At 56.2% G+C, this 230686-nt stretch carries 196 protein-coding genes, 1 other RNA gene and 1 pseudogene; 54 read left to right on the top strand and 144 right to left on the bottom strand.

Translation table 11 applies throughout. The features are described from left to right. Positions 1 to 539 precede the first annotated feature (539 nt). Positions 540 to 3581 carry a P-loop NTPase fold protein gene (locus tag OHL22_RS11965; protein WP_263337397.1) on the top strand — a complete coding sequence of 1014 codons (3042 nt, stop codon included), beginning with the start codon at positions 540 to 542 and terminating at the stop codon, positions 3579 to 3581. A gap of 456 nt (positions 3582 to 4037) precedes the next feature. Here OHL22_RS11965 and OHL22_RS11960 read toward each other — a convergent pair whose 3' ends face one another. Further along, positions 4038 to 6998 carry a TonB-dependent receptor gene (locus tag OHL22_RS11960; RefSeq protein ID WP_263337395.1) on the bottom strand — a complete coding sequence of 987 codons (2961 nt, stop codon included), beginning with the start codon at positions 6996 to 6998 and terminating at the stop codon, positions 4038 to 4040. A 1039-nt stretch (positions 6999 to 8037) separates the two neighbouring features. Between OHL22_RS11960 and OHL22_RS11955 the strand changes: the two genes are divergently transcribed. The 10 genes from OHL22_RS11955 (at position 8038) to OHL22_RS11915 (ending at position 18672) form a co-directional block, all read left to right on the top strand. Continuing rightward, entirely contained in the window at positions 8038 to 8361 is a 324-nt protein-coding gene (locus OHL22_RS11955; protein WP_263337393.1) for a hypothetical protein, read from the top strand. Between the two features lie 258 nt (positions 8362 to 8619). Continuing rightward, on the top strand, positions 8620 to 10170 hold the full coding sequence (locus OHL22_RS11950) for a recombinase family protein (protein WP_263337392.1): 1551 nt from the start codon (positions 8620 to 8622) through the stop codon (positions 10168 to 10170). After that, positions 10167 to 11036: a ParB/RepB/Spo0J family partition protein gene (locus tag OHL22_RS11945; protein WP_263337389.1), complete on the top strand. Its 870-nt coding sequence runs from the start codon at positions 10167 to 10169 to the stop codon at positions 11034 to 11036. Before OHL22_RS11950 ends, OHL22_RS11945 begins: the two co-directional genes overlap by 4 nt. A gap of 8 nt (positions 11037 to 11044) precedes the next feature. Further along, positions 11045 to 11950: a plasmid partitioning protein RepB C-terminal domain-containing protein gene (locus OHL22_RS11940; protein ID WP_263337386.1), complete on the top strand. Its 906-nt coding sequence runs from the start codon at positions 11045 to 11047 to the stop codon at positions 11948 to 11950. A 458-nt stretch (positions 11951 to 12408) separates the two neighbouring features. After that, positions 12409 to 13794, top strand: a complete 1386-nt coding sequence (locus tag OHL22_RS11935) for a tyrosine-type recombinase/integrase (RefSeq protein WP_263337384.1) — start codon at positions 12409 to 12411, stop codon at positions 13792 to 13794. Continuing rightward, the gene (locus OHL22_RS11930) at positions 13791 to 14753 is read left to right on the top strand and encodes a tyrosine-type recombinase/integrase (protein WP_263337379.1); all 963 of its coding nucleotides are present in this window, start codon (positions 13791 to 13793) and stop codon (positions 14751 to 14753) included. The genes OHL22_RS11935 and OHL22_RS11930 overlap by 4 nt, the downstream gene beginning before the upstream one ends. 162 nt (positions 14754 to 14915) lie before the next feature. Beyond that, complete coding sequence (locus tag OHL22_RS25035) at positions 14916 to 15257, top strand: DUF4236 domain-containing protein (protein ID WP_377819210.1); 342 nt, start codon at positions 14916 to 14918, stop codon at positions 15255 to 15257. Between the two features lie 9 nt (positions 15258 to 15266). Then, positions 15267 to 15944: a vWA domain-containing protein gene (locus OHL22_RS11925; RefSeq protein WP_263337376.1), complete on the top strand. Its 678-nt coding sequence runs from the start codon at positions 15267 to 15269 to the stop codon at positions 15942 to 15944. 29 nt (positions 15945 to 15973) lie between these two features. Next, complete coding sequence (locus tag OHL22_RS11920) at positions 15974 to 16705, top strand: PP2C family serine/threonine-protein phosphatase (protein WP_263337372.1); 732 nt, start codon at positions 15974 to 15976, stop codon at positions 16703 to 16705. A 269-nt stretch (positions 16706 to 16974) separates the two neighbouring features. Further along, the gene (locus OHL22_RS11915; protein WP_263337369.1) at positions 16975 to 18672 is read left to right on the top strand and encodes a protein kinase domain-containing protein; all 1698 of its coding nucleotides are present in this window, start codon (positions 16975 to 16977) and stop codon (positions 18670 to 18672) included. Between the two features lie 223 nt (positions 18673 to 18895). Here the strand turns inward: OHL22_RS11915 and OHL22_RS11910 are convergent, their stop codons facing one another. The 3 genes from OHL22_RS11910 to OHL22_RS11900 all read right to left on the bottom strand — a co-directional run bounded on the left by OHL22_RS11910 (position 18896) and on the right by OHL22_RS11900 (position 38503). Beyond that, positions 18896 to 19552: a hypothetical protein gene (locus OHL22_RS11910; RefSeq protein ID WP_263337367.1), complete on the bottom strand. Its 657-nt coding sequence runs from the start codon at positions 19550 to 19552 to the stop codon at positions 18896 to 18898. A 575-nt stretch (positions 19553 to 20127) separates the two neighbouring features. Next, on the bottom strand, positions 20128 to 20571 hold the full coding sequence (locus tag OHL22_RS11905) for a hypothetical protein (RefSeq protein ID WP_263337364.1): 444 nt from the start codon (positions 20569 to 20571) through the stop codon (positions 20128 to 20130). 13 nt (positions 20572 to 20584) lie between these two features. Then, the gene (locus OHL22_RS11900) at positions 20585 to 38503 is read right to left on the bottom strand and encodes a DUF2341 domain-containing protein (RefSeq protein WP_263337361.1); all 17919 of its coding nucleotides are present in this window, start codon (positions 38501 to 38503) and stop codon (positions 20585 to 20587) included. 479 nt (positions 38504 to 38982) lie between these two features. Here OHL22_RS11900 and OHL22_RS11895 point away from each other — a divergent pair. The 3 genes and pseudogenes from OHL22_RS11895 to OHL22_RS11885 all read left to right on the top strand — a co-directional run. Further along, positions 38983 to 39503: pseudogene (locus tag OHL22_RS11895) on the top strand (transposase); the annotation flags it as partial. Further along, the gene (locus tag OHL22_RS11890) at positions 39433 to 39621 is read left to right on the top strand and encodes a hypothetical protein (RefSeq protein ID WP_263337357.1); all 189 of its coding nucleotides are present in this window, start codon (positions 39433 to 39435) and stop codon (positions 39619 to 39621) included. The pseudogene OHL22_RS11895 and the gene OHL22_RS11890, both read left to right, overlap by 71 nt. Before the next feature lie 5 nt (positions 39622 to 39626). After that, on the top strand, positions 39627 to 39800 hold the full coding sequence (locus OHL22_RS11885) for a hypothetical protein (RefSeq protein WP_263337355.1): 174 nt from the start codon (positions 39627 to 39629) through the stop codon (positions 39798 to 39800). Between the two features lie 90 nt (positions 39801 to 39890). On the opposite strand, the gene OHL22_RS11880 is transcribed toward OHL22_RS11885, so the two are convergent. The 4 genes from OHL22_RS11880 to OHL22_RS11865 all read right to left on the bottom strand — a co-directional run bounded on the left by OHL22_RS11880 (position 39891) and on the right by OHL22_RS11865 (position 46001). Then, positions 39891 to 40496 (bottom strand): siphovirus Gp157 family protein, encoded by a 606-nt coding sequence (locus tag OHL22_RS11880; RefSeq protein ID WP_263337352.1) that lies wholly within the window; start codon positions 40494 to 40496, stop codon positions 39891 to 39893. Positions 40497 to 40611: 115 nt separating this feature from the next. Further along, entirely contained in the window at positions 40612 to 43818 is a 3207-nt protein-coding gene (locus OHL22_RS11875; protein ID WP_263337349.1) for an error-prone DNA polymerase, read from the bottom strand. Next, on the bottom strand, positions 43811 to 45304 hold the full coding sequence (locus OHL22_RS11870) for a DNA polymerase Y family protein (RefSeq protein ID WP_263337346.1): 1494 nt from the start codon (positions 45302 to 45304) through the stop codon (positions 43811 to 43813). Before OHL22_RS11870 ends, OHL22_RS11875 begins: the two co-directional genes overlap by 8 nt. A 1-nt stretch (position 45305) precedes the next feature. Then, positions 45306 to 46001 (bottom strand): DNA recombination/repair protein RecA, encoded by a 696-nt coding sequence (locus tag OHL22_RS11865; RefSeq protein WP_263337342.1) that lies wholly within the window; start codon positions 45999 to 46001, stop codon positions 45306 to 45308. Between the two features lie 184 nt (positions 46002 to 46185). Between OHL22_RS11865 and OHL22_RS11860 the strand changes: the two genes are divergently transcribed. Genes OHL22_RS11860 through OHL22_RS11850 form a run of 3 tightly spaced genes read left to right on the top strand, consistent with a single transcriptional unit; the run spans position 46186 to position 47657 of the window. Continuing rightward, positions 46186 to 46632: a hypothetical protein gene (locus OHL22_RS11860; protein WP_263337337.1), complete on the top strand. Its 447-nt coding sequence runs from the start codon at positions 46186 to 46188 to the stop codon at positions 46630 to 46632. Then, positions 46620 to 46886: a hypothetical protein gene (locus OHL22_RS11855; RefSeq protein ID WP_263337334.1), complete on the top strand. Its 267-nt coding sequence runs from the start codon at positions 46620 to 46622 to the stop codon at positions 46884 to 46886. The genes OHL22_RS11860 and OHL22_RS11855 overlap by 13 nt, the downstream gene beginning before the upstream one ends. Positions 46887 to 46895: 9 nt before the next feature. Next, positions 46896 to 47657, top strand: a complete 762-nt coding sequence (locus OHL22_RS11850; RefSeq protein ID WP_263337332.1) for an SOS response-associated peptidase — start codon at positions 46896 to 46898, stop codon at positions 47655 to 47657. Positions 47658 to 47979: 322 nt separating this feature from the next. Here OHL22_RS11850 and OHL22_RS11845 read toward each other — a convergent pair whose 3' ends face one another. From OHL22_RS11845 to OHL22_RS11790, 12 genes are all read right to left on the bottom strand, one after another. After that, entirely contained in the window at positions 47980 to 49185 is a 1206-nt protein-coding gene (locus tag OHL22_RS11845; protein WP_263337329.1) for a vWA domain-containing protein, read from the bottom strand. Beyond that, positions 49182 to 50117 carry a hypothetical protein gene (locus OHL22_RS11840; protein ID WP_263337326.1) on the bottom strand — a complete coding sequence of 312 codons (936 nt, stop codon included), beginning with the start codon at positions 50115 to 50117 and terminating at the stop codon, positions 49182 to 49184. The genes OHL22_RS11845 and OHL22_RS11840 overlap by 4 nt, the downstream gene beginning before the upstream one ends. Further along, positions 50114 to 51124 carry an AAA family ATPase gene (locus OHL22_RS11835; protein WP_263337323.1) on the bottom strand — a complete coding sequence of 337 codons (1011 nt, stop codon included), beginning with the start codon at positions 51122 to 51124 and terminating at the stop codon, positions 50114 to 50116. The genes OHL22_RS11840 and OHL22_RS11835 overlap by 4 nt, the downstream gene beginning before the upstream one ends. A 201-nt stretch (positions 51125 to 51325) precedes the next feature. Further along, positions 51326 to 51628 (bottom strand): hypothetical protein, encoded by a 303-nt coding sequence (locus OHL22_RS11830; protein WP_263337321.1) that lies wholly within the window; start codon positions 51626 to 51628, stop codon positions 51326 to 51328. A gap of 63 nt (positions 51629 to 51691) precedes the next feature. Then, complete coding sequence (locus OHL22_RS11825) at positions 51692 to 52309, bottom strand: RES family NAD+ phosphorylase (protein ID WP_263337320.1); 618 nt, start codon at positions 52307 to 52309, stop codon at positions 51692 to 51694. Next, positions 52306 to 53211, bottom strand: coding sequence for a hypothetical protein (locus OHL22_RS11820; RefSeq protein WP_263337317.1), 906 nt, complete (start codon positions 53209 to 53211; stop codon positions 52306 to 52308). Before OHL22_RS11820 ends, OHL22_RS11825 begins: the two co-directional genes overlap by 4 nt. 123 nt (positions 53212 to 53334) lie before the next feature. Further along, positions 53335 to 53847 (bottom strand): PRTRC system protein E, encoded by a 513-nt coding sequence (locus OHL22_RS11815; protein WP_263337314.1) that lies wholly within the window; start codon positions 53845 to 53847, stop codon positions 53335 to 53337. Between the two features lie 26 nt (positions 53848 to 53873). After that, complete coding sequence (locus OHL22_RS11810) at positions 53874 to 54032, bottom strand: hypothetical protein (protein WP_263337312.1); 159 nt, start codon at positions 54030 to 54032, stop codon at positions 53874 to 53876. A 232-nt stretch (positions 54033 to 54264) separates the two neighbouring features. Then, positions 54265 to 55077 carry a PRTRC system ThiF family protein gene (locus OHL22_RS11805; protein ID WP_263337309.1) on the bottom strand — a complete coding sequence of 271 codons (813 nt, stop codon included), beginning with the start codon at positions 55075 to 55077 and terminating at the stop codon, positions 54265 to 54267. A 1-nt stretch (position 55078) separates the two neighbouring features. Then, a complete protein-coding gene (locus tag OHL22_RS11800; RefSeq protein ID WP_263337306.1) occupies positions 55079 to 55786 on the bottom strand; it encodes a PRTRC system protein B in 708 nt (235 codons plus the stop codon). Positions 55787 to 56012: 226 nt separating this feature from the next. Beyond that, complete coding sequence (locus tag OHL22_RS11795) at positions 56013 to 58616, bottom strand: ABC transporter permease (RefSeq protein ID WP_263337303.1); 2604 nt, start codon at positions 58614 to 58616, stop codon at positions 56013 to 56015. 9 nt (positions 58617 to 58625) lie between these two features. Beyond that, complete coding sequence (locus tag OHL22_RS11790) at positions 58626 to 58961, bottom strand: PadR family transcriptional regulator (protein WP_263337299.1); 336 nt, start codon at positions 58959 to 58961, stop codon at positions 58626 to 58628. Between the two features lie 427 nt (positions 58962 to 59388). Between OHL22_RS11790 and OHL22_RS11785 the strand changes: the two genes are divergently transcribed. The 5 genes from OHL22_RS11785 (at position 59389) to OHL22_RS11765 (ending at position 64087) form a co-directional block, all read left to right on the top strand. Further along, positions 59389 to 60846: a serine hydrolase gene (locus OHL22_RS11785; protein WP_263337296.1), complete on the top strand. Its 1458-nt coding sequence runs from the start codon at positions 59389 to 59391 to the stop codon at positions 60844 to 60846. A 259-nt stretch (positions 60847 to 61105) separates the two neighbouring features. Continuing rightward, entirely contained in the window at positions 61106 to 61438 is a 333-nt protein-coding gene (locus OHL22_RS11780; protein ID WP_263337293.1) for a PadR family transcriptional regulator, read from the top strand. Then, on the top strand, positions 61435 to 62382 hold the full coding sequence (locus OHL22_RS11775; protein WP_263337290.1) for a hypothetical protein: 948 nt from the start codon (positions 61435 to 61437) through the stop codon (positions 62380 to 62382). The genes OHL22_RS11780 and OHL22_RS11775 overlap by 4 nt, the downstream gene beginning before the upstream one ends. Positions 62383 to 62421: 39 nt before the next feature. Next, entirely contained in the window at positions 62422 to 63345 is a 924-nt protein-coding gene (locus tag OHL22_RS11770; protein WP_263337289.1) for an ABC transporter ATP-binding protein, read from the top strand. Continuing rightward, a complete protein-coding gene (locus tag OHL22_RS11765) occupies positions 63338 to 64087 on the top strand; it encodes an ABC transporter permease (protein WP_263337286.1) in 750 nt (249 codons plus the stop codon). The genes OHL22_RS11770 and OHL22_RS11765 overlap by 8 nt, the downstream gene beginning before the upstream one ends. A 270-nt stretch (positions 64088 to 64357) precedes the next feature. On the opposite strand, the gene OHL22_RS11760 is transcribed toward OHL22_RS11765, so the two are convergent. The 3 genes from OHL22_RS11760 to OHL22_RS11750 all read right to left on the bottom strand — a co-directional run bounded on the left by OHL22_RS11760 (position 64358) and on the right by OHL22_RS11750 (position 65769). Next, the gene (locus OHL22_RS11760) at positions 64358 to 65170 is read right to left on the bottom strand and encodes a hypothetical protein (RefSeq protein ID WP_263337284.1); all 813 of its coding nucleotides are present in this window, start codon (positions 65168 to 65170) and stop codon (positions 64358 to 64360) included. A 164-nt stretch (positions 65171 to 65334) separates the two neighbouring features. After that, complete coding sequence (locus tag OHL22_RS11755; RefSeq protein WP_263337281.1) at positions 65335 to 65553, bottom strand: hypothetical protein; 219 nt, start codon at positions 65551 to 65553, stop codon at positions 65335 to 65337. A gap of 3 nt (positions 65554 to 65556) precedes the next feature. After that, positions 65557 to 65769 carry a PRTRC system protein C gene (locus OHL22_RS11750; protein ID WP_263337278.1) on the bottom strand — a complete coding sequence of 71 codons (213 nt, stop codon included), beginning with the start codon at positions 65767 to 65769 and terminating at the stop codon, positions 65557 to 65559. A gap of 84 nt (positions 65770 to 65853) precedes the next feature. Here OHL22_RS11750 and OHL22_RS11745 point away from each other — a divergent pair, with 84 nt between their 5' ends. After that, positions 65854 to 66822 (top strand): PD-(D/E)XK nuclease family protein, encoded by a 969-nt coding sequence (locus OHL22_RS11745; protein WP_263337275.1) that lies wholly within the window; start codon positions 65854 to 65856, stop codon positions 66820 to 66822. 96 nt (positions 66823 to 66918) lie between these two features. Here the strand turns inward: OHL22_RS11745 and OHL22_RS11740 are convergent, their stop codons facing one another. The 49 genes from OHL22_RS11740 to glmU form a co-directional block, all read right to left on the bottom strand. Then, positions 66919 to 67419, bottom strand: coding sequence for a hypothetical protein (locus OHL22_RS11740; RefSeq protein ID WP_263337274.1), 501 nt, complete (start codon positions 67417 to 67419; stop codon positions 66919 to 66921). Positions 67420 to 67573: 154 nt separating this feature from the next. Beyond that, positions 67574 to 68212, bottom strand: coding sequence for a retron system putative HNH endonuclease (locus OHL22_RS11735; RefSeq protein ID WP_263337272.1), 639 nt, complete (start codon positions 68210 to 68212; stop codon positions 67574 to 67576). Further along, a complete protein-coding gene (locus tag OHL22_RS11730; RefSeq protein WP_263337270.1) occupies positions 68209 to 69483 on the bottom strand; it encodes an AAA family ATPase in 1275 nt (424 codons plus the stop codon). Before OHL22_RS11730 ends, OHL22_RS11735 begins: the two co-directional genes overlap by 4 nt. 142 nt (positions 69484 to 69625) lie before the next feature. Continuing rightward, complete coding sequence (locus OHL22_RS11725; protein ID WP_263337268.1) at positions 69626 to 70051, bottom strand: helix-turn-helix domain-containing protein; 426 nt, start codon at positions 70049 to 70051, stop codon at positions 69626 to 69628. A 31-nt stretch (positions 70052 to 70082) separates the two neighbouring features. Further along, positions 70083 to 72392, bottom strand: a complete 2310-nt coding sequence (locus OHL22_RS11720) for a DEAD/DEAH box helicase family protein (protein ID WP_263337266.1) — start codon at positions 72390 to 72392, stop codon at positions 70083 to 70085. 72 nt (positions 72393 to 72464) lie between these two features. Next, positions 72465 to 73118 carry a hypothetical protein gene (locus OHL22_RS11715; RefSeq protein WP_263337265.1) on the bottom strand — a complete coding sequence of 218 codons (654 nt, stop codon included), beginning with the start codon at positions 73116 to 73118 and terminating at the stop codon, positions 72465 to 72467. After that, positions 73084 to 74214 (bottom strand): DUF6094 domain-containing protein, encoded by a 1131-nt coding sequence (locus tag OHL22_RS11710; protein WP_263337263.1) that lies wholly within the window; start codon positions 74212 to 74214, stop codon positions 73084 to 73086. The genes OHL22_RS11715 and OHL22_RS11710 overlap by 35 nt, the downstream gene beginning before the upstream one ends. 72 nt (positions 74215 to 74286) lie before the next feature. After that, entirely contained in the window at positions 74287 to 75516 is a 1230-nt protein-coding gene (locus OHL22_RS11705; protein WP_263337260.1) for an MFS transporter, read from the bottom strand. Next, positions 75513 to 75842, bottom strand: coding sequence for a hypothetical protein (locus tag OHL22_RS11700; RefSeq protein WP_263337259.1), 330 nt, complete (start codon positions 75840 to 75842; stop codon positions 75513 to 75515). The genes OHL22_RS11705 and OHL22_RS11700 overlap by 4 nt, the downstream gene beginning before the upstream one ends. A gap of 62 nt (positions 75843 to 75904) precedes the next feature. Continuing rightward, positions 75905 to 76357, bottom strand: coding sequence for a MarR family winged helix-turn-helix transcriptional regulator (locus tag OHL22_RS11695; RefSeq protein ID WP_263337258.1), 453 nt, complete (start codon positions 76355 to 76357; stop codon positions 75905 to 75907). Between the two features lie 425 nt (positions 76358 to 76782). Beyond that, positions 76783 to 77691: a Rad52/Rad22 family DNA repair protein gene (locus tag OHL22_RS11690; protein WP_263337256.1), complete on the bottom strand. Its 909-nt coding sequence runs from the start codon at positions 77689 to 77691 to the stop codon at positions 76783 to 76785. 52 nt (positions 77692 to 77743) lie between these two features. Then, entirely contained in the window at positions 77744 to 78505 is a 762-nt protein-coding gene (locus OHL22_RS11685) for a single-stranded DNA-binding protein (protein ID WP_263337254.1), read from the bottom strand. Then, positions 78502 to 79173: a hypothetical protein gene (locus OHL22_RS11680; protein ID WP_263337253.1), complete on the bottom strand. Its 672-nt coding sequence runs from the start codon at positions 79171 to 79173 to the stop codon at positions 78502 to 78504. Before OHL22_RS11680 ends, OHL22_RS11685 begins: the two co-directional genes overlap by 4 nt. A gap of 11 nt (positions 79174 to 79184) precedes the next feature. Beyond that, on the bottom strand, positions 79185 to 80147 hold the full coding sequence (locus OHL22_RS11675; protein ID WP_263337252.1) for a TOTE conflict system archaeo-eukaryotic primase domain-containing protein: 963 nt from the start codon (positions 80145 to 80147) through the stop codon (positions 79185 to 79187). 124 nt (positions 80148 to 80271) lie between these two features. After that, positions 80272 to 80454: a hypothetical protein gene (locus OHL22_RS11670; RefSeq protein ID WP_263337251.1), complete on the bottom strand. Its 183-nt coding sequence runs from the start codon at positions 80452 to 80454 to the stop codon at positions 80272 to 80274. A 56-nt stretch (positions 80455 to 80510) separates the two neighbouring features. Next, positions 80511 to 80870, bottom strand: coding sequence for a hypothetical protein (locus OHL22_RS11665; protein WP_263337249.1), 360 nt, complete (start codon positions 80868 to 80870; stop codon positions 80511 to 80513). A 48-nt stretch (positions 80871 to 80918) separates the two neighbouring features. Beyond that, positions 80919 to 81140 carry a hypothetical protein gene (locus tag OHL22_RS11660; RefSeq protein WP_263337247.1) on the bottom strand — a complete coding sequence of 74 codons (222 nt, stop codon included), beginning with the start codon at positions 81138 to 81140 and terminating at the stop codon, positions 80919 to 80921. Positions 81141 to 81657: 517 nt separating this feature from the next. Beyond that, positions 81658 to 82437 (bottom strand): hypothetical protein, encoded by a 780-nt coding sequence (locus OHL22_RS11655; RefSeq protein ID WP_263337244.1) that lies wholly within the window; start codon positions 82435 to 82437, stop codon positions 81658 to 81660. Next, positions 82434 to 82961, bottom strand: coding sequence for a hypothetical protein (locus OHL22_RS11650; RefSeq protein WP_263337242.1), 528 nt, complete (start codon positions 82959 to 82961; stop codon positions 82434 to 82436). Before OHL22_RS11650 ends, OHL22_RS11655 begins: the two co-directional genes overlap by 4 nt. Then, positions 82946 to 83629: a hypothetical protein gene (locus OHL22_RS11645; RefSeq protein ID WP_263337240.1), complete on the bottom strand. Its 684-nt coding sequence runs from the start codon at positions 83627 to 83629 to the stop codon at positions 82946 to 82948. The genes OHL22_RS11650 and OHL22_RS11645 overlap by 16 nt, the downstream gene beginning before the upstream one ends. A 1-nt stretch (position 83630) precedes the next feature. After that, complete coding sequence (locus OHL22_RS11640) at positions 83631 to 84371, bottom strand: hypothetical protein (protein WP_263337238.1); 741 nt, start codon at positions 84369 to 84371, stop codon at positions 83631 to 83633. After that, the gene (locus OHL22_RS11635) at positions 84368 to 86161 is read right to left on the bottom strand and encodes a type IV secretory system conjugative DNA transfer family protein (RefSeq protein ID WP_263337236.1); all 1794 of its coding nucleotides are present in this window, start codon (positions 86159 to 86161) and stop codon (positions 84368 to 84370) included. Before OHL22_RS11635 ends, OHL22_RS11640 begins: the two co-directional genes overlap by 4 nt. 235 nt (positions 86162 to 86396) lie before the next feature. Then, complete coding sequence (locus OHL22_RS11630) at positions 86397 to 87242, bottom strand: TrbG/VirB9 family P-type conjugative transfer protein (protein ID WP_263337234.1); 846 nt, start codon at positions 87240 to 87242, stop codon at positions 86397 to 86399. 80 nt (positions 87243 to 87322) lie between these two features. Continuing rightward, positions 87323 to 89902, bottom strand: a complete 2580-nt coding sequence (locus OHL22_RS11625) for a hypothetical protein (RefSeq protein WP_263337233.1) — start codon at positions 89900 to 89902, stop codon at positions 87323 to 87325. A gap of 251 nt (positions 89903 to 90153) precedes the next feature. After that, the gene (locus tag OHL22_RS11620; RefSeq protein ID WP_263337231.1) at positions 90154 to 90453 is read right to left on the bottom strand and encodes a hypothetical protein; all 300 of its coding nucleotides are present in this window, start codon (positions 90451 to 90453) and stop codon (positions 90154 to 90156) included. Then, positions 90453 to 91196 carry a hypothetical protein gene (locus OHL22_RS11615; RefSeq protein ID WP_263337229.1) on the bottom strand — a complete coding sequence of 248 codons (744 nt, stop codon included), beginning with the start codon at positions 91194 to 91196 and terminating at the stop codon, positions 90453 to 90455. The genes OHL22_RS11620 and OHL22_RS11615 overlap by 1 nt, the downstream gene beginning before the upstream one ends. 8 nt (positions 91197 to 91204) lie before the next feature. Beyond that, on the bottom strand, positions 91205 to 92476 hold the full coding sequence (locus OHL22_RS11610; RefSeq protein ID WP_263337227.1) for a type IV secretion system protein: 1272 nt from the start codon (positions 92474 to 92476) through the stop codon (positions 91205 to 91207). A gap of 131 nt (positions 92477 to 92607) precedes the next feature. Further along, positions 92608 to 93510, bottom strand: a complete 903-nt coding sequence (locus OHL22_RS11605; RefSeq protein WP_263337224.1) for a hypothetical protein — start codon at positions 93508 to 93510, stop codon at positions 92608 to 92610. 10 nt (positions 93511 to 93520) lie between these two features. Further along, positions 93521 to 94372: a hypothetical protein gene (locus tag OHL22_RS11600; RefSeq protein ID WP_263337221.1), complete on the bottom strand. Its 852-nt coding sequence runs from the start codon at positions 94370 to 94372 to the stop codon at positions 93521 to 93523. After that, positions 94369 to 97017 carry a TraG/VirB4 family ATPase gene (locus tag OHL22_RS11595; RefSeq protein ID WP_263337219.1) on the bottom strand — a complete coding sequence of 883 codons (2649 nt, stop codon included), beginning with the start codon at positions 97015 to 97017 and terminating at the stop codon, positions 94369 to 94371. The genes OHL22_RS11600 and OHL22_RS11595 overlap by 4 nt, the downstream gene beginning before the upstream one ends. After that, positions 96989 to 97207: a hypothetical protein gene (locus OHL22_RS11590; RefSeq protein WP_263337217.1), complete on the bottom strand. Its 219-nt coding sequence runs from the start codon at positions 97205 to 97207 to the stop codon at positions 96989 to 96991. Before OHL22_RS11590 ends, OHL22_RS11595 begins: the two co-directional genes overlap by 29 nt. 2 nt (positions 97208 to 97209) lie before the next feature. Further along, positions 97210 to 97542: a hypothetical protein gene (locus tag OHL22_RS11585; protein ID WP_263337214.1), complete on the bottom strand. Its 333-nt coding sequence runs from the start codon at positions 97540 to 97542 to the stop codon at positions 97210 to 97212. A gap of 16 nt (positions 97543 to 97558) precedes the next feature. Next, the gene (locus OHL22_RS11580) at positions 97559 to 98014 is read right to left on the bottom strand and encodes a hypothetical protein (protein ID WP_263337210.1); all 456 of its coding nucleotides are present in this window, start codon (positions 98012 to 98014) and stop codon (positions 97559 to 97561) included. A 10-nt stretch (positions 98015 to 98024) separates the two neighbouring features. Then, a complete protein-coding gene (locus OHL22_RS11575; RefSeq protein ID WP_263337208.1) occupies positions 98025 to 98687 on the bottom strand; it encodes a hypothetical protein in 663 nt (220 codons plus the stop codon). A gap of 15 nt (positions 98688 to 98702) precedes the next feature. After that, positions 98703 to 99137, bottom strand: coding sequence for a hypothetical protein (locus OHL22_RS11570; protein ID WP_263337205.1), 435 nt, complete (start codon positions 99135 to 99137; stop codon positions 98703 to 98705). Positions 99138 to 100441: 1304 nt separating this feature from the next. Then, positions 100442 to 101527: an IS110 family RNA-guided transposase gene (locus OHL22_RS11565; protein ID WP_263337203.1), complete on the bottom strand. Its 1086-nt coding sequence runs from the start codon at positions 101525 to 101527 to the stop codon at positions 100442 to 100444. Positions 101528 to 101589: 62 nt separating this feature from the next. Beyond that, positions 101590 to 102375: a LytR/AlgR family response regulator transcription factor gene (locus OHL22_RS11560; RefSeq protein ID WP_263337201.1), complete on the bottom strand. Its 786-nt coding sequence runs from the start codon at positions 102373 to 102375 to the stop codon at positions 101590 to 101592. Continuing rightward, positions 102372 to 103433 carry a sensor histidine kinase gene (locus OHL22_RS11555; RefSeq protein ID WP_263337199.1) on the bottom strand — a complete coding sequence of 354 codons (1062 nt, stop codon included), beginning with the start codon at positions 103431 to 103433 and terminating at the stop codon, positions 102372 to 102374. Before OHL22_RS11555 ends, OHL22_RS11560 begins: the two co-directional genes overlap by 4 nt. Positions 103434 to 104427: 994 nt before the next feature. After that, the gene (locus OHL22_RS11550; protein WP_263337197.1) at positions 104428 to 105690 is read right to left on the bottom strand and encodes a TrbI/VirB10 family protein; all 1263 of its coding nucleotides are present in this window, start codon (positions 105688 to 105690) and stop codon (positions 104428 to 104430) included. A gap of 16 nt (positions 105691 to 105706) precedes the next feature. Next, on the bottom strand, positions 105707 to 106663 hold the full coding sequence (locus tag OHL22_RS11545; RefSeq protein WP_263337193.1) for a hypothetical protein: 957 nt from the start codon (positions 106661 to 106663) through the stop codon (positions 105707 to 105709). Next, positions 106660 to 107139: a lytic transglycosylase domain-containing protein gene (locus OHL22_RS11540; RefSeq protein ID WP_263337190.1), complete on the bottom strand. Its 480-nt coding sequence runs from the start codon at positions 107137 to 107139 to the stop codon at positions 106660 to 106662. The genes OHL22_RS11545 and OHL22_RS11540 overlap by 4 nt, the downstream gene beginning before the upstream one ends. Next, the gene (locus tag OHL22_RS11535) at positions 107136 to 108056 is read right to left on the bottom strand and encodes an AAA family ATPase (RefSeq protein ID WP_263337186.1); all 921 of its coding nucleotides are present in this window, start codon (positions 108054 to 108056) and stop codon (positions 107136 to 107138) included. The genes OHL22_RS11540 and OHL22_RS11535 overlap by 4 nt, the downstream gene beginning before the upstream one ends. A gap of 182 nt (positions 108057 to 108238) precedes the next feature. Next, the gene (locus OHL22_RS11530) at positions 108239 to 108514 is read right to left on the bottom strand and encodes a hypothetical protein (protein WP_263337184.1); all 276 of its coding nucleotides are present in this window, start codon (positions 108512 to 108514) and stop codon (positions 108239 to 108241) included. 1149 nt (positions 108515 to 109663) lie between these two features. Beyond that, the gene (locus OHL22_RS11525; protein WP_263337181.1) at positions 109664 to 110980 is read right to left on the bottom strand and encodes a tyrosine-type recombinase/integrase; all 1317 of its coding nucleotides are present in this window, start codon (positions 110978 to 110980) and stop codon (positions 109664 to 109666) included. A gap of 141 nt (positions 110981 to 111121) precedes the next feature. Beyond that, positions 111122 to 111471, bottom strand: a transfer-messenger RNA (tmRNA) gene (gene ssrA / locus OHL22_RS11520). Between the two features lie 110 nt (positions 111472 to 111581). Then, positions 111582 to 112034, bottom strand: coding sequence for a PCYCGC domain-containing protein (locus OHL22_RS11515; protein ID WP_263337178.1), 453 nt, complete (start codon positions 112032 to 112034; stop codon positions 111582 to 111584). A gap of 680 nt (positions 112035 to 112714) precedes the next feature. Continuing rightward, positions 112715 to 112993 (bottom strand): 4a-hydroxytetrahydrobiopterin dehydratase, encoded by a 279-nt coding sequence (locus tag OHL22_RS11510; RefSeq protein WP_263337175.1) that lies wholly within the window; start codon positions 112991 to 112993, stop codon positions 112715 to 112717. A 30-nt stretch (positions 112994 to 113023) separates the two neighbouring features. Continuing rightward, positions 113024 to 114130 (bottom strand): HD domain-containing phosphohydrolase, encoded by a 1107-nt coding sequence (locus OHL22_RS11505; RefSeq protein WP_263337173.1) that lies wholly within the window; start codon positions 114128 to 114130, stop codon positions 113024 to 113026. Between the two features lie 213 nt (positions 114131 to 114343). After that, positions 114344 to 115753: a bifunctional UDP-N-acetylglucosamine diphosphorylase/glucosamine-1-phosphate N-acetyltransferase GlmU gene (gene glmU, locus OHL22_RS11500; protein WP_263337171.1), complete on the bottom strand. Its 1410-nt coding sequence runs from the start codon at positions 115751 to 115753 to the stop codon at positions 114344 to 114346. 138 nt (positions 115754 to 115891) lie between these two features. Here glmU and OHL22_RS11495 point away from each other — a divergent pair, with 138 nt between their 5' ends. Then, positions 115892 to 116665, top strand: coding sequence for a hypothetical protein (locus OHL22_RS11495; RefSeq protein WP_263337169.1), 774 nt, complete (start codon positions 115892 to 115894; stop codon positions 116663 to 116665). A gap of 95 nt (positions 116666 to 116760) precedes the next feature. Here OHL22_RS11495 and rpsT read toward each other — a convergent pair whose 3' ends face one another. Further along, entirely contained in the window at positions 116761 to 117051 is a 291-nt protein-coding gene (rpsT, locus tag OHL22_RS11490) for a 30S ribosomal protein S20 (protein WP_263337167.1), read from the bottom strand. A 610-nt stretch (positions 117052 to 117661) separates the two neighbouring features. Here rpsT and OHL22_RS11485 point away from each other — a divergent pair. The 5 genes from OHL22_RS11485 to era all read left to right on the top strand — a co-directional run bounded on the left by OHL22_RS11485 (position 117662) and on the right by era (position 125502). Next, complete coding sequence (locus OHL22_RS11485; protein ID WP_263337164.1) at positions 117662 to 120886, top strand: FG-GAP-like repeat-containing protein; 3225 nt, start codon at positions 117662 to 117664, stop codon at positions 120884 to 120886. A gap of 388 nt (positions 120887 to 121274) precedes the next feature. Then, the gene (locus tag OHL22_RS11480) at positions 121275 to 122309 is read left to right on the top strand and encodes a PhoH family protein (protein WP_263338889.1); all 1035 of its coding nucleotides are present in this window, start codon (positions 121275 to 121277) and stop codon (positions 122307 to 122309) included. 74 nt (positions 122310 to 122383) lie between these two features. Then, the gene (gene ybeY, locus OHL22_RS11475; protein WP_263337161.1) at positions 122384 to 122998 is read left to right on the top strand and encodes an rRNA maturation RNase YbeY; all 615 of its coding nucleotides are present in this window, start codon (positions 122384 to 122386) and stop codon (positions 122996 to 122998) included. Continuing rightward, positions 122995 to 124350, top strand: coding sequence for a hemolysin family protein (locus OHL22_RS11470; protein ID WP_263337159.1), 1356 nt, complete (start codon positions 122995 to 122997; stop codon positions 124348 to 124350). The genes ybeY and OHL22_RS11470 overlap by 4 nt, the downstream gene beginning before the upstream one ends. Positions 124351 to 124356: 6 nt before the next feature. Beyond that, a complete protein-coding gene (gene era / locus OHL22_RS11465) occupies positions 124357 to 125502 on the top strand; it encodes a GTPase Era (RefSeq protein WP_263337156.1) in 1146 nt (381 codons plus the stop codon). 18 nt (positions 125503 to 125520) lie between these two features. On the opposite strand, the gene OHL22_RS11460 is transcribed toward era, so the two are convergent. The 4 genes from OHL22_RS11460 to OHL22_RS11445 all read right to left on the bottom strand — a co-directional run bounded on the left by OHL22_RS11460 (position 125521) and on the right by OHL22_RS11445 (position 128497). Beyond that, complete coding sequence (locus tag OHL22_RS11460; protein ID WP_263337154.1) at positions 125521 to 126471, bottom strand: GGDEF domain-containing protein; 951 nt, start codon at positions 126469 to 126471, stop codon at positions 125521 to 125523. Between the two features lie 179 nt (positions 126472 to 126650). Further along, the gene (gene moaA, locus OHL22_RS11455; RefSeq protein WP_377819179.1) at positions 126651 to 127688 is read right to left on the bottom strand and encodes a GTP 3',8-cyclase MoaA; all 1038 of its coding nucleotides are present in this window, start codon (positions 127686 to 127688) and stop codon (positions 126651 to 126653) included. 95 nt (positions 127689 to 127783) lie between these two features. Further along, complete coding sequence (locus OHL22_RS11450) at positions 127784 to 128062, bottom strand: hypothetical protein (protein ID WP_263337152.1); 279 nt, start codon at positions 128060 to 128062, stop codon at positions 127784 to 127786. Positions 128063 to 128221: 159 nt separating this feature from the next. Next, positions 128222 to 128497, bottom strand: coding sequence for a hypothetical protein (locus OHL22_RS11445; RefSeq protein ID WP_263337150.1), 276 nt, complete (start codon positions 128495 to 128497; stop codon positions 128222 to 128224). Between the two features lie 105 nt (positions 128498 to 128602). Here OHL22_RS11445 and OHL22_RS11440 point away from each other — a divergent pair, with 105 nt between their 5' ends. Then, positions 128603 to 128785, top strand: coding sequence for a hypothetical protein (locus OHL22_RS11440; RefSeq protein ID WP_263337148.1), 183 nt, complete (start codon positions 128603 to 128605; stop codon positions 128783 to 128785). A 2-nt stretch (positions 128786 to 128787) separates the two neighbouring features. Continuing rightward, positions 128788 to 129162, top strand: a complete 375-nt coding sequence (locus OHL22_RS11435) for a VOC family protein (protein WP_263337146.1) — start codon at positions 128788 to 128790, stop codon at positions 129160 to 129162. A gap of 19 nt (positions 129163 to 129181) precedes the next feature. Here the strand turns inward: OHL22_RS11435 and OHL22_RS11430 are convergent, their stop codons facing one another. From OHL22_RS11430 to OHL22_RS11415, 5 genes are all read right to left on the bottom strand, one after another. Continuing rightward, complete coding sequence (locus OHL22_RS11430) at positions 129182 to 131437, bottom strand: S1 family peptidase (RefSeq protein WP_263337143.1); 2256 nt, start codon at positions 131435 to 131437, stop codon at positions 129182 to 129184. A 72-nt stretch (positions 131438 to 131509) separates the two neighbouring features. Next, complete coding sequence (locus tag OHL22_RS11425; RefSeq protein ID WP_263337141.1) at positions 131510 to 132361, bottom strand: ABC transporter permease; 852 nt, start codon at positions 132359 to 132361, stop codon at positions 131510 to 131512. Next, positions 132354 to 133352 carry an ABC transporter ATP-binding protein gene (locus tag OHL22_RS11420; RefSeq protein ID WP_263337139.1) on the bottom strand — a complete coding sequence of 333 codons (999 nt, stop codon included), beginning with the start codon at positions 133350 to 133352 and terminating at the stop codon, positions 132354 to 132356. The genes OHL22_RS11425 and OHL22_RS11420 overlap by 8 nt, the downstream gene beginning before the upstream one ends. Before the next feature lie 69 nt (positions 133353 to 133421). Further along, positions 133422 to 133502: an SEC-C metal-binding domain-containing protein gene (locus OHL22_RS25030; RefSeq protein WP_377819470.1), complete on the bottom strand. Its 81-nt coding sequence runs from the start codon at positions 133500 to 133502 to the stop codon at positions 133422 to 133424. Positions 133503 to 133667: 165 nt separating this feature from the next. After that, entirely contained in the window at positions 133668 to 134687 is a 1020-nt protein-coding gene (locus tag OHL22_RS11415) for a zinc-dependent alcohol dehydrogenase family protein (protein ID WP_263337136.1), read from the bottom strand. 152 nt (positions 134688 to 134839) lie between these two features. Between OHL22_RS11415 and OHL22_RS11410 the strand changes: the two genes are divergently transcribed. After that, positions 134840 to 135055 (top strand): hypothetical protein, encoded by a 216-nt coding sequence (locus tag OHL22_RS11410; RefSeq protein ID WP_263337134.1) that lies wholly within the window; start codon positions 134840 to 134842, stop codon positions 135053 to 135055. 17 nt (positions 135056 to 135072) lie between these two features. Here the strand turns inward: OHL22_RS11410 and OHL22_RS11405 are convergent, their stop codons facing one another. Both OHL22_RS11405 and OHL22_RS11400 read right to left on the bottom strand, forming a co-directional pair. Then, positions 135073 to 135846 (bottom strand): SDR family NAD(P)-dependent oxidoreductase, encoded by a 774-nt coding sequence (locus tag OHL22_RS11405; protein ID WP_263337132.1) that lies wholly within the window; start codon positions 135844 to 135846, stop codon positions 135073 to 135075. Positions 135847 to 135897: 51 nt separating this feature from the next. Further along, the gene (locus OHL22_RS11400; RefSeq protein WP_263337129.1) at positions 135898 to 136776 is read right to left on the bottom strand and encodes an NAD(P)-dependent oxidoreductase; all 879 of its coding nucleotides are present in this window, start codon (positions 136774 to 136776) and stop codon (positions 135898 to 135900) included. A 74-nt stretch (positions 136777 to 136850) separates the two neighbouring features. On the opposite strand from OHL22_RS11400, the gene OHL22_RS11395 reads away from it, so the two are divergent. Together OHL22_RS11395 and OHL22_RS11390 are read left to right on the top strand one after the other, a co-directional pair. Continuing rightward, positions 136851 to 137633, top strand: coding sequence for a HipA family kinase (locus OHL22_RS11395; RefSeq protein WP_263337127.1), 783 nt, complete (start codon positions 136851 to 136853; stop codon positions 137631 to 137633). Then, positions 137611 to 137994, top strand: a complete 384-nt coding sequence (locus tag OHL22_RS11390) for a DUF3037 domain-containing protein (protein ID WP_263337125.1) — start codon at positions 137611 to 137613, stop codon at positions 137992 to 137994. The genes OHL22_RS11395 and OHL22_RS11390 overlap by 23 nt, the downstream gene beginning before the upstream one ends. A gap of 28 nt (positions 137995 to 138022) precedes the next feature. Here OHL22_RS11390 and OHL22_RS11385 read toward each other — a convergent pair whose 3' ends face one another. The 14 genes from OHL22_RS11385 to OHL22_RS11325 all read right to left on the bottom strand — a co-directional run bounded on the left by OHL22_RS11385 (position 138023) and on the right by OHL22_RS11325 (position 152710). Then, on the bottom strand, positions 138023 to 138703 hold the full coding sequence (locus tag OHL22_RS11385) for a response regulator transcription factor (RefSeq protein WP_263337123.1): 681 nt from the start codon (positions 138701 to 138703) through the stop codon (positions 138023 to 138025). A 72-nt stretch (positions 138704 to 138775) separates the two neighbouring features. Next, positions 138776 to 139582: a response regulator gene (locus tag OHL22_RS11380; protein ID WP_263337121.1), complete on the bottom strand. Its 807-nt coding sequence runs from the start codon at positions 139580 to 139582 to the stop codon at positions 138776 to 138778. 45 nt (positions 139583 to 139627) lie between these two features. After that, entirely contained in the window at positions 139628 to 140929 is a 1302-nt protein-coding gene (locus OHL22_RS11375; protein WP_263337118.1) for a YncE family protein, read from the bottom strand. Positions 140930 to 140990: 61 nt separating this feature from the next. Beyond that, on the bottom strand, positions 140991 to 143747 hold the full coding sequence (locus tag OHL22_RS11370; protein ID WP_263337115.1) for a DNA translocase FtsK: 2757 nt from the start codon (positions 143745 to 143747) through the stop codon (positions 140991 to 140993). A 200-nt stretch (positions 143748 to 143947) separates the two neighbouring features. Continuing rightward, positions 143948 to 144877 (bottom strand): undecaprenyl-diphosphate phosphatase, encoded by a 930-nt coding sequence (locus tag OHL22_RS11365; protein ID WP_263337112.1) that lies wholly within the window; start codon positions 144875 to 144877, stop codon positions 143948 to 143950. A 194-nt stretch (positions 144878 to 145071) separates the two neighbouring features. Beyond that, positions 145072 to 146082 (bottom strand): tetratricopeptide repeat protein, encoded by a 1011-nt coding sequence (locus tag OHL22_RS11360; RefSeq protein ID WP_263337110.1) that lies wholly within the window; start codon positions 146080 to 146082, stop codon positions 145072 to 145074. Between the two features lie 129 nt (positions 146083 to 146211). After that, positions 146212 to 146649 (bottom strand): TA system VapC family ribonuclease toxin, encoded by a 438-nt coding sequence (locus OHL22_RS11355; RefSeq protein WP_263337107.1) that lies wholly within the window; start codon positions 146647 to 146649, stop codon positions 146212 to 146214. Further along, positions 146621 to 146845: a hypothetical protein gene (locus OHL22_RS11350; RefSeq protein ID WP_263337104.1), complete on the bottom strand. Its 225-nt coding sequence runs from the start codon at positions 146843 to 146845 to the stop codon at positions 146621 to 146623. Before OHL22_RS11350 ends, OHL22_RS11355 begins: the two co-directional genes overlap by 29 nt. A 71-nt stretch (positions 146846 to 146916) precedes the next feature. Continuing rightward, the gene (locus tag OHL22_RS11345; RefSeq protein ID WP_263337101.1) at positions 146917 to 147900 is read right to left on the bottom strand and encodes a threonine ammonia-lyase; all 984 of its coding nucleotides are present in this window, start codon (positions 147898 to 147900) and stop codon (positions 146917 to 146919) included. A 62-nt stretch (positions 147901 to 147962) separates the two neighbouring features. After that, the gene (locus tag OHL22_RS11340; RefSeq protein WP_263337099.1) at positions 147963 to 148475 is read right to left on the bottom strand and encodes a hypothetical protein; all 513 of its coding nucleotides are present in this window, start codon (positions 148473 to 148475) and stop codon (positions 147963 to 147965) included. A gap of 36 nt (positions 148476 to 148511) precedes the next feature. After that, positions 148512 to 150167, bottom strand: coding sequence for a ribonuclease J (locus OHL22_RS11335; RefSeq protein ID WP_263338884.1), 1656 nt, complete (start codon positions 150165 to 150167; stop codon positions 148512 to 148514). A gap of 230 nt (positions 150168 to 150397) precedes the next feature. Further along, complete coding sequence (locus OHL22_RS25025) at positions 150398 to 150916, bottom strand: TadE/TadG family type IV pilus assembly protein (protein ID WP_377819173.1); 519 nt, start codon at positions 150914 to 150916, stop codon at positions 150398 to 150400. Then, the gene (locus OHL22_RS11330; protein ID WP_263337096.1) at positions 150916 to 151398 is read right to left on the bottom strand and encodes a TadE/TadG family type IV pilus assembly protein; all 483 of its coding nucleotides are present in this window, start codon (positions 151396 to 151398) and stop codon (positions 150916 to 150918) included. The genes OHL22_RS25025 and OHL22_RS11330 overlap by 1 nt, the downstream gene beginning before the upstream one ends. Before the next feature lie 25 nt (positions 151399 to 151423). Beyond that, positions 151424 to 152710, bottom strand: a complete 1287-nt coding sequence (locus tag OHL22_RS11325; RefSeq protein WP_263337093.1) for a pilus assembly protein TadG-related protein — start codon at positions 152708 to 152710, stop codon at positions 151424 to 151426. A gap of 506 nt (positions 152711 to 153216) precedes the next feature. Here OHL22_RS11325 and OHL22_RS11320 point away from each other — a divergent pair. Continuing rightward, positions 153217 to 155694, top strand: coding sequence for an ABC transporter permease (locus OHL22_RS11320; protein WP_263337091.1), 2478 nt, complete (start codon positions 153217 to 153219; stop codon positions 155692 to 155694). Between the two features lie 31 nt (positions 155695 to 155725). Here the strand turns inward: OHL22_RS11320 and OHL22_RS11315 are convergent, their stop codons facing one another. The 8 genes from OHL22_RS11315 to dapA all read right to left on the bottom strand — a co-directional run bounded on the left by OHL22_RS11315 (position 155726) and on the right by dapA (position 167626). Continuing rightward, positions 155726 to 158371: an ABC transporter permease gene (locus OHL22_RS11315; RefSeq protein WP_263337089.1), complete on the bottom strand. Its 2646-nt coding sequence runs from the start codon at positions 158369 to 158371 to the stop codon at positions 155726 to 155728. A gap of 18 nt (positions 158372 to 158389) precedes the next feature. Beyond that, positions 158390 to 161059, bottom strand: a complete 2670-nt coding sequence (locus OHL22_RS11310) for an ABC transporter permease (RefSeq protein WP_263337087.1) — start codon at positions 161057 to 161059, stop codon at positions 158390 to 158392. Positions 161060 to 161091: 32 nt separating this feature from the next. Then, positions 161092 to 163734 carry an ABC transporter permease gene (locus OHL22_RS11305; RefSeq protein WP_263337085.1) on the bottom strand — a complete coding sequence of 881 codons (2643 nt, stop codon included), beginning with the start codon at positions 163732 to 163734 and terminating at the stop codon, positions 161092 to 161094. 13 nt (positions 163735 to 163747) lie between these two features. Then, complete coding sequence (locus OHL22_RS11300) at positions 163748 to 164083, bottom strand: PadR family transcriptional regulator (protein WP_263337083.1); 336 nt, start codon at positions 164081 to 164083, stop codon at positions 163748 to 163750. A gap of 141 nt (positions 164084 to 164224) precedes the next feature. Next, entirely contained in the window at positions 164225 to 165082 is an 858-nt protein-coding gene (locus OHL22_RS11295; protein ID WP_263337080.1) for a 2,3,4,5-tetrahydropyridine-2,6-dicarboxylate N-succinyltransferase, read from the bottom strand. Further along, positions 165051 to 165560, bottom strand: coding sequence for a hypothetical protein (locus OHL22_RS11290; protein WP_263337078.1), 510 nt, complete (start codon positions 165558 to 165560; stop codon positions 165051 to 165053). Before OHL22_RS11290 ends, OHL22_RS11295 begins: the two co-directional genes overlap by 32 nt. Before the next feature lie 268 nt (positions 165561 to 165828). Continuing rightward, positions 165829 to 166170 carry a hypothetical protein gene (locus OHL22_RS11285; protein WP_263337075.1) on the bottom strand — a complete coding sequence of 114 codons (342 nt, stop codon included), beginning with the start codon at positions 166168 to 166170 and terminating at the stop codon, positions 165829 to 165831. Positions 166171 to 166699: 529 nt separating this feature from the next. After that, positions 166700 to 167626: a 4-hydroxy-tetrahydrodipicolinate synthase gene (dapA, locus tag OHL22_RS11280; protein ID WP_263337071.1), complete on the bottom strand. Its 927-nt coding sequence runs from the start codon at positions 167624 to 167626 to the stop codon at positions 166700 to 166702. A 192-nt stretch (positions 167627 to 167818) separates the two neighbouring features. Here dapA and OHL22_RS11275 point away from each other — a divergent pair, with 192 nt between their 5' ends. Continuing rightward, the gene (locus tag OHL22_RS11275) at positions 167819 to 168913 is read left to right on the top strand and encodes a hypothetical protein (RefSeq protein WP_263337069.1); all 1095 of its coding nucleotides are present in this window, start codon (positions 167819 to 167821) and stop codon (positions 168911 to 168913) included. Between the two features lie 28 nt (positions 168914 to 168941). Here OHL22_RS11275 and OHL22_RS11270 read toward each other — a convergent pair whose 3' ends face one another. The 12 genes from OHL22_RS11270 to OHL22_RS11215 form a co-directional block, all read right to left on the bottom strand. Further along, on the bottom strand, positions 168942 to 169682 hold the full coding sequence (locus tag OHL22_RS11270; protein WP_263337067.1) for a class I SAM-dependent methyltransferase: 741 nt from the start codon (positions 169680 to 169682) through the stop codon (positions 168942 to 168944). A 145-nt stretch (positions 169683 to 169827) separates the two neighbouring features. Further along, complete coding sequence (locus tag OHL22_RS11265; protein WP_263337063.1) at positions 169828 to 170505, bottom strand: 4-hydroxy-tetrahydrodipicolinate reductase; 678 nt, start codon at positions 170503 to 170505, stop codon at positions 169828 to 169830. Positions 170506 to 170550: 45 nt separating this feature from the next. Further along, the gene (lysC, locus tag OHL22_RS11260; protein WP_263337060.1) at positions 170551 to 171972 is read right to left on the bottom strand and encodes a lysine-sensitive aspartokinase 3; all 1422 of its coding nucleotides are present in this window, start codon (positions 171970 to 171972) and stop codon (positions 170551 to 170553) included. Between the two features lie 97 nt (positions 171973 to 172069). Further along, positions 172070 to 173173 carry an aspartate-semialdehyde dehydrogenase gene (asd, locus tag OHL22_RS11255; RefSeq protein WP_263337057.1) on the bottom strand — a complete coding sequence of 368 codons (1104 nt, stop codon included), beginning with the start codon at positions 173171 to 173173 and terminating at the stop codon, positions 172070 to 172072. A 337-nt stretch (positions 173174 to 173510) separates the two neighbouring features. Continuing rightward, positions 173511 to 173981, bottom strand: a complete 471-nt coding sequence (gene nrdR, locus OHL22_RS11250; RefSeq protein WP_263337054.1) for a transcriptional regulator NrdR — start codon at positions 173979 to 173981, stop codon at positions 173511 to 173513. A gap of 67 nt (positions 173982 to 174048) precedes the next feature. Then, positions 174049 to 175173, bottom strand: coding sequence for a lysylphosphatidylglycerol synthase transmembrane domain-containing protein (locus tag OHL22_RS11245; protein ID WP_263337051.1), 1125 nt, complete (start codon positions 175171 to 175173; stop codon positions 174049 to 174051). Next, positions 175170 to 175934, bottom strand: coding sequence for a lytic transglycosylase domain-containing protein (locus OHL22_RS24940; RefSeq protein WP_317890895.1), 765 nt, complete (start codon positions 175932 to 175934; stop codon positions 175170 to 175172). The genes OHL22_RS11245 and OHL22_RS24940 overlap by 4 nt, the downstream gene beginning before the upstream one ends. Before the next feature lie 29 nt (positions 175935 to 175963). Further along, complete coding sequence (locus OHL22_RS11235) at positions 175964 to 176890, bottom strand: Cof-type HAD-IIB family hydrolase (protein WP_263337049.1); 927 nt, start codon at positions 176888 to 176890, stop codon at positions 175964 to 175966. Positions 176891 to 177922: 1032 nt separating this feature from the next. Continuing rightward, entirely contained in the window at positions 177923 to 178369 is a 447-nt protein-coding gene (locus OHL22_RS11230) for a c-type cytochrome (RefSeq protein WP_263337047.1), read from the bottom strand. 185 nt (positions 178370 to 178554) lie between these two features. After that, positions 178555 to 179814, bottom strand: coding sequence for an FtsX-like permease family protein (locus tag OHL22_RS11225; RefSeq protein ID WP_263337043.1), 1260 nt, complete (start codon positions 179812 to 179814; stop codon positions 178555 to 178557). A 9-nt stretch (positions 179815 to 179823) separates the two neighbouring features. Continuing rightward, a complete protein-coding gene (locus OHL22_RS11220) occupies positions 179824 to 182091 on the bottom strand; it encodes a ligand-binding sensor domain-containing protein (protein WP_263337038.1) in 2268 nt (755 codons plus the stop codon). 213 nt (positions 182092 to 182304) lie between these two features. Continuing rightward, positions 182305 to 184173: a SpoIVB peptidase S55 domain-containing protein gene (locus tag OHL22_RS11215; RefSeq protein WP_263337034.1), complete on the bottom strand. Its 1869-nt coding sequence runs from the start codon at positions 184171 to 184173 to the stop codon at positions 182305 to 182307. 191 nt (positions 184174 to 184364) lie between these two features. Here OHL22_RS11215 and OHL22_RS11210 point away from each other — a divergent pair, with 191 nt between their 5' ends. Beyond that, complete coding sequence (locus OHL22_RS11210) at positions 184365 to 185570, top strand: VWA domain-containing protein (RefSeq protein ID WP_263337031.1); 1206 nt, start codon at positions 184365 to 184367, stop codon at positions 185568 to 185570. Between the two features lie 92 nt (positions 185571 to 185662). Here the strand turns inward: OHL22_RS11210 and OHL22_RS11205 are convergent, their stop codons facing one another. Then, complete coding sequence (locus OHL22_RS11205) at positions 185663 to 185944, bottom strand: hypothetical protein (protein WP_263337028.1); 282 nt, start codon at positions 185942 to 185944, stop codon at positions 185663 to 185665. Positions 185945 to 186436: 492 nt separating this feature from the next. Here OHL22_RS11205 and OHL22_RS11200 point away from each other — a divergent pair, with 492 nt between their 5' ends. Then, positions 186437 to 186829 (top strand): HesB/IscA family protein, encoded by a 393-nt coding sequence (locus OHL22_RS11200; protein WP_263337025.1) that lies wholly within the window; start codon positions 186437 to 186439, stop codon positions 186827 to 186829. A gap of 92 nt (positions 186830 to 186921) precedes the next feature. On the opposite strand, the gene OHL22_RS11195 is transcribed toward OHL22_RS11200, so the two are convergent. The 7 genes from OHL22_RS11195 to OHL22_RS11165 form a co-directional block, all read right to left on the bottom strand. Further along, complete coding sequence (locus OHL22_RS11195) at positions 186922 to 187938, bottom strand: type II secretion system protein (protein WP_263337021.1); 1017 nt, start codon at positions 187936 to 187938, stop codon at positions 186922 to 186924. 7 nt (positions 187939 to 187945) lie between these two features. After that, a complete protein-coding gene (locus OHL22_RS11190) occupies positions 187946 to 188578 on the bottom strand; it encodes a hypothetical protein (protein WP_263337018.1) in 633 nt (210 codons plus the stop codon). A gap of 2 nt (positions 188579 to 188580) precedes the next feature. Beyond that, positions 188581 to 189267, bottom strand: coding sequence for a hypothetical protein (locus tag OHL22_RS11185; RefSeq protein ID WP_263337014.1), 687 nt, complete (start codon positions 189265 to 189267; stop codon positions 188581 to 188583). Then, the gene (locus OHL22_RS11180; protein WP_263337011.1) at positions 189264 to 190115 is read right to left on the bottom strand and encodes a PilN domain-containing protein; all 852 of its coding nucleotides are present in this window, start codon (positions 190113 to 190115) and stop codon (positions 189264 to 189266) included. The genes OHL22_RS11185 and OHL22_RS11180 overlap by 4 nt, the downstream gene beginning before the upstream one ends. Then, positions 190112 to 191035, bottom strand: a complete 924-nt coding sequence (gene pilM / locus OHL22_RS11175; RefSeq protein WP_263337007.1) for a type IV pilus biogenesis protein PilM — start codon at positions 191033 to 191035, stop codon at positions 190112 to 190114. Before pilM ends, OHL22_RS11180 begins: the two co-directional genes overlap by 4 nt. Before the next feature lie 157 nt (positions 191036 to 191192). Then, entirely contained in the window at positions 191193 to 192797 is a 1605-nt protein-coding gene (locus OHL22_RS11170; RefSeq protein ID WP_263338881.1) for a GspE/PulE family protein, read from the bottom strand. Positions 192798 to 192922: 125 nt separating this feature from the next. Next, complete coding sequence (locus OHL22_RS11165) at positions 192923 to 194128, bottom strand: type II secretion system F family protein (protein ID WP_263337004.1); 1206 nt, start codon at positions 194126 to 194128, stop codon at positions 192923 to 192925. A 203-nt stretch (positions 194129 to 194331) separates the two neighbouring features. Between OHL22_RS11165 and OHL22_RS11160 the strand changes: the two genes are divergently transcribed. The 5 genes from OHL22_RS11160 to OHL22_RS11140 all read left to right on the top strand — a co-directional run bounded on the left by OHL22_RS11160 (position 194332) and on the right by OHL22_RS11140 (position 199408). Continuing rightward, positions 194332 to 195747: a CapA family protein gene (locus OHL22_RS11160; RefSeq protein WP_263337001.1), complete on the top strand. Its 1416-nt coding sequence runs from the start codon at positions 194332 to 194334 to the stop codon at positions 195745 to 195747. A 72-nt stretch (positions 195748 to 195819) separates the two neighbouring features. Then, a complete protein-coding gene (locus OHL22_RS11155) occupies positions 195820 to 196182 on the top strand; it encodes a PadR family transcriptional regulator (protein WP_263336998.1) in 363 nt (120 codons plus the stop codon). Between the two features lie 11 nt (positions 196183 to 196193). Continuing rightward, entirely contained in the window at positions 196194 to 198875 is a 2682-nt protein-coding gene (locus OHL22_RS11150; protein ID WP_263336996.1) for an ABC transporter permease, read from the top strand. 102 nt (positions 198876 to 198977) lie between these two features. Further along, positions 198978 to 199190, top strand: coding sequence for a helix-turn-helix transcriptional regulator (locus OHL22_RS11145; protein ID WP_377819164.1), 213 nt, complete (start codon positions 198978 to 198980; stop codon positions 199188 to 199190). Next, positions 199187 to 199408, top strand: coding sequence for a hypothetical protein (locus tag OHL22_RS11140; protein WP_263336993.1), 222 nt, complete (start codon positions 199187 to 199189; stop codon positions 199406 to 199408). The genes OHL22_RS11145 and OHL22_RS11140 overlap by 4 nt, the downstream gene beginning before the upstream one ends. 137 nt (positions 199409 to 199545) lie before the next feature. Here OHL22_RS11140 and OHL22_RS11135 read toward each other — a convergent pair whose 3' ends face one another. Genes OHL22_RS11135 through OHL22_RS11125 form a run of 3 tightly spaced genes read right to left on the bottom strand, consistent with a single transcriptional unit; the run spans position 199546 to position 201041 of the window. Then, entirely contained in the window at positions 199546 to 199785 is a 240-nt protein-coding gene (locus tag OHL22_RS11135; RefSeq protein WP_263336990.1) for a hypothetical protein, read from the bottom strand. An 11-nt stretch (positions 199786 to 199796) separates the two neighbouring features. Further along, complete coding sequence (locus OHL22_RS11130; RefSeq protein ID WP_263336988.1) at positions 199797 to 200567, bottom strand: DUF4383 domain-containing protein; 771 nt, start codon at positions 200565 to 200567, stop codon at positions 199797 to 199799. A gap of 3 nt (positions 200568 to 200570) precedes the next feature. Next, positions 200571 to 201041, bottom strand: a complete 471-nt coding sequence (locus OHL22_RS11125; protein ID WP_263336983.1) for a Spy/CpxP family protein refolding chaperone — start codon at positions 201039 to 201041, stop codon at positions 200571 to 200573. A 145-nt stretch (positions 201042 to 201186) separates the two neighbouring features. On the opposite strand from OHL22_RS11125, the gene OHL22_RS11120 reads away from it, so the two are divergent. Both OHL22_RS11120 and OHL22_RS11115 read left to right on the top strand, forming a co-directional pair. After that, positions 201187 to 201885 carry a response regulator transcription factor gene (locus tag OHL22_RS11120; RefSeq protein WP_263336981.1) on the top strand — a complete coding sequence of 233 codons (699 nt, stop codon included), beginning with the start codon at positions 201187 to 201189 and terminating at the stop codon, positions 201883 to 201885. Next, positions 201882 to 203255, top strand: a complete 1374-nt coding sequence (locus OHL22_RS11115; protein WP_263336979.1) for an ATP-binding protein — start codon at positions 201882 to 201884, stop codon at positions 203253 to 203255. Before OHL22_RS11120 ends, OHL22_RS11115 begins: the two co-directional genes overlap by 4 nt. On the opposite strand, the gene mtgA is transcribed toward OHL22_RS11115, so the two are convergent. Continuing rightward, complete coding sequence (mtgA, locus tag OHL22_RS11110) at positions 203256 to 203972, bottom strand: monofunctional biosynthetic peptidoglycan transglycosylase (RefSeq protein ID WP_263336973.1); 717 nt, start codon at positions 203970 to 203972, stop codon at positions 203256 to 203258. Between the two features lie 73 nt (positions 203973 to 204045). After that, on the bottom strand, positions 204046 to 204750 hold the full coding sequence (locus tag OHL22_RS11105) for a riboflavin synthase (protein ID WP_263336971.1): 705 nt from the start codon (positions 204748 to 204750) through the stop codon (positions 204046 to 204048). 148 nt (positions 204751 to 204898) lie between these two features. Here OHL22_RS11105 and OHL22_RS11100 point away from each other — a divergent pair, with 148 nt between their 5' ends. Beyond that, positions 204899 to 206632, top strand: coding sequence for a glycoside hydrolase family 32 protein (locus tag OHL22_RS11100; RefSeq protein WP_263336969.1), 1734 nt, complete (start codon positions 204899 to 204901; stop codon positions 206630 to 206632). 54 nt (positions 206633 to 206686) lie between these two features. Here the strand turns inward: OHL22_RS11100 and OHL22_RS11095 are convergent, their stop codons facing one another. The 3 genes from OHL22_RS11095 to ftsY all read right to left on the bottom strand — a co-directional run bounded on the left by OHL22_RS11095 (position 206687) and on the right by ftsY (position 209651). Beyond that, positions 206687 to 207151 carry a GNAT family N-acetyltransferase gene (locus OHL22_RS11095; RefSeq protein WP_263336967.1) on the bottom strand — a complete coding sequence of 155 codons (465 nt, stop codon included), beginning with the start codon at positions 207149 to 207151 and terminating at the stop codon, positions 206687 to 206689. Positions 207152 to 207261: 110 nt separating this feature from the next. Beyond that, entirely contained in the window at positions 207262 to 208356 is a 1095-nt protein-coding gene (ribD, locus tag OHL22_RS11090; protein WP_263336964.1) for a bifunctional diaminohydroxyphosphoribosylaminopyrimidine deaminase/5-amino-6-(5-phosphoribosylamino)uracil reductase RibD, read from the bottom strand. A gap of 248 nt (positions 208357 to 208604) precedes the next feature. Then, positions 208605 to 209651, bottom strand: coding sequence for a signal recognition particle-docking protein FtsY (ftsY, locus tag OHL22_RS11085; RefSeq protein WP_263336961.1), 1047 nt, complete (start codon positions 209649 to 209651; stop codon positions 208605 to 208607). A 184-nt stretch (positions 209652 to 209835) separates the two neighbouring features. Here ftsY and OHL22_RS11080 point away from each other — a divergent pair, with 184 nt between their 5' ends. Continuing rightward, positions 209836 to 210555: a hypothetical protein gene (locus tag OHL22_RS11080; RefSeq protein ID WP_263336958.1), complete on the top strand. Its 720-nt coding sequence runs from the start codon at positions 209836 to 209838 to the stop codon at positions 210553 to 210555. 30 nt (positions 210556 to 210585) lie between these two features. On the opposite strand, the gene OHL22_RS11075 is transcribed toward OHL22_RS11080, so the two are convergent. Genes OHL22_RS11075 through OHL22_RS11060 form a run of 4 tightly spaced genes read right to left on the bottom strand, consistent with a single transcriptional unit; the run spans position 210586 to position 213574 of the window. Then, positions 210586 to 211599, bottom strand: a complete 1014-nt coding sequence (locus OHL22_RS11075; protein WP_263336955.1) for an NAD(P)H-dependent glycerol-3-phosphate dehydrogenase — start codon at positions 211597 to 211599, stop codon at positions 210586 to 210588. Beyond that, the gene (gene plsY, locus OHL22_RS11070; protein ID WP_263336952.1) at positions 211596 to 212315 is read right to left on the bottom strand and encodes a glycerol-3-phosphate 1-O-acyltransferase PlsY; all 720 of its coding nucleotides are present in this window, start codon (positions 212313 to 212315) and stop codon (positions 211596 to 211598) included. The genes OHL22_RS11075 and plsY overlap by 4 nt, the downstream gene beginning before the upstream one ends. Positions 212316 to 212324: 9 nt before the next feature. Further along, complete coding sequence (locus tag OHL22_RS11065) at positions 212325 to 212738, bottom strand: DUF3224 domain-containing protein (protein WP_263336949.1); 414 nt, start codon at positions 212736 to 212738, stop codon at positions 212325 to 212327. A gap of 53 nt (positions 212739 to 212791) precedes the next feature. Beyond that, positions 212792 to 213574, bottom strand: a complete 783-nt coding sequence (locus OHL22_RS11060) for a YdeI/OmpD-associated family protein (protein ID WP_263336947.1) — start codon at positions 213572 to 213574, stop codon at positions 212792 to 212794. Positions 213575 to 213698: 124 nt separating this feature from the next. Between OHL22_RS11060 and OHL22_RS11055 the strand changes: the two genes are divergently transcribed. From OHL22_RS11055 to OHL22_RS11035, 5 genes are all read left to right on the top strand, one after another. Next, the gene (locus OHL22_RS11055; RefSeq protein ID WP_263336945.1) at positions 213699 to 215498 is read left to right on the top strand and encodes a DUF885 domain-containing protein; all 1800 of its coding nucleotides are present in this window, start codon (positions 213699 to 213701) and stop codon (positions 215496 to 215498) included. An 89-nt stretch (positions 215499 to 215587) separates the two neighbouring features. Further along, positions 215588 to 216670 (top strand): Dyp-type peroxidase, encoded by a 1083-nt coding sequence (locus tag OHL22_RS11050; RefSeq protein WP_263336943.1) that lies wholly within the window; start codon positions 215588 to 215590, stop codon positions 216668 to 216670. Then, complete coding sequence (locus OHL22_RS11045; RefSeq protein ID WP_263336941.1) at positions 216667 to 217479, top strand: family 1 encapsulin nanocompartment shell protein; 813 nt, start codon at positions 216667 to 216669, stop codon at positions 217477 to 217479. The genes OHL22_RS11050 and OHL22_RS11045 overlap by 4 nt, the downstream gene beginning before the upstream one ends. Positions 217480 to 217515: 36 nt before the next feature. After that, positions 217516 to 218298 (top strand): hypothetical protein, encoded by a 783-nt coding sequence (locus OHL22_RS11040; RefSeq protein WP_263336939.1) that lies wholly within the window; start codon positions 217516 to 217518, stop codon positions 218296 to 218298. Positions 218299 to 218303: 5 nt separating this feature from the next. Beyond that, the gene (locus OHL22_RS11035) at positions 218304 to 219092 is read left to right on the top strand and encodes a tetratricopeptide repeat protein (RefSeq protein ID WP_263336935.1); all 789 of its coding nucleotides are present in this window, start codon (positions 218304 to 218306) and stop codon (positions 219090 to 219092) included. Positions 219093 to 219132: 40 nt separating this feature from the next. On the opposite strand, the gene OHL22_RS11030 is transcribed toward OHL22_RS11035, so the two are convergent. The 6 genes from OHL22_RS11030 to OHL22_RS11005 form a co-directional block, all read right to left on the bottom strand. Continuing rightward, positions 219133 to 220788: an alpha-N-arabinofuranosidase gene (locus tag OHL22_RS11030; protein ID WP_263336932.1), complete on the bottom strand. Its 1656-nt coding sequence runs from the start codon at positions 220786 to 220788 to the stop codon at positions 219133 to 219135. A gap of 31 nt (positions 220789 to 220819) precedes the next feature. Then, positions 220820 to 222073, bottom strand: a complete 1254-nt coding sequence (locus OHL22_RS11025; protein ID WP_263336930.1) for a competence/damage-inducible protein A — start codon at positions 222071 to 222073, stop codon at positions 220820 to 220822. Between the two features lie 19 nt (positions 222074 to 222092). Beyond that, complete coding sequence (locus tag OHL22_RS11020; protein WP_263336928.1) at positions 222093 to 223145, bottom strand: NHL repeat-containing protein; 1053 nt, start codon at positions 223143 to 223145, stop codon at positions 222093 to 222095. A 59-nt stretch (positions 223146 to 223204) separates the two neighbouring features. Then, the gene (locus OHL22_RS11015; protein ID WP_263336925.1) at positions 223205 to 223810 is read right to left on the bottom strand and encodes a phosphatidylglycerophosphatase A family protein; all 606 of its coding nucleotides are present in this window, start codon (positions 223808 to 223810) and stop codon (positions 223205 to 223207) included. After that, a complete protein-coding gene (locus OHL22_RS11010) occupies positions 223803 to 224012 on the bottom strand; it encodes a DNA gyrase inhibitor YacG (protein ID WP_263336922.1) in 210 nt (69 codons plus the stop codon). The genes OHL22_RS11015 and OHL22_RS11010 overlap by 8 nt, the downstream gene beginning before the upstream one ends. Before the next feature lie 352 nt (positions 224013 to 224364). Beyond that, positions 224365 to 225102, bottom strand: a complete 738-nt coding sequence (locus tag OHL22_RS11005; protein ID WP_263336919.1) for a DUF4230 domain-containing protein — start codon at positions 225100 to 225102, stop codon at positions 224365 to 224367. A 312-nt stretch (positions 225103 to 225414) separates the two neighbouring features. Here OHL22_RS11005 and OHL22_RS11000 point away from each other — a divergent pair, with 312 nt between their 5' ends. Then, positions 225415 to 228222: a cytochrome P460 family protein gene (locus OHL22_RS11000; RefSeq protein WP_263336917.1), complete on the top strand. Its 2808-nt coding sequence runs from the start codon at positions 225415 to 225417 to the stop codon at positions 228220 to 228222. Between the two features lie 202 nt (positions 228223 to 228424). Then, positions 228425 to 229915, top strand: a complete 1491-nt coding sequence (locus tag OHL22_RS10995) for a GDSL-type esterase/lipase family protein (protein ID WP_263336914.1) — start codon at positions 228425 to 228427, stop codon at positions 229913 to 229915. The last annotated feature ends 771 nt before the right edge of the window (positions 229916 to 230686 follow it).

Here is a 230686-nt window from a genome sequence, read left to right as displayed (position 1 = left end):
GCGATCTGACCTACTTGTCCGAGATGCGCGTTTTACGTCAACTTGACGGGACACGGATCGATGGATCTTGATCGCTTCGCCGTACCGAATCACTTCAAATACTTCGACCGCGTGATTTGGCGCACGTTGGGTCAGCGTTGCCGGTCACTCGCTCAGAAGCCGTTTTTTGTATCGGTGAGTGAGTTGGTGATGAGTAGATCGGCTACCTGGATCGAGGTGGCCATTTTCGTTCGGCAACCAGTTTGGGAACTACTTGTTCCTTCGGTTCGTACGAGAACCGCACTCTGCGCCATTGCCCGTTGAGGGGCACCCTGGGGACAACTTCCGGCTGGCAAGAATGAACGATCGAGTACAGGGATAGAATCTGTCTGCGAACCGACTGATGCTGGCTCAAATCTGCCTGCAAATACTTAAGCATTCCAAGGTGAGTTTTTCTCTTCTTTTGGATATGAGTCTGCGCTATCTTTAGACATTCTCCCGCGTCCATTTCGCGGACATATTCCTCGCTCTACTCCAACCAAGTCCAGTGAGGCCGCAACATGTCTAAAGCGATTCCCCCCGCGAGGAAGAAGGCCGCGCCGAAATCTTCACGAAGCGAGTTTCAAGAGGACGATTCGCCTCAGCCACAACCGACCACTCTCCGGTCTGTTTCCGATCAGCGCAGCACGAAGGCACAGGCGAAAAGGACCGCTCTCTATAGTGGCCTTTTTCTGGTGCCGGTGCTGGCATTGGTGGCGTGGCTGCAGCCCCCGCGGCCGGGTTTTCTTCCACGTGAACCTTTCGCTTGGGCGATGAGCTGGTTCTTCTATCCCTATGAGGTGAACCCGTGGTACCGGCCCCCTATACGCGGATTCTATATTCGATCCGTGACAGTTGTTCCGGGTACTAACGGGAAGGAAGTTTTGGCACTCGCGGGACACAATGAGATCCTGCGCACAACCGATAGCGGAGAGCACTGGACTCCTGAATGGTTCGAGCCAGCGGGTGAGTTCACTTCCATTTCGTTTGCTGATCATCAGCACGGGTGGATCGAAGTGTCAGCTCCTTCGGTAGAACTCAGAGTGACGAGTGACGGCGGGAAGACTTGGCGGGCACTCCCAAATACGCCGGATACGGCAGTGGGAAGCATACAGTTCTTCGATAACCGGCGCGGAGTGGGAGTTAACGGCACGGGTGGGCTTGCCGTATTGATGAATGTTCCTATCGGTGACATTGTCTCGACTCAAGATGGCGGGACCACATGGAGTAAGGTGTCGAATCCTTTTTCAGGTGGTAATGGGAATTCGATTGTTGCGTTTTCCGATGCGACGTTCGAGCAAGGTTGCACTGTGTATGACTTTAACTTGTCGCACATTACCTGTCTCAATCAAGGAAAATGGGCGGCAGCCAAGATGAATCAGCTTTTGTTCTATCTTTACGGAATCTCGTTTTCAGCTCCGAACGAAGCATGGGCGGTCGGGGATAACGGCACTCTGATTCACACCACGGACGGAGGCACAAGCTGGGTTTCGCAGGGCTCGGGGACAATGGAGCATCTGAGGGGAGTTTCTTTCGCGGACAAGTCGAACGGGTGGATTGTAGGGACCGGTGGGACGATTCTGCACACGACGGACGGAGGAACCACGTGGAAACCTCAAGAATCCGCGCCGTACCGTCGTTACGCGGCACCCTGGTTCTTCGCGTCGATGGTGTTCTTCATCCCTCTCTTCGTGTGGTCCACATCACCGGAGCGCCGGCCCAAAGCGATGGTCGATGACATAGTCTCCGCAGACGCTCCGATAGAGAGCCTAGACGATGACAGGTTGGGGCAGAAGGCACTGGTGGAGCGACTGACGAATTATTTGACGAACCCAAACACCGAGCCACCACTGGTCATCTCATTACAGGCGCGGTGGGGAATGGGCAAGAGCTCCGTGATGCGGATGCTGCAGGCAAATCTCAAGAGAAATCGCGTGGCAGTGACGGTGTGGTTCAACGCCTGGCATCACCAGCGTGAAGATCTGCTTCTTGCATATCTTCTAGAGACCGTGCAAAGGCAGGCGGTACCCCAGTGGTTGAGCGCAACGGGAGTGAGCTTTCGGCTAGACCTGATTCGGGTGAGGATGTTCGACCCGGCGCGACGGGACAGGCTGGCTCTTGTGCTGTTGGCAACAGGATTTCTAGCGCTGCGGGTTGCGATGCCGTCGCTGTTTCCATCGGCAGGTTGGGGGAGCTGGCTTACAAAGGCTGGGTACGTGGCCATCGCGGGTGTCTTTCTCGGTCTGGGAAAGGCTTTCAAGAGTAATCCCGAAAAACTCATAGAAAACGCCGGCGGCTTCCTGGTGGACACGTTCAAAGAGGCATTAAAGCTACCATCGCTTGTAGGGAAGTCAGATGTGCGGCAGGAGTTTGCTGAGAATCTCAAGGACGTTGCGGAAGCGCTCAAGCCCCAAAGGCTGGTGATCTTTCTGGATGATCTTGACCGCTGCCGGCCCGAGCAAGTCGTCCAGATCCTAGAGGCAATCAACTTCCTCAGCTCCGTGGCTCCGGTGTTTGTAGTGGTAGGTGCTGATTACAGCAAGGTAGAAACGTTGGTTGCGAAGCAGTTTGAGGAATTGGCGCTACTGGAAGCGGAGAACAAAAGGGTTGAGAGAGAGGAGAAGGTCGACAATCAGGAAGTAAATCGGGTACATCTCCGCGTAGCGTATGCACGGGATTACCTAAAGAAAATTGTGAACGTGCGGCTGAATCTTAAGGCGCCTACTGCTGAGCACTTTGCAGACATGATGGAAAGGCCGCGGATCGTGAAAGCAGAAGCTGGAATGCTTCCGCGATATGGACGAATGCTAGCGACCCTTACGCTTCCGGTACTATTGGTCTTCGCCGCGGTTCTTTGGACCTCTCGGGCCAGCACGTCGAAACCGGCGGCCACGGTGGCAGTTGGGAAGGCAGAAACTGATGGTACCGGGCAACCGCAGCAGGTGGCTGCTGGTGTCACGAATCGACAAACGGCACCCACGCAAGACCGGGCCAACTCGACGCTTCCGTTCCCCAATCGCGCCAGCGAAGGCGGGCCGTCAAACAGCTATGATGGCTGGCTCGGGCGGAATGCGATGTTAATTGGCATCCCATCGATGTTGATGTTGCTGGCTCTTGTTGCGAGGCTCACCCGGCCTGCGAACCTGGATCAGGCGACAGAGGACCCACGCTTTACGAGAGCTCTGGTTCATCATACGAAGGCAATCTTCGACTTATATCAGAGTCCGCGAGAAGTGCGCCGTCTATTGAACTATCTGCGGCTTGTGGCCGCGAAATCAGGTCAGGGTGAAATCGATCAAGGACAAAAGTTGCGTGATCAGCACGCGGACTTCGATGAGGTTTTGGTAGGTTTGGCCCTGGGGGGTGCGAACGCTCCCGCCCTGGCCGCATGGGAGATTCGGAAATACTACAAAGACCAGTGCGGGATATTCGGACTGGATCCACAAACATTCCTGCCCAGGGAGAATGGCTCAGACGAATCGGCTGATCATTCAGTGGACGCAGGTGGTTCGACGATTCAAGTCGGCGCAACAGGCAATAGCCATGTCTCCGCATTGGAATGAGGCAAGATAGAATTCGGCACTGCTAGGCTGCCCTGCGCCGTGCTTTTGTTCAGTTCAGGTCTCATTGTGGCCGCTGAAATCGTCATATCGGAAGTCATATTGTTTGTTTCTATAACGTCGAAGACGGCCGACGCGGACTCTCTCCCTTGTTAGGGTAGAGGGGATCCGCGATCCACCTTGACGGGAAGTCGCCTGCTCGTCCACATGGTTTCCAACGAGAGCTTAGCTTGCCGTTCGCGTCGCTTTTGGACTCGTAGCCAACGCTCAATCTCAACTGTGCGTACTGCTTGATGTCCAGCGTGCCCCAATATGGTCGTATGCATTTGTTGAAGAAATACTGGTAGATTGTGCGTGTTACGTGAAAATGTCCGACCGCCGCAGTCGAGAGTTCCGCTTCAATGTAGAGATCGACCCGGTTCGTCTGTTTCACTGCTGACATGCCTCAGTTTCGGCGGATTATTTTTCGCGTTGCGGTGACCAGCTCACGCCGAACGAATAGGTAGGATGGTAGAACTCGCGCTGCGTGTCGTATTTCTGACTGCCATAGTAGAAGCCGAATTCCTCGTTGGTAAGGTTCAGTCCGGAGACGATCAACTTCAGGCCGTGGGGAAGCACGTAGCTGCCTTGGGCATCTACCTGGGTGTGGGGATAGTTATAGTAGTCTCCGAGCGGGCCCTGTAGTCCGCCTGGCGCCCCGTCGGCATACTGATACTGGTAGATGCTGGCCCCGTTGAAGTTGATGTTCATTTGCATCGCGAGAGGACCGCGATTATAGGTGGGCCCGATGTTGAAGAGATTGGGAGCGTCCTCCAGCAGGCGCGGCTTATCACTGCGCCCGGCGATGCCGCTGGTCTGGGAGCCGATGTAGCTGTAGTTGGCATTCATGCCGAGGCCGCCAAGGAAGCCGGGCAGATTGGACCAGTGCTGCAGGTACTGTAATTCAATGCCGCTGATCCAAGCGCTGCCGGCGTTGATGTAGTAGGTAGCGAGATACGTGCCCTGATCCGAAGATGGCGCGCCCGGAGGCAGGTAGTTGTCCAGCACCTTCTGGGTGCTGACAGGCGGAAGTGAGAGATACTTGAAGAAATACCCGCCGGATAACACGCCGAAGGTCTTGAAGTAGTGTTCGTAGAGGACGTCGATATCGTCGCCGGTTTCCGCCTTGAGATTGGGGTTGCCAAAGGCGACGGTATTTTTGTAGGCGCCGTTTCCGCCGGTGCCCCAGCTCACGTCTTCCGCCAGCCACTGCTCTTCGGGGCGGGAGACGCCGCGTGCGTAGATCAGGCGCATATAGCTGTCGCGTCCGGCGTTGAAGCGCAGCGACGCGCTGGGGAGCAGGTCGTAATAGGAGCCTGAAAAGTGATTCGGCGTGGCATCGCCGTTGGGATCGAACGCCAGGTTGTGCACGTTCTCCGTGGTGATCTCAGCGCGCAGACCCAAGACCAGGCGGACGCCGTTGGAGAAGTCGGTGGTATTCATCACGTAGAAGGCCGGAATATGCTCGACCAGCCCGTAGTTCGCGGAATTCACCCCCTTGTCGTTGGAAAAGGCGAAATCGGCGGGATGCTGGTTAACGTAATTTTGGACGGCGCCGAACCAAACATTGTAGCCGTCCTTGTACGCGCCGTTGTAGTAGTTCGGCTGCGTGAGTTGGTTGGGGAAGTTCGTCATCGGGACACCGGCGCCGGCGCCGGCGTAATTCGCGTAGTCGTTGTACTGGTTGTTGTATTTGTGCATGCTGCGAAACTTAGCCCCGTACTCAAACGTGGAGAGATGGCCGCCGAGGTGCCAGCGGAATGCGCCCGAACCCTGAACTCCGATATTGATCTGCTCCTCGTGGCCGGGCTCACGCTGGGTCCCGGTGAAGGCGTAGTTCTGGGGGCTGTTGATCTCGGCAAAACATGCCGGGGTCCACTGGGGCAGGTGGTAGTCCGTGGTCGCGCCTTGGTTGAACTGGCAGGAACTGGTGCTGGCCACGTCGGTGAAGTTGCCCGACTCAAAAGGATTATCGCCAAAGTAGCCAGCTCCGACCGCGGCGCTCCACGAGTACCAGGTATTAGTCAGAACATGCGTGCCGCTGAGCTGAATGCTGTCGGAATAAATCCGGGCGTCTTCAGCCTGGTTATAGTAACGCGGTGGGGTGTTGCATGGCGGAGCGGTTGCCCCTGTGGTTGTGTTGGTGGCGCAGCCGGTGTTGCCGGGATTGATCAATTGGACGCCGGGCGTGTTGTCGAAAAGGCTGTAAACCGATTTGTCGCCGCTGTCGCGGGTGAAGGTATAGAGATAGCGCAAAAAGATAGTGGAGCCGGGCTTGATGCGGTAATCCAGGCTGCCGCCCGATCCATAGCGGGGGCGGTGGAACATGTACGTGCGGAGGTCCTGGGAGTCATCCCACACTACGGTCTGATTGTTGGCGAGCGAGGCCATATCCGGGGTGGGCTCGACGTCGTTATAGCCGGTGCCATCGAAGTCATACTCTCCGCCGATGATGAAGCCAAGCTTCTTGTTGGCCCCAAAGCGCCTGCCCCAGGTGCCGTATACATTCGCGTTTGGACGGGCGTTTTCGATTGGCGTATAGCCACCCATGGCGCTGATGCCACCCATGGCGGTGATTTGGTAGGTCGGGGTATCGCTCGCGGTTTTGGTGACGAGATTGATGGAGCCGCCGATACCGTCGCCATCCATGTTGGCTTCGAGGGTTTTGCTCACCTTGACCGAATCCACGATACCAGTGGGAACAGCGAAGAAATCGAATTCGCGGATACCGGGATCTTCGGAAGGCATGTTGAAGCCGTCGACGGTGGTATTGTTCAAGCGGGGCTCAGTGCCGCGCACTGCCACAAAATTATCCTGACCCTCATTGCGCGTCAGGGCGACGCTGGCCATACGACCGATCGCGTCGCCCAAGTTGCGGTCTGGCAGGCTGGTGATGGTCTGGCTAGGCATGACCTGGATGAGGTTGTCCGCGGCGCGCTCTTCATTGACCGCTTCCACTTCAGCCGAAGCGCTCGTCGCCGTCACCAGTACGGATTGGTTGTTCGAGGCGACCTGGAGTTGCAGGCTCACAAGGGTCGATATCCCCGCATTCACCGTGACGGTTTTTGTCAGTTTCTGAAAGCCAATGTAGCTGACGGAAATCTCATAGTCACCGGACTGTAGGCCACTGAAGAAAAACCGGCCCTGCTCGTCAGTGGAAACAATCAGGCCTTTGGCGGGGACGGATACCTGGGCTCCTCTCAATACGGCGCCAGCAGAATCCGTTAGCGTACCAGAAATGGATCCGGCTTGATTTTGCGCGGTTCCACCAAAGATCACGCCCTTTGTTTGTGCGCTGATACGGGGTACAAAGATCGAAACCAACAATACAGAGACGAGGAGCAAAGCAGGACGAAATGCAAAGAAGGTTTTGGACTTCACGGGTTCTCCTGGAAGTGAATTCAGTCAATCGCTTTTGGCTGATTCGTGCGCTATTGAACGGCATAAACAAACAACACGACTCAGTCTGGTGCTGGAGAACCAAGTCTATGGAGCCGAAGCTGAAGGCAATCTGAAGGTTCAGCTGGATTCATCGAAGATTGAAAGAAGATTTACCGGCTCTTGATAAACGAGCTGTAAGTATGGACGCCGCATGAAACCTGCGCTGCAAACGAGCTTTCACAGCCACGTGGAATTCCCAGCACCCTGTGCTTGTCACGGCAGAGGTCAAAACCAACATGGACGAATATGTATGGTCCGCCGTGTGACTGCAAGGAAAAGCTGAGGGCAAGAAGACAAGTCTGCGCAAATGTATTCGGCCTTCGAAGGAGAGGAGTTCTCCTGGCCAGGATGAGTTGCGCGCGTATCTGTCCTTATTAGCCGGTCTGTTGTTGTCAACCAATTCGTCCAGTCGCCATCTTGTACACAACTCTCCTACAGATCTCATTGCGAGTGACGAAGCCAGTTATCCCGGTAGCCGGTTTTACGGCCAGGTGGACTGGATTTGTAGATACTGGCGGACACTCCGTACTAATCCGCCGCCAATGAGTCAGGCGATTATGGATCTAGTGACACCGACTGGCCCTCGTTCCTACTCAGTTGAATGCCGGGTCACGCTACAACCGTGGATGGATTCTGTCCGAATTCGTTTTCGAATCTCATGTATCCGGACGTTATGTGTTGGACGACTTTGTCAAGCAGACTCTGCCAATGCGTTCATTAAGGATGGACGACAATTCTTGAGTCATCCTCTCGATAGGGATGCAAACAGGTGATGCGACCACACTCCACTGTAGATCGGAATGCGCGGTACGCATCAAGCCATCTGCTAGTCCACAAGTGGTACTCATCGCACCACTTGTATTGACACGGTCAGGCCAGCATTTACACCAAATAGGGTGTGGCGCGCCAACCGGTAATGATGCAAGATTACTGATATCAAGCAAAACGATTTGTTGACATTGTAAGCGGGAGTATGTCCATGAGCAGCTATGAAGTGACACGCGCGAGCGTAGAACTATCGCGTCAAGAGGATCCTGCCCCAACTTTGCTTGAGCGAACCCTTGACTGGCTTGAGCAAAATGACGAGTTAGTCAGTGGTGGATCGACCGATGGTCGTTATGGGGAGATGCGGAGCGATGATTCCAACGACTTGGCAAAAGCGCTCGCTTCTGTGGAGCGTCAAACCAAAGAGCTTCTCACGAACACAAAGGGTGACAAAATTAAAGGTGCCACAGCTGTTATTGAGTTCCTGCAATCAAACGCAAACCACTCCAGTGCCTTGATTTGCGTGACCTGCGAGTGAGCCCAAGCCTGAGGTCAGCGTAGTATGAACGCGAGATATAGAACAGCCTGGATATCGATCAAAATGCGGCTGGAGTGTTCGATTGATCTTGAGTTGAATGCTGTGTATGTCGCAAAGTATGTCAGGAAAGTGATGTTGCATCGAAGGCGGATGCGGCGTTGGTTTATGAATAGTTCGTATTCTTGTAACCGAAATTACATTCCCTCTTCATCATCAGTGGCCAAGAATTGAGCCTAATCAATTCTCGGCTCTTTTCAGATGGATAATTCCAGTTCCTCATCCAGATCTCGCTCACCGGTTGCGCAATATGTGCGCATGTCCACTGAGCATCAGCAATACTCAACCGAGAACCAGATGTTCGCAATCGTGCGATATGCGCAAGCGCATGATATGGACATTGTTCGAACTTATTCGGATCATGGCAAGAGCGGACTCACTCTGATCGGCCGTTCCGGACTTCAACAACTTCTCGCTGATGTAAGTAGTGGCGATGTCGATTTTGTGGCGGTCCTGGTATACGATGTGAGCCGCTGGGGACGCTTTCAGAACCCAGATCAGGGTGCTTCGTACGAATTCTCGTTGACGTCATCTGGCGTGATGGTGCACTACTGCGCCGAAGAGTTCAGGAACGACGGAAGCCTTTCCTCAGCTCTTCTGAAAACGGTAAAGCGCGGGATGGCAGGGGAGTACAGCCGGGAACTGTCTGTGAAAGTATGGGCGGGCCAAAGACGGCTCATCGAATTGGGATACAGGCAGGGTGGTCCCGCGGGATACGGGTTGCGCCGGCATTTAATCGATCAAAACCATCAATTCAAACAAGTGCTCGGACACGGGGACCGCAAGAGTCTTCAAACCGATCGAGTGATCCTCGTCCCAGGCCCGGAGATAGAAGTTTCGATCGTTCGGCAGATCTATCGCAGGTTTTTAGAAGAGCGTCGTTCGGAAACAGAAATTGCGCAATGGCTAAACGCAGAAGGTGTGCCCTGGCAATTTGGCCGCTGTTGGACTCGTGAGAATATACGTCAAATCCTCACCAACCCCAAATACATTGGGACGAACACCTACAACCGAACCTCCTATAAGCTTCACGTCAAGCGGATTAACAATCCTCCGGAGCAATGGATTCAAAGACATCACGCTTTTGAGCCGGTGATCGACCATGACCAGTTCACTCAGGCTCAACAAATCATTCTCTCCCGCAATAGCCATCTTTCGAACGACGAGATCCTGATCCGCCTCAAACGCTTACTCAACGCAAAGGGCTATTTGACAGGGTTGTTGATTGAGGAGTGCGATGAGCTTCCCACCTGCTCGACAATTGCCCGGCGATTCGGGTGTCTGATCCGTGCATACAAGTTGATTGGATGGACGCCGCTACGCGACTTGGAATACGTGGAGATTAATCGCCATCTTCGGAGACGATATGGAGAACTCGTCTCGACGATATCGGAGCAACTTCGCGCTAACGGAGCGTCTCTATCCGTCGATCCGGATACAGATCTTTTGACGATCAACGACGAGTACTCGGTGTCGGTTGTCGTTGTTCGCTGTAAATCGCTCGCATCCGGAGCCCGACGATGGTTGGTGCGATTTGATTCATTGCTGCGTCCCGATATAACCATCGCCGCTCGTCTGACCCCTGAAAACGATGCGATATTTGACTACTACATTCTGCCAAGAGTGTTCGAGTTCGGTGATCGGATTCACCTCCGCGATGACAACCCGCTGACTCTCGATGTCTATCGATTCGAAACGCTGGACTACTTTATTGAGATCGCCCGCCGAACACAGATTGAGGCGATCGCATGAATCCTCAGCCAATTGAGATGATTCCTGTCGCGAATATTCGGATCGCCAATCCAAGAAAGCGCAATCAGGTAGTATGGCAAGCGCTCGTTGCAAGCATCCGGGCGGTCGGCTTGAAAAAGCCGATTACAGTATCGAGACGCGCGGAGCCGACAGAGGAGGGTGCTACGTTTGATTTAGTTTGCGGTCAGGGCCGATTGGAAGCAGTGAAAGAACTTGGAGGTTCGGATATACCGGCAATCGTGATCGAAGCGCCAGAGCCAGATCGATATCTCATGAGCCTGGTCGAAAATATCGCTCGCAAAGCTCCCTCGCACAAGAGCCTCTACTACGAAATCAAGAGTTTGCTGGCCCGCGGTTATGACACCACCACTATTTCTGACAAGCTCGGGCTGGGCCGAACCTATGTAACGGGAATGGTTCACCTCGTCCGCAACGGGGAAACACGGCTCATTCAAGCGGTAGAAGGAGAAGAACTGCCGGTTTCGGTAGCTGTCGCTATAGCGAATGGAAACGATGAAAACATTCAGCAAGCTCTCGCGGAAGGCTACAAGAGTGGTGAGTTTCGTGGTTCGCGGCTTCAGGCAGTACGCAAGATGATCAAGCAACGTTCAGCCAATCAGGAAACGAACTCAGACTCAGGACGGGACGACGGTGCACCGATCACCGGATCAGCACTCATTCGAATATACAAGGAGCGAATTGCCGAACAGCAACAGCTTGTTAGTAGGGCAGATCATCTAGGCGAGCAAATTCTGGTGATTGTATCTGCAATGGAAGCATTGCTGGCGGATGAGGACTTCCGCACATTACTCCGGGCGGAGGGTTTGCTCGACATGCCAGAACCCCTGCGTCTACGAATGAAATAGGAGGATAGGTGCCTCTAATCAAAGCTTCCTTTGAACGCTCAGTTGTCCAACTTTCGATAGCGAGCATTATTCCTCAGCGCCAGATTCCTTATGATCAGAGACGGGTCCTGTTCTATAAACAGATCGAAGCATCAATCAGAGAAGTAGGAATGATCGAGCCGCTTGTCGTCTATCCACAAAATGCCAACCAATTTCTGCTTCTGGATGGACACCTTCGACTAGACGTTCTCAAGAGGAAGGGAATCTCGGTGGCCAAATGCATTATCGCCACTGATGACGAAGCATATACCTACAACAGGCGCGTGAACATTATTCCGCCTGTGGCTCAGCATTTGATGCTGCAGAAGGCGCTTGAAAATGGGTTATCGGAAGAGCGAATCGCCGCCGCCCTTCACGTTGATGTGCAAGCAATCAAACGAAAGCGCACTATGTTGGATGGAGTCTGCGCTGAAGCTGTAAAGCTTCTCGAGACAAAGATGGTTAGTGCCAGGGCCATCGGTTACTTGAAGAAAATGAAACCGTTACGTCAGATTGAAGCTGCCGAACACATGATAGCCAGTTCAGTTTACAGTGCCAGTTTTGTGCATGCCATCCTACTGGCCACCAAGTCTGATCTGCTTGCTAATCCGAGCCAGAGACAAAACTCAGCGTCATCGACGATAAGAAACTCTTTTGTCCTGGAGAATGAGAATCTGGTAAAGGATCTCAAACGCCTCAAGGCCAATCTGGGTAAGGAAGCTCTTGTATCTGCCGTTTGCCTCGGATACGTCCGTCGCTTAATCGGGAATCCCAAAGTCCGTCGATATTTAGACCGAAAGCACTCTGACATCCTCCGTGTTTTCGAGGACAATATTTTAAAGAGGTACGAAACGGACAAGCAAGGTGCGAGCTTTATCTCGCCCGGAAACCAGTGACGTACAGCAATCGGAAGTAACCCTCTCCAACCTCCGGTGCAACCGGATTTTACTTCCTATCTCTAGTATCGTGAAAAATTTGGCTGGTGTGGTAAGTGAGCTAATTTCGTTAAACTCTTTGAATGGAGATCAAACCAGTATTAATAATCGGTGCGGAGGATGATGGCATGCCAACGACGGGAATGTGCCTGGCGTGCCTTGAACAAATGGCGGTTCCCGACCCACATTCTTTATCTGCCGACGACAATCTAAAATGGATCCAAGCGCACTTTGATCAGCATGTGCGACTAAAGCATCGTAATGACGGCCAAGAGGATTTCTCCGTCGGTACCGAGAACTCAACCTCGCATATCAACTAGCGAGTGATTTCTCCAAAAATCTGACCCATCCTGCCAACCTTCTTTTGGTTCCAACGGGCTATATTCGGTTTCTCTCTTGTTTTGTCTCTGGAGGGATTCATGGAAGCGAATGCGTGTTTTATCTCGGATGAGCAGTATGTCGACGACGCTCGATTTTCCGATCCAGATAACTTGCTGACAGCAAAAAACAGCGAGCCTATGCTTCAATCCGAGGCCGAAGCAAATCCCAAACAGGAAGCTTCGCTTAAGGTCATTGAGGGTCTTTTCGTCCAAGCGCGTGCAATTCAGCGGCACATGAGTATGCCAATGCTAGAGGAACGAGAGGCGTATCTCGCATATCTGCTTCGATTGGGCCGAAGCCGGAAATATGTAATCAACACTGCGACGCTCGTATGTCACGTGCTGCAACACGTTCGCTATACCGAGTCGCTGATGATCGGTGAATCTGAAATCTCTCGCGCTTCACTCGAATGGGCCTCAGAAGTATCCGCGAACGCGCGCGGTCGCGCAAACAGGACAGGACTATTTAGAGCTGCCGCACGTAATTGGTTTCGATTTCTGGGCCGCTATGAGTTTAGGCCACCGGAATCCTTTCGTTTCAAGGAATATCTCGAACAGTATGTAAGCGCCTTGCAATATGAAATGCACTACCAACGCGTGACCATCGAAGGCACAGCAGGCCGGATCAAGCGGTTTCTGAAATGGGTCTCGTTGCGGCGAACTTTTCTAGCATCAGTCACTTTGGAAGATGTGGGTTTGTTTCTCGCAGAACAGAAAGAGACTGGTTGCGGCTACTACTCCATCGTTGCACATTGCAAATCCCTGAGAACGTTCTTCGGTTTCGCAGAACAGCACGGCTGGAACACTTGCGGCTTGAGCAAGATGATTAAAGTGCCTCGTTATCGAAATCGCGACACGTTCGTGGGATGTCCGGCATGGAAACAGGTACGCGCGATGCTGGCGTTCCTAGATGATTCGAAACCATCCCATTGCCGAGCCAAGGCAATTTTGATGTTAGCTTCCATCTATGGCATGCGGTGTTCTGAAATCGTCCGTCTCACTCTTGGAGATCTGGATTGGCGCAATGAGATTCTGACGGTACACCGGGCGAAGCGCGGACGAACCCAACAGTTCCCTCTACAGTATGAAGTAGGCGAGGCCATTATTCGATATTTGCGAACGGTCCGACCGCGATCTGCTGTTCGGAACCTCTTCTTAACCTTAAAGACGCCGTATCGGCCCGTTGTACACCTCTCACAATCCATGGTGGCATTTCTGAGAAGAACAAAGGCGATTGAACCGCCGTGTGGACTACATGCATTTCGCCACGCATGTGCGACTGAGCTATTGCGTAAAAGAACCTCGCTTGGGGGAATTGCGGACTTTTTAGGCCATCGTGGATTGGGATCGGTGAGCATCTATGCTCATTGCGATCTTCGTACTTTGCGGAAGGTAGCGGACTTTAGTCTCCGCAGTGTCCTATGAAACTGTTCGAGGCGGTGGAACGGTACGTAACTCGCAGGCGCGTGGAAGGGCTGCAATTTATGAGCGGCCAAGCCGTGCTTCGTGCTCTCTGCAAGCACTGCGGCAATATCGACCTTGGCGACCTTTCGTCGAGCCAGATCGCAAAATTTACCAGCGCCTCGCGGTTTGCGCCCAAAACGTCCGGGAGTAAATTTAGTATCGTTAAAGGTTTCGTGGATTTTTATGTTATCCGCCACCAAATGTCTCAACTTGTTTTGGAGAAGCCTCCAAGACCCCGTTCCGACCGCCAACCGTTCATCTATGCTTGCAACCAGATCCGGACTTTACTTCATCAAGCCGAGAACGCTGTCCGGCGACGCGACATGTTTGGCGGCGAGACATTTCGCATGATCCTGTTGCTGCTCTACGCGACTGGCATTACACATGAGGAGGTATTGGTTCTCCGAAGATCATCTGTTGACCTGGCCAAGAGGAGAATCAATGTCGATGGCATTTCAACGCGGCAGCCACGGTCGCTTCCGATTGGATTGGAGCTGCGACGCGAATTGACGAAATACATGAACTCGACGCGAAAATTGAGCCGAAGAGAAGATCTGCTTTTTCGTCGTAATAACGGCCAACCAATCCAGTATTCCAACTTAACGGCAAGATTCGCGGTTTTGCGCAAAGATGCAAATTTGATGCCGTCAGCACAATGCCAGGTTCCACGTATCCTCGATTTGCGATTTACATTTGCAGTTCATAGGCTCACACAATGGATTCGGACTGGGAAAAATCTCAATGACCTCATCCCCGCATTATCGACCTACATGGGCTATTCAACATTGACCAGGGCGGAGCAGTTTCTCGCGTTTGTGCCTGAGCGATTCAAAGAAGACCTAAAGAAACTAAGTCCAGCGAAAGGACGGAGGCGCTGGTGCGAGAATGTGCAGTTGATGAATTTTCTCGCGTCACTCTGAGTAGCTTTCCGGCAATGGTATTTGAATTAGTCGGAGCCAAAGGCGCCGGCTAGGACGTCCGCGACCACCTGGTCAAGATCGGCATCGGGCAAGATAACCAAAGAGCTTACTCTTTAGTGGCATTGCCCTCTGTAACAACAAACTCTTATTCTCCTCGTTCATATGGCCTTCCGAAAGAGTTTAAATCTCGGTCCGTTGCGTATTAACGCATCGAAAAGCGGGCTTGGCTATTCTGTTGGAGGGCGCGGCTTTCGGATTGGCCGAGACGCGAAAGGTCGTCCATACAAGTCCTTCTCGATCCCCGGCACTGGAATTTACAACCGAACCTATGCTGGAGGAAAAGCGAAATCCCGCGGAAATCAATATGCTGTTTCTTCGCAAAGAAACACAGCCTTTTCAGGTGGGAAGCGTGTCTCCTCTCGGAAGCTTGCAACGACCATCGGCTATTTCGTGATGGCGGGCTTGATCTATCTCTTACTGTCCTGGGTTAGCCGTTTGTTTTGAGGGGAAGCTATGTCTTTTGAACAGGTACCTTTCGGAGAGAGTGTCGAATTTGCCGAAAACACCGAACCACGTTGCCCATGCCTTCTTCTTCTCGATACATCCGGGTCGATGCAGGGAAAAGCGATCAATGAGTTGAATGCGGGAATACGTCAATTGCGCGATGAATTGTTCGCGGACGAAATGGCCCAAAAACGCGTCGAAGTTGCGATTGTTGGTTTTGGGCCGGTACAAACCTTGAGTGAATTTCAGACCCCCGACATATTCCAGCCGCCAACGTTGATGGCCAGCGGCGACACCCCGATCGGCGCCGCAATCGAAGCAGGTTTGGATCTGCTGGATCAGCGGAAGCAGACCTACCGCAACAACGGCGTCACTTACTATCGCCCATGGGTCTTTCTGATCACGGACGGTGGTCCAACCGATTATTGGCAAGCGGCCGCAGAACGAGTGAAGAAAGGAGAAGCATCCAATCGCTTTTCGTTTTTCGCGGTTGGGGTGGAAGGCGCGCGGATGGACATACTTTCGCAAATCACCACGCGAGAGCCGCTGAAATTGCAAGAACTTCGATTTCGGGATCTCTTCAAGTGGCTATCGAATTCGCTGTCCGCAGTCTCCAAGTCTCAGGTTGGGACGCAAGTTGCACTGGAAAACCCGACCGGTCCGAACGGTTGGGGATCCGTCGGATGATAGGGGATTGGAAACACGTTTCGGCTTCGGTGATTGGCACGGCACATCTTAAAGCAGATAACGGCATATGCCAGGATGCTCATCGCTGTGCCTATGCGGCCGATGTCGATCGGCTGGTGTGTATTGTCAGTGACGGAGCCGGATCGGCTTCTCGTTCGGCTGAAGCCTCGCGTCTTGTCTGTGATCGCATAGCGTTCAACATTACCCGGGCTCCAGAAGACGATGTGCACACATCAGGATTTGCAAAAAGGGCTGTCTCTGAGTTGCGCCTCGATCTCGAAGAATTGGCGGAGGCCAGCGATCTTCCACTGCGGGAATTCGCTTGCACGGTTCTAGTCGCCATAATTTCGGACAACATATGTACCTTTTGGCAAATTGGAGACGGGGCAATTTGTTTTCGTTGCGCTGAAACAGAGGAATATCGCGTTGCGTTCTGGCCGAACAAAGGCGAGTACGCGAATATGACCTTTTTTGTAACGGACGCAAATGTTACCGATGAGCTTGAATTCGACTCCCTCGATCTCCGGGTCGCGGATGTGGCGCTGTTCAGCGATGGACTCGAAAGGCTGGCTCTCGATTTCAAGACTCGCGAAGCGCACCCAAAATTCTTTGCCGGTTTCTTTCCTTATCTTTATGGCGAACCTGCCGGAGAGGTTTTAGGCATTCAAACGCAGCTTGAGCAATTTCTCGGATCGGACCGGGTCAACGCCAAGACTGATGACGACAAGACACTGATCTTGGCCACGCGGGAGTGCTTGTGAGTCTTACGCCTGGTAGCACGATTTATGGGGATAACGGATCGACCTACCGATTGGGTCGTGAGATCGGTAGGGGAGGGCAGGGATCGGTATGGTCTCTCGACAATGAGAGTGGTCTCGTGGCCAAGTTCTATCACAATCCTTTAGGGGCAGACGAAGCCGCCAAGCTTACGGCCATGTGTCGACTGCGAAGTGAGCAACTTTCGACTGTCGCGGCATGGCCAATCACACTTCTGAAATCCACCCGAAATGGAAGCGCTGGAGGTCTCCTGATGCGCAAAATTGCTGGCTTCCATTCGGTTCATCAACTTTACGGAATGAAGAGCCGTCTCAAATTTTTCCCGGAAGCCCAATTCCCGTTTTTGTTACATACCGCAATCAACACAGCGCGGGCCTTTGCGACGATTCACGACAGTGGGCAGGTGATCGGTGATGTCAATCACAGCAACCTGATGATTTCGGAGAACGCAACAGTCGCTTTGATCGATTGTGACAGCTTCCAGATAACCGAAGGCGATCGGAAATACTACTGCCCGGTAGGGGTTCCTGAATTCACGCCCCCTGAACTGCAAGGAAGTAGCTTTAACGGTCAGGTGAGAACGGCACAGCACGACGCGTTCGGGCTCGGTGTCCTGATTTTTTATTTGCTCTTTCTCGGGCGTCATCCCTTCATGGGCATGTATGATCGCGGGCGCGACGAGATGCTTTCCCTGGATCAGGCAATTGGACGGTACGCGTTTCCCTATGGCTACGAGCAAACTTCGCCAGAAGTCAGGTTGCCGTCGTTCATACCCCGCCTCAACGATTATCCAGCCTCGATCGGATCACTTTTCAAGCAATCCTTCACGCGAGAATCGGTACTTCACGGAAGACCGCACGCACGAATCTGGGTCGATACATTGAGCCTGCTTGCGAAGGAGCTTCGCCAATGCCAGGGCAATCCTAATCATCATTTCTACAGTCGTCTGACGGAGTGTCCCTGGTGTCGGATGGAAGGTGTTTTGGGCACACCTGTGTTCGGCATCAAGATCGCCATCATCCAGGGCTCAAGCGGATTCAATTTACTCGCGATCTGGAGTGAAATCGAATTGATTAAGGCGAATCCCGAGCAAGTTGCACTGCCGGATATCAAACAGATCCAGGCAGGTTTGCAGCCGCATTCATCAATCCCGGCACTTGTCCGTTCGCGACGCAAATATCATCTCCTCGCTCTCGGGCTCGTTGTTATTGCGGCGGTTTTCGCGTTCTCTATCCTTCCGTCCTTTGCCGCGATCGGTGTTATCGTTATCGCGTTCTTCTGCTCCCACGCGCTCTGGAAAAAAGGAAGCGCCTTGGTGGTCCATTTTCACGAAGATCAACGGGAGGCGAAAGAGAGATACGATTCGACTGTGGGAAGTTTGAAAGACTCGGAGAATGTTCCGGCAGAATTCGTCGGGGAGCGCCAGAAACTTGCGCGAGCGAAGGCCGACTATCAGGGCCTGGAACCAGAAAAAGCGAAACGTCTGGCCGAACTTCAAGCGGCGCGCGAAAGGAAGCAGCGACAGCATTTCCTCGAAACATTTCGAATTGAAGACGAAATTATCCATGGCATAGGTCCCAAGTTCAAGGCGATCTTGAAAATGTGGAACATCGAAGACGCTTGGGATGTCGACGCAGGAAAGATTTCCGGAATAAAGGGATTCGGCCCTGTGAAGATTAATACCCTCATCGCTTGGAGACGGGGCAAAGAAGCGCAATTTCGTTTTGACCCGCGTCGGCCCGTTGATACTCGCGACATTCACGCTCTTGAACAAGAATTCGCACAGAAACGTCAGGCGCTGCAGAATACTCTGCGGTCCGGCCCCGAAAGATTGCGTCAGACAATCGGTGTTTGGCGAGCGAGGCGCCGTCAGGTTGCGGGGCAACTTCGCTCAGCCGCCCAGCAATTAGCGCAGGCGGAGATGAACCGGAAGGCATTGAAGGTTTTATAAAGCCAACATCAAGAGAGCGACGACCCTCGACACACCTCGGAGGAGCACGAATTCATGAAAATATCCGCGCTAGAATAACCGACGCGAGGCTGCTGCTGAAATTCGGTTGCGTGTCATCAAACTTATCGCCTACCTTGATCGACTCGACAGGCACGTCACCATGATTGGTGTGGATCGGCGTGCCCGCTGCAAAAACATAAACTACAAACGTCAAGCTGCAGTTTCAGGTGCTTACCACGAAACTTGCTCCGCGTGCCAGCCAATGTTCTAGGTCTGTACTGTCGATATGCTTGAACTGCTCGACTAGTCGAACTGCTACGTTCTCCAACTCCTCCTTTGGACCCCAAAAGACCATTGCTGAAACCGTGTCGCAATTTTCACATTGCATACTGGCAAGGATCCCTGAGGCGGCGCAAACAGAAACAATAAAGGTCAAATACTCTAGGTTCCTATTTTCCATACTCATGATTGATTCTGGAGTGGAAAGCGCCTGTTGATTTCTAGCAGCTTCTGTGGCAAGGCACTGGAAGCCTAGGGACTGAACAAGTCTCGCCCATAAGTGCGGCTGATTCCCGTCGACTCTGAGAAAAGCTAATGCTGAATGACTCCCTAACCTCCAGCCACGGAATGGGTCTTCAAGATCAGCTAAAGCGCTTGAAGCAACCCATGCGACGTCGGAATAAATGTTCTCATGGTGGAATTTATCGATCTCTATCGCAGCATCTCCGGTGAGTACAGTGCAACGGGAGATGATCTCACCGATCATTCGGTTATCGGGCTTGAATACCCCGAACTTCTCTAACCTATTCAACACATCGGGCTTTTGCTGGAGATGATCCATCGCTGATTTCCAGTAGGCCCCAGACTTCCATATGGCCATCCGTCTCTCGGCAAATGCAGAGCTAATTGTTTGTAGATCTTTTCCACTGAATCGGACTTTGTCAGGCAATATCCAGAGGCTTGCCCATCGTGCAAGCGCTCCCGCTGGGAGAATATCCGAGAAAAGCTCGCGGGGCGGATCAATGCAGAGACGTGGGCTCATCTTGTCCTCTCAATAGAAAATATGCTCACCGTTTGGGCCATGATAATGCGGTGGCTCAAAAGTTCCGTCTGGAAAATGGTGGCCCCAACAGTGATGATGGAATTCGATTATCTCTCCCTCTTCGTCCAGTGCCCGAATAATTTGATATGGCTGATTTTGAGGCCCTCTCATAGCAGGACTGCCACCCCATACCAGAATACGTTCGATAGGACTGTTCGGATCAGCACCCCATCGATTCAGCGCTTCTTCTAATGCTTCATCTTCGCTATCGCAATCACATTCGAAAGGATTTGCATTATGAACCAGGAATCCGGTTTCACCGACGAAGTAGTCGTGGTCATTGGCGAGAGACTACAATCACGCAGATCATACGAGAGCATCGAAACCGCAGACCTCCACGTCGTAAGCGTAGCCTATCGATGGAGAGCGGGATTTAGCTGATGCGCAATTGGCTCTGGCTTCGCTTTGCACCACTGGACTACTCTTTCAGCGAGCCGATAATAGGGGGACGTAGAACCGCTCAGATCAGGATGCTTCGCGTCGAGAACCCGGTCGATCCATCGATCGATTTCCTGAATCTCCGTCTCGCTAAAGACGGTAGGGTCTTCCAGATTCTCACGCAGGTATTTGCACTGAATTCTGTGGCCTTTATCGAAGTTGTAATTACCGTTTCGGTAAGCCTCGTCACTTAAGCGGCCTATTGCGCGAACCAGCTCGCCCTGAACGGTCGTTGCCTGACCGGTGGTCGGAACCAATTCCGTCCACAGACGTTGGAATTCAGACCGCCAAGCTTCTTTTGAGCCTTTGTCACTGTTTCCCGATTTGGCGGCGGCTTTGCGCGTTGTTTTTGCTGCCATTTAAGAGTCCTCTTTACGGAAGTTCGAAACAGTGCGACCGGTTTGTTGCAGGATTTTCATACTGATAGAAGTCTGGGTCTTGCATCATCTCATTGAATTCCTGCTGAGTCAGTCCATTCTGTGCTGCCAATGCCTTCATTTTCCAAAGTTCAAAGCCCGGTACGTGCCCGAGATCAGGAGGCCCCGCAAAAGGAATGCCAGAATTTGGATCGATTATCAGGCCATCCTCGGTCTCTTCCATTTTTTCTTCGACTTCATCCAGAACCCACTTACGGACGTACGGGTCCGTGTAGTTACATCCGCAGGGCGGAGCGTTGTGAACGAGGAACCCGGTATCACCGACGAAGTAGTCATGGTCCTTGGCGACAGTGAAATTGTAAACCGTCTCTTCGTTCTTGACCGGGGTGATGGCGGTAATCCTGCGCCAGTTGCCGTTGATGGTCAGGAGACGGTCGCCGATCTGCATCTGCCCGGCGGCCATCCATGCGCCATCTTCTGCGTCCCCACGCCTGACCCAGAAAGGATGTCCCGTGGACGGACGTAATGGCGCATGCTCGCCCTCGATGCGTATCTGCAGCAGGTGATCGTGATGCGGACGTGTCAGCGCTATAACCGGCTCGTATTCCAGCTTGCCCGTAGAGCGATTGCGCGCCTCAACCTCGTCGCCCACCTCGATTGACTCGACCGGCACATCGCCATGATTAGTGTGGATGGGGGTGCCCGCTGCAAAACACCGAGGGCATCCGGGTTGCGGTTCTGGTTCTGGTTCTGGCTCTGGCTCTGGTTCTGGCTCTGGTTCTGGCTCTGGTTCCACTTCCGCCGGGCCTTCAAACTCGGCCTCAGCTGCGCAACTCTTCAAATTGATGGTGAGTGAGACCAGTGTCAACGTAGCGTCCGCATAGAATTGGCTCGAACCTACCTGAATCGATCCATCCAGAAGCGGCTTGACAGCACCAAGGGTAGAAGCGGCTGTGAATAGTAAGCATGCTGCATCTTTCGCTACCGTTTTCTCGCCTTCTTCGGCCTGAAGGGAGACTTCTCCTATCACTCCTTCCTCTTCTGCCGCATCGTCAAGCCCCAAAGGATCAATGCGATTGACTGGGTTGCCCCCTGCATATCGATAACGATGCAGCGTTTTAGGCTGGAATATGTTGCCTGCGTAGGGGTCTTGCGAGACAAAGCGTCCGGTGATGGGGTTGTAGTATCTGGCGCGGAGATAATAGAGGCCGAGATCGGAATCCAGTTGTTCTCCGCGATAGAAGAACTCATTCGGCGTGGTACCTGTCGAACTCACCGTGTTGCCGAAGGCATCGTACTCATAGCTATCGGTGACAGCACCAGCACCGTTCGTTAGTTGCCGGACATTGCCGCCGCCGTCGTATTCATAAAAGTTCGGCTGCCAGGAACTATCGATGACCTGATTCTCGCTGATTCTCTGCAGCCCGTACGTATATTCACGGGTGACAGCACCATTCACTACTTCCTCTACGACCTGCGGCACGCCTGTTGGGTTGAGGTCATCGACAAGATAATGCGTTGTCGCGCCTGCTGCGGTCTTCGTTACCCGATTCCCATCTCCGTCGTAACCGATTGAGACGGACCCTCCATTCAACGAAATAAGGCGCGAGAGCGAGTCAAAGCCAAAGGTTTTTCCTCCCGCCGCAATCGCGTCTCCGTTGGAGTCATAGGTCTCCGCAGAGGATCGGTCGTCGGCATTGTAGGTTGCGGAAGTAGAGCCGATTCCGCTCAATGACGATAGGGCCGATAGGCGGTTTCCAACTGGATCGAGGCTGTACGCTACGCTGCCATTCTTGTTCGATGGATCGGACGACACGGCTTCATTAGTAAGTTGATTGATGCCGTCATAGGCCCAGTTCGTTGTGCGACCATTGGCCTCGACGGAATTCGTCTTGTTGCCCGCTGAATCTCGCAGGTAGTTGTATCCGGAGGTAGGCGTTACGAGTTGAGACAAGCGGTTCAATTGATCGTAGGAGTATGTTGCCTGCAATCCATTCGGATAAGTCGCCGTCGCCAGATTGCTGGCACTGTCGTACGTGTAGGTTGTCGTGTTGGCCCCCGATGGGAGGCGATTGTCCACGACAGTGCTGAGCCGATTCAGATCATCGTAGGTATAGGAGACAGATGCCCCGTTAGCGTTGGATGAGGACATCGATGCCAAGTTTCCTACCGCATCGTATGTATAGCTGAGTGTTCCTTCGGGCGCAGCTTTACTGGTTAGCCGATCGAGATCATCGTAACTATAGGTAGTCGTGCCGCTCCCGTCCGTCATGGTCGCACGCTTGCCTGTCGGAGTATAGGTAAACGATACACCCGGCTCGCTGACGGTTGGATCTGGAGTGATGGCAGTCAGTCTGTAAACAGGATCGTAGGTAAACGAAGTGGTTTTACCTGCAAAACTGGTCAGCGAAATCAGATCGTTGTTCGTATCGTATGTTGCCAATGCGGTTGAAGATCCATCTGGCAACGTTTTTGAAACAGGCCGCTGGAGCGCATCGAAGCTGGCTTGTGAGGTGTGTCCGTTTTCATCAGCCCATGAGGTTAAATCGCCATTGACATCATAGCCGTACAGATTGGTGTTGTTCGCGGGTATTGGGTGGTTTACCTGGGTTAGCGATTGCAATCTGTTCGCGGTGTCGTAGCTGTACTGAATGACGTGTCCCGCCTGATCTGTCAGGCTGGTCAAATTGCCGACCCCATCATAGGTGAAGATCTTCGTTGTGCTATCTGGGTAGGTGATCTTCACCAATCTCTTTCTGGAATCATAGCTATATTGAGTCGTGTTTCCTTTTCCATCCTTACTGGAGATCACATTTCGTTCATTGTCATAAGTAAACTGGAAGTTGCCTAGCACGCCGGACACTGCGGTCAAATTTCCCGCAGTATCGTATGTGTAATTTGTTGCACGCCCAAGAGCATCTGTGGCGCTAATCCTATGACCCGCGGCATCGTAAGCGAACGTGATGGTCGTCGCCTGGGGCGTACCGTAGGCTCGCGTGACCGATATCAAATGACCGGCTGCGTCATAGTCATAATGCGTCACATGACCTGACTGATCGGTCACGCTAACGAGGTTGTTGCGGAAATCATAGGTGTAGCTGATGGTGGTTGTCGGTTGAGTATCAAATGTGACCAGGATGAGTCTGTTCAGCGCATCATAGGAATATTGGATGCCCGTGCCATCCGCAACCGTTCGCGATATCTGATTGCAGTCGGAATCGTAGCTATAGGTAATGTTCTGGCCCAGTGGCAGCGTGACTTGGACAGCCTGGCATACCAGTTGGCCGTATGAATACGCTTCGGTCACTGTCGCCGTTCCAGTTCCCCCGGATTCTGAATGCATTTTCCCTTTAAGGAAGGACTTGGCATTGGACCCCATACCCCCATTGCCAGTATTTGGAGCAGGAATAGTAGTCGTAAGCTTGCGGCCCAGAGCGTCATAGGTATATGAGGTTGTTCTACCTGTCGGGTCTGTTATGGTTTGCAAATTACCGTTTGCGTCATAGGTGAATTGCGCTGCGTGCGCAGGCTGTGCCGTAACGTCGAATCCGATGGCTCCGGCTTGCAGAGTCCCGTTTGCATTGTAGATAGTGCTCATCAGCGTACCGAGACTGTCGGTTACGCTCTGCGGGTTGTAATTGGCGTCGTAGTTGAACGTCCGTGTATTGCCCAACTCATCGGTGTTTAAGGTAGGTTCGCTGTACTGGTTGTAGACCGTCGTGCTGGTGGTATTGGTGCTGGTGGCTGTTGCTGGATAGGTCTGTGAGGTCTTGTTGCCGTTAGAGTCGTAGGTGTAGGTAGTCGTGTGGCCCAGCGGGTCGGTAACAGAGATCAAGTTACGGTTCGCATCGTAGACGTTGGTCGTCGTGTGCCCCAGTGGATCGGTCGAGGTCAGCAGGTCGCCGAGATTGTCATAGACCATCGTTGCAGTGCCGACGTTGCCACTAGCATCCGCAGGATACGTGATGGTCGTCGTGTTGGTGCTGAGATCATAGGTGTAGGACGTTGTTTCGCCAAGTGCGTCTGTGACACTCTTCAGGCGCCCGGAAAGCGAATTTCCATTCGCATCGACGTCGGTTGCTCCGTAGTAGGACGAACTAGGCAGCGGATTATTGCGGAAGTCGGTTCCGCTTAGATAGTAGTGATTCGTGTCGTACGTGTAGGAGCTGGGTTGTGAGATGTTCGGATATGTAACGGTGGCAAGATTACCCTGATCGTCATAGCCATACTGATACACGTTGCCCATGGTGTCGGTGATCTGTGTGATGCGGCCTTGCGAGTCACGCACAAATGGCACCGAAAGGCCGGTTGTGCTGGTAATGCCTGTCGAGGTGATCGTTAATCCGTTACCGTTCTTGTCAATGACGGATTGCAGATTGCCGTTAGCGCTGATCGAGTACTGAGTTCCTGACGGATCGGTGTAGAGATACTGAGTGGGCGAATAGGGCGCTCCGCCTAAGCACTCCCACGTTCCTGCGTCGATTTGAAGAAACTCCAGGTCGATTCCACACCCGGTTCCGGCATCTGTCAGCGCGCCAAACATGCCGGGTTCTGGCGTATATGCTGGGATGATTTCTGTGAATGGATAGCCGATAGCATGCGGGGCGAGATTGAAGGTACGCCGTTGCCCGCCCAGGGTAAAGCTGACGTTTCCTTGTGGATCGACGGTCAGATTCACCGTTGTACCAAGATTCCAGCCATAGCCAAAATCACCAATCGTAGAGGCGTTCAGGCTGTCGTAGGTTCTTTGGACATTGATCGAGAGACCGGTGGCAGGCACCACAAAATCTGTGACTGTCGAGGTGACACGTCCAGGCTTGTAGCTACCAACAGCTGAAACCAGAACCACGTCATATTCCGAACTTCCGTTAGTCTGTGTCGACTGCAATGCGATCACGTATGACCCGTTTTGCAGCGTGGTTGTATCGAAGGTTCCGATCTGACCTGTTCCTGTTGTATTCGAATTCAGTACTGTAACCGCATTCGGATTGTTGGCCGGATAGTAGGCAAGAGTGCCGCTCTGAAGAGTTACGCCGTTTGCGACTGTGATGGGCACAATTCCAGATGCTTGCGAGCCATATGTCGGGCTGACGATCCAACCTTGCGGAGTTTGTGGAATAGGAGCCGGGTGCACCGTCACCGTAAACTGTGCGGCCGCGTTCGCGCTGGTATCGGTTGCGTATAGTTGCAGGACATAAATTCCGGGTTCGCTGAATGCAGCAGTCGTTGTCAACTGTTGTGGGTTTGCAAAGGTTATCGTGCCGGGTCCGCTGACCTGACTCCAAGTAACAGTTGGATTGAGACCTGCAGAATCTGTGACGGACCCCGTCAAAGATAACGTGTTGGGCAAATTGATCGACGTTGGAGCCGTGATCGACACTCCAACCTGATCGCAATTACTGCAGGTGGTTGTGGTTGAGGATCCATTCCAGGTTCCGGTAATGATGTTGGACAGAAGCACATTGCCGCCTACTGTCGCCGCAGCAATAACGCTATAGCTTCCTGTCTTGACATGCAGGTATGCGATCGATGCATGACCGGTGGTGTCGGTGATTGAATTCAGCTGGAAATTATCAACGCCGGTTACATAGAAACCGACATTCACGTTGAAGAGCGGATTTCCACTCGCATCTGTGACCAATACGACGTAGCTATCCGTATCCGATACCGTGCCATATAAGCTCAGCGCGATTGAACCAGGACTCGCAGGGGTCGGATATGAGTTCCATGTCACGCTGGAAGGATTGGCTTGCAGTTGCGGCTGCCCAGATGGAGAAGCCACGGCATCGAGGGTGTCGGTGCCTACGTATGTACCTGTATAACTGAATGCCGCGTTGCCAATGGAATCCGTATTGGCCTGATCCTGACTGGGATTGGCACCCGATGTTGTCAGCGTTACCGGGACCCCGACTGCAGCGGTCCCTGGAGAGCTGGTCACGTAAGCAGATACAGGTAGAGGCTGCCCCAACGGATAAGAAGCAATGCTGGTGAAGAATGTCGGGAAATAGGCTCCGTTTACTTCCTGAATCCCTGTAATCGAGGTCTGGTCTCCGTCAGCGTTTGTAAGCGGCCGCAGAGGATAGTTGTCAGAGACTGCTCCCGTGATCGAAGTGATCTGCACTAGCGCTCCAGGTGTGAGTCCAGTGGCTGCGACGACGGGATTCGTGCCGTCTTTCATGCCGAACTGGTAACGATTATTCAGCCCACCTGTAACCCAAGCCCAGGGCATCGTGGTCGCCGGCACCTTGAGAGAATTGCCGTTCACAGTGGCGGTGAAACCAACGCCACCGTTGTCCTCAAAGAAGGTATCGTTAATGCCGAGTTGCAACTGGCTTGCACCCGCGGGAACGAGATAAGACCCGCCTGTTGCACCAATCGCAATCGGCTCAATTACGCTTCCGCTGCTGTCGGTAAAGGCTCCCATCAAGCCGCCTTGACCTAAAGCAGGAGGCGTGCGGAGCATGATTGAGGCTCCTGTGACAACAGGAAGGGGATTCCAAACCACGTTGAGTTCGTCTGATGTGACCTGGATGCCATTGACCGTTGCCGAAGCCTGAATCGTATCCGAACCGCTGTTCGATCCGATGTAGGTATAGGACGCAGTTCCCGTACCGTCAGTGGTTGCCGAAGCGATCGCGGTGTTTACGCCTACGATGTTAAAGGACACACTGATTCCAGGTTCCGGTGAACCGGACGGATCGAGGAGTGTGGCCGTGAAAGTTTGCGAAGTACCTGTCGTGTAGGGAGAAGATGCAGCCGCTGTCAGCGTAATCGGCGCAGGTGTTGGCAGCAAGGTCACCGCTGCGGTTCCAAGAGTCGAGCCGGTCAACTGATTCGTTGCTGTGAGCGTGACGGATTGCTGGCTTGAAATCATTTCCGGCGCGTTATAGAGGCCGCCGGGCGTCAAGGTTCCTTGCGCTCCCGAAGACATGGACCAGGTGACATCTGCATTACAGATGCCGGCAGCCACGAACTGTTGCGTTTGCACTGCGTAGAGGCTTATCGCAGGAGGAACGACCTGTATGGTTCCTGCGGGCGAGAGACGATAGAAGGTAGACGGTGAACTCTGATTATTGAATTGCGTCTTCAGCCAATCTCCAGACCGTGGAACATTGGAGACGCGGGTCTCATCCATGTTGCCGTTGAGATAAAGCCAATTCCAGTCGCCGAGTTGATAAAGGCGGGTATATACCGCGCCGGCGAAATAGGAGTAATTCGAGCTATACCCCGTCGGGAACGATTTCTGGCTCGATCCAATCTGTTGCCCATCGACATAGAGATAGTCGTTTCCGTTTGTGTCGAACGTCACCGCCGCGAGATGCCAGTTGCCGTCTGTGTATGAGTTCGGAGATGTCACTCCCCCGCCAACAACGCTGCCATCCTCATTGATATATAAGAGTCCGTTCCACCCCAGCATGGAGTTTGTCGCATCACCGGGTACAGATGGGATTCCTACATCTACGCAGACGAATACCCATAGGCACTGATCACGCGGTACCTGAGTGATGAGTCCGCCTCCTTGTGTTGTCTTAAACCATGTTTCCAGAGTTGCTTCAAAAGTTGTGCTCGTCGCGTTCTGCGGAAGTCCGATGTTGTCATATACACCGGTCGGATAATTGGGGAATGCGACCGATGGGATCTGGAAGTAGCTGGACGATCCGTCGAATCCGCTGGCGCCATCAATCTGGCCCTGAGCCGCTGAGATATCGGTTAGCGGTGCGTTGTTCGCGTTCATCGTCGAATCGATCGCGTTTCCGCCGGACAGGTTGCCGAGGTGATAGATAGCCAGATAATTGCTGTCCCAGACTCCGGCCGGATTCTGCTGCGAACTCACAATGTTCGGATTGCCGTAGAAGACGTAGATCACCGTGTCGTTCAGGTGAGACAAGGTTGGAACCCTGATCCAGGCAATCACTTTCCCGGTTGCAGGATCATACTCTTCAAGCTCATGGTCGAGCTTGGTCGTGCCATTTGGATCGAGACTGAAGATAATGTCGTAGCCATTACTGCTTGTAACGTGTCCGCCGTGACTCGTCAGAGCTAAATCCGGATCCGTGGTGTTGAACAGGAACGGAAAATTAGTCTGATCGGTATTCGCAACCTTTGTGTGATCGATCACAATTGTCCGTTGATACCCATACCCGCTCGACGCGCAATCAGAAGGCATAAGTGTAATGGCGGCAGAAGCCGACTTGGTCGAATCCACTTGACTGGTTGCGGTGATCGTGACCGTTGTTTGTGACGAGATGGACGTCGGTGTTTGATACACACCGTTTTGATCTATCGATCCCATGCCACTTGGGCTGATGGACCAGCTTACAGCTGTATTGACTGCATTCGAGACCGTTGCAGTGAACTGTTCTGATTGATTCGTAGTCAGGGCGATGGTTGCGGGAGCCACTCCAACGCTGATTACCGGCAGGAGTGTGATGGTCGCGGAACCGAGGTTGGAAGGGTTCGATTGGTTCGACGCTGTTACCGTCACACTCTGGGATTCGGTGATTGCCGGTGGTGCTGTGTAGAGACCAGACGATGTCAGTGTTCCTAGGGAACCGTCGGGCATTGACCAGGCAACCGATGAAGAACAAGAGCCGGTTGCCGTGAGTTGTTGGCTCTGTCCTCCGTAGAGAGACACGGACGCAGGAACTACTTCTTCCGCATTTTCAGACAGCAGGGTGTAGAAGGTTGTGGGCGAAGACTGATTGTTGTATTCGATCGTAATCCAATCGGATGACCTGACGATATTGGAGATGCGAAGTTCCTCGATCAAGGTGGAGTTAGAACCAGAGCCATTTCCGATAATGGCTCCGCCCTGTCCGCTGAGTGGCGACACATCGCTTAGTACATTGATGCGATTCGGCGTTGAGTTGAGTATCCCGTCTGTGTATAGAGCGAACTGTTCGGGGGAGATATTTGTACCGCTAGGAGCAGACCAGGTTCCGGCGATGTGATGCCAGGTTCCATCGGCGATGTTGGAATTTCCCTCTGCACCGATAAAGGCGGAGTTAGCGTCTAAGAACAGGAGGCGCCCAGCTGTATTTTGAATGTCATTGTAGCTTCCGCACCCAGTCGTGTTGCATCCGCCATTTCCATCCAGACCAAACGTAAGCGAATGTCCGCCTGATCCCTGATCGTCGTAGACAATGTTGAAATTCGGGGATGTCGAATTGATCCAAGCCTCGACGGTGTATGAGGTGACCGCATTCTGCACGTATGGCGTAGTGACGTTCGAACCGCTTGCTGCGAAGTTGGCCGCCGTACCGATTTCTCCGGACGCGGCCGTTGCGCCATTATTGACGGCATTGTCGCCGTAGGTAGTGGAGTCAATGACAGGTCCAGAGCCTATGTTGGCCAGGTGATAAACGGCTAAGTAATTTGCATCCCAGACCCCGGACGGATTCTGTTGAGAAGCCGTGACCGCTGAGTTTCCATAAAACATGTATATGGTCGTGTCGGAGATATGGGAGAGTGTTGGAATTCGGATCCAAGCAACAAATTGGCCCGTCGACGCACTGTACTGTTCTATTTCATAGTCGAGGCGGCTCACGCCATTCGGATCGGAGCTGAAAAAGATGTCATAGCCGCTACTGTTGGACACATGGCCGCCATTGGCAACCGTAGCCAGACTGGGATCCGTCGTATTGAACAAGAGGGGGAAATTGGTCTGATCCGTGTTTGGTACTTTGGCGTGATTAATGACGATGGCACGTTGATAGGCATAGCCGCTCGCCGCACATGAGGATGGCGAGAGCGTGATCATCGCAAAGGCCGATTGCGTCGGATCGGCCTGGCTGGTTGCGGTAATGACGACCGTTTGTTGCGAAGTGATCGTCGATGGCGCGGTATAGAGACCTGTCGCGTCGATGCTCCCGACACCGGCAGGATCGATCGTCCAGGTTACAGCGGTGTTGCTCGTGTTTGTCACGAGTGCAGTGAGTTGCTGAGTCTGGCCCGCGGAAAGAGTTGCACTGGGCGGTGTCACGCTTATTGCAATTGGGAGCGTCGTCGTAGCCGGCATCAATGTGATCGTCGCCGAAGCCAACGTTGTTGGATCTGCCTGACTCGTCGCCGTAATAACAACTGTCTGTTGCGAAGCGATGGCTGTTGGAGCAGTGTAGAGGCCTGTGGGGGAGACGCTCCCGCTTGCAGCGGGGGTGATGGACCAAGTGACTGCCTGACTGGAGGTATTCGAAACCGTTGCAAAAAACTGTTGAGTACCGCCGCCTGTTAATGCGGTGCTCGTAGGAGTGACACCAATCGATGCCGCCGGAAGCAACGTAATTTGGGCAGTTGCCGACAGGCTCGGAGAGCCTAGAGTGGAGACCGTGAGCGTCACCGACTGAGGGGACTGAACGTTCAGAGGCGCCGTATACAACCCTGATTCAGTGAGCGTACCGAGGCTTCCAGATGGCATCGTCCATACGAAGTCAGGAGAAGAGGTGCAGCTACCAGTGGTTTGCGCGGTAAACTGCTTTGTTTGTCCGGCATCAAGAGTAATCCCCTGTGGCGACGGCACAACCGCCACACCCAATTCGGGGCTGAGTGCAGAGAAAGATGAAGGAGAATTTTGATTCGCGTATTCAGTCGCTACCCAATCACTCGACCGGGCTACCTGAGATATTTCGACTTCATCGATACTGCCTCCAAAGTAATGCCAAGTATCGTTCAGTGTGACTCCATATGTATTTCCCGTCCCAAGAAAGGTTTGGAAAGGGGGAGTTTCACCGACTGCAAAACCCGTCGCCGAGGAAATAATTTGGCCATCCAGGTAAAACATCTCTGTCTGGTCTTTGATCGTGAGCACAGCATAGTGCCATTTACCATCGTTGACTGGTAGAGGACTTGGTGAAGTGCTGTTCGCGGATGCAGCATTGAGTTTTCCGTTTGTATCGATATAAAAGATCGAGTAGATCCAATTAGTAGTGCCCACTGAGTCACCGGCAGGAGCCAACGATAGAATTACCCCTGTTGAAGTTGTTTGAAACCACAAGCCTACAGTTGCAGGATCTGTAGACGTCGAGAGGGCACCAAGAGCAGTCGCAGGAATCGACGCGTAACTCGTAGATCCGTCGAAAACCGCGTCATTACCGATTTTTCCTTGTCCAGTTGATACATCTGAGGCCGTTGCGTAGTTCTGATTCTGCGTCGAATCGGTTTCAGGCATAGGTGCTGTCTGATTCATGTGGTAAACGGTCGAATAGCCGCTATTCCATACTCCCTCAGGATTCTGCTGGGAGGCCGTGATCAGAGCGTTGCCGTAATACAAAAAGATAGTTGTGTCCAATGTGTGAGACAGGCTCGGAACACGAACCCACGCTATGATTTTGCCCGTTGCAGGATCGTAGTTCTCGATTTCGTAATCCAGTCTGTTCGTTCCTGCAGCATCGGAGGCAAACATAAGGTCATATCCCGAGGGACTCGCGACATGGCCCCCGTTTGCTGTCGTTGCCAGGAGCGGATCCGTTGCAGTGAACAGGAATGGGAAATCCGTTTGGTCCGAATCCTGGACCTTTGTGTGGTCTATACGGATTTGACGCACATAACTGTATGCAGCCGCAGCACAACTCGACGGTGAAAGCGTGATCACGGCTGACGCCGAGAGGGCAGGATCTTCGACGCTCGTCGCGGTAATTGTTACCATTTGCGACGCGGTGACATTTGCGGGTGCTGTATAGACACCACCGGAAGAGATGGAGCCAGCGTTTTGAGGACTAACCGTCCATGTCACGGCGGAGTTAAGAAGATTTTTTACAGTCGCGTGGAGCCCTTCCTGTTCTCCACCAAAGAGTGTTCCCGAAAGAGGCGAGACGGCGATTGTAGGAGGAATTAGAGTAATAGTCGCAGTCTCGGAGATTGCCGGATCCGCAATGTCGGTCGCGGTAATGACGATCGTCTGCTGTGACGTGATGAACGCGGGAGCAGAGTATAAGCCCGAAGGCGAAATACTCCCTACACCCGCTGGACTCATCGTCCATGCCGCAACTGATGGGTCGCAGGATACGGACTGAGCAGCCGTGGCCACGCAGAGAGAAAGTTGTTGTGTCTGGCCGCTATAGAGAGTTGTTGCTGCGGGAGAAATCGGAGAAGCTGACGGATTTATCGTTACACTGTCGTATGTGAATGCCTGTGAATCCGTTGGAACGGTAGCAACAACCAGGTCATATTCGTCCGTTCCAGTAAGATTCACGGGAGCCGTATAGAGTCCGCCTGCGGTGATTGTTCCAATTCCCCCCGAAGCAACTGACCAACTCACTGGGACAGAGGCTGTGAACTGCTGTGTGAACCCTGCGTTCAAAGATGGAGAAGAGGGAAGGACGAATAGTGGCGAGAACGTGAGCGTTTCTTGCGCCGATTTTGTAGGGTCTAACTGACTCGTCGCAGTGATCGTCGCTGTCTGCGGGCTGCTGAAAGCTGCCGGGGTGAATAGCCCGGTTGTAGAAATCGAACCCACACTCGTTGGGCTGACAGACCAAGTAACGGCCGTGTTGGTAGAATGCTCAACATTCGCAGTGAACTGCAAGGTTTCGTAAGGAACATAGATCGTTGGATTGGATGGTGCGATGCTGACGCTTAGAGGAGGTAAGAGGTTAATCGCCGCCTCGCCGACAGTTGAACCATCAGCTTGACTAACCGCAGTCGCAGTCACAGTCTGTTGTTCGCTGATGGTGGTTGGGGCTGTATACAAGCCATTTAGTCCGATCATTCCCGGTTCACCTGCGGGAATCGACCAGTTGACGGCCAGGTTGCTGCAGTTCCCAACTGCCGCAAGCTGCACCGTTTGACCAGCATACAAATTCGTCGTTCCCGGAATGACTCCTACTGGATTCTCCGAAGAGAGAGCGTAGAAAGTAGAAGGCGATACCTGGTTGTAGTACTCAGTAGCAATCCAATCGGCGGAACGCACAACATTAGAGATTCGGAATTCATCCTCGGATCCACTTAGGGAACCATAGTCGCCTCGATTGTCAAGATTCCCGCCATCGTCGTTATAAGCGAGGTAGGCTGGAATTGACGAATCATCAAGGGGATTAGATATCTGAACGGTAGCAGATCCATTCGGCACACCATTGATGTAGTAGGTGATTTGACTCTGTGTCGATCCGGGCGCCAAAGGCTGGACAGTCGCAACGACGTAGTTCCAAACCGCGCTAGTGACTTCAGATTGGCTGGGATGGAAGCCGCCCTCTGCGTCATAGAGATTGAGCTCCACATTGAGATCAGGGTTAATGCCGAGGGACCACCCTCCTTCTCCCATTCCTGCCTTGCCTAAGATGACGCCGCTCGTGAAATATGGAAGGACCCATGCAGAGAATGTCGCTGCACCGTGGCCTAGATTCGCGAGATTGGCGGGCGCACCAATCGTGGCGTGGGTATTACCGTCCGTCGACATGCCACCATCAATCTGTCCCGGTGCCGCAATTGCACCATTATTGGTCGCACTGTTCCCGTTGCTGGTGCTGTCTGCCAAAGAGAGGTTGGTTCCGTTGGGAACATGCCATACTCCCAAGAAATTGGAATCCCAGACGGCCGACGGATTCTGCTGTGAGGCCGTCACGCTGCCATTTCCGTAGAACAAATAGATCACAGTATCGCTGGTATGAGACAGTGCTGGAATGCGGATCCAGGCAATGATTTGGCCTGAGACGGGATCATATTTTTCGAGTTCATAGTTGAGCAGGTTCTGCCCCGACGGATCCGAACTGAACAAAATATCATTGCCATTCACATCTGCAATGTGGCCGCCGTTTGCGGTGGAGGCGAAGGCGGGATCTGTCGTGTTGAAAAGGAACGGGAAATTCGCCTGATCGGTGTTCGGAACCTTAGAGTGATCGATTACGATTGCCCGTACGAAACTGTATCCGCTTGATCCACATACCGGTGACGGCAAAGCCGGCGGAGTTAACGTCACCGTTGCTGTGCCAGATTTAGTCGAGTCCGCATGACTGGTTGCCGTGATTATGACGGTCTGGGCCGAGGTTATGCTGGCGGGCGCAGTGTACAGACCCGTCACATCAATCGTTCCTGTTCCACTCGGGTTTATCGTCCATGTCACACTTGTGTCGCTTGCGTTAATGACATTGGCAGCGAATTGCTGCTGCTGGCCTCCGCTCGTGAGCGTAGCGCTTCCAGGAGTAACAGCTACTGAGGCTGGCGGCATCAGAGTAATTGTTGCTGACGCCGAAAATGAAGAATTCGACTGACTTGTCGCAGCGACAGTGACAGTTTGTTCGGATTCGATATTGGCTGGCGCAGTATACAAGCCACTCGCAGAGATTGAGCCGACATTGGAGGGAGAAAGCGACCAGTTTATAGATCCATTGCAACCGCTGAGAATGGTTCCGGAAAATTGCTGCGTTTGAGAACCGTAAAGGGTGACGGAAACCGGCCCCAGTGCGGCATTTTCCGGAGAGAGAGCATAGAAGGTTGCCGGAGAGCTTTGATTCACGTATTCGGTGGCAATCCAATCCGCGGATCGGATTACGTTGGAGATTCGAAATTCATCCGTTGCACCGTTGAAAGAGTCCTGAGCTTGATCCCCATAATTGGCGTTGGCCAGGAACGCAGGTTGTGCAGAGTCATCCGTGGTATTTCCAATTCCACCGGATCCGGATTCATTTGGAACCCCGTTTATATAAATAGTCGCCTGACTTCTGGTAGACGTACCCGCAAGCGTCACAACTACATAAGACCAGGCATTGTTTGCTATCGGCTGGGTGCTCAAGAGCGAGAAAGTCGATTGGTCAAATGTAACCGAGAAATCTACAAGATTTTCCGTGCTGATGCCGACTTCCCATCCCGCGCTATTATCGTAATCGTTCTTGCCCATGACGACCCCTCCCTGGTAGGGAGGGGTATTCACCCAGGCAGAGAACGTGGCATTGCCTTGCGCCAGATTGGCAAGATTGGCTGGAGTACCAATGGTCGCGTATGTACTGCCGTTGGTAGACATACCACCGTCAATCTCACCTGTGGTTGCCAGCGCTCCGTTGTTCGTCGCGCTATTTCCATTGCTAGTAGAGTCAGCCAGGGACAACTGCGTTCCATTTGGAACGTGCCAAACTCCCAGGTAGTTGCTGTCCCATACGGCAGTTGCATTTTGTTGTGACGCAGTAATATTTGGATTGCCGTAGACGACGTACAGTACTGTATCCGAAGTGTGGGAAAGCGTCGGAACCTTAATCCACGCTATGACCTGTCCCGTGACAGGATCGTACTTCTCCATCTCAAAATTCAGAAGCTGTTGTCCTGCTGGGTCCGTGCTGAATGCGATATCGTAGCCGTTCGCGTTTGACACGTGTCCTCCATTCGTAGTGGTAGCGAAATTCGGATCGGTCGTGTTGAACAAGAATGGAAAGTTAGACTGATCTGTATTCGGAACTTTGGTGTGGTCGATAACGATCTGCCGTGTATAGCTATACAGACTGGTGCTGCACTGAGATGGAGTGAGCGTTATCGTTGCCGTGCCGGACGCAGACGTATTCGCTTGGCTAGTAGCCGATACTGTAATCGTCTGCTGCGAAGTGATGCTCGCAGGAGCGGTGTACAGCCCCGAAGAGTTGATTGACCCAACTCCCGAAGGACTCAATGACCACGTCACGGCAGTATTGCTTGTACCGGTTACACTCGCGGCAAATTGTTGTGTTTGCGAAGGAGTGAGAGTGACGGTCGAAGGTGACACACTTACCGTTACAGGTGCGGTAATAACGTAAGATGCCGATCCCACAGCGCTATTGGAGAATCCAGAAGCCACAGCGATCGCATTGATTGTCTCACTCGACGCAACGGAGATCGCACTCATATACACCGATGAAGACGTGGTCGGTGTCGAACCATCTGTCGTGTAGTAGATGGTTGCTCCCGAAGTCGCATCACTGATCGTTATATTCACCGCACCGGAGTAGGTTCCAGGCGTCGGCGAGAAAGTCGGCGTAGCGGCGGGCGAATTCGCCGTTCCCGAGATGTACCGCCAATTCGTTACATACTGAGTGGAAAGATAGCCTCCGTCCGATCCCGTGATCCCAACAGTCGCTGTGTCGCCGCCCACCGTTGCGGGGATGTTGACTGCCGTCGACGAAGTAAAACTCGCTTTCGTCGTGGTATCGGTGATTGTCGATGTAAGGTTTGTGCCATCGTAGGTCGTATGAACGTGCAGGACATTGCCGTTCATCAGGTTCAGCTGCGACCCGGTCATATCCAATGATGGCTGCGTCGGCAGAGCACCATTGACATAGACGCCAGTGGAATCATTGCCTTCACCGTCGTTGTTCCAAAAGTCGTATTTGATGGCAACACTCGACTGAATGTTCTGGTATCCGAGCCCCTCTCCGTTTTGTCCGATTGCACTGGTTCCATTGGAGTCGTTCTGAAGTGTCAACGTAATTCCATCCGCCTGGAACGGGGAGAGAATCTGATAATCGAAATCGGAAGTAAACGCATGAGAGCTTATGGGCGTGGTGTACCAGGCAGCGCGTGCTTCGTTGACATTGCCGTCGCTAAGCTGGAGTGCACCATTGAGGATTGCCGCTCCCCCGACAAGATTCAGATTGCCCGTAGTGAAGCCGGAGCTATAGTCAAAGGTCCACGACGTTGAAGTGATCGTATAGGGAGCCGTTCCAACACGTGAGATCTGCCCATTCGGAGCAACCGCGATCGCATTGATAACCTCCGAAGCCGACACAGTGACCGGGCCTGAATAAGGTGCCGAGGAGGTCGTCGGTGTCGTACCGTCGGTTGTGTAGTAGATGGTTGCCCCGGGTATCTCGTCCGTGATGGACACCAACTGAGACGTTCCATACGTTGCTGAGACAGGCGAGAATCGTGGTGCCGCTGTCCTGTATCCTCCAACAACCCGAACGACGTTATTGCCATAATCTGCGATGTAAATATTCGGCGAAGAAAAGTTGGAGCCCCCCACCAATTGGAGCTTGACCTGAAGAGGTTCATTCATCTTGGCGGTTGTGGCAAGTGCTCCGTCTCCTGAGTAACCCGGCCAAGTCTGCGTACCAGCAATTGTCGTGATTACGCCTGTTGCCGCGGTCACCATCCGGACAGCGGCTCCCGAGTAGTCTGAAATATAAAGGTTTCCAAAGGAATCAACGGCTACGCCCGTTGGGAAGTAGAATTCCGCGCTCGTAGCGGGCCCCTCATCTCCTTGGTATCCCTGCGTTCCATTGCCCGCGATGGTTGTGATGATTCCGGTCGATGCAGTTACCTTGCGAACGACATGGGCCGTGTAATCAGAAATGTAGAGATTCCCGGCAGAATCAATCGCAAGCGCATCCGGATCTTCGAGAGATGCGCTCGTCGCGGGACCTCCGTCTCCTGAGTAGGTGTAGTTTCCGTTTCCGGCGATGGTTGTGATGATCCCGGTGGAGGCATTCACTTCTCGAATGACAGCGTTATTATCGTCAGCGATATAGAGATTCCCTATCCCATCCAGCGCTATCGCAAGTGGATCGTTGAGTGTTGCGCTGGACGCAGCACCGCCATCGCCTGAGTAACCGGCAGTGCCGTTGCCTGCAAAGGTCGTGATCACACCAGTCGATGCCGAGACAACACGGATCGCATTGTTCGTGCTGTCCACAATATAGAGATTTCCGGAGGAATCTAAAGTCAGATCGATGGGACCATTCAACTCCGCAGAAGTCGCTGGGCCTCCGTCCCCCGAGTAGCCTGCGGTACCATTTCCCGCAACCGAGGTGATGATGCCAGTCGACACAGAAACCTCGCGGACGACGTTGTTAGCGAAATCCGCGATATAGATGTTTCCTGCTGCATCGACTGCGATGCTTGCGGGCTGATTGAGGCTCGCGCTTGTTGCCAATCCTCCGTCTCCGGAATATCCGGCATTGCCATTCCCTGCCATGGTGTTAATGACCCCATTCTGTGGAATCACTACCTGAGCTTTAGCCATGCTTCCGGCAAACCACATGCAAGCTACTGGGAAAGCTAGGGTTGAAAGAGCAAGGCGAGAGACACGCAGAGAACACAAGGCAGCCAGCAAACGAGCGATCACGGAATCCTCAATCTGTGTTAAAGCGATTGTGGTGCATCGAGCAGCGAATACTTGGCCGCCGACTATGCCGCTGAGAGTGATGAATTAGCTGTGAATATGCGTAAATCTGAGAGCCAGCCCGACGTTCTACGATGGCCTACGGGAAATTGATTGAAGGAAAAAGATGGCTGCAGTGTCGCTGGGTTCTCGGTGGAAAGTCAACAACTTTTTGAAAGGAAAATATTCTTTAGTTAGTGCATAGTTATGAAGGTTTATTACTAAGTAATTACACGATGAGTTTGTTTACATATGGATGCCAGAGGCTTCGCGTCTCAGTGGAGTGCCTGCCTAGATTTGGATCAAATGCGCTGAGAGAAAATTCTTGAAGGAGCATTTGGATGGCACGGAAACGTTACACGCCAGAGCAGATAGCGAGCGTACTTCGATAGGCGGAAGTACTTGTGGCGAACGGGAAGGCGACCGATCAGGCATGCTGGGAAGCCGGCATCGTTAAACAGACATACTACCGGTGGCGTAAAGAGTATGGTGGTCTGAAGGTGGACCAAGCGAAGCGGTTGAATGAACCTGAGCAGGAGAGCCAAAAGTCGAAGCGCTTGGTAGCGGAGCTGAGCCAGGGCAAGCAAGTTTTGGAGGACCTTGCACGGGGAAATCTCTAAGCGCCGGGCGGTGTCGGAGTGCGGTGGGTCATGTTCGGAGCGAGCATGGTCCAAGCGAACGCGATGCGTGCCGTCTGGTGTCACATCCACGCGGTACGCGGCGCTATCGACCGATGGAGCGTGAGGATGAGCCTCGGCTAACGGAAGCCATTATCGAGTTAGCGAAACGGTATGGACGCTATGGCTATCGCCGGATCACGGCGTCGCTGCGGCATGCTGGCTGGCGAGTGGGCAAGAATCGTTTCCCAGACCAAGTCAGATATCAGTTATCTGCCTGAGCGTTTGGCGGGAAGAGCGGAAGTTGCGCCCGAGATCCCGTTCGGCAAGCATCCGAATGAGGTGAGCCTGGGCGGATCGTAGCCCCCATGAATGGATTTGCCGACGTGCTTGTGCTTCCGGGTGTCAGGGTGGCGGCCGACGAAGACACGCACGAGCCAAGTGCGGGCCCCGCCACGAATAATCTAGCCCGTTTTGCGGACCATATTCCCTCCAAAGACGTGAAGTGCGGCGCACGTGTGGCACACGTGGCCGCCGTTTAGGATTAGTTTTTTGCGGCTGAATCATGGGCGGGAGACTGACTCGGGGTTCAGTAACTGGCTATCGGACTCCACCCTTGTTCATTCTGACGCTTAGACCACTCGCAAGTGCGATCCACGCCGAATTTCTGCGCCGGGCACGTGTCCGTCCTGCATCGCTGCTAACTTTATGGCTTCGGCATTCGGCCGTTTTTCCTGGACAGACGACATGAGAGTCATTGCAAGCTGATCCGGAAGCAGAGACAGGACCGCCTGCCAGACGCCACCGTCGATTCGTGCATCAATTCGGCAGTAGTACAAGGGTAAAGCAGCCTCATCGATGATTTTCACTGAATCCTGGCTGTTCTTCTGCGCGCGCAGCGTGAATTGCTGGCCTTCGATCTTCTTCAGATCACGACTCAGGAGGTAGTAGAGCGCCATATTCTTGGTGCGCACGATTTTGTTTGCCGCGGCTTGTGCGCGATCGCTCAGACGCGCGGCTTCACTGCGGCAAAACTGTTCGCGCGCTTCCATCATGCGGACGAAGCGCCCAATCCGATCCACTTTCTCTCCACGCGCTTCGCAGAATTCCTGAAAGCGAGCCACCAATTCGTCCGAAGGCTGACCTTCAGCTTCAATCTCCAGCTCAATCTCATCGAACAGTGCGTCCAATTCCATATCGATTTCAAACAACGAGTTTGCTTCGGCAATCGAAGCCATGTCGGTGCTCCTCCTCAAATTGGATTGTTTTCTGGAGCGTCCTACGCCGCGGCTCCTTCATGGTGTCGATCGGTACCAGAAGACCGGATGGCCATGACGCAGAGTGTGCGGTTAGTCAATGGTAGTTGTGGGATCGAACCTGGATCTCCTGCAAAGGCATCGGCACAAATCGATCACCCTTGAGGTGAACAACCCCGTCAACGTTTTGCAGTCTTCCTGCGATCTTCAGAAAGCGATGTTGATTGATCGTCATTCTGTGTTGATCGAAAATCTTTGGCGTGAGGATGACATTCGCTATTCCCAGCTCATCTTCAACGGACAAGAAGACAAAACCCTTGGCTGTTCCGGGTCGCTGACGGACGATGACACACCCGGCGATCCAGATGTATTCATCATTAGGGCGCTTTGCGAGATCAGCACTCGCTAAGATGCCCTCACGTATGAGTTCCTCCCGCAAATAGGCCATGACGTGTGGACCCGTGGTGAGCCCGGTCCCGGCGAAGTCAGCAGTTAATCGTTCCTGGTCATTCATCTTGATCAACGGGGAGCTTTGCTGATCTCCATTAGCCTGATGCAGGAGCGGCGCAACTCTTCTACCCGCTTGTTTCACTACCCACAACGCGCTACGCCGATGCTCAATTCCCTGGAGGCGATTCAATGCGCCAATCTTCGCCAACGTATCTAAGTCGGACGGGCTGAGGCTCGGTACGCGGTTTACCAGGTCGTCTACCGACTCAAACAGTTTTGTGTTCCGAGCTTCAATCAACTCGGCTTGCGTTGCCGCCTTGAAACCCCGGACGTAGTTCAATCCAATCCGAAGCGATACTGATCCGTCGCTCTCGTGCTCAAGGTTGCATACGGTGTCTGACACTTGCACATCAACCGGCTTCACTCGCAGACCGTGACGCTGGGCATCTTTCACCAGTACGGCAGGAGAGTAGAAGCCCATCGGTTGATTGTTGAGCAGGGCACAGGTGAAGGCAGCGAGGTAATGGACCTTCAGGTAGGCCGATGCGTAGGCGATTAACGCGAAGCTCGCAGCATGAGACTCCGGGAATCCATACATGGCAAAGCTGCTGATGGCCAGAACAATATTGTCCTGAGATTCCTTGCTAATGTTGTTCTCTGCCATGCCGGAACGCAGGCGGCCTTCGAGATCCTTCATGCGTTGCATCGATCGCCGCATGCCGACGGCTCGGCGAAGCTCCTCAGCCTCGGCCCCGGTAAAGTTGGCAACCACCATCGCCATACGCAATAGCTGCTCTTGAAACAACGGCACGCCTAGCGTTCGCTTCAGCACAGGCACAAGCAGTGGATGCTCATACGTTACCTCTTCTTTACCTTGCCGACGCCGCATGTACGGATGTGCCATCTTGCCGACAATCGGACCAGGCCGAATCAAGGCTACCTGCACGACGACGTCATAGAAATTAGCGGGTGCATTCAATGGAAGACTGGCCATCTGAGCACGGCTCTCCACCTGAAACATCCCTACTGTGTCCGCTTTTCGTAATGTTTGATAAACAAGGTCATCTTGCGGGAGGGCCGCGAGATCGATGGGCTTTCCATAATGACGCGGCACAAGCTCCAGGCAGTCTTTTAAAACAGCCATCATGCCGAGCCCGAGTACATCTACCTTGATGATCCCAAGGTCTGCGCAATCTTCCTTATCCCACTGGACGACTGCCCTTCCGGGCATCGATGCCTTCTCGATCGGTACGATCTGATTCAGCATTCCTGCACAGATCACCATTCCACCGCTATGCTGCCCAAGGTAGCGGGGCAAGTCCAGCATGCGGACGCAAAGATCGTGATAGCAGGCAATTCTTTTGTGGGACAGGTCCAACCCTGCCCGTTCAAAATATTTACTCAGTTCGTCATCGGCCCCGCGCCACTCGTAGTTCCCGACTGTTTTGGACAGCCTTGCCGTTGTCTGTTCATCGAAGCCCAGCGCCTTGCCAACCTCTCTGGCTGCCATCCGGTCGCGGTAGCAAACCACGTTCGCCGTCATTCCAGCGCCATTGGGTCCGTACCGCTCATACAGGTACTGAATGACCTTTTCGCGTTCATCACCGGAGGGCGTGTCCAGGTCGATATCTGGCCATTCTCCCCTGCTCTCGCTCAGGAAGCGCTCAAACAACAGTTCCATGCCAACCGGATCAACCGCGGTGATCTCCAGTGCGTAGCAGACGGCAGAATTTGCGGCACTCCCCCTGCCCTGGATCAGAATGCCGTTTCGTTTGCAGAACTCAACCACATCCCACACGATCAGGAAGTAACCAGCGAAGCCCAGTTGGGCTATCAATTTTAATTCACGTTGGACCTGTGCGTGTGCCTTCGCCAACAGGTGCTTATCGGGCGGGGATCCGTAGCGGTTTCTGACACCTTCCTCGACCCGTTTCGCCAGAAAGCTGTCCATCGTTTCGCCGTCAGGAACGGGATAAGCAGGGAATTGATAGCCGAGATCACTTAGGGTAAAGTCCAGCCGTTCACTCACCACGTGCGTATTCGATATGGCTTCCGGAACATCACGGAAGAGCACTGTCATCTCATGCACCGGACGGAGGTACCGGCTTGCGTTCGCTGCGAGAAGCCTTCCTGCCCTGTCCAGGGTTGTGTGATGCTTGATCGCTGTGAATACATCTAGGAGTTGTCTGTCGTGGGGCACGGCATAGCGGACGCCGTTGGTTGCGACGACAGGTAATCCCAGGGATGCAGCCATGGCTAACAGTGCCTGGTTGCGGCGCTCTTCCGCTCGCAGATAATGCCTTTGCAGCTCCAGGTAGACATTCCCGCGCCCGTAGATGGCCTGCAGACGCCTTGCAGCGTCATCGGCGTCCGAGGGCTCATCCTGTGCCAGCAATGAGGCCAAGGGGCCTTCCTCACCGCCCGTCAGGCAAATCAATCCGGAGGCGTATTCCTCAAGGTCATCGATGGTTGCCGACCCCTCTGCCTTTTTCGTTTCACGCATTTTGATCTTGGTGAGGAGTTGGCAAAGATTTTGATAACCAAGCTTGGACTCGCACAACAGTGTGATTCGTGAAGGTTCTCTCGTGTGCTGGTGAGGCAGCCACGATGGCGGTGTGAGCCGATGGGCAAAGGATGAAACTGCGACCTCAGCACCGATGTGAGCCTTTACTCCGACTCGCTGGCTTGCCGTATGAAACCTCGCGGCTCCATACAGCCCATTCCGGTCAGCGATCGCGATGGAGGGCATGCTGAGATGCCCTGCACGTTCGATAAGATTCTCCGGTTGCGACGCACCTGCGAGGAAACTAAACGCGCTGGCGGCGTGCAACTCGACATAGCCCGGATCAGTCATACACTGCCTCAAGGAACCAGCGGCCCAGCTTCCTGTCATTGGCCAGCAAATACGCATGTTGCTCACTGTCGATGAGTACATCCCACTCTTCTCTCTGCCAATCCTCTTTGGTCCACCAGCACCCACTGTTCCGCCACGGTCCAAAGGCCAGAACGATGGGATATGTCTGTTTGCCATCATGCAGAGACATAGGCTTGCTGTGAGCGCATCGAACGGTTACCGCATGAGGCGGTCGGATACGGCGAAGCGCAGTGTACCGACCGACAGGGACGGGCTTTCCCGGTGCATCGGTCCCGTGGATGGCAAAGCTCCCCATCCGGAATGCGTCCGATCGATGCGTATCGAGGAGCACGGGGCTTCCTACCCGGTCTTCTCCTACCAGGGCTTTCAGGCGGGCCAGCGTTATATCCATCAAAGCGGGCTCAGGAGTATCCGGCATGAATAAACCGAGCTGTTGCTTACTCGACTGTCCAGCTTCGGCTGTCAGCGCCAACGCGAGGACGCCTGATGGAGGCCGATGCGCCGAGATCTCAAGCTGTAGGAGCTTTAATAGAAACCTTCGATCCTGAGATGGCAACGCCGGATGGATCGAACACTTGTATGTCGATCCATCTTCCAATCCCATATCGATTGTCAGTGCCGCAACCGCCAGCGCTCGGGATCCAGCACGACGAACCAAGGATTCGATCATCCTGCCGGCAACGAACAGCAACGAGTCAACGTTATCGATCGACTCTTCAAACTCGCAGGATTCGGCTAACGCGATCTCCGGCTCGATTGGTTCAAACGTATGGCGGTGAGCCCCGAGCGCAAGATCACGCCATTGTTTTGCCGCTTGCCCGAACCGCGATACCAACTCGATTTCCGGAAGTCGTGCAAGCTGTCCAAGCGAACGAATACCCCAAAGTGTGAATGTCTCTTGATCTTCCGCAGACAAGGCTAACGTGGATAGGTGCAGGTCAGAAAGAATCTCTGCTTCCTTGCCGGTTGGAACCATCGTTGAGCCTCGAACGGCTGATGCGATGATTCGCGCACAGTCAAAGTTGGCGCTCACTGCAATATGCGCCTCGATACCAACGGATGTAAGTGTCGTGAGAAGGTGTTCCGCCCATATGCGGCTCGGTCCGAACAGTCTCTCTGTCCCGGTGATATCCAGGACAAAGGCACAGTGATCCGGTCCGTGAGCGTCTTCGATACGCGGGGAATAACGCATCGCGTATTCCAGGACAACATCTTCCGCAATTGCTTCGGTTTGTGGGGATCGGGTGAGTATCCGCAAGCCCGGTATGCTTTCTGCATCCGTCTTGGTCATTCCAGCAATGACCTGGAGCTTCCTGGCGCGTGCATTGACAGAGCAGACAGTCTGTAAGGGCGGATCACCGTCGATGACGGCGACCGGCAAGGACCGAAGCTCAGGATGCAAACGGAGCAAGGCTTGTAAGGGAAGGCTGGGAACGTGGATACCGGCGTAGAGGCTTCGCAGCATCTCATCCCTCCTTTCCGTCTCGTGGATATTGCGCTTGCCATTCTGCGACCGATACAGGTTGCGGGCCTTTTCTTCGAGTTGCTTGCCGATCGCGTCTGCGACGGACCTCGTACCGAATTCCGTCCATGGTTGTTGCCGATCGAACCAGTTGGCGAATGCTGGATTCGATCTGAAGCGCCGAGCTTGAGCCTGCATACATGGCTTTCCCTAAGACCAGCAAACAGCATCGTGCTCGATCCGCAGCTTGACGAAAACGGAACCAAGTCGCGAGTGGTATCCGACTCGCATGTTGCTGTTCGTTGCTGCCAAGGTCCAGAACAATCGCTCCAAACCCACCAGCGTTTAGGAGCAGGTCTGTTGCTTGGATCGCTTTGGCGATCCGGTTCAGGACTGTATTTGCCTCGCAACGTACCCATAAGAACCGTCGCGCATCAATACCAATGGCTGCCCCCGATTCGGGATCATAAGTGTCCAGGGTATCCACGTAGGCGCAAGCAACTCCCAGCTTTGTTCTCTCGGCGAGAAACGCAATGGCAAGGCTTGTCCCGCCGGACGATCCGTTGCCGGCAATTTCGGTGATGGCTCCAACAGGGAAGCCGCCGTCCAACAGCCGATCGATGGTAGGGATCCCTGTTGCGGCCACGTCTTTGAGCGTGCGTGGTACTGGTGTCAGCGCAGCCGGAAATTTAGACTCCATGGAGTGCTCGATTTGGAGCCGAATTGTAGCGGCGGAGGGCATTGGCTATACTTTCGCCTTATATTCGCTTTTATACTCGTGACTGTCAATTGTCAGTTGCCCTGTTTTTGCAGCGTTTTCTGTCTAAGCAAGAGAAAATAAAGGCGGATATTTTCGTAGAGGCACTCTTAAACCGGAGGGAGCAATGCTAGGCAGCTGGACGGAAGAATGGCCGGAAAGAGCAGGCGTCTATTGGGCTTTGGCACCGCAGGAGAAAGAGCCCATATTCGTCCACATCGACGGCCCACGATGGAATTACCTATGGAAGAACTGGGATCTGGATGCTCCGTCGTGGATCTGGAGTGAGCGCATGCAACCGCCGGAATCTCCGCACGGAGATAACCTCTTTTCCCCAGACCGCGAAGGCTGGTCGATCGTTTGGCCTGAGATCGAGGGGGAATATTGGCTCTTCCACCCAGGAAGACCCGTCGCACTTTCACAGGTCACCGGCACGTATCGCGGCTTTCTTGGCACAGACGACGTGTGGCCGCGTGAAGAGCCGATGGAAGGTGAATTGTTCTGGAGTGAACCAATACTGCCGCCGTCTCCACCGGAATCCTGGCGTCCTGTGGGCAGTTCATGTTTGTGCTGATTGCTGCCAAGTCATATGGCTTTGAAATGTTCTGCACGACCGATCAAGGCCAGCGCATCGGAGTAACGATTCATGACGAGTTTCCGCATCGACTACTGCTGCTTCTCTCGGACGCTGGTCTATCGGACCAGGATGTAGAAACGGCTCGAATCTCGATCGTGAATCATGGCTGGGCGAGGTGCAAATATTCACCCACACGTGGAACAAAGAATCTGCTCGGAGTCTATCCGCATATCTGGAATGGCCTCTGCTAGGCTGATCCAATGTGTGGACGGATTCATCGGTTTACGGATGTCGGGGACATCGCTCGAATATTCGCGGCAGACGTGCCCGAAGGCCTAAATCCAGGGCCGGACTACAACGGGTCGCCGTACTCGTGGCAACTCATCATTCGTCTCGACAAAGACGGCAAACGCGAGATCGCGAACATGCGTTGGGGCTTGGTTCCACGCGAGGCACTCTCGGACCAGCTTCCATACCCAACTTTCAATGCCAAGAGTGACACCATCCTTGAGAAGCGGAGCTTCGAAGAGTCTGCACGTCACCGCCGCTGTCTGGTTCCGGTTGACGGCTACTACGAATGGGACAAGTATGTGAAGGGCAAGAAGGTCGCGTATGCGCTCAGCATGAAGGACAAGTCTCCATTTTGTCTCGCCGGTATCTGGTCTTGGTGGATGCGAGACGGAAAGGTACTGGAGACGTTTGCTGTGGTCACCTGCGAGCCCAATCCGGAGTTCGAGAAATTTCACCCGCGAATGCCGGTCATCCTCCACCCGGAGGATTATGACCGCTGGTTGCAGGTTGGTGACACTGAGTATCCACCGCTTGACCTCTGCAAGCCCTTCCCGGCGGAACGGATGCACGTGTGGCGGGTGAATCCAGAAGTGGGAGATATTAAGAAGAATCATCGGGGTTTGCTGGACCCCTATGTGGAGCCACCGCAAGAACCTGAGCCGCCGAGGCCAGAAAAGAAGCGCAAGACGAAACCGCCCGCAGTCAATCCGGATCAGGGTTTGTTGTTCTGATGGACGAATGAACTGAGGTCGCTCCGGCCAGCTTTCCTAGGCATTGAGGGTAAGAGTGACAAGCGTACCTGATAGTTGGTGACACTTGGTTCTCGCACTCAAGCCAACTCCACACCGCAAACCGAGCGTACGTTGTTGATTCTGCATGAAGACCCTTTTTAAGTCGTGTTGGCGCAGAATCACAAGCGGTTTTCCAATCGCAGAACCATCCGTGAACACACGATATGTTTGGATCACACAGGACGCTCCTGGTGCTCGTTGCAGCCCGACCCTGCACAAGCCTGAATTGATTCGGCGTATTAAGGATGGTTATCGCTTTTCGCTATGCAGCCTGCATGGGAATCACATCGCCGAAAGGTGCCTGGCGGCGTCCGGTCGAAGCCCATAAGACGGGATACGATGGTGCTGAAGTCGGAAATGATCCGTAGAGATCAGTCAGGAAGACCATCGTTTGCGGCACTGTCCCGCATTCCTCTACCCATTCAAAGCATGGCCCGAATTCCGTGCCTCCCCCGCCTACGGGGTTGAGAGAGATTGGCTGGCCGGCTTCGTAGACCTCTACCTTCTGAACCACAGCGTCGAAGTAGAGGACGTAGACGCGCTCAGGTCTTTGCCCATCCAGAATGGATCGTGCTTCGGCCTCGAAAAGCCGCAACTGACGGCCGCTGATCGAGCCGGAGCAGTCGACGGCTATCACAATCTCGCCCACGCCTTCCTTGACCACTCCTGGAAGATAGAGCCCCCTCCAGAGATAGCGCCGGTTCGGGCGCATCCAGCTGTAATCAGCCACAGTCGTTTCCGACCAGAGGCGGCGTAGCAGTTCCCGCCAATTGACGGCAGCCGCTGCAACTCCTTCCATCGTCCGATCGAGTCCCGTAGGCATCTTGCCCGCCTGCTGGGCTACCGTCATCGCTTGCTTGACGGCGATCTCCCATTCTCTTGCCTGCTCTTCAACGCTCGGAGAACCATCACTGGGCGTGGGTGCATCGAGAACCTGCCCGATTCCGCCATCCATCTCTGGAGCGGACGGATCGCCTGATTCGTTTTGAGCCGGGCTTCCATTCGTGTCGTCCGAAGCGGCGACCCGTTCATCGTTGTCGCTATCCGGGTCCGAACCCTCTTCCGGTTCGAGAAGGTTGTAAATCTGCTCCGCGCTCATGCCACGGAAGCGGTTCTCGAGGAGAACGCCTTCCGGGAGCTTGAGACCAGCATCGACCAACAGCGGATTGATGGCGTAGTCGCAGGCAATGTTCCATCGCTTTGGATCGCGCCCTGAGCGCCGCAGGTGATGGCGCAAAGCCGGATGCATCACCTCGTGCGCGAGCGTTCCCGCCAGCGTTGCCGCATTGAGGGTTTCGACGAACTCAGGATTCCAGAGAAGCGAAACTCCGTCGGTGGCCATCGTTTTGATCGCTGTGCTTGGCCGGTCCTTGAGACGGAAGAGCAGCGAGCCGAAAAACGGATGGTCGAGGACAAGCGCCGTTCGCGCTTTTTGAATGCGCAGTGAAGCTGGTGATTCGTTTCTCATGCGGCTATCGGCGCCTCCATATAGGCCGACATGTGAGCGAAGATTTCGTCCGCGGTGTTCGGTGTAGCGAATCCTGCCGACTCCCGCTCTCGCAGTAGGCCGTCCATCTCGGCGACGATGTTGGCGGCGTCAGCGGCCGTCGTTACCCGCAGCAGGTCGTGTTTCTTGAGCTCTTGGGCGGAGTAGTTGCACAGCCGCTCCTTCACCTGCTCGGCAAACCGATTGAGCTCCGCGTCGCCATTCACGTTGAGCCGCGGCAGGAGTTCCACGAGATCGAGGACGTTGGTGACCAGCGAACGATGGAAGCGGGAGTCCGGCTCGTTCAGTCGCTCAACCATGTGAGCGACAACCTCGCGTAACCGCCTCCACAAGTCTTCGGTCCCGCGCATGAACGACTGACGGACGTTGGCGTCGATTTCGCGTGCGACCCGCGCCTGCTCTTCGGCCGACATCTCGACACGGAAGTCAGCCCCGGTCGGGATCGGCAGAACCTCGAGTTTCACGCCAAACTTCGCCCGCAGCTTGTCAGGGGACGGATAGTCTTCTTCTCGGAAGAGCCCATTCAGTTCCGGACGCACCTGTTCGATGTATCCGGGGTAGACACTCAGAAACGCTTCCACGCCCTCGTCAAAGCTCGCTTCGAACTCGCGCATCCGCGCCATGAGATCGAAATAGAAGTTGGCCGGCAATAGGCGAAATCCCTCGTCGGACCATGGAAGCGTGACCTTGTAAAAGTACTGCCGGATCTGTCCGGCAAGCGTCCGCATTTCCTCGAGCTTCGCAGCTCCATGCAGCAACTGTTTGTTGTAGCGGCCGGCGCCCCGGTGGGCTCCGTGCTGATCAGCAACTTCCCGGCTGACCTTGCGATCATGTTTCACCGCGGTCCAGACGCTGATATGGACCGAGGCAAGCATCGCTTTCTCGGTAATCATTGAATGACCTCCATGTGTTCCACTCCGAAGCGCACGAACTCCGGAGTATGCGTGATGGCGTTATCGCGCGCCGCCGCGTCGCGCATGGCCATCACACGCATCTCCGTCGGCATCCGTTCGAGGTACGTGATTCCCCGCCCGAGTGAGCTATCGCTCAACACCCGTCCGAGTGCTGTCGCGATCGCGATCTGCGCCGAAGGCTCCGAAGGAACCCTGGCCGTCGAAGGATTGAGGAGGATTTCATCGATGGACGGCAGTTCCCGGAACAGTCGCAGGAAGGCAACCAGTTCCGAGGCCGCGGCGTGGCCTACTGTGCCATCGAGGAGCTGTGCCTCGAACTCGCTGGTTCCGGAAATCAGTCGCGAATTTGTGCGTTGAGCCACTCCCGACAAAACGCGCGAAGCCATCTCCCAGGAGCGCGGAGTGGGCCAGGCATTCGCATCCGAAGTGACATCGGCCGCATGCAGCAGTTCAGGTTTGAAGCGGAGAAAGGCGATGATCTCGGGGCGAACTTGCGCCTTGATCGCCCATTTCGACCAGTCGTCGAGATCTGGCTCAAGGTCGAGGTGCACAAAGCGGTTCCGCAATGGGCGCGGCATGGCAAAATGAACTCCGCGTTCCGATGCGGGATTGCCAGCGGCGATCACCACCCACTCGTCGGGCAGACTGTATTCGCCGAGACGCCGGTCGAGGATCAGCTGGTAGCAGCCCGCCTGCGTCATCTGAGGGGCCGAGGTCAGCTCATCGAGAAACAGGATGCCCTTACCTGATGTCGGCAGAAACTTTGGTGGTACCCACTCGGTCTGATCCGTGGCAATGCGGGGCAGTCCGCGTAGATCGACCGGATCGAGTTGGACTGCCCGCACGTCAAGGAACCCGTATCCGAGATCGCTGGCGACCTGGCCTACGATCTGTGATTTTCCGGTGCCACATGGACCCCAGATGTGGAGAGGCACACGTTCGCCAATAAGCGCACGGAGCGCCTCATAGAGCTTCGAAGGTTTCATGGGATTTCCCTTTGAGGTAGGTTTGCTACTTGCGCAGCGCAGAGGATCTCCGTTCTCAGGATGGGAGCCGATGCTTGGGGACGGTAAAGAAAGGAGTGGCCAGGACCCGGCAACGGGCGCACCTTCGAGGACAGGATCAGATTTGTCGAACTCCGGGCCGATGGGTTGAGTCAGCAGACGCCGGCAGAAGGTTGCCGATGATCAGCGCCGCTGTTTTGGCCTTGATGCGGGCGCGGATCTGTTCGCCGACCGCCTGCGCGGGCTCACACCGGAGAGAAACGCGTCTATCAACTTGCTTAATGTCTCTTGCTGGCGTTTCCGGATCAATTGTGGAAGAAATTCGATCAGCTTGCGGATAACGCGCTCGGCTGCCGCTCCCTGCTCGTCATTCGGAAACGTTACCGCGACAGTTTTCTGTTTCGGAACCAGGCGGAGCAGTTTCGTCACCTCCTGGCAATTACCGCTCACAACCACTGACGGAGAGCTCTGGATTTCCTCGAGCATAGGACCTCCCATCCCTGGTTTTCGACCGGCAGAAAGGACGTTTCACGCCTCTAATCTCGATCCTCAGAGCAGTTCGACCGTATAGAGCGTGAGAATCTCGTTCAGAAGAGGTCGATTCGCAGGCGCCATCAATGAGCCAAGAGAGTCGACCTTAAATGTAGAGGCGGGACGCGAATAAATCGCATACGCGACGCGCGTATGGTCGTGACGGGATGGGTAGCGGATTCCGTCGGGCTTCGCCGGGTGCGCGCGAAGTGCTCGTGACCATTGCTGCGCGATCTTGTAGGAGCCGGTGAAAAGTCGGCCATCGGCGCCGATCCGGGTCAGCCCTCCCGCAGTGAACAGGTCGATGAACCGAAGGTCCTCGGTCAATTCAAGCGTCGCCATTCGACGTGCATCCAGATAGGTTCCAGAGACAGCCGGCACCCCAGTCGTCGCCCCGCACGATTCGATAAAACAACACTGCGGGTCTTCGCCCGCATAGAGAACTCCAAACGAGTGCCCCGCAGGACAATCGGGATCGTCGAATCGGTTATCACCGCTCGTTCCGAAGTAGACGGGATCTTTGTCGGCGCGGTGATGGCGGTAGAGGACATCGCCTTTCCTGACTGTGTGAATCAGTGGTGTCTGCGATACAAGTTGGGGATGAGGCAGCGGATGATCGCCTGGTAAATCCGTCATACGGCTCCTTGCTCGCCGTATCCACTGGCCACCGCCTTCACTTCACTCACCAGTCCCTTCTTGAGTTTCCCCAGAGGGGGCTTTCCTTCAAGGCGATCATTGGGGCTGGTGAAAAAGACCATTTGCATCCAGGGGTCGAGATCCTTGAGCTCTCCAAGAACCTCTTCGAGTCCGGTGATTGTCTTTCCGTCCTCAAATTGAAAGCTCGGATAGCTGTATCCGCGCTTCCCTTGCGTCAGAGCCAGGAGTTGATTCGATGCCCGGCGTTTATCGACGGCCTGACGCGAGATACCAAGAACCTCGGAAACCTGCTCGGAGGTAAGCGCACCACCCGCAGCCTCAAGTATCTGCTGCTTCCGTTTGAGTCCTCGAAATCTCGCGGCTATCAGCGGATCCTCCGCAATCAGTTGTGTCGTCTCCGGAGCCGAACTCAGAGCCTCTACCGCCACCAGATAATCCGTAGGTGCGGCTGTCGCTTCATCGATCCGAGTGGCAGGAAGATCCTCCTCCAGACGTCGAAATGCCCGGAGAATCCGCGAGTAGAAGGTTGGATGCTTGGTGCTCGTCAATTCGCGTAATACGGAGCTGAAATGCCGGTGGTCAGCATCCGGATGCATTTCAATGAAAAGGCAGAACCTGTCTTTGGCAAACTCGGTCTTCACGAGGAAGGACTTGAGATTGAGATTAAGCCGCCAGGATTTTGCAACAATCTGAAGCAAGTCTGGCTCAACTTCATAGCGGAGATCGCCGGTCGCAAATGAAACAAAACACAGGCGATTCGAGGTTTTTGACGGACGGCCGATACTATAGCTCGGATTCTTGCGGCCCGGATCGCCGAGATGCTTTTGGATGCTGGCCTGAATCTCTTCGAGAGTCTTGGGGTTTTCCGAATACGTGACCATGGCGACCTCCGGTTGACAAGTTAATTGTTTCATGTCATTTTACACCTCGTCAACCATAGCCCTGATATTAAAGAGATTTCGCTTGCAACGAGATCCAGCCCTAGTTCAGGCCGCAGCCTCCACCTAATCCTCATCGCTGAACTGGTCCTCTTCGGCGGCTTCCGCAAGTATCTCCTCTTCCTCGTCTATGTCATGGGCCGGAATTGCCACCGGCGCTGGTGAATCGAAGAGGCCGGCCGCCCTGGCAGGCTCGGGAGAAGGCGGAGGCGTGGTCTTCGGAGTTTCAGCAGGTTTTGCAACCTCGGTTTTCGGTGCAGGCTTGGTTCCGGCTTTCTTGCTCTTTGACCGGGCTTCTGCCTGAGCGGTCTTCGCTGCAGAATCCATCTCTGCCTTCGCCCGATCGAGTGTGTTTCTCAGTTCGAGGTGGGCGCCCACAAAGTTGACCAACGTGGCCGGCAGATCCCTGTCGAGTTCATCGGCGGTTCCGGTTACGGTCAGCGGAGTTGTCAGCGCCGCGTTTTCGCCATCCTTGAGTTTCTGGGGAATGACATTCAATCGAATCTGGTCATCTTCAAGATGGGTAACGGTCAGCAAAACGGCACGCTGCCGCAGGTACGGAGCAAGCTCTTTGAACATGAAAATCACTCCTTTGGAATGTTGGCTCACGCGGGGCGCGATCCTCGCCGGGCGGGCTTCTTGAGTTCCGGATCATCCCAATGCAAGGTGTAGCGGCGCCCGAACGCCAGTTGTTCGTTGCAGGAGAGCGGATCGTACTTGCGCCGCCAGAGAAGACGGTACAAGGCACTGACTGCGGATTTCATCAGGCCCTTCGTCTCGTCGTCAGAAATGTGCGAGATATCGGGGTTGCCGGCGCACGTCGGACACGGCCTGTCGCAATGCAGATCTTCGATGGGCCATTACGAGATGCCAGAGCGACAAGAGCCTTTGCCTCACTGGCAATCTCCGCATCAAGAGTGATCTTCATGCGGAATTCCTGGCGTGCCTAAGAGTACGTATCACACCTTGATTGCATTCATTGCCTTTGTGTTGGGCTTATTTGTTTCGGCATGTATTTCTCGTGCGTTTTCTCAACCTTCTCCACAACGCCGGGTCAACCGGCAACGCGGACATTTGCCCGGTCTTAGCGTTGAAGAATGCACCGTGATATGCGAGTTTCCCGTAGCGGAAGAGTTGAGCCAGCATGGCCAGCGCGCTCGCAGCCAGCGTCTGATTGATGTACGGTTCCTGACGGTCGAGAGCCTCAATGGCCGAGCAACTCGGTAACGGATCTTCGCCGGCGGTCTCATCTCGAATCTCCGGAAACAATTCGCTAACCGTCCGCAGACGCTCAGCTCTTCTGCGGTTGCGGGCGTTCAGCGGCTGGCCGAGCACGTACTGCCCGCTGGCCGCGTTGTTGCCGAGATCGAGCCAATAGCTGGCTCGATTGAGAGCGTGCGAGAAGGAGCTCACTATGGCTCTGCGTGCCGCGCGCGAGTCCACACATCCGATCACCAGGTCTGGGCAGCGGTCGTAATTGCGTTCAAAAGAGCGCTCGTGGAAATGCTGCGGCACCGCCTGCCAGCACGCGCCCCAGAAAAGATTGATTCGATTGATGAGTACATTGGCCTTGTTTTGGCCTATGTCCGAAATAGCAAACGGCTGGCGAATGCAGTTTGTCTCGGAGACCAGATCGGCGTCCATCAGGGCGACAGTAAGCCCGTAGCGATGCCCCCACACCCGCATGGCCTGGTCGAGATACGGCAATCCCATTACGATGGCGCTGCCAGTTCCGCCGGCGCCGATTACCAGCACTCGAACTGCGCGATTTTGGACGAGATCGGTCGGCAGTGCATGCTCAATGCGCATACTACCTCCGGTCTCCGTGCACAAACTCGGCCAGTGTCTGCGGCAACTGGATCAGGGCTTCGATGGGAAACGCCTTGCGCCTGTCTCGAAGTTCGCTCCACAGCCCCTCAAATCCTTCACGATGGCGTGTGAGACGCCCGACATTGGCGTGAGTGAAAGCGCTTTCATAGAAGCCACGCTCCCACTCCGGGATCGAGGCAACTGAAGCGGTGTTTGGACACCGCATTGTGCCGGTGCAAACTCGCCCATCGTCCGAAAGATTCCAGAAGGGTGCCACCGTAAGCCTTGTCGTCGCGTCCGGCCTCTTGTTCTCACGAAGTGCCCGGATCTTCAGCCCGCCATCATCGACGCGCCACACCAAGGGCGGTTGGGGGAAGACCCAGCCATTGAGCTTCGTCGCTTTCTGTTCTGCGTCCTGATAGAACATCTGGCGATGGCAGGCTGAGGTCCACCATACAATCAGGCGATCGCCTTTTGCGACCACATTCCCAGGGAGTATTTCGGCCGAGGAGCCGCCCCACAGCGAACGCACCAGCGATTCGACAAAGCCGTCCGTTAACGGCTGCGCTGCTGCAAGCGTGGGAGGTCCATCTTTATGGAGCGTCACTTGATGTCGGGTCACAAAGCTTCGCTGCCGGTCCCTATAGACCAGAAGCGCCTCACGCAACTCGAAGCGATGGTTCTCTCCGATCGAGACATGTACTTCCATTGTGATTCTCCGTCTGCGAACAGATCGCTGGGCCTCTGCCGAGTTCTCGGTATCAATTCGCGCTCGATGAGTGGTTTGGCGATAATGCGCCAAATTGAAAACCGTCACAGACTATACCCAGATCAGCAGATCGAAGCTTGCTTTCGACGGCTAGTGCTTGCGATTTATGCGAGGCTTGCTTTAGTCAGTGGCTCGAACGAAGAGCGAGCATTAGAGCCGGGCTTTCCTAATCGCAACGAAGCGCAATAACGGGATCGACGTGCGTCGCGCGGCGAACAGGAATATAGCAGGCAAGCAGCGCAATACCTGCGAGTAAGAGCGAAACAGCGCTCAATGTGGCTGGATCGCCTGGTCCGACCTCGAATAACAGGCTGCGGATCGAACGTGAGAACGCCAATGATCCGGCGAGGCCGATTGCACACCCCATCGCAACAAGAAGGAAACCCTCGTGCAGAATCATCCCGACCACGGCCGCCCGGCTCGCACCCAAGGCCATCCGAATACCGATCTCCTTTGTACGCAGGGCAACTGTGTAATGCATCATCGCGAAGATACCTGCTCCTGCGAGCCCCAGCGCGAGTGCAGCGAACAAACTCAGGAGCAGCGTTTGAAAACGGCGGGGAAGATTCTGTTCCTGAAGCTGTGCTCCCAGCGTAGTCACATCCGTGAGGACTGCGGAATGATCGAGCGAGCCGATCGTATTGCGGAGAACCGCCTCACTCGCGTCTGTATACACCACCAGATTCTCAGTGTCATCCAGTGACTGCGACTGGGTCTCATAGATCTGCGCGATCGGTGAGCGCTCCAGGCCGCTGCTGTGCATGTCCTTTACAACGCCGATCACTCGAACCCATTCATCGTTTCGCCCGCGGGCATCGAAGCCTTTGATTCCTTTCCCGATGGGATCGGTCCCTGGCCAGTATCGGCGTGCCATAGTTTCGTTGATAATCACCACCGGCGTAGTGTTTTTGGTGTCTTCATCGCTGAAGAAGCGGCCTCTGAGCAAGGGGATTCCCAGTGCCTGAAAATAGTCACCGCTAACAGTCGCCCACGTCATGGGCGTCCACTGCTCTCGGGTTTCCAACGCACGTCCTTCCACTGCGCGCAAGCCAAACTTCGCATCGTTGCCCTGATAAAACATCGTGCTAATCGCACCAACCGCGCGCACCCCAACCAAGCTGCCGATGCGAGCCATCGCTTCCCGATAAAGTGCGGCGCGCCGGTCGGACGGTAGCCCACTTCCGAACCGGAGCGTGGCCGCCAATACACGGGCTGTGCGAAATCCGGGATCGACGGACTGAATAGCAAAAAAACTGCGGATGAGAAGGCCGGCACCTGTAAGCAGGACCACGGCAAGCGCAACCTGCGCCACAACGAATGCGCGGCGCATCCAATGCGAATCGGCCCCGCTTGTGGTCTGCCGGTTCCGCGCTTGTCGTGAAATCCGCATAGCCGGAGCGAATCCAAACAGCATTCCGGTTGCAAGAGATAAGCCCAAACTGAATACGAGCACCGGCACATCCAGACGTGCCTCTCCAAGCCGGGCGATTCCATGCGGAGCCAGAGCGATCAATGCCCGGACACCGAGAGCCGCAAAAGGCAAACCCAATGCCCCGGCAAGACAGGAAAGCAGCAGGCTCTCGGTCAGCAGTTGCCGAACGATGCGTCCGTTACTCGCCCCAAGCGCACTCCGTACCGCAATCTCCTCACTGCGGGCCGCGCCTCGCGCGAGCAGCAGGTTCGCGACATTGGCACAAGCGATCAACAATACCAAAAGGACCGCGCCCGACAGGATTGCGAGCATAAAAGGAACGGTTTTGCCGTGGACCTGTGCCGCGAGCGGGACGAGGCGCATGCCGCGGTCTGCGTTGTCGCTCGGATATTGCGCTGCGAGACCTTGGCTGATCACTTCGACTTCCGCGCGCGCCTGATCCAGGGTCGCATCGGGACGGAGCCGGCCGAGGATGGGGCCGAAACCGTGATTTCTTCCGCTTCGCCGAATCTGCCACCCTGGGATCGCGGATGCGGGAGTCCAAAGAAGAGCTCCTTCGGAAGGGAAGGCGAATCCCTGCGGCATGACTCCGACGATCTGAGACGTCAGCCCGTTCAATTGCACCGTCTGACCCAGGACACTCGGTGAACCGCCAAACCGTGATTGCCACAGCCGATAGCTCAGCACCACCTGGTGGCCATCGGGTTCGTCAGTGACGAAGGTTCGGCCCAGCACTGGTGCGCGACCCATCAGGCCGAAGAAATCGCCGTAGACTGCTGCGTATTCGATCCAGTCTGCCTTGCCGTCGATCGAAAAAGACGCCTCGACCTCTCTGTAGGTGGCCAGGTTTTCCAGAGTTCGGGTTCGCTTTCTCCAGTCTTCGAAATTCGGCACGCTGGTGTTGTTTTCAAGGGAATTGTTTACCTTGTCGGTGCCCCACAACATCACGATGCGGTCCGCATTTTGATAAGGAAGCGCGCGTAACAGCACCGTATGCACCACGCTGAAGATCGCTGTCGTTGCGCCGATCGCGAGCGCCATCGACAGCACCGCTACCGCGCTTACAAGGGGATTCGAGCGCAGGTTTCGCGCTCCATACCGAAGATCCTGCAGGATGGTTTCGAGCCAGACAAGCATGTCGGCTTCGTAGGACCTCTCCCGTGACAATGTGGCGTTACCAAAGCGTCGGACTGCATTTGCACGGGCTTCTTCCCGGCTCATACCTTTGGCGACGCCATCAGCAGTTCGTGCTTCGATGTGATACTGCAGCTCTTCGTCAATTTCGTCGCAGACCCTGGTGCGTCGAAGTATGTTCGTCAAGCGGTTGAACCATGCCACTTCTGCCTCCTATGAGAACTGCAGGACGCGCGCCACCGCGCTGGTCAAAGCGGCCCAGCTTTTCACTTCGTCTGCAAGCTGCTTTCGACCCGCAGCGGTGATGGAGTAATAGCGGGCGCGGCGATTGTTTTCTGAGAGTCCCCATTCGGAATGCAGCCAGCCAGCCTGTGTCATGCGGTGGAGGGCTGGATAGAGAGACCCCTCTTCCAGTCGAAGGATTTCCTCGGAGACCTGCTCAATGTGAAGCGTGATGCCATAACCGTGCAATCGGCCACGGGAGACAAGAGTCTTCAACACCAGGAGATCGAGAGTCCCTTGAAGGCGATCATTCGTGTGCTTATGCATGGGTCTCCCATAGCCAGCTATGGGTATATAGTGCATTCAAAGCGCATTCGATGTCAATCCTCTCTCTTGTGCTCCATGCTTTGCATCGTTCCGGGACTTTCCAGTCGCTGATCAACCCGGATTGAGAATGGCAAGACCCGCCCGCTCCCCGAGCGGGTCGAATCAACAGTTGACTTCAGGCCAAATCACATTTCCAGAACTGCGGCGGCTGGAAACGCGAGTTGGCGATTGACCACTCGTCGAGGAAGCCTTAGCAAGTCAATTGACAAAGATCACATGCCCGAAGCGTAGGTTTACATCCAAACGAAACCGCGCTTCGATTCAAAGTGTCTATTCGGTTCTGGCTATGTAGTATGCTGCTGTTACCAGGCTCCTGGCTATACGGTGCCAACATCCTGAGATGCACGATCGGTTACGAGGAGAGGTGATGCGTAAACGTTTGTGGCTTGCGCTGTCAGCCTGCCTATTTGCCCAGCGTGCGATGGGACAGACCGTTGACGGCTCAGCGGCGCTTCGCGAGAAGGCAGTAGAGGAAAATCTCCACTACTTGGCCGTGATCAAAGGTCGTCCAGATCCGGGCATGTCATTGGCGGATCAGATGTCGCGTTTGCATGTGCCGGGTGTGAGTATCGCGGTGATCCACGATAAACGAATCGATTGGAGTAAGGGCTACGGGGTGAGGCGCCTCGGTGGACCGCCTGTTTCTGGGTCGACTCTGTTTAGCGCCGCGTCCATGAGCAAACCGGTAACCGCCATGGCCGTTCTCCGGCTTGTGCAGGAAGGCAAGATCGATCTGGACGTGGATGTGAACACCTATCTGAAGAGTTGGAAGATTCCAGTCAATGAATACACGAAGAACCATCCCGTAACTGTGCGGGAATTGTTAAGCCACACTTCGGGAATCGGAACACATGGCGGCATGATTTACGATCCGGATAAGGGCGTGCCGTCGATGCTTGAAATGTTGGACGGAAAGCCCCCGGCAACGACACCCCCAGTTCGCGTGGAATCGGAGCCGGGCACGAAGTATGCGTATGCCAACGGTGGATACCTGATCCTCGAACTCTTGATCACCGAGCTTACCGGTAAGCCTTTCGCAGAAGCCATGAAAGAGTTGGTGCTGGCGCCGGTTGGAATGAGCCAAAGCACCTATGAAGCACCCCTGTCTCCTGCGAAAGCAGCAACCGCGGCAACGGCTTACGAAGAGAATGGGACGACCGGATACGCGGCCGCACATATTGTCGAGCCAAACGCAGCGGCGGGCGGATTGTGGACCACAGCAACCGGCTATGCAAAATTTGTGATGGAGTTGCAGAAGGAGTACACGGGAGAATCTCACCGTGTGCTCAATCAGAAGATGGCGCAGATGATGGTGACGGCGGGCCTGGGGCCATCGGAGAGCATCCGGTGGGGATTGGGCGTGCGCGTAGGAGGAACCCCGCCGCATATTTACTTCGAGCATGGCGGGTCCGCAGTCTATCAATGCGACATGGTTGGGTATCCGTCAGGAGACGGAGTAGTCGTGCTGACCAACGGTGGTGGGGGCGGCCAGCTCTCCGACCAGGTTGTCCGCAGTGTAGCGCAAGCGTACGGTTGGCTCGATTTTCAGCCGGTTGAGCATACCGTAGTACCGGTCGATCCATCGAAATTCGGTCGCTATGTGGGTACCTACGATTTCATCAAAGTCACCCAGGATGGAAACCATTTGATGGCGGAGATCCCCCTCGGATCAAAAGCGCAGGAGTTATTTCCAGAGTCCGACACGCAATATTTTCTTCGCGATGCACCAACGCGTGTCATCTTCGACCTGAATACGGATGGACGTGTGACCGGGCTGGAGTTCATCACAACCTATGTTCATTGGCACAGAGAAAAGAACCCGTAGTCGCTTTGATTCACGTCAGCGCTTTGCTGGCCTGCGCAAGAAGGGTGGAATCTAGGTTGTTGCTAACAAGGCTTACCAAGTTTCCAGAATTCGACGGGCTCGAAATGCGGTTTGGCGATTTGGTGTAAACCGAGAATCGACACCGCACACCCCAGTGTGGACCAAGCAAGTGGCGGCCTGATATCAGACCCAGCCCCACAGTGAGGTTTATCTCCCTTCGGCTATTGACAGCATCGCCTATCTGTTCCACTATTACGTCATGCGTAATACTACGCGACACGTAGCAACCGCCAGAGCAGACCAGTTTTCTGATCCGTCGTTACTGGTCCTCGCCAGCCTGGCCGACGGCCCCAAACACGGGTACGCCATGATCGAGGAGATCGAGCGCATGAGCGGCCAGAGGCTCGGCCCTGGCACACTGTACGGCGCAATTACTCGGCTGGACCAGCAGGGGCTCATCGAAGCACTGGCCGTCGAGGATCGCCGCCAGCCTTACAAGCTAACCGCAGTCGGTCGCCGCGTGCTTCGTGCTCGGCTGCTGGCGATGCAACAAGTCGCTCTTGTCGGCCTACGCAAACTGGAGGCACGATGACGCCGGTAACCGCTGAACGTCTGATGTGCCTCTACCCACGCTGGTGGCGCAGGCGCTACGGACGGGAATACGCGGCTCTACTCGAAGAGCATCCGTTTTCCTTCACCATCGTGGTCAACGTTCTTTGTTCCGCAGGAAAGACGCACATGCACACTGCAATTTCGCAACAACGCAATGAAGGCATCGCTGCTGGCTGGATCTGGTCTGCGTGGATGGTCGCCATCCTCGCCGGCCTCATTCTTTACGGGATGGTTGATGACTCTCCACTGATGACTGCCATGGGTCACAACGCTATCTTCGCCGGTAGCTGGAAGCTCATACAGGCGGGTTGCCTCGTTGCCGCTGCGGCCGTTACCGCCGCGGGATTTCCTCTCTTCTGCTCCGCAGTCCTCGCTGCGGTGCGTGAGCGGCGACGCCGTATTTACCTGCGGCTCTCGATTCCGGTCCTCTGTGTGTTGGTTCTGATTGCCTGGATCGCTTCAGTCCTCATCGTGACGAGTGGACACTGGGCTGCATCGCCGTGGGCGGTGGCCTTTTCCCGCCCAGACTGGCCGTCCGAGCCTATCCGCTGGATCACTGGAGCGGTCAGCGCGGCACTCCTGGTTATGACCTGCATGGCGAGCGCCGTCAGCGTTTCACAAATCATGCGTGCCGGCCAGTTCCCGGAATTGCGTATCTCGTTATCGAGGTTCAAGCTCCGGCTCACACCCCTGTCGTTTGCAGCAGCGCTGGTCCCTGTGGCGGCGACCGGCATGCTCCTGATGCTCTCTGGTGCGGTGGTCTGGGGATTCATGGCCAACCGTCTCGCCTTCCGCGCCACCGGCGGCCCACTTGGCCTCTCGGGTCTGACTTCCTGGATACTCAGCACCACCCTATTCGGATTTGCAGCTGTCATGTCCGCTCATGCAGCATGGCGCAGCCGGACGTTTCCCACTGACTGTTAGCTCAATGCACCATCCATTTCACTGCGTGGCCTAGCGAATATGCCGGAATCCTTCGCAATCGAAACTCGTGACTTGGGCTACCGTTTTGGTTCGCTCATCGCCGTCGAAGCACTCAACCTTCGAGTACCAAAGGGATCCATTTGCGGGTTCCTCGGCCCGAACGGCGCCGGCAAGACCACAACCATCCGACTGCTGCTTGGCTTGCTCAACCCAAGCAGCGGGAGCGTCCTGATTGATGGCCAACCCTTTTCATCCGCACGTCGGCATTTGCGAAGTCGGATCGGCGCATTAATCGAAACTCCATCGCTCTATCCGAATTTGTCAGCGCGCGAGAATCTAGAGGTATTTCGACGGCTTCTCGAAATCGATTCGGCAAAGATTTCGGAGGTCCTGCACCTTGTCCGGCTCACCGATGATTCTGATCGGCTCGTGCGAACCTACTCGCTTGGAATGAAGCAACGTCTGGGGTTGGCCGTAGCTTTGCTGGGCTATCCGGGCCTGGTCATTCTCGATGAGCCTGTCAACGGCCTTGACCCAGCCGGAGTACACGAATTCCGTGATCTTCTACGCGCCCTTGTGAAGCAACATGGGGCAACTGTATTCCTTTCAAGTCATCTGCTGGCTGAGGTTGAGCAGATTGCAGATCATATTGCCATCCTGAATCGCGGCCGCCTTTTGTTCCAAGGTTCGCTTGGTGCGTTCCAGGCTCAGCGCAACAAAATACTGATCCTTCGCGTGGACCGCCCCGAGGACGCTGCTTCAGTTTTACGACTAAGTGGCTGGCAGGTCGAGAGACGTCCCAATGGCACCCTTTCTGTGACTATCGCTCAAATGTCCGATACGGCTGCTGTCAATGCACTCCTAGGGGCAAACGACTTGGCTGTGTATCACCTGGCTCAAGAAGAAGAGTCGCTTGAATCGTTGTTCCTGAAAGCTACCGGACGATTGGAGGAGCATGTCTGAGTTGGCAAGAGCGATATCTGCCGAGTCTCTGAAGCTGAAGCGCACGCTGGCATTGCGCCTGGCCGTAATCGCGCCCCTGTTTATCGTCGTGCTGCAACTTGGTGTTTACCTGGCGCGCGGCGAGGCAGTGGAGCGCGCTGGCACAAACCCTGCCACCGGATTTGCACGCGGAATAGTTACCTTGTGGACCCTAGTCTTCTTGCCGTTTTGGGCAACTCTCGCGGCTTCACTTTGTGCTTCGCTAGATCACAATGGGAACCATTGGGATCATCTTTTCGCATTGCCCATACGCCGTTGGCCAGTTTTTGCAGCCAAGTGGATTGTGGTTTTTGCCCTTGTGGTTCTAAGTTCGATCTGCCTGCCGCTCTTCGCAATTACTGCGGTCGAAATCCTCAAGTTGGTGCATGCCGAATGGAGAGGAGTCGCGCTGCCATGGCGGCTGTTGCTGAACGGAGTAGGACGGAGTTGCGGCGCATGTTTGCTGCTCATCTCTCTGCAGTGCTGGCTTAGCCTGCGTTGGCGCAGCTTTCTGGTCCCGCTTGGAGTCGGAATTGCAGGAATCATGTCCGGAATTATTCTGATCTCTGCTCCATTGAGACTGCTCAGCTTGTATCCCTGGACCGCCCCAGCGGCTGCAGCTTCTCCGCATCAACCGCTGTTGGCACTCGGCTGGGGTCTGTGCGGTGGTTTGGCTATCTCTCTGATTGCCTGCTGGCAGCTCGCGGCTCGAGAGCACATTTAAGGAACAGCAGAGGTCTGGAAGGGCTGTCCGTAGGATCGCATTCAAGGACCGCTCGCTCAATCAGCGAGCCAATTTTCGCATTCTCGCCGGAGCCCGCTCGTTAAATTAACTGTGGAATGCGAAGTCGGCCAGCGTCCGACGGCCCGGCCGCCTAGGCTGTCGCCTGTCGCTTTCAGGCCAAAGCACTCGTTGAGCCGGGGTTCGGAGTATTCGGGGAAAATTGGTATCGAGAAACAGGCTAGTATCCCGAAATCCCGCACCGCAGGAAGTTCAACGCAATTTCTGCAGTTCCTCGATCAGCTCAAATAGCTCGACGTTAAGCGCGACAAACCGGCGCACAACGCGGATCGCGTTCTTCACTTCCTCGGGCTTGTGTGGTGAGAAGACGACTCCGAGAGTTGGTTCTGCGCTGACCTCGAGCATGTGCTGGCTTTCCTCATCGAAACAGGCAACGATGGCATCGTGGTCCTTGAAGGCGACCACCAGACTTGGCAGGGGGATGGAATCGTATCCGCCGTCCTCGCGAAAATTGGGATCGATCGGCAGTCTGAACCTCGAGAGGACGTCGATCCTGCGCAGCTTCGCAATCCATGAACCAAAGCGTCCGTTCCGGTGCTCGACGAGAAGACGGCGGGCATGGCGAACGAAGGCACAGTGATCTTCGCGCTTCAAGGTGCGCTGAAGGCATTCTGGAAGTGCCTTTTCGACATTGGGAAACTCGAACTGGTCGCGGTTCTCTTGGTCGTCCTCGGCGTATTCCCGCATCTGTTCTTCGTACTGGAGAGCGTCATCGTGGTTGTAGATCCGCATCACGCGATAAAGCGCATAGGTCAGCGTCCAGTAGAATGCGGCGCCAAGCCCGGCTGCTTCCGCCTCAAGCGCCTCAATGGCCGGGCCGATCCTGAGATACCCGGCGCTGCCGCACTCGATTGTTACTGCCAGGCACCCCTTGCCGAGCGACACATCCTCGCCGTCTCGTTCCGCCACGTCGCTCACTGAGAGGTGATATTCCACGTTGCGTTCGAGAAGATTCCATCGCCGCTCGCCGATGTTCTCCTTGATGGTGCGCTGGGCAAATGCCACGCTGCTGCCTTCGCACCTCTCCCATGTCCCAGGTCGTGTGAGCCCCTCTCGCACGAGAGCTGCGCAGAGTTCGTACAGGAGTTCCGCGCGAAACTCATGGCTATAGGCGGTTGGGACACCATCGAGCGCAGGCAGCGCTTGAAAGAAGGCGGGTGCCAGCGTTGCTACGCCAGTGGAGGCAGAAGCTCGGTAGGCGCGGCGAGCAGTTGGTTGTCGTTGCCGGCGTATCGATCCATGGCTTCGACTATCGAACGTGACAATGCTAGAGACTCTTTGCATTGGGTGTGCCTCACAAGCATCTGACTCGATTCAGGAGGCGAAGTCGCCGTCTTCGTCTTGAACAGCGCAATCAACTCTTCCGCAGTCATTGCCTTCGCAGGCACGGATCAACCTTTTGTGCCGATGGCGCGGCTGAAGGTGTAGCGCAACACCGAACCGGTCGCTTCGGGACCGGAAACCGACGCTGTAGCAATCTCCGGGTAGTTGGGTGTCAGCAGGTCGCGCACCTGTTCCACCGATAGGTCGGGGCCCGGATCGGGGATGCGAATCCCGTTGTAGTGGAACTCGCGCACCAGGGCTTCTACTTTGAGGGTACTCATCGACATACTCCTTGTTGGAGGTTGGAACTACCAAAGCTGGACGACATTCGAAGTCAAGCGTCCGCAATAAACTGGTATCGTCCAATGCTTACGATCTTCGACAACGTCGTCAGTAAAGAGAACGACCACACCGAGTTGGTTCGCAACCTGATGGATCGCAGCCCGCAAATGGCCGCAAGATTCCTCTCGCGTCTCACCGAGGCGAGCATTACGGCGATGGACGCGGCCAAGCTCACCTATCGAACGCAGCAATCGTTTGCAGGACCGGACGGTCGCCAGATTCCGGACATCGTTGTCCTCGGCGAGGACTTTCAGTGCTTGATTGAAGTCAAGGTTGATCCCGAACTTGGTCTAACACCGAAGCAGTTGGTCGGGTACGCCAGCTGCTTTTCGATGGAGAAAGTACACAAGCACCTGTGTTTTCTTGTGCCGAATGACTGGAAGCACTCGCACATTCCGGGCCAGATCCGCGACACTCTTCGGGACAAGCATGTGCATGTCCATCGCTGTTACTGGCAGGATCTGATCCCAGAGCTTTCTGAATGCGTCGCAATGGTCGAGGACGGTCTGCTGAAGGAAGTTGTGAGTTTCTGGAGATGGAGGTTTGAGATCAGCCCAATGACTCTCGAAGAGCGCGAATTCATGAAGACCTGGTCCGGCGAGAAATACCGTGCCATGCAGAAACTCGAAAAAACCATCGACCAGGCCAAGAAGCTTTTTGATGCAAGACAGCACAAGACGGAATCCGAGACCGATGTCACTGCCTATGGCTTTTACGTCAAGCGCGGGGACCTGTACCTGCTCTGGATCGGGATTTGGGATGCTGCGCCGGCACCGCTGAGCTACGGCTATCAGTTGGAGAGTCCGCATTGGCTGAAACCTTTGAGCATTCCGTCCGGCGGCACGACTGTACCCGAAGGCGCTACGACTCCGAAGAATCGCTACCATCTCTGGGCGCTCCCGCAGGAAGCCTGGGACAACGCGGAGAAGGTTTACGCTTTGGCCGCTTCCTGGCTTGACACGTGTCTGCCAAAAGTCAACGCAACACCTTGATGATCTGCTGTAATCAATATGGGAGGCTCAGAGCCGTGTCGGAACCGCGGCTCCCCATCGAAGCTGCTTAGAAGAGGCTGATCTGGACCGGGACATCTAAAGAAGTGTCCTTGGTGCTAGAAATGGCCTGTGGATCCTGCGCGCTCTCGGTGAGCGCATTCTCAGCCGGCCTGGGTTGCGATACTTCGCCTCGAGCCGCTCTAGGTCCTTGAGTTCAGCGGCCCTCAGTGCTTCTCCAGCTCTCAGTCCGAAGCGAGCAAGATAGTTTCGGTCATGCACAACCCGCTGGATCGCCTGTTCAACGTCGCTGAATGTGAACTCCGGATGACCGTGGCAGGGCCAGCGGAGCGTTTTCTCAACGAATGCGGCCTTGTGGCGTGCCCGTGTGAACCAGGTGTCGTAGAAGCCGGCGCGATCATTGTGCGCGATGTTACCGAAGGTCATCGAGAGGCGGCTGTAGAGTTTCTTAGTGAACAGCTCCTGCGGGCAGTCAGCTTCCAGGAAATGCAGCAGCGCATTGCCGAACTCCGCCTTGTCGGTCGCGGATGAAAATTTGGTGGGTACAAACTCGGAAGGAAGAAGAGGGCCTTTCGGCATCGCATCCTCGTATACAAAGCAAAGGGCCAGCCGAAGCTGGCCCGACGCTTTGCCGGAAGCAGGCCGAACGCTTCGGCCTCGTTGGAACTACTCTCCCAACGAACACGTTATCATCGTCGGGTATTGGTGTGAGGTCAATTCATTCTTGAAGAAGTCACAAGCGTGCCAGCTTCTTACGGACCCAATAAATGATTACGCCGCAATAGGGTCGCAGCGCGTCATTGTGACCCTCTCCACTCCAGTCTTGAAGAACCTTTTCCCAGTCACCTTTCTTCAAGGTGCCTCCTCGCATCCCAAGCAGCTTCTTCAGAGAATATAGAACCTCTTTGCGCTGGTTTACGAGAAAGGGATGGTTCAGATTGAGTACAGAGTTGATCTGCTCATCGAGGAGTAGGTTCGACGACGTGATGCGGCCATCGTTGAGATAGTGGAGCACTGCCTCGACATCATGACTTGGGTCCGCAGGGTTCCGACAAAGATCCCGCTCCCCCTTATATGTATCGCAATGCTGATCTCGGCCTGGCTTGCCTTCGCCTCCCATACAGGAGCCAAGGAGATTCGAATACACAAGGCGCTGGTTAGGATGTCCACTATGAGAGGTCCAGTGCTCGATCTTCATTGCGCCGATCTCTGCTCGAATCCTCGATTGGCAATAGCAGCACAAGCCGCGCTGTTCAGACTCTAAGGAATCTCGCAATCCGTCTTTATCCGGATAACCGTTGTAATCGGTTGGATTCGTAGCTCGCCAAGCTGTGAGACTCGGCGGTTCAGGTCGCTTTGTGATGTTCCTCATTGGGTCGTTTCCAGAAGGTTAATCAGCGTGTTCGCGCCGGTGACCTCTGGATCGGCCTGACCCAACTTCTGCTCCACCTCGCCGAGTGTCTTTTTCGCCTCACCCAGATCCTCGCGGTCGATCTCGTTCGCCATCTTCGACAGCAGGCTTCTCGTCTCCTCGTTCCGTCGGCTCACGTGCATCACCTCTTCGAGGATGCGGCTCGAGTCGATGCCGAACGAACGGGACGGCGGCGTGGCCTCTTCCCCTTCGAGAACCCTGATCTCGTGTGGCAATGCCTCTCCGACCAGTTGGGGCGAGTGTGTCGTAGCGATGAACTGAACCATCGGGAACGTTCGCTTGAGATCATGGATGACGCGCCGCTGCCACTTGGGATGAAGGTGGAGGTCCAATTCATCAATGGTGACAACTCCAGGTGTGCGGTTCAGAACATCCTTCTCAAGGTGAGGATTGAGAGTGACGGCTCGCTTTGCCAGGTCCCCGATCAAAGTCAGCATGACTCTCTGGCCATCGCTCAGGTTCGAGAACATCTGATGTCCCATATGCTGCATGACAACGATCAGTTCCTGATAACGCTCGTCGTAATAGACCTTCTGGGCATCCTCGACACAACCGATGATCGCATCTTTGATCACTGAGAGAGCGGTTGTCTCGCTCTGCCGTTGCTGGCTCGCCGAAACCTCGGCACGAATCCACTTCAGAAGGTCGGTTTGCTGGATCTCAAAGGCGGTGCAATTCCGATAGCCGTCGAATCGCGACGGATACCGTCTGACTGGCCCTTTCTTGCTCTCTCGCTTTCGCTGCGGAGTCTCGTACCAAAGGCGCTCAGTTCCGTAGGAGCATACGAGGGGCAGCGTTACTGATTTCCCTGCCCGAACGAACTGGTCGGTCTCAGCAGCAATCAAAGCGAGATCTTTCGCGCCAACCGTTGTGGTACGCCCGCCATCTCGACCCAGTTCCCGGCTCCACGAAACCTCGCGGTCCATCACCGTGCCGATGAACTCAACTCGTGCTGGAAACTGCTTTTCAAAGGTGACGACATCGCTATGAGGATGGGGAACAACATGCACTTCTTCCTGTGAAATGCTCCCAATACCTTCAACGCTCTTCATCCCGATAAACCAGCTATCGAGACCAACCTGGATGGCATCGAGGATCGTTGTTTTTCCTGACGCATTGTCGCCCACGAAGAGGTTGAACCGCGGATCGAGTGGGACCTCGAACGCGCCGAACCTCTTATAATTGTTCAACTTGATACGATCAATTCGCACCCGAACTCCTCGTGGTTCCAATCATTTAGTGTATCGCGACCGCCCGGATCCGAACTAGCAGAAAGGCTACGGCCGGGGCCTCTGTAGTTATTCACAAGGGCAACCGCGGCCGAGGTTGCGGTCTTAGCCGGCTACCCTTGCGTCACGCCGCCAGCTTTAACGAGCGAAGTTTGCGGTAGAACGTCGTCTTGCCAATGTCCAACATCCGCGCCGCTTCGAGCGGCTTGCGATTGGATCGTCGGTAGGCGGCGACGATCATCGCTCGTTCCATATCGACCATCGTTGGAAACGGGACCTCTGTCGAGAACTGTGCTAAAAGGGCTGGCTCGGTCTGTGCGACAGCCTGCTTAGTGAGTAACTGTGTTGCCTCTGTAATCAGACGCTGCGCCTGTTCGAGGCTCGCCAGGCACTCTGGGGCCTTGTCCACAATGACCTTCTCAACAACTCGCTCGACAATCTTCACGACCTGCTCGGGCAGCGTGGCGCCACAGCGTCTGCAATTGTCCCGGTCCCGCCACTGCACTAGTTCGCAACTTCGGCAGCGAATTTTCTCCCGTTCTTCGTTCATTTGTTACCTCCAACGATTGCACATCTGAATTTCAATCAAACAGGCTGAGCTGGACGCTGGCTTCTGTTGCGGTCGGCCGGAGCGCCGCCTTCTTCCGTTTCTTTCCTGCCGTAGCTGGTTCGGTCAAATCCATTCCGAAGGGGATTGGTACGGAGCCTGAGGCTGGCTGCGCCGGTCGTTCGAGAACTGGATCGTCGGATTCTCCCGGTTCAGGTTCCGTCACAGACACCGTGCGCGGCTGCATCTTCTCCCGTTCCTGATCGAGTTCGCGCCATACGGCATTCGCAGACTCCCCGACACCTGCTTTTTCGACCAGTTCGCGCGCCATCGCGCTCATCAGATCTTCGTCGGTGTCGAGCGCCTGCAATCCCTCTCCCGAGAACTTGCCCTCCATCATGAGGGCCACGAGCATCTTCTTGCCCATGAGACGCAGGCACGTCTCCTGCATCGTGCCGGAGTACGTGACAAACTTCACCCGTACCGGAAACCTCTGCCCAATGCGCCACGATCTACGGCTTGCCTGACGCAACGTGTGGAGGGAATAACCGGTCTCGTAAAAATAGAGCGTCGGAAACGCCAGAAGGTCGAGGCCCGTTTCGACTAGCTTGGGATGGCAGACGACGACTTCCACACCTGCTTTCAACTGCCGGTCGTACCAGTCTTCGCGTTTGTCTGTCGGCACTGAAGAACGCAGGACCGCAACGCGCATGCCCTCCTGTCGCAGCACGGTTTCGAGTCTCTGTGTGACGTCCTTTTCACCGGTATAGGTCGCATAAATCTGGCATCGTCGGCCTTGACGCAGTTCCTCCTTCACATCGGCGACGAGAGCCCGCTCTTTCGCATAAAGCGGTTCCTCAGGAAGATTCTCGGGCGCCGTTACCAGGAATTTCACATACTCCTTTGTCTGGGGATCGAACGCGCGTGCCCAGATCTCGTCGAAGCCGTAGGGATGGTCGGGATAGAGCAGAAGCGTATTAAGCAAAATGCTCATCAGGCTCTTATTGCCGCGATGCTCGCGCATGGCCGACCGTATCTCTTCCTCCAGCCGCTCGTAGGCCTGTTGAAGCCCAGGGTCCATGTCGACCGAGAGGACGCTTTCGTCGTACCGAGGCAGATTGTCCGAGATGTCTTCAAGGGCGAGGAACGCCGTCGTATTCATCAGGAACTTGCCGAAGAGTAACGGTGAAGCTCCGGGCTTACGGAGAACGCGAACCGTTTTCTTCGTAGCCCGTGAACAGGCGTTGTCGGTCTCTTCGATCTTCTCGATGGTTTCGAGAACGCCGTACTGCTCCTGAAAGTCCCGCCGTCCCTGGCCACCGTATGCAAAACCCTCGCACACCATCGCGCGCGGCTCCATGCGCCAGAAGATGTTGAAGAGGTCATCGGCATAGCCGCCCATGAGCGTTCCGGTAAGCGCGATCAATCGCCCCGCAGCGCGTCCGAGTACGCCGAGTGCGTTGCCTTGCGCTGTATCGCCAGCTAACTGGTGCAGTTCGTCGGCGATAGCGAAATCGAACCAGCTGGCCATGTAGCGGCCGATGTATTCGATGGGAGCCATACGCTGGATGCGTGTCCGGTCGGCCTGCCAAAGTGCGGAAAACCGTGTCGTACCTCCGCGCGGCGCGGTCAGAACCTCGGAAACCTTTTGCTTGTCACCGAAGTCGAGCGCAGTGAGCTTCTCCATATCCGAGTCGAGGATGCTCATGCCTGAATCGGGATTGACGACCCCTCCCAGATTCGGCCCGGACTTCGCCTTGAGATATACGTGCTCCCAGAAGTAGCTGAGCTTGCCCTTGTCTTTTCCGGTGATGAAGAAAGTTGGGCCGGTAAAGCGCATCCTCCATTCCTTGCGGCTCATCCGGCGCATCTCCGCCATACTCAATCGCTTGCCTTCGTAAATGATCTTCCCCTTGTTGAGCTTCACTTCGCACACGCCATGCGGCTTCGCTGGATCGCCGCCGTTGCGCATGTCCTCGATAAGAAAGGTCCTGGCGCGGGGCACAGTAAGAAGCACTTCACGTGCCCATTTGTGCGTGATGTGCGAAGGGCACATGACGAGCGTCGTGCTCGGCTGACCTCCGGAGAGGGCGTGGATGGTGCCCAAAGCCATATAGGTCTTGCCGGCGCCACATTCGGCCACGATCCGGGCGGCCTTCTCCTTGCGCAAATACTTGACGGTTCCGGTGATCGCGACGGCCTGCGCGGGCAGCGGCTTGCGGAGAAGCGTTTGAAGCGAAGGATCGACTGGGTCTTTCGTGCTCTGGAGCGGTGGGTACGTCTCAACGATGCGCTCGGCCAGCAAAGGGCCGAATTGGCGCAGGTAGTCGAAGGTCGTCTCCATGGAGATACCTCCCAAGAAAAGTGTCGTTTGGGATTTGCGGCGGAAAAGCGAGAAAGAGAGAGTAGCGGAATTTTACGAAATCTGCTCAGCGACAGTTTCCAATATAGTCGGCACTGAGACCTCCGGCCATCGGATCGGGCCGCTCATCACGGGGAAGGTCAACGCCTGCGAGCGGAGACCTTCGCCTAGCCACTCGAGCATTTCCTCGGTCGATACTGAAATCAAGACGGGCTCGCAGCCGATCCCGTCAATCTCCTCGATCCGTTTCTTCCTCTCAACGACTCCGAGAACGTAGTCCGCCCAGGCGGAATCGGCGGGAAGACCCAAGAAACTTACGAGCGTAGCCCATGCTTCCGCGCGCCGGTAGCGCAGCAGAAGCGTTCTTCCGGAGGTGCCGTTGGTGTGCAACTCTTGAGAAACGGCGAGCAGGTGACGCACGGGATGTTTGCGTCCTGGAAGAGCCACGGCGCCCTTGTAGCAGGAGGCGTGTTCGCCGAGCGTGACTTCCTTAGTCGTCCCATCGGGAAAAGTAAGGGTGAACGTGGCCTTTTCGTGCACCGCTGCCGTGATTGCTCCCACGTCGGAGTCGTTTCCGAAGACGCTCAACAGATGCGCCTGCCGATCTTCCCCCATATAACGGTCGACCCGCAAACGAATGCGGGTCGACGCCTTCTCTGTCATACGCACATATTCAAGCAGCCCGAGCCGCAGATGGGCATTCTCCATCGGCTTCGTCCTCCTTATTCGGCGGCGTCTCCGTCAACTTGAGCGTCCGGCCGTCCGCATAGACCAGGCGAAGCTCGTTCGTCCACCGCTCCCGGTGATGAATAACCTCGGCATCGCCCTCCTCTTCCACGAACGTCGTCACATGCTTGACCGAGCGCCAGCGGGCTATGTGCCGGTCGTCTCCCTCACCGAAAACGCCGTCTAAGAGCCCTGCGGTGCAGAGCAAGCCCACGTGACCGCCGTGCAATGGCGTGATGGGCCTCCCGGTCGCCACGTTGTGGTGCGGCAGGAGAAGAGGTTCCGCCTGTTTCCAAGCTCCCGAGTGTGGCAGAAGGTCTTCGACCAGGTCGTACGGGAGTCCGCGATAACTCATCTCGACTCGCCCCGATGCCGGCACCGAATAAGGCGTGCAGACACTTGGTTCAAGTGCAGGCAGCTTCTGAAAGCTGCCATACAGGCCGATCGCCTGGAGTTGTCGCTTGTTGTTTTCGATAGCCGCCCCACGGACCTCACGGCGCAGTCCAAAGACAGCAATCTGCCGGTATTGGACCGAATCCGGATCGGTCATTCGAAAAACATTCAGGGCGGCAAAGTGGGAACTGAGAATACCGGCGCAGTCGTGCAATCGCTCGAACGGAATCACAAGAACAAGGACTCCCTCCATCACCAGCCAACGATAGGTGTGCTCCAGAAAGACAGTCTCCATCCGGCGATTCGCGATCGAGCCGATCTCAGAATCGTAGGGCGGATTTAGATAAAGGAGGGAGAATGATTCTGCTTTCGCAATCGCATCAAACGTATTGCCTTGTATCGTCTCAATCCCACTCGTGCTGGCGATACGTGCACGCTCAGCATCGAGTTCTATTCCATAGCGTCGGCCGGACGCCTCGCTCGTTATCAAGTGCAGCGCGGCGCCCTGGCCAACACAAGGGTCGATTACTGAGGCTGCGTTCACGTAGGTGAGAAGAGAGCGAAGTTTGATGCCTTCGCTCGGAGGCAAGGGGTAATACCCCATTTTGAGGCGGGCGGCGTTGCGCATGGCTTCACCTGTTTTGCCTTGATTGTTGTTGGGGATATGTGGTGGTGGCCAGGTCAATGAGTGCCTCGCCCTGAAATCGCAGATCCAGAGTCCACATCGGGGAACATTTGTCCGCGTCCACCAAGCCAACTACTGCGCGTGCAGCGGCTTTTCGCGGTGGGTCAGAACGTAGGCGGCGACTACGGCAGCGCTGAAGCCCGCCCCAGCACCAATGCCCAGCGACCAGCGCGGGCCGAAGTGGCTGGCAACCCATCCGGTGATCGGTGCGCCAATTGGTGTTCCTCCCAGTGCGATAGCAACACGCAGGGCCATCACCCTGCCTCGCATTGCCGGTTCTGTTGAGAGTTGCATGATGCTGTTGGTGCCGTTGCCGAAGATCAGGGCGGCCGCGCCCATGATCATCAGAGCGGCCGCGAACCACCAGTATCCTTGCGCGAACGCGCCCAGGGTACAACCGAGCCCAAATACACCGGCGGCCGTCATAAGCGAAGACAAGGTTTGTCTCTTCCGGCTGGCGGCGAACAAAGCTCCGGATACAGTGCCTACGGCCATCAACGAGGAGAGCAGGCCGAATGCGCGCGCATCGGAGTGAAAGATGTTCACTGCCATGGTCGAGATGAAGATCGGAAAATTCAGACCGAAGGTTCCAATCAGAAACAGCATCACAAGGATCGCCCTGAGATTCCTCCTACTCCACACGTAGCGAAGACCCTCCAGAAATCCAGATGCAGTGCGATGCGCTCTCGCGCTGCTGTGCAGTTCCGAGAGACGGAAGAAGGACATCGAGAGAAGAACTGCCGCAAATGAGAGCCCATTCAGAAGGAAGGCCCATGCTATTCCGGCGCTTGCGATTACTAGACCCGCGACGGCGGGTCCTATCATCTGGGCAGCAGTAAATGAGGTTGAGTTCAATGCCACGGCATTGGAGAGATCTTCATCGCCGACCATCTCTGCTACGAATGTCTGCCTTACCGGAGCATCCAGAGCCGCAGCGCAACCGGAGAGAAACGACAGCAAATACACGTGCCAAAGCCGGATGACTCCGGCGAGGGTGAGCACTCCAAGGATAATCGCAAGCACGCCCATCGCCGCCTGGGTGAACATCAGAAGCTTGCGCTGATTGGAGCGGTCCGCGGCCAGTCCCGTCCAGGGCAAGAGGAGAAGGAGCGGGGCGAACTGCAGGCCGATGACGATGCCCAGCGCCGACGCATCGTGATGAGTAAGTTGCGTCAGGACAAGCCAGTCCTGTGCGACGCGCTGCATCCAGGTGCCGATGTTGGAAATCAGGGCGCCGGCCGTCCACAAGCGGAAGTTGAAGCTTCTCAGGGAGCGAAAGGTGCCGGAAGCCGGGTTCTTCATGCGCGCGATGGCGAGTTGCCCCCATGGAACTGGCCAAAGTGACGCGCTGAAAAGACACTGATGAGCAGCGCGCCCAGGCCGAAAGCGATGACGTGGCTTGTCTCTCGCGGATGGAAAGCTCCAACGTGCGCGATGAGTAGATATCCAACTACCGCGTTGAAGAATCCCCAGACGACATTGACCGTTGAAGAAGAGAGCCCCCGGCCAGGAGGTTTTGCAAAGGGGCTTTGAAAGGGGCGCCCCATCGTGCCGGTGACAAAGTGAGGGATGGCGTTTGCTCCAAAAGCGCCTCCAAAGAAATACGACATAAGCCAGAGCCAATTCATGACGCAAAACTCCTTTTTCTCACCGACAAAGCGGACATAGATAAAAGCAAGACGCCGTGGGTTCAATCCTCAGTCAGCCTTTTAAGTAGCTCGAACGCCGCCCGAAGTTTCTCCTGCTCTTGAACTGAAAGTTTCTGGGAAATGGTGGTGGCAAGCCAGTCCTGTCTCGCGGATCTACCGTCCTGAAGCCATTTCAGGCACTTCGGTGTAAGCGACATCAGGGTTTGGCGCCCATCGCTCGGGTCAGGTACGCCCAACACCAAGCCGGACTCCTGCAACGGCGCAACGATAGCGCTCATGGACTGCGGACGCATCCCTTCCACTCGCGCCAGGCCTGAAACGGTGGCTGAACCGTCCTTCTCCAATCGAAGAACGACAGAGATCTGTGACGCCGTCAGGTCATTGCCGCTCCCATGCTCGCGGTATCGTAGCTTGAGCTTGCGGAAGACCGCACGCATCTCGGCAGCAAGCGTCCAAGCGAGCCCGGTTTGAATAGGAGATCTTTTGGTGCTCACCAAATCAATATCTCATATATACAGTTAAACTGTAAAGTCAAACTGTACACATGTCTACCGCGCGGACTGAGACAGGCCTCAAAACGTTGCCGGTCTTTCGCATAACGCGATTCAGAAGTAAGGAGTTCTCGCTTCACGCGAAATCGCCGAGTATCAAATGGAGCCCGAAGCCAGTGCTATCAGGCTGCAAGCGCTATCGCAGGAGCAGGCTCTGGATCCCATGGATTCGAAAACAAGGGCGCCAGCTCGATGATCCGCTGCGATCCGCACAACCCGCATCGTCCAAGTGATGTCGAGACCGTTTCGCAGGTTTGACAGTAGACTGCTCTTTCCACTGGAATCGAGATGAGCCCGGGCTCTGACCGAATCATCGTGACATTCCGCATAGATGCTCCAGTCTCAGAGTCGTTGTGACGTGCGTTCTATCAAGCGACGGAGCGGGCGGCTTCCTCCTCCAGTTCAGTCACAAGTGTTTTCAGGGATTCGAGCCGAGGAATGGTTGTCATCGACTCGATTTGCAGTTTGTCCATAACAGCAATGAATGATGCCTCGCCGAGCTGCTGTGCCAAGGAATTCGCCTTGTGAACGCCACGAACGGCGCGCTCCATCGCTTCTGCGACGTTCGCCTGGAACTGTGCGTTAGGGATGTCATTCGCTCGATGCGTGTGTCCGGCGCGCCAGAGGATCTCACCGTAGAGTGCGTTCCCCAGAATGCGCCGGAATCCCTCGATTTTGGTTGTTGTTCTCTGATCGATCGGACCGTGGTGTACAGCCGGAGGCCGCGGGCCGCAGGCGGGGTTGCTGTTCCCGACTGTTTGATTTGTCTTCGGAAGAGCCCATGCCGGAAGCGTTGGAAGCTTGATGGGCCTGCCCCGGTTGTCGAGCGGGACCCAGGTTTCCGGCAGGTTATAGAGATACCGGCCAAGGCCAAAACAGCTCGATGCCCGCTTAAAGGATTGCGCTTCCGCCGCGGTCATCGCGTTCTGTTCGTCAGCCCACTGCTCGCCGCTTCCCGTGTGGGTTCCCAGCCGCGCTATCGTCAGCGCGCACGTGACGAGGACCTTGCCGGTCTGGATGACCTTGTCCCGTTTTATCCGAGTCACAGATGACACGGTGGTGACGTCGTAATTCCTGGTCCACCCACTCGGAGTAAAGAGCTGGTTGAGACGGTCCGTGTAGGCGCGCGGGTCTGCGAATGCGATTACCGCACCGCGGCTTCCGTCGTGCGTGGTATGCGTGACCCGCCACTTGATCTCGGACGAGTGAAACGGCTCCGCCAACTGCGTGAATAAAGCATCGGTATCTACTACTGCCTTCGCTTCGTTGCTTGCCATCGCTTTGCTCCTCAAAAACAAAGGCGCTCTGGAGAGCGCCCAGGTCATGCTTTCAATTGCTCGGCAGCGAGAAGGGGATGTCGGACGGATCGAGTTCTTCATCGCCAAACTGGGCGTTCATGTCCGATTTCCGGTAGCCAGAATCAAGCGGGCTCCGGTCCGATTGGCTCTTTCCGGTGGTGCCGACTGAGGAGCCGTTTCCATTACTATTCAAAAGCGTCAGGTCAAAGACCACAATCTCGGTCCGATTCCGCTTCTGACCGGATTCCTTGTCGTCCCAGGAACGGGTCTGGATCTTGCCTTGGATGAAAACCTGCGTGCCCTTTTTCACATGGTCGCGAACGATCTCAGCTGTCCGTCCGTATGTGACGACGTTATGCCACTCCGTTTTATCGGTCCAGTTGCCTTGTCGGTCCTGCTGTCGCTCGCTGGTGGCAAGCGAGAAGCTTGCGGCCAGCATGCCGCCTGCGGTCGAACGAATCTCAGGTGCCTTGCCAGCGTACCCGAGCAGCAACGCCTTATTGACACACTTTGCCATGATGTGACTCCTCTTTTTGCGGTCGTAGTCGCGTACATTGTCGAGCGCATCGGACCGCGAAATCTCGAAGTACGCTCCGTCGAGATACCGATAGAACCTGCAACCGTCTTGGCTGATATTGAGGTATCGGCGCGTCAGACGGTGCTTGTAGAACTCGATCTCTCCGGCGCGACCCATGTACATGAAGTTCCCCAGTTCAGTCACTGGGACGGCACGCTCAAGAGGAGCCCAGTTTGGCTCGCCTACGCTAACAACAACTTGACTGCGGTCTGTCACGCTGGCTGTTCCTTCTCAGTAAGGTGATTGATTACCGCCACCATCGGCGGCACTCCTACGTGCGTGTGTTTGCAGCCAACGCAGCAGACGGCTGCGGTTGTTTTTCTGATCGCCTCTTCAAACGGCGGTGGGAGAGGCAGCACTTCTCCGGCACGGCTATAGAAAATGGGCGCCACCTTTCCTCGGAGCCCACGATTCTCTCCCTTCCAGAGGTCCACGGAAAGAAGTCCATCTCTGCCTCGAAAGAGCGGCTTCGCGACTATCTGCGGGCGTGCTCGTTCTGGAATGCGCGACAGCGTATGGAGCGTGATCGCCAGTTCCCAGGTCCGTTCGCTGCGAAGCATCTCAATGCGCACCATTCTTTCCGCGAGATAAATGGCATGACGGCCATTCACGGCAATCGAGTGGATGGGCTGTAACCACGGCAATGGCGACCCGTCCTCCGCGACGAAGGCGCAGGCTCGCCCCATGTCGGAGACTGCACCCCCGGATTCCACGCCGCGCAGTACATAGCGCCCGGCCAGGTGCTGATGCTCGAGCGAGATTCCAGGCGTGCAGTAGATGCCTCTTTTCTGAAGAGCTTTAAGCACGTTGGACGGTATTGCCAATCCGTAAAGAGCATGCCGAGAAGAGGCGGGTCCGGTTCTATGTCTTTCGGAAATACGCATCGTATCGCTCCCTAGACCACCGCGCGCCTTGGGATCCGCTGACCGAGCGCGGCGCGAATCTCCTCTTTTGTGCAACCGGCCCAGCATTTGTAGAACCGGGGATCCTTGATCTGAATGGCCAGGTTGTCCCCCGAGCGGTCGTGGCCAACCGCTGCGCAGGAGGGACACCGAGCCCACCAGTTCCGGCTGTCCTTGCGCGTCGTTCGTACATAGTCGAGAATCCGGAACTGCGGGTAGCGAGGTGAGGCCGGCGGAGTATACGGAACCGAAGCGACCGGCCTGTACGCTTCGGGCATTCTCATCCCCTCAATGAATGTCCTCAACTCCAACTCAGTCAGTTTTGTCATGCGATCGAGATACTCAAGTTGAGCTTCCGGAGTAGGCTCTGCTTCATAAAACCAGTAGCGCCGGTTTGTCTTCCGGTGCACTCCGAGCGGGGCACGGATCGCATTCCCGTACTCTCCGTGATCGAGCTTGTCCTGACGAGGAAAAACTTCTATGCCTTCCTTCAGACCGCCGCCCTTGACTGGGACGCCGAGCCGGAGTGCGAGGTTATAGACATAGATTCGGCACTCGGATGCCAGCAGCGGTTCGGCGCCGAATATCCATAGATGGCCGCCGCGGCGAGATTGCTCCAACGCGGCGGCCACGCCATCCTGCTTGAGTTCCCATTGCAGCTGGAACAGGGACTCCAATGCTCCATCGAAGTCGGCGTCAATTGCGACCCATTTTGAGCGCTGAGTCACGGGATTGATTGCGTAGAGACTGATCGTGACGTCGCCATTAAGGTGCATCCGCACCACGCCATCATCGAGCGGTTTCGGTTCCTTGGTTTTCCAATCCCGTGCCGGGTAATAGGGAACAGATCCGTTCGGCAGAGGTCGTTCTCCCTGGATTGCGTACGCCCGACGGTTTACGAAGAGCCGTATGAAGCTGCTTGCTGTTCCCCGGCTTACACAGAACTTGGCATACATGGCGTCCTGCCTCCTTCATCCGTTGTGTGGTTGTAACCCGGGTTAAAAACTCGGTCAAATCTGCGGATGGGCGCGCAGAACACGCTGGACAAGCATGTCTCCTCGCTCGTTCTGGTTGAGGGGTCTACGCGGCTTTGCACTTTGGGATGGCGACGATCTTCACGAACGTGGGTGCGTTCATGGAGACAACTGGCGCCGGGCTTGGGGTCGAGTGGCCGTGGGTTCTTCCTGACGCGAACCAGGCGGTCGACTGAACCCTGGCAATCGCGCGGTTGATCGAGCGGATACGACTTGCGGATAGACGCATGACGGTTCCTCCGTGGCTAAAGATGGCTTTGCTTGTTTGGGGTGTAGTGAGGCGGGCTAGGCGGTGGCCGGCTGGAATTCAGTGAGCAATAGGCCGGGCTGCTCAACCAGGCGGAACAGGCCGTACTCGGAGAACGCGCGATCGAACTTCTCCGATGTGAACTGGTCTTCGCAACCATCGAACGAGAGCATGTACCACTGCTCGCGCTGTCGATCGAAGACGTAGATTGCTCCTGACTCGCTGTTGTCGGGCACCATCTGAAGGAGCAGGACACCTTTGGCTGTCTGGATCCACCGGGTGGCAATGGCCTCGCCGAGTTCCAGAAAGGCGACGATGGCTTGGTCGACTGAACTGGCGGCATGGTCCCGCCAATTGAACATCTTGTACGCGGACATCTTTCCCAAGCTGTATTGCATGGCAATTCTCCTTTCTTCTGAGTTGGGGTTCATGGGATCAATTGCGGGTCAGCCGGCCAGGCCCTTCAGTGTGAGGAACCACATCCGAGCAAGCGATCCGAGCAGAGCCGCGAACAGCAATGTCACTCCTACTTGCTGGAGCTGGTCGTAGTTGGTGGCTCCATAGAGCGTTCGAGCGTACCTCGCGACGATGATCGCGTTGAACACAGTCTGCACAACGCAGAGCGCAAGACGACGCTGGAATGGGTTTGAGGCAGATTCTCCTTCCACCTTCTGCTTGAGGGCGGCGGAAGCGCATTGGTGCAGCGATTTCCTTCCTTTCGTGGCATGGTGGACCGGTTGTCGTTCTTGGAGTGGATGGGCGCGCTGGGAGTCATTGACGAGTTGGCGCCAAGGATGGCGCCTGAGCTTGCCTCGGAGGCTCTGGATGTTTGGGAGTGTGTACTGAGAGCGGAGCACCCAGTAGCAGAGGTTCCGCAGCGCTGCTTCCTCAGCTAGCGTTGAGGACTGGTGCCCGACGATCAACCCGATTGCGCATTAAATCGCTGGTTGGTCCGATGGAAAATCACTCAACATCCTTCTCCACCTTCTTCCCACCACCACAACATAGCCATCCAAACAAGGGGATAGTCAGAAAGGAAGTTTTTGAGCAGCCATAACTTATGGCGTGCCGATTCAGTTCAACAACGAGGCAAAAGAGGCCAAAGCAGAGTCAATAAAACGTCAATGCGCCGTAAATGCAACCGCAAAGGACAGTCGAAGGAATGCCTCGCCCAGCGCAATCGAACTACGACACTCTCAAATCGAGGAGTTCGCGGAGCGGCACAATTTCCGAACTCGCCGTGTTCGTCAGAGTGCGCGTTTCGAGGAGAGAACGGCGGAATGCATCGCTCAGTGCGAAGCCAATTCGCTTCCGAGTCGCGCGCAATTCCATGGCAAGCAAATAAAGAATGTCGTCGCTTGAAGTCAGGTACAAGACCGTATCCGTGGCATTGTCCTTGTTCAGAGCCTCACGAATTGCGTCATAACGGGATGCCGCCTTTGCGCTTCTCTCGTATTCGATCCCGATCGTTCGTGTGTTTCCGTCGACTTCGATTTCCGCGACTGCGTCATAGTCTTTGGTCGCATTGCCGGAAGCAACCAGGTTTCGCGAGGTGATCTCAACGTCACTCTTCCACGACCGGAGCAAGCCTGATCGGGCAAGAGCCAGATGGATATTGACCAGTTCCAGCGCGTGAGCGACCTTGGACGGATGCAGAATCTGTTCCGTGTCACACGGCAACGACACCAGGTAGTGACCGCGCGACTCCAGACATTCAAGACCCTGCTGCGTAATTCCATAGACAGGCTTACCCAGAAATCGCTGTCCATTCAATCTTTCGATCAGGCCAACCTTTTCGAGTCGTGTTACCCGCCAGCGCAATGAGCGAACGATCGCCTCAAGCATCTCATGGACGAGCAGGTCGCGAAGTTGATCAAAAGTGATCGCCCGCGAGTTCCGCACCTGAAGCAGAACCGGCACGTCACAAGTGTCGGACAGAGCGATATAGCCCTTGTAATATCTCACTGGAGCGCTCCTTCGCCGAGTCGAATGCTGCATTCAGCTTGATCGACCTGCCATACTCCGAGGTTGCTTTCGACCCAGTCTCCAGGACCGAACAGCAGCATTGCCTCGTACCTTTCACCGCGCAGGCTGACCGAAATTGGCCGAACTCCTGCCGACTTCCATCCAGATTTAGAGAACTGGATTGCACCGTGGTCCGCAGACTTGAGAGTGACCAGATATGCATCCGGCTTCATCTCGCCGGCGCGTCGCTCGAAAAGCAAATGCATTTTTCCGGCGAATTGGTGTGGCGCAGAACAATGAAATGTCTTGCCGATCGCACGCAAGGGGAACTCCGGATCAAATCCGCTCTTCGCGTTGAAACGGACTTGACCGGGAAAGATCGCGCCGTGATGTAGACGCCTTCCCGACATGAGGGCCGCGGCGTTGAAGTACGCTGCCTTCCGATGGAAGCACAATGGGTCATTGGTGTGGCGTGAATGCATCGCCCACCAGTTCGTCCCGAAGCTGATTACACGAATGTACATGCTCTCAACTCCGCCGTGAGCATTCCCAAAACTGCGCGCGCCTGAGCCATTCGCTCTGGGCCGCGAAGGTAGTGGAGGAACCAGATGCGCTCGAAGGTAAGGCAGGGAAGCGCGCGATTTTCGTCACGAAAATGGTTAAGAAGCTTGTCCAATTCGACCATCGCACGCGTAAAGTCGATTTCATCAACACTCTGATTGCCGAGTTCCTGAAGGAGATATTCCTCCCATTCCTCGGCTACGGAGCGATCGGAGACACCCGTCTTGTAGACAGACCAGAGGGCGAAGTAGGGGTTCTTTCGCACCAGATGGCTGAGCAGTTCTTCGATTTGTTCTCGTGGTGCGGCCGGCAATTGCGTGTCATCTTCCGAGATTGTTTGGCGCGCGCGATTGAATAGCTGCCTTGTAAGGCTTCGAAAGATTGTGTCGTTCAGGGACTCCAGTGCGCCTGTCCTCTCGGGGTCATGCAGATTTTCAATGCGCTCGAAGTCCACCGCGAATTGAGTTGGGAACTGGACTCCACGCATCCGATAAAACTTCCGAAAGAGTTCCATGCGCCCGTACGCAAGCGCAAATGGCTGCTCCGAGACCGGAATCTCGCGACGGACATGCTCAAGCCATTCGTCGTGACTTCTGAAACTTGAAGGGGTCTTTGTGATCGCTGTGGCCATTCTAGGCACCCTTGAGCGTTGCGTTGCGACGCCGCTCCTGGTCGAGCAAAACCGTCGTTTGGTTGAGGCGCTGTTTCAAATTCTGCTCACTGTTCTGCAACGCTTCCACGCGCCGTTGCAGCAGCAGGGTGCTTTGTTGAAGGCTCGCTGCGGTCGCATCCGGCGCCGCGGCGGCGATCTTCTCGGCCTCCGCTGGCGAAATTCCTTTGCCGTCCGCCAGAGCGCGAACACTCCTCCCGTTCGTGCCCGATTCCTGGTCCGAGGTTCCTGTCTTGCGGGACAGAGCTGCTTCAGCTTCGGCGTTATGCGCTTCTACGAGCCGATTGAACTGTTCGGTCCTGCGCTCTATCTCGACCCGGTCGCTAACTCGGCCGTCCCATAACTGCGCGATGAGAGACGCGGCGATGAGTTCGCGCTTGTTCATGGCGCGCCACTGAAAGAGGACAATTGCGGCCAGTCCGCAGAGCAAAAGGAGAGTCGCGACATTCGACCAGAAGTAGAGATCGTCAATCGTGTATCCGACGACAGCATTCCGCGCGGCCACCATTCTGGAGCCGTAGTCGGTGTCGTGCGGATTCACCTGGCCCAAAGCGTAGTCAAAGAAGCCCTGACGCTTGGGCGTCAATTGCGAAGCATGAACGCCTGGCTCGTTCGGGGTTTGACCGAGGAATTGGGTGGCCACGCAACAGAGTGCGGTCGCCATAAGCACCCGCCTGATGACGACTGGGATTCGCTTCTTCATTCTCCACCTGCCTCGCCGAGGAACAATCCTGCCGTTCTCCTGCGCCGTTGCTTGCGGTTCTCCGCTTCCTTGAAGCGGAGATTCACACCGATCTCGGGGTCCAAGTAGCTGTGCATCTTCGGATAGAGGAAAGGCTCAAGTCCCTCGACTTCAAACCGCGGAACGCGCCGAACGTGCAAATGGGAATGGCGGGTGCCTTCGCGGCTGTCCACCATCAGAATCTCCAACTGGCCGACCGGGAGGTTCTTGATGTGGTCTTCGCGCGCACGTGTCTCCTTGATGTCGCTCTCACTTCCCGTTCCGGTCTCTGTGTATTTGGTCGAAAAGATCCCGGTTCTGCGCACTGACAAGCTGCGGCGCTTGGTGGCAATCCGGGACGACGCTTTCAAAAACCACTGCGCAGTGTGCTCCTCCGAAACATTCATAATCATCTTCGTTCCCGGCGCGGACGACACTTCATCCGCAAACGCCTGGCTCACACGCTGCAACTGGGGAATGCTCTGGAAGGAAAAGAGGAAGGAAACTCGCGCTCCGCGTGCTGTCTGGAGTACCTGGGTAAACCCGGGATAGGCGAAGGGCGCAAATTCGTCCAGGATCACCGAAAGCATGGGTTCATTGGCATCACGATCACTCGCCGGCTGCGCGTAACGCTTGCCGACCATCAACTGGATGTTCTGCAGCAGGATCTTCCCCAAGGCTTCGACCGCACGCTGATTGCGGTTGGCGTTGAGGGAGACGAACAAAATGAGATCGTTGTTGAGAACGTCGTCGAGCGTAAGCAGGTCCTGATAGGAGCCGGTAACAATCGACAGTTCGTCCTCCAGGAAGCTCAATAGCTCATTCAAAAGCCCCTGAATCTTCTCCACACGCTCACGGTCCGCAAGTGATCGCTGAAGCATTTTGACCGACATCTCGAAGTTCAACCGCTTCTGCATGGAGATACCCGGCACTGAGGCCAGGCGCGCCTTCGCAACCCCGATCTGTTCCTCCAAAACTTTTTCATCAAGCGCCATCACTAGCACGTCGTAGACGTTGAACACTTTTCCCGTGTACTGGAGTATGCGGACAAGATCCGAAAGGTACGCCTCCTGGTGTCCCTTGAAGAAGTCTTCGCGCAGCCCGAAGGACCGGAAAATGAAATTCACGTGCTCCTGGTAAGCATCGTCGAGTGCATAGAACGGGTTATATCGCGCCGATTCCGCGGGGTGGGTTGGATCGATCACCCGGAGATCTTGCAGGCGGCCGGCAGCCTCGATGTGTGGTAAAAGGCGATAAAGAAACTCCTTCTCACCCTTGCCGTCAAAGATGATCATCGGCATTTTGCGCGCGCCGAAGCGCCGCATCAGATCCTGCGCGATGATGTTTTCGAGAAAAGTTGACTTGCCGGAACCCGTGCCGCCTACAATGACTCCGTGCTTCATGCGCACGACGTCGGGCCAGAGCCACGGCTCCTTGTGCACGTTGTATCCGAGCAACGTTGCTTCACCTTGATTTGCAGCTCGGACTGTCGCCGCATCCTTCGATGCCGGGACAAGGATTGCAGGGTGTGGCCAGTTCTCCTCTCTCCTTCGTCTGCGACCAACCAACTGCGCGATGAGAAGGCCGCCCCCGAAAAACAGAATGGCGCCGTATAGGAAGATCTCAAGACACTGGTGGTTGCTGAAATGGAGGTGAGACACCGCAACATACCACGCGAAGGCGAGCACGGCACAGGCGAGCAGAACCAGAACGCCTGCGACGTCTTCTGGTCCTCTCTGACGCCATGTGGGCTGATCGTAATACGAGTTCATCCGCGCCCTCCCACCGAGAAATACACAAAGACCCCAAGCAAAGCACACAGCAAGACCAACGTGAGAATGAGCGAAGGACTAGGTTTCCAGCGGCCCTTCTCATCGATCGGTTTCAGTTCATCAGAAAGGGAGGCGAGGAGGGAGCACTGCAGATTGGTTTCGGCGTCGCTTAAGTAGATCCGTCTGAGCGCATGGCGTACTTCCTGCGGTGAAATGTTGCCCTGCGTGTCCATGACTAGAGAACTGCCTCGACCTTCAGAGGTCCGTTTTGGTCGGCGCCAAAGTTCAGTTGATAGATCTGTGGCGGATTGGTTGTAGAAGTTCCGATGCTAATTACGCCCGCCGTCTTCTCTCCCGGCGCAAGATCGCGCACTCCCGATTCGGCCTGCATTACTGTGAGACCGGAGACTTGAGTTGCTTTGAAGGATGTGAAAGTCCGCGACGTGATCTGGTGGTTCCTAAGGCTGAGCAGCGAAATTGGTTGGTCGGTCGGGACAGGAGCGCACACATCCGGGGTTGTAATACGGAAAGGAGATTTGGTCTGGTTGGTTATCGAGTAGCGAATATAGATGCGATCCTTCGCGCGATAGACCTGTTCAAGATCGACATGCACGCGCTCCGTGGCGGGTTTTTCTGGGTCATGAACGATGTCTTCGACTCCCATCATTGCCTGTGTCAATACCAGCGAGGCGATCTTGCGAATCTCTGCATCTGTGGGCTCAGCCGAAGCCTGTGTGCTGGTGTGTGGAGTGGGCGCGGGTTCGGTGCGAACCAGGACGTCCATTTGAGCGAGTTGACCTGCCGGATCAAGTTCGTAGCTCAGTTCCCGAGACGGGGTCCAGACAAAGAGATTGGTGGACACGCCCTCCCGGAGAGGCTTTACGAAAACCTTGTCGTCATGTCGCTCAACCTGAAAGCTGTCTGGGTCAGCAATCGCAAGCGTTGTCACGGATTCGCCGAATTCGAGAACCGTTAGATGATTCAGTGAAGTTTCGATGTGACGGATTTGGCTCTGGCTGGTCGTCTGCGCCCCGGCTGCGATCGCGCCGAGAGCAAGAAAAAGGATTGGGATCGTCTTCATAGGGGCCTCCCTTGGCGCGGGGTGAGTCACAAAAAGGAAAAGAGAAGCCGGGCATGAGGCCACAGCTTCTCTTTTGCCGGTCAGGAATGCTCCATCGAATCCGGAGCACTCGTGTTTTCGAAGACAAGCGGGCGCTTTCCCGCGTACTGGAAGAGAAATACCCTCTTCTCACATTCTGGGCCTTGAGGATTCTCCATCCGCTCGACCAGAAATGCCCGCTGCTCATCATCGAACCAGACGTAGCCGTTCACGGTCTTCGGAAGTCGCACTCGTACGCGCGAACCGCCGGTGACCTCCGCAAAGGCATCGATCACCTCTTGCGGAAACGACTGGAAGAGAACGGCGCCTGAACCTGAGCCACCGGTGACGACGGTATTCATCGCTTGTGCCCACGCCCGACGATTCTCTTGCTTGCCTTGCGCCCAGTAGTGGACGAACAAATGCAACGAGCTGAACTGATCCCGTGCATCCTGTTCGTGCTCCCACAGAGCCGACTGCGCCTTGTTTCTTGCAAGCACCGCAGTCTTTCTCTTCTCTTTGTCCTCGCTCCCGCGCACAGTTTCCCACTGCGCTTGAGCGTCCTTGAGTTGCTGCTTGACTTCATCCTCGCGCTGGACAATCCGGCTTGCGATGTCGCCATAGATCGAATTGACCAACTGGCACTCCTCGAACATCTCACGGGTGACGGTTTCGCCCGAAAAGAGCCCGCGGAAGTCTTCGATGGACATTTTCTCTTCGAACCCGTTGCCGGTTTCGTCGGGAAGGAAGCCGACCTCCTTGCGCAGTACGTTGTAGAGCCTCCCAACCTTGTCCGTATCTGCGACTTCAAGATGGGCGGGCAGATCCGACACTCTGCGCTCACGCTTGTGGCGGAGCCAGGGCGCTGGTGCTACCTCCTTCCTGATTTCACTGACAACGGCTTCATCAATCTCGACCCTGTGTTTTAGGGAATCGAGTGCGTTCTGCAGTTGCTCGACGAGCTTGTAGGCCAGATCTGGCCGTCCCACCGCAAGGCATGAAGTCTTCAGGTCGGTGATCGAACCGATCTGGTTTCCCCGCGCCTTCATTGCAACCGGGCAGGCGTTCCACCAGGGAGACTTGGCTTTCTGTTGCTTGGTTTTTTGCTGGTGAAATCTCTCCCCATATGCGACCCTTCCCGCCACGAACTTCGGGAACTGATCGGACGGCATTACGCAGATGGTGTCGAAGTCAAAATCGCCGCCGTTTCTGCTCGCGGTCCTCGAATGCAGGATGTACGTTCCCTCCATGCGAAGGTGCCAGTCCAGAATATTGGCGACTTCGGATTCATCAAGGTCGGCTGTTCCGAGCACCTGTTTGAGTGCGGGAACAAGCTCCGTGTTGCTGAGATGACGAACGGGCAAAAGATCCTCCTGCATCCGTATTGGGTACCGGACGCAAAGCCCCTGTTCCGCCGCCAAGGATGTAATCGCACTGTCTTCAGGTATCCAGTCGGACGCTGAGAGGATCTTTCCTCGGAGCTCAATCAGGACACCGTCGTCCGCCAGAGCGAACGATGGCAGCTTCAGGTCCGCGCTCGTGCAGGCACGAAATGCCCACCGTGCCAGCTTGCGGTTCAGTTGGTTGAAGACATAGGGAATCTTGATTGCATTTCCGCTACGGTCCGCCAACAGAACCGCTTCCGACGGGTCACATCCTTCTGAAGCTGCATCGCCCTGTTGCTCTAGTGAGTCAGGGTCGAAGCCGACACCATCGTCGATCGTTGTAACCTCGGATTTGCCGATTACTTCGAAAAGAGCGTGGTAGTCACCCTCGTCCCATGCCTTTCTCATTGCCTTGATACGTTCTAGCGCCCACAGTTTCAATTCAAACTGCAGCGCCTCTTCCGAAGCGTGTTCGATCAAGGTGTAGCTTGACCCAAACTCCGATTGACGGGAGATCTGCTTAATCCCGAGAATCGCCGGACCTATGTAAATGCGGCCCGATGTGCCCAACTGGGGAAGAAATCGCACGCTTCCTTTGAGGGCCGGTTTGCAGGAGCTTTCAGGCAGAATGACATCGACCGAGAGCCTGTCGGCCACACGATCGCTCATTGCCTTCAATGCGCCCTTTGCCTGCTTCGGTTCGCTCGCGTCAAATGCCAGCCGAAACTGGCAAAAACGATTCGTGCCGATCTTGAGCTTCCGGTAGAGGGATTCGCGCACCCAGCCACGGCAATCGTTGGTGCCAAGGACGTGATCCTTGACCACAGCGATGCGCAGGTCGGGTTCCTCGACCATCAGCTTGCAGTCGGAGACGAGGATCGCAAAGTACACGATCGCCGCCTCGGGCCAATGCTGAAAGCGCTCAGCTATCTGGCCGGCATGCGCCTTATCGACGAAGTAGAACTTGCCATCCTTCGCTGAACCGCTAGCGCCCACCAGCTTGTACTCGACCCCACCGTAACGAAGACTCGCCATGCGGTTTTCGACCACAGACTGCTCATACGGTGTCAACTCATACGGCACGCTGACGCGCGCGACTCGGATGCCAGGATAGAGCTGACCGAGGAGCTTTCCCTCGAGCGTATCCTTCCGTCCGAGCTTGGTTGGCTTACGGGTCACTTCACCGGACGCATCAATCCTCAGTTCAAGAATGAGCTGTTGATCGAGTGCCGCGTTTTGTGTCCTGTTCGCTGTCATGTTCTCCTCACTTGTCTGGCGCTTCAAGACGAAGTGACTAGAGATTGGCTGACGCCGGTTCTCCGCATCTCTTCGCCTGGCCGCCCGGGTTAGGGGTGGGTGTTAGCCGAACCAGGCTTTGAGAGTGCAAACCGGGTCAGCGGAATTCCTCATCGCTTGAGCGATAAGGCGTCAATGAGGCGACATGAGCCGTATTTCAGGTTTGTCTCCTCTTTGAATCCGAGCTGACCGCTATTACCTATGTCGGCGCCCTATTTGTGCAGGGGCCGCTTTACCAATGTCGGAGATCCTCCCTGTATCTCCGCTTCCGCCTTGTACGCGAGAACTGTGTAGATCACGCCGTTCTTCGATTGAAACGCTTTGATCAGAGCCTCACCTTCGCTTGCCACTTCCGCCCCAAGCTCCGGCTTCTCAAGCGACGATCCGTCTTTGGCGAGAAAGTAGCGAACACCCTCCTCCACCTGCCGGCGCGATTTGCGCGTGCCCCTGGGCTTGGATACCTGTGTCGGTTGCGGCTGTATCTCTGCAACGCGAGCGACCGTAGCTTCCATCACTGACCTCCCTTGTTTTGAGCGGCGCTACTGTCCGGAACAGCATCGGGGGAACTCAAGATGCGGTCGCGGCGCTCGCCGTCGATCGGCCGTTCGCTGTAGTCCGCAATCCAGAGCCCATCCGGGTTCACATCCGAGCGCCTATCCGCAATGAGGCGCACCCGGTACTCGTTGACCAAATGGTCCGTTGTCTCTGTTCCGTTGGTCAGGTGATGAACATCCTTCACGCCATAGACCAGAAATGTAAGCGGTTCACCGCTGACCGTTTCGATCTCGCGCAGATGAAATGCGGATTGGATTTGCCCGTCATCAATCTTGCCGCGCGTATTGTCGTCCGCCATCGCCTTCAGCGTGTACGCCCGCAGATTGCGCGTCATCATGTTGAGGCTGGCCGCCCAGTGGTCGTCTACGTCCGAGGGCGAATAGTTCAGGAAACTCGCCAGGAACCGTTTCACAAACGCCTCGTCAAGAAACTGATCGGTCCCGGCGGTCGCGATGTCTGCAGTAGCGCCTTTCGCTGGCTTGCCCAGCACTGAGGCATCGCCGTTGGGGCCGATGCGAATCACTGTAGGCGGCTGCAAGCGAACGAAGACTGCAAATCCGATCGCAAGCAGCGCAATTGGTATGGTCAAAAACGCGAGCAGCCATGCGCGATTTGCGTTCGCCCTGAGTGCCCCATCCATCTCGTAGTACTTCGGCCTTGAAGCCGTCGCATCATCCGATCGAACGGCGTTGTTCTTCATGAGTCCTCCTATTCGTGTTCCGCCCCTTGATTGGCTGCGCCGGCGATGCTTCCTGCCGCGATGCGCGCCGCGTGGTAGGCAGTCCAGGTTCCCAGGTTGTAGCGATGCACACTTGGCCCTCTTCTCACTGCCGCTGTTGATCTGGTCACGACCCTGGGCGCCGCCCCCGCGGCATTAGATTGAATCAGTTCATTGCTGGAGTTTCCCGACGATACGGTCAGTGCTCCGGAGCCCTCCTCACCGGCATTTTCCGCCCCCATCATTTCACCGATTGAGCTGCGGATCTGCTCCGCATGCCCTTCTAGAGTGGGGCTGCCGCCGCCAAACGAGAATCCCGATGCATTCAAGGACGAGGCTGCAGGAGTCTGCTGCGGTGCTGCCGGCTGGTTGCCGCCTGCCGCTGACGTGAGTGCCCGGGCAGAATCGGCAGTTGCGCTGGAAGTTGCTCCGGCTGAAGTTGTACCCGCAGATCCTGCTCGCGCTGCTGCCACACCTGCGGCAGTACCTTCGATCCCTGCCGCTCCCGCGGTCAGTGCCGTGCCCGCCGTGCCCACCATTGCGACCGCCGTGCTGCCGACATCCCCACTAATAATGCGTTTGGCAATGAACGGAATCACTGCAATTGCCAAAGAGTAGACGACGCTCACGATGCCGATTAAGAAAGAGCCTTCGAGGTTTCCCAAGCCTCCGAGAAAATCATTCTGGTTGAGCATCTGCCCAACCTGACCCATTTGAACTGCGGTGAGCAACGCTCCAAAACCGCCATAGAGGATCGGCCAAGCATTCCACACAAAGATGTTCTCAACATAGGACTTGGCAAGGCGGTTCGCGCCGCCGAGAGGCATCAGAGCGATAACAATCGGCCCGAAAATATAGAGAATGCTGCCGTAGAAGATATAAAAGAACCCAAAAACAACGACGACGATCGGATAGAGAAGATAGGCAACAAGAATTAGGAGACCATCGATCAAGCCCGCAATAGATCCTGTGATAAGGCCCCACATCTGCTGAAAACCAGCCTGACTGTATTGATTCCGAAGATCGTTGGCCCAGTTTTGAAATACGTTTCCGCCTGATGCGTTACTTACCCAGTTGCCCGCATTCACGAACCCCTGATTGATCGTTGTGAACACGGTTCCATAGTTCATCACAACAACCGCGGTGACCACATACTTGATAAGACCTGTGCCCAATCCACGGACGTCCCCTCCGTGTAGGGCTGATTGATAGACCTGCCACAGAAAGCCCACGAGCAGTACCACATATGCCACGTTCTGCATTCCGGAGGTGATTCCAGTCGAGTCGATACCAGTTCTTGCCTGAGTAAGAAATCGCTCAAACAAGTTCAGCTGTGTCGCTTGAAAGAACGCGAGCATCGCAACGGGTTGGAAGTGGACGGACACCATACTTATCACCTGTCGGTCAGCGCTCCGTTAATGAGGCCGTTATTGTTTGTGTTGTCTATGGTTGCGAGCTTTGAAGCCTTGCTCTGATTTGCCAGGTCGATGCCGCGGGTCCTCATGAGTTCAGCCAGTGCGGCCTGCGTATAGGCATTGGCGCGCACGACCCATACGTCGGCCTCGGCCTCGAGGATCCCCGCGCTTCCGGGAGCCGCCTGCGAAATTTGCTGCCCCATCTGATTCGCTTCGTTCAGTTCCGCATCGGCTAAGGCATCAATTTCGATGGCCCGTTTCATCGCGTCCTGTGCCTGCGCGTCTGTCATATCGGTCATCGTTCTCATTTGCGGGGACGCAGCGTTCTGCGGCATAACAACCCCATACACGTTCTGAAACTGGCCCGATAGGATTGCCACGTTGGCTGCGTTGCGCGAGAGCAGGAGAGCTTCGAGATTCTGCGACTGCGGTAGAGTTGCGCTCGAAACGTTGACACGGAACATGCCGCTGACCTGGCTGAACTGGTTCTCAAACTGAATCACCGAATTCTTTGCCTGATTGATCGCGGTAAGCGGGTATATGACCTCTTGCTCATACTTCGCAGTACTTTGCTCGTACCGGTTGATAATCCTAAGCGGCGCGGCAATATAGGTATTCATGAGTGACTGCATCTTGGATAGCGCCGCCAGGATCGCGGCCGTGTCGATCCCAAACTGCCCATTCGCGTGGGTTGGTAGGATTGCGAGGACTCCAAGCACGACGACAGACACCTTCAGCAGAGTGGGCCGGTACCAGGGTTGAACCGCGCTCGCCCCATTCTCTAAGGGCGCGGGCTTCGGCGGTTCCAGCGAGAGTTGGGGCCTGCGGCGCCAGAAAAATGACCCGCGACGCTTGTTCGGGTTTTTCTTGGGATCGGTCATCGAAAGCTCCTTATCGCGCGGTCAGGGCTCCGGTAATCAAACCGTTTATTCCACCGGTCGCGGCTGTTCTGCGTTTCACAAGAACGTTGTCGTGCGCAATACGGCCTGCCTCCTGACGCAACTCCGCCGCAAGCATCTTCTGCATGTACGCCTGGCAGCGGAGATTGGCGACCTGCGCCTGGGCGGTCAGGAACGGATTCGAACCGGGTGTGCTCACAGCAACCTGGTTTTCCATTTGATTGGCGGTTTGGAGAATGACATCCGCGCCCTGATCGGCGATCAAGGTTGTTTTGAGATTCTCCTGCCCCAGCGCGTCGTCCACGTCCATCATCACGCGGTCTTGTGGCGAAGCGGTGTTTAGCCGCGGGATAGCGCCGTAATTCGAAGTGAAGCTCGTTTGCAGTGCGGGAATCTCTGTCGACAGGCGGCTATGCAGGATGCTTTCGAACTGTTGCGGCCCCGGAGTCACGGCGCTTGTGAACGGCGTATTGAACACCTGATTCATCTGACCGCGATAAGTGTTGATCGAATTTGCAACGAAGCCTCGGGCCTGGTTGATTGCCGCCAGCGGCGCAACCGTTGTCTGATAGAGCTTCTGCATCTGTTGGGCAATCTGGTTGATGGTCTTGAGCGAGCTGCCGATGTCGTTTTGAATCGAGCTGAAGATCGCGTCGAACACGCTAAGGAATTGCCCTTGAGCGAGCTTGGGCAGGGCAAAGCACGTCTCGATCACCAGTACAACAATGAGCGCTCTCCTCTTCCAGCGAATCTTCGCACCCCGCTTTCGGCCGCATCCTTGGTCGTCCTTATACGGCTCCCCATTCAGGAGTAGCTTCATCTCGGGTTGGGTATTCTCAATCACTGGCTCATCGCCTCCTGCATCTCTCCGGAAAGCTCCACCGGCAAGGGCGCCAGACCTGCCAGCCCCCGCGGATATTGCGCGGCAAGTTCTTCGTAGACCTGTATCAAAGGCAGTGACTGATGCTGGTGCAACCACCATTTGCGAAACGCTCGTTCACGTGCGTATGTCGTAGTGATCCAATAGTCCACGGGGCTCGGAACAATCCGGATCGCGTGTGTCGAGTCCGCCTTTTCGCCGATTGCAATCAGGAACTCTGCGCTATGACCCTTCTTCGGGTGAGCGAAGGTTTTGATTTGATTCAGCGCCGTCTCGTTCAAGTGGACATGCTCGCGCAGAGCAGTCATATCGCCAGGCTGTTTGCCGATGATCTTTGTGGTCGCATTCTTCACAATTCCGGCACCGTGCTCATTGGGCTTGTCAGGCGTACCAACAAAATCTTCGGGAGTCTGGCTTATCCCCCAGACGCTGGCATTGCGTTTGCGGGCTGTGCGGAAGAGTTGCACGACAACGCCCGAGAGAATCGGCGATTCGAGGAGCGCCCAACACTCGTCGAGCAGGACGATGCTGGGTTGTCCACTCATCCCTGATGCACGATAGGTGGCTGTATGCGCAATCAAAAGGCTCATGGCCCGTTCGAGACGCGGATCGTCCTTAAGCTTCTCGACATTGAAATAGAGCCAGGGATTGTTCAATTCGATCGTTGTCGGCCTGTCGAAGAGTCGCGCATAAGGTCCCTCGTCAACCCAAGCCCGCAGCTTAGTCGAAGCCATCTGCGCCATCGCGTTGATCTTCTGATTGCGATCCCGATCCTGCCAGTGGGCCAGTTCCGCGGCCAGATCTCCGAAGAGCGGAATGGGGTTTGAGGTCTTCGCGCTGCACCTCTTGTACGTTGAGGTGATGGCTTCAAGCAGAACGCTGTCTAGTAGGTCGATGTCGAGGTCGGGCGGCGTATTCTCGCCTAGCATGTGCCGGGTCAGGTTCTTGAGAAACGAAATCTGGTCATTCGATGGCCGGTCGTCTCCTCTGGGAAGATCCCAGGGATTGATGGTCTGATCGCTGTCGAGCGACATCTCGATCATCTCTCCCCCCATTAGCTCCACCAATGGTTGATAGGAGTCGCCCCGCTCGAGGATGGAGATGAGCGGGTTCGCGCGGGCTGCCATCAGCAGCATTTGCTGAGCGGCAAGAGTCTTTCCGCCTCCACTCTTTGCCATTAGCAGGCCGTTGGCATCGGAAAGATCTGGATCGAACATCGAGAACGGAATGAGTTGGCGATAGGGCGTCTCAAAAAGAATGAGCGGGCTCCTCCGAGTCCCTGTCCAGGGCATCTCTATAGGGACAAGATCGGCTGCGTTGGAGGTAAGCATGTCCTGGTCACGCTTGTCTGCCTCGGCCATGCCCGGCAACGTCCCCAGAAAGATTCGCCGCTTGGCAATCGTCTCAGCTACAGCCTTCGCGCCATTCATGTGAGTGAAGCCGTTCAAAACCTCCTGAGTTCGGTTGGCAAGTTCTCGCTCAGACCGTTCGAGATCGTGCTGTGTGATTGCCGGTTGCGAGGTACGCACTACGACCGAAAGACTCAGTTTTGCTGTCTTGAGGGAGGAGGAGATAATGTCACGCTGCACTTGGATCAGCTGCGCTTGGGCTACCTCGGCCTCTGGATTCGATTTGAAGTTTCCATTGGCATCCTTCTGCGCGGCTGTCATCTTCTGGAGGCGCTTTTTGTAGCTCTTGAGGACCTTCACTTGGTCAGGGATTACGACCTGCCCACTGACCACTACGGGGAAGCCAAGTGTCGAAAAGTTCTGCAACATCCCCGGAAGAGTCGCATCGGGAAGTTCCTTCAGGCTGACGACGGCGTAGAGATAGCCATCGATGTTGAGGTAGGTTTCGGTCTCGTTGAGGATGCTCGCCTCGACCGCCTGGGACCTCGCACTCCGATACTCGATCATCTCTTCCGGTGGCACATACATCCGCCGGTCGCGCCGGATTGGATGCTGCGCATGTTTCAGCTCGTCGAACAGTTCTTGCGTCGACAGTCTCCGGGGCCCGAGGTTGGCCGCCTCCATCGACCCCTCGATGCCCCGGAGGATGGATTCGTACTCGGCCAGGTAGGTCTCGTGCTCCTTCCGCGCACACTGGATGGCCTTGTTCTGACTTAACTTGAATCCACCAAGACTGCGATTCTGTTGAGTCGAGTGATAAAGCTTCGCATGAATGCGCGGGTCCCAGATCAAGTACACATGCAGCCGATTCTCGAAGAAGAAGCCGCTGTTTTCCTTCTGTCGCCACATCCGAAGGCGATGCGCATCGAGGGCCATCACTTCCGATTGATCAGTGCGCTGTTCGTGGATGTAGTTGCTCAGAAGCTCTCCGAGATGCTCAGAAATCTCGTACCGGAACTGGACCCGCATGCTGACATCGGGAACACTGCGAAACAGCGCCTCAAGCATCGACTTGTTCTGATTGCGATCACCGTCCGTCGCAAAGTACGCGAGAATACCTCGCAATTCGTAACCTGCAGCGAAAGCTCCATTGGTGCGGACCATGATGTTGTCTCCGAAGGGGAGATCGCGTAGTGGCAGCAGCTCGCACACCGCTGGTACTTTGAGCTTTCTATCGTGTTCTGCTTGCGTCACCGGCATAGTTGAGGTCTCCCTCCAGAGTTTCATCCACTTCGATCCGCAATTGCTGCTCCACAATCCGTGCGAGTGGAGCGATCTCCTCATGAAAGCGTGCTGCGAAGATGACGCACGCGAACGTGACGCGTGCCGCTTCCGCGTCGAGAACAGCGACGACCATCCCGCTCCTCTGCGTTGTGATCGATGCCTGCATCCTCATTCCTCCTCTTCGACCACGTAAGGTTGCGTCAGTTCTGAATCTCGTTCAAGTGCGCACCAGGCCTTCGGAGCGAAGAAAGAACGTACTAGGTCAGTGAGATATCCGCGCGGCCTCCCATACTTGAACAAAATCAGGAACGGCACGGCCAAGGCCGGCACGATGAACTCCATGAAGACGTTCAGTGGGATTCCAAACACATGTGCATTGCCATTCACGAAGTGAGCAAGGAGGTTCATCACTGCCGCCAATGCGAGCACTAGAATCAGGTCCTCGAACTCGAGGCCAAGGAACGTCACCTTGGTGTGGAGATTGCGGTGAACTGGCGTCATATCGAGACTCATGACATTACCCGCCGATTCCGTGCGCTTGTGTCACCATCGACTCGGCCAGGCGCATCATTCCCGAAACCATCAGCGCGCCGATCGCTGCGACAAACTTTCTAATCCAGGTCGAACCCGGGTAGATCTCTGAGACCACTCCGGCCATGTGCATTGCCATCGCTGCCAATTGTGTAAGCGCGAACATTGGCAGGATCACGTTGGCGGTCCAATTCACCAGACTCATCGTGGCCATCCAAAATGCGTCGGCGTTCGTTGCTCCCGCGTGTTGCACGAACCCCTCTAGCGCTCGTAATATCCCCGAACACAACAGCGAAGCGAAGCCTCCGTACAAGAGCTGCTCGAAGGGGCCATTCTTGCTGTAGCGATACACAGCTCCCGCAAAGAACAGGCCCGCCATCGTGGGCATCATGGTGTTGCCGGCCCAGGATGCAAGGTTCGTGATGGCTCCATCGAGACTCATACCGTGCTCCTCACGCCGCCATCGCTCGAAACAGCGACAGAAGGCCACTCACACTTAAGAAAGAGATCGCGACGAAGACGAGTCTGCTCCAGGGCCTGTGCCGCACGAGATTGATGACCGCTCCCACGCAAGCAAGGCCCGCCGCACCTGGCAAGATCTGACCAGCGATGTAGTTCCATAGGGATGCGAGCATGTCTGTCATCGCGTACTGGCTCCCTGAGTTCCATCCCTGAAAGAGTTGCATCGTCGCCGAGAGCGACATCAGGAAAAGAGCAGCGACGATCGAGCCGAGCGGGTTCTCGCCTGAGGCCCCGTCGAGCGTTGCCTTCAGTACGAAGTACGCCGCAAGGATTGGGACCAACTTCGCGACCACGATCTGATTCACGAAGTTCTTGAATACCGTCTCCATGCTTGCCAGCCAACTCGTGCCTACCGATCCGCTCGCAGAGGGAATGTTGATGCCCTGAGCTGCAACCCATGACAAAAGTTGAGGAAGTGTCAGAAGAACGATGGTCCACAGGATCCACTTGCCGGCCCGGCCGTTTACGTGGAAGTTGATCCCGCCTTCATGTCGCAAGCTCACTCCCGCGGCGGCCAGCGTGCAGAATGCCGCCGGCACCGCGAGATCGAGCAGCAATTGGAGAAGGTCGAGGAGGAACTGTGGCGTCTGCATCGTTCTCCGCCTTTACTACTGAATGCCTTGCGCTTGAGTGATGAACCCCTCCGCCATACGTCCGAGACCAGAGATCACCATGAGTGCGACGCCGCTCACACCCCAACCCATGTAGCCGCGCCCGGATTTGAAGTGCCACCCCGCGATGCCGAGGCATGCAACTGCAATCACTGGAGCAATTACATTGCAACCCCAGTTCACGATGTTGAGGACAGTACCTTCTACGGTTGTCGCCTGCTGACCTTGCACAGCCTGTCCGAATTGTGGAGAGGTTCCGAGGTTCTGCGCTCTCGCCGCGAAGGGCGCGAGCAGATTGCCGGCCAGGATCAAACTCAGGCCCATCTTGATGGCGACGTGAATCCAATTGATCTGGTCGGGGCGATGAAGAACGTGTGCGGAGGTGGAAGCGAACACTTCGGAGCGCCGCCAGAAGGCCAGTGCTGTTTTCATAGGTTTTCTCTCCTGGACCCGGCTGCTCTCTCGGCATCCGTGTCGAGCCAGAGAATGGGGCGGATCAGAATTTCGGTCAAATGATCTCGGCTGGACCGGGATGGGCCGCCGTTTCTATCTACAATCACATGAGTACGTTCGGCGGATCGAGAGATGCGGCTCAAAGTTCCCGCCCGCCTGTGCGTTGGATCGATATGAAGAAATCGAGCTAAAATCTCAGTCGAGGAGCCCGGTGTCGCAAGCTGTCGCCAGCTCATGGACAACGGCATGGGATCCGTTTCGCAGCTGAATTCGTATCAATGCGACCAATGCGGTACCGCGAACATCGTGGCTGCGCCCGTCCTCTACCAACAGGGAACACACACCTATTCGACTAGGTTCCATTCGGGGACGACCCAATCTTTCTCTGCGCAGGCGGTTTCACCGCCACGTCCACGGGGTTACCTCCGGCCTTTTCTTGTCTGGGGACCGGCAATCGCCTTTTTCACGCTTTGGACTCTCATTGGGTTCGACTCAATCCTGGAGCTCCACAGGATTACCGCCTTCAAGACGGAGTTAGCGTTTGGGTTCCTGGCCTCCTGCGTCATTTCCTTTGCCGGAATGGTCTTTAACCTTCGCAGAGTCGCACGTTACAACCTTGAGGTTTATCCCCGCTTACGTTGGAACTGGGAGCACACCTATATCTGTAGGCGTTGCGGACGGTTCCGCTTGATTCCTTCTTAGCGGAGAGACCTAGCTTGATTTATCTGGGAGCAATCGGCCTTACCATCAGGCCTCTGAATCTCTCCGTTTGATCATTGCTTGTGTTCATACCGGCTCTGTTCGGGAACAACAATGACCCAAGTCGCACCGTGGGTCATTCGGAAGGACATTTGCTCAATACGGAACTGGGTAATCGGGAACAACAATGCCTCAAATCGCACAAAGGGTAATCGAGGCCTGACATTTCTTCGATTGATCTTTGGGTCAGTCGCAGTTGTCAACGAGCGCATTGGCGATTTATCACTCGCCGGCAAAACTGTCTCTGACTGACTTCCGAGAAGCGCGTTTTGTATGAGCAGGTCACAGATGTCAATATTTTTCCTTATCAGGGTCTTTGCTTTTACTGTTGTCGTTGCGGTTGTGGTTGCTCTCGACCGGGTTTGTATTCGCACTCTGATGAGCTGATCGTGATGTAAGCTCGGTGCCAGTTGGGGTTCGAGAGGAGAGTCGATGCTGCCATTTCTCGGACGGTCTTGGGAGACCAAAACGCGCACGCAGTCATCGGAACGCGGTATCGACGCAACGGGTGAACAGGATCATCTTCAGGCAGCCTGTTGGTAGAACGGGATGTACGGTTCCTGTGTAGTCCAGAGGTGATGGAGCAAGACGGCAAGCTTGCGGGCGACCGCCACGACGGACTTGTTCTTCGCCTGCTTACCGCCTCTGGCAGCCAGGTGCAGGCCCCACTGTCGAAGTGCTGAGTCTCGTCCGTGTGGTCGCAGGATATGGTTGGCGCACTCGATCAGCAGGCTTCGAAGATAAGCGTTGCCAGCCTTGGTGATGCCGAGCTGCGGGTCGCGTTCGCCCGACTGGCTGCGTTTTGGTCGAAGCCCAAGGTAGCAGCCTACATCTCGGCTTCGATGGAATCGCGTCTTATCCCCGAGCGTCAGAACGAACGTGAGAGCGGTGATGTGGCCGACTCCATGAATCGTCATCATGGACTGTGTCTCGGTGTACTCCGTCTGGGTCATCCGCTGGATCTCCCGGTCATACTGCTTGATCTTGAGGGTCATCTCTGCGATCTGAGCGAGAATCGGGCCGAGTGCCAGCTTCAGCCCTGGCGGCATCGCAGCCTGGCCTCGTTGCGCGAAGCACTTCGTGGAAGAAGCCGGCATGCGGTGCCCACAAGCCTTCGTCAGCCCGCGGACCGCGTTCACTGCTGCTGTGCGTAGTCGAACGAGAAGCTCCCGTGCACGGATCAAGGTGAGAGCTTCTTGCTGCTCGACCGTGCGATGGGAAATCGGACGAAGAATCTCTGGATCGAGACGCGCGTAACGAGCCAGCTTCTCGGCATCCACATCGTCGCTCTTGCGGTCGCTGTGCGAAATGGCTCGCAACTCGCGAACGTTAGCCACAATTACTTCGTGGCCAAGCGCCTGCAGCTGCTCGCTGATCCAGATCGAATGAACTCCGGCCTCCATCGCCACGCGTGTCGAAGGCAGGTCCTTAAACCACTTCTCGATCGCCTTCGCTTTGGTTCGGAAACGGCCTCGATCGATGACTTCGCCGTCCTGGTTGAGGGTGCAGTAATGGCTCCAGATATCGCCAAGATCTATACCAATCGTTAGTCCAACCCTGGGATGCCTGCGTGGAACTTCCGCGATGAGGTCTTGCGCTGGCTTCTTCATGGGATACAGTCTGCTCCTCCCAGAGTGACCTGCTCATCCCATTTCTCGTTACCAAGATGCTGTTACCGCTTCTGAGACCCTTCGTATCTTACCTTTCCCGTCAGCTTTTCTATAGCATCCGTCTGATAGCGGCTCAGACGCGTCTCTGTTCCATCTTTCATCACGACCAGGTGACCGCCACGGAACCATGTCTGCACTTCCCGGACGAAATCCAGGTTGACGATCATCGAACGATGAATGCGCACGAAGCGCGCAGGGTCGAGCTTCTTTTCCAGTGACTGCAGCGTTTCTCGAATTTCGTAGCATTCTCCGCGAGAGTGAATCGCCGCATAATTTCCCATGGCGTTAATCCGTTCGATGGATGCGACAGCCACCAACCGGATTCGGCCATTCCTGTTTGCAGGTATCCGCTCAAGATATCGTTGTGGCATTTCACGTTCACGAAGCGTCTTAAGCAAGAAATCCAGCGCTTCAGGAGACACAGAACCGCCGCTCCGATCTCGAACCCTCTTCAACGCCTGTGCCAGCCGTTCCGCCGTAAAGGGCTTTAACAAGTAATCAAGGGCATTCAAGTCAAGGGCTTCCAGTGCATGGCTGTCATGCGCCGTTACGAAGACGATGGAGCCGGTGAACTTTCGAAATAGCTTCCCTGCGACGTCGATACCATTCGGACCGGGCATGCGGATGTCAAGGAAGATGAGATTCGGCTGCAGTGTCTCGATCGCCTCCAATGCGGTGTCCCCGTCGCCACATTCAGCGACGATACTCACGTCGTCGTGACCGCGTAGCATGCGGACGAGGGCGCGTCGTGCGAGCGGCTCGTCGTCTGCAATCAGAGCGCGTATCAAGCGGAAGTCTCCATGGGCATCGTGACCGTAACGCAAACGCCCTTCGGGACGAGAGGCGCAAGGCTCACACATGCCTGATCTCCATACATCTGCTGAAGCCGTGCCCGCGTGTTCTTCAACCCGACGCCATTTCCGGACGGCTGCGAGAGCGGGTCGAGTTCGCTAGCCGTATTCTTCACCTGTAACAGTAACTGCTCTCCGTGGCGCTGAGCAGTCACCTCGATAACGTCACTGCCTTTGTGTCGGCCGATGCCATGATGGATCGCATTTTCAACCAGAGGTTGCAGGATGAGGCTCGGGACCGGAAAAGACTGAACATCCTCAGCGATCGCAAAGTGCACTTCCAGACGTGATTGAAAGCGATGCTTCTGGATCTCAATGTAGTAGCGAAGGAACGTGATCTCCTGCTCCAACGGCACCTGCATACTGCGCATGTCATCGAGCGCCACGCGTAAAAGTTCACTCAGCCGCTGTAATACATTTTCGGCGGCAGCGGGATCTTCATGGATAAGTACTGTAGCCGCCTGCAATGAGTTGAATAGAAAATGCGGATGAAGCTGCATTTTCAGCATCTGCAGTTCGGCCGTGCTTACGCGCGACTCCAGCTCGGCCTCGCGCAACTGGCGCAAGCGTGCCTCGCGTCGCGCATTCTGATATGCGCTCAAAATGAACAGGACCGCGGTGATCTGGAGTTCCCCGAACATTTCCTTTTCTCGCAGGAGACTCACAGTGTCGAGAAATGATTGGTGCTGGTCAGGCTTGTAGAACCATCCGAGAAGTGTCATGAATACTGGGCGAACCACGACAACTGCCGCAGCAAAGGAGGGGTACTGTAGGATCCGCTGCGGAATATGCCCTTCTCTAAAGGGATAATGACGCGCAAACGCGAACAGAAAAGGCGTAATGATAGCCCAACTGTAAACGTTGGCCGATGTCCAGACAAAGTAGTGGGCGATCGGCAGGTAGTTGGCGCTGTCTCGATCCGCACTGTACGTCTCCCAACCTAGGATGAACCCAGCGGCCGTCCAACAGAGCAGGGCGACGGCGAACGATCGCAAGAATGAGACTTTCTCTTCCATAAGAAATTCTTCCCAATTTCGATAATGCCTCAAAGATCGGAGCAACAGCTATCTGGCTGTTTCGATTCATCCCCGCCTATTGCGATTCGTCCTCAGTGTTTGCCGCTCTTCAAAAATGCGCTGGGATTTTTCGATTGTGCTCCTAGGCTGTCCGTGTGTCACCAAGGAGGCCTTTATGAAGGACGCGTTTACATTACTACTCGCACTCAGCTTTATGTTTTCACCAGGCGGAGCGACGCAGGAGGCGTCGCACCCAGACAAACCGAAACTTGTTCATTTGGTGGTGATCAACATGTCCGGTTTTTCTCGAGTGCTCCATCATAAGGACGACAGTATCCCGCTTCCGGTCGCGACCCGAGTACCGATACAGATACAGGCGGGAGAACGGATACAGATTACAAGCGAAACAAACAACAGAGTGAAAATGACTATCGCCGTAAAGAACTCTGATGAGGGACACGTACTTCCGATTCGGTAAGGGGATGTTTCAAGAGCGCTCCATTCGGAATCATCGACACCAATAAGCAGGCCTATGCTGACTGATTCTGCTCTCGATGAGCGAGAACAGGCCGAATCGCTCATCCAGCCGAACTTCCCAACCAATTTCGAGAATCGGCAGGCGGCGGCCCCGATTTCGTGCTCAATCTCGTTCTGGATTGAACAGCCCGATTGCTGCTGGCCTGTCATCGGGGCCAAGCTTTGCTCAATCGCGAAGTAGGTCACCGGGACCAACATTTACCCAATTTCGCATTGGGGCATCGGGAGCAAAGATTGCCCACTTGCGTAGTGGGTCACACGGATCGACTTTGCTCCGCACGTGAAGTGCGTTCAGGGCAAGGGCGCATTCTCAGAGACAAGCCGCAAGAACAGATGGGCCGCAAGGCAACTCGCCACTTGAATATGATGGCCAAATACAAGAACGCCCCGGCACTGGGCCAGGGCGCAGAAGAGAGTCGTGCGGCGAATGGGCGAGCTACTGAACCATTGGGCTGACCTTGTGAAGCTCGGAAGGCGTCAGTTCGTGTTTGGTAAACACGACGTAGATCTTTGTATCGGCCGGCACAGAAACAACCACGCGGCTGTTGGCGTTGAGGCTCATCACCTCCGAGTCTCCGGCCGTGCCGATATTCTCGGCAAGCCGCTCACGAAGCATGTCGTCTTCAGAAAATGCTGCGCTGGTGTTGTTCCCGGCAACTTCGGCAAGAACCGAGCCGAGACCCGATGCCGCCCGCACCAGGAAGTTCTTACCCGTGTTCTTGCCGTACACGCTTCCTTTGATGGGTCCGAGGTCCAGCCCAGTGCCGACTGCGTCGATCTTCTCCCGGGCTCCATCGAGAAGTTCGATCTCGTCGAACTTCACGCTCACCAGTCCGCTTCGGTCGGCCTGCTGGAGCTGACCGTACACGCGTGCGCCCGCAGGGACGATAATTCTGTCGCCGATCGCGTAGGTGTATTCGACTACGGCTACGACAGGGGCCAGCACAGCGCTCGATATCTGCGTCTCAAGCTTCGCCTGAATGCGCGTACCCGGTGTCAGTTCCAAGCGAGGAGTACCATCCTCGCCGGTATTGAGCTTCTGTGCAGCCAACGCCGGGCTTTGCGCCACACTTCGCACAAAGACCAGAGACGGCTCCTTGAGGGTGTTCTGTTGCGCTTGTGGCGTTTCTGCGTTGGGAGTTCCGCCATACGGCGCCGGATCTTCCCACTTCTGTTGCGTGTCTGCGAAAGAGGGCACATTTCCCAGTGAGCTGGCAACAGCAGGCTTGCCGGCAAACGGCTTCAAACCTGAGCTATTGTCCAGTGTTCGTGTCCGACGAATATCCCCTGGACCGAGCTGCCCACTGCTGTTGTCCGGCGCTGGCGTGTGCACAGTATCCATGAGGGGTGTCACACTCCCTTTGGATGGCGGCGACTGCTCTTGTTTGACCTGCAGTGAAGGCTGCTTGACTGCCGCGAGTTTCTTGGGTGACTTGCCAACGATTGCCGCGAAAACAAAGAAGAGAACCGCAGCCGCAAGTCCGCCTCCAAGGAGTATCAGTTTGCCCTTGCTGATTCCTTCAGATCCCTTGATGGCGGTGCGCGTTGCAAACCGGGTGACGGTTTCCGCTTTCTCCGCACCATCGACAGGCTCGGGCGCGCGAATCCGTCCTTGCGAAACCGCCGGCTCTGGCGATTCTGCGACAGGAGCAGCGTTTATGCTCCCGTTTCCATTCCTGTTGTTCTCATTGGCGTTCATAACCTTGGGCTCCCTTCTACTTGCCATCGCCGGATATGGGTGGAGTGAACGGAAGATGGATCAAGATCGGATGATCCACCTGATCCGCTTGGGCAATCTGCAGAAACAGCTTTTCGGTCGATTCCTTGAAGTTCGGCCGATCAAAGACGACTACGCCATCGGCGCGTTCTCCCGGCTCAAGGCGCGTTGTACTCAACCTGTAGTCCCGGATTTCCAGTTGGTTCGAGATAATGCCTTTCCCCTCCTTCTTTTTCTTCTTGGTGGCCTTGCGACCTGTGATCTGAATTTGCGGAGGGACAATCTCGATAGGCTCATTCGAGTTGTTCAGGATGGAGTACGAGATCATGGTCCGATTGCTCAACTGCCGCATATCGCCAATCGATGTCTCGATTTGCTTGTCCTCCCACTTCGTCCACTTCGGAGCGTTCACGCTCTCCTGTAGCTTGAACACCTCGTCCAGGCTCGACAGCGGCGCCGAACGCAAATCGGTGGTCCCGCTACTCACGCCAAGCTCTATTTCTTTGGTAGGGGCGCTCCGCATTGCCAGGGATTCAGAATCGGCGGATATGAGAAAGCTCCGCGCCGTTCTGTATTCGATCAGGAAATCTACCGGCTGCGTTGGGTTCGGCGCACTCGCACCATCGCTGATCAGTTCAAGCGTCACATGCTGCCCTGATTTGGTTGCGATGAGGAGGTTCGACTGCACAGGCTCTTTGACGATCGGCTTGACGTAGACATACTCGGGCTCGCCTTCGTTATGTTCTGCCTTGAACTCACCCGGACTGCCGAGAATTACGGATGTGATTTCTTCCGGCATGCGGATAGTCGATTCAAACTCTGGCCTGAGATGAAGGACCGTGACTTCCCTCGGATTGATCGTGACCGTGGCGACACGCGCACCAACTCGTGCGTCACTCGCGCTGAGACGAAGCGGAAGCAGGACTGCGACAGGGATGAGCCAGCGAAGTTTCATGGGGTTGACCTCCTCGACGGCCTTGCGGCCTGATACCTGCGAAGCATGTACTGCCTTTGCACCGCTTGCACGTAGGCAACAACATCCGGGTTGCGATAATCCAGTTGGTTTCGTGCAATATTGCGCTCGCCGGCGTAATAGGCCGCGGCGACTAGGCGCAGATCCCCGTGGAACTCCCACATCAACGCCGTCACGTAGCGGGTGCCCGCGGCAATGTTCTGTTCCACATCGAATGGCTGAAAAGCGCCAAATCGCTTCGCGGTTGCTGGCATCAGTTGCATCAGTCCCATCGCCCCCTTGGCGGAGACCGCCCTCGGGTTCCAACGCGATTCGACGTCGATGAACGCTGCGATCAACTCAGGTGGCACACGATAGTGCGCAGCATACTGCCTTACGATCCGCACTGCTCGTGCAGGATCCGTCTGTCCAAAGGCGAGACTCGGAAATACCAGTAGCAGGAGCACGCACCGAGTCATGACGCTGTTCCTCCCCGGAGTGCGAGATTCTGCGCGAACCTGGCTCCGTCGTCGAGTAGGCTCTTGAACCCCTCCCGCAACAGGAGATGCCGACGGTCCTTCTCGGTCTTCGCCAAAAAAGGAAGCAGCACATCGCGGTGCTCCGCCGTTACGTGGTCGGTCCCGAGGAGTTGCAGCGCGTTGGCGAAGTCGATCATCTCTGACACCGACGGCGGCTTCTCGAGCGAGTAATTCCTGAAGGAAAGTGCAATCCCCGCCATCTCACGGTGAAACTCCTCATTGGCCTGCGGGGTACGGCTGGCGATGATCCCGGCTTCACGCTCCGGTGTCGGATGCTCGACGCGGACATAGAGACTGCGTCTCCGGATCGGATCGCCCAGCCTGCGTTCCTCATTGCTGGTAAGCACAACGAAGGGAATGGTCCTGGCTTGGACCGTACCGAACTCAGGAATCGAGAGCTGCCAGGCAGAGAGGATTTCTAACAACATTGCTTCAAACCCGTCGTCAACCTTGTCCAACTCGTCAATCAGCAGCACGCACGGCCGGTCGCATTCGAGCGCACGCATCAGTGGGCCAGGTCGAAAGAAGTCCCGCCCTTTGAGGTTCGCTTGGACGGTCTGCCAGTCATCGTGCTCGCCTTTTGAGAACTCCATGTAAAGTCGCTGCAGGCTCTCGTCGAACCTGCCGATCGCTTTGTCCTCGGTTACACCGCGGTAACACTGGAGCCGCTCGACGTGTGTGCCTGCCGCCGCTGCCACTGAAACGGCGAGTTGCGTTTTCCCACTGCCGGCTGGCCCTTCGAGCAGAAGCGGCTTCTGAAGCTTGGCGGCGAGAAAGATGACCTGGATCATGACCCGGTCAATGAAGTACCCGGTCGCAGCGAGCTCGCGGGATAACTGTTCAATCGAATCAAACATTGGAGTGCTCCCTGAGATTCGAAGGTGGCGAGGACAGTGTTTCCGGTTGCCCTTCTCGCTCCCGTCATTCGTCCGACCGTGCCGCTGCAGCATGAGGCGAATCCGGAAATGAGTCAAATCTATCTCGTGCCCAATTGAAACTTTCGACCCCGGGGCGCGAGCCGTGGGTTTCTGCGAAGGCTTCAGGAGAGTCCCTGCAATCGCTGGTGCACCCGCTGAGCAATTCGTTCAGGAATCCTCAAAGACGTGTAGCCCCTTTTCACCCTGGTAGCCTGACGGGTAATCTTGATGACTCCCGGCTCCCGGCTGAACAGCCGTCGAATGGTGTTCTCACTGAAGAACCAGAGCTTAGAAAGCTCGGAAACGCTGTAATGGCGTTCCAAAGCCGTTGGGGCGAAGCCATTCTGCGATCGTTCGGGAGTTATCGGAACATTCATCTGCTGTTGTGTGGATTCCATGAATCACCTCTCAGAATCAGGATTTGCGCCGCATAGGGAACACCGCCCGATGCGCCTGAACGGATCACGAGCTGTAAGCTTCAGCGGCTCAGATTTAGCGTGGGTCTCGCATTCGGTCAAACAGCGTTTACGCTTCAACGGCCCAGCGGCGTGAAAGAAGGGAATCGACCGACGTAAAATGGTGCTCCATGATGAAGCCGAGCGGCGAACGGAACTGCGTCAATTCAAATGCTTCACGCGAAGCGAAGTTGTCTGCGTCCGCTTCATTCGCCGCTACCGAATCCGAGTCGATCGGCGATTCCCGGGAGAATATCGCACGCAAAGAAATGGTCAGAAGGCTTCGTCAGGAACGGGTAAGCCCTGATTTCATTTACGCCTTCGAGAAGACAGGCAACCTAGTCACCAACGAAAATCGGGATCTGTGGACCTCCAAAGCGTTCCGGGAATGGAATCGGGCACTTCGTGAGTAGAGAAGGAGCGTGGAGAGCGACAGTAAAAACATTGATCTCTGCTTTACCTTGCTCCAGGACACCGGACGCACAGACCTCGCGTAGAAGAAACGTTTTGCGGCATCCGAATTTGCGATCGCTGTGCTCTGCGCGCACGATCAGGGACTCAGTTCCTTCGCTGTCGAAGAACTCTTCTCGGAGGCCTCGCTGGATTACGTCTTGCGGCACCGGCTTAGCCCGGAGACTGCCACCGACCCTACAGACCATGAGCACTTTGACGGAATTGATATCGGGGCGATTCCAATGCTGTTGCGATTCCAATGCTGTTGTATGAGATCTGTGAAACTCTGCCCGACCGGGGGTGGAGCACCACGATCGAGAAGCGGATTGCGAGGATCGAAGCCGCTCGAGCAGAGCCGAGCACGTGGCTTGGCAAATTGCCTGATTTGCTCGACGAGGAGGAGTCAGAAGAAATTCTGACGATCGATGACCTCCAGAGTGCAATCTCCCATTGCGCACTTGAAGGCGTCATACCAGATCAAATCGAGTCGATGTTGCTTCGCTTCTGGATTCGTATGTCGGTGGTGAACGGGCACGCAGGGAAGTGGTTTTTCAAATATTGGACAAGAATTGGGATGAAGTACATGCCAGGGTCCAAGTGCACATTGGCCGATATTCCGGCCTGCAACTCCAATAACGACTAGCCAGTTCCTGTTTTCTTTCGCGTGTGAATCAGTTGCAGACCTGCGCGCTTCTTGTCCGAAGCCGAAGACGCAGACGGACTGTTCTCTGGACCGCGCCCCGTGTGCTGACCCAGTTTCCATGCGTTACGGACGCTTTCCTGCAGTTGGACCTGCCTGGCCTTCACGAACGGGGAATAGCTCTTCTCGGTGATCTTCACAGAAGCATGGCCAAGCAACAGCGAGACCTGATCGATGGGGACACCCGCGAGCAGCATCTCGACCGCGAAGGTGTCGCGGAACATGTGCGGGTGGCAGCGCTTGATCTCGCCGTCCGCGGTTCTGATATCAGTCAGCTTGAAAAGACGACGATAGCTTCTCTGCCAATTGGCGACCGCGCTCTTGGGATCCCCATTGCCGCTCCAGAAGAAGTAGCGGAGATTGGGTTTCGGACCGGCCGGCAGATTCTCGAGAGCTTCGACGACGAAGGGAGGGAGGGGAACATACACCGGTGTCCCGGTCTTTGCCTGATAGAGGAGAAGGCTGTCGCCGTGAAGGCGATGCCGTTCGAGGGTAATCGCGTCGCGGATGCGCAACCCGCTCCAGCGCATTAACAGCGTCATCGTGCGGAGCCGTGTGCGATTCGAATCGGTATCGATAAACCCGCCCCGATTGTCACACACGCGGTAGGTGGCGTCGATGATGCGTTCGAATTCGTCCGGCGGGAAGTAGTCCGTGGGAATTTGGACAACCTTGATCTTGCCCAATCCGAGAGCCGGGTTTTCCTGAAGATACCGGCGGCGCACACAGGTCCAGAAGAAACCGATCAATCGGCTCTGTTTCTTCTGTTTTGCCAGGGCGGCATCACTCCAGGAGCTGCGAAAGTTCAGGAGAGCGTCAAGATCGATCTCATCGAGGTAGGCAAACCCCTGCGATTGCGTCCAGGAGAGAAACTGCTTTCGGAAGATCGTCGTCAGTTTGGTGTGCGTGGCCGGCGCGACGCCGCGACTCGTTGCATCGGCCAGGTAGGCCTCGACGGCCTTCTCTACCGTAACCCTTGGCTTGTGGGGTCGCTCGGAATTTGAGCTGTCACGATGCGGAACCGGCGCGTTGACGGATAGATCCAGTGTTGCGGCCGGACGAGTCGCCGGTAGCAATCCCTCGCTTAGTTGCCGTCGAAGTTCCTCGGCCTCCTCCCAGCGAGGGGTCTTGGCGCTCTGGCGAAGGAACTGGCCGTTGAGCGATCCCCAGATCCACTTGGGGCAGCTACAACGGCGCCACGTTTTGTCGCCGGCGTTCTTACAGTCTGGATGGTGGCGGGTATAGACGGAAAGCATGAGCACCCCGACTTCAGCGAGATTCTGCTCGAATCGCCAAATTGGGGCAAACTCTGGAGCGCGACTGTACAGTGACTGTACAGTTTGGCCTGAGTTTTTCCGTCTGAATTTACAAGCTGCTGAAAATAAGCAGCTTAGATATGGTGGAGGCGGCGGGAGTCGAACCCGCGTCCGAAATTGTAGTCAGCAGAGAGACTCCATGCTCAGTCCTATTCCGAAGTTTCGCTCCCCGCGCTTAGAACGGACAAGAAACGCTGGAAACTAGTCCGATGATCTTATTGCCGACACACGGACCGAGCGCCGGCAACCAGCCTGCTGTGCGACGTCCGCTCTCAGCCCACAGGCGAAGCTGAGGAAGACGGCTGCTTAGTTAATTAAGCAGCAAGTGCCAGATTGTTGTTGGCAATTGTTGTTTTGCAGGCGATTACGGGTGCCCACACCCCGGCATGCCTCTCTTCTGCTATCAATCCCGTCGAAACCGTGACGCCCCCATTGGATGGAGCGGAATGAAGTCAATCATTCCGCTGGACCTTCGCTACCTTCATTGTACGCCGAATCGGATGATGACGCAGAAGCGCCTGAAAAGGGAAATCGGTCGCGACTACTGATTTTCGAGCTGAATCGATTCGTATTCGTGACGGGCGATTGCCGCACGAATCTGTGCAGGCGTTTTACCCAGCTTGGTCTGCTGGTAGGCGAAGAAGCCCTCCGCTGCGCAGGTGGAACATTCCGCTCCATGCAAACCTTCGAAACAGCTGCGCAAACTGGTATGGCCGAGTGCGCGATCACAGCGGCAGTTACACGGCAGCTGGTAGAGCACGGACGAAACCTTCGCAGCATCCTGATAAACATGAACCTGCCAGGGATATCGGAAGTTCGGCCCCGTCAGTTTTGCTCCGCTCAGGATCGGAGGAAGCGCTGAAACCTTCAGTGGAGCCGATGGGTGATAGGCGGGGATGTCATCGGCGGGATTTGTCCATTGCGCGTAGCTGATTGCTGCGGCCGCAGCCAGAAGGATACCCAGTCCTGCACGACCCCATCGTCCCATTCCCATACCGCACCTCGCAGGTTAGACCTGACATTATGTTATTCGATAGTGGCAGTTCTACGGCTACGGAGCGGCAATAGGCTGTTGTCCGAGGATCTCATTGTGAGAGATATGGTGAAACGAAAGAGATGGATGTAATTGGCAAGACAGGGTTGTTTCTCGTGAACGATGTCAAATCAAAAAAAGACGGCACGAACGTTTCGCTGTTCGTGCCGGGAGGCCAGTGACGCAACTTACTTGCAAACTGAAGCGGGAGACTCTTACCGCTTCAGTTTGCAATATCTACACGATACTATAGATTCCGGAGAAAGCAAATACCAAAATCAAAATATCTGGGATCGATGGGGTCAGTTTTGAACAAAAATCTCGGCGGATTCAAACGTTGAGAGAAGAGAAGGGTAAAGATTGGCAGGAAGGTTTGGCGCATTGATAAGTAATAGCAAAAATAAGGATTTAAGCCAGAGCGAAGCCTCTGTAAAGCCCATGGCCAGAGCTCTGGGATTAGGCCTGATCTCATTAGCCTCGGCTGTGGCAGGCGGCTTGACGGTCGCTTGGTGGCATCGAAAAACTCTTTCCAAGCTCCAAAATCCCATAGGCTCGCAGCCGGCCCTGCACCCCGAACCTGAGAATGATGGCAGGGATATCTGATCTGGCCAAGGCGAGTTCAGGCTCTGGAAGGATTAGGGCTAGACAAGGCGATCAATCTCGGACGCGAGTAGGAAGTCCTTTTCGGTGATTCCGCCTGCATCATGGGTCGATAGAACCAGCGTCACTTTGTTGTATCGAATATCTATGTCGGGATGATGGCCAGCCGACTCCGCGGCTTCGGCGACACGATTCACAAATGTCATGGCTGCCACGAAGTCCGGAAAAGAGAGGGTCCGGGTGATGGCTCCATCCTGCAACTTCCATGCGGGAGTCGCAGAAAGCCGCTGGGTAAGATCGGAGTGGAAAAGCGCTGACATTTGTGACCTCCAGAATGAAATCGGTTGGGTCTAGTCAGCCCCAGCCGCAGCCTGTGCAGTGTTTGTCGGGGTAAATGAAGGAGTCTGGCCCGTGATTTCGGTTCGGAGTTCAATCCACAACTCATTTGGAATCTTCAGAAATACTTCGACAATGGTTGGATCGAATTGTGTTCCTGAGCAGCGAAGAATCTCCAGGCGAGCTACATCGAAGCTCTTTGCGCCGCGATAGGGCCTGTCGCTGGTGATCGCGTCGAGAGTATCGGCGATAGCGAATATCCTGGCGCCGATTGGAATGTCGTTCCCACGCAGGCCGCGAGGATATCCACTGCCGTCAAAATGCTCTTGATGGGCATAGACGATCTCGGAGGCTTCTGCGAGGAAGGGGATTTTTCGCAGGATGTTATAGCCTCGCTCGCAGTGCTCCCGCATCAGGGTTTGCTCCGCGAGTGTCAGCTTGCCCGGCTTCCGCAGTATTGCGTCGGGAATGGCCATCTTACCGATATCGTGCAGGAAGGCTCCGCGGGCAATCACCTTGATCTGGTCCGATCCGATGCCCATAGCCCTAGCCAGCGCAATGGTATAGGCCGTGACCCGTTTGGAGTGGCCTTCGGTTTCCGAGTCCTTTAGATCGAGCGCATCGCCGAGTGCCTCGAGTGTGATGTCATACGATCGTTCCAGGTCTTCAATGGCCTGATGCAACAGCTCTGTGCGCGCATGCACGATCTGCTCGAGGTTTTGCTGGTAGCTTTCGTTCTCACGCAGCGTTTTGCGATGATCCAATGCTCTGCGAACAGCGGCGATTAACTGGTTGCGTTCGAAGGGTTTGAGCAGATAATCGTAAGCCCCTTTGCGCATCGCCGATATCGCTACTGTAACGTCCTGAATGGCAGTGACGACAATAACAGGGGTCTGCGGGTGGTTGATATGCAACCGCTCAATCAGACCTAATCCATTGCCATCACGCATGACCATGTCGGTCAGTACAAGATCAAAGTGCTGCCGGTCTATGTAATCCAGAGCTTCTGAAGCAGTTCCAGAAAGAACGGTCTGAAAGTTTTGACGCTCAAGGGTCGCTGACAGCATGGAGCGCACGTGCGGCTCGTCATCTACGATCAGTATTCGTGCCGGCGACCCCATAGTGACTCCTTCAAACGCACCGGTTACCTGGTGAGACCTATTATGACTGACTTGTGCACTTTAGTAAGTGCAGAATAGACTGCCAATCCAAAAATTTACGGCTACAGAAGATGATCTAAGCACGATTTCGGTTATCAAATATTGCAACAAAGCTACATGATCAGGATGAGGGAACTACTGAAAAAGTTGACGTAAGCATAAATTTCTAGCCGTCTAACAACTTTGATTGCGTCTTGCCCGTCGTGCCGCCGCCCACCCCTCCTTAGTCACCTGGCGGCTGCGGCCGACCGCCAAAGCGTCTGCCGGAACCTCTTTTGTAATACAGGATCCGGCCCCAATGTAGGCTCCATTCCCGATGGCAATGGGCGCAACCAGTGTTGAGTCGCTGCCAACAAAAACGCCTTCTCCGATCTCGGTTGTATGTTTGTTGACTCCGTCGTAATTACAGGTGATGACACCTGCGCCAATATTCGATCCCGCACCGACGATCGCGTCGCCTAGATAGGTCAGGTGGCTTGCCTTTGCGCCCTTGCCTACTTTGGCCTTTTTCGTTTCGACGAAGTTGCCGATATGCGCTTCCTCGCCGATCTCGCTCCCAGGTCGAAGATGAGCAAAAGGCCCTATTTTCGCGTCATTGCCCACGGTTGAATCTGTGATGATGCAACTCTGCCGGATAAGCACGTTATCGGCTATGGAGGAATTTTCTACGACGGTTCCAGAACGGATCAGGCAATCCGAGCCAATTCGGGTTTTGCCGAGAAGCTGCACATGAGGCTCAATGACAGTGTCCGGTCCGGCCTCGACGTCTGCGTCGATCCAACAGCTTTCAGGACGAAAGATAGTGACCCCTGCGGCCATGAGCCGTTCGGCAGTTTTGGTGCGGAGTGTAGCGTCAAGAGCAACGAGTTCTGCGATCGTATTGGCTCCTAAGACTTCTTCCGCGCTCGGAGCGGCGACTGCGACGACTCGTTCGCCAGCTTCCACCAGCAATTTCGCCATATCTGTGAGGTAGTATTCCTGTTGCCGGTTTTCGGCTTTGAGTTCGTCCAGATGCGCCAGCAGGGGCGTCACGCCGAAGGCATAAATGCCAGTATTGATTTCTGCGATCGGCTCCTGCTGCGAGGACAGCGACTTCTGCTCCACGATGGCTTCAACCTCAACAGAATTCGCCGGCGTTGTCTCGGAAGCTTTTCGGACGATACGGCCGTATCCGAACGGATTATCCGGTAGCGCGGTCAGAATCGTCATGGCCGCTGATTCCCGCAGATGAAAGTCTCGTAGTCGCTCGATTGTCGCTGTCTCGATCAGTGGCACATCGCCGGAGAGAACCAGAACCTGATCGTAAGCCGCGATGGCTTCTTTGGCGCACTGGATAGCATGACCGGTTCCGAGCTGCGCGGCCTGCAGAACAAACCTGACACCGGATGCAGCGACGGCGGCCTCCACGTGCTCTGCTTGGTGGCCAACGACAACGTACATGTCCGACGGATCGACAATTTTCGAGGCTGCCGCAATCACATGCGCCAGCAGTGGTTTGCCGCCGATCTCGTGCAGCACCTTGGGCCGTCTGGATTTCAATCGCGTGCCTTTGCCGGCTGCCATGATCACCACTGCTAAACTCACTCAGTTCCTCCATCGATGCTGGCATGCCAGCGACGCTATCATCATTGAAACTAAGCGGCTCTGCCCGGTGAGTCAATTCGCACATTCACAAGGGGAAGTTGTAGATTCCGGTTGCTGAAAGGGGCTGCCGGTGGCTCCTTGACCTGGAACGCAGCATTCCGTATGCTCGGGAGCGTTTCATCATGGCAGACGCCTCAGCATGAATGCACCTATGCAGAAGGGAAAGAAGGAAACTCATTGATGCATCGGATTTTTCAATCGCGGGCGTCAGGGGTATTCTGCTTTTCCCTTAGTTACCGGGTACCAGATGTCAGCAACTGTTTCGCGATTATCGCTGCCGCACTTCTGTTCATGTGCGCTTCTGCCCGAGCCGTTAGCCAGGAGCCGCCCGGTCTGCTTGAAACCGGCCACATTGCGGCGGCTGGTAAACAAGTACCATATAGAATCCATCGTTTACCGGTGAATGCCTTCCCGGATCTGCCGGATGTCATTGCGAGCGCGTTGACGTCTCGCGGATGTCTCATTCCGCAAACTTATGGAGCGCATGGTCCTGAAAATGTAATCCACGGCAGTTTTGAACGAGCGGGTGTGGCAGATTGGGCTGTTCTATGCTCATCCCATGGCAAGGTTTCCCTGCTGGCGTTCCTTGCCGGTGGCTCACCCTCGGAGCCCGCGGTACTGGAAGTAGCCGCTGAGACCAGTCGCTTGCAGCGGGACGAAGCGACCGGAGAGTTGGGTTTCGATTGGGGAATTGATACCGCGACGCCTAAACAGATACGTGACGGCGAGGCTGGTATGACGAAACGGCCGTCTGCTCCCGAGCATGATTGTATTGCTGATTCCGTTTTGGACCGCGCACCGACCTACCGTTGTTTGCAGGCAGGTAAGTGGGTTGCATTCAGCACCCAGTGAGCCTTGGAAGAGGGTCAGACGTAGAGGTGGAAAGCAAAACGGCGGCAGGAGATCATCCCGTCGCCGTTAGTGATGCTTTCAGGAAAAAGGGAAAATTACGCCTTCTTCGCCGAAGCGCCGGAGAGAGCAAGTGTCTTCAGGCGCGCATTGAGGCGGCTCTTGTAACGCGAAACGGTGTTTTTGTGCAGCACACCCTTCTGCACGCTCTTATCAAGAGCCGAAACGGTGGCGCGGAACTGTGTCTGGGCCGCGGCCACATCACCCTTGACCAGAGCTTCGCGCATCAGGCGCAGGCTGCCACGAACACGGGTACGGTTGGCGCGGTTCACTTCCGTCTTGGCGACGGTCTGGCGGCTGCGCTTGAGCGACGAAACATGATTAGCCATCGAAACAATCCTTCTCTTGCCCCGCTTCTCGGGGGAATCTCATTTGCCCTTTGTGAAGGGATATTCAGAACCCCGCGCGTGAATCTCAAAGCGGGGATGAGCCGGGTGTAAAACCGCAGCTCTCGCAATTACTTAGTCTACGCGAAGCTGTGTTTGGGGTCAATTCGCCAATTCCTTAGGCTGAGCCGAAATGGGTGCGGTCGGTATGCAGGCACGAGCTCGATGAATGAGGGGAGTGTGCCTGCGAAGAGAGGGAGTTTCTCGTCAAGAAGTGACTTCTCGAAACGAATTAAGAATGGCCCTGAGATATCCGGTTGGTAACTCGACAGTCTGTCTGTTATCGTTCCATCGGATTCAATCCCAGCCTGAATGACTCGGTTTTGACAGTGAGCCGGTCCCAGAAGACTTTGATCGAAAAAGTCTCAGGTTGATTTGTGTTTTCGGAGAAGTGATGTTAACTCGCCGGTTCTTGGTTGCACTTACCTTAGTTCTCTTTGCCGCAACGTCCTCACTCAGCTTGCAATCACAGCAGACTCCAACCAGGCCCTTCAGCTCTCAGGCAAACATTCTTGCGGGACAATCTGCCCACAATTATGCAGCGCTGTCTCGGATGCAACGATTTGGAACCTCGAATGCCGCGCTCGCTTCCAAACGGAAGCCCAGACTGATCCCGCAAACCTCCGCGCCCTCCTTGCCGTCCTTCGGGGGATTCTACGCCTCGCCAATCATCGCTGATGCTGGGCAGTCAGGGTCCTTCATGGTTGGAGGCGATTTTGACAAGGATGGAAAACCGGACTTGATGGTCGTCAATCCGGGTGTCGGCATCTCTGTATACCTGAACGATGGAAGCGGCGGGTTCAAGGCGCCGATCTCTTCAAGTCTTCCCGTAACCGCAAATGGAATATTCACTCCGTATTTCAACGATGCTCAGGTCGTAGACCTTAACGGAGACGGTTACCCCGACCTGATTCTGGGAGGTGGTACTTTCCAGCCTTTCCTCTCCGATGTCAAGTTTCTGTGCCTGCTGGTCTCACTGAACCAGAAAGATGGCACATTCGCACAGCCGACGATGTTGATGCTTCCGAATCCCAACGGTCTCTTCGTAGACAGCTACGCATTTTCGGTCGGTGCCACGACATCCTCTGGAACTCCGGACATTGTGGCCGGGATCGTTTACAGCGATGGCAGTGTCGCCAACGATGAAGTACTGCTGCAGACATTTGCGAATGATGGCTCCGCGACATTCACACCGGCGGCATACCAGGCGTATGTTCCGTCCGGCGCGAAGATACCCATAAGCCATATTGCTGCTGTGTTGAGCGATGCTGACAGCGATTCAAAACTTGATCTTCTGCTTGATTTGGATCAGGGCTCGCAAGAGAGCTACGTCAACGTCCTTCACGGAAACGGCGACGGCACGTTCAATCTGAGCCCATTGTCGATAGTCGATTTTCCGACATCCATCCTTACGACGGGAATGGATTCAACTTTCCAAGCCCAAAGTCTGACGGGCAGTTCAACACGGGCTGATCTTGTCCTGAACAACTCGGCAGGCACCTATGTGGCCTTGAGCAACGGCGACGGTACATTTCAAACACCGCAGTTGGTAGCTGGAGGGCAGACCTCTTACGAAAACCAGGTGGCGGATATCAACGGCGATGGAAAACCCGACCTGATTGTTGAGAGCGATGGCGCGCTGATCTCATATCTAGGTAATGGCGACGGGACCTTTGGGCCGATCGCGGGAACCGGCAGTGTCTATGCAAATTTTATTGAACCGTCGTTGCAAACCGTCATCGCCGATTTCAATGGAGACGGGAAAGCTGATTTTGCCAATCTCAATTTCGGCGGCTACATCGGCCTCGGACTAGGAAACGGCGATGGCACGTTCCAGACTTCTCCGCTGCTTTATTCGAACCAGACACCGACCTTTACACCCTCTGGGTTCCTGGGCGAAGTAGCCCTCGATCTGAATGGCGATGGCGTTACCGATGTATTGGGTACCGGGCATCAGTCGCTCATAGCTGCTCTATCCGGAGGAAAAGGAAAATTCAGCTATGTGTCCGCTCTGCCGCCTTCGGCTTATCCAGTGCTCAACATCAAACCTATTACAGCGGATTTCAATGGCGATGGATTGCAGGACGTTGTTTTTACAGGCGATGACGGTACTGCAGGGGTAGCTCTCTCAAAAGGGGACGGGACGCTCAAGACGCCTGTCTTCGTGATTCAGCCGCCGACGAAATTGGCTTGTCTCCTTTTTGACGCAGCAACCGGCGATATCAATGGTGACGGCAAAATGGACGTCGTTTTTGCCTATCCAGGCGACAACTCCTGCGGTGGAGGCACTGCAGTCCCATCCGGATACCTCGTCGCGCTTGGCAATGGCGACGGAACGTTTAAAACTCCGGTTTTTACTCCGTACGGCACAGACGGTTTCACACTGGCCCTAGGCAATTTCCATGGAAAGAACAAGCCGCTGGATCTTGTTTACGGCGATGCGGGTGAAAATGGGCTAGGCAGTGTGACCTTTCTGACAGGCAATGGTGACGGTACCTTTGGTGCTCCTGCCACTGTGAGCACGGCAATTTCAGTCGATCAGATTCTCACGGCTGACTATAACCAGGATGGAAATCCCGACATTACTCTTATAGCTACTCCCATGGTCTATCAAAACGGCGTTTTCGTTCCTGGAAGCGCGAGCCAGCAGATTCCAGGCAATGGCGATGGTACGTTCGGCACGGCTGTGACTCTAACCGACGAAACTGTCAATCTCTATGGGAGTTATGCGGACGTGAATGGCGACGGAATTCCTGACTTGATTGGCGACGGGCAGGAGGGAGTGCTATCTGTCAGTCTCGGGACTGGTAGCGGACAGTTTGCAGCCCCAATCCATTATCTGTTTCTGGGCGGCGATCTACTGGCTGGAAACTTCCTTGGGGATAACACTTCGAGCTTCATCGGCTCTGGCGGTACTTCCGGTGGAACAGCCTTCCTCATGAACCAAGGTGGAACATCGCTTGCGGTGACCCCATCCGCTACCAGCATCACTCCGGGGCAATCTCTCACGTTGAACTCAGCACTTTCAGCGACTCTCTCGAGCCAGCCAGCTCCGACAGGCACTATCACTTTCTATGACGGTACAGCGCAGATCGGAAGCGGAGGCGTTGGAGCATCCATGACAACGTCTGAACTCGCCGCCGGTTCGCATATCATCACGGCTGTTTATTCCGGCGACAGTCACTTTAACCCGAACACTTCGGCCGCTGTCACTATTACCGTGGCAACGCCTCCTCCTCCACCGTCTCCTGACTTTACCTTTACCTCCGCAGCATCCACACTTACGATCGCGAAGGGTTCGAGTGGGACATTGCAGTTCACCGTGTCAACCAATGCGAGCCTCAGCGCCAGTGCATCCTTCCAATGCTCCGGACTGCCTAAGGAGACCACCTGCAGCTTTTCTCCCGCGAGCCTGACCGTCGGGGCGGGCAGCTCTGGAACAACCACGCTCACAATTTCGACCACGGCTGCGTCGGCAAATGCCCGCCTTCGCGCCGACAACAGTGCAGCCGGCAAATGGGGCGGAATCGCTGCGGCGGGCCTCCTCTGCCTGTTGATTCCGCGCCGGAAAAGCCGCTGGCTGACGATGGTGCTTCTCCTGGCTTTTGGTGGCATGATGTCGATGACAGGGTGCAGTGGAGGTAACAGTTCCGGCTCGACAACTCCAACCGACCCTGGAACGCCGACCGGAAGCTCAACGGTCACCGTGACAGCTACTGCTGCTTCCGGTGGCTCAACGATTACGCACACATCAACCATCACGCTTGTCGTGCAGTAACTCTATCAAGTTCAATGAGTTCGCGTGGCCTGCGAGACAGAAGGTAAAGACGAACGCCGCCTGGAAGTAATCCCGGGGCGGCGTTCGACTTTCCACTCTCACCTTTCTCGCTCCGTTGCCGACTCCGATACCGCTAACATCCCCTATCCAGTAAATTCATCGAGAGTGGAGTTGACGTCTGAAGCAAACCGGCGCTACTCTCTTCGCAGATACAGGATTTGGCCGCCTACGCCATCCCGCTCCGCACACTGGCCGATCGAGGCTTCGTTTGCACCTGTATCGCCTCCGTCCTCAAGTTTCACCGCTTTCGACCGATCCAGTCCCATAAGCATCCAACTCACTGTAACTGTAACCCGCCGTGCCTTTGGGCAACGGCAATGGAGGCCGTCTGAAGACTACTCTGGAGATCACGCCGAATCTTGAGCCCCTGTTTGGGACCCGTGACGAAAATTTGAGACTGATGGAAGACTCGCTCGGTGTGCGAATCGATCTTCGTTCCGACGCGATACACGTCCAAGGGCCGGAAGAAAGCGTGGCCAGAGTGAAGCGGATCTTTGCCGACTTCGAATCACTGCGCCGCGCCGGCGTCCACCCGCACAACGGGGAACTGCATTCCATGCTGAAGCTGGTGGTCGCAGATCCTGCCGTGACGTTGCGCGCAGTGGCTGAGGCCTCGAAGCAGCGCTCAGCTGGCGTTAAGCGGACCGTGCAGCCACGAACAGTCAATCAGGGGCGGTATATCGCTGCCATCGAGCAGCACGACATGGTCTTTGGCGTCGGCCCCGCCGGCACCGGCAAAACCTATCTCGCTGTTGCCATGGCCGTAGCTGCTATGAACGCGAAGAAGGTCAGCCGTATTATTCTCGTGCGCCCGGCGGTAGAAGCCGGCGAGCGGCTGGGCTTTCTGCCTGGCTCGCTGCAGGAAAAGGTAGATCCGTACCTGCGGCCGCTATACGACGCTCTTTACGACCTGTGCGAACCGGAGCGCGTGGAAAAGATGCTAGAGAAGAACATCATCGAGGTCGCCCCGCTTGCGTTCATGCGTGGCCGTACTCTCAACGATGCCTTCATCATCATGGACGAGGCGCAGAACACCACCACTGAGCAGATGAAGATGTTCCTCACGCGCCTTGGCAACAACTCCAAGGCGGTCATCACGGGTGACATCACGCAGATCGACCTGCCCAATCCCAAGAAGTCAGGGCTGGTAGACGCGATCAACCTGCTTGAAGGCGTGGAAGGCATTCGATTCTGCCATTTTGAAGACGTGGATGTGGTGCGGCATACCCTCGTGCAGCGCATCATTCGCGCCTACGAAGGGAAATCGCAGCAGCAGGAGCTTCCACTCGATATGGGGGATGGTCCAGAAAACCGTCCGGTGCAGCATCCCGGCCAGCTTTCGAAGACCTCGAAGCCGCAGTAAAACTGCGGTTAAGTTAAGAATCCCGTATCATCAAAGTATCCGGGGCGGGTGCAGCGCATCCGCCCCGCGTTACGATGATCCTTTTCGATCCAGACCAACCCGAGGCCGTAAGCGGCTTTCCCCGGCTGAAACAGGCTCAAGCCGCGTCGAAAAACGGCGCACGTCGCCGCTCACCGCTGCCTGGCCGGGTAACGTTAGCGCGCTATCTGCAAGATGCCAAAGAGGCAGTGAAGCTGAAAGGCGAGGTTGCGCTTCTGCTCACTACGGACCAGGGCATCCGCAGCCTTAACCGGCGGTATCGCAACAAAAACAAGGCGACGGACGTGCTGTCGTTTCCAGCAGCCGTCGATAGTTTCTTTGGAGCCGGTGGACACGCAGGAGACCTTGCCATTTCAGTGGAGACTGCAGCAAAGCAGGCTGAGAGCCAGGGGCATTCGTTGTCCATCGAACTGCGTGTTCTGATGCTGCATGGGCTTTTGCATCTGGCTGGATACGATCATGAGGCCGATAACGGTGAGATGGCGCGTAAAGAGGCGCGTCTTCGGGCGAAACTTGGCCTTCCATTGGGATTGATCGAGCGTACCGATATCGCGAGGCCTGAGAAAACACGGCACAGCAAGAGTCCGGCCACATCCGGAAGATCAGGGAAGCAGCCTGGAACCAATGCCACGCGGAGCGGCAGATCATGAGCATCGGTTCGATATGTCTGATCGCTGCCCTGGCGGCCATCGTTTCCCTGGCGGCCTACATGGCGCGCGTCTACGCGGAGTTCGGCAAGATTCTCTCGCGCGAGGTGCAGGACAATCTTGATGCATGGGAACAGCATGTCGAGCCACGGCTGCGCATGTCCCGCGAGCGCGCCGCTGTCGCTTCCTCAGTGCTGGTTACGCTTGCTGTCGGGTTCATGGCTCTGGAATTCGGAGCCATTCTCTTCGATCACGGTGCTCAGCTGGGCCGTCCGACGGGTGAGGAGATCGCCCAGGCGATCCTCGCCATTGTCATGATCACGGTCGTATGCACGCAGCTTATTCCGTTTCTGCTCTTTCAGCGCACTGAGGGGATATGGGTTGTACGCCTCATCTGGCCGATTCGGTTTCTGTTTCTTCTAATCTCTCCCGTAACGCTGTTTGTCAGCTTTCTGCTTTCGATAGCAACGCTGGCCGAGGAGCCAATCACCGAGGAAGAAGAAACAGCCGGGGACGTCGAAGCTCTTCTTGAGGCAGGCGAAGAAGAGGGCATTCTTGAAGAAAGCGACCGTGCTCTTGTGCGTTCCGCTGTGGAGTTCGGCGACAAGCTGGTGCGCGATGTAATGACGCCACGGCCTCTCATTTTTGCCGTGCCGGAGTCGTTGTCACTTGAGGGATTTCTCGAGTCTCTGCGCGAACATAACTACTCGCGTGTACCGGTCTATGCGGGCACGCTCGACGCCATCACCGGCATTGCCTTCGCACATGACCTGCTGCAGATTACTGATGTTGCTGCACGCACCCGTACGGTAGCCAGCATTCAACGCCCGGCGGCTCTGGTACCCGAGACGAAACGCGGCTATGAACTGCTGCGCGAGATGCAGCGCGAAAAGCAGCACATGCGTATCGTCATCGATGAGTATGGTGAAGTTGCCGGGCTGGTTACGATTGAAGATTTGCTCGAAGAGATTGTAGGCAACATCAGCGACGAGCACGAAAAAGAGGAAGACACGCGGGTGGAAGAGCCGCAGTCTGAAGGCGACGGTGTCTGGCTGATCCCAGGCAGCTTCCCTGTGGACAGGCTTGCCGAACTGGTTGGACCCGAATGGCATCCTGAAGAGGATTACGAAGCGCAGACCGTTGGCGGCTTGGTCAGCGAAGCCGAAGGACGAATTCCTCTGCCCGGTGAAGTGGTCGAGGTTGGCTCGGTGCGGCTGGAAGTGATAGCGTCAACCGATCGCCGCGTGGAGCAGCTGCGCATAAAGGCCATTCAGCCCACAATTGCTGCCTCGGCGGATGATGCAAGTTTTCCCGAGGATGAAACCCGGTCCTCAAACCATTTGGAAGTGGAGTAACTCGCATTGCGTTCCGGATTTGTATCTATCCTTGGCAGGCCCAACGCGGGCAAAAGCACTTTGCTCAATGCCCTCGTCGGCGAAAAAGTCGCTATCGTTACCAGCAAGCCACAGACCACGCGCAATCGGATCACGGGCGTTCTTGAAGTTCCTGCCGGACGTACCGGCAAGTCCGGCAAATTGCCTGCGGCGCAGATTGTCTTTGTCGATACGCCAGGCGTGCACAAGCCCGGCACGCAACTTGACCGGCGCATGCTGCAAGAGGTCTACGACGCTCTTGAGGAGCGCGACATCGTCATTCTTTTGGTGGACGCCAGCCGCCAGTTGCAACTCGATGAGCCGGAAGCTGGTGAAGCTCATGCGGAGGAAGCAGGGACTTCACCTTCCGCAGGCCCCGCACCAGAGGGCAAAGCCTTGCCACGCCACAGCCGAGGCTGGAAGAGCGAAGATGAATTCGTTCTGGGTTTGATTCGCAAGCTCGATTGTCCGGTCTTTCTCGTCATCAACAAGATTGATCTTGTACGCCGCGAAGAGTTGCTTCCTCTGATTGAGCGGTTACGTCAGCAGCACGCCTTCACGGAAGTCATTCCTATCAGCGCTCGCAAGCGAGATGGCCTCGATATGCTGCTTACCAAGCTCATCGAGTATCTGCCGCAAGGCGAGCGCTATTTTCCGCCAGAACAGTTCACCGATCAACCGGAGCGCTTTCTCGTTGCCGAGCTCATCCGGGAACGCATTCTGATGGAAACCGGCGAGGAAGTCCCGTATGCGTCGGCAGTCGTGATTGAGCGGTTTGAAGAGCCGCCGCCAGAGAGTACAAAGCCGAAGAAGCCGCGTCCCATCAAAGGCGGTGGATTTGCAGCACCCAAGCTGCCGCTGACGAGTATCGCGGCCGCAATTTACTGTGAACGCGACGGACAGAAGGCGATCCTGATTGGCAAAGGCGGCTCGAAGCTCAAGGCCATTGGCGCCGGAGCGCGCAAAGAGATTGAGTCTCTGCTAGGTACTCGCGTCTATCTTGAACTTCGCGTGATCGTCGAACCGGGCTGGCGCGAGTCGCGCGGATTTATCGAAACCCTCGACTGGCGCAAGCAGATGGAAGAAATGGCGGCACGTCAGGCTGTTGAGGAGCCAGACAAAAACGAATCGTAGATTTTGCGCTGCCCGTTTTCATGCCTCCACGCGTCCACGGCCCGTGGCTTTCACGTGATACATGCGCTGATCGGCCGCGCCTAGAATCGCATGGACAGTGCTGCCGTCTCCAGGATAGGTAGCAATTCCGGCGCTGGCTCTGATACGAAGCTTGAGATCATTCCCGAACACAAAGATGCTTTGCGCGAGCTTCTCATGGATGGCGCGTGCCAGTTGTAAAGCTTGCTCGCGCGTAGTTCCGGGCATAAGAAGGGCAAATTCATCGCCGCCGTAACGGAAGCACTTATCGCTCGGTCTGCTGAGTGTTTGGAGGCAACGCCCTACCTTGGCCAGTAGCTCACTGCCAATCAAATGACCATGTTGATCATTCACTTCCTTGAAGCGATCGAGATCGAGAAACACCATGCTGAGCGCGCTGGAGTGCTTCTGTGCAGCCTCGAGTTCCTGACTCAAGAGGTTGTAAAGGTGACGCGCGTTGTACAGGCCGGTAACATCGTCTGTAATAGTCAGATGCTGAATGCGTGCGACGTCCTGCGCATTCTCAATAGCAATTGCAGCATAATCAACAAGAATATGCAGGAACGCGATGAGATAGTCGGAGTTCGCATCCGGGTGCGGATTAAATATTTCCAGCACTCCAAGTGTCCCTTTACGTCCGCGTATCGGTAGGCCAATGGCTGAGCGAACGACAAAGCCTATTCCTCCGGCGGCTGATCCAAGCCGCGAGTTGGGAGAAGCTTCCGGTACTAGAAGCGTCTCTCCATGCTGGGCAACCCAACCGGCGAGTCCCTCGCCAACTGGAATGCGAATATCACCTAGCCGCTGATTCTCTTGCCCATCTACGGAGACGTAGTACAGCTCGTTCCTTTGCGGATCCAGCATCAATAGCGCCCACAAGTCAGCCTTGATGTAGCGTTTTGTGTATTCGCTCACGGTGCGCACAATGGAGCTCAGATCTAGCTCAGACATGAGTGCACGAGCTAATTCATGGAAGACCAGCAAGTCGTCCAGTGGACCCCGGTTTGCCACAGCCTCGTGCATATGGACTACGCCCAACAGAAAGAATGCGGCTAACAAGAACCGGGGGAGGGTTCATATCGATCATACGCGACGGTAAGGCCGCTGCAATAACCAGTAACGGGCAGTACTTAGCCGCCGATATGAACCATAGACCGGGATGGCTTCAGAAACCCGGGTTCACCTATGTGGTGCCGTGCTTCCTTCTTCTCCACAGTGTTTACGATGAATTTGCGCAGATCTTCGTCTGACGCGCCTTTTCTCAGTTGGCCATAGACGTCATGCTCGAAATTCGAAAACAGGCACGTCCTGATTTTCCCGTCTGAGGTCAGCCGGACCCGGCTGCAGGCTCCACAAAACGCCTGCGTTACAGGCGCAATGACGCCGATCTCACCTTTGCCATCGGCAAATCCATACCGTCGTGCTGTTTCACTTACTGAATTTGCCGGCAAAGGTGTGAGCGGAGCCACTCTGTTCAGGCGTTCGACTATCTCTCTCAAACCGACAACCACATCAGGACTCCAGAGCCGGTCTTCTTCCAGCGGCATGAATTCAATGAAGCGGACGATTACATTTTCCCGCCGCGCAAATTCGCCGAAAGCTTCGATCTGGTCGTCGTTGAATCCACGCAGCAGCACGCAGTTGATCTTGATTCTTCCGAATCCCGCGTCTTGAGCAGCACGAATGCCACGCGTAACCGCGTTGAAACTACCAGGAACCCGTGTAACGCGCTCGAACGCAGCCTCTTCGACTGCATCCATGCTTACCGTGATGCGGGTTAATCCTGCTTCCTTCAGCGGTTTCGCCAGTTCGTCGAGCAAGTGTCCATTCGTCGTGATAGCCAGATCGAGCGGATGGCCGGAGGGAGTACGCCATCCGGCAAGTTCGCGGACCATATCGGGAAGATCCCGGCGCAGCAAAGGTTCGCCCCCCGTCAACCGCACTTTCTCTATGCCGAGATCGACGAAAACACGAATCAGCCGGAGATACTCATCTGTCCGCAGCTCCGCATATTGCGCCCCGGCCTGTCCGGTCCGGCAATACACACACTTGTAGTTGCAGCGGTCTGTCACCGATACACGCAGATCCGTGATCGCGCGACCATGGCTATCCCGAAGTGGATGTGAGGAAGAAGCTGAAGCTTCGACGAACTGGGGAATTGCCGCCACTTATATAGGGTATCTCAGGACACAACATATGATCCGCTGTTGCGGATCATACCCATAAGATGTTCGGCATCAGCAGATGCTGCTCAAAAACAAGATTAGTCAAGCCGCACGGTGCCGCGGCGCATGATTGTGCCCGTCGCGCCGCAAACCAGAACAATGGACACAGCCAATGCAAAGTAATAGGCCATCGGATGCATCCAGCCCGGCGAATAGGTCAGATCCTGGCCGACCCACAGCGACAGCACCACAGCGATAACGGCAAACTGCCCGGCGATCACCTGTAGCGTCAACCCCCAATCGCGCCGGCGATCCAACGCCTCAACCTGTTCTGGTGTCAGATTGCGCTCTTCCGGGGGAAGAAAGGTGTTCGCCATGTCTCGTATCTCCAGCCGTGAGTAGAAATTTGTATCGCTTCAACGTGATTGTAAATCGCCGCACCGGGAAAGATGCAATACGATGCGGTGAAGAAAACAGGGATTCCGGGACATATTTGCCTGCCCGGAAATGGCTCTTTGCCTGAAACAGCGTGTTGCCTACAGAAACGCCAGGGTTTGCAGCGTTGTGATCTCAAAACGCTTGCGGCATCGCACGTTTCCGCAGGCGACCAGATCGTCTTTGCGCACCATGTAAGGCTGCGCTTTTGCAAATCGTGCGCGGTCCCGCTCATCGGCGTTTCGTGGCAACTGCGCCCGCTTGCGGCGAATCACCCAGTTAACCTTGAACTCACTTGCCTGACCACAGTGCGGGCACACCAGCGTATGAGTCCGCAGCTCAGTGGTTTCGTTGAAAAAGTCCTTCTCTTCTAACATGCAAACAACTCCCAACTACTACAAAACGGGAACCGAAGACCTGGAAAACAAATTTCGATCAAGCCATGGCTTCCCGCTCCAAAGTATTCCATACTCGGGAGTGTCATGACGAAGCGAAAAGAAGAGAAGTTCTCTGTAACCAAGGCGGTGAAGTCGAATGCGCGTGACCGGGTAGGGCAACCAAAGCCGAGCCGTATTCTGGAAGAAAAGCCTCGGGACCAGATTCGCGATCAAAAGCACAAGCAGAGTCTTGAGGAAATCATCGAGTCGTCCGAAGGAGAGGAATAGCGATGGGAAAAGTGGTAGGACTTGGCGGCGTTTTTCTGCGGGCGCGTGCTCCCAAAGAGTTGCACCAGTGGTATCACGATCACCTCGGCGTTCCGCTGAGCGAGTATGGCCAGGCGGTCTTTGAGGGGCCTGAAACTCACGGTCAAACTGTCTTTACGTTTTTCCCGCAGGAGACGGAGTATTTTGGATCGAAGGAACAGCCGGCAATGCTGAACTTTCGCGTCGACAAGATCGATGAGGTTCTGGAACGACTTGGTGCTGCGGGTGCCTGGATCGATCCAAAGCGGGACGATTCTCCCTATGGGCGCTTTGCGTGGTTTCGCGATCCCGAAGGAAACCGCGTCGAGCTTTGGGAACCTGCTTCCGAGGACGCATAGACCTGGTGCGTTGCCAGCCTTAGTTTTCGTCGGGAGCAACTTCGCTGAAAGGACTGGAAGTCTCGCGCCACGGATCAAATCCGTTGATTCCGGATTCTGTTCGGTGAAACACCGGGCAAGCCGAACCACCAGACAACGGAGTTCCATGTGCGCGTGTCACGTGCAGCCGGTCCATTAGTACCAGCCGCACACGTTGACCGGTTGCTTCAAGAGCTTCCGGTAGCGTTCCGTCGAATTGATTGCGGTCAATGAAGACAACCAGCGCGGCATCCGCTGGGTTGTCCAGACTCTGCCCTACGCCAATTCCGAAGATCGCTGAGCCGGTTTTCAGTATGCTCGCCGCAATCTTTTCTTTTTCTGCAAGAGCCGAGGCAAATGAACCCGCACGAGGTTGAATCGTGACCGAGGTAGAAGCGTTCGCGTCAGGATTCAGCGCTGAAACGGGCAAAACGCCCGTCGTTACGGAGCGAACGGATGCCGGGATAGGGGAAAGACCATTGGCGACTGCCGCCTGGTATACCGGCGGGTTGACGTAGAACAGAATGACAGCCGTGCCCAGATGGTCCTTACTCTGGCCGATTCCGACCCGCTCAATGCCAGCAGACGGATTGATCAGCAACTGCGCAAGCGGCATTGCGGTTTCGGCTTTTTCCTGCTCATTCGCCGTCAAGGCGATTGTGCCGGCTTCCGGAGAATTCCTGTTGGTGTCATAGCTCACACAGGTCACCGAGTGATCCTGTCCGCCAATGTAGGAGTAACTGGTGGGACCATTCGTACCCGATACCTGATGATCCAGTGCGCTCAGCACCTCAGACGCAGGATTGGCAATCGCCTGCTCAACTCCGTGTACATCGGTTCCCCCGGCAAAGAACAGTCCAACCGGTTCGGCATTGGAACTATCCACCACCAGCGCACCCGAGTCTCCCGCGTCGGAGAAACCCGTTCCCGAGACTGCAATCTGGTCTGTAAAGCGCTTCGTCATGGACCGAGTCGTCTCGGCGCAATCCGTGAAGTAGTCCACCAGCACATCGACATTGACCGCCGAAACCGGAGCGCAGGTAAGCCCGGTAGTGCGCCCGCTTTTTGCCACCATCATTCCCAGAGACGCCTTTTCCCCCTGTCCATTTGTGGAGGAAATGCCTGGTGGCGCTGCTGCAAGCGTCCCATCCTGTTGTCGCGTGCCCAGTTCGAGAACATTGCCTTTGCTATCCACCAGGCCGGGCGAGACGCGCGCAATTGCCGCGTCCACATTGGTCTGCGCGGAACTGAGCGCCGGGTACCCGGTTAAAGTCGCCACAGGCGTCGTCCCTGGTCCGATTCCGTACGGGGTGCAGCCATTGTCGATCAGCCCCGGCTGAATTACGGTTTCTCCCGGAATGGCCTGGTCGCTGCGCGCGAAGACATGGTTGTTGCTCAACACATACTGGTTGCCGCTCGCGTCCTGCAACAGCGCTCCGAGCGTACCTCCGCAGCAGTCTGTCAGCTTTCCGCCGTTGGAGTCGTAGTCAGCGTTGCTTCCCGCCGAGGAACCCATCGGTACAGGCAGAAACTGACGCGCCTGATGCGCTGCCGGGTCGCTGTTGATGCCAGCGGCATTCAACAGAATTCGCGTCCAGCTCGACGGTTTCCCGGAGCCCGCCGATCCGAGCAGATACACCGCATGGGAGGCCGCAACCGACGCCGGAGCAGTGTAAGTAACGGAGCAAACGGTATACGCGGGGTTTGTCCCATCCACAGCTTCGCGCCTGCAGACCGGCGCGCTTAGGCTGCCTTCTGTGCTCGGCGTTCCCGTTGGGTCCGTGGCGAGTGAAAAATGAATGCCGCCGTTCCCGCCAACTTCAGCAATCGATCCGGAAACAGTTACTGATCCATTCGCCCCCACCGACAAATTTCCCGGAGAAAGCGGCTGCAGGAACCCAGGCGTCACGGTAAGCGCGAGGGAGGCTGCCGACGTATTGGCGGCAGATGTGGCTCCTGTAGCAGTCGCTTCAACCTGCACAGAGACCGAGTCCCGCGTAAGGTATGCGGGAGGCGTATAGACCCCCTCCGCATTGATGCTGCCCACCCCGGCATTCGGATCGCCACCCGTCAGCTTCCACTGAACATTCGCTGGATCACCGCTCGCGAGCGTTGCCGATAGCCGCGTCGTCCCGTTGGTGTCGAGATGAGTTGCATCCGCATGGATGGATAAGTTTGCTGAGTCTGGGCCGAAAGCAGAGACATGTCCGCCGCAGCCGGCCACGACAACAATTGCCGGGCCAAGCAGCAAACTCAATCGATGGCTAAATATCCAGCGCAAGCCACACTACTCCCATACCAGTGTATGGGTGAGACGCATCGCGACGGCTCAGGAAATCACGCGACGCAGGAATGCCCGGACTCCGAGACTGCCCAGAATTCCCAAAAAGAACGTTAATGCCAGCAAAATCGCCCAGACCGGCATATGTTCCACGGACGGTGTTACCGCTGCGCGAAGGCCTTCGCTCATGTAAACAATGGGATTAAATAGCACGCCATACTGGAGCCAGACCATCTGCTTCAATCCAGCCCATGGATAGTACACGCAACCCAAAAAAGTGATCGGCACCACGATGATCGAGAACACAAGGCCAATCTGCTTCGGATTGACCGATGCTCCGATAGTCAGCCCCAGCGCTCCCGCCAGCAGGCTCGACATGACCAGCACCAGCGCGAAAAGCAGCCAGTTCTGAATCTCTGGATACACCGGTTTGGCCGGAATCCAGATCGCCATCGGAATCACCATCAGCGCTCCGATGATGCTTTGCATTGCCGAAAAGCAAATCTTTTCGATTGCCACTGCAGCCACCGGCACTGGGCACATCACACGGTCGTCGATCTCGCGAGTGATGCCGAACTCGGTTGAGAGCGGCAACGCCACAGCCGCAATGCCGCTGAACATGATTGCAACCGCCATCAGACCCGGTAGCAGAATCGTGCCAAACGACGTTCCCGCCCCACCTGCCATTGGGTTTCCGCTCGACATGTGTGGCATCACAAACGTGAAGACGAAAAGAAACAGCAGCGGCTGCATCCCAACACGCAGCAGAAACGGCCCAAGCTCCCTCGTCAGCACGCGCAGATCGCGCAAAAAAAGCCCGGCAAAAGCCTTAAGGAAAACCATGCCCCCAGAGCGGTTAGGTGCACCGGTGGCTGTCATCTCGCTCGCAGCGCTACTCACGCAAATCCCTCCCGGTCAGGTGAATGAACACGGTCTCAAGGCTAGGCTCGGCAATCGAGATGTCGCGCAAACCCAAAGGCGAACAAACCTGAATAAGTTCAGGAAGCAGCCCATCCACGTTTCCGGCAAAGACACGCACGCCTTCCGGTATCCGCTCTGCACCGTCGACTCCGGCCAGAACCTTCATCTTTTCAGCGATGGAATCAGCGCCATCTATGTTCCGCAGCTTCAGATCAATGACGGTTCGGGCGCCGTGTGTATCCTTCAAAACCTGGGGCGTACCGAGCGCCAGCATCCGGCCACGGTCGACAATGCCAACACGGTCGCTGAGCGCATCGGCTTCTTCCATGTAATGCGTGGTCAGCACCACCGTAATGCCTTCCTTCCGTAATCCCTCGACCGCCTCCCACATGGCGATGCGGCTTTGCGGATCGAGCCCAGCGCTTGGCTCATCGAGAAACAGAACCAGCGGCCGGTGGGCAATAGCGCGCGCAATTTGCACTCTCTGCGCCATGCCGCCCGAGAGCTGCGCTGGATACGCCTTACCGCGCTCGCTCAGCAGAAACTGTGCCAGCAGCGCGTTGCTGCGGCTCTTTGCCTCGCTGTGCGGCATGCCAAAATATCGGCAATGAAAATAGAGGTTTTCGTAGATTGTCAGCGAGCGGTCCAGCGTGTTGAACTGCGGCACCACACCAATAAATTGCCGCGCTCGCGCCGGATGTGCCACGACATCGATTCCGTTGATCGTGACAGTGCCACTGGTGGGTAGTGTTCGCGTTGTGCAAATGCCGATCGTGGTTGTCTTGCCCGCGCCATTCGGCCCCAGTAGGCCAAAGATCTCACCCTGGCGCACTTCGAGATCGATGCCATCCAAAGCAACCACGCGCTGCTTGCCTTCGTAGACCTTCTTGAGCGCTTTGATTTCGACGATGTATGAATTCATAGGAATCGGCAGTGGGATTTCTGCCGCATCTGGCGAAATCCCACGCATTTTGTTATTCGCGGAAAGAAATAGGAACGATTTGAGCCATCAAACTTTCCGGTTCGCATACAGCATTTCTTAAAAGCTGCGCCCAGAACCGCAAGGACACAAATCGCGCCGTCCAAGTTTTTCCAGAAGCTCTTTCTCGTTGCGGACCACCCGGTGCCCACGTTTTACCCGGGTTTCCGATGGGAAGCCTTTGCGCCGTTTACTGCTTCGTTCGAAAGCAGGAGAGTTCTTCGAAGTCTTCAATGTTCATGACCATTCTCCTTCGTTTCCAGAATGTCATTAGTCTATCAACCTGCGATTGCGCCCCGTCCTGCTTTAAGGAACTTCAATGACGATCTTGCCAAAGTGCTGCGCGCTCTCCATGCGCCGCAGCGCAGCAGGTGCATCCGCAAAGGGAAAGGTGTCTCCGATCACCGGCTTGAGCTTCGACTCGCCAATCGCCTTGTTCATCGCAACAAAATCAGCTCGCGAACCCACGTAAACACCGTGAATGCGTAGATGCCGCGTCAGGATCGGTCGAACATCGACCGTTTCAGCAACTCCTGTCAATACGCCAATCTGGGCGATAGTGCCACCCGCACGCACTGCACGTAGCGATCGCGGCAGCGTGCCAGATCCGCCAACCTCGACTACCAGATCGACGCCTGCACCGCCGGTTTGTTCCATCGCCCATTTCTCCCAGTCTAGGTTCGTGCGGTAGTTCAATCCCGCATCCACTCCCAGATCCTTTTCGCGCGCCAGCTTTGCATCGCTCGACGAGATCCCCAGCACATGCGCTCCAGCCAGTTTGGCAAACTGCAACGCGAAAATCGAAACCCCACCAGTTCCTTGAATAAGCACGGTATTGCCGGGCCGGATATCGCAGGCGTTGAAGAGCGCATTCCATGCAGTGACACCAGCACAGGGAAGCGTCGCCGCCTCAGCCCAGCTCAAGTGGTCGGGCACGCGTACCAATCCGTGCTCTGGCAACACGACCTCAGTGGCCAGCATGCCGTCGATGTCCCCGCCCAACGCGCCCTTCGTCTTAGTGGGGTTAGGATCACCATCCAGCCAGTTCTGCATAAAGATGCCGGCAATGCGATCTCCAGCTTTCCACTGCGTGACCCCATCGCCAACAGCGATCACTTCGCCTGCGCCATCCGAGCAGGGAACACGCGGCAACGCAAGCTTTGGATTGTAGAGTCCTTGCACCACCATCAGGTCGCGATAGTTCAAAGACACCGCATGCACGCGGATCTTGACCCTTCCAGACCCCGGAGCAGGGGAGTCGCGTTCAACAAGCGTTAACGAATCAATACCAAAGGAAGAAATCTGCCACTGTTGCACAGGGATCATCACCTCTCAGCGCGTTATACGTCGCCTGCCATGAATAGTGCAACATGGGTAGCATCTCAGACGCGAAACGCCGCGATTTACGCCATCTTCCTCGATACCGGTACAATAGAGTCATGGCTCGAGGTTGGGAAAGCAAATCGGTGGAGGAGCAGATGGCAGCAAGCGCGCAGAGCGCACCCGCATTTACTTCCGGTGAGACGAATCTTCGTCAGCAACAGGCGCAGCAGGCAAGCCGCGCCCGCCAACGTCAGGCATTAGAACTGCAAAAAGAAAATATTCTTTCGCAGAGGACGTCGAATCCGAATCGCCGGGCAGCGCTTGAGGCCGCTCTGGCGCACATCGAATCACAGCTTGAGGCTCTGGAGTAATCCGAGCTTCAAGTCGTTTATGCCTGCACTCGATGAAACAGCAGCGAATTCGCCTGCGTGATCGAGGTCATGAGCACGTGCGCAATATTCACGTGTGCCGGGCGGCTCGCAGCCCACACGATGGCGTCCGCCACATCTGCAGGAGTCAAGGGTGTTACACCCTTGTAGATCTTTGACGCACGCTCCTCGTCGCCATGGAAACGCACCTTGCTGAATTCCGTTTCCACCATGCCCGGATCGATGCTCGTGACACGTAGCGGTGATCCCAGCAGATCTTGGCGCAAACCGTCATTGATCGATTTTTCTGCAGCCTTCGTCGCGCAATACACAGCACCGTTGGGATAGGTCAACTCGCCCGCAGTGGAGCCGAGATTGATGATGTGCCCTTCACCCCGCGCAACCATCCCCGGCACAACCGTGCGCGTGACGTAGAGCAGCCCCTTCACATTGGTGTCGATCATCTCTTCCCAGTCCCGGATATTGCCCTCGTAGAGCTTATCCAGACCGCGGCTCAACCCGGCGTTGTTCACCAGCACGTCGATTGCCTGCCATTCCGCGGGCAATCCCTCGATTGCCGTAACCACAGCCGCCTGATTACGTATATCCAGATCGAATGCGTGTACTGCAGACGCACCTTTTTCAAGCGCTGTCTTTGCGACAGATTCCAGCTTGTCCTTGCGCCGCGCAGCCAGCAGCAGCCGTGCGCCCTCTGCAGCAAAAGCGTATGCAGTAAATTCACCTATACCGGAACTGGCGCCGGTAATGAAGACGGTTTTTCCCTTCAGGCTCATGACCGTATCCTAACGAATCGACTCGCCTTGTCAGCCTTACATCATGATGATTTATTTCCGTGAAGCCGTTTCCGCGCCCCGCAGCATCCCCGACGCCCAGTCCGCCTCGCCATTCCCTGCGGCAATAATCTCGTTGAATCGGCCTTCCATCCGCTCTGCAATCGTAAGATGTACGCCTTTGACGTCAGCAGCATCCAGGAATAGCTTCAGATCCTTGAGACCAAGCCGTACAGTAGCTCCGGGTTTCGTGGGCGGGTCCAGCAGTACTTTGCTGTAAGCGGTATAAAACGGCGACTGAAACAGCGCATTGTTGATCGTCTCCAACAGGAGTGCCGGATCCATGTCGTACGCCTTGCCGAAAACAGTAATCTCACTCAGCGCCTGAATCATCATCGATATACCGAAGTTTCCAGCGATCTTCAAAGCATTGGCTTGCGCTGGTGTTTCGCCGATCACCGTAATGCCCCGGCCCAGCGGTTCCAGCACTGGGCGTGCTTTCGCAACCGCAGCGTCAGCTCCAGCAACCACGATCCACAACCGTCCATCCACCGCGACGTTTGGGCGTCCAAAGACAGGCGCTGCCACATACTGCAGATGCCGTCGCGCATGCTCTTCCGTCAGCAGTTCCGCCAGCCCAACACTGATGGTGCTGCATGCAATATGCAGCGTACCTGTATCCATCGCCACAATCGCGCCATCCTCGCCAAGCAGCACCTGCTCATGCGCGGCATCGTCAAACAGCATGCTGAAGACGATCTCCTGTCCTCGCACCGCTTCTGCTGCGGATGCTTTCTGCGCGGCACCAGCGCTGACCAGCGGTTCCGCTGCCTTCGCCGTGCGATTCCATACCGTCAGCGAGTGGCCAGCTTTCATTAGCCGCTTCGCCATCGGCATACCCATATTGCCGAGACCAAGAAAACCAATCTTCATTGCAATGCTCCGTAATTCCTGTAAGTAGGCGTGATTAAAGCCGTATGAGCTCTTGGCTCTAAACTAAATATTCCATGCTGCGAACGGTACAAGCCACGCGATACGTCCTGCCTCTGCGGGAAGGCGGCTCTCTGCCTGCCATCGTCGAAGCGGACGACCTTGGTCTCTACGTTACAAAATTCCGCGGCGCAGGGCAGGGCCCACTTGCGCTGATTGCCGAACTCGTTGCCGGAGAAATTGGCCGCGCGCTCGGTCTCCAGGTACCGGAGATTGTCTTCGTGGAGCTCGACGCCGCCTTGAGTCGCAATGAGCCCGACTACGAGATACGCCAGCTCCTCAAAACGAGCGCAGGTCTCAACCTCGGCCTGGACTATCTTCCCGGCTCAACGGCTTTTGATCCCGCAGCAAATGACGCAGCCTCCGCCGAAGAAGCTTCGCTAGTCGTTTGGTTCGACGCCTTCACACAAAACGTCGACCGCACCGCACGCAACACCAACTTGCTGCTCTGGCATCGCAAGCTCTATCTGATTGACCATGGAGCGGCGTTATTCTTCCATCACAACTGGCCGACCATGCAGGAAAAGGCAGCATCGCCATTCGCCGAGATCCGGCATCATGTCCTGTTGCCCTGGGCTTCGCAGATCGAAAAAGCAGGCGAGTCAGCCCGCTCAAAACTCACCGCCGATCTTTTTGACGACATCCTCGCTGAGGTACCGGATGCGTGGTTGAGCGCAATTTCCGCTGATGGTCCCGCAGAAGAGCACCGCGCTGCGTATAAAGACTTCTTTCTCCGCAGACTGGCCGAATCTTCAATCTTCGAACAGGAGGTGGCTGATGCGCGCTCGCGCCACCTTTGATTATGCTGTGCTCCGCGTCGTCCCACGTGTGGAACGGCAGGAGTTCGTCAACGCCGCGGTAGTAGTTTTCTGCCTCGAAAAGCGCTATCTCGATGCCCGCGTATACATTGACCCGCAGCGGATGAAGGCGCTATGGCCAGATTTAGATATCGATCTGGTTCGTCAGCATCTCGATGCCATACCGCGCATCTGCTCGGGCGATCCCACTGCTGGTCCGGTGGCCTCACTCTCGCAGCGCGAACGCTTTCATTGGCTGGTCGCGCCTCGCAGCACACTCATCCAGCCTTCACCCGTTCATACAGGCATCTGTGACGACACAGGCGGTCTCATCGACCGCCTGGCCACACAGTTTCTTTACTAAAGGAAATGTAGTTTGCGACGATCCGCGATTACTGCGGCGTCACAAGCTGATGCGCAATCGCAAAGAGCGCGAGTTCGAGCCGCGTGGAAACGCCAGTCTTGTCAAAGATATTCGAGAGATGCCGCTTCACGGTTTCTTCGCTCAGGGTGAACTGCTTTGCGATGTCGCGGTTGCTGCAGCCTTCCACAATGCAGCCCACCACTTCCAGTTCGCGCGGAGTCAAGCCATACGTTTTGCGCTGCGGCACCTGTGCCTGCTGCATCAGCGAGTGCAGCGCGCTCACCAGGTTCACAACACGCTTGCCGCCGATCCAGTAATCGCCAGCGATAACAGTACGGATTGAGGTCTGCAGATGATCGGCCAGAGCATCTTTCAGCACAATGCCACGTGCGCCAATTTGCAAAGCCTCGATGATCTGCTGAGTCGTGATCGTCGAAGTTAGCAGAATAATCTTGACCGTCGGCGTCCCGTTCATGATCGCTCGCATTGCCTCAAGACCGGGCAACCTCGGCATCTGAACGTCCAACAGCAGAATGTCGGGCTCAAGTTCGAGCGTTTGAGTAATAGCCTCGTCCCCATCCGACGCTTCACCCACAACATCAAATCCAGTGTGCTCCGAAAGCATGTTGCGCACCCCGATGCGCACGACCGGATGATCATCCGCCAGCACGATTCGAATCTGGCGATCGGTTCTCTCGTTACGGTCCATCACAACCCTTCCTTCAGTGTTTTACTCACTGCGCCCCTTAATACGGGTTCGCCCGCTATCTTCTGAGATGTATTACCATAGTAACCCATCTGAAAGTAAGCCCTGCAACTTGTCAAGCGCGAAATGTAATTGTGTCAATTCATTTTGCCAGTTTTCAGGCTGGTTACTAATTTCTAACCGAGCGGCAGAATCGCGCGCTCCCGATAATCCAACCATGGCACATCCACCTTTGATAGCATGCGCCACACGGGCTACCTCTGAAGCACGCCCCTGGCTCATGGCAGCCGACAGCGTTACCAGTCTGCTCGCCAGGTCCATGGCGGTTGCCATGTAAATCTCCCGCACAGCGGAGTCTGGCATCATGGCTCTGAGCTTTTTAAGCATTACCGGGTCAATTACATGTTCAGCCACACGCCCTGCGGCCTCGGTGTTGTTATCGGCATCTTCCGGTAAATCGGCAGTGGCCTGCAGCGTAAGTCCATGATTTTGCGCGCCGCTCTGTTCTTGTGTGCCAAGAACTTCCTCCAGCGCCGCCGGATCAACCGGTTTCAGCAGAAACCCGTCGGCTGATTCGCGCACCCGATCATTCGCGCTTCCGCTGATTGCGATGATTCGCGCGTTGGAACTCTTGCGCAGAGCTTCGATCAATCCCACACCGCTCAAGCCCGGCATCTGTGCGTCCATAAGGATGACATCGGGTGCCACATCGGCAGCGCTCGCGTTCGCACGGCTCAAAAACTCGAGTGCCTGTGCGCCATCCTCGGCCGAGTCCACCGGATACCCATGCATCTCCAGTGTCATGGAGATGACTTCGCGGCTGATCACATCATCGTCGATCAGCAAGACACGAGGGAGCTTGGATGTCCCGGGGGGAGACATGCTTTCAGTTTGCCACCAAAGTCTTAAGAATCAAGAGGAAACTGCTTAATTTCCCACGACAAGTACCCGAAAGCTCCCTGGTACGGCCGCTGTTTGCAATCCTCCGATACCACCATCGTGATTTAGGTCGAAGCCCACGACGTTCGTCACCAGGTAGACATTGCCATTATCGGGGTTTACCGCCAGAGTCCGCGCCCTTGCCTGCGTCGGCAGTTCTTGGATCACGTGGTATGTATCGACGACATCTCGTCGGATGATAGTCAGGCTGCCCACTCCACCGCCATTGGAAGCGTAGATAAGTCCTCGATCCGCATCGAAACCGAGCGCATCGTTGCCTGCTCCGATCGGTAGAGTCGTTACCTGCGAACCATCTTCGGTGTTCAGCACCACCATCCGCATATTCTCGCAGGCAACAAACAGTCGGTTATCTGCTGCATCAATCGCCAGTCCGTGCGGAGCGACGCAGCCTCCGCCAATGCTCAACGAATGCAGTTGGTTGGGAATGTTGTCGGTCGACTGTTGGCTTTGCGGGGTCCAATCGACCACCAGATAGTCTCTGGTTTCGCTGCGGTGTTTGTCTGTCCCGTCATTTCCGTCCGATGCGTTATCTTTCCCATCAGCATTGTTGGCCTTTGCACCGGTTTCCATCCGCTGCAACCCGTTCTGGATCTGCGATACGACAGTTTGTGTGTGCAGGTAGATCACGTGATTTAGTTTGACGTCATTGATGTAGACCGTTCCGCGTCCATCCGCTTGCGCAAAGCCGAGCTGATTGGGAACCAGCACATCGGCCAGTCTCTTGTGCGATTGCGGGTCGATCACCGTAATGGTCGATTGGACCTCAGGAGCAGCACGACGAGATGGTGACTGCCCACGCCTCTGCGGATTTGCCTCAGGCGTAGTGTCAGGGCACACGGCGAAAACCAGGCCAGTGCTTGCGTCAAATACCGCTGCCCTCGGATTATTCGCTGTAGGGATACGCGCGATCACCTGATAGGAGGACCGGTCAAAGACAATTACGGACGCGGCTCCGCCGTCCGTCACGAATCCATACTGACCTTCCTCGTCAAGCGCAACGCTGTGCGCATCGCGCAGGCCGGTCACCTGCCCAACTACCTGGCCAGTGTTGACATCCACAACCTGCACAATACGGCCATGCGGAATGAACAGTTGCATGGTCTTTGGGTCCATCGTCAGATAGTCCCAGTTCCCCTCGCCGCCGATTATCCACGTCTTTTTGATGAAAAAGGGTTTCCCCGGCAGGTCCGTCGCCTGCGGAGTCTGCGCTATCGCCCCTATAACGGAGCTACACGTAACCAAAAGTACAATGGCCAGAAACCGGTTCATGAGTATTCGTTCCTGGCCCATTGGACGCTGAAACCCGCCTTCGCGTTCAACTTAATTGTTCCTATTCGATCTCTGCTGGAACCTCATGCAGCCAGCCTGGATGTTTCAGCAGTTCTCGAGGCCGCGAACCATCCGCCGGACCCACCAGGCCATCGCGCTCCATCAGATCAATCAGATGCGCAGCGCGACCATAGCCGATGCGCAGCCGTCGCTGGAGTAGGGAAGTGGAGGCCTTGCCGAATTCGAAGACCAGCCGCACGGCATCATCGAATAGCTCATCGTTGTCTTCTTCCCCTCCTGAGCCACCCTCCATCTGCGCACGCTCATCTCGCGGAGCATCAAGGAAGCCCTCAGCATACTCAGCCTCGCCTTGCGCTTTCCAGAAATCCACCACCGCAGCAGTTTCTTTCTCGCTGACAAACGGAGCATGCAGGCGCATCAGCCGCGATGTTCCCGGTGGACGGAAGAGCATGTCGCCGCGGCCAAGCAGAGATTCCGCGCCATTGTCGTCAATGATCGTACGTGAATCCACCTTGGATGCCAGTCGGAAGCTGATGCGTGTAGGAACGTTCGCCTTGATCAGACCGGTAATCACATCCACTGATGGCCGCTGTGTTGCCAGCACCAGGTGAATACCGACCGCACGCGCCATCTGCGCCAGGCGCGTAATCGACTCTTCCACATTGGCGCGGTCCAGCATCATCAGGTCAGCCAGCTCGTCGATGATGATCACGATATACGGCAGCGGCTTCTCTTCATCCCCTTGATCCGAGAAGAGGCTTGCCATGCCAGGCTCTTCCAGCTTCGCGTTGTACTGGTCAATGTTGCGCACGCTGCGGCTGGCAAGCAGTTTCAGCCGCCGCTCCATTTCGCGTACAGCATTCCGTAATGCGTTCGCTGCCAGCTTTGCCTCGGTAATGATCGGCGTAAAGAGATGCGGAATGCCCTCGTACATGCCAAGCTCAACCCGCTTCGGATCGACCATGATTAGCCGCACCTGCTCTGGTGTCGTGCGATACAGCAGCGACATGATCATCGCGTTGATCGCCACCGATTTGCCCGATCCGGTCGAGCCGGCAATCAGCACATGCGGCATCGACGCAAGATCAGCGGTCACGATCCGGCCGTTGATGTCCTTGCCCATCGAAAGAGTCAGCCGTGACTTGGCCTTGGCAAAAGTCTCCGACTCGATCACATCGCGCAGATGTATCGTCTCCCGGTCATGGTTCGGCACCTGGATACCGATATGGCTAGTCCCCGCCATGCGTTCGATCAGAATGCTCTCAGCGCGCATCGCCAGGCAGAGATCGTCGCCCAGCCCAGCCACCCGGCTATACTTTACACTCGCGTCCGGCTTGAACTCGTAAGTCGTCACCATTGGTCCGGGGTTGATCTGCACTACTTGCCCATTGACCTTGAACTCTGCGCATTTCTCCACCAGCTTGCGCGCTTCTTCGCGCAGCATATCTTCACGAATCGCCAATGGCTCCTCGCCGCGTGTAAGCAGTGTGCTCGGCGGCAGCTTGTAACCGCTTACCTTCTTGGGAGCAACCGTTGCCGATCGCACTTCCGTTTCGGCGCGCTCGTGAATCGGCAGCGTCTCTGGCGCAGGTTGCTGCGGACTGATTGATCGCGAGCGGGGCTGAGCAGCGCTTGCGGAAGCTGCAGGTACTGCAATCGGCTCTGGAGGAGTGACCGGAGCATACGCGCCATCCGTCGTCCTCCCTGCTTCTTCGAACGCTTCCTCCGAAGCCGCCTTGCGTCGAGCCCGCGCCGGCATGGTATAGATTTCCGCGGAGTGAGCCGCTGCGTTCGTTGGCCTGGTGGCGATTGGCACCACTTCCGCTGCGGGGGCAACAGAGATCGCGTCTTCCGCTTCGTGTTCCGTTGCAGTCGAAGACCTGGCAGCAGATGCCGTGCGCGGCTGTTCAGGCGATTCCCAGATGCTGCGCCGATAACTGGTGTGCCCCGGCCCAACATGGCCCGGAATCGAGTCTCCGTCATCTTCGGCCTGTCGCTGCGCCATGCGCCGGAATGCCGGCACATCATCGATCAGATCCTCATCGCGCTTGCGGCGAAAGATTCCACCCAGCCGTGCAAACAGTCCACGCTTCTCTCTGTCTTGCTCCCAATCGCTCTCATTTTCCTCTACAGGCCCGCGCTCCGCGGCGCGAATCGCGTCCTGTTCGGCGCGTGCATCCGCACGGTCCGCCTGCCAGTTGCGATATCGGTCATGCCACGCCGTCAGTTGTATCGAGCGTTCCTGGCTCCACTCCCACGCATTGCGGAAACTGAAGTTTGAGCCGAGATAGAGTCCAAGTGCAGCCATAACTCCGGCAATGATCCACGCGCCGGTGATGTTGAGATAGGCAATCAACTCATCGGTGACCAGCCGTCCGGTGATGCCTTCGATCGGCATGGCATGCATCCATCGCCAGTGCCACGGCAGCAGCCCGGCAATTGCGGGCAGAAAAGCCATGGTCAGCACCACCCCGGTCCAGCGCAACCACACCACGCCGTTATCCCGCGAACGCATCCAGGTCAGACCAAGTCCACCTATCCAGAGAGGGAACGCGAAGGCCGAGATGCCAAAGGTCTGCAGCAGCAGATCGCTCAGATAAGCGCCCGTCGGCCCGATCAGGTTGCGTGCAGCGTGTGGGCCGCTCACCGCTGTCGAAGTATTGAACGATGGGTCCGTGGAGTGATAGGTGGCCAGAGCCAGCAGCAGCACTGCCGCTGCAAGCATCAGCACAAAACCCAGCAGCATATTCAGCGGGCGAATGCGCGTCGGCGTGTGAGCAATTCGGATAGGTTTCATGCGAGGGACGCAACCGTGCGGCAAACTCACACCGAATTCATCGGCGAGCCGCGTACAGCGAGAACACCCCAGAGCACTTACTATTATCGCCGCTCGTCAGGCTCCCTCTGCGATGATTCACAGCGAATCCAGCCAGAGGAACCTCGCTGTCCAATACCGGTGTCAGCAACCTCAACGGCACTCACCGCTTGGGAATGCTCTCAGGAGGACCCCAGAAGCGATTTGCCGATAGTCAGCAATAAAATCGCCAACGCGATGCGGTACAGCGCGAAGAGCACCAGCCCATGCCGCCGCACCCATTGCAGAAACCACTCAACCACCCCAAGCGCCACCACAAAGCTGACCAGCATCCCGATCAACAATACGATCCATCGCTCCTTGGTCATCACCAGAGGCGTAAACAGCTCGCCCGCCTCGGCATGGCTCGGGTGCAGCACTTCCTTCCACATATCCCAGCCCGTGGCGGCAATCATCGTCGGAATCGACAACAAAAAGCTGAACTCCAGCGCAGCTGAGCGGGTCAGTCCCACGATCTGTCCGGCTGCGATTGTTGACATAGATCGCGATGTACCTGGAAAGACCGCCGAAGTGGTCTGGCAGAGTCCAACCCAGATTCCTTGCCAAAGACTCATCTCTTCCACATCGGCGATGCCCGCTTCATATCGCACGGTGTAAGCGTCTACCACCCACATCACAATGCCGCCAATCAGCAAAGCCCATGCTATTGTTTGCAGATTTTCAAGATTCTTGCTGATCAGTTTCTTCAACAGCAGCGCCGGGCCCGAGGTGAAGGCAAAGGCAATCAGCGTGAGCGAGATCGGATGGTTCCAGATAGTCCGGTTACCAGACTCGCCCTTGGGAAAAGTGCGGATGAATTCGATGATGCGCCCCATGAATAGCAGGCAGAGCGCCAGAATCGCACCCAACTGAATCACGATCGTGTACATCTTCCAGTACGCGACGTTCTGCATGCACGCCGCTGGATCACCGGCCACGGAACATGCCTGCACTCCAATAGGAATGTGCAGCAAAGCCTCTGATATCCGCAGGTGAGCCGTAGAGCTAACAGGCAGAAACTCGGTCAATCCTTCAACCACGCCCAGAAGTACCGACAAGAGATAGTCGTTCAATCTTCCTCCAGTATCAGCAATGGAAGTGTATGGAACTTCAAATCATTTGTGCCATTCAGGACAGGAATCGTTGCTTGCATCTTTCGAATATAGGCAATATGTACTTGCGGCAGAACAGCACCGCACTCGGCACCAAATATCAACTTTCCGCCTGCAAACCTATATTGGCCTTGCGCTATACAGGGGCGAAGAAATCAATTCTGATCTTCGCCATAGACAGCGACGCCTTGCTCGAATTTATACACCAGCGTCGCGGCCCTATCGGTGTAATCCGAGTCCGAAAACTTATCCTTCATCTTTCCCGCAATCTCGCGGGCATGATTTCGAGCCGCTGCCGCTTTCTTGTCGTTACCGTCCGCGCTGTACATATCACCCAGAACGGCCATGCGGTAAACCACTTGATACAGCGCTTGTGCTGTCCGTGGACCGTTTGGATGTTCATTCGCGAATTTCTCGTAGGCTTCCGCTTCTTTCTCTGGACACTTCGCCTGACCCTGCCAATCTCCGCAGAGCTTGTTTTCAATCAGCTCATAGGCCGCATAATCCGCGTCTTTCGAGCCCGGATAGTTCTTGATCACTTTCCTCAGTTCGTCCTCATCCATCAGCTCGCGCAGATAAGGATCGCGCTCCTTCGAGGATGGCAGCCGCGCCGAATCGGCCTTCTGAAACTGCCAGCGAATATCCGCCGCGCGCCATGAGGCCTCGCCAGCGAGTGGCGATTGCGGGAAAAACTCGACAAGCCGCCGGTACAACAGCCGTGCCGTCTGCCCGGCGTTGCGCGGACCGCGCGCATCCTCGGCAAGCCTCTCCATCGTGGCAGCCTCGCCCATCAAGATCGCGTCGCCATTCGGTGCGGTGTCGCGCACAATACCCTTGGCCTCGATCCATCCTGAAATCGGCGGCGGTGTAGTCTCCTGTCCGAATACCGGAGAGTCCTTTTCGCTCACCTCTTCGATATCGGTGTTTGCAAACACACGAATCCACGGCCCGCTGGTTTCAGCAACAACCAGCTCACGCCCCTCCTGCACCCGGTCGACCCGCTGCGAGCCAGTATCCGGCGCTACATAGAGCGGCGTCTCCCGCAACGCAGTAGCCCGTGGCCCAGCCATCGGCTTCACCTGTGGTTTGTCCGGTCCAGCCGCCAAGATAGGAGAGATGTAAAGAAGAGCAAGCGCGGATGAAGCAAGAAAGGAGACGCGTTTCACAGACAGAATCATAACGGAAAGACGGAGAAATCCAGATTCTGTGATTACCGGCTGCCAGACTGAGTGCAAACTGTTCGCTTGAGCTGACTCTCATTCGGGGAATAGTGCTGCCGGACTGGTAGGCTTAGGTTACGCAAGCAGAATAGCTCCCTCGACAGTTGCCGCCAACGCCCGGTCGAAAGTGACCAGTGTCAGGTGTGCGGTTTTAGCAAATGCCGCGAGATAAGCGTCGGCCCATTGCTTGGTCGAGACTTCTTGGCGATCTGTTAGTTGCCGAAATGGCCGGTCGAGGCCCATTGGCTCATCCAGCAGCTTTGCACCAGAGACTTCAGTAAACGCGTCGAAAGCACTCCATGCTTGTGCTTGCGTAAGGACATCTTCGCGCATCGCGGCAGGATTCGTTAGCAACCGCAATAGTCCAAGTTGCGTGAATCGGCAGAAGCACAGAACATCGTCTATCGAGAGCGATTCTTCCCATGCTGTCGCAGTTCTGTTGTGCGGATGAATCTTATGTGCCAATGCCACCCAGACATTCACATCAGGGAAAAGGGATGTATTCGTAGACACCTTCTTCGCCTAATTGCAATGAGCCCGGATTCTTTGAGCCAATCACAGGAAATCGTGGCCGGCTGTCCCGCTGAGCCTTTGGTTTGCGGCTTCGCAGTTTTTCGGCGACGCCCTCCAGAATAATTTCCCGGATCGTCGTTCCCTCCATCGCCGCATATACCTTCAGCTCGCGATATACGGCGTCCGGAATGTCCACGGTGGTTCTCATAGCGTCAGTTTACCATATTTATGGAATTATGCCTTGCTGCATCTTTCATTACGAGATGTTCAAGCTCCCGTCAGCACATCAGCCAGCATCTCCGGCGCCACATTGCCCCCGCTGACGATCGCGACAGCCTTCCGGTACGGCGGCAGCTCGTGCGCATGAAACATCAGCGCCGCCGTCGTTACGGCGCCGCTCGGCTCAGGAACCAGCCGTGCCGTAGCCACAATCGCCCGCATCGCCGCGCGGATCTCCGCTTCGGTCACCGTCACAATTCGGTCAACAAACGCACGAATATGCGCAAAGTTCCGGACGCCGAGGCTCTGCGTTCGCAAACCATCCGCCATCGTCCGGCTCGTCAGTTCCGCCGGCCATGTCACCAGCTCGCCAGTCCGGAAACTCTCCGCGGCATCCCCCGCCAGCTCTGGCTCCACTCCCACAACCACTGCCTCCGGACGCAACTGCCGCACCGCCGCCGCGGTCCCGCTCAGCAACCCTCCACCGCTCACCGGGCTCAGCACCAGATCGACATCTGGAATTGCCTCGACAATCTCCAGCCCGCAGGTGGCCTGCCCGGCAATGATGGCCTCATCGTCATATGGAGCAACCGTTACGTAGCCATGCTTCGCCACCAGCTCATCGGACTTTGCCAGCCGCTCGCTTGACGCCACGCCCACTTCAACAACTTCCGCGCCCAGCGCCAGCGTCGCAGCTCGCTTGATCGCCGGAGCGTTTGATGGCATGACGATCACTGCCTTCGCACCCACCGCACGCGCCGCGTACGCGACACCCTGCGCATGGTTGCCGCTTGAATACGTGATCACTCCGCGAGCAACCTCATCCGCAGTAAGCTGCAGAATCTTGTTCGCCGCCCCGCGCAGCTTAAAGCTGCCGATAGGCTGCAGGCTCTCGGCTTTGAGCCACACCTCGCCGCCCACGCCAGGAAAAGGCGCACGAACCAGAGGTGTCTTTACAGCGATCCCTGCAATGCGCTCAGCCGCAGCGCGAATTGTATCGAGCGTTACCAGCGTTTCAGTGGCAGTTGTCATCTCTCTAGGGTACATACTCGACCGGAAGTGTTTCACCTGCGATTTCGAGTGCATCCAGTAAATCAATGCTGTGAAGGAAGGTATCCCTCAGGCAATGGCTTCGAAGGAATGGCGTCCTGCCAAAGCATGGAAAAGGCCTTCCACTCGCCGACTTGAAAGATGAGCTCAAAATCTTCGATTCCCGTCGCTTTCACCGGGCCTTCCGCCGAATCCCGTACTTCGTAAGTGCGAGTAACCCGCGCAACCCCTTCATACACATCCACAGTCGAATGCAGCGTGCGTTCCCAGAACATCTCTTTGGGATGCTGCTGGTACCAGGCGACAAACTGTCGCGGATTTTCGATCACGCGCCTTGCATGAGCATCTTTATCCGGCACAATACCAGTGATTCGCGCGTCGAACGTTAGCAGACTGAGAGTGCACGCATGACTGCGATTCCCAGGACCAATGACCGCGTCATTCCATATCTGCAAGAATTCCTGAACCGTGTGTGCGGGCTTGCAATCGGCAGCATGAACTTGGGAAGCACACAGCATGAACGCAGCGGCGATGGAGAGAATAGAGCATCGAAGCATGCCAAGATTTTATCGATGGCACGGCGCGCAGCCTTCTCAAATTTCCATCACCACAGGCATGATCATCGGTCGACGCCCAGTCGATTTTTGGATGAACCGCTTCAACTCGACGCGCACTTTTTCCTTCACCACGCCGTAGTCGGCTTTCTCCTCAGGGCTAAGAGAGTCCAGGCATCGCATTACCACCTCGCGCGCCGGTTCCGTGATGTCAGAACCGCCAAACCCACGCATGACTACCTCCGGCAGACGTTCGACAAGTCCCGATTTCTTGTTCAGCGCCAGCACCGCCAGCACAATGCCATCCTCGGAAAGAGTGCGCCGGTCTTTGATCACAAGGTCTTCCACCACATCAATCGTCGATCCGGAATCAATCAACACTCGCCCTGCTGTCACCTTTCCATTCTTGCGCGCCTGCTGCTGATTCACTTCCAGCACATCGCCATCCTCAATCACGATAGCGCCGCCGATTGCACCGGTCTCTTCCGCAACCTGCGCGTGCTGCCGCAAATAGCGATAATCGCCATGCACCGGAATGAAATACTCAGGCCTCACGAGGTTGATCAGCAGCCGCATCTCTTCGCGGCTGCCATGTCCGCTTACGTGAATAAGCCCAGATGACCCGTCATCGCAGATCACGTTCGCATCTCGCCGGTACAGGTGATCGATCACGCGAAAGATACTCTTCTCATTCCCCGGAATAATGCGAGAGCTGAGAATCACCGTGTCACCCGGCTCAATCTTTGCATGCTTATGCGTATCCACCGCGGCTCGGCTCAGCGCACTCATCGGCTCGCCCTGCGTGCCGCTGATCAGCAGCATCAGCTTCTCCGGCGGAAAATCACGAAGCTGCCCCGGATTGATGATCAGCCCCGGCGGAATATCGAGATATCCGAGATCCTGCGCAATCTCCGTGCTCTCATTCATAGACCGGCCAATGACAGCTACCTTGCGTCCATGCGTGCGCGCCAGTTCCAGCGCAATGCGAATGCGGTAGATCGAAGAGGAGAAGCAGCTGAAGAATAGCTTTTTCTGCGTCCGCGAAAACAGCTCGTCGAGCCGTGGCTTCACGGCCCATTCGCTCGGCGTATAACCATGTCGCTCTACGTTCGTTGAGTCCTGCAGCAACGCCAGCACACCACGCTTGCCATACTCGGCAAAGGTATGCAGATCAAACGGCTTTCCATCCGGCGGAGACAGATCGATCTTGAAGTCGCCAGTATGAATGATCACGCCTACTGGTGTATCGATCGCCAACGCAACGCAGTCCACCAGAGAGTGCGTGACACGAATCGGCTCGATCGTAAACGGCCCAATCGTAAACTTCTTCTTCGGCTGAATCTCGATCAGATCGATCTCATCCAGCATCTTGTGCTCTTCCAGCTTGCCCTCGACATACGCGAGCGTGAACTCCGTGCCATACACCGGCACTTTCAGTTCCTGCAATACCCACGGCAGGCCGCCAATATGGTCTTCATGGCCATGCGTCAGCAGAATGCCGCGCACATGGGCCTTGTTCTCAACCAGATAGGAAATATCAGGCACAACCACATCGACGCCGAGCAGCTCTGTCTCTGGAAACATCAGCCCGGCATCGATAACGAGAATGTCGTCTTCCCAGCGGATAGCGAGACAGTTCATGCCAAACTCGCCCAAACCGCCTAGAGGGATAATCTTGAGAGTTTTTGTCTGCATGGTGATGCCGAGTTCCAATGGAGGAGGTATGCGACTCTCAATGCGAACCGGCAAAGCCATCGGCCACACCCGCATCCCCGAGAGTCCAGGGGATCAACCAAACCGTAACACTATAAATCTGATGCTAACATCGAAACGTACGAGACCTCGGCGGACTTCACGGGCAGGAGATTTTAGGAATAGAGATCGAGGCACAGAATTGGCGAGTGCAACTCTCACAGATTCTTCGGCTATTGCGCAATCACCAGTGATGAAGAGCTCGTCATGTTCAAGTTTCGCTTGGTAACCCACGCGATGTTAAGTGGGAACGAATAAGTAACCTGCACTTTCACAAGATTCCCGGGGGCATTGCAGGTACCAGATGCGCATGCGGTCCATGTAGTAGGTGTAGCGCTGCTGGGCGTAAAGTAGTTGACCGTTACAGTCATCCTGTCCGGGCCGTCAACGCCAGGATACGGAATCCCCTGTAGGTAGCTTCGAATCTCCGCCACTGTCGCATTACAGTTGGTCAGACTCGGCGTATTCGTGCAGGACGTGGAGCCGCGCACTATTGCGTATCGCGTCCCTTCCCTCGCTATCTCATCCACATAATGATAGGTGTTAAAGGCCCAGCACATTTCAAAAACCCCCGTCAGCATTCCGAGAAAGATCGCGGACGATAGAGCCAGTTCAACCAGGGTCGCACCCAGTTCATTCTGCCGGAACCTTTTCGCGAGCCGGGATTTCTTGCAACGTGAATACCGATCCATTAGTGAATCACTTTCTGTACTGCTGAACCCCGCACTGTGTAGGTTGCGGGTTGGCTAGGTATGTGAATAAAGGGAGTAACCGTCGCAGAAGTCTTGACGGTCAGAATATTCTCGATGTGATCCCCAGGCGTTGAACAGTCGGTGTTGGTGCAGGTCGAGTTCGACCCGGTGCATGCGGCTCCACTCGAGCAAATTCCGGTGAGGGTTGCGGTCGTGGTCAGAGTCGACGATAAATTGCCCGCGTCCATAGACGCCGCGGTCCCGATGCCTGTGGCATCAGAAGCGGTGGTAATGTTCTGAGATCCGTACGCGACACCAGCTTTGGCGGCGTTCGCGACTTCAATGGCCGAATAAAAGGCTTGCACCATCACGGCTTCGATCACCAAAATTACCATTAGAAATGGCACAATCAACGCTGTTTCAACGAGAGCCTGACCGCTTTCGTTTGATATTCCTTTGATCTTCTTTTGCCTAAAAAGCATAATCAGTCTCCTCCCTGACTGTCGTCTATTCAACTAAGGTGACCAGGCGCAACGGAGTTGTATTCGGGTTTGCAGCACTGTAACTTGGGACGTTCAAGGTGGATGACTTGATATACATCGTGTTGGCGTAAACACCAGTTGCTTCAACTCCGCCGCCATTGTCCTGCAGATAAACTTCCACTCCAGGGGCGTAAATAACCCCATCCAGGGTTTCGTTATTACTGCCGAACTGAACCTGAAGCGGTGTAGTCGTGTTGGAAAGTGGCTGCAGGATCGAAATCCCGTTGTATGTTCCAGCCGTTGGCGCCCAGGAATTGAGCACAGAATTTGAGTTTTGATTCAATGTACCACCGTATAAATCAATGGTGGCTCCAGTGGTCGCGCTGCCAATCGCCGTTCCTGTGCCAATCGTGACAGTTGCTCCGGTCGCGATGGTTAGACCGTTCTCAAAGACGTAAACCACACCATTTGCTGCTCCCGGAAGAGTAACGCCGTTATTGAGCGTCACCGCATTGCTGAAGCAAGCAACACCGTTTGCTGCGGTGGGAATCGCAGTTGAGGCGTTTGATGTTGTTACAGAAGTCGCCGTAGAAATATTGCTTCCCGAACAGGCTGAGAGACTCGGTCCCGTAACATTCCCGAAGGGATCGCTCTGAGCTGCACTGTTGGTACTAATCGGAGTTGGTGATGTCTGGTGGCCCGAATTCCCACCATAATCGTCGAAATATCCTGCCGTTATCGTCGACGCGTTTCCAGTAATCTTCACCGCACTGGTCGAACTGGAATTGATATATATTCCACAGTTCGGAGCACTGATGGTGGTGCTGCCCTGTACATGGAAAACATCCGATGCCGTAGGATTTGCAATATAGATGCAGGAATCATTCACCGCCGGGGTTCCTGCTACTGCGCGTGCCGCTACTGCCATGCTTTTTGTTCCCAAGTAGCTCATAAAAAAGGTGGGGTTGGATGTCTGCACGATGGCTTCGAAGTAGCCACTTGAACCTGCATTTGGACCAGCCGAAGGCGGATTGTTGATTGTTACGGTTGCCCCACTGCTGCCATTAGTCACGCCATTCGCAGTTGCTGCGGCCTGCCCGGCAGCTTTCGCCGACGTGATCGAACCATTGTAGAGATTGTCGAGCGCTGCAGCGGTCGCCGCGGCATCCGCCGCTATCTGCATATTGCGCTTGGCTCGGAACATCGACCCCATATCAATGGCCATCGCGGCAAAACCGAACACAACCGACATCGACAACGCCAGCATTATTAATGTTTGCCCAGATTCCCTGCCATTTTGAGCAATTCTCATTTCCCACCTCTTACTTCTCTCTTACTTCTCGGTACGTCTGATCCCGTCAGACTCCTTCAGGAGCTAAGTCCCGTATCACTTCGTCTGGGTGTATAGAAACTTTTCCTTTTCTCATAAACTCCCATGAAAGTGAGCCAGCTCGGTGCCCGCAGATACAGAATCTATCTGGTGCGACCGACGCTTCGCGGTTTGAAATACGTGATTCTCTGACGCAGTATCGCACCAAAGCGCATTTATGCAATGGCCAATTGATTTTTAGAATCTACGATTTTAGTACTATGAGCCGCATTACTTAAGTGATGCAACCTGTAAAAACAATGTCGAAGTTTGGTTTCAATCACGAACATATCGTGTCCGTATTCGAACGCAATCGTCCAATTCCGATCAGCCTTTCTACAGCATCTTCTATTTAAGTGTTTTTGATTCATATATTTACCGTATTCATACGAGCCCCGCAACTGGCCGCAGGCTTGCAGCAATTACAGCCAGGTCTGCCGGAGGTACAAATGTCTGTATTGTTTTACGATTTGTGTTACGCATTGCGCCAAATCAGGAAAACGCCGGGCTTCGCACTCGTCTGCATACTGACGCTTGCCCTGGGCATAGGCGCCAATACAGCCGTTTTCAGCGTGATGAATGCCGTACTGCTGCGTTCGCTCCCGGTTGCCGACCCCTCGCGCGTTGTCTACCTGCGGCCCTCCAACCCTCCCCGCAACACTGGCACCATTGATACGGAGGAAACCGTCTCCTACCCTGTCTATGACGCCTTGCGCCGCACAAGCGGGGCGATCTCGCCCGTCATGGCCTACGTCCCGTTGTCGTCGGGCAAGGTAGCCGTTCGCTACGGAGCGCAGCCTGAGGAAGCCGAAGGCGAAATGGTCAGCGGAACCTTCTTTTCCGGACTAGGCATAAGCTTGACTCGCGGGCGTGGCTTTACTCAGCAGGATGAAGACAGCCACGCACCGCTCGCTGTCTTGAGCTACAACTACTGGACTCGCCGGTTCGCGCGCGATCCCGAAGTCCTCGGCAAGACTTTCTACGTCAATGGTGTTCCGCTCACAATAGTCGGCATCGCAAGCGAAGGTTTCGAAGGTGTCGAAAGCGGCCGTTCCGCCGATTTCTGGATTCCCCTACAGAGCCGTCAGGAATTGAACGCCTACGGCAATCCACCGGAAAACGGACACACCTACATCAACGATCCCACCTGGTGGTGCCTGCGGCTGATCGGCCGTTTGGCTCCCGGCGTTTCTCGAACCCAGGCAACTGCGCAACTGCAATCTGTCTTTCAAACTGCAGCCTACTTTGGTGCCGGCAATCCGCAACCGGGTGAGCACAGGCCCACGCTCAATCTCTCTGAAGCCAAAAGTTTTCCCGGCTACGAGAGCATGTACGGCGAGCCGCTTCGCATGCTCATGGCTATGGTAGGGCTGGTTCTGCTGATCGCACTCAGCAATGTGGCGATGCTACTGATGGCCCGCAACTCCACCAGAGTTCGAGAGTTCTCACTGCGCCTGGCCCTGGGTGCGAAACGTGGCGACCTCTTCCGCCAGTTACTCACTGAAAGCTTCTTATTGGTTTCCACGGGCGGCCTCCTGGCGTGGCTCTTTGCGTCCTCCGCTACTCGGGCGCTAGCCGCCTGGTCGCACATTGAGTCGAGCCTGGCTCCCGACGCTACTGTGCTTGCATTCACTCTTAGCGTCCTGGTTCTCGCTGCGTTATTTTTCGGTCTTGCTCCATTGCGAGTCGCGCTTTCCGCAGGCCCGGCGCAGGCTCTGAAAACGTCCTCATCCACGGCCAATACTGACGCCGGCAAATCACGCATGGGTAGGATCGTTGTGGCGGTGCAGATGACCTTCTGCGTTGTTCTTCTCGTGGGCGGCGGCTTGCTTGTGCGCACCCTTCAAAATCTCCAGAACATTCCTCTCGGCCTGAAGGTTGATGGACTCGTAGTCTTCGGCATCAAGCCCAACACGCAGACACTGGAACAGTCACGAGTGTTCTATCTTCAGCTTCTCGATAAAATGCGTGCGTTGCCCGGCGTTCAAAATGTAACCATCATGGAAGAGCGTCTCGGTTCCGGATGGTCCGATAACAGCGCTATGAAGGTCGACGGCAAATTACCAGACGTGCCCAACGGAGGCTCAAGCACGGTTCGCTCGAACGTTTCTGGTCCCGATTTTTTCACAACACTTGGCATCCCGGTCCTCTTCGGTCGTGACTTCAGCTCTTCCGATACAGCGACCTCACCACATGTCGCCATCATCAACGAAGAGTTCGCTAGACGCTTCCTGCCGGGGCAGAATCCGCTCGGCCACATCGTTAGTCCTGACGGCTTCGATTTCCCCATGACCATCGTCGGCGTGGTCAAGAATCACAAGTACCGCAGCATCGATGAAACACCAATTCCGATGGCCTGGGCGATGTATGCGCAGATCCCGGTGCTCGGCGAGATGCAAGTGGAACTACGCGTACATGGCGATCCACTCGCCATCTTGCCATCCGCAGGCAAAGCAGTCCGTCAGCTTGATCCCAATCTTCCTCTGATTGAACCCATCACGCAGCGGGCGCAGTATGACACTACTATCGCCCACCAGCTTTTGTTCGCCCGTCTTGCTGGCTTCTTTGGCCTGCTCGCAGTCGTACTTATCGCAACTGGTCTCTACGGCACGCTCTCCTATCGCGTGAACAATCGCACTGTCGAGATAGGCGTCCGCCTGGCAGTTGGCGCACAGCGTGGCCAGGTGTTGTGGATGGTGCTCCGTGACAGTCTTGTTCTCACAGCCATTGGCGTGGCCGCTGGCCTGCCATTGGCCTTGTTTGTTGGCAAGGCTCTAAAATCGGCGCTCTATGGAGTCACGCCGCTCGATAGCATCAGTTATCTTTCAGCCGCCGTGATCGTAACAATGGTCGCTATGGCTGCGAGCATAATTCCTGCACGCCGCGCTGCAACGGTCGATCCTCTAAAGGCTCTGCGCTCGGAGTAGATGCTCTGTATCCGGTCCAATCGCGCTGAGATCACTCACTCCTCAGCGCTTCTACCGGATCGACGCCAGCGGCCCGCCTGGCCGGCAGGAAACTGGCAAGCATGGCAAAGCAGGCAAGCACGACTGCAACACCAGCAAGTGTCTCTGCATCCCACGCCGCAACGCCAAACAGCAGCTTGCGCATCAGGGTAGCCGCGCCAAGCGAAGCGCCAACTCCGAGTGTGATACCAAACGCTGTCAGTAGTCCCGCTTCGCGCAGGATCATGCTGTACACCGATCCGCGCAGCGCACCCAGCGCCATGCGCACGCCAATCTCTCGCGTTCGCTGACTGACGGAATACGCAATTACGCCATATAGCCCCACTACACTCAATATCAACGCAATCCCCGCAAAGCCTGCCACAATCCACGCCGACGAGCGGTGCAGATACGTTGTAGGCGAGTCGTGAATCCGCTGCATCATCGTCGATGGTGGAAAGATCGCAAGTCCCGGATCGACGTGGTGGACGCCTTCCGTCATCTCACGCAGCACGCTCTCTTCGGATTGCGATGTCCTGACCACCAGCGCCAGGCCATTATCAGGATTCTGTTCGAAAGGCTGATAAAGTACTGCGCGGGGTGCCGCGTCCAGTTGCCCCTCCTGCACATCGTCCACCACCCCAACAATCTCGATCGGATGAACAGGCGAGTCACCGTCCCACGCGATGCGTTTGCCAACCGGATCTTCTCCTGCGAAGTACTGTCGCGCCAGTGTGGAGTTGATGATCGCTGTCAAGGGTTTCGATGCGTCTTCATCCGCGCGGAACGCGCGTCCTCGCGTGATTCGCGCTTTGAGCGTAGCGAAGTAGCTGGAAGTGATGCTTCTCCGTGTTACTTCCTGGTTCAGCTTGAGATATGGCCGATCAAGTCGATGAAAACTAGTGGCCCCATCTCCATCACCAAGAGGAAGTTGATTCGTGATCCCCGCAGAGTTCACTCCGGGCAGATGCGAAATTTCTTCGAACAACTTCCGCTCCAGCACAATCTGTTCCGCCTCTTTCTGATACGTATTGCCCACAGCAGCAACGCGCAGTAACGCCAGATGATCCGGCTCCATACCCGTGTCTGCGTGCAGCAATCGATACAGACTCTTGCCGAGCAGTCCTGCACCCACCAGCAGAACCATCGCAGTGGCGATCTCGATGACGACAAGATTTGCTCCGAAGCGCTTCCACAAGGTCCCCGCCGATCCGCGCGCTCCCTCTGATAAGTCTTCGCGTAGATCGCCGCGTGTGATGCGGAGATAGGGCATCCACGCAAACATCAGGCCAGCCGCGACGCAAATTACAGTCGAGAAAATGGCGACATGCAAATTCATGCCTGTCCCCTGTAGATACGGCATCGTCGCCAGCATATCTCTTGGTACAAACTGATGCAGAAGCCGCATTGCTTCTGTACCGAGCGCAATGCCCAAACTGCCACCCAATCCGGCAAGCAGCAGTCCTTCAATAACAAACTGCCTCATCAATCGCGAAGCCGAAGCGCCAAGAGCGCCTCGCACGGCAATCTCACGTCTGCGGCTCTCCGTTCGAACGAGCAACAGGCTGGCGACATTCATGCTCGCAATCAGCAAGAGCAAGCCAGCCCCTCCAAGCAATACCAGCAGAATCGGACGAATATTACCGAGAAATTCCTCCGTCAACGGAAACAGCGTAGCAACTCGTTCACGATTCGTGTCCGGATACACACCTTCCAGCCGCTCTGAAACTCCGTGAATATCGGCAGCGGCAGAGGCAAACGAAACGCCATCTTTCAGCCGCGCCACGCCAAAGTAATTATGGCAACCACGTTGTTTCTGACAAACGCCATCGGGATGCATCGTAGTCCAGTAGTCGGCAGGCTCAGCTAAAGCAAAATGAAACTCCTTCGGCAGCACGCCGATAATCGTCATCGCCTTGTCGTCAAATTGCAGCGTCTGTCCCAGCACATCCGCGCGGCCCCCAAACTTCCGCTGCCAGATGCCATAACTCAACAGCACGGTGGGTGGAGCAGAAGCCTCATCTTCTCCCGCATAGAAGCCTCGCCCAAGGACCGGCGTTACCCCAAGCATCTTTAGAAATCCCGCGCTTACCTCTGCTCCATCGGCTGGCTGTAGCCCTTGCGGTGTTCTCAACATGCCGATGCCCTGGGCGTAGATCTCCATATCTTCGAAGGAGTGATTCATCTTTTTCCAATCCACATAATCCAGATAGGAGAGATGAAACCGCGGACCGAGATTAATGCCTTCATACAACATCGCCAGCCGTGTCGGATTGGCATAGGGCAGCGGACGGATTAAAGCCGCATCGACAAATCCAAAGATCGCTACGCTCGCTCCAATGCCAAGCGCGAGAATCAGAATCGCAGTCAGCGCAAATCCACGGTTCTTGCGCAACTGCCGCAAAGCGAACCGAAGATCCTGTGCAACAGACTCAAATCGAAAGCTGACCATCTCTGTGCTTCGCTCCTTCAATCCTTCGGTGTTGCCAAACTGGCGTTTCGCAATGCGCCGCGCATCGGTCGACGCCACGCCTTCAGAGCGCAGATCGTGCTCCGTCTGCGCTCGATGAAACGCCATCTCTTCTTCCAGTTCGTTACGGTATTGCTCACGGCGAAGAAGATGCAGCAGCTTCGTGCTCATTTGCCTGAGTGTTTTCATCGTCTCTCCTGCATATTCCTATTCCGTGCGTAATGCCTCAGCAGGATCGACCCCTGCAGCGCGCCTGGCTGGTAGAAAACTTGCTAACAGCGCGAAGCAGCCAAGCAGCAGAGCCACACCTGTCAGGTTCTCGATGTCCCATGCAGCGACCCCAAACAGCAGCTTGCTCATCAGCGTTGCCACGCCCAGCGATGCGCCGACTCCCAGCGCAATGCCGAGCACAGTGAGCAGCCCGGCTTCACGCAGAATCATGCCGTACACCGATCCTCGCGGAGCTCCAAGCGCCATGCGTACACCGATCTCGCGCGTACGCTGGCTCACCGAATAAGCAATCACGCCGTACAATCCCACTACACCCAACAACAGCGCCAGCGCGGCAAATCCACCAACCAAATACGCCGCGGAGCGATGAATCGCGGCGGTCTGCGAGTCGTCGATCTGTTGATCCATCGTCGTAGGGTTCGATACCCCGATTCCCGGATCGATCTGATGTACCGTTGCGCTCAGCAGGGGTAGCATCGACTCCGGCGACTGGGACGTGCGCACAAGTACGACGATAAAGTCGCTGGGCTCTTGATACATGGGGTAATAGATCGCCGGAATCAACTCGGCGTCCAGTTGCGCTTCGCGCACATCTTCCACGACGCCGACAATCTCATGGAGAGAATCCTTCGAAAGATCAAGGCCCCCAATCTTCTTGCCGATAGGATCTTCATTCGGAAAAAACTGCTTCGCCAACGCGGAGTTAATGATTACGGTACGCGCCTTGGTTGAGTCTTCACTTTCCGTAAATTCACGGCCCGAGATGACCCGAGACCTCAGCATCTTGAAATAGTCCGGAGTCACATCGCGCTCTGGTACATCGTTGTGCTCGCCGTGCCAAGGATGCCCAAGAATCCGAAACCAGGTTGTATCGCATCGGCAAGTCAGTGGCGGATCGCTGGCGAGACCCACGGAAATTACTCCCGGCAAAGCTGAAATGCGGCGCATGAGTTCGTGATCGAGCTTGAGCGATTGCGGAGCTTTCCCATACGTAGCGTCGGGAGCTTGTACCGTGATCATCGCGAGGTGATCCGGCGCAAAGTGCAGGTCGACATGCAGCAGCTTATAAAAACTCTTCGAGAGCAGTCCCGCTCCTGCAAGTAAAACCATCGCCGTAGCCAGCTCCAGTACGACGAGGTTTGCCCCAAGACTGCGCCAGGAGCGCCCTGCATATCCTCGGCCGCCTTCCTGCAAACCATCGATCACGCGACCGAGTGGCAATCGCAACAGCGGCGTGATGGAAAACAACGCCGCAGCTAAGACCGCAAGCAACATGGCAAACAGCACGCAGTGCAGGTTCAGGTGCAGGCCTTGCAGGTAAGGCATCGAGTCCAGTGCAGGTTTAGGGAGAAGGCTAGTCAGCGCTTGCATCCCGAAACCTGCCAGACATAAGCCCAGTAAAGTGCTGAGCGCAACCAGTGCCGCTCCCTCAGTCGCGAACTGCCCGATCATGCGCGATCGAGAAGCCCCAAGTGCGCCGCGCACCGCCATCTCGCGCTTTCGGCTTTCCGCTCGGACCAGGACCAGGCTCGCAACGTTGATGCAGGCGATCAACAACAACAGCGTTGCTCCGCCCAGCAGTACCAGAAGCACTGGCTTGATGTCCCCGGTGATCACTGTGGCGAGCGGAAGCACAATCGCGCCCTGGCCGAGATTCGAGTCGGGATATTGCAGTTCCAACCGTGCCGCAATTGCTTTCATATCCGCATCAGCGGTTGCAACAGAAGCATCGTCATTGAGCCGGCCGACTCCGTTCAGGTCGTGGCAGCTGCGTCTCTGCTCACACCCCGTCGGATCATGAAGAGTCATCCAGAAGTCTGCACGTCCTTTGGGAGCGAACTGAAAATCCGGCGGCAAGACGCCAATGATCGTGTACGTGCCACTATCCACCGTCAAAGATCGGCCAATCACGCTGCGGTCGCCGTTAAAGCGGTTCTGCCATGTTGCGTAGCTCAACAAAGTTGTTCGCGGTTTATCGGGAGCACTCTCGCCCGGATAGAAATCGCGGCCCAATATCGGCTTCACGCCGAGTGTGTGAAAGAAACCATCGCTTACACGCGCTGCGGGCACCGGCTCGGCGCCTGCAGGCGTGGGCAGCAGAATTCCACCTCCCGTCCAGACATCGAGCGATTGGAAGACGCGATTCTGTTTCTTCCAGTCGAGATAATCCTGGTAAGAAAGATTGCAATGAGGGCACGCGGTCGATGTCTCATATACGCCCATCACACGATTCGGATTGCTATAGGGAAGAGGCTTGATAAGCGCACCGTCTACGAATCCGAAGATCGCCACGCTCGCGCCGATGCCCAGCGAAAGTATGGCAATCGCGGTCAGCGCAAATCCCGGATTCTTTCGCAATTGCCGGAACGCAAATTGCAGGTCCTGGATCACCGCCTCAAAGCGAAAGCTGACGACACTCGTGCTGCCGTTCTTAAGCTGTTCTGCATTGCCAAACTGTCGCATTGCCGCGCGCCGCGCATCGGATGGTTTCATGCCGGAGGAGCGTAGCTCCCGCTCCGTCTCAACTCGATGAAACGCCATCTCCTCGTCGAGTTCGCTGCGATAGCGCTTTCGCCAGATCAAAGCTTTAAGTCGTTGAAAAAATCCCGACGCCCAGTCCATAGACACGTCCTCCATGCGATTCATCTTGCTGTCCTCGCAGCAATCGATCGCGTTCTCTATTCCGTTCGCAAAGCTTCCACGGGATCGACAGAAGCTGCTCGCAGCGCTGGCCGCAGACTAGCCGGCAGCACAGGCAGGAGCAGTAAAAGTATGGCAACCGTAAGGATGATTGGATCGTTCGGCTCAACTCCGTAGAGTTGGCTTTGTAGCAATCGAGCCAACAACAGAGTGGCGATAATGCCTCCACAGAGACCAAGCCCTGCGGATATCATCGTGCGCCGTAAAAAGAGCAGGGAAATCTGAGGTCGCGTTGCCCCCAGTGCCATGCGCACGCCAATCTCTCGCTTGCGTTGCGCGACCGAATACGACACCACTCCATAAATCCCGACGCACGCCAGCAGCAGTGCAATCGCCGCAAAGGAAGCTAACAATGCCATATTCAGACGAGGCTGCGCAACAACTTTGTCAAGCAGCTCATCCATCATCTTTACGTTTGCAATGGCTTGTCGCGGATCGGCTCGATGCGCTATGTCGCGAATTTCCCTCGCAAGCTGATCGGCAGGCAGATTGGAGCGCACCACAAATGACCGCTCGACAACGCCCTGATCGTCATCCATCGGGAAATAGACCTCAGGCCCAGGCGCCTGCCGGATAGAGCCCGACGTTCCGCGTATATTGCCAACCACGCCGATAATCTCAAATGATTGAGTGCCTATAATCAGGTGCTTCCCAACGGGATCGCCCGCAGGCAGATATTGCTGCGCCAGAGCCTGGTTCACCAAAACTGGTGTCTGTTGAATGTTGTAATCCCGCGCTTCAAACCCGCGTCCAGCGACAATCTTTGTCTCCACAGCATTGAGATAATCGCCGCCAATATGCCTATCTTCTGCATTGATCGCAGGCTTATCGGGAATGCGTGGAAGCCAGTCGGCGTCGAAGTTGCTGCGCAAATGCCAGTCCGTCGTTGGCAGCGCATCGATCTGCCCAACGGCATTCACTCCCGGCAGTGTCGAAATATCTTGTTGCGTGGTGCTGAAAAATTGGTGAATCTCGGCGGGTTTCGCATTCCATGGCAGGTTCGCCGAAAACGTGAGCACATGCTCCGGATCAAATCCAAACGGCGTCTTCATCAGCTTCCACAGCGACTCCGCCAGCAGGCACGCACCCACCAGCAACATCAACGACAGGCCCACCTGCACAGCGATAAAGACGCTACGCGCACCGGTGCCTGCCGATCCTGCTATGCGCGCCTCACCGCTTTGCAAGGCCCCGGCAAGATCTCTCCGCCGACTCTGCCACACCGGAGCGAGCCCAAAGCCGATTCCCGCAACAATCGACAACGCCAGTGCAAAGCACATCACAGGCCACTGCAAATAGCTTCCGTTTTGTAGAGCGAATATTCCCGGCAGCTTCGCTGTAACAACTCGCACCACCACCAGAGCTCCGGCAACCCCAAGCACTCCGCCAGTCAACGCCAGCAATACGCTCTCAGCAAGCAGTTGGAGCACAATCCGTCCATCCGAAGCTCCCATTGCGCGCCGTAACGCTACCTCGCGTGCGCGCACAGTAGCACGCGATAAAAGCAGATTCGCCACATTGATGCACGCAATCAGTAACAGCGTTGCAGCCGCGAGCAGCAGCACAAGAAGGGCCGGCTTCGCAGAGCCATAGATACTGTCGCGCAATGTTTCGCTCGAGAACCGCCATTCACCATCGGTCGGTGCATATTCCTGCTGCAACTGGTGTCCGATCGTTCCTAACTCGGCTTCCGCCTGTTGCTGCGTCACGCCATCCTTTTGCGTTGCGCCGTTTCTGATCCGTGCATAAACATTGACGAAGCGTGTCCCATCACCTCTGTACCCGCGAAACTGCCCAGGTGCAAAATGCGATGGCCGCCACAGATCAATTCCGCTCGGAATCTGAAAGCTCTGTGGCATCACGCCAACGATCGTAGCTGCCTTCTGATCCAGCAACACAGGTTTGCCGATCACGCTTGCGTCGCCGCCAAACCACTGTTGCCAGGCTCCATAGCTCAACACCACAGCGTCCGGCGCATTCGGCAGGCAGTCGGAATCGCCAAACGTTCTGCCCAGCAACGGCTGCACTCCAAAGAGATTCCAAAACGACCCGCTCGTAGTTGCTGCCTTCGCCGCCAGCGGCATTTGCCCGGCCGGAATCATCGTCGGATGGTCGAAGTAGAAGTAGGCCATGCGCTCAAATGCGTGACTCCTTGCCGCCATATCGAAGTATCGCGGCAGTCCCACTAATCCGCCGTTTGAGCGCCCATGTGCTCTCTGATCCTCAATATGTAAAATTCTGCCTGCATTGCGATACGGTAGATTGCGCAGCAGTGCCTCGTATACAAGCGAATACATCGCCGTAGTCGCTCCGATGCCAAGAGCCAGCGTCACCACCACCGTGATCGCAAACCCCGGCGACCGCAACATCTGCCGCACTGCATATCGCACGTCTCGCCACAGATTCTCTATCCGGAATGACACCATCTCATGGCTCTGTTCTCGCAGCTTCATCTCATTGCCAAACTGCCGCTGCGCCGCGTGGCTCGCCTCCAAACGCGAAAGCCCATCCATTTCCAAATCGCGTTGCGTTTGCTCCCGATGAAACGTCATCTCTTCACGCAATTCGTCATGAAACCGCCTTCTTCCCAACAGCAATGCCAGCTTGCGGAACAGTCGCATCTCCAGCCTCCGCCTACGCTTCCTGATCCTGCAGCACGCGCCCAATCGCGGCGATCATGCGCTCAAACTCAGAGACCTCAAGCCCCAGCTGTTTCCGTCCTTCAATCGTCAGCGTGTAGTAGCGAGCCCGCCGGTTGGTCTCCGTCATCTTCCACTCCGCTTTTACCCATCCCTGCAGCAACAACCGCTGCAGCGCGGGATAAAGTGATCCTTCTTCCACCGTCAGCACATCGTCCGAGATTCGCTTGATGTGCTGCGCAATTCCATACCCATGTAACGGCGCGCGCGTCAGCGTCTTCAAGATCAGCATGTCCAGGGTGCCGGGCAGTAAGTCGGGTTTCTTAGCCATGTTTTGAATATATAGATAAACTATGGATAGAAAGTCAATGGAGAAAATCTCTCCAGTTTTTGCGCACAAAAAAACAGCCAGGCGTAATGCCCGGCTGCTGGCTAAATTTTGCTTTGAATTGCAAGTGTCTGACTGGAGTGGCTACCGGAGCAGATCCTCCAACGCCGCGCTCAGCTCCGTCTTCTCGTCGCGGTACTTCACAATCACCGGAGCGTAGAGGCTCAATCCCCACTCTGCTCCTTTGCCGCGGCTCACCGCTCGCGACCCCGGCACCACCACCGCATTCTCAGGAATAATCAGCGGCAACTCAGCTGTCGCGCGCAATGTCTCGCCCGTCACCAGGTCAAATACTGGCGTGCCCCGCGTCAAAATCGTACCAGCAGCAAGCACCGCCCCTTTGCGTACGATGGTGCCTTCATAGACGCCCGAATTCCCACCAATCAGTGCATCGTCTTCGATGATCACCGGACTGGCATTCACCGGCTCCAGCACGCCGCCAATCTGCGCCGCGGCGCTAAGGTGTACACGTTTGCCGATCTGGGCGCAGCTTCCCACCAGCGCGTGAGAATCCACCAGCGACCCTTCATCCACATAGGCGCCGGTATTGACATACATCGGCGGCACGCAGATCACGCCGCGCGCTACATAAGCCCCAGCCCGCACGCTCGACCCGCCCGCAACAATGCGCACGCCGTCCTCCGGCTTAAACCGCCGTAGCGGAAAGGTGTTTTTATCTATCAGGGAAAGACCCACGCCAGGCAACTCGGTGAGTACCCCAAGCTTGAATCCCAGCAGTATGCCCTGCTTCACCCAGGCATTTACCCGCCATCCCGTCGGACTGGCGGCATCAGGTTCGGCTGAACGCAATTGGCCCTTTTCGAGCGCGTCGCGCAACTCAACAAAGGCCTCTAGCGCTTTGGCTTGCAGTGAAAAATCAGTGGCTAGTTCAGGGTGGGAAAAGAAATGCTCAATGGCTCGCTGCAATGGAGGAACGTTCATCTCCTCCCAAGTTTAACAACTTATGCCGGGCCGTTCGCCTTCGCTCCGGTACATGTTCGGCATCGCGTTGCCGGCGATCCAGCAAAACCACAGACCGTGCAGGCTGGTTCGCAACGACGGTAGGAGTTGCTTTTACGTCCTCCGCTGCAACCGCCCGCTCGGCCTCTTCCTTGCTCATCAGTTGCAGGCGAAAAGCACGTCCATCTTCCAGCGGAACCAATACAACCGGAGCCGATTTGCCGCTCAGCTTGCCACTTGTTCGCTTTGCTTCAAGCCACAGGCTCAAGCGCTGATCGTGAATCACAGGCGAGTCACTCCAGAACGCAGGTTCCAGAGTGCAGACAATGCGGAGATGATCAAGCTCCAGTTCAACAGCTTCGAGCCCGCGAGGAAAATGTTCCTGAACATTCAGCACGCCGATGTGCAGTCCAACGATTCCTCTGCTGTCAGGGTGCTTCTCGTGCGTTCGGACTACCATAATCCACCTCCGGAGAGCCCAAGTGTGGAGTTGATGTCGAGTGAAATGAAGGGAAAATATCGTAACTGGCCGGACTTATCGACCGTCGTCTGTAAGCTGCCCCCAAACAGACTGTATGACTGTTATATACACAAGTAACACGAATTGAGTGTTACTGCGCCTTCAAAAGCAAAGAAAAGGGCGAGAATTTCTCGCCCCTTGAGTACCTTTTTCATACCTTCTAAGCTTTCGTTCGATATCAAACTCTCCAAAATAAGGAATGGAAACGTTACCCTGAAAATCCGACCGGATAAGGCGTTGTTCTTACTTCATTGTGACCGATCGGAATAAGCCGGAAAGCATGTTCGCCCGCGGGCATCAAAGCCAGCGGAGCCGGCTTCGATGCAAGCTTTCCGCTCATTCGTTTTGATTCGAGCCAGCAGACAAGTCGTTCATCGTCGATCTCCGGCTCACCTGCCCAGAACTCTGGTTTGAGATTACATACGATGCGGAGATGATCCAGTTCCAACTCCACAACTGGCACTTCGGGCGGGAAAAACCGCTGCACATTGCCGTCACCCACATGCAACCCCGTCGTCCTTCTGCGCTGATTTGCTACTTGAACGACCATACTCAACCTCTCGGTGCTTCAACTCTGAGAACATTGCACACTGCACAACCCAGCTACAGGACATGGTCCGGGTCGTACTGTCGGGTGAACCAGACTTCGTGCTCCAGACCGGCTTAGCAAGCCAGGAGATCTCACACACTCTCTTGTGAGGACACACGAAACAGAAGAGCCCCTGATCTTCTGCACTCCATTCAACGCCTCACTGCCCCGGTCGCGGAAGCAGGTATTAAGCGTTAACTGGAGTTGCCGTGACTAGAATTGCCGTCGCTTGTATTTACAGCCCCTCGTGTATGGTTACCCCAACATCCTTTGGATGCGGCCATGACACGAAATGGGTACTTGAGTTTTTAGGATTTTGCAGAGCGCGTAATGTCCCGGAGAACCAGCGATGGAAGGGATGTGTGCCCGTTCCTTAAGTAATCATCGGCGCGCCTGCTTGCAGCATGAGCAGACGCCTGAGCGGCCTCTGGTCATGCTGCAAGAAAGAGCTGAAGGTAATCCGTGGGGAACCAAAAAGCCGAAGTAATTCTCAAAACATCCGCATATCGCCCTCAGGCAACGGAGCCTCACGCAACAATCCAAGCTCACCCGCGAGGCGCTCCAGCCGCTGCCGCACCGCCCGGTCCGGCTTTACCAGCGGAAGCCGCACCGTAGCATCGCAACGCCCCATGAGGCTCAGTACCGTCTTCACCGGCCCGGGATTCGACTCCCAGAAGTTGGCGTCGAACAGCCGCATGTATTTGCGCTCGATCTCCCGCGCCAGCGCCCAATCATTCCTGAGCGCCGAGCGCACCATCCGCCCAACCTCTGCCGGAGCCTCATTTGAGGCCACGCTGATCAGCCCGTCAGCTCCTACGCCAATCGCTCCAAGCGCCAGGTTGTCATCACCACAGAAAACCTTAAAATTCCGCGGAGCCCAGTGCGCCAGCGTCGCAATCTGCGGAATCTTCCCGCTCGACTCCTTCACCGCCGTCACATTCTCCAAATCCCCAGCCAGCCGGACCACCGTCTCCGGCTCAAGATTCGTTCCCGTCCGCCCTGGCACGTTGTACAGCACCACCGGCAGCGGATGCACCGTCTCCGCCAGCGCCCGGAAGTGCAGATACTGCCCCTCCTGCGTCGGCTTGTTGTAGTAGGGATTCGCCGACAGCACCGCATCCAGCCCGCGCACCCGCGACAGCTTCTCCGCCAGCCGCACCAATTCGCGCGTCGAGTTATGCGTGCACCCCGCCCACACCGGAACCCGCCCAGCGGCAGCCTCTACCACCGTAGTCACGACAGACAACCATTCGCCCTCATCCAGCGTCGCAGCCTCGCCAGTCGACCCGCAGGCCACCAGAAAGTCGATTCCCGAGTCGATCTGCCAGTTCACCAGCGCCACCAGCGCCCGGTCATCGACCGATCCATCGCTCCGGAAAGGAGTTATCAACGCTGTGCCGCAACCCGTCGTCTGCATGTGTCCAGTTCCTCTTTTACAAGTCTTTCAGTCAGTCCAAGGCTGAGTGTATACCGCTGAGATGGGTCGCGTGTTTAACGCGGGCAGGGAACAAAGCCCGGCTCAACGGTGTCTACCCTACCAGTGTCCCTCAGTCCTCGCTGGCGAAAGCGAATTCGAACAGCAGCCCTTGCATTTGCCGGGGTTGTTGCCTTGCTCTTTGTTCTGGTTCAGTTCCAGCAATACCTGCTCCGCTGGCGCGCCGAGCGTCTGCTCTCCGACATTCGCACAATCCAGATGGGCAAAAGCACCTGGGCCGACGCGCAACAGCTCATGTACCGATGGGGCAAGTGGGGCAGATATGAAGGCACTTGCGCCGCCGAGCGCTGCAGCTATCAGATCGAATTAGACGAGCGATTATCTTCGTCACTCGTTGGCTGCTGCAGAAAACTTCTCGTGATCTACTACATCTTCGGTGGCCGGGATGCGGCGGTGGTAGCACGATTCGATGTGATTCAAGGGCAAATCTGGGCGAAGGATTTTGTGCTTGTGATGGGAGTATTTGAGGGAACGCTACCCGATGATGATCGCGAGTACATGCTTTCTGGCTCCGCAACTACTAGGTGGCGGGTACGCGATTTTCGTTGGCAGAATCCTCGCCACCCCGAGTACGTTGTTGACCGGCCAGATGCATGTACGGGAGGCTGTGAAGAAATCAACGCGCGCTACACACCATTTGCCGATCCTGTCGAAGTCAATCAGTTAATGAGCTTCAGTCTGGACTGCATCACGCGCCTGGTCACGTGTCGCCACCGCGAAGACATCATGCCGAGCGTGTCCAGGCAGATGGCCGAGGAAAAATTGCAGTTTGACGCGGCGTTGAAGGCTGGCTATCGCCCATACGATTGGTGTGTTTCCGATCCTGCTTTCCTTGGAAGAGATCGAGCTAACGTCGCGCTCGCCCGAGTTGTCGCTATTACCCAGAATGAGTATGAAGAAGAAGGCAGGTTTGATCTGCATCTCGAACTGGTAAGTCGCCTCAAACGAGCAAGTTTTTGGAAAGAGGGAACTGTTCGCGAGACCAATGTGTCTAGAGTCATCGTCGATCCTGTTAGGCAGGGTTCTCAGCCGGCGCAGCTCGGCCAGACTCTATTGCTTGCCTTTGAAACGCCTACAATGGCCGAATCGCGTCCCTATCTCGATCTGACCCCTTGCGATCTTCTGCTTCCAACTCCAGAAAATCTCACAGCCGTCAAACGTGGCATCGCAGAAGATTTCTTTCCGGAAGAAAGACTGGTCTGGCCATAGCGAAGGCTCCATAGTTCGTTAGATTTAACTAAGATTGTTCCACCAGTCGATGAATCGAGCACGGCTCCTCCGTGCTCCACGCATACTCCCCATTCGGCTGAGCATCCAGAATCTTCCGGTCCGCATCCTCATCTGGCTTCGACAGCGGCACTAATCCCCGCCAAAGCAGCTTCCACTGCGCCCGCTCTGCAATCACGTCATGGCACTCATCATTCGCATACAGCAGATCGAGCATCCCCGGCCGCGCAGCAAAGCTTAGCTCCATCCGCCTCAGCATCAGCTTCATCACCGCATCGCGAAAAGGATTGAACAGATAAGCCACGCAGGGTCCGGCAGGGAAGTCGAACTCCGTAATATCGGCTTCGACCATCCGTATCGGAGCCCGCGCCTTCCGCGCAGCGCCCCATTTGGCGACGTTCTTCTGTCCAATCGCCACCAGGTCCGGATGCAACTCGATCCCAATCACCTCGCGAAACGGCAGCCGCGAAGCCAGCAGCATCGCCCGTCCCATTCCCGCCCCAATATCGATAAACGTATAATCCTCAAGCGGCGCACGAGGCCTGGTGCGTAGCCACAGATCCAGCAACTGCTCCACCACTGACGGAGCAATGCCGTAATAAGCAGTCGTGTGTTTGTCGTTGCGATGGCCGGTCGTAAGATGCTGCCCCAGCACCAGCCCGCTGGTCTGTACCCCATGCTCTACGTCAAAGGGATGACGTAGAAACCCCTCTCTTACGCGCAGCCCGGGCAAAAGCTTCTTCCGACCCATCTCAGCTTCGCGCCCTTCCCCTGGAATCTGCCTTCCGCAAACACCACCACCGGGGGGCCCCATTCATTCGGCGTACTTTGTCGAATGAGTGGGATACGACTCTCGTCCGCATCCCCACACCTTCCGCTTTTGCCTCCGCCGGCGTCTACACTTGATCGAAGATATCGCGGAAGTCCCAGACACCCTTTTTGCTGCCAACCCACTCCGCAGCCTTCACCGCGCCTTCGGCAAACGCGCGTCGGCTCAGAGCTTCATGGCGCAGTTCAAAGACGTCAGTTTCGCACCGAGCCTTGACCACGTGAATCCCCACATGGTCGCCCTCCCGCTTCGAAGCAATCTCCACATCCGCGTCAGGGCGAACGTCTGTGATCACTTTCTTAAGCGACAAAGCTGTTCCCGACGGAGCATCCAGCTTAGCCGTGTGATGTGTCTCTTCAATGTGGAAGCGGAATCCGTCCAGCTTGGCAAGCTGCCCCGTTAGCCGGAACAGTTCCTGCACACCCTGCGAAAAGTTGCTGCCATAGACCAGCGCGCCCTCTTTGCGAGCGGCCAGGGCCTTCATCTCATCCAGCTTGTCCAGCCAACCCGTCGTGCCCACAACGATACGTCCACCCAGAGCCAGGCATGCGCGCATGTTCTCCACAGCCGCTTCAGGATTGGTGAAGTCAATCGCCACATCAATCTGCGCCAGTGTCGGAGCCGTCAGCGCTCGCGCACCTTGGTTCTCGTGAAAATCCAGCACTCGCACCGAGTGTCCACGCTCTCGCGCCACCTGCGCCACCAGACTTCCGGTTTTCCCCTTGCCCAGTACCAGCATCAACATCAGCGTTCTCCCCAGACCGCATGCCTGAACCGAAGGATGCGTAACTTATTGGACCGATGAAGCCGACTTGCGCGCTTCCACATCGAAGATCTCAGGATCGGGAGTCTGGAAGAACGCCGCATGCAGCGAGCGAATCGCTTCTTCCGCATCTTCCTCTTCGATCATGAAGCTCATGTTGATTTCGCTTGCCCCCTGCGAAATCATGCGTACGTTCACATGCTTCACCGCCGCAAACACCTGTGCGGCAATCCCGTTCTGGCCGCGAATATCTTCACCGACAAGGCACACCAGCGCCTTCTTGCCCTCATACTTCACGTCCGCCAGTTTACCCAAGTCGTCCGCAATCGCCGGCAACTTATCGGTTGAGTCGACCGTGAGAGAAACACTCACTTCGCTGGTCGAAACCATGTCAACAGGGCATTGATGCTTGTCGAAAATATCGAAGATGGCCTTCAGATACCCATGCGTCATCAGCATGCGGCTCGCGACTACATCAATGATCGAGAGCCGCTTCTTCACCGCAATGCTTTTGAACGGGCTCTTGCAATGCGGAGCCAGCGAGATGATCCGCGTGCCTTCGTTTTCAGGATTCTTCGAGTTCAGCACCAGCACCGGAATATTTCGCCGCACCGCTGGCAAGATCGTGGCCGGGTGCAACACCTTCGCACCGAAGTAGGCAAGCTCTGCTGCTTCTTCAAAGCTGATCACCTTCACTCTCAGCGCGTCCGGGCAAATGCGAGGATCAGTCGTCATGATCCCGTTCACATCCGTCCAGATCTCGATCGCCTCCGCATGCATCGCGCCGCCGATGAGTGCGCCCGTGAAATCCGAACCGCCGCGTCCCAGCGTCGTAGTAATGCCCGCCTCATTGCTGCCAATAAATCCGCCCATCACCGGCACGCGTCCCGCATCTGTATGCGGTTTCACATGCTCCGTACATCGCTCCTCGATCAGGTCATCCAACGGAACGGCCTTCTGATACTGAGAGTCCGTGATCACCACTTTTCGCGAATCGACGTGTACAGCATTGATCCCAAGCTCCTGAAACGCCTCTGCGATCATCGCGCTCGACAGCCGCTCACCATAGCTGACAATGAGATCGGAAATACGCGGCGTTAACTCCAGAATCGCCGCCAGCCCGCGCAAAACTTCATCCAGCGCGTCAAATTCGCGTTCCACCCAGTTCTGTAACTCAGCCGTTTTTGCCGAACCCTTCACCAGCGCCGCAGCCGTATCCTTGTGCCGGCTCCGCAACCGCGCGCTGATGCCCAGCGCTCCCACGCGGTCGCCACGGCTCGCCGCAGCCGCGCAAGCCAGCAACTGATCCGTCACCTTAGCCATCGCAGAAACCACAACCACGGGCTTTTTCCCGGCTGCGACTCTTCCCGCGACAATGTTAGCGGTTCGTGAAATGGCCGCCGGATCTTCCACCGACGTGCCGCCGAACTTCATCACTACCAGGCTCATCCAGCGTTCCTATCGTCTTAACCGCAACCAAAGACTCGTTCCCGCACGCCCGGAATCACAGGCACACCGGGACTCACCAAACTCACTTGCCTCACGATCAGGCGCGTGCGGCCGCTTCCGCCACCGGCTCCAGCTTGCCTAGGCTCAGCAGCAGCTCAGCATTCACAATGGCTGCTCCCGCAGCCCCGCGAATCGTGTTGTGCGAGAGCACCGTTAACTTCCAGTCGAGCAATCCGCAAGGCCGCAGGCGGCCCACTGAGGCAGCCATGCCGCGTCCGCGGTTCTTGTCCAGCCGCGGCTGCGGGCGATCCTCCGCCGCAATCCACTCCACCGGCTGCTCCGGAGCCGTCGGCAGATGCTGTCCTGCGAGTGGCTTGAACTCAGCCCACGCCTCCAGCAGATCTTCCTTCGTCGCCGGTCTGCCAAGCTTATTGCCCAGCTTGATCGAAACCGACTCCGTATGCCCATCCTCGACAGCCACACGGTTGCAGTGCGCGCTCATCCGCGCTGCCAATGGCGCAATGTGTTCGCCGTCCAGGCTGCCGAGCAGCTTCAGAGTTTCCTCTTCCATCTTTTGCTCTTCGTTCTTGATGTAGGGAACGACATTACCCAGAATGTCCATCGACGGCACGCCCGGATATCCCGCGCCGCTCACCGCCTGCATCGTTGTCACAAAGATCTGTTCGATGCCAAAGCGCTCCTCGATCGGCTTCAGCGCCAGCACCAGCCCAATCGCCGAGCAGTTCGGATTCGTCACAATATAGCCACCCGACTCCTTCCGCCACTCCTGATCCTCGATCAGGTGCAGATGATCCGCATTCACTTCCGGAATCACCAGCGGCACATTCGGATGCATCCGGAACGCGCTCGAATTCGACACCACAGCGCAGCCAGCCGCTGCAAACTTCGGCTCCAGCTCGCGGGCAATGTCCGCATCCAGCGCCGCAAAGATAATCTTCGGCGCACCAGCCCCGTCTTTCGAGTAAGGCTCGGCCGGCGAAATCGTCATCTTGGCGATGCGCTCAGGGCACGGCGTGTCGAGACGCCATTTGGCTGCTTCTTCATAGCGCTTGCCGCTCGAGCGGTCGCTCGCCGCAAGCCACGTAATCTTGAACCACGGATGGTTTTCAAGAAGCTGGATAAACCGCTGGCCGACCATTCCGGTCGCGCCAAGGATGCCGATTTCATGCTGATTTTGCATAATGTTGAACCCTCCAGTGTACAGGAGAGCGAGGGTTCAAGATGAGATACAACGCCCGATAAGTATCGGAATCCGCCAACAGCAACGCGATAAAGCAGGGAAGTCCCGCATTGGAATCGTTGCCACCGCCGTGCAAAATTTTGCGTAAGAAACGCTTTGACTCAGTACGCATTTTGCGATGGCACAGCTTTACAGGCTGCGGAAAACTCATGAGATGGTTTGCTTTGAAAGGGCACGACTTCAGTCGCGCCTCTAAATTCAATAAAGTCGATGGGCTTTAGCCCCTGAGGGATGCTGTCTCTTCGGCTGACAGCTTAATCAGAGCTTCGTTAGGGACTCAGTTCTTCCGCTTACCCTCGCGCGTCAGCAACTGCTCCAGCTCTTCCTTGAACTCGCGCACATCCTTAAAGTCCCGGTACACACTGGCAAAGCGGATATAGGCCACCGTATCCAGCGTCTTCAGTTCATCCATGATTCGCGTACCAATCTCAGCCGTGCTTCGTTCCCGCTCCGGAGCATCCATCAGATAGCTCTCCGTCGCATCCACAATTGCCTCAAGCTGGCTGGCCGAAACCGGCCTCTTCTCACACGCACGCAGCAACCCGCTCAGCACCTTGTGACGCTCAAACTTCTCCCTGCGGCCATCTTTCTTGACCACCATGTACGGGATCTCATCGATGCGCTCGTAGGTCGTGAAGCGCCGCTCGCACTTTTCGCACTCCCGCCGTCGCCGAATCGAATCCGCTTCTTTGCTCTCGCGGCTGTCAACCACCCGGTCCTGGGTAAACCCGCAGTAAGGACACTTCATCTTGCAGCCATTCTATTCATTACGCGGAGTTTCGTCTCTGCGTGCCCGCAACGCGGAGCATGAGCAATTACGCTTCTTCAACGGCCGGCGAAGGATCGGTACGCGCCTCGACATCCTCAGCCGCGTGCTCGCTCTCCGTAGCAACCTTGCGCAGGTTCACGTTCTCAAACTGCGCCCAGATCAACCCCACCGGGACAATGCCCAGGAAGGTCACCGCCAGCAGCATCACCGCGCAGGCAGTAGACGCCTCGATAGACGAGCCAAGAATGCCCGCGAGCGCCGCCGCCACCGCCGCAATCTGCGTAAACCATCCCAACACCGGCAATTGGAAAATACTGGCGCCTCCGCTGACGATCATCAGCAGAACGCACTTGGAAGGATCGATTCCGGCCAGTTGCGGGCTCGCTTGGAACGACTGGCAGGTTACAAAGTACGCTACCGTGATCAGCCCCCACATCGCCAGCGAAAGTGCGGCAGTGATAAGGAAATCCGACCACGACCGCATCGTGTCCAGGCCCGAGCGGAAAGTTCGGATATTCTCGCCGATTGCCACGCCCAGCTTTTTTGAAAAAATACCGAAGGTCCGTTCGCAGAAGCTGGCGAAGACTCCGCCACCGATGCGCACCGCTGCCAGAAACGCCACGCCCAACGCCGTCAGCACTATTCCGCCGAAACGTGCAGCCAGTGGCATCAGGTGAGGAAAACGCGTAGCAAGCGAAGCCATCATCTTCGAGTGGCTCATCGCGCGCAGCATCTCGTCCTGCGGCACCCAGAGCATCGCAATCGAAAAGATCAGCGCCATTGACCCGCTATCAAAGAGCCGTTCAACGATATAGACGGCCACCTGCGAACTGATAGGCAAGGAAGTCTTTTTCGAAGTCAGATACGGTCGCACCAGATCGGCTACACGGCCAATCAGTGCCACCGAGGTAAATCCGATGACCTGTGTTCCCACCAGCGAAAAGAGCGGCACGCGTTTGTTGTGACGGATCAGCATCGCCCAGCGCACGCCCCGAAAAACGTAGCCCAGATAGATGCATCCAAGACCAATCGCAATCTTCGTCCAGTTGACTTGTCTCAGTTGTTCACGCAGCAGCGCAAAATTGAAGCCGACATGTCGGTAGGCCCAAATGCCAAAACCGATCAACGCCACAAAAACGACAATGCTGATGATTAGCTTCTTCGATTTCACCGCGATCCCATCTCAATGCCGCTAACATTCATGCGACGCGCCGCCAGCCGCCGGTTAAACTCCCGCACCACCCGCGCCACATATGCCCGCGTCTCGTGATACGGCGGAATTCCGTGATACCGGTCCACAGCTTCTGGCCCTGCGTTGTAAGCCGCCAACGCCAGCGGAATATTGTCGTGGTAGCGCGTCAGCAGCCCATCCAGATAGGCCGTACCTCCACGCACATTGTCTTCAGCCGAGAAACTGTTTTCTACGCCTAGTTGCTGCGCTGTTGCAGGCATCAACTGCATCAGCCCCCGTGCTCCCGTGCGGCTCACAGCGCGTGTATGCCCGTCGCTCTCAGCCTTTACCACGCTCGCCAGCAGATCCGCATCCACGTTATGCTCCGCCCCCGCCTTTGACAGGATCGGATGCAGATCCGCAGCATTCAACCGCTCAGGCTCGTAAGCAGGAGCAACAGGGACGCTCTTCAGCGGCCCAGCCGGCTTCGCGACAGCAGGCATCGTTCCCAACGGTAGATCGGCCACCGTCTCCACATTCGCTACCGAACCCGCGTCTACTTCGAAATAGTCTGTCCCCTGCCGTTCCAGAAACACGCGCATCCGTCCGTCCGCCACCGTGTAATGGTCGCAGACCACATCAAACCCATTACGGAAAGTAATACGCTCAGCCGCCCGCGCCGCGTTAGGCAAGCTGGCAAATAGCGTCAACACTAACCCCGTTACCCGACCGGCCCGGAGCGCAGATCTCGCGCATTTCATATGTAAATCCAGCAGCATAGCGGCTCGTGTCATCCAAGAGTAGCAGAGCTTTGCGTAGCAATCGCCTTTTCCAGCATCACCGCCACGCCGTCCTGAGAGTTTGGCGGGGCAATCGTCCATCCACGCTCGGGAGCCATCGCCCGCAACTCCTCCGTCGCATTGCCCATAAGCACGCCCACCCCTGCCCAGTCCAGCATTGCCTCATCATTCCAGTTATCGCCAATTGCCATTGTTTCTTCGCGGGCAATTCCCAGCCGCTTCGCCAGCCTCTCCAGTGCATATCGCTTCGAAACTCCCTTCGGCAGCAGGTCCAGAATCGATAGATCGCTCCCCGGATACGCCGTCCGCACACACTCAAATTGTTCAGTCCACTCGCTTTCAGCCAGCAGCCGCTCAGCCTCAGCCATCTCGGCAATCGTCCCCGCCGCCATACCCTGAATCAGGTCCACATCATCGCCCAGCGCATTCTCAATCGGGTTCACTTCCTGAATCGCCGTCTGGTTCGCCTCAACCCACTTCGACAGTCGTCCCGTCACCATTACCAGGTCTTCCACGATCAGGTCCGGCTTCTCCGTCTTATCCAGCGTGAAGACCAGCAGCCCGATCCCCCGCAAAATCCCGCAAAGCCCTCGCGCAATCCTCGGCTCCAGCCGCGTGCTGTCAATCCGCTCTCCTGAAAAACTTCGCGTCACAGCACCATTCGACGTAATCAGAGGTGCATCCGCTCGCAATCCCACCCCAGTCAGCAGCGGAGCCGTAAAAGCCTGCCGCCTGCCCGTAGCAATCGCCACCACAATTCCGGCATCCTGCGCCTCGCGCAAGGCCCGCTGATTCCGTTCGCTCACCACCGTCGAAAAATCCGGCAGCAGCGTGCCATCCATGTCAATTGCAACTAGCCGTACCGGGCGCACAAGCCCTTCGCTCGCCTGTGCAGGGGGAAGTAAAGAAGATGCCATATACCTTAAGTTTACCTGTCCGTGAATTAGCCGGGATGAACTCCATATAAAGAACCGCCGCCGTCTTCTCAAAAAATCTCATCCAATACAAGCATCCTGATAAAAATCAAACAGATACAAGCCATCCAATCCGGAGGTATATCCTCAAATCGTGCTCCGTGTCTGCCAGCAGTGCCACACCGAAATCGCCGATACCGCCCTCGCCAATTGCCCGGGCTGCGGCGGCAATCTCGTCACCCATCCCGGGCCAAATCTCGATGATCCCGGTCTACCCCCCCGCGAGACCGATCATCGCGGCATTCTTCTGCCACGACGCCATCCCGTCGGCGGCGTCATCACACCCCGCTGACGCATTTTCCGAATTTGTGTAGACCGAAGCCGCGACACTTAAGTGGATTTTTCCTTAAGAAAAATCCATCTGCTAACACTTTCGTAAAGTTCACAGTAATTCGGAAAATGCCTTAATCCCATTCCTCCCAATACTTACGCCCACGCCAGCGTCCATTCCCGGACAAAGCAGTCCGTCCACGGGCATTCCATCACCCACGCCTGAAACCTGCCGGGTCTTTAAGTCATCTATTTGTTATCGGTTGCGTCCAACTTACTGATTGGCACGCCACGTGTAATTGAAATGGCGTGGCCGGTATCCTCTCCGGCTGCCAAGGATCAAATGAAATGCGTTTTCTAGCTTCTTCTTTTGCTGAACGGCTCCGCAGACACCGTCGCGTTACGACGACTGCGGCTGTCTTTGTTTTTCTCTTATTGTCTTCATGGATTGCGTCGCCACGTCAGACCAAAGAAGCTGGCCGCACCTTGCTTTGCTCTGCCAAGGGTAATCTTTCTTGTGATCGCACTCTTACTAAGGGCATGTTTGACCCCCATCGTCACGTAGTCCCTGTGGACCGCATCGTCACCGGGGCTCTTCGACTGGCCTCATCGCTTTAAGCCCTCCCCATCAAAAAATTGGGCCGGTGATCTCTTTAGTCACCGGCCCAAAGTCATTTCAGAGAACCATCAGGATGTTGCCGCTTCCTATTTGGACCCACTTCCGGCAGCAGCACCTCCACCCTTCGACAGGCTGCGGACGTAAATCACCAGATTCCATATATCGTCGTCTTTCGCGCGTGCTGGTTCCTCAGGCGGCATCTTGTCCTTGCCTTTGCGGATGACGTCAAAAATCACTGCGTCACTCTGATCTGCCAGCGACTTCGGATCGGTCAGATCACTCAGCGTTAACTGCATGTCCTTCGCCAGGTCGGTCTTACCGTCACCCGATTCTCCATGGCACAGAGCGCAGTCCATGTTGTACAGCTTCTTAGCCTTGGCCTGTGACTCAGCTGTGGCTTTGACAGGGTTGCCCTGGCCCGTCACTCCAGTCGCAGACGGTTCGGAAGGTTGCCAAGCGGCACTGCCAGGGTTGATGGCAGGCGCGGCTCCGAACAGGATCACCGAAGCAGCGAGCAGCAGAGATTTGACCATAGCGGCCTCCTCAGTTCACGGTGTCGCAACAGAGGCATCGTTGAGCTGATTGATTTTTTCAGCACGAATTATAGGCCGATTTTGCTCACTGTAAAGGTGGTTCGCACCACAACCGGAAACACCCCTGCCAGCGAACGGTAAGAATTTTCATTTCAGGACGTTGCCGCTGTTCAGATCAAGCAGCCTTATTCGTATCGGAGCGCTTCGGCTGGTAAGATCTTTGCCGCCGTGGACGAGGGATAAAGCGTAGCCAGCAGCGATATCCCAATCGACGCTGCTGCCACCAGCACGCCATCCCTCCATGCCGGGGCAAACGGCAGCGTGTCGATGCTGTAAACGTCGCCCGACAGAGGTATGTGATAGTGCGCGCCAGCCCAGCACCCGATATAGCCCAGCACCAGTCCCGCCGCGGTTCCCAACAGGCTGATCAGCAGCCCTTGCAGCAGAAAGATTCGCCGTACCTGCCCCGACTCCACGCCAAAGCTCATCAGTACCGCAATATCTCGTGTCTTCTCCATCACCATCATGGTCAGCGCAATCAGGATATTCAGCGCCGCCACCACCACAATCAGCCCAATGATGATGAAGGTCACAACCCTCTCAAGCGCCAGCGCGTGAAACAGCGCCTTGTTTTCTTCCATCCAGTTGTTCGTATCGAAACCTTTGCCCGCCGCCTGCGCAATCTCCTTGCCAATTACGTCTGCATGGTACATGTCATCGACTTTGAAGCTGATCATCGTGATCAGGTCCGGCTCCGAAAATAGCTTCTGCGCATCTGACAGCCGCACAAATGCCATCGCCGAGTCGTACTGATAGAACCCCGAATGAAAGACTCCTGCCACATGAAATGGCCACGAGCAGGGCATCACGCCAATCGGTGTCATTTGGCATTGGGGACTGGTGATGAGCACGGTGTCGCCTGTCGTCACTCCTAGCGTCTCTGCAAGGTCGCTTCCGAGCACAATCGGCGGATGCTCGCCCGTCGTCGATCCCACTGTGCTCGCGCCAGGCGCCAGCTCCTTCGTCGATCCCGAAGTGAGCTTATCCAGTAGATCGCTGACGGTCCGCTCTTCCGCAGGAATCACTGCTTTCAGCAGCGAGAATCCAGCCCGCGGACCATTCGAAACCATCACTTGCTCATACATCGAGGGCGCAGCCGCCGTCACATGCGGCAACCCGCGCAGTCGATCCAGCAACGGCCTCCAATCGCGAATGCCATCCGCCTTCGTGCGCATCAGCATCACATGCGCAGTGCTGCCCAGCAGCTTGTCCTGCAGGTCGCGCTGCATCCCGTTCGACACCGCCATGGCAATCACCAGCGCCGCTACTCCCGCAGCTACGCCGCCAACGGAGATCAGCGTCACCAGCCCCACGACAGCTTGCCGCCGCTTCGCGCGCAGGTAGCGCGCCGCGATGAAGAGCTCAAATCTAAAGGGCATCGCCATGGCCGCCTGCTATCGCGAACCTGCCGGAACCATTACCTTGGCAGTCGCCATGTTGTCATGCCGGTCATACGCGCGCACCGTAATCAGGTGCTCCACTCCCGCAGCGTCATCGCTGTCATTGCTGCCCGGTACCGGTGCTTTGAACTCATAATGCTCTTCTTTCGAATCCGAAAGCTGGCCCACCGGATCGATGTACTGCCACGGTCCCGCATCCACCGAATACTCCGCATGGCTGATCGGCGACATCGCATCATGTGCGTCAAAACTCACCGCAATCGTAGCCTTGCATACGTTCTTGCCACAGTCGGTAGTCTTCTCCGCCGCTCCAGCCTTCAGCGCCGTAATTTCCGGCGGAGTCGTATCCAGCTCAAACCGGTCGCTGATCTTATCTCCCGTCAGCGCCTGTCCCGGCGCATGTGAAGGAGCATCTGTAGCCACCACCTTGATCCTGTATCCGCCATCCGGAAAATCCGATCCGTCGAAGCTGTACACCTTATCTGTCAGCTTCTTCTTGAGCGGTCTCCACACATGTTCGCCATCGCCCATCAGGTACAGGTTGAACACCAGATCGTCACCATCATCGTCATGCGCCGCCCAGCGCACCGTAACAGCTGTCCGGTCCTTCTGCGCCTGCATCGGCGCGGCATTGCTATTGTTACCGTCATAGTTGATGACGCCCGAATTCGCCTGCTGGCTCGGAAACGCAATCTGCACAGTCGGCGGCTGCCCACCCGGCTGTCCCTGCGGAACCACCCGCGCACCCGGCACCACGACCATCTCATCCACCACAGGCGCTGAGTTCACCGGCAAAAAATTCACGCCCACGCCGCTTACCGCGCCACCTGGCTCCAACTCAGCCTTCCACTGCAGATACCGCCCTGCTGGCGATCCGACTTTGCCCGCCTGCAACGGTTGCCAATCGCTCCATCCCCAGTCCTTCTCATTCCGCGCCGGCTGTTCCACATTCCCTGACCGCGTCCAGATCTGGTATCCATGCGATTCCGGATCGACCTCGACCCGACCCCACCGCGTCATTGCGCTCGCATCTAGCACATCGCTCGCATAGGTATGTTCCGCCGCAGCCCCGGCCGTGCTCGCGGTATTCAGCCGATAGACCTTGCCCGTATTCCCAGTTCCGATCAGCCATCCACCATCGGCCTGGGTCAGCGCCACCACAAGCTGCGCACCCAGATGCGCAACATCGCTGAAGCTCCCGTCCTTGTGAATCCGGAATATGCGCCCACGATTGCCGGTCACGGCAAGTAGATCATTGCCATCCGTTGCAAGCTGGTACACTACCTCATCCTTGCCCGACCACAACTTGCGCGGCGCCTCATTCGGAGTCAGCGCGTAAATCTCTGTTCCTTCGGGCAGCGCCGTGCTCGCATTCGCAGCTTGCATCGACCCGGGCTGCACAAAGCTGATCGTGATCCCGATTCCCGCCTGCACCGGCAACTGCGGCAGCGGATTGTGGCTCTTGTCTCCCACATCCGCCGCATAAATCGTCCCATCCGCACCCACTGCCAGCGCAGTAATTTCACGCCTCGGAGCACTGTACAGCACATATCCCTTGCCCTCAGGACTGATCCGGTAAACAAGCCCCGATCCATCCGTGCCGGCAATCAGATTTCCATCTTTATCCCACGCCAGCGAACGAACATGCTGCTCATCGCAGTGAAAGAACGGCTGCGGATTCTGTTCATTTTTCGCACTCTGCGCCACATCGATCCGATAGACAGTCGCCGGCCCACCCGTTGCTACATATAACCGGCCTGCTCTATCGAATGTCAGATCCCAGATGTAGTGCGACTTGCTTTCCTTCGCACCATCCTTACCCTTATCGCCGTCCTTCGCTTCCGAATCCGCGTTGCCCAGATCGAAAACCACTTCGGCACTCGATTCGTTCTCCGGCGAGACAGCGTCGGCCTTTAGCCGGTACACCTTTCCATCCGGCATCGTCGCGGCATACAGCGCTCCATCCGGACCCACCTTCAGCGCCTGCACCGCCAGCGCCTTCGTCTCAAAGATCTTCGTACTTTTTCCATCGCGTCCAATGCGCAGCACCGTCGCTGGAGTACCAGTCGCCGCGTAAACCTCGCCGTTCTTGCCTTCAGCCACTGCCCACACAAAACTCGACGGTGTCGTCGCTACTTCCTTTGCTTCCGGGCCACGCAACAACCGTCCTTCGCTTGTAATCTCCACACCCTGCGGCGTGCCCTTTTCAAACTCCTCATAGTGCGACTGCGTCCACAGATGAGTTCCTTGAGCGAAGCTCACAGCAGGCGCCGCACAAACCAGCGCGTACAAGAGCAGGGAAGCAGTTCGAACCGGAAGCAGAGGGCGCTGCCGAAGGCAGAAGGGAAGACTGAAATTCATGCTGTCGCTGAGTTTACTAGAGTTGTGGCTCTCGCCGTTGATTTGTAGAAGACGCGCAACCACTCGCGAAAACCAGCTTCGAATTGGAAATGTGAACCACCAGTGATTTTGCAATCAGTGTGTCCCGCCCCCGGACTCCACATGCAGCGTAAGGATCTGCTGTCCGTTCAGCACGCCCCCAGCCGGAGCGTCCGCCGCAACATCCACCGACTCCCCAAACAGTTGTGTGTCATCCCCATTTCGCTGCGGCTCGAAGCTGTTCGCCATCGACAGTGGCAGTCCGCTCAGCGTCACCCCGTCCACACTCGCCTCCGTTTCCGGCAGCAATAGGCTTACGTAGATGTGGTCGGCCTGGTGCATCTCATGCAGCCGTGCCGCCACAGCCGCCTCGCTTGACGAAGCATTTGTCTTCCGAATCTGATCCAGCGTCCGGTCCAGCGTCACGCCGCCACCCACAACCAGCCGCACCGTTCCCGGCGTCAACCGTGCAGGAATAGTGAAGGGAATCCGCACATTGCGCTCCGGCTGCTGCCACGGCCGTAACGTCGCTTCCACCTCAACCGTGTCACCTGCATGGACAATATTCGACGAGACCAGCCGTACACTTTCCAACTCTGTCCGCATATCCTGCGGAATCGTCTCCACATGCAGATGAATGCTGCGAATCGGCCCGCGCCGCCCCGGATTGGCATACAGCCGGTTGAACCCATCGGCCACGCCCAACGCCGCAGCCAGTTGCGACGCCATCGTCTCGCCGGGAGTTCCCCACGAACTCACCGGCACCGCTCCCAGCCCATCCGCCTCCACCTCGCCCGTTACGTGGTAGCTGTCGTCCGCCGTGCTCTCGTTGTTCTCCAGCAATATCTGGTACAGGGAAACCAGCACCGCCTGCGGCGTCAGCGAAGGCAGATCCAGCACCTCCACATGACTCACTTCTGTCTTACCCCGATCCGTCACCGAGATAGAAACCGGAATCATATGCGCCGAAACTCCAAACTCGCCGCGAATTGCCGCGCTTCTGTCCTCCGTAAACGCGCCGATCACGTTGCCCGTATTCACAATCTTGAACGAGTTCAGCGGCGAAGCCAGTGTCGTCACCACCTCCGTCGTTGTCATCGGTAGCGAAACCGTTCCCGACTGCATAATCGGGTGCCCGCACGCCAGCAACTGCTCCGGATCCACATACGTCACCGTGCACGTCGCCGCAATCTCTAGATCGCCCCGCACCAATTGCAGGCTCACCGCCGAGCCCGGCACAATCGGCCCAAAATCTGTTCCCGTCTCTCCCGTTGAATGAGCTGGCTGTTGCTGTACAGGCTTGTCATCCCCGCTATCGCTCCCAGCCATTCCCCCAGCCGAAATCACATCCAGCCCAGTTCCCGCCAGCCGCTGCTTCCACAGCCGTACCGCCTCCGGCTGAAATCCGCTCATCAGCAGCGGAGTCTCCATCGCCGCAAAGGTGTAACCCGAACCCGCATCGAAAGCGGCTGCCGAATCGCTTTGCGCCCCATCAGTCAGCGACTCCGGCTTCGCAGCCACACCTGCCAGCATCATCCCATTACGCTCCGGCAGATCGCGCACCTGCATCATCTGCTCAATCGGCGTAATTCCCGCAATCGGCTCCTTCGTGAACTGCCCAATCCGGTACGACAGTGCTCCCGCCAGCTTCCCGTCGATATACACAGGACTGCCGCTCATTCCAGCCACCACTCCGGTAAACTCCGGCTTCTCGCCGCGCAGCCGAGCCAGAATCAGATCCTGCTTCGGTCCCCGTGCTCCATGCAGCACGCCCAGAATCTCCACCTGCATCGGCTCCGGCTTCGTCCCCTCAAACACCGTCCATGCCGTTCCCATCTGCCCCCGATGAATCTGGCTCAGCGGGAAAAATCCCACACTCGACGGCGGCGGACCCACCTCGGCATCCTTAGCCACATTCGCCGCAGGCGCGCCCCAGGCCATTTGCGTAACAGCAAACGCGCACACGAAAATTCCGGTCAGTCTGGTTCTCTTCAACCAATTACACACGTCTACCACTTTAGACGGTGCGGCAGCGCATTGGCTCAAGTTCGCGCGCATCTCTTTCCCGCTGGAAGGCCAGGTTTGGTCCATGAGTTCGCCGCGATTGGCGTTCCAGCCGGTCAAACTCGTAAGCTTGTCTTCTGAACGAGGTTGTCATGTCCAGGATTCCTGCCCCTCAGCGCCCGCTCTCCAGCTTCCTTCCAATCGCTGCTGCTCTAGTCTGCTTTGCCGTAGCCTCCGCCTTTGCCCACGCGCAATCGACGCCGGCTACTCCGCAGCAGCCGCAACAGCCTGACACCGCGACCCCGGCCGACGGCGGTCCCAGTGGCGACAACGGCCCGATGGTCATGCCCAAGAAAAAGGTGGATACCGAAGACACCCCACCTCCGGCTCCCATCGCCCCCAAGATCAAGAATCCCGACAACATGCCCCAGACCTCCATCCACGTCGATGTCCCGGAAGTCACCGTGGACGTAGGCGTCCTGCTGCAGAAGACCCATCAGTTTGTTCCCGGTCTCAAGAAGGCGAATTTTAAGGTCTTTGAAGACGGCAAAGAGCAGCAGATCATCTCCATGCACCCATTCCAGGCCCCCATCACGGTGCTCATGATCTGCGAGTTCGCCTCGACTAATTACCGCTTCGTCTATGACATGCGCAACGCCGCCTGGGTATTCACCCAGCACCTCATGCCGCAGGACTACGTCGCGCTCATGACCTTCGACCTGCACACGCAGATCGTTACCGACTTCACTCAGGACAAGAACCAGATCCTGCAGGACGTCAACCAGATGCGGATTCCCGGCTTCTCCGAAACCGATGTTTTCGATGCCCTCTATGAAGGTCTCGATCGACTGAGCCGCATTGAAGGCCAGAAATACATCGTTCTTATCGCCTCAGGCCGCGACACTTTTTCGAAAATCACTCTTGACAAAGTGATGGACAAGATTAAGAAAACCCCGGACACCACTATCTTCACCATCTCTACCGGCGCAGTCGCTCAAATCATGATGGAAGCGCGTGGTGGCGGAGGCATGGGCGCGCAGATCCGGGAGATGGACTATCTGCAGGCCAACAATCAAATGCAGACCTGGGCGCGCATGACCGGCGGCATGAATTTCGCTCCCCGCTTCATCGGCGAGCTTCCCGACGATTTCAATGCCATCAACCAGTCCATCCGCTCCAAATATGAGCTCGTCTACCACCCCACCAACAGCAAGCAGGACGGCAGCTTCCGAAAGCTCCAGGTAGAGCTGGTCGATGACGAAGGCCATCCCCTGCAGTTACAGGACGAGAAACACAAGCCGCTGAAATATGAGCTCATCTACCGCAACGGCTATCGCGCCAAGCCTGAGGTCGAATAGAAAACGCGGCAGCGCCGGAAATCGCAGGCGTTTTCAGCACATAAAACGGCCCGGCCATGGCAGCCGGGCTGTTTTATGTACAGGCAACAAAACTATCCAAACAACGCCTTATAACCAAACCACAGGTAATAACCGATGACCGCGAGCGTCATAACGCCCGCTGCAATCATGCTGGCCCGAATAACAGGCTCAATGCGATTGCATTTCGCAACAATCTCCGTTTGCACCGCCTTTTCATGGGCAAATGCATCATCCAGAAATATTTGACCCTCTTCATCGCGACAGAGGGCAGTACGATACGCATAGAGCAGGCCCGCGACAATGACCACGGCTGCCCAAACAATCCAGAGAGTGAGACTTACGTTGGTGACCATGTTGTACCTCCTCCTTCGGGAACCCGAATAACTAAACCAAGCCTGAATTCGGTCCGGCATGCCTGCGAAACCGCCAACTCACTAGGCGACTTCGCGGTCTCGCGGGTAGAGGGGCCGCTTACTGCTCATCTCTCATGCCGGGGTCGGTATCGTGAATCTCGGTTTTGCCAACCGAGCCTTCCACATCCGCCGTTTCTTCAGACTTCCCTGTACCGGCTTGAGAAGCGCGTAAACAATATAGCTCTAATTTGCCATATATGCCCGTATTCGTTCGTGACCTGAGTCACTTTCGTTACGATCCGGCGCATCCCTCATCGCGGGAAATCCAATCTATTTTCCAGTATCTTGCTTATTCTGCGTTGAAACCGATTCGGCTCTACATCATCCAATAAGAAGAAATCGGACCAAATCGCTCTTGTTTCAATCAGCACACTCGCAGTACAGTTAAATGAGAGAGTTTTGGCAGAAGTTTACTCAGGGAGAAGCACACATATGGCAACCGCAACCAATGCAATCACGGGGGACGTTCAAACCGCTCCGGTAGCGCCTGCAAAGCCGCAGCCTCTTAACCTGACCCCGTCGGCAATCGCCAAAGTGCGCGAGATCATGGCCACCCAGGATCCGATCCCGGCAGGCCTCCGCGTTGGTGTCGTCGGCGGCGGCTGTTCTGGATTCCAGTACTCCATGGCCTTCGAGAATCAGGCCGGAATGATGGATAAGGTCTTCACCTTCGATGGCCTCAAGGTCTTCATCGATTCCACCTCGCTCATGTACCTGAATAGCTGCACCGTGGACTACGTCGAAACCTTCGAAGCCGCCGGCTTCAAGTTCGACAATCCCAACGTCAAGAGCACCTGCGGTTGCGGTTCCTCCTTCAGCGTCTAATCGCCCGCTGTTGAATTCGCCTACACAAAAAGCCCGCTTTAGCGGGCTTTTTGCTTTGCCTGTAAATTCATGAAATCAAGTGGTCAAACCGCTTATTGAGGTGTAGTCGTGCTCTGCGGAGTGGTGGGTGTGGTCGGTGTAGTAGTCGTAGAGCCATTGTTTCCAGAAAGTCCATTCTGATTCGAAAATCCACTCTGACCAGTCGAATTTCCTGTCGCCGCGGCCCCTTGCTGGCCCAGGTTGTTCATCATCATCACCTGATCCGCCATCGGGTCATACCAGAACTCCCACTCGTTAAAGTGAGTCTTCTTTTTCCAGACCAGAATGCTCGGCTTGGGGCTCACGCTCTCTACACCAATAATTCCCAACCCACCCACCGTCAGGGGATTCGTATTGCCCGACGAGCTGGAACTGCCAAATCCACTCGAAGAAGAACCACCACCCGACGAACCAGTCGCGGAGGTACCGCTGCTGCTAGAGCCAGAACTGTCGCTCGATCCAGAACTGGTTCCCGTAGTTCCGTTGGCTCCGTTCGTTCCTGAGCTTGAATCAGTACCACCCGTTGGCGTACTTCCCGTAAGCTGGCTTCCACCAAACAATGGCCCGCCAGTTGTTCCAGAGCTTCCATTCGCTCCGGACAGACCTCCCGGACCCATGGCCGTCGTACCGCTAGGTCCAACGCCAGCCACCGTTGAGCCCCCAGCGCCGCTGATTGGCTGGCCAAAAAAACCGTACGATGGCGTTTTGTTCTCACCAAAATGAATCAGGTGCCAGTCGTCCTTACCGGTCATCGGGTCTTTGTACCGCTTCCGCAGGAACCGGATCTCATTCGTCTTCACAAGCGCATCCATGGTTGGCGGATACGCGCCAAACCGCTTGTAATACAACTTGATCGCGCGGATGTACTGCTTACCCCGGTGGATCAGCTCTACTTCGCGGTCCCGCTGGATATCGGCTGCCATCTTCGGCGCCGCGGCCGAAAGCGTAATCAACACCATGACCACCAGAAACAGCACGGCGATCAGTGTATATCCACCCTCGCGCGAGAAGATCTGTTTACCCCGTTCCTTTCGCGGGAAAGGTCTCGATTTATGACGGGGTTGCTCCATTATTTCCTCAGTTCGATACCAGCGGAATCGTTTGTGTGTTGTTGTAGCTCAGATCTGTAACCTGCGCGGAGTGAAGATCGACCGAAACCACTTTGTAGCGGTGATTCACAATGTCTCCCGCAAACGCCTCGAAGACATCGTCTCCATGTAGAAAGAACGCTGCCCGCTGCCCGTCATGCTTCGCGGCGTAACCGAAATATCTGAGATCGATCTGCGGCGGCGGCGGTGGTTGCGGTGGTCCTTGCGCAATCTCCGGCATCTTTACTGGCCGCGCTGGTCCCATCGGCTCTGGTATCGGCGCCGGCGCAGAGTCCGCGGAGAAGATATTCCGCCCCGTCCCCGCATATTCCACATCCTCACTAGCCATCAACTTATCCAGATGCAGTGAAGGATCGAGCGACAAGGCAGGCAGTTTGTGCGCTTCGTGATTAGACGCTTCGAGATCAGACGCTTCGGCTGTCGACGCCTGCGGAGAAGTAGTTCGTCTCGCAGGCGTAACGACTTGTGGCGTGGAGGCCCGTGGTGCCGGCGTCGAGCTTCCGCCAAACACCTGCGTAATCACCAGGTACAGAAGCAAGCAGAACAGCGCTCCCGCAATGATCACATTGCGCTTATTCTCCGTGCCAAGTTTCATCGCCATGCTTACAGGCCCTCCGGTCGCACGGCAGGAGAAACCGCGGAAATATCTTCAGGGCCACTGGGCTTGTTGCCTTCGCGCCCTTTTTGCGTTGTCGCTCCAGGATTGGTGTCGAGCGGCGCACCGCCCGCCTCCGCATCTGCTGGCCGCATCCATGTCGAGAACTGCATGCGCAGATTCACCGTTCCGCTCTGCTGTCCGCTCAACGCCATCGTGCGAATCACAAAGAACGTCTGGCTTCGCTCCAGCCCATTGATGAACTTCATGACCGGAACATAATCCCCGCTCAAACCGGCATCGATGCGAATCTCAGTCAGATCGCCGGAGCCCGGTTCCCGCACATATTGTGCTCGCGTCAACTGCACCCCAGCTTTGTTCTTGATATCCCCAAGCTGCTCCAGCAGGGATGACCAGCTCGCCGGAACCCGCTTATCGTAAAAAGCGTCGATCTGCTTGCTGGCTTCGGATACCTTCTTGTCCAGGCCGCGCAGCGGGGCAGTCTGCACCTCCAGCACGTTCAATTGAGCCTGCTTCTGGGCCATGGCATCGACATTGCCGCTGCTGATCTCGCGCCAATCCAGTACAAACCGCACTCCCAGCACAATCGTCGCTACCGCCAGAATCCCGCACACCACGCCATGCAGTCCCAGGGGAGAAAACAGCCGTTCCCGAATCTCTGTAACCTGGCTCATTGCGGATTCTCCTGCGGTACTGGCGCTTCTGCTCCCGGCTCAGCGGGACGATTCATCCGAGGTAAAGCTCCGGGCCCGAACTGCGCTGGATGCGGCTGTGATCCCGGTTGAACCTGCTCTGGCTGCGATCGCTGGGGAACGGGTTGCCCGGTCGCCGGCTGGTGAGCCGCGCTTTGACGCTCTCGTGTATGAGGCAGATTGGCATTGGGGTGCGGCTTCCGCATTGCTTCCGTCGCGGCCTTCCGTTCTGCAAGTGTCGCAGGGTTATATTCCGCAAGTACCTCGAAATTCACCTTCTGCGGTCCCGATTCCCGAACCTGCTGCAACCCTCCCTGCGAGCTGTTCTCCGCGTTCTCGCCTGAGATGCGTGGAGTCGCAAAGCGCTTCGAATGCTCCATGTTACGCAGCATCGCCACGGTCTGCTCTCGCTGTCCCGATACGCGCAGATGCAGTGTGATTCGCCCGTCCTTGCCCCGCGATGGCTCAATCGCCGTAACCTGAACACCGGCAGGCAACACCTGCTCCAGATCCTCCATTGCGCCCGTCCACGAGAAACTCTTCTCGTCAAACAGGCTGTTCAGGAACTGCGCCTGCTGCAGCACCCGCGCATTTGCCGGTTGCTGCATCTGCTGCCTGTATCCCGTTTGCTCTTGTTGCACCTGCTGCACTTTGCGGTCGAGACGCTCCTCCTTCGCAGCCATATCCAGCGCCGCCTGATGAAAATGCATCAGCCCCAGACCAAACAACAGGCAAAGCACTGCAAGGACGCCCATGGCGATCCGAAGCTGCTTGATCGCCGGCCCATGATCGGTATAGGGGCGCGATGCGAGATTGATCGTTATCTTCATGCCACCGTCCCTGCCAGCGCACCGGTTACTCCGGCAATCGAGTGGCGGCCCACGGCCGCACTTAGCCCCAGCCCAGTCTTAACCACGGTTTCGCTCACCGAGAGCGCCGGATCGTCCAGCAACTCTGCGAACTCCACCGCGCTCAACATGCCCGAGTGAAAGATCCGATGCGGTCTGGCCTGCAGCTTATCTTCATAAAACGCCGACGCTACAGCAACCGCCCGCTGCACCTCTGCTTTCCGGGTTTCTCGCTCGTCCGGCAGTTCAAGCATGCGATAGAGCAGAATATCGTCCCCTGAAACAATCGACGTCGTCAGTGTCTTCTCGCTCAGGTGCGCCGCCATCAGCGCCTCCTGGCTGTCCACCGCGGCTAGCGTCGCCAGCGTTGACGGCATTACTGCTCCAGGCTCATACCCTGCGGCGCGCACAGCTGATTCATACTCCGTCAGCACTGCTGACGGTATGACCGCTATCAACACTCTCCATTGAGTCCCTGCGATTTCCGAACCCAGACTAAGTACCTGGTAAGAAATACCTGCCGTCTCGACATCGAAATGCACCGACTTCCGAAGCCGTACCTTCAGCACGGCCTGCGCCTCTTCTTCCCGCGCCGGAAACGTATCGAAATCGAGGATAAACACTCGTACTGCGGCATCCGGCACCACCACAGTTACAGCTTTCGTCTTCGGTTGCACACGGTTCAGCGCTGACCGCAGCGTCGACGTTACAGCATCGGTCCGCGCGATATTCCCCTCATTCAGACTCGGCTCGACGCTCGCTGGCGGCAGTGACTCCGCCGCATACACCGGCAACTGCCCCGAAGCCATCGACGCTGCCACAACACCCTCAGACGAGATTTCACACGCCGCAGCGGGGCGCCCTCCCGGCGCGATGCCTATCGGTACTCGAAACCCTGCCATGCGAAGTGAATCTCCCTTTCCATTCCATCACGGAACCAACTGCTTCGTCACACGTCCATTTGCGAAATCTGCGAGTCTTCGTCCAATCCGGCGTATGTCCCGGAAAATGGATCAAACTTTCGGTGTGAAATCACCCTCACACTTCACACTCACACCTTTATCGCGACGCCTCGATAAACGTCACCTTGTTAATCTCTTTCAGCGTCGTCAACCCACGCCGTACGCGGTCCAGCGCCGACTCGCGTAGAAACGTCATACCTTCCTTCTGCGCGAGCTTCCGCACTTCCGAAGTCGGCTTCTTATCCAGAATCAGCTCGCGGATCGGATCCGTCAGGTCCAGTAGCTCATGAATCGCCGTCCGCCCGCGATACCCCGTGCCGCCGCACTCGATGCAGCCGGAACCCTCGCGGAACTCGAAATCGCGCCACTCCGCCGGTTCAAGCCCGCTCTGGACCAGCATCTCTTCCGAATGCTGCACCGTGTGCATGCAATGCGTGCAGATAGTGCGCACCAGCCGCTGGGCAAGGATGCAATTGAGTGCCGAAACAAAGTTGTATGCCTCAACGCCCATGTTTAGGAAGCGCCCAAGCACGTCCACCACATTGTTCGCGTGTACCGTCGTGAATACAAGGTGTCCGGTCAGCGCCGAGTTGATTGCGATCTGCGCCGTCTCCGCATCGCGGATCTCGCCCACCAGAATCTTGTCCGGGTCATGACGCAAAATAGACCGCAGTCCGCGCGCAAACGTCAGTCCCTTCTTCTCGTTCACCGGAATCTGCGTTACGCCGCGAATCTGATACTCGACCGGATCTTCAATCGTAATGATCTTGTCTTCGTCACTCTTGATCTCGTTCAGAGCCGCGTATAGCGTCGTCGTTTTACCTGAACCGGTCGGCCCCGTCACCAGCACCATGCCGTAGGGTTCGCGAATATATCGCCGGAACCGAGCCACATCCGCATCCGCAAAGCCCACCACATCTAGATTCAGGTTGCGGAACTTCTCGCTCATCGATTCCTTATCGAGCACACGAAGCACCGCATTCTCGCCATGCACCGTCGGCATAATCGAAACACGGAAATCGATCAACCGCCCCTTATACCGAACCCGGAAACGCCCGTCTTGCGGCACACGCCGCTCAGCGATATCCAGCTCACTCATGATCTTGATACGCGAAAGAATCGTCTGATGATGCTCCCTCGCAATCGGAGCCATCGCTGGCTGCAGCACGCCATCGATACGGTACTTCACCAGCAGCGAATCGTCATACGTCTCGATATGCACGTCCGAAGCGCGCCGCTCCAGCGCCGTGAAAATCGTCGTATCCACCAGGCGAATAATCGGGCTCAGGTCTTCATCGCCCGCCAGCTTCTCGATCGAGATATTCTCGTCCTGGTTATCCTCGCCTGTCAGGACATCGAAAGTAAGCCCTTCGCTCGCCTCTTCCAGTACACGCTGCGACTGTTCCGTCTTCTTCAGCAGATCGGTGATCTGCGTCAGTGTCGCGACCCGCGGCTCAATGCGCTTTCCCAGCAGCCCGGCAATTTCATCCAGCACCATCAGCTTCGATGGATCGCTGACAGCAATCAACAGCACGTCCTCCCGCATCTCCAGTGGCACAAAGTTGTACCGGAACATCAACTCCACTGGAACTGTGCGCAGCAGTTCATGCTGAATCTTGAAGTGCTTCAGGTCCGCAAACTCCGCGCGATACCGGCGCGCCAGCTGCTCAGCCTGCGCTCGCTCATCGGCAGCCGTACCCATGCCAAACGCCCCACTGCCAGGCGTGTTCTGCGGAGGAGTCATTACTGCATCAGCCATTGTGTCCTCATTTGCAATCAGCGAGTCCGCGTATGCAATTCAACTCGCTGTTCACTTCACACTCGCTTCTAGTGCTGCATTTCCTGTAGCTGTCCCAAGGAAAAGATCGGCAGATAAAGCGCAATCAGAATAATCACCACAAAAACGCCCATGACCAGCAGAATCAGCGGCTCGATCAGAGCCATCGCCGCCGTTAACGCCGTCTCGACATCTTCTTCAAAAAACTCCGAAACCGAATTCAGCATCTGCGGCAGCGCACCTGTCTGCTCGCCCACGGAAATCATCTCGGTCGCAACCGGCGGAAAGACCTTCGTCGTCTCCAGCGACGAAGCCAGGCTCTTGCCCTCGCGCACCTTCACCACGGACGCAACCACCGCCTTGGCAATCCTGTTGGACGAAATCGACCGCGCCGCCGTTTCCAGAGACGGCACCAGCGGCAATCCGCCCGTCAGCAGCGTCGAGAGCGTCCGCCCAAACAACGCCACCTGGTATTTGATCCAGATCTTCCCAAACACCGGCAAACTGATTCGGAAACCATCCACCAGATCCCGGCCCTTCGGCGTCTTCGCATACCGGCTCAAAAGGAAGCCCACAATGGCCAGCGCTACGGCGACATACGGTCCCTTATGCTGTGCTTCTACACCAAACTGCAACAGCAGCAGCGTAATCTGCGGCAAGCGCGATCCCATCTGGTCATACAACTGCGCAAAGCTCGGCACAACCACCGTGATCAGAAAGATGAACAGCGCAATCACGATCACGATCAGCACCGATGGGTAAATCAGCGACGCCGTCAGCTTTTTGCGAAATGTCAGCGACACGCGCTGGAACTGTACAAACCGTTCCAGCACCTCCTGCAGATTGCCAGACCGCTCTCCCGCCAGCAGCGTCGTCGTATACATCGCCGGAAATGCGCCCTGCGCCTCAAACGCCTGCGATAGCGACTCTCCCGTCTTCACGCGGCCCGTCACATCCAGCAATTGTCCTGCAAACCGCTGATTTCGCTGGTTTTTTGCCAGCATCTCCAGCGACCCGTGGATCGGCAATCCCGCCCGGACCAGCGTCAGAAACTGCTGATTAAAGATCAGGAAGGTTTCAAGCTTGGTCTTCTTACCGCGCCCGCCAAGCACAACGCCGCTCTTGGGCTTCACTGAAAAAACGTGATACCCGCCATGGGCAAACCGCTGGCGCAGTTCCTCAGCCGTAGCCGCTGAGTGCGTCTGCTCCAGCACCCGTCCTCGCTCATCCGCTAATTTAACGACAAATTCGGCCATGCTTTTCTGCCGCGATCCCTCTCAAAGGGCGCACCTAACCCTCCCTTTATCTAGCTCAAAGGGTATCAGTTTCCACGATTCCGCACTGAACTAGACGCAAATTGATTCCATCCCGCTCATCCATTAGGGAAACGATAGCTTTCTCGCCGCTCCATGTATGCTGATCTCGTCCCAACTCCGTGAAATCAAAACGGAAACCAGCCATGACCACCCCCGCCATCCGGTCCCGTACACTCCGTGACGCCGCCCGCCGTTACTGGCTCGCAATCTCCGCTCTGGCCGCAGGCATCCTCATCGGCAGCCTCTCCGTAGCCATCTGGTGTCATCTCCACGGCGAATCCAAAGTCTTCGGCGCCACCTACCCCCGCGAAATCGCCCGCGTCACCTTCACCGCTGCCGGAGATGTCATCCCCCACCAGGCCGTCGTCCAGTCCGCCGCAGCCCACAAGACCGACACCAATAATGACGGCTGGGACGCCCTCTTCGCCGATGTAGCCGACCTCTTCCAATCCTCCGACTTCGGCTTCGTGAACCTCGAAACCCCTGTCGCCCCCGCCCACTCCCACGGATCGAAGCCGTTTCTCTTTGACGCCCCCGTCGCCCTGCTCGATGCCCTCAAGACCAGCGGCGTCAAAGTCGTCAGCTTCGCCAACAACCACGTCATGGACCAGGGCTGGGCCGGCTTCGCCGAAACCCGCGAACACCTCACCGCCGAGGGCCTTCAATTCGCCGGCACCTCAGATACCGCTCAGGACGCCTGGAAGCCCATCATCCTCGAAAAACCGGTTCCCAACGGCCAGCCCATCAAGATCGGCATCCTCGGCATGACCCGCTGGCTCAACGGCAACCGCAATCCCGACAAAGACGACCAGCCCCACGTCAACTTTTTCCCTTATCCCAACGAAGCCAACGGCGCCCCCGGTCTCGATGAAGCTGGCGTCCTCGAAGCCGTCAAAGCCGCCCGCGCCCAGTGCGACTTCCTCATCCTCTCCATCCACTGGGGCATCGAGTATGCCACTGCGCCACGCCCCGAAGACACCGAACTGGCGCACAAGCTCATGGACGCAGGCGCCAGCGTCCTCCTCGGCCACCACCCCCACGTCCTCCAACCCGCCGAGACCTACTTCACCCCCGACAACCGCACCACCGTCATCTTCTACTCGCTCGGCAACTTCCTCTCTAACCAGTCCCGCACCTACATCGATGGCCTCATGCCCGACAAAACCGCCGAGCCCCGCCAATCCCTCATCGTCCGCTTCGCCGCCATCGAGAAAGACTACGGCCCGGCAGGCAAGCGCTTCGAGCTAGGCAGCGTCGTCATCTACCCCGCCTGGCAGGAAAACAACCGCAACGACATCCAGCGCGGCCGCGAAAAAGAGCCCTTCATCCACACCGTCCTCATCGATCGCATGATCCCGCCAGCTATTGCCGAAGTTGCTACCCTCGATCAGCAGAACGCCGCCAAAGCCAAAGAGGGAACGGCGCTCACCGCCGCCGAAAAAGCCCAATACATCGAGGCCACCAATCAACTCAAGCTCTACCAGCACCAACGAGAGCTAATCCTCGCCCGCACCGGCGATGAATACGCTACCGACCCACCCCCACCGCCCAAACACTGACATCTCAGATTGACCGAACTATTGACTGTTTCCGCTTACTTGTCTACTCTAGGCTTGTTTGCTCAATGCCTTATGGAAAACAGCAAAAATATATCGCGTGATCTTTTTCCTGGCGCTTTGGAGATGATGATTCTCGAGTCGCTCCGCCGTCAGCCTGCGCATGGATATGTCCTCGTCCAGCACATCCAGCAGCGCTCGAATAACTTGCTTGAGGTTGAGGAAGGCTCGCTGTATCCCGCCCTGCAGCGATTGCTCAAAGCAAAACTCGTTAAGGCCGAATGGACGATTTCGTCCGCCACCAACCGTCGGGTGCGCGTCTACGAAATCACGAAAAACGGCTCGCTCCATCTCGAAAAAGAGATCTCGAGATTTGACCGCATGCTGGAAGGCATTCAGATGGTTCTGGGGCCCAAGAGGGGCGAAATGAATTCTTAGGAGGCTCTGCAATGAGCTGGTTAGGGCGAATCTTTCATCGACGGGATATGTATGACGAGCTAGGGGAAGAAGTACAGGCGCACCTCGAAGAGAAAACTGAGCAGATCATGCGCCTTGAAAATCTTCCCCGGGCCGAAGCCCGGCAGGCTGCTCTTCGCGCCTTCGGAAATCAGACGCTTCTTGAGGAACGGAGCCGAGAGGTCTGGCAGTGGTCCAGGCTCGAGTCAATTCTTGCGGATCTGAAGTTTGCTCTTCGCCGATTGAGAAGGTCACCGGGTTTTACCATCACCGTTCTGCTTACGCTGGCAATCGGCATCGGAGCCAATACCGCGGTCTTCAGCGTCGTTCGCAGCGTACTCTTGAAGCCGCTCCCGTATCCCGACAGCGACCAGCTTGTCTCTTTATGGCTTAACGCACCGGGTGCGGCGGGTCTTGCGAACTTTCAAAAAGGGCTGCCGCTCTCTGCTTCAATGTACTTCGCCTTCAGCGAAAACAACCGGACCTTTCAATCGCTGGGAGTATGGATAGCGCAGAAGGCAAACGTTACCGGGTTGGCGCGGCCTGAGGAAGTGAATACAGTTCTCGTAACGGACGGGATTCTCGAAACACTCGGAATTCCTCCGCTGGCGGGTCGGGCGCTGACCGCTGCAGATCAGATACCCAACGGCCCAAAGAGCATCATGCTCAGCTATGGATACTGGCAGCGGCGCTTCGGTGGAGACCATTCCGTCATTGGCCGCACAATCATCGTGGATTCTCAAACGCGAACGATTGTCGGTGTCATGCCGCGCGGTTTCCGCGTCGTAGATCACGACTTCGATATCCTGGTGCCTTTCGCGTTTGAGCGCAATAAGCAACAGCTCGCCGGATTCGGACTTCAGGGAATTGGACGCCTCAAGCCGGGAATGACCATCCCCGAAGCGAACGCGGACATCGCGCGCACGATTCCGATCTGGATGGACTCATTCTCAAACGGCCCCGGAAGCGATTCGCACTGGTACGTAAAATGGAAGATCACCCCCGACTTTCATTCCCTGAAAACGGAAGTGGTCGGAAGTGTCGGAAGTGTTCTCTGGGTCGTGATGGGCACGATTGGAATCGTGCTGCTGATCGCTTGCGTCAATGTTGCCAATCTGCTGTTGGTGCGCGCTGAGGCGCGGCAGCTTGAGCTTTCTATTCGCGCGGCGCTGGGTGCCGGGCGCGGCAGAATTGCGCGCGAACTACTTTTGGAAAGTGCGCTGCTCGGTCTGCTTGGGGGAGCATTGGGTACCGGCGTAGCCGCGGCAGCCCTGCGCTTCCTCGTTGTTCTCGGTCCCGCAAATCTGCCGCGCATCAGCGAAATCTCGCTCGACGCCGGTTCAATTCTGTTTACCTTTTCTATCTCGTTGTTTTCAGGTTTGTTCTTCGGCGCAATCCCTGCATGGAAGTACGCGCTCACCCGCACCAGAGTGAGTCTTGGCGCAGCACGTACCGTCAGCGCGGGCCGTGAGCGGCACCGGTCTCGCAACATTCTGGTTGTGGCTCAGGTAGCCATGGCTCTTGTGCTGCTGGTTTGCGCGATGCTGATGATCCGCACCTTCCAGCAGCTCCGCATGGTCGATCCGGGATTCACGGATGCATCCAGTTTGCAGACTCTGCACGTCGCAATTCCAGACTCTCTGGTCGCTGACTCGCGCATGGTCGTTCATGTACAGAACAACATTGCAGACAAACTTGCTTCCGTTCCGGGCGTGACCTCAGTTGGTTTTGCCCAGACGGTGCCCATGGAGGGAGTAGGACACGGCTGGAATCTTATCTATGTGGAGGGAAAGATCTATCAAGGCGATCCTCCGATCCGGTTCTATAACTACATCTCTCCCGGCTACTTTCAGGCTCTCGGAACGAGCCTGATTGCGGGGCACGATTTCGATTGGAATGATGTCTACAACCTGCTGCCAAAGGTGATCGTGTCGGAAAACCTTGCCCGGGAAGAGTGGGGAAGCGCCAGCGCTGCCATCGGCAAACGTATGCGGGAGGCTCCGAGCGAGCCATGGTTTCAAGTGATCGGCGTAGTCCGCGACGTTCGCTATGACGGCGTTGATCAAGGCGCTCCTGCCATCGTGTACTGGCCTGCATTGATCAAAAACCCCTGGATGGGAACGTTCGCGCCTCGCTCAATGGCCTTCGCGGTCCGCAGCAAACGTGCGGGCACGCAAACTCTCCTCAACGAGCTACAGCAAGCCGTTTGGAGTGTTAACGGCAGCCTGCCCGTGGCCTCTCCACGCACCATGCAGGAGATCTATTCGAAGTCTCTGGCACGCACCTCTTTCACTCTGCTGATGTTGGGAATTGCTGCCGCCATGGCGCTTGCTCTCGGCATCATCGGCATCTACGGCGTCATCTCCTATGCAGTGTCGCAGCGAACGCGGGAGATCGGCATTCGCATGGCGCTTGGCGCAAAGAAGGGTGAGTTGCGATTGATGTTCGTGCGCTCTGCCATGATGCTGACAGGAATCGGCATCGTCATTGGCCTCGGAGCCGCATTCGCGGTTTCGCGCCTGATGAGGACGCTGCTTTTCGGCGTCAGCCCTCTTGATCCGATCAGTTTCGCCGTTGTTCCTCTTATCCTGGCTGCAGCCGCCGCGTTGGCGAGCTTTTTGCCGGCGTCACGCGCTGCCGCAGTCAATCCCGTCGACGCTCTCAAGGTCGAGTAATTGCATTGACCGATGCGGAAAGTCATCCGACATCGAAACCAATGTAAACTTCGCTTGACATTTTCTGCGTAAAGACCTACTTTCATGTAAAGCAGGCTTTACGTGAATCCCGCTATTCAAAATCGGCTGAAAGATCTTCGTTCCGCGCGTGACTGGACGCAGGAATATCTCGCCGATGCTGTCGGAGTTTCACGACAAAGCATCATTTCCATCGAACGAGGGCGATATGTACCGAGCCTGCCGCTGGCTCTGCTTCTGGCGCGTGTCTTTCAGTGCCCGGTAGAGGCAATTTTCGCCTTGGAGGAGTCCGAGTGACACGTCGCATCCTGGGCATCAACATCGATGAGCGATTCCTCGATCATCGACGCCGTTCGACCAGCATTGCCGCAATGGCCGCGGCAATCGTGAGTGGTGGTTTATTCGAGTACGAGTTGATCCGCAATCACCGCATCGCATGGGAATTGATGTCCGTTTTGCTCGCCATGGTCGTCGTCAAGCTCGCCGCGATGGCCTGGTATCACTTCAACGATTAATTGCTCTTGGAGAAACAACCATGTGTCTTCCTTCGTTCAAGGACCGTCGCATTGCTGTCCTGCAAATCTTCGCCGCTTGCTGCTTGCTGGTCTCATTAGGTTCGCAAAGTCTGGACATAACCTTTGGCCTAAGCCCGTCACCCGTGCATTTTCTGCGCGGCCTGTTTCTGGGAATTTATATCGCTATCCAATTCCAGTTGCTGCGCCTCATTCGCCGGCATCGTCAGGCGCAGAGTCGTCAGGCGTAGTACCGTCAGATACAGATCTGCTGCATCAGCACCTGCAACACATCGGGCGCTCAGCAGAGCAGGCAACGTCACGGCAAGCCAGGCGGCCTGCTCTCTGCAAGAGTTTTTTGTGAAAACTACGATCTGCATAGCGAGGCCTATCACTCGGCATGCTGCAGAGTGTGCAGCTTCTGCTCCCGTCCGGAAAAAATCCCAATCGCAAGGAAGATCGAGCCAAGCACCAGGTGAAAGATATCGTCTCCCGTGTGCAGCATAATCGGTCCGAAATACCATGCCCTGTTCATCGCCGAATTTCCCAACACCAGCCCCAGCATCGCCAGCGTCAGATAGAACAATCCCGACCCAATGCAATACCGTTTGGATGCAGTGGCACCTAGAAAACTTACTCCCAGCGCCAAAGCTCCCCAGACAAGATGCATAAGATTGTGATATCTGTCGCCTATTCCGCCCGCCATCACCAGCGCACACATCAGCACGAAGATTCCGCCGAAAAACCGGCAGGCCATCTGCGCGCCATCGCCCGTGGTTGTCCTGCGTCTGTAATTTTGTATCGTTGCAGCGACACCTGCCACATCCGCCACCACAAGCGCAACCAGCTGCAACACCTTGCCCACAAAAATACCCGCGGCAAAATGTCCCAATGATCCGGGATGTGTCAGCCGAACAATCTCCGCAGGCATCCGCGCAAAAGAACCAGACGTTACAAGCAACGCAATCAGCGCACCAAGCGCTGGCGTCCACCACCACCGCCTGCCCCATGCCATGACCCCGACAATTGCAAGAAAGATCACAGGCCCCGGAGGAAATTTCGGATAGGAGGGATCGCCCGAAAGCCACTGTATCCACAGCGCAATTGCCAGCGCAACAAGCGCGGCCATAGTGATCTTGGTTAGCATCGTAAATTTCGTCATCATCTACTCCATTCCCTTGCCGATATGCTCTAGCCGTTCGCCCCACTCGCCTTGCAGCTTGTCTGCCTTCTGCCGTTGTTCTGCAGTCAGCACATTTGCGTAAACCTTCGCAGTGAAGTGCTCCTTCTCCACGATCAGCTTCGACAGCGTCACGCCCTGCCGCGCCGCAATCTCCTGCACCTTGCTTTCATCGGTCGCGCCGTTTGCTGTTGCGCCATGCATCTCATGACTCTCTGCCGCTAGCTCCTGAACCAGCCCTGCGACCGCAGGCTTTTCCGTTTGCCACATCGATGCAATTTGCTTCTTCTGCGCATCGCTCAAGTCAAGTTCATGCCCCAGATATGCCGCAGGCCCCCAATGCCCCCATCGATGACCAATGCATCCATGCCATCCGCGCGTATTGGCTCTTGCCACTGCCAGGCCGGCAATCGTCAGCACCGCGACAACTACTGAAATCGTGATAATCCTCTTCATCGCAACAACTCCTTCTGCTTGCAACTTCATTCCAGCACCGGCTCAATGCACGTGCCGTCAAGCTTGTTTAAGCTGCATAAAGTTTTGTAAAGACCAGTATTTGCGCGCGTCTACGCACTACCATGAAGAGTCGGAGTAGTCCTTCATGGCCATCGCCAGAGTGCTGATCATTGATGACGATGTAGACCTGTGCCGTCTTCTCGCCGAGCGTCTTCACTCAGAAGACTTCGCGATCGAAGCAGTTCACAACGGGCAGCGCGGCCTCGACCTCGTGCTCTCGCAGGACTACGCCCTCGTCATCCTCGATCTCATGCTGCCGGGTATGATGGGCCTCGACGTCTTGCGTCATGTGCGAGAGCGCTCCGCCGTTCCCATCCTCATCCTCACAGCGCGCGGCGATGACGTGGACCGCATCGTAGGCCTCGAAATCGGAGCCGATGATTACCTTCCCAAGCCCTTCAATCCCCGTGAACTGATCGCCCGCATTCGCGCGATTCTTCGTCGCACACAGCATGTAAAGAATGCCGCTGCTCCCTTGATCGTCGAAGACATGCGTCTCGATCGCACCGCACGCGAAGCGTGGATCGCAGACAAGCGCATCGATCTCACCAGCGTGGAATTCACCTTGCTCGAAGCGCTTCTCGACCATGCCGGGCAGGTGCTCACGCGCGACGATCTCACTGAATCAGTTCTAGGTCGCAAACTAGGTCCCTTCGACCGCGTTATCGACGTCCACGTAAGCAACGTGCGCCGCAAGCTGGCGCTGGTAGCTGACGCAGGCGAGCGCATCAAGACCATTCGCGGCAGCGGCTATCTCTTCGCCGTCCGATCCGAGGCAAGATGAAGCTGCCTATCCGCAAGTTGTTCTGGAAGATATTCCTCTGTTTCTGGGCGACTGTTGTCGCCATCGTCGTAGCTATCGTAATAACATTCATTTTCGAACCGCAGCACACCTCGTCTCCATGGCATGAGAACATCCTGCAAATAGCCCGCTACGCCGGCACATCAGCAATCGAGGAGGCCGAGCTTCACGGCGCAACTGCGGCAACTGCCTATATGCAGGATCTAGGCAATCGCACCCACACGCATGCCTGTCTCACCGACAACGCAGGAAACACAATTGCCGACGGAGGCTGCACACTCTTCCTCGATGACATAACACGAGCTATCTCTACCGGCAAACCACAAGTCATCTTGCGAAATCACGTAGCCAGCGCCGCGGTGCCGCTGCAAAGCACAAGCGGCAAGCGATACATCTACGCCGCTGAAATTCCCACCTCCGTCTCCACCGTCAGCAAAGCTGCCGTCCTCACCCGTGTCTCCATCGCGATTCTCGTCTCCTTCTGCATCTGTTACCTACTCACCCGCTATCTCACCGATCCGGTTCTGCATCTGCGCAAGGCCTCGCACAGTCTCGCCGCTGGCGACCTCAGCACACGTGCCTCGCACGCGCTGGAGCAGCGCAATGACGAGCTAGGCTCTCTGGTGCGCGACTTCAATACCATGGCCACTCAGATCGAAGAGCTCATATCTCGCCAGCGTCAGCTCACCTATGATCTCTCGCACGAACTACGATCACCGCTCGCCAGGCTCAATATCGCGCTCGACATCGTCCGCGAGCGCAAAGGCAGTGATCCCGCCTTCGATCAGGCCGAGCAGGATCTCGCCCGCATGGACGAAATGATCGGCCGCATGCTGACCATGGCAAAGCTCGACACCTTCCTCGGCGAATTGCAAACAGAGCGGATCGATCTCACCGATCTCGTAGCATCCGTCGTGCGCAGTGCAGAGTTCGAATCACGCGACCGCAGCAACGCCGTCAGCTTCACCGCACAACAGCCATTCCTCGTCAACGGAAACCCCGAACTGCTTCACAGCGCGATAGAAAACATCATGCGCAATGCAATCCGCTACACGCCGCCCGAAACATCCGTCGAGGTCCATCTGCAGCACGTAACGGAACAAGGCAAGCCCTTCGTCCAGCTATCCATCCACGACCACGGCCCAGGCGTTCCCGAGTCCGATCTTGCCAACATCTTCAGGCCCTTCTATCGCGTCGGTACAGACCGCGACCGCCAGTCCGGCGGCGCAGGCCTTGGCCTCGCCATCGCAGATCGCGTTATTCGCCTGCACGGCGGCACAATCCGCGCCCACAACGCAGGCGGTCTCTGCGTCGAGATCCTCCTGCCATCCGCGGATGCTATCACTGCCTAGCTACCACCCCATCTGCCGCTCCCGCTCCAGAATGATCCCCGTATAACGGTTCATCCGCTCAGGCTTTCGCTTCAGCGGGGCAGGCAAAACAGCCGCCAGCCGTGCCGCTTCTTCCGCACTGATGTTCCGCGCTGAAGTCCGATAGTGATACTCGCATGCGGCCTCGGCACCATACACACCCGGCCCCCACTCCACCTCATTCAGGTAAAGCTCCAGAATGCGCCGCTTGCCCAGCACCAGCTCCGCCACCGGCACCAGCGTGAACTCCACTCCCTTACGCAGCAGCGAACGGCTCGTCCCCAGGAAGAGATTCTTCACAAGCTGCTGCGTAATCGTCGACCCGCCGCGCAGCCGTCCACCATCCATGTCGTTCTCGGCAGCAAGCTCCATCGCGTGCCAGTCGAACCCATGATGCTGATAAAACCGCGCATCTTCCGCGGCCACCACCGCATGCTGCAGATTCACCGAGATCCGGTTCATCGGCACAAATTCATAGCGTTCGTGATACGGCTTGTCGTGAACCCACGCCTCAAACCGCCGCTCCACATGCACCGCAGTCGTCGGCGGATCAACCCATCGATAAAGCACCAGCGTAACCGCCGCCAGCAACCACATACCAACGAGGACAACGCCAATCCCAATCAGCGCAGCAACAATCACTTTCTTCCGGTTCCACTGACGCGGAAACCACGCAGGTGTGGCAGCTCGTACACTCACAAACTCAGGATAATGGCTTGCATCACAGAGACGAACGAACGCATTTCAGAAAGAAACGTGCCAGATGTAATCATCAATAGCCATTCGTCACCAGCCACTCTTCCGTAATTTCAAACTCCGCCTTCTTCGCAGTGTCCATCCGCTGTACAGCCAGCTTCATCAACACATCCGCCTCTACATTCACCGGCGCGCCCGCGCTCAGCGTATGCAGATTCGTTCTCCAGTACGTCAGCGGCAAAATCGCAACCGAGATCGTATCCCCGCCCTCGGGAATCGTCGTCTTCGCAATCGTCAGGCTGATGCCCTCAATCGCCACCGATCCCTTTTCCACCAGGAATCCGCGCACGTGCTCCGGCACTCTCACCGTAAGCCACCAGTCCGTTGTTTCGCGTGCCGCTTCCAGTTCTTCCGCCGTCGTAGTCGTGGTCAGCGGAGCCACCGGTTCCAGCGAAACCAGCGTTCCAGTCCCATCCACGTGCCCCTGCACGATATGCCCACCCAGCGGAGCACCAGCCGCCGTCGGCAATTCAAGGTTCACCTTCGATCCCGCCTTCAGCGATCCAAGCGAAGTCCGCTCCAGCGTCTCCGCCGCAAGGTCCGCATAAAAATACCGAGGATTCACCTCCAGCGCCGTCAGGCACACACCCGACACCGCCAGCGAGTCTCCCTCACGTAGCGTCCCCGCCAACTCCGGAGCATCTACGGTAATGCGCTTCACTGCACCGTGTTCCACCACGCCGACAATCGTTCCCGTTCGCTCAACAATTCCCGTAAACATATCTCCAGCTTACCCCTTCGCGGTGCAACTTCAAGCTACCATGCGGCTGCCGGCTTTCATCCACTAGCATGGACATTGTTCGTTGACTCCCGTTCGCTGATCAACGCGGTCATTTGATTCCTGGAAAATTCTCGGTTGGAGGACATTTGTGCAGTTCAGACTTCCTTTCGCACCTCTCGTACTTACCGGGAATAGCAACGATCCGCGATGCTCGCATGGCGTGAAGCAGCAACTTCGTTTCCGCTCCCTTCGCACTGCTCTCGCAATCGTTCTACTCACTGCCCCGATCTGTCTTCTCGCGCAAAGCAGAACACTCCACATCTCAAAGCACTACCTCAATATCCCAATCGCAAATTCGAGTGAAATGCACGTCTTTCAAATCCAGGTCGATGGCGTTCAAAAGCGTGAGTTCCCCGCACAGTTGGCAGAGCAATCTCCTGACTACTGGATATTCATCGACGTCAGCCAGTTCAAAGGGCAGACCATTACGCTCTCAGGTCCATCCTCACAGGCCGCTCTCAATCGTATCTATCAGTCAGACAAGATCGAAGGAGCAAACACCCTTTACAAAGAACGTGATCGTCCTCAGTTCCACTTCACCGTGAAACGCGGTTGGAACAACGACGTAAATGGCCCAATCTTCTACCGGGGCCAATACCATCTTTTCTGGCAGGCATTCCCCTTTGGCAACAACTGGGACACGGGCTTCATGTACTGGGGACACGCTGTGAGCAAAGACCTCGTTCATTGGCGCGAACTTGCCCCCGCACTCATGCTTGACCACCTCGGCTCACCCTGGTCCGGCAGCAGCTTTGTTGATCACAACAATGTCGGAGGATGGGGCAAAGATGCTCTCGTGCTCTTCTATACGGCCTTTGATCGACACACAAAAAAGCAGGTGCAGTGCATCGCCTACAGCACAGATAACGGAGTCACCTTCACTCGCTACACTGGCAATCCAGTTCTCGACACCAATCGCGAAGTGGGCTCCAACGACACAAGAGATCCACATGTCTTCTGGTACGAGCCAACCCATCATTGGGTCATGGTCCTGTTTGAAAAGGATGGCTTGTCCATCTTCACTTCCAACGATCTGAAGCAATGGACGCGAAAGAGCCATTTTAAAGGCCTCTACGAGTGTCCCGATCTTTTTGAGCTCCCAGTCGATGGAGATCCCCACCGCACCAAGTGGATTCTTCACGGAGGCTCAGTAAACTACTACATCGGCAGCTTTGACGGCGAATCGTTCACGCCGGAATCTCCAGAGCTTCACTACGCAGAAGGCAAAAACCTCCACGGGGACGATGCTCTCTATGCGGCGCAATCCTTCGCTGAAATGCCCGATGGCAGGCGAATTCAAATGGCATGGGGAAGAATCAAGTTTGAGGGAATGCCTTTCACCCAAATGATGCTGTTTCCCACGGAGTTCAAGCTGGTAACCACGCAAGATGGCCTCAGAATGCGCGCGACTCCCATTGCGGAAATAGAGAAGCTGCATCGGACAACAAAAACGCTGTCATCCTTGACGCTAACCGATGCCAATCGAGCGTTGAACGAAGCCGGATCGAATCCTCTCGACGTGAGCCTCAACGTCGCGCTCGCGACCAATGATGCGCTCTCCATTCGCTACAACGGAAATCCGATTGCCACAATCCAATCCGAAGAGCTGCAGAGTGGCAGCGGTTCTATCGAGATATTGATCGACAAAGGAGTAGCAGAGATTTTTGTCGATCAAGGCGCACGCTATCTCGTAAGAGAGCTGTCCACCGGCACCTGCGCCCACGGCCTCGAACTCGCAGCTGGAAGTGATACGACCCAAATCAATCGCTTGCAGATAAGCGAGATGAAGTCTATGTGGGCTGGTCAGGAAAAAGGCCGATGATGAGCAATTCAACCTCGAGCTGCGCGACAACAGAGAGTTGCAGGTATGGAGCGCTCATTTTCCTCTAAGTTCATATCGCATGATCGGCTTCTCTGGCGACCACCGGGCTACCTCGCGAAACCCTGCTCGCAGAAATGTCGAAGCATACCCGGTGCTGGTAGAGCTTGGTGAAACCGTGCCATCCAAGGGATAAGCTTCTATAGCTGGCGCACCTGCAGCCTTCGCCTTCTCCACAGCGCCATCAATCAGCGCCCGCGTCACTCCCTTGCGTCTCCATCCCTTACGCACATAAAAGCAGGAAATAGCCCATACCGGCACATCATCCGCTCGTTTCAATCGCCACGTTTTGTCGATCCACGACAGCGCATCGCGCGGAGTTACCTGGCACCACCCCACCGCAAGTTCTCCAGCAAAAGCCAGCAAACCCGGTGCCGGACCCTCTCTCACGAGGGCTTGAAATTCATTGCGATTTTCACTCGCGGGTCGCTTGCGGTAGGCCGCGCCGATCCGCCAATACATACACCAACAGCCAGCGCACGCTCCACGCTCACCAAACAAATCTTCGAGTGCTGGCCAAAGCTCTGGAATCACAGGCCGAACCAAAAGCCGCGCCGCTTCGGCCCTTGCACTCACCTCGCAGCCTCACTCCACGGATCACGCAGTAGCGCGCTCACGCTGAAGTCATTCCCATGCCGCTCAATCTCTGCGTGCTCAAGATTCACCGCCGGGCTAAGCCCGCGAAACGCCGGCACTGCATCGGAACCCATGATCTGCGGTGAGCAGAAAATCTTGATCCGATCCACGAGACCGCCAGCCAACAGCGCAGTGTTGAGCCGCGTTCCTGTCTCTGTTAGCAGCGTGAGCACACACTCAGCTCCAAGCTTCTCAAACAGCTTTGGCAGCGAAACCCGCCCAGCCTCCGAAGCCAGCACTTCCACGCGCACTCCTCGCTCCGTTAACGCCTCAATTCGCTTCTGATCCTGGCTGACTGTCGCGACCATCACGTCCTGATTAGCAGTCTTCACCAGTTTTGAATCGAGAGGCATCCGCAGCGCCGAATCGAGGATCACACGCAAAAGAGGCCTGCGCCGCGGCATCCCACTACGGTCCGTCATCATCGGATCGTCCTCGATCACCGTATCCACACCGGTCAGTACCGCGTCAGCCATCCAGCGCAGCGTCTGCACCGTGGCCCGCGAAGCCTCACCGGTAATCCAATACGGCTGCCGCTGCTTGTGATGCCCCGCCGGAGGAGCAATGCGCCCATCCAGCGTCATTGCCACCTTCATCAGCACCAGTGGCCGGCGCGTCACAATCCACTTGGCAAATCCCTCGTTCATCCGCCGCGCTTCTGCCTCGCACAAGCCAGCTTCAACCACGACCCCCGCCTCGCGCAGCCTGCGCACGCCGCGCCCCGCCGTCAACGAATTCGGATCGAGCGTTGCCGCCACCACTCGTTTCACCCCCGCAGCAATCAGTGCCTCAGAGCAGGGACCGGTCCGTCCGGTGTGATTGCACGGCTCAAGCGTCACGTACGCGGTGCCTCCGCGGGCGCGGTCACCTGCCGAGCGTAACGCGACCACTTCAGCGTGGTCGCGTCTCTCATATTCATGCCAGCCCTCCCCAGCAAGTGCGCCATTCTTATCCAGAATCACGCAGCCTACGACAGGGTTGGGCGAGCAGAGGCTTATGCCCTGGGCCGCAAGCTCCAGTGCACGCAGCATCCAAGGGCGATCAATTTCCTGAGTTGAAATTTCCGAATCGTGGTTCATCTGATGTGCGAGCCTGGGAGCATCGCCAAAAGCCGTACCCCCTGATTGCCTCCGCAACAAAGATTACGCTTCGTCGCATAAGGATTGCGCAACGTCCAACGAAGATTGCGCAGTGTCCGACAGCGATTGCGCATCGTCGTACAAATATTGCGCAACGTCCGACGCCGATTGCGCAGCGGATCGATCCGGAAATCAGGCCACTACTTGCTCAACAGAGAATCCGCAAAAGCCGCAGGGTCGAATTCCAGCAGATCGCCAATCTTCTCGCCCACACCAACAAACCGCACCGGCAGATTCAACTCCCGAGCAATCGCGACAGCAATGCCGCCTTTCGCCGTTCCATCCAGCTTAGTCAGCACAATCCCTGTCACGCCGGAAGCCTCGGTAAACAGCCTCGCCTGCTGCAGCCCGTTCTGCCCGGTGGTGGCGTCCATCACCAGCAGCACCTCGTGCGGAGCCTCTGGAATCAATCGTTTAGCCGTTCGGCGCATCTTCTCAAGCTCATCCATCAAGCCCGATTTCGTGTGCAGACGGCCCGCCGTATCCACGACAAGAATGTCGGCAGATCGTGCTTTCGCCGCCGCGACAGCGTCATACAGCACCGCCGCCGGATCGGCTCCCTGGCGGCTGCGAATCATCTCCACGCCCGACCGCCCAGCCCAAACCTCAAGCTGCTCAATCGCCGCCGCGCGGAAAGTGTCAGCCGCACATAGCAGAACGCTTTTGTTTTCAGCGCGATACCAGGCAGCCAACTTGCCCGTAGTGGTGGTCTTTCCAGTCCCGTTTACGCCCACCAGAAAGATAACTTTCGGTGGCTCAGCAGGCTCAACAATTGGTCGCGCCGGAGCCTCCAGAATCGCCTGAATCTGCTCTTTCAGCAGCTCCCTCAGCTCCTCGCCGCCGTCGATATCCTTGCGTCGCGCGTGGTCACGCAATTGATCCAGGATCGCGGTCGTCGTCGGCAGCCCGAGATCGCTCGTAAGTAGCGCAGATTCAAGATCTTCCAACGCCGACTCATCGACGGTCCGTGTGAGCGCCAGTACCCCTTCCAGCCGCGACGAAAGCGACTCGCGGGTGCGCGTAACCGCCTGCCGCATCCGGTCCAGAAAGCCCGACCCGAAACCGAATCTGCCTCGCGCCTCAGCTTCTGGTTCTTCAGCAACCTTTTCTGGTTCTGGAACCTGCTCTAACGCTTCTGATTCTTCGACCTGCTCGTCTTTTTTCCCGCCAAAAAGCCTTGAAAACATGCTCGCTATCCAGTTTTGAGTCTACCAGCCGCGTTGCTGTTCCCGGTTCTCACTGCTTTGGTGTGCGGAAAGCAGCTAGCTCCCAAAAATTATCGGCGCGAGGCAACTTTTTTCCCCGATCTCGATTGTTCAGCTTACGGTTTACGCTTTGCGAGCATCAGACGTTTGCAGGAAGATAAAACAGATGCGGACTTTTTACTTAGCCGCCTTAAGCGCGGCGATTGTTACCCTTTCTGTCGGTTCGATTGCTCAGCAACCGGCTCTCACTCCTAACCCGGCTCCAGCCCCTGCTCAATCTGCACCAGCGACTGCCGTTCAGAAACCATCGGCGATCCTGCAACCATCTCTGGATGGATTGAAGAGCTCCATCAGCTCCCTCAATCTCGACAAATGGAAGCGCGGCAACGTGCGGCAGGAGGCGCAGGACCATATCAGTTCCATCATGGCCGATATGCAGAACCGGCTGCCCGGCCTGATGACAGACGCCGATTCCGCGCCCGCGCAGATCAGCAAAACCCTTCCACTCTCTCGCAACGTGGACGCTCTCTACGATGTGTTTCTGCGGGTCGTGGATGCGGCCCGTATCTCAGCTCCTTCCGACCAGGTGCAGTCTCTACAGCAGGCACAGGCTGGCCTTGAACACTCGCGCAGCATCCTCGATGCTCAGTTGCAATCGGTAGCGGCAGACCAGGACAAGCAATTCGGCACGCTGCAAGTGACCTTGAGGCAGAAGGAGCAGGCGCTCCAGACCGCTCTCGCGACTCCTCCACCGGCGCCAAAGCCTGAGCCGTGTGTGCCGCCCAAGAAAAAAGTTGTCAGAAAAAAGACAACGCCCAAACCTAAGCCATCCACAACGCAACAACCTTCGACCCAGCAACCCGCGCCACAGAAGCCGCAGAACTAAAAATGTACCTGAATCCCGGCTGCTTGAAGATCAGTCCTCTTCGTGGCGGCCGGGACGCAGCATCAGGTCACGGATCGCCGCCTTGGGGTCTTTGTCTTCATCGAGGATCAGTTCCATCTGTTCGGTGATTGGCATCTCCACGCCAAGGCTTCGTGCCAGCCCAAGAGCTGCGCGAGTGGTTCGAACGCCTTCTGCGACCTTGCCATCAAGACCTGCGAGAATCTCAGGCAGCTTGCGTCCTCGGCCGAGCTCGAAACCGACCGTGCGGTTACGTGAGAGCGAGCCGGTGCAGGTAAGCACCAGATCGCCGATACCGCTGAGGCCTGCCAGGGTCTCCCTGCGTCCTCCACAGGCGACGGCAAGCCGGGTCATTTCCGCGATGCCGCGTGTAATCAGGCCAGCAGCCGAATTCAACCCAAGCCCAAGACCCGCAAGTACTCCGGCCGCGATAGCAATTACATTCTTGAGCGCACCACCCATCTCCACACCGATGAGATCGTCGCTGGTGTAAAGGCGCAATGAGGGGTTTGAAACCGCCTTCTGAATTGCAGTGGCAACGGCAGGCTCAGAGAACGCGACAGTGAGCGCCGTTGGCATGCCAGCAGCGACTTCCTGCGCAAAGGAAGGACCGCTCAACGCGCCGATAGATGGCGGTACTTCCGCATCTCCGATGGCGCTGGCGATCACCTGAGTCATGCGCAGATGCGAGTGGTCCTCGATGCCCTTTGTCGCGCTCAGCAAAATCTGTCCTGAGTCCAAGTAAGGAGCGAGCCGCGATACCGTCGAGCGCAGAAATTCAGAGGGCGTAACGAAGACGAGTATCTCGGCGCTCGAAACGGCTTCACGTTCGTCTGTAACGATCTTGAGCGCTTCAGGAAGTGCAAAGCCGGGCAGATACTGATGATTTTCGCGATCGCGCAACAGCACGGCAGCAGCCTCCGCGCGATGAGGCCACAACATAACCTCGTGCTCAGGATTCGCCGCAAGGGACAGAGCAATCGCTGTTCCCCAGGAACCAGCACCGATTACAGTGATGGAGCTCATGCCGCTCCCGTTGGAGGTGGAGGATTCTTCTTACTTGAACCGAAGCGGTATTCGGTGCCCGCCATCAGGCGAAGAATATTCTGCTGATGCTTGACCAGGATCAATCCGCAGATGAGGCAGATGATAACAAGCGGCAGATAGGTATGGGCCCACGGCGCGAGCACCCAGGCAAGCAAAGGAAACACGATGGTGCCGAGAATCGACGCCAGCGAAACGATACGGCTGATGGCAAAGACTACAATGAAGAGTACAAGTGAACCAAGCGCCGCATAAGGCACGAGCATGATGAAAACGCCGAATGCCGTAGCGACTCCCTTGCCGCCCTTGAGCCCGAGCCATATGGGGAACATGTGACCGAGCACGGCGCAAAGAGCTGCCAGCGTCATAGCATCATGCGGTCTGATCATGGGAATGCCGGAAGCGCCGATCTTTGCTCCGACCCATACAGCCAACATGCCCTTAAGCACGTCAAGCAGGAATGTCGCCGCGCCTAAACCCTTCGCGCCCGAGCGCAGCACATTCGTCGCGCCGATATTACCGCTGCCAAGAGTACGAATATCCTGCCTGCGAAAGATTCGCATCAGCAGATAGCCCGTCGGAATAGAACCAAGAAGATAGGCGGCGACCACAATCGCCAGCGAGTGCAGCCACACTGTGCTCGTAACGTGCATCACCACGACTTTATCAGGTAAGGCTGCGCTCGGTCCGGTACCCAACCGTTCCGGCTATTGCTCCGTGGTTAACGTGTAGTCGAACTCATAGCTGTGCTTGCCTTCGTCCCGCTTGATCCTGAACTCGCCTGCGATGCCATGCAATTCGTCTGTTCCTGAGCCGGGTACGACTTTGATCGTCAACTCCGGTGCGCCTTGCGCTATGAGGCCAACGTGACAGAGCGCAAAGCTGCCGCTCCGTCCATGCAGCGTACCCGTTACGCGCTCAATGGCTACATATGCGCCGGACGAACTGGGCTTGCCGTCGCAACAGGCGAGCATCTGTCCCTGCGTCGTGGCTTCGAGATCACCATGAATTTGTTTGTCGATTAGAAAACGTCCGAGCGTCTTAGCCGCTTCCGGCTGCGATTCAGCCCATCCCTGTGGAGTCATCTTTACATCAAATGTGCCGTTGGCTCGTATTTGCATATCCTGCCTCATAACCTCGTAGGATTGAGACGACTGATTCTCACAGAATTTCGTTATTCGAATTCTTCTTCCATATCCTCTTTGGGGCGTCTGCGCCTGGCCACCTGTAGTGCATCGACAATGGCTTGCTGCGCACGTTTTTCTCGCGACTCAGGACTTCGATGCATAAAGATGCCCATAAGCGTATAGCGCCGCTGAGTCGGCGTCATGAGCTCCCATCCCTCCCGGGCCAAGGGTTGCCGGCGAAAGCCTGCCTGCAGTATCGGCGGAGGCTCAATTTCTCCCTCCATCACAAGCATCATGCACTCAACCCATTGCTCAGCACAGCGCACACGCGCCTCCGCTGACTTACGCGAATTGACCTGATCGCAGATATATCTGCGCGAGGAATGATTGATCTTATCGAACCATTTCTTAACTTCACGGTCTTCTCGAAAAAGCTTCATCAGCTCTGCTGGCGGCGCCAAGGAGCTGTCTTCAAAGTCGGGCCAGAGACAGACTTCGGCAATATCGCCTGACCTTATGTGAGCCTTCTTCTGCAGCGCCTGATTGACCGGCAGCAGAAATCCAAACCCTTTGGGATGCGCCAGCAGGTTGCGAATTGGAACGCCTTCAATCATTCCGCGAATGCGATAGTTCTCCATCTCAGGCCACCGCTCCCGAGGATCGAAGGGAACGGCAATTGCTGACCAGCCTCGCGCCGGTGCACCGCCGTACACGAAGCGGTAAGTTTCGATCTTGCCGCGAAACGTGACAGCATTCGGTCCCGGCTGTGGCGGGCTGCTTGGAGATTTCTTTGGCGAAGTCTTTGCGGGAGTCATGGCTTGCAAGCGCATTGTAGGGCATCAGAGAGCCATCGGCTATCCTTGAACGTAACGGTTTGTCTGAGCTTTACAGTCACGCGTAGCCTGAGTGGTCGCGTAATCTCCGCAATATGTTCACTCTAAGGATTTTTCGTCAATGTCTCCTCGTCTTCGCCTAGTCTCCGCCGTGCTTCTTTCGCTCTCCTCGCTTGTGGCCGTTGCACAGAAACTCCAGGTCGATCCCAATGCAGCCAACGTACCGCAGTCGCTCGAGGACCGGCGCAAGGCGCTGATTCGGCTCTTTGACGAGGTCTGGCAGGACAATCTGCGGCACTCGCCTGAGTTTGCCTCGTCGATTGGCGACAAGCGGTACAACGACCAGATCTCTGACTACTCCGTGAAAGCCTTTAACGAAAACCTGGCGCGCGAGCAGGGATACCTGATGCGCCTGGCGGCAATCGACCCTACTGGGTTTACCGATCAAGAGAAGATTAGCCGCGATTTGCTTTTGCGGCAGTTTACCGATGATCAGGAAGCTGAGCAGTTCAAGGAATGGGAATTCCAGATCAACCAGATGGGCGGTATTCACACCACCTATCCGGAGCTGGTGCCGCAGTTGAGCTTCGAGACGGTCAAAGATTACGACGATTGGATCGCGCGGCTGCGGGCGATTCCGACTGCGTTCCAGCAGGCTACCGACGATATGGAACTCGGAGTGGAAGATCATCGCGTGCCACCGAAATTTCTGCTGGAGAAAGCACTCGATCAAGTAAAAGAGCTGGCGAATCAAAAGCCGGAAGACTCACCACTGGCGCAGCCGCTGAAGAAGTTTCCAGCTTCGATCTCAGCAGCAGATCAGACACGCATCAAGCAGGAGATGCTGGACGTGATTGCCAAGCAAGTGCTGCCTGCGTACCAGAAGCTGGCGCGGTTTATGGAATCGACGTATGTGCCTGCCGGGCGCACCGATCCCGGCATCTGGGCGTTGCCGGATGGCGATAAGTACTATGCGTTTCTGGTCCGGCGAACAACGACGACTGACCTGACTCCTGCGCAGATTCACCAGATCGGTCTGGACGAAGTGGCGAAGGATGAGACCGACATGCTGGCCATTGCGAAAAAGCTTGGCTTTGCCGATCTCAAGAGCTTTGAAGAGCACGTGAAGACCGATCCCAAACTCAAGCCTGCTTCGCGCGAAGCACTGCTTGACGCCTATCGCGGATATCTGAAGCCGATGCAGGCCAAGTTGCCGGAGCTCTTTGGACGCTTGCCGAAGGCTGGTTTTGAAGTTGCTCCGGTACCGGATTATCTGGAGAAGACTTCGGCGGATGCTTACTACGAAGCTGGCACACCGGACGGCAGCAGGCCAGGGCGCATTCGTGTGGATACCTACAACGCTTCCGATCGCAATCTTTGTGAGGTCGAGTCGATTGCATATCACGAGGGACTGCCGGGGCATCATCTGCAGATCTCAATTGCGCAGGAGCTGACAGGTGTTCCGGAGTTCCGCAAGTATGGCGGCTATACGGCTTTTACCGAGGGCTGGGGGCTCTATGCTGAGCGGTTGGGCAAGGACGTTGGTTTCTACACCGATCCTTACTCGGACTACGGGCGTCTGGAGGGCGATATCTGGCGCGCCATTCGTCTCGTCGTAGATACAGGTGTGCACTCGCAGCACTGGTCCCGCCAGCAGATGGTGGACTATTTCCACGACCACTCCGCTATCGGTGAGACCAGCGTGCAGGCTGAAGTGGACCGTTATATTGCTTGGCCGAGCCAGGCGTTGGCCTACAAGATCGGGCAGTTGAAGATTCTGGAACTGCGTGACAAGGCTCAGAAGGCGCTCGAACCGAAGTTTGATATCAAGGCATTTCATGATGAAGTGCTGGACTCTGGCGCGCTTCCTCTTGACGTGCTCGACCAGCGTGTAACTGCCTGGATCGCTGCACAGAAGTAAACGAATTGGCGAAACTTGTGAATCCAAGATGAAATCCAACGGAAAGTGCGATACTCGGGCGAAAGGGCATGCAGATTGGGAACGAAGCAATGACACCTCCAAGCGAGCTCAATGAGGTTGTTCTTCCGCAAAATATAGTAGGTCCGCTTACGCGGTCGGCGATCTTTCTGGTGCTATGCATTCGACCGGATGAAGATGCGTTCGCTCGCGTGCGGGCATTCTGTGCGAATCTTTCTGGATTGGTGCGCGCCGTGGAGTTTCGCGATGTTGAAGCGGGCCTGACGTGTGTGGCTGGGTTTGGGTCGGATGTATGGGACAAGCTCTTTGGATCACCGCGACCAGCGGAGCTTCATCCCTTTCGCGAGTTTCATGCGGGCGCTCGCCACGCCGTCTCCACACCGGGAGACATGCTTTTTCACATTCGCGCAAGGCGTATGGACCTGTGCTTCGAACTCGCAGCGCAGATCATGGACAGCATCGGCGACATAGTGACAACAGCCGATGAGGTGCATGGCTTCCGCTATTTCGATGATCGAGATGTGATGGGCTTTGTCGATGGCACGGAAAATCCACGCGGGGATGCGGCGCGCGAGGCAGCGGTCGTTGGCAGCGAAGATGCAGCATTCGCAGGCGGCAGCTATGTCATCGTGCAGAAATACTTGCATGACCTCAAGGCATGGAATGCTCTGCCGACAGAGATGCAGGAAAAGATCATTGGACGCCGCAAGCTTTCCGATATTGAATTGAGTGACGCGGACAAGCCTGCGTACGCGCACAATGCGCTCACGAATATCGAGGAGAACGGACGTCAATTGCAGATCCTGCGCGATAATATGCCGTTTGGCCGTCCAGGGCACGGCGAATTCGGCACGTACTTTATCGGCTACTGCCGCACGCCGCGCGTCACGGAGCAGATGATCGAGAACATGTTCATCGGCAACCCGCCCGGTAACTATGATCGCATTCTTGACTTCAGCAAGCCGGCAACCGGCAGCCTGTTCTTCGTACCGACCGGAACATTCCTCGACAACGTTCCGCCGGACTTGCCGATGGTCACGGAAAGTGCTGAAGTTTTGCCGATCGAACCACTCTCCGCCAAGCCTTTGCCCGCGCCTGATACAGCGCGCGATACATCACTCAGAATCGGATCACTGAAAGGGAGCGAGCAATGAATAATCTCCATCGCGAGTTGGCGCCTATCTCTGACGCAGCATGGGAGCAGATTGAGGAAGAGACGACAAGAACGCTGAAGCGATATCTGGCTGGGCGTCGCGTCGTGGATGTTCCTCCAGCGGGCGGCATCGCTCTGCCGGGAGTCGGAACAGGGCATTTGAAGCCAATCTCCGCGCCCGGCGAGGGCATACTCGCAAGGCAACGCGAGGTAAAGCCGCTCGTCGAATTGCGCGTGCCGTTTGAACTGTCGCGGCAGACAATCGATGATGTCGAGCGTGGCTCAAATGACTCGGATTGGCAGCCGGCAAAAGATGCTGCCAGGACGCTGGCCTTCGCTGAGGATCGGGCCATTTTCGACGGATATCACGACGCAAACATTCAGGGCATTCGTGAGAGCACCAGCAATCCAATCGATGCGCTGCCCGCGGATGTGCGGGATTATCCCGATGCCGTTGCGCGCGCATTGAGCCAGTTACGGCTCGTCGGCGTGAATGGTCCTTACTCAATTGTGCTGGGTGCCGATGAGTACACCGCGCTTGCGGAAACTCGCGACCACGGATATCCGGTCTTGGAGCACGTGAAGCGCATCGTCGACGGCAATTTGATCTGGGCGCCTGCAATCGAAGGAGCTTTCGTCGTAACTACGCGTGGCGGCGACTTCGAGCTCAGCATCGGGCAGGATGTCTCGATCGGATATCTCAGCCATAGCGAGTCGTCTGTGCAGCTGTATCTTCAAGAGACATTTGTCTTTCGCATGCTGACATCAGAAGCTGCCGTAGCGTTGTCGCGATCGCAAAAGGCTTCGTAATCGACTTATTTGTGCGAGGTTGATGAACCGAAGCCAATGCCAGCCGAGATTATTCTCAAGCAAACTCCAGATCAGTCTGCTCTTGCTGCAAAGCGCGAGCAACTCGCATCGGTGCGCTCAGCGCTTGCCGAGCGTGAAGCAGAGCTTGCGCAGCTTCGTGCTCAGTTGAGCGCATTTGAAGCCCGCTATTTTCGGCAAGTCGGTGTGCTCTACGCTGAGCTGGACGAGATCGAAGCTCGTATCGTTGAACGCGAGGTGGATCTTTACGACTCCGACGCTGCGCGTCGTCGCGCGGAAGAAGCTCGCAAGCGCGCGCAGGAGAGCCACGATGCTGCATTTGCCGATCTGAACGAACAGGAAGAGTTCGAACCACCATCGAATCTGAAGACACTGTTTCGCGAAGTTGCTAAGCGCATCCACCCTGATTTTGCACGCGACGATGCAGAGCAGAAGCACTTCACGCTTCTGATGGCTCGCGCGATTCAGGCCTACAAGCGCGGCGATATCGACACCTTGCAGCGTTTACTCGATGACCATCGCGAGATCGATGCGTCTCTGGCTGGAGAAAACGCGGCCGCTGAGCTGCAACGCATCACGCGCCAGATTCAGCATGCAGAGCGCGATATCGCCGCGTTGGAAGTTGAGCAGCATACACTGCTGGCCAGTGAAATAGCGCAGCTCTATGTAGAGACTGAGGATGCTGCGAAGGAACATCGTGATCTGTTAACGGAACTTGCAACTAAGCTCCGCGACCAGATCGTCGAAGCTCAAAGCCGATTCGATCTTATAGATCGCCAGATCAAGGCGCACGGCAGATAGCGCGAATGGAAGACAGCAACAAAACCGGTTTGCAGCATGTACCAACTGGCACGGCGCTTTCGTCGCATTCCACGCGCGCCAGTATCATTGCCCGTGGGCGGCGCGATGCTGCCGATGCAGCTTCGAGCAACCATTATCTACGCGCCGTCAGCGACTACCGTGCCGGAAATTTTAATGAGGCGGCGGCAGGTTTCGGGCTAGCTGCCGAACAGGGACATGCCGAGTCGCAGTACATCCTCAGCATCTTCTACGACGAGGGACAAGGAGTTGCGAAAGACCCGGCGCAGGCTGCGCACTGGGAGCGCAAAGCAGCCGAACAGGGTCACGCCTACGCGCAAGCGAATGTGAGCTTTCGCTACTACAGTGCAAATAATTTTGAAGAAGCATTTACGTGGTGCCAGCGTGCCGCGTACAGCAAGCTTGCATGGGCACAGTACAACCTCGGCCTGATGTATCGCAAGGGCGAAGGCGTTGCGCCGGATGACGCCGAAGCTGCGCGTTGGTATCGCCTGGCCGCGGCACAGAACTTTGCCGAAGCGCAACAGAAGCTGGCGGAGCTTTACTACTTCGGCCAAGGCGTGCCACTCAGCTATGCGCAAGCTGCGGCCTGGTATCGCAAAGCTGCGGAGCAGGGCAATGCCGAGGCGCAGTTTCAGCTAGGACATCTGTACGCCGTAGGTCAGGGCGTCGAACATGATTACGCACAATCGCGCCACTGGATACGTCAGGCTGCGCTTCAGGGGCACGAGCAAGCAATGCGCGAGCTCAAACGCCGTGAGTATCGCGATCCGTAGCTTTGCACCATCAGGCGATACCGCTGCGACGTTGGCACTCTCAGGTCAATTCGATTGCCAACCGGTTTACAGATGCAGGTGGAAGTGTCAGAGCTACGCCGCCCTGCGTGATCGAACATGACAGGTTCTTCGTCATAACTGTCTGTGGGTCAGCGAAAGTGTTGTGCGCATGCATATCACTAGACGCAAGCGTTTCAGCCTTCGCCTCTTTTGCCGAAGCGCCTCGCAAGGCAACCTGTGTCTCCATCGGCCGGTCAAGTTCAGTGTTCACCACAGTGATGGTGAGCGTATTGCCTTTGCGCGACGCGGAGCCATTCACGCTCCAGAGATTCGCCTGCTTTCCGTTCGCCGTGTACTGAATGTTTGGCGCAGCAAAGTCGGCACGTACCGCATCTGCTCCCTGATGCGCCGCATACATTGCGAAGACATAGAAATTGGGTGTCGCAACAAAGCGGTCCTCGTGAGCAAGAAAGAGCGCATTGATGTTATTGATGAGCTGTGCATTGGTCGCAAGCAGAATCTTTTCCGCGTTGCGATTGAAGACATCCAGGGTGAGCGCCGTGCCGAGCGCATCGCGCACGGTGATCTGCTGGCCGAAGAGGTGCGTCGGGTCCAGCTCCGTCCCTTCGCGATGCCACGGTCCGTATTCGTCCACCACGAGCTTTACATGGTGTTGCGGATCGTATGGCTCCATCGTGGCCCAGTGATCGTTCATGATGGTTTCAAGCGATGCGCAGTCATTGAGCAGGTTGTACCAGCCATCGCGATCAAACTGCAGAGCGTCACTCTGTTCTACCTTTCCTGTAGCTTTGTCGCGCATGAATCCGAACGAGTAGTGATGGATCGACCATCCGGCGAATTGATCGTTGTGATACGCATGCGGGCCGGAAAAAATCTGATCGAAAAATGCATGCGTCCAGTCGGTATCGTTGTCGCTCGGGCCTGACCCAATCAGTTGCAGGTCGACCCCGTAGCGCGGAATCCATGTCGTGAAACGTCGAAATTCCGAGGCATAGTCTTTCGGATCGAAGTTTCCGCCGCATCCCCAGCTCTCATTACCCACGCCCCAGAAGCGAACGCCGTAAGGCGCAGCCGAGCCGTTCGCAGCGCGCATCTCGGCAAGCGTCGTGCTGCCGACCGGTGAATTGCAATACTCGACCCACTGATCGAAGACGAGCGCGGGCAGGCTGCGCAGGTTGGCGGCCAGGTATGCCTCTGCCCCGCAGAGCTTGCAGAAACGCATGAACTCATCGGTGCCGAAAGAATTGGGCTCAAAAACCTGAGCGCCTTTTTCCTTGAGCCGTGCCAGATCTCCATCCACTTCCCAGAAGTTGGTGCGCCGCGGTCTCTTTGCGGCTGGGCCGATGCCGTCGCGCCAGTCGTAGCTATCGGCAAAGCAGCCGCCGGGCCAGCGAATGACAGGCGCTTTGATCTGCCGCATGTGTTCAACGAGTGCTGAACGAATGCCGCGCTGATGGGGAATCTTCGAGTCTTCGCCTACCCAGATACCGTCATAAACAACTCCACCGATGTGTTCTGTGAAGTGGCCATAAATGTCGGGCGAGATGTGGCCGATTGTTTCATCCAGAAAGACTTCAATCCGCGCATCGGCTCCGGCTGCCCACACCGAGGGACGCCCAAGGCAGGCAAGGCTCATGGCGGCAGCGGAATGCGATAGAAACTTGCGACGGTTCATCAAAAACACTCCAGCGGTAAGCCAAGCGAATTTAGTGTGGCCACATCAGCTTTCTACGGATTAGATCCAACGCCTGCTGGCTTGCCCAGAGGCGAATGCGGTCGCGGTCACCGCGGAAGTTGCACTCCATCGATTCTGTCTTGCCGTTGTAGCTGACGGCTACGTAGACAAGACCTACAGGCTTTGTTTCGGTGCCACCGCCAGGACCTGCAATGCCTGTAATGCCCACACCGATGCTCGCTCCCACGCGTCTGCGAATGCCCTGCGCCATTGCTTCGGCAACTTCGGCGCTCACCGCTCCGTGAGCTTCGATCAGCTCATGTGGAACATTGGCAAAATCGGTCTTCAGTTCATTGGAGTACACGACTGCTCCACCCAGAAACGAGCGCGAACTGCCGCTGATGCTGGTGAGCCGTTGCGCCAGCAGGCCGCCGGTGCAGCTCTCCGCGACCGCGAGTGTCTCCTGTTTCATTTCAAGGTAGTAGATGACGATCTGTTCGAGTGACTCGCCGTGCGATGAGTAGAGATGCTGATCGAGAGCCTCTTCCATGCGGCTCGCCAGTTCATCCACGCGCATCTGGGCCTCTTCCAGAACAGGCTTTGCGCATGTGACGTGAAGCTGTATCTCCGCATTGCCGGCAAGGATCGTCGTTTCAACATCCTTGTAGGTCGTGTAGATCGGCGCAAGCAGTGCATCGGCGGTTGACTCGGGAATCATCGTTGCCTTGAGCACACGCTTGGCAATATGCCGCACGGGAATGATGGCGCGCAGCCGGGGGATGCACTCATCCGCAAACATCGGTTTGCATTCGCTTGGTGGGCCAGGCACCATGATGATCAGCTTGCGGTGACCGGCAAACTTGGTGTCCAGCCAAAGTCCGGGGGCAGTGCCCTTGGCGTTGGGAATGACCTTTGCACCCTCGACAATGTCGGTTTGCTTGAGATTGTTCTCAGGCATCGGTATGCGGCGCTCGGCAAATCGAGCAGCCAGCGCCGCGATCAATTGCGGATCGCGATGCACCTCAACGCCCAGCGCCTCGGCTACAGCCTCGCGGCTCAGGTCATCTTCCGTGGGGCCCAGACCGCCCATGACACAAACGAGGTCAACGCGTGCCAGAGCCGCGCGGACAGCATTGACCAGGTCGCGATGGCGATCGCCGACAATGGTTTTGAAATGTACGATGACACCGATCTCGTTGAGTTTTTCGGTCAGGTAAAGAGAGTTGGTGTCCTGCCGGTAGGGCGTCAGAAGCTCAGAGCCGACAGCGATGATTTCACATTTCATGAGGTCGTTTGGCAGGAAATCAGAAGAGTTTCAGCCCGTGTACTCCTAAATCGACATCATAAACGGCGTCATGGGTGGTGAGTACCGTAGTGCCCAGCGGCGAGAATGCCACACCGACGAGGTCGTAGCCTGCAAGGGCCAGTTCGGCATGTCCCGACGGCATAATGCGGACCAGGCCGCGCTGTCCATGCAGGCAGGCGGCGACGAAAATGTTGCCATGACTGTCGAGTGCAAGGCCCTGCGGACGGCCCAGGCCGCGATACCAAGCTGCGGTTGCTCCGTCGCGATCAATGGCCCAGATGGTGTCATTGGAGGAGAGTGCTGGTGCTGAGACGTAGAGTGTGCCGTCAGCGCCGACGGCCAGGTGATAGGCCGCCGGACTTGGCTCAAGGGTGGCATAGACGAAGATCTTGTGGTCCGTGCCCGAATCGCCTGGCGAGATCTTGAAGATGGTCCCGTTGCGGTCGCCGACAAAGAGATTGCCGTCGGCGTCGAATGCCGCACCGGTTGCGACGCCCATGCCCTCGGCATAGCTAGTGGCGACTCCGCCAGCGTCAATGCGATAAACAGTACCCTCGGCGCGCGAGGTGACGTAGAGCGCGCCTTCTGGATCGAAGGCCAGGCCGGTGGGGTTGAGGATGCCACTGACGAACGGAGTGCCTACGCGGTCTGGGCCGATACGCACGATGGAGACCGGTGTCTGCTTGCCGCGCGGGCCTGAGATGGTGGCGTAGATGTTTCCGCTGCGGCTGACGGCAGGGCTGGTGACGGGATGCAGCCCATCGGAGAGTTCGCGCGCAATGTTTAGCAGCGAGAAGGTTCCGGTTCCATCTCCGTTGCGTACCTCGACGTGGCCGACGGCTGCGCCATCGGGGACGCGAAAGGCGAGAGACTCACTACGGCTCATGAGCAGATGCGCCCGTACTCCATCGACCGTTACGGACGGAGGCACGAGGGTACGCGCGCCGAGATGGGCACCGCGCAGTTCCACGTCGCCACCTGGCAATGCCGCGGTAGGGAATGCACCGTCGATCTGCGGTGACGAAGCGGCCTGTTTGAAGAGCCTGGGCATGAAGGATTCCGTTGAATGAGATGCGCCTTTGGTAGTCAGCGACTCAGCGATGGGCTGGTTCAGTGAATCCATCGGCTGATGAGCCACAGCGCCAAACCAGCATACAGGCCAGCGGCGAGATCGTCGAAGACTATGCCCCAGCCTTCGGGCAGTTTTTCGATCCTCCGGATGGGGAAAGGTTTAGTTACGTCGAAGAGGCGAAAGAGCAGGAAACCGAGAACAATGTGTGCGCCATCGAGCCGGGCGTAGGCGCTGCCAAGCGTGAGCGCGAGAAGAGTGAGCCACTGCCCGGCAACTTCGTCGATGACGACGAAGCCGGGGTCTTTGCGGCCGCTTTCGCGGGCGGCGATGGTGGCGGCGGGTACGCCGAGCACTGTGGCGAGCGCGGCTAGTGCCAGAGTGAGGGCCGCCAACGGCGCAGCGGTTAGATGCAGCAGCAGGGCAGGAATGGTCCAGAGCAGAGTGGCCGCGGCAGAGCCCCATGTGCCAGGACCGGGTTTGCCGAAGCCAGCGCCGAAGAAGGTTGCGACAGTCCAGGCCCAAAATCTGCGGCGCTGGTTGAGGGAGCACATAGGTTGTTCAGGCCAGCCGCCTTTCGCGGCTTCACGCATGGCGGCAGCAACGGCGTCGCGATCGGGCTTGCGGCTGCCAAGAAACTTACCCACGCTGACCGCTTTCGTGCTCTTCTTCGAGCTCGGGATCGAGCGCAGGGCTGCTGATTTTGTAGACACCCATGGCCCATTTGCCGAGATCGATGCGACGGCAGCGGTCGCTGCAGAAAGGGAAATCCTCAGCGGACGCGGTGACGAGCGTGCCGCAGGTGGGGCAGCGTAGCGGCTTGGTTTTGGCGGACTTCTTCGCGGGCATAAACGGCTAATTCCTTGTTCCATGGTATCGCAGGTCTAGTTTGGCAGCTTACGTGCGCAACAGCTGGGGGCGGTTGTGCTTTTCGCGGAAATTTTGCGGTATAAGAGCCTTATTTTCTTTGAAATGCGAGGTTGATTGCAAGGTTCATAAGCGTACATTACCAAGGCTTTGGCTGCGTATTTTTGCAGCATGATTTGCGATTTGCGGGATGGGTATAGGGATCTAAGAGATTCATCTGGATTGGTTCTAAATAGAAGTACGTGTTTTTTCCTGTTTCGATTATGCCTGTGAGGCTGGAAATAACCGGCAAGCGGGCTTGGCGGCGCAACTATTCACGCGGCGGAGCCGTGCTTCAATTGATAGTTACGGAATGGAAACCAAGGCCGTAAAGCAGTGCTGAGATGCTGTTCTGGGCATTCTGATGAGCTTTGTTGAGGATGCCGTCGGAGAGCGCGGCCTGAGTGATCTGCTGCTCAGCGGCCTGACGCACCGTGGACTCGAGTGCGGGGTCGGCGGTGGCGAGAAGGCCGGTATCGCGAGAGTAGACGCGGGTGTGCTGATTATCGAGGCGCGAACTCAGGATCTGCGCCGGAGGCAGGTGCACAGTGACGGATTGGCCGTTGACTGTGATGTCGGTGGAACGAAGCTGGCCAAGGTCAACGCCTGCGACGACGTCGCCATGAGCGATGAGCAAGAGCTTGTCGCCAGTGAGGAAGTTGGGCAGCAGGGCATAGCTCTTCTGGCCCTCGACGATCTTGTCGATGGAGTAATCGACGGTTTCGAGACGAGAGAGCTTACGTATCTGCTCGACGATGGCTGGGGTTGAGGTATCAAGCTGCGTATTGCGATGAAACAGGTATCCCAGGACGAGTGAAAAGAACACTGCGCCGAGCAGGCCAAGCATGACTCCGATGGCGAGGGCGAGAAACATGCGGCCACGACGCGGCGCGCGCGGTGCTGCCGATGGTTGCGCTGACGAGCGCGGTGCGTGAGGATCGGGCGGAAAGGGCTCCGCGAGCGAGTCGTTGAGGATGCGGGATTCTGCGGGGCTGATGGACTGCGTGGCTTGTTCCTCAAGCTGTTCTGGCATCGTGGCTCCTTTCCGCTGTGCGATCCGCGCTCGATGTGCGCGGCTCCAGGGATTGGAGCCAGTGATTGGGGGATGAGGTTGCCTTTGAAGCGGGCGGGTAGGGAAATCACGGCGAACAAAGTGCAATCGGTTATTTCTTGACAGCGATCTCTACTTCCCTCAGACTTCCGCTGTCCGCTTGCATCGGGCCTTCCGGTGATCCATCGCCGACGGCTCTTGCACTTTCAAGAGCTATTTTTGAACTCACGCCGATCTGACAGGGGAGTTATACTCCCGCAATAGATTCGTTCCTGACCAGCCGGGGAGCTTGCCATGCGAGTCCTTATAGCTATTGTCGTACTGTTCCTTGCAATTACCGCGCGGGCGCAGGAAGCGCAGAATCCGTGTCCGGATGCGCAGCCGGTTCCACCGCCATTACATCTTCCCGCGACGATGCCGGCTGGCGAACCTTTTCAGTTTGAGCAGCAGGTACTTAAGTATCTCAGTACTCTCGATTACAGAAAGCTTGGCTGGTGCCGGGATAAGTGGGTCCGCGACACCGGGCCGTTGATGAATGGGAATGCGGCCATCGTGCATCCCGCCGTACATATCTACTATTCCCCGGAGGTTTCCCATTGGCTGCTGAATGGCCGTCAGGGAGATATCCCCGATGGAGCGGTCATCATCAAGGAACAATTCGCGCCTGTTCCGGCAGCTCGCTACCGAGATATTCCCGAGCAGAGCCTTGGATGTTCGAACGATTGGACCATCATGATCCGGAATTCGAAAGCATCGCTGGATGGCTGGTTCTGGGCCGAGGTGTGGAATGGCAGCAAGCCGTCCAACTCGATGAAGTTCACAAATAAGTTTCAATATCCGAATGCCGGTTACGGGCTCTATTGTCTTCGCTGTCACGCTTCGGCGGAAAGGCAGCTTACCTTTTCTTCGCTGAACAATATCGAAGGTGCTCCGGGATGGCCTTTGCAGTTCCGGGTGGATAACAGCTGGATGGCCGACAGTGCGGATACGCCGCCGACGACCTGCGGCAATGGCAAGAGCTTGATTGACTTCATTCAGCAATCCGGGATTTCGCTTTCCGAGTGGAGAACACTGCGGGGCGAGGAAGTTATTGAGCCTTCGCGTTTCCCCAGTCATGAGAAGAACGCAGCGATCCAGGAAGATGTCGAAGGGGTCCGGTTTGGAGCCAAGCTTCGCACGCCGACGCGGCAATTGCTGGCGATTCACGCGCCGGCGATTCAGAAGTTTCCTCCTGAGACCCTTGACGATGTTTTGGCCAGGCCCAAGGCGGCGGGGATGCAAGCCTCGGAAAGTCTGCCTGACTTTGTAACTTCGTCGCAGTGTCTGGGCTGCCATAGCGGACTTACCAACACTAGTCTTGGACCTGCGATGGTGCTTACCTCAACTTCAAGTCCGACGATCAACGTCTCTCCGTACGGAGAATGGCGCTGGTCGCCGATGGGGCTCGCCGGACGTGACCCGGTCTTCTACTCGCAACTGGACAGCGAGCTGGCGTTTCTGAAGGAGCATTCGCAGAAGCAGGGGGTGATCGACAAGTGCATGACGTGCCATGGAGCCATGGGTAAGAGGAGCTTTGCCGCGGAACATCCAAAGGAGGACTTTGATGTCAATTTTGTCTATGACACCGATCCTGCGAGCGAGGGATTCAAATATGGCGGGCTGGCGCGCGATGGCATCAGCTGCGAGGTGTGCCACCGCATGGCGCCTCCCAAGGATGCAAGCCTGCCTTACTTCCTGGAACATCACATCAATGGCGTCTACGACATCACTCCATCGAATGAGCTGAACGGTCCTTTCAAAGACGATGTGATTACAACTTATCCGATGGATACCGGCCTGAACATCAAGCCCAAACACAACGACTATATTCAGTCTCCGCAGATGTGCGGCACCTGTCACACGATTCTGCTGCCGGTTGTGGATAGTCCCAAGCCGGACACGACATCGGTAGAACAGGCTACCTATCCGGAGTGGCTTAACAGCGACTACCGGGATGAGTACGGCTCGGTGGGGGCGACTGCGAAAACGTGCCAGGACTGTCATATGCCATCGGGATATATCAATGCACGCACCAACCTATACGCGTCCTCGATCAAAGACAGGATAGCGATTGTGCAGGATTTGACTTATCCGGTTACGGATCATCTGGCGACGCCCGACGAGCTGAACGTGCGTTATCGCGAAGAGGGATACCGGCGGCACGAATTGCTGGGCACAAATGGATTTCTGCTGCAGATGTTCCAGCAGCCGGTCAACGACGAGGGGAACAATGAGGTGCTGGGCGTGCGGATGGCCGACTACATGACGGGCCTGACGACGGACCTTGAAGCAGCTTCCAACAATGTCGTGCAACAGGCGCAGAGTATTACCGCGGCTGTGGTCGTGACTAAGTGGGAGGTGCAGGACTCCAAGCTGATCGTCGAAGTGACAGTGGTGAACAAGGCTGGACATCGTTTTCCGAGTGGCGTGGGCTTTCGACGGGCTTTTCTGGAACTGCAGGCAACGATGAACGGCAAGCCGTTCTTCACTTCGGGGGCTACAAACGACAAGGGGCAGATCACGAATTTTGCGGGGCAGGTTTTGCCTACGGAGTCCTTTGCGGGAGGCAAGTATCAGGCGCACTTTAGCCAGACCAACCCGATCCGGTCTTCGGACCAGGTGCAGATTTATGAGGAGCTGACGAAGAACGCAGACGGCCAGTTCACCACCAGCTTTACGCGCCGGGACTTCGACATCAAAGACAACCGTCTGCTTCCCAGAGGATGGTCATTGAAGGGTCCGGCGGACCTGAAGATTCCGGAGCCGTACTTGCACGCTACCTGGCCGGTGGGCGATGCGCTCAAGGATCCGGCCTATCTGTCCGGCAGGGGCGAGTCGATTGTGCGGTATGAGATTCCGCTGCCAGCGGGGGCGAATGCCGGTAACATAAACGCGACTGTAAAGCTGTACTTACAGACTATGCCGCCGTACTTCCTCGCGGACCGGGGCCAGACGAAGACACCGGCTACCGCGAGGCTGGAGTTTCTGGCGAATTCGCTTGGAACGCTCGAGAATACCGATTATGAGAACTGGAAGCTTCTGATCGCTTCGGCAACGAAGTGAGGGCCTCGCGTTTGGGATGAAGGGATGTCGAGTTAAGCTTCCGGTGCAGAGCTTGCCCGTTTCATGAGGCAGGAGTGAACTCTCTTTTCTGCATGGCAGCTTAGTGCGCGGCGCGAATGTTTTCGGGATTGGGTTCCAGAGGATTGCCGGTCACCTCTCGTGCGTGAGATGCAGGCGAAGCCCGGAAATCTATAATGCTGCCGTGAATTGCACACTACGTGGCCGTATCTATGCGGCGCTGATCCTGATGTTGCTGGTTTCAGGTAGCGCTATTGCCCAGGATCCTGATAGCAACCCAGCTGCGGTTCCGACGGATCGCCTTAGCGAGCCGTGGTGGGCAGCGCGGCATGAGGCGATTCTCAAGGAGGTTCAGGCCCATCCAGACGCACAACTGCTCATGATCGGCGACTCGATCACCAACAACTATGACAAGGCGAATCCGCCGGATGAGAATTTTCAGCCGACTTGGAATGAGTTCTATGAGCCGCGCAAGGCGCTAAATCTTGGGTTTAGCGGAGATGGGACGCAGCATGTGCTGTGGCGGCTGAATCATGGTGAGATGGACGGGCTGCATCCGAAGACGGCGGTGCTGCTGGTCGGCACGAACAACACCGGGGTCTACAAGGAGACGGCGGAACAGACGGAGACCGGGATTGATGCGGTGATTGCCGATCTGGAGCAGCGCTTGCCGGGAACGAAGATCCTGCTGATGGGCTTGTTGCCGAGCGCGATGTCGGAGAAGAAGTCGGAGGAAGACCGGGCGATCAACCGGTATCTGGCGACGTGCTATAGCGAAGATCCGCGTGTGACTTATCTGGATGTGGGATCGATCTTCTATGCGAACGGTGCTTTGAACACGAGCATCTTCTACGATCCGCGTCTCTCGTATCATCCTCCGGCGCTGCATCCGGATACGCATGGGCAGCGGATGATGGCTGAGGCCATTGAGCCTACGCTGGCGAAGCTGATGGGCGATGATCCGCGCGTGCCGCTGGACCAGATGACGGATATCAACACGGCGCTGATTCCGGTGGGCTCGCTGGAGCAGGATATGTACGACTGGTATGCGCGGCACCATGCGGAGCTGGAGGTGAAGAAGCATCTGGATCCAGAGGTGGTGATGATTGGCGACTCGATCACGCACTTCTGGGGCGGCGAACCGGCTTCTTCGCGCGTGGCGGGCGCGATGGCTTGGCAGCATCTGTTTGGGGATGCGCAGGTGCTGAACATGGGATTTGGCTGGGATCGCACGCAGAATGTGCTGTGGCGCTTACGGCAGGGCGAGTTCGATGGGCTGCATCCGAAGTGGGTTGTGCTGAATATCGGGACCAACAACCTGACGGGATCGATTCATGCGCGGACTAGCACGCCGAAGGAGATTGTGGAAGCGATTGGCGTGATCTGCGACGAGATTCACCGGATGTCGCCGGAGACTCACATTGTGCTGATGGCGATCTTTCCGCGTGGAGAAGATCCGAACGGTCCGCTGCGCGCGCCGATCAAGGAGACGAATCGGTTGCTGGCGGAACACTTTGCCGGGAATGCTCTGGTGACTTATGTGGACATAGGACAGAAGTTTCTTACTCCGGATGGGACGCTGACGAAAGAGATGATGCCGGACGGGACGCATCCTGGTGAGACTGGTTATCAGATTTGGGCGGATGCGCTGGTGGCTGCTGGAGTGAAACCATAACTCCGTTTGCTGAAAACAAAAGAGATAAAGAGGGGGAGGGGGTAATTAATTTTCTGAGCAACAGGGGTGGGTTGTCGTGTATTTTCTGGTAATTCGACGGTAGGTTTGTGATGCGGTGTATTGCCGGGCGCATGTTTTGCGGGTGTTGGTTGCGATGCGATCTCTTCCATTGTGCCTGAAGTGGGGATAATTATCGGCAAAGCTTTGGCGGCTGCGCCACTTCCGCGATTTGGCGTCTGTGCATTGGATCGACGACGAAGACGGTGGCCTGCCGACGGCACGGATTTGCGCGTTGCGGGGCTGGAGGATGGCAAACAAGGTGCAATCCATGGCGTGCACGGTGCAATCGGTGCGAAGCAAAATGCAATCGGCGCGCGGCAAAGTGCAATCGGTGCAGCGCAAGATGCAATCGGCGTGCGCGTAAGCCGGCAGTGCGGGAGATATGGGGCACCCGGCGGGGTTGTGGAGCAATTTGCCGGTTGGCGGATACGCGAATCTTAGATCGCGAAAGAGAGATTTGTATTCCGAAGCCAGGGCAGGCGACTTTTGGGCATGACGGGGATGGTGACGGGGTTCGTGCTTTGCACGAATCTGGTTGCGTACTGCGGCTGTCCGCTATCCCACCCTTTCCGCACAGGACGCGGAAAAGATGGGGCACCTGTGATCTTTCAGGAGGTTGTCCATTCGATTTGGACCGGAGAAGCTGGTTGTGACGAGCAACTAGGAATCTTCGGAGGATCGAATGGACATTCATAAGAATGCCCGACTGAG

Source organism: Acidicapsa dinghuensis, assembly GCF_025685685.1.
Classification (GTDB): Bacteria; Acidobacteriota; Terriglobia; order Terriglobales; family Acidobacteriaceae; genus Acidicapsa; species Acidicapsa dinghuensis.
The sequence above is the reverse complement of the archived record's forward strand: the minus strand, read 5'-3'. Positions and strand labels throughout refer to the sequence as shown.

Coding starts and splice junctions, on each gene's coding strand:
- OHL22_RS11965 (WP_263337397.1), top strand. CDS start 540: ATGTCTAAAGCGATTCCCCCCGCGAGGAAGAAGGCCGCGCCGAAATCT.
- OHL22_RS11955 (WP_263337393.1), top strand. CDS start 8,038: ATGAGCAGCTATGAAGTGACACGCGCGAGCGTAGAACTATCGCGTCAA.
- OHL22_RS11950 (WP_263337392.1), top strand. CDS start 8,620: ATGGATAATTCCAGTTCCTCATCCAGATCTCGCTCACCGGTTGCGCAA.
- OHL22_RS11945 (WP_263337389.1), top strand. CDS start 10,167: ATGAATCCTCAGCCAATTGAGATGATTCCTGTCGCGAATATTCGGATC.
- OHL22_RS11935 (WP_263337384.1), top strand. CDS start 12,409: ATGGAAGCGAATGCGTGTTTTATCTCGGATGAGCAGTATGTCGACGAC.
- OHL22_RS11930 (WP_263337379.1), top strand. CDS start 13,791: ATGAAACTGTTCGAGGCGGTGGAACGGTACGTAACTCGCAGGCGCGTG.
- OHL22_RS25035 (WP_377819210.1), top strand. CDS start 14,916: ATGGCCTTCCGAAAGAGTTTAAATCTCGGTCCGTTGCGTATTAACGCA.
- OHL22_RS11925 (WP_263337376.1), top strand. CDS start 15,267: ATGTCTTTTGAACAGGTACCTTTCGGAGAGAGTGTCGAATTTGCCGAA.
- OHL22_RS11915 (WP_263337369.1), top strand. CDS start 16,975: ATGCGCAAAATTGCTGGCTTCCATTCGGTTCATCAACTTTACGGAATG.
- OHL22_RS11910 (WP_263337367.1), bottom strand. CDS start 19,552: ATGGCCATATGGAAGTCTGGGGCCTACTGGAAATCAGCGATGGATCAT.
- OHL22_RS11905 (WP_263337364.1), bottom strand. CDS start 20,571: ATGGCAGCAAAAACAACGCGCAAAGCCGCCGCCAAATCGGGAAACAGT.
- OHL22_RS11900 (WP_263337361.1), bottom strand. CDS start 38,503: ATGGCTAAAGCTCAGGTAGTGATTCCACAGAATGGGGTCATTAACACC.
- OHL22_RS11890 (WP_263337357.1), top strand. CDS start 39,433: ATGGACGCTATGGCTATCGCCGGATCACGGCGTCGCTGCGGCATGCTG.
- OHL22_RS11885 (WP_263337355.1), top strand. CDS start 39,627: ATGAATGGATTTGCCGACGTGCTTGTGCTTCCGGGTGTCAGGGTGGCG.
- OHL22_RS11880 (WP_263337352.1), bottom strand. CDS start 40,496: ATGGCTTCGATTGCCGAAGCAAACTCGTTGTTTGAAATCGATATGGAA.
- OHL22_RS11875 (WP_263337349.1), bottom strand. CDS start 43,818: ATGACTGATCCGGGCTATGTCGAGTTGCACGCCGCCAGCGCGTTTAGT.
- OHL22_RS11870 (WP_263337346.1), bottom strand. CDS start 45,304: ATGCTGCGAAGCCTCTACGCCGGTATCCACGTTCCCAGCCTTCCCTTA.
- OHL22_RS11865 (WP_263337342.1), bottom strand. CDS start 46,001: ATGGAGTCTAAATTTCCGGCTGCGCTGACACCAGTACCACGCACGCTC.
- OHL22_RS11860 (WP_263337337.1), top strand. CDS start 46,186: ATGCTAGGCAGCTGGACGGAAGAATGGCCGGAAAGAGCAGGCGTCTAT.
- OHL22_RS11855 (WP_263337334.1), top strand. CDS start 46,620: ATGTTTGTGCTGATTGCTGCCAAGTCATATGGCTTTGAAATGTTCTGC.
- OHL22_RS11850 (WP_263337332.1), top strand. CDS start 46,896: ATGTGTGGACGGATTCATCGGTTTACGGATGTCGGGGACATCGCTCGA.
- OHL22_RS11845 (WP_263337329.1), bottom strand. CDS start 49,185: ATGAGAAACGAATCACCAGCTTCACTGCGCATTCAAAAAGCGCGAACG.
- OHL22_RS11840 (WP_263337326.1), bottom strand. CDS start 50,117: ATGATTACCGAGAAAGCGATGCTTGCCTCGGTCCATATCAGCGTCTGG.
- OHL22_RS11835 (WP_263337323.1), bottom strand. CDS start 51,124: ATGAAACCTTCGAAGCTCTATGAGGCGCTCCGTGCGCTTATTGGCGAA.
- OHL22_RS11830 (WP_263337321.1), bottom strand. CDS start 51,628: ATGCTCGAGGAAATCCAGAGCTCTCCGTCAGTGGTTGTGAGCGGTAAT.
- OHL22_RS11825 (WP_263337320.1), bottom strand. CDS start 52,309: ATGACGGATTTACCAGGCGATCATCCGCTGCCTCATCCCCAACTTGTA.
- OHL22_RS11820 (WP_263337317.1), bottom strand. CDS start 53,211: ATGGTCACGTATTCGGAAAACCCCAAGACTCTCGAAGAGATTCAGGCC.
- OHL22_RS11815 (WP_263337314.1), bottom strand. CDS start 53,847: ATGTTCAAAGAGCTTGCTCCGTACCTGCGGCAGCGTGCCGTTTTGCTG.
- OHL22_RS11810 (WP_263337312.1), bottom strand. CDS start 54,032: ATGAAATCCGCAGTCAGTGCCTTGTACCGTCTTCTCTGGCGGCGCAAG.
- OHL22_RS11805 (WP_263337309.1), bottom strand. CDS start 55,077: ATGCGCATTGAGCATGCACTGCCGACCGATCTCGTCCAAAATCGCGCA.
- OHL22_RS11800 (WP_263337306.1), bottom strand. CDS start 55,786: ATGGAAGTACATGTCTCGATCGGAGAGAACCATCGCTTCGAGTTGCGT.
- OHL22_RS11790 (WP_263337299.1), bottom strand. CDS start 58,961: ATGCATAAGCACACGAATGATCGCCTTCAAGGGACTCTCGATCTCCTG.
- OHL22_RS11785 (WP_263337296.1), top strand. CDS start 59,389: ATGCGTAAACGTTTGTGGCTTGCGCTGTCAGCCTGCCTATTTGCCCAG.
- OHL22_RS11780 (WP_263337293.1), top strand. CDS start 61,106: ATGCGTAATACTACGCGACACGTAGCAACCGCCAGAGCAGACCAGTTT.
- OHL22_RS11775 (WP_263337290.1), top strand. CDS start 61,435: ATGACGCCGGTAACCGCTGAACGTCTGATGTGCCTCTACCCACGCTGG.
- OHL22_RS11770 (WP_263337289.1), top strand. CDS start 62,422: ATGCCGGAATCCTTCGCAATCGAAACTCGTGACTTGGGCTACCGTTTT.
- OHL22_RS11765 (WP_263337286.1), top strand. CDS start 63,338: ATGTCTGAGTTGGCAAGAGCGATATCTGCCGAGTCTCTGAAGCTGAAG.
- OHL22_RS11750 (WP_263337278.1), bottom strand. CDS start 65,769: ATGAGTACCCTCAAAGTAGAAGCCCTGGTGCGCGAGTTCCACTACAAC.
- OHL22_RS11745 (WP_263337275.1), top strand. CDS start 65,854: ATGCTTACGATCTTCGACAACGTCGTCAGTAAAGAGAACGACCACACC.
- OHL22_RS11740 (WP_263337274.1), bottom strand. CDS start 67,419: ATGCCGAAAGGCCCTCTTCTTCCTTCCGAGTTTGTACCCACCAAATTT.
- OHL22_RS11735 (WP_263337272.1), bottom strand. CDS start 68,212: ATGAGGAACATCACAAAGCGACCTGAACCGCCGAGTCTCACAGCTTGG.
- OHL22_RS11725 (WP_263337268.1), bottom strand. CDS start 70,051: ATGAACGAAGAACGGGAGAAAATTCGCTGCCGAAGTTGCGAACTAGTG.
- OHL22_RS11720 (WP_263337266.1), bottom strand. CDS start 72,392: ATGGAGACGACCTTCGACTACCTGCGCCAATTCGGCCCTTTGCTGGCC.
- OHL22_RS11715 (WP_263337265.1), bottom strand. CDS start 73,118: ATGGAGAATGCCCATCTGCGGCTCGGGCTGCTTGAATATGTGCGTATG.
- OHL22_RS11705 (WP_263337260.1), bottom strand. CDS start 75,516: ATGAAGAACCCGGCTTCCGGCACCTTTCGCTCCCTGAGAAGCTTCAAC.
- OHL22_RS11700 (WP_263337259.1), bottom strand. CDS start 75,842: ATGAATTGGCTCTGGCTTATGTCGTATTTCTTTGGAGGCGCTTTTGGA.
- OHL22_RS11690 (WP_263337256.1), bottom strand. CDS start 77,691: ATGGCAAGCAACGAAGCGAAGGCAGTAGTAGATACCGATGCTTTATTC.
- OHL22_RS11680 (WP_263337253.1), bottom strand. CDS start 79,173: ATGCGTATTTCCGAAAGACATAGAACCGGACCCGCCTCTTCTCGGCAT.
- OHL22_RS11675 (WP_263337252.1), bottom strand. CDS start 80,147: ATGTATGCCAAGTTCTGTGTAAGCCGGGGAACAGCAAGCAGCTTCATA.
- OHL22_RS11670 (WP_263337251.1), bottom strand. CDS start 80,454: ATGCGTCTATCCGCAAGTCGTATCCGCTCGATCAACCGCGCGATTGCC.
- OHL22_RS11665 (WP_263337249.1), bottom strand. CDS start 80,870: ATGCAATACAGCTTGGGAAAGATGTCCGCGTACAAGATGTTCAATTGG.
- OHL22_RS11650 (WP_263337242.1), bottom strand. CDS start 82,961: ATGTACATTCGTGTAATCAGCTTCGGGACGAACTGGTGGGCGATGCAT.
- OHL22_RS11645 (WP_263337240.1), bottom strand. CDS start 83,629: ATGGCCACAGCGATCACAAAGACCCCTTCAAGTTTCAGAAGTCACGAC.
- OHL22_RS11640 (WP_263337238.1), bottom strand. CDS start 84,371: ATGAAGAAGCGAATCCCAGTCGTCATCAGGCGGGTGCTTATGGCGACC.
- OHL22_RS11635 (WP_263337236.1), bottom strand. CDS start 86,161: ATGAACTCGTATTACGATCAGCCCACATGGCGTCAGAGAGGACCAGAA.
- OHL22_RS11630 (WP_263337234.1), bottom strand. CDS start 87,242: ATGAAGACGATCCCAATCCTTTTTCTTGCTCTCGGCGCGATCGCAGCC.
- OHL22_RS11625 (WP_263337233.1), bottom strand. CDS start 89,902: ATGACAGCGAACAGGACACAAAACGCGGCACTCGATCAACAGCTCATT.
- OHL22_RS11620 (WP_263337231.1), bottom strand. CDS start 90,453: ATGGAAGCTACGGTCGCTCGCGTTGCAGAGATACAGCCGCAACCGACA.
- OHL22_RS11615 (WP_263337229.1), bottom strand. CDS start 91,196: ATGAAGAACAACGCCGTTCGATCGGATGATGCGACGGCTTCAAGGCCG.
- OHL22_RS11610 (WP_263337227.1), bottom strand. CDS start 92,476: ATGCAGAACGTGGCATATGTGGTACTGCTCGTGGGCTTTCTGTGGCAG.
- OHL22_RS11605 (WP_263337224.1), bottom strand. CDS start 93,510: ATGACCGATCCCAAGAAAAACCCGAACAAGCGTCGCGGGTCATTTTTC.
- OHL22_RS11595 (WP_263337219.1), bottom strand. CDS start 97,017: ATGCCGGTGACGCAAGCAGAACACGATAGAAAGCTCAAAGTACCAGCG.
- OHL22_RS11590 (WP_263337217.1), bottom strand. CDS start 97,207: ATGCAGGCATCGATCACAACGCAGAGGAGCGGGATGGTCGTCGCTGTT.
- OHL22_RS11585 (WP_263337214.1), bottom strand. CDS start 97,542: ATGACGCCAGTTCACCGCAATCTCCACACCAAGGTGACGTTCCTTGGC.
- OHL22_RS11580 (WP_263337210.1), bottom strand. CDS start 98,014: ATGAGTCTCGATGGAGCCATCACGAACCTTGCATCCTGGGCCGGCAAC.
- OHL22_RS11575 (WP_263337208.1), bottom strand. CDS start 98,687: ATGCAGACGCCACAGTTCCTCCTCGACCTTCTCCAATTGCTGCTCGAT.
- OHL22_RS11570 (WP_263337205.1), bottom strand. CDS start 99,137: ATGAAAACAGCACTGGCCTTCTGGCGGCGCTCCGAAGTGTTCGCTTCC.
- OHL22_RS11565 (WP_263337203.1), bottom strand. CDS start 101,527: ATGAAGAAGCCAGCGCAAGACCTCATCGCGGAAGTTCCACGCAGGCAT.
- OHL22_RS11550 (WP_263337197.1), bottom strand. CDS start 105,690: ATGAACGCCAATGAGAACAACAGGAATGGAAACGGGAGCATAAACGCT.
- OHL22_RS11545 (WP_263337193.1), bottom strand. CDS start 106,663: ATGAAACTTCGCTGGCTCATCCCTGTCGCAGTCCTGCTTCCGCTTCGT.
- OHL22_RS11540 (WP_263337190.1), bottom strand. CDS start 107,139: ATGACTCGGTGCGTGCTCCTGCTACTGGTATTTCCGAGTCTCGCCTTT.
- OHL22_RS11535 (WP_263337186.1), bottom strand. CDS start 108,056: ATGTTTGATTCGATTGAACAGTTATCCCGCGAGCTCGCTGCGACCGGG.
- OHL22_RS11530 (WP_263337184.1), bottom strand. CDS start 108,514: ATGGAATCCACACAACAGCAGATGAATGTTCCGATAACTCCCGAACGA.
- OHL22_RS11525 (WP_263337181.1), bottom strand. CDS start 110,980: ATGCTTTCCGTCTATACCCGCCACCATCCAGACTGTAAGAACGCCGGC.
- OHL22_RS11515 (WP_263337178.1), bottom strand. CDS start 112,034: ATGGGAATGGGACGATGGGGTCGTGCAGGACTGGGTATCCTTCTGGCT.
- OHL22_RS11510 (WP_263337175.1), bottom strand. CDS start 112,993: ATGTCAGCGCTTTTCCACTCCGATCTTACCCAGCGGCTTTCTGCGACT.
- OHL22_RS11505 (WP_263337173.1), bottom strand. CDS start 114,130: ATGGGGTCGCCGGCACGAATACTGATCGTAGATGACGAGCCGCACGTG.
- rpsT (WP_263337167.1), bottom strand. CDS start 117,051: ATGGCTAATCATGTTTCGTCGCTCAAGCGCAGCCGCCAGACCGTCGCC.
- OHL22_RS11485 (WP_263337164.1), top strand. CDS start 117,662: ATGCAACGATTTGGAACCTCGAATGCCGCGCTCGCTTCCAAACGGAAG.
- ybeY (WP_263337161.1), top strand. CDS start 122,384: ATGATCCTTTTCGATCCAGACCAACCCGAGGCCGTAAGCGGCTTTCCC.
- OHL22_RS11470 (WP_263337159.1), top strand. CDS start 122,995: ATGAGCATCGGTTCGATATGTCTGATCGCTGCCCTGGCGGCCATCGTT.
- OHL22_RS11460 (WP_263337154.1), bottom strand. CDS start 126,471: ATGTCTGAGCTAGATCTGAGCTCCATTGTGCGCACCGTGAGCGAATAC.
- OHL22_RS11450 (WP_263337152.1), bottom strand. CDS start 128,062: ATGGCGAACACCTTTCTTCCCCCGGAAGAGCGCAATCTGACACCAGAA.
- OHL22_RS11445 (WP_263337150.1), bottom strand. CDS start 128,497: ATGTTAGAAGAGAAGGACTTTTTCAACGAAACCACTGAGCTGCGGACT.
- OHL22_RS11440 (WP_263337148.1), top strand. CDS start 128,603: ATGACGAAGCGAAAAGAAGAGAAGTTCTCTGTAACCAAGGCGGTGAAG.
- OHL22_RS11435 (WP_263337146.1), top strand. CDS start 128,788: ATGGGAAAAGTGGTAGGACTTGGCGGCGTTTTTCTGCGGGCGCGTGCT.
- OHL22_RS11420 (WP_263337139.1), bottom strand. CDS start 133,352: ATGCGTGGGATTTCGCCAGATGCGGCAGAAATCCCACTGCCGATTCCT.
- OHL22_RS11415 (WP_263337136.1), bottom strand. CDS start 134,687: ATGATCCCTGTGCAACAGTGGCAGATTTCTTCCTTTGGTATTGATTCG.
- OHL22_RS11410 (WP_263337134.1), top strand. CDS start 134,840: ATGGCAGCAAGCGCGCAGAGCGCACCCGCATTTACTTCCGGTGAGACG.
- OHL22_RS11405 (WP_263337132.1), bottom strand. CDS start 135,846: ATGAGCCTGAAGGGAAAAACCGTCTTCATTACCGGCGCCAGTTCCGGT.
- OHL22_RS11400 (WP_263337129.1), bottom strand. CDS start 136,776: ATGAAGATTGGTTTTCTTGGTCTCGGCAATATGGGTATGCCGATGGCG.
- OHL22_RS11395 (WP_263337127.1), top strand. CDS start 136,851: ATGCTGCGAACGGTACAAGCCACGCGATACGTCCTGCCTCTGCGGGAA.
- OHL22_RS11390 (WP_263337125.1), top strand. CDS start 137,611: ATGCGCGCTCGCGCCACCTTTGATTATGCTGTGCTCCGCGTCGTCCCA.
- OHL22_RS11385 (WP_263337123.1), bottom strand. CDS start 138,703: ATGGACCGTAACGAGAGAACCGATCGCCAGATTCGAATCGTGCTGGCG.
- OHL22_RS11380 (WP_263337121.1), bottom strand. CDS start 139,582: ATGTCTCCCCCCGGGACATCCAAGCTCCCTCGTGTCTTGCTGATCGAC.
- OHL22_RS11375 (WP_263337118.1), bottom strand. CDS start 140,929: ATGAACCGGTTTCTGGCCATTGTACTTTTGGTTACGTGTAGCTCCGTT.
- OHL22_RS11370 (WP_263337115.1), bottom strand. CDS start 143,747: ATGAAACCTATCCGAATTGCTCACACGCCGACGCGCATTCGCCCGCTG.
- OHL22_RS11345 (WP_263337101.1), bottom strand. CDS start 147,900: ATGACAACTGCCACTGAAACGCTGGTAACGCTCGATACAATTCGCGCT.
- OHL22_RS11340 (WP_263337099.1), bottom strand. CDS start 148,475: ATGCTTCGATGCTCTATTCTCTCCATCGCCGCTGCGTTCATGCTGTGT.
- OHL22_RS11335 (WP_263338884.1), bottom strand. CDS start 150,167: ATGCAGACAAAAACTCTCAAGATTATCCCTCTAGGCGGTTTGGGCGAG.
- OHL22_RS25025 (WP_377819173.1), bottom strand. CDS start 150,916: ATGGATCGGTATTCACGTTGCAAGAAATCCCGGCTCGCGAAAAGGTTC.
- OHL22_RS11330 (WP_263337096.1), bottom strand. CDS start 151,398: ATGCTTTTTAGGCAAAAGAAGATCAAAGGAATATCAAACGAAAGCGGT.
- OHL22_RS11325 (WP_263337093.1), bottom strand. CDS start 152,710: ATGAGAATTGCTCAAAATGGCAGGGAATCTGGGCAAACATTAATAATG.
- OHL22_RS11320 (WP_263337091.1), top strand. CDS start 153,217: ATGTCTGTATTGTTTTACGATTTGTGTTACGCATTGCGCCAAATCAGG.
- OHL22_RS11315 (WP_263337089.1), bottom strand. CDS start 158,371: ATGAAAACACTCAGGCAAATGAGCACGAAGCTGCTGCATCTTCTTCGC.
- OHL22_RS11310 (WP_263337087.1), bottom strand. CDS start 161,059: ATGAATCGCATGGAGGACGTGTCTATGGACTGGGCGTCGGGATTTTTT.
- OHL22_RS11305 (WP_263337085.1), bottom strand. CDS start 163,734: ATGCGACTGTTCCGCAAGCTGGCATTGCTGTTGGGAAGAAGGCGGTTT.
- OHL22_RS11300 (WP_263337083.1), bottom strand. CDS start 164,083: ATGGCTAAGAAACCCGACTTACTGCCCGGCACCCTGGACATGCTGATC.
- OHL22_RS11295 (WP_263337080.1), bottom strand. CDS start 165,082: ATGAACGTTCCTCCATTGCAGCGAGCCATTGAGCATTTCTTTTCCCAC.
- OHL22_RS11290 (WP_263337078.1), bottom strand. CDS start 165,560: ATGGTAGTCCGAACGCACGAGAAGCACCCTGACAGCAGAGGAATCGTT.
- OHL22_RS11285 (WP_263337075.1), bottom strand. CDS start 166,170: ATGGTCGTTCAAGTAGCAAATCAGCGCAGAAGGACGACGGGGTTGCAT.
- dapA (WP_263337071.1), bottom strand. CDS start 167,626: ATGCAGACGACGGGTTGCGGCACAGCGTTGATAACTCCTTTCCGGAGC.
- OHL22_RS11270 (WP_263337067.1), bottom strand. CDS start 169,682: ATGGGTCGGAAGAAGCTTTTGCCCGGGCTGCGCGTAAGAGAGGGGTTT.
- OHL22_RS11265 (WP_263337063.1), bottom strand. CDS start 170,505: ATGTTGATGCTGGTACTGGGCAAGGGGAAAACCGGAAGTCTGGTGGCG.
- lysC (WP_263337060.1), bottom strand. CDS start 171,972: ATGAGCCTGGTAGTGATGAAGTTCGGCGGCACGTCGGTGGAAGATCCG.
- asd (WP_263337057.1), bottom strand. CDS start 173,173: ATGCAAAATCAGCATGAAATCGGCATCCTTGGCGCGACCGGAATGGTC.
- nrdR (WP_263337054.1), bottom strand. CDS start 173,981: ATGAAGTGTCCTTACTGCGGGTTTACCCAGGACCGGGTGGTTGACAGC.
- OHL22_RS24940 (WP_317890895.1), bottom strand. CDS start 175,934: ATGAAATGCGCGAGATCTGCGCTCCGGGCCGGTCGGGTAACGGGGTTA.
- OHL22_RS11235 (WP_263337049.1), bottom strand. CDS start 176,890: ATGGCATCTTCTTTACTTCCCCCTGCACAGGCGAGCGAAGGGCTTGTG.
- OHL22_RS11230 (WP_263337047.1), bottom strand. CDS start 178,369: ATGGTCAAATCTCTGCTGCTCGCTGCTTCGGTGATCCTGTTCGGAGCC.
- OHL22_RS11225 (WP_263337043.1), bottom strand. CDS start 179,814: ATGGCGATGCCCTTTAGATTTGAGCTCTTCATCGCGGCGCGCTACCTG.
- OHL22_RS11210 (WP_263337031.1), top strand. CDS start 184,365: ATGTCCAGGATTCCTGCCCCTCAGCGCCCGCTCTCCAGCTTCCTTCCA.
- OHL22_RS11205 (WP_263337028.1), bottom strand. CDS start 185,944: ATGGTCACCAACGTAAGTCTCACTCTCTGGATTGTTTGGGCAGCCGTG.
- OHL22_RS11200 (WP_263337025.1), top strand. CDS start 186,437: ATGGCAACCGCAACCAATGCAATCACGGGGGACGTTCAAACCGCTCCG.
- OHL22_RS11195 (WP_263337021.1), bottom strand. CDS start 187,938: ATGGAGCAACCCCGTCATAAATCGAGACCTTTCCCGCGAAAGGAACGG.
- OHL22_RS11190 (WP_263337018.1), bottom strand. CDS start 188,578: ATGGCGATGAAACTTGGCACGGAGAATAAGCGCAATGTGATCATTGCG.
- OHL22_RS11185 (WP_263337014.1), bottom strand. CDS start 189,267: ATGAGCCAGGTTACAGAGATTCGGGAACGGCTGTTTTCTCCCCTGGGA.
- OHL22_RS11180 (WP_263337011.1), bottom strand. CDS start 190,115: ATGAAGATAACGATCAATCTCGCATCGCGCCCCTATACCGATCATGGG.
- pilM (WP_263337007.1), bottom strand. CDS start 191,035: ATGGCAGGGTTTCGAGTACCGATAGGCATCGCGCCGGGAGGGCGCCCC.
- OHL22_RS11170 (WP_263338881.1), bottom strand. CDS start 192,797: ATGGGTACGGCTGCCGATGAGCGAGCGCAGGCTGAGCAGCTGGCGCGC.
- OHL22_RS11165 (WP_263337004.1), bottom strand. CDS start 194,128: ATGGCCGAATTTGTCGTTAAATTAGCGGATGAGCGAGGACGGGTGCTG.
- OHL22_RS11160 (WP_263337001.1), top strand. CDS start 194,332: ATGACCACCCCCGCCATCCGGTCCCGTACACTCCGTGACGCCGCCCGC.
- OHL22_RS11155 (WP_263336998.1), top strand. CDS start 195,820: ATGGAAAACAGCAAAAATATATCGCGTGATCTTTTTCCTGGCGCTTTG.
- OHL22_RS11150 (WP_263336996.1), top strand. CDS start 196,194: ATGAGCTGGTTAGGGCGAATCTTTCATCGACGGGATATGTATGACGAG.
- OHL22_RS11135 (WP_263336990.1), bottom strand. CDS start 199,785: ATGCAGATCGTAGTTTTCACAAAAAACTCTTGCAGAGAGCAGGCCGCC.
- OHL22_RS11130 (WP_263336988.1), bottom strand. CDS start 200,567: ATGACGAAATTTACGATGCTAACCAAGATCACTATGGCCGCGCTTGTT.
- OHL22_RS11125 (WP_263336983.1), bottom strand. CDS start 201,041: ATGAAGAGGATTATCACGATTTCAGTAGTTGTCGCGGTGCTGACGATT.
- OHL22_RS11120 (WP_263336981.1), top strand. CDS start 201,187: ATGGCCATCGCCAGAGTGCTGATCATTGATGACGATGTAGACCTGTGC.
- OHL22_RS11115 (WP_263336979.1), top strand. CDS start 201,882: ATGAAGCTGCCTATCCGCAAGTTGTTCTGGAAGATATTCCTCTGTTTC.
- OHL22_RS11105 (WP_263336971.1), bottom strand. CDS start 204,750: ATGTTTACGGGAATTGTTGAGCGAACGGGAACGATTGTCGGCGTGGTG.
- OHL22_RS11095 (WP_263336967.1), bottom strand. CDS start 207,151: ATGTATTGGCGGATCGGCGCGGCCTACCGCAAGCGACCCGCGAGTGAA.
- ribD (WP_263336964.1), bottom strand. CDS start 208,356: ATGCTGCGTGCACTGGAGCTTGCGGCCCAGGGCATAAGCCTCTGCTCG.
- ftsY (WP_263336961.1), bottom strand. CDS start 209,651: ATGTTTTCAAGGCTTTTTGGCGGGAAAAAAGACGAGCAGGTCGAAGAA.
- OHL22_RS11080 (WP_263336958.1), top strand. CDS start 209,836: ATGCGGACTTTTTACTTAGCCGCCTTAAGCGCGGCGATTGTTACCCTT.
- OHL22_RS11075 (WP_263336955.1), bottom strand. CDS start 211,599: ATGAGCTCCATCACTGTAATCGGTGCTGGTTCCTGGGGAACAGCGATT.
- OHL22_RS11065 (WP_263336949.1), bottom strand. CDS start 212,738: ATGCAAATACGAGCCAACGGCACATTTGATGTAAAGATGACTCCACAG.
- OHL22_RS11060 (WP_263336947.1), bottom strand. CDS start 213,574: ATGCGCTTGCAAGCCATGACTCCCGCAAAGACTTCGCCAAAGAAATCT.
- OHL22_RS11055 (WP_263336945.1), top strand. CDS start 213,699: ATGTCTCCTCGTCTTCGCCTAGTCTCCGCCGTGCTTCTTTCGCTCTCC.
- OHL22_RS11050 (WP_263336943.1), top strand. CDS start 215,588: ATGACACCTCCAAGCGAGCTCAATGAGGTTGTTCTTCCGCAAAATATA.
- OHL22_RS11045 (WP_263336941.1), top strand. CDS start 216,667: ATGAATAATCTCCATCGCGAGTTGGCGCCTATCTCTGACGCAGCATGG.
- OHL22_RS11040 (WP_263336939.1), top strand. CDS start 217,516: ATGCCAGCCGAGATTATTCTCAAGCAAACTCCAGATCAGTCTGCTCTT.
- OHL22_RS11035 (WP_263336935.1), top strand. CDS start 218,304: ATGGAAGACAGCAACAAAACCGGTTTGCAGCATGTACCAACTGGCACG.
- OHL22_RS11030 (WP_263336932.1), bottom strand. CDS start 220,788: ATGAACCGTCGCAAGTTTCTATCGCATTCCGCTGCCGCCATGAGCCTT.
- OHL22_RS11025 (WP_263336930.1), bottom strand. CDS start 222,073: ATGAAATGTGAAATCATCGCTGTCGGCTCTGAGCTTCTGACGCCCTAC.
- OHL22_RS11020 (WP_263336928.1), bottom strand. CDS start 223,145: ATGCCCAGGCTCTTCAAACAGGCCGCTTCGTCACCGCAGATCGACGGT.
- OHL22_RS11010 (WP_263336922.1), bottom strand. CDS start 224,012: ATGCCCGCGAAGAAGTCCGCCAAAACCAAGCCGCTACGCTGCCCCACC.
- OHL22_RS11005 (WP_263336919.1), bottom strand. CDS start 225,102: ATGCCAGAACAGCTTGAGGAACAAGCCACGCAGTCCATCAGCCCCGCA.
- OHL22_RS11000 (WP_263336917.1), top strand. CDS start 225,415: ATGCGAGTCCTTATAGCTATTGTCGTACTGTTCCTTGCAATTACCGCG.